This is a genomic window from Candidatus Nanopelagicales bacterium (assembly GCA_041393815.1).
In the GTDB taxonomy this organism is placed as follows: Bacteria; Actinomycetota; Actinomycetes; order S36-B12; family JAWKJK01; genus JAWKJK01.
On sequence record JAWKJK010000004.1, the window covers coordinates 57,672 to 288,357 of the forward strand.

201 protein-coding genes (2 of these 201 only partly in view) are annotated in these 230,686 nt (G+C 74.1%); 81 read left to right on the top strand and 120 right to left on the bottom strand.

Going from position 1 to position 230,686, the window contains the following annotated elements; translation table 11 throughout:
• A protein-coding gene (locus R2737_12650) for a sulfite exporter TauE/SafE family protein (protein ID MEZ5117106.1) crosses the window boundary here: on the top strand, positions 1-619 show its 3' portion. The gene continues 332 nt to the left of window position 1, outside the view; the window shows 619 of its 951 coding nt (coding positions 333-951); the start codon falls outside the window, past its left edge; the stop codon is at positions 617-619.
• A 24-nt stretch (positions 620-643) separates the two neighbouring features.
• Complete coding sequence (locus R2737_12655) at positions 644-3,037, top strand: phosphoketolase family protein (GenBank protein MEZ5117107.1); 2,394 nt, start codon at positions 644-646, stop codon at positions 3,035-3,037.
• Between the two features lie 28 nt (positions 3,038-3,065).
• Here the strand turns inward: R2737_12655 and R2737_12660 are convergent, their stop codons facing one another.
• From R2737_12660 to R2737_12710, 11 genes are all read right to left on the bottom strand, one after another.
• Positions 3,066-3,515 (bottom strand): pilus assembly protein TadG-related protein, encoded by a 450-nt coding sequence (locus R2737_12660; protein MEZ5117108.1) that lies wholly within the window; start codon positions 3,513-3,515, stop codon positions 3,066-3,068.
• Positions 3,512-3,970, bottom strand: coding sequence for a hypothetical protein (locus R2737_12665; GenBank protein ID MEZ5117109.1), 459 nt, complete (start codon positions 3,968-3,970; stop codon positions 3,512-3,514). Before R2737_12665 ends, R2737_12660 begins: the two co-directional genes overlap by 4 nt.
• Positions 3,967-4,374: a TadE/TadG family type IV pilus assembly protein gene (locus tag R2737_12670; GenBank protein MEZ5117110.1), complete on the bottom strand. Its 408-nt coding sequence runs from the start codon at positions 4,372-4,374 to the stop codon at positions 3,967-3,969. Before R2737_12670 ends, R2737_12665 begins: the two co-directional genes overlap by 4 nt.
• Positions 4,371-4,574, bottom strand: coding sequence for a hypothetical protein (locus R2737_12675; GenBank protein MEZ5117111.1), 204 nt, complete (start codon positions 4,572-4,574; stop codon positions 4,371-4,373). Before R2737_12675 ends, R2737_12670 begins: the two co-directional genes overlap by 4 nt.
• Positions 4,575-4,640: 66 nt before the next feature.
• Positions 4,641-5,582, bottom strand: coding sequence for a type II secretion system F family protein (locus tag R2737_12680; GenBank protein MEZ5117112.1), 942 nt, complete (start codon positions 5,580-5,582; stop codon positions 4,641-4,643).
• Positions 5,579-6,427: a type II secretion system F family protein gene (locus R2737_12685; GenBank protein MEZ5117113.1), complete on the bottom strand. Its 849-nt coding sequence runs from the start codon at positions 6,425-6,427 to the stop codon at positions 5,579-5,581. Before R2737_12685 ends, R2737_12680 begins: the two co-directional genes overlap by 4 nt.
• A complete protein-coding gene (locus tag R2737_12690) occupies positions 6,427-7,683 on the bottom strand; it encodes an ATPase, T2SS/T4P/T4SS family (GenBank protein MEZ5117114.1) in 1,257 nt (418 codons plus the stop codon). The genes R2737_12685 and R2737_12690 overlap by 1 nt, the downstream gene beginning before the upstream one ends.
• A gap of 179 nt (positions 7,684-7,862) precedes the next feature.
• Positions 7,863-9,719, bottom strand: a complete 1,857-nt coding sequence (locus R2737_12695; GenBank protein MEZ5117115.1) for a sigma-70 family RNA polymerase sigma factor — start codon at positions 9,717-9,719, stop codon at positions 7,863-7,865.
• Positions 9,720-9,787: 68 nt separating this feature from the next.
• Positions 9,788-10,900 carry a hypothetical protein gene (locus R2737_12700; protein MEZ5117116.1) on the bottom strand — a complete coding sequence of 371 codons (1,113 nt, stop codon included), beginning with the start codon at positions 10,898-10,900 and terminating at the stop codon, positions 9,788-9,790.
• 239 nt (positions 10,901-11,139) lie between these two features.
• The gene (locus tag R2737_12705) at positions 11,140-12,927 is read right to left on the bottom strand and encodes an alpha/beta-hydrolase family protein (GenBank protein MEZ5117117.1); all 1,788 of its coding nucleotides are present in this window, start codon (positions 12,925-12,927) and stop codon (positions 11,140-11,142) included.
• A gap of 2 nt (positions 12,928-12,929) precedes the next feature.
• A complete protein-coding gene (locus R2737_12710) occupies positions 12,930-17,879 on the bottom strand; it encodes an NAD-glutamate dehydrogenase (protein MEZ5117118.1) in 4,950 nt (1,649 codons plus the stop codon).
• A gap of 191 nt (positions 17,880-18,070) precedes the next feature.
• Here R2737_12710 and R2737_12715 point away from each other — a divergent pair, with 191 nt between their 5' ends.
• Positions 18,071-18,592, top strand: a complete 522-nt coding sequence (locus R2737_12715; GenBank protein MEZ5117119.1) for a DUF2505 domain-containing protein — start codon at positions 18,071-18,073, stop codon at positions 18,590-18,592.
• A 22-nt stretch (positions 18,593-18,614) separates the two neighbouring features.
• Here R2737_12715 and pruA read toward each other — a convergent pair whose 3' ends face one another.
• The 6 genes from pruA to R2737_12745 all read right to left on the bottom strand — a co-directional run bounded on the left by pruA (position 18,615) and on the right by R2737_12745 (position 25,208).
• Complete coding sequence (gene pruA, locus R2737_12720; GenBank protein ID MEZ5117120.1) at positions 18,615-20,240, bottom strand: L-glutamate gamma-semialdehyde dehydrogenase; 1,626 nt, start codon at positions 20,238-20,240, stop codon at positions 18,615-18,617.
• Positions 20,241-20,361: 121 nt separating this feature from the next.
• Positions 20,362-20,841, bottom strand: a complete 480-nt coding sequence (locus R2737_12725) for a hypothetical protein (protein MEZ5117121.1) — start codon at positions 20,839-20,841, stop codon at positions 20,362-20,364.
• 12 nt (positions 20,842-20,853) lie between these two features.
• Complete coding sequence (locus R2737_12730) at positions 20,854-21,861, bottom strand: patatin-like phospholipase family protein (GenBank protein MEZ5117122.1); 1,008 nt, start codon at positions 21,859-21,861, stop codon at positions 20,854-20,856.
• A gap of 2 nt (positions 21,862-21,863) precedes the next feature.
• Positions 21,864-23,279 (bottom strand): wax ester/triacylglycerol synthase family O-acyltransferase, encoded by a 1,416-nt coding sequence (locus tag R2737_12735; protein MEZ5117123.1) that lies wholly within the window; start codon positions 23,277-23,279, stop codon positions 21,864-21,866.
• A gap of 152 nt (positions 23,280-23,431) precedes the next feature.
• Positions 23,432-24,121 (bottom strand): HAD family phosphatase, encoded by a 690-nt coding sequence (locus tag R2737_12740; GenBank protein MEZ5117124.1) that lies wholly within the window; start codon positions 24,119-24,121, stop codon positions 23,432-23,434.
• A complete protein-coding gene (locus tag R2737_12745) occupies positions 24,114-25,208 on the bottom strand; it encodes a phosphotransferase family protein (GenBank protein MEZ5117125.1) in 1,095 nt (364 codons plus the stop codon). The genes R2737_12740 and R2737_12745 overlap by 8 nt, the downstream gene beginning before the upstream one ends.
• Before the next feature lie 59 nt (positions 25,209-25,267).
• Between R2737_12745 and R2737_12750 the strand changes: the two genes are divergently transcribed.
• Positions 25,268-26,491, top strand: a complete 1,224-nt coding sequence (locus tag R2737_12750) for an acyl-CoA dehydrogenase family protein (GenBank protein MEZ5117126.1) — start codon at positions 25,268-25,270, stop codon at positions 26,489-26,491.
• A gap of 82 nt (positions 26,492-26,573) precedes the next feature.
• Here the strand turns inward: R2737_12750 and R2737_12755 are convergent, their stop codons facing one another.
• Positions 26,574-28,004, bottom strand: coding sequence for a hypothetical protein (locus R2737_12755; GenBank protein MEZ5117127.1), 1,431 nt, complete (start codon positions 28,002-28,004; stop codon positions 26,574-26,576).
• Entirely contained in the window at positions 28,001-28,702 is a 702-nt protein-coding gene (locus R2737_12760; GenBank protein MEZ5117128.1) for a hypothetical protein, read from the bottom strand. The genes R2737_12755 and R2737_12760 overlap by 4 nt, the downstream gene beginning before the upstream one ends.
• A gap of 133 nt (positions 28,703-28,835) precedes the next feature.
• Here R2737_12760 and R2737_12765 point away from each other — a divergent pair, with 133 nt between their 5' ends.
• Positions 28,836-29,078 carry a helix-turn-helix domain-containing protein gene (locus R2737_12765; GenBank protein ID MEZ5117129.1) on the top strand — a complete coding sequence of 81 codons (243 nt, stop codon included), beginning with the start codon at positions 28,836-28,838 and terminating at the stop codon, positions 29,076-29,078.
• Between the two features lie 23 nt (positions 29,079-29,101).
• Here R2737_12765 and R2737_12770 read toward each other — a convergent pair whose 3' ends face one another.
• Positions 29,102-29,683 carry a hypothetical protein gene (locus R2737_12770; protein ID MEZ5117130.1) on the bottom strand — a complete coding sequence of 194 codons (582 nt, stop codon included), beginning with the start codon at positions 29,681-29,683 and terminating at the stop codon, positions 29,102-29,104.
• Positions 29,684-29,822: 139 nt separating this feature from the next.
• On the opposite strand from R2737_12770, the gene R2737_12775 reads away from it, so the two are divergent.
• Together R2737_12775 and R2737_12780 are read left to right on the top strand one after the other, a co-directional pair.
• Complete coding sequence (locus R2737_12775) at positions 29,823-30,455, top strand: LysM domain-containing protein (GenBank protein ID MEZ5117131.1); 633 nt, start codon at positions 29,823-29,825, stop codon at positions 30,453-30,455.
• Between the two features lie 149 nt (positions 30,456-30,604).
• Entirely contained in the window at positions 30,605-31,312 is a 708-nt protein-coding gene (locus tag R2737_12780) for an Rv3235 family protein (protein MEZ5117132.1), read from the top strand.
• A gap of 186 nt (positions 31,313-31,498) precedes the next feature.
• Here R2737_12780 and secA read toward each other — a convergent pair whose 3' ends face one another.
• Positions 31,499-34,462: a preprotein translocase subunit SecA gene (gene secA, locus R2737_12785; GenBank protein MEZ5117133.1), complete on the bottom strand. Its 2,964-nt coding sequence runs from the start codon at positions 34,460-34,462 to the stop codon at positions 31,499-31,501.
• A 143-nt stretch (positions 34,463-34,605) separates the two neighbouring features.
• Here secA and R2737_12790 point away from each other — a divergent pair, with 143 nt between their 5' ends.
• Together R2737_12790 and R2737_12795 are read left to right on the top strand one after the other, a co-directional pair.
• Positions 34,606-35,187: a GNAT family N-acetyltransferase gene (locus R2737_12790; GenBank protein MEZ5117134.1), complete on the top strand. Its 582-nt coding sequence runs from the start codon at positions 34,606-34,608 to the stop codon at positions 35,185-35,187.
• Positions 35,184-36,497, top strand: a complete 1,314-nt coding sequence (locus tag R2737_12795; GenBank protein ID MEZ5117135.1) for a crosslink repair DNA glycosylase YcaQ family protein — start codon at positions 35,184-35,186, stop codon at positions 36,495-36,497. The genes R2737_12790 and R2737_12795 overlap by 4 nt, the downstream gene beginning before the upstream one ends.
• Positions 36,498-36,538: 41 nt before the next feature.
• Here the strand turns inward: R2737_12795 and R2737_12800 are convergent, their stop codons facing one another.
• From R2737_12800 to mtrA, 5 genes are all read right to left on the bottom strand, one after another.
• A complete protein-coding gene (locus R2737_12800; protein ID MEZ5117136.1) occupies positions 36,539-37,231 on the bottom strand; it encodes a response regulator transcription factor in 693 nt (230 codons plus the stop codon).
• Between the two features lie 20 nt (positions 37,232-37,251).
• Entirely contained in the window at positions 37,252-37,887 is a 636-nt protein-coding gene (raiA, locus tag R2737_12805; protein ID MEZ5117137.1) for a ribosome-associated translation inhibitor RaiA, read from the bottom strand.
• Between the two features lie 80 nt (positions 37,888-37,967).
• A complete protein-coding gene (locus tag R2737_12810) occupies positions 37,968-38,813 on the bottom strand; it encodes a hypothetical protein (GenBank protein MEZ5117138.1) in 846 nt (281 codons plus the stop codon).
• A gap of 210 nt (positions 38,814-39,023) precedes the next feature.
• Entirely contained in the window at positions 39,024-42,413 is a 3,390-nt protein-coding gene (gene mtrB / locus R2737_12815; protein MEZ5117139.1) for an MtrAB system histidine kinase MtrB, read from the bottom strand.
• Positions 42,410-43,096, bottom strand: a complete 687-nt coding sequence (gene mtrA / locus R2737_12820) for an MtrAB system response regulator MtrA (protein ID MEZ5117140.1) — start codon at positions 43,094-43,096, stop codon at positions 42,410-42,412. Before mtrA ends, mtrB begins: the two co-directional genes overlap by 4 nt.
• 524 nt (positions 43,097-43,620) lie before the next feature.
• Between mtrA and R2737_12825 the strand changes: the two genes are divergently transcribed.
• Genes R2737_12825 through R2737_12850 form a run of 6 tightly spaced genes read left to right on the top strand, consistent with a single transcriptional unit; the run spans position 43,621 to position 50,093 of the window.
• Positions 43,621-44,781: a hypothetical protein gene (locus tag R2737_12825; protein ID MEZ5117141.1), complete on the top strand. Its 1,161-nt coding sequence runs from the start codon at positions 43,621-43,623 to the stop codon at positions 44,779-44,781.
• A gap of 4 nt (positions 44,782-44,785) precedes the next feature.
• Positions 44,786-45,430, top strand: a complete 645-nt coding sequence (locus tag R2737_12830; GenBank protein MEZ5117142.1) for a DUF4129 domain-containing protein — start codon at positions 44,786-44,788, stop codon at positions 45,428-45,430.
• On the top strand, positions 45,427-46,647 hold the full coding sequence (locus R2737_12835; protein ID MEZ5117143.1) for a DUF4350 domain-containing protein: 1,221 nt from the start codon (positions 45,427-45,429) through the stop codon (positions 46,645-46,647). Before R2737_12830 ends, R2737_12835 begins: the two co-directional genes overlap by 4 nt.
• Complete coding sequence (locus R2737_12840; GenBank protein MEZ5117144.1) at positions 46,644-47,663, top strand: MoxR family ATPase; 1,020 nt, start codon at positions 46,644-46,646, stop codon at positions 47,661-47,663. Before R2737_12835 ends, R2737_12840 begins: the two co-directional genes overlap by 4 nt.
• A 4-nt stretch (positions 47,664-47,667) precedes the next feature.
• A complete protein-coding gene (locus R2737_12845; protein ID MEZ5117145.1) occupies positions 47,668-48,975 on the top strand; it encodes a DUF58 domain-containing protein in 1,308 nt (435 codons plus the stop codon).
• Positions 48,972-50,093 carry a cellulase family glycosylhydrolase gene (locus R2737_12850; GenBank protein MEZ5117146.1) on the top strand — a complete coding sequence of 374 codons (1,122 nt, stop codon included), beginning with the start codon at positions 48,972-48,974 and terminating at the stop codon, positions 50,091-50,093. Before R2737_12845 ends, R2737_12850 begins: the two co-directional genes overlap by 4 nt.
• Here R2737_12850 and R2737_12855 read toward each other — a convergent pair.
• Positions 50,035-51,036, bottom strand: a complete 1,002-nt coding sequence (locus R2737_12855; protein ID MEZ5117147.1) for a stage II sporulation protein M — start codon at positions 51,034-51,036, stop codon at positions 50,035-50,037. The two genes, R2737_12850 and R2737_12855, sit on opposite strands and share 59 nt — an antisense overlap.
• 54 nt (positions 51,037-51,090) lie before the next feature.
• On the opposite strand from R2737_12855, the gene R2737_12860 reads away from it, so the two are divergent.
• Together R2737_12860 and R2737_12865 are read left to right on the top strand one after the other, a co-directional pair.
• Entirely contained in the window at positions 51,091-52,053 is a 963-nt protein-coding gene (locus tag R2737_12860) for an RDD family protein (GenBank protein MEZ5117148.1), read from the top strand.
• 59 nt (positions 52,054-52,112) lie between these two features.
• Positions 52,113-54,236, top strand: a complete 2,124-nt coding sequence (locus R2737_12865) for a cellulose synthase catalytic subunit (GenBank protein MEZ5117149.1) — start codon at positions 52,113-52,115, stop codon at positions 54,234-54,236.
• A 7-nt stretch (positions 54,237-54,243) separates the two neighbouring features.
• On the opposite strand, the gene R2737_12870 is transcribed toward R2737_12865, so the two are convergent.
• The 10 genes from R2737_12870 to R2737_12915 all read right to left on the bottom strand — a co-directional run bounded on the left by R2737_12870 (position 54,244) and on the right by R2737_12915 (position 62,975).
• Positions 54,244-54,879: a hypothetical protein gene (locus R2737_12870; protein MEZ5117150.1), complete on the bottom strand. Its 636-nt coding sequence runs from the start codon at positions 54,877-54,879 to the stop codon at positions 54,244-54,246.
• Positions 54,880-54,931: 52 nt separating this feature from the next.
• Positions 54,932-55,549, bottom strand: coding sequence for a CPBP family intramembrane glutamic endopeptidase (locus tag R2737_12875; protein MEZ5117151.1), 618 nt, complete (start codon positions 55,547-55,549; stop codon positions 54,932-54,934).
• 146 nt (positions 55,550-55,695) lie between these two features.
• Positions 55,696-57,135, bottom strand: a complete 1,440-nt coding sequence (gene ahcY / locus R2737_12880; protein MEZ5117152.1) for an adenosylhomocysteinase — start codon at positions 57,133-57,135, stop codon at positions 55,696-55,698.
• A gap of 169 nt (positions 57,136-57,304) precedes the next feature.
• Complete coding sequence (locus R2737_12885) at positions 57,305-58,270, bottom strand: cation diffusion facilitator family transporter (protein MEZ5117153.1); 966 nt, start codon at positions 58,268-58,270, stop codon at positions 57,305-57,307.
• Complete coding sequence (gene manA / locus R2737_12890) at positions 58,267-59,352, bottom strand: mannose-6-phosphate isomerase, class I (protein ID MEZ5117154.1); 1,086 nt, start codon at positions 59,350-59,352, stop codon at positions 58,267-58,269. The genes R2737_12885 and manA overlap by 4 nt, the downstream gene beginning before the upstream one ends.
• A gap of 15 nt (positions 59,353-59,367) precedes the next feature.
• Positions 59,368-60,531, bottom strand: a complete 1,164-nt coding sequence (locus R2737_12895; GenBank protein MEZ5117155.1) for an SIS domain-containing protein — start codon at positions 60,529-60,531, stop codon at positions 59,368-59,370.
• Positions 60,532-60,539: 8 nt separating this feature from the next.
• Positions 60,540-60,803: a Trm112 family protein gene (locus R2737_12900; protein ID MEZ5117156.1), complete on the bottom strand. Its 264-nt coding sequence runs from the start codon at positions 60,801-60,803 to the stop codon at positions 60,540-60,542.
• Between the two features lies 1 nt (position 60,804).
• Entirely contained in the window at positions 60,805-62,202 is a 1,398-nt protein-coding gene (locus R2737_12905) for a phosphomannomutase/phosphoglucomutase (protein ID MEZ5117157.1), read from the bottom strand.
• A 107-nt stretch (positions 62,203-62,309) separates the two neighbouring features.
• A complete protein-coding gene (locus R2737_12910; protein ID MEZ5117158.1) occupies positions 62,310-62,585 on the bottom strand; it encodes a hypothetical protein in 276 nt (91 codons plus the stop codon).
• A gap of 6 nt (positions 62,586-62,591) precedes the next feature.
• Positions 62,592-62,975: a DUF3499 domain-containing protein gene (locus R2737_12915; protein MEZ5117159.1), complete on the bottom strand. Its 384-nt coding sequence runs from the start codon at positions 62,973-62,975 to the stop codon at positions 62,592-62,594.
• 109 nt (positions 62,976-63,084) lie between these two features.
• Here R2737_12915 and R2737_12920 point away from each other — a divergent pair, with 109 nt between their 5' ends.
• Positions 63,085-63,507 carry a metallopeptidase family protein gene (locus R2737_12920; GenBank protein MEZ5117160.1) on the top strand — a complete coding sequence of 141 codons (423 nt, stop codon included), beginning with the start codon at positions 63,085-63,087 and terminating at the stop codon, positions 63,505-63,507.
• A 37-nt stretch (positions 63,508-63,544) separates the two neighbouring features.
• On the opposite strand, the gene R2737_12925 is transcribed toward R2737_12920, so the two are convergent.
• The 4 genes from R2737_12925 to R2737_12940 all read right to left on the bottom strand — a co-directional run bounded on the left by R2737_12925 (position 63,545) and on the right by R2737_12940 (position 71,869).
• The gene (locus R2737_12925) at positions 63,545-65,152 is read right to left on the bottom strand and encodes a DUF5719 family protein (protein MEZ5117161.1); all 1,608 of its coding nucleotides are present in this window, start codon (positions 65,150-65,152) and stop codon (positions 63,545-63,547) included.
• On the bottom strand, positions 65,149-68,655 hold the full coding sequence (locus R2737_12930; protein MEZ5117162.1) for a glycosyltransferase family 2 protein: 3,507 nt from the start codon (positions 68,653-68,655) through the stop codon (positions 65,149-65,151). Before R2737_12930 ends, R2737_12925 begins: the two co-directional genes overlap by 4 nt.
• A gap of 128 nt (positions 68,656-68,783) precedes the next feature.
• On the bottom strand, positions 68,784-69,032 hold the full coding sequence (locus tag R2737_12935) for a WhiB family transcriptional regulator (GenBank protein ID MEZ5117163.1): 249 nt from the start codon (positions 69,030-69,032) through the stop codon (positions 68,784-68,786).
• A 230-nt stretch (positions 69,033-69,262) separates the two neighbouring features.
• Complete coding sequence (locus R2737_12940; GenBank protein ID MEZ5117164.1) at positions 69,263-71,869, bottom strand: bifunctional FO biosynthesis protein CofGH; 2,607 nt, start codon at positions 71,867-71,869, stop codon at positions 69,263-69,265.
• Positions 71,870-71,944: 75 nt separating this feature from the next.
• Here R2737_12940 and cofD point away from each other — a divergent pair, with 75 nt between their 5' ends.
• The 4 genes from cofD to R2737_12960 all read left to right on the top strand — a co-directional run bounded on the left by cofD (position 71,945) and on the right by R2737_12960 (position 76,220).
• Complete coding sequence (gene cofD / locus R2737_12945) at positions 71,945-72,979, top strand: 2-phospho-L-lactate transferase (GenBank protein MEZ5117165.1); 1,035 nt, start codon at positions 71,945-71,947, stop codon at positions 72,977-72,979.
• Positions 72,976-74,352, top strand: a complete 1,377-nt coding sequence (locus tag R2737_12950) for a coenzyme F420-0:L-glutamate ligase (protein ID MEZ5117166.1) — start codon at positions 72,976-72,978, stop codon at positions 74,350-74,352. Before cofD ends, R2737_12950 begins: the two co-directional genes overlap by 4 nt.
• Positions 74,349-74,888: a VOC family protein gene (locus R2737_12955; protein ID MEZ5117167.1), complete on the top strand. Its 540-nt coding sequence runs from the start codon at positions 74,349-74,351 to the stop codon at positions 74,886-74,888. Before R2737_12950 ends, R2737_12955 begins: the two co-directional genes overlap by 4 nt.
• A gap of 192 nt (positions 74,889-75,080) precedes the next feature.
• Positions 75,081-76,220, top strand: coding sequence for a hypothetical protein (locus R2737_12960; GenBank protein MEZ5117168.1), 1,140 nt, complete (start codon positions 75,081-75,083; stop codon positions 76,218-76,220).
• A 34-nt stretch (positions 76,221-76,254) separates the two neighbouring features.
• On the opposite strand, the gene R2737_12965 is transcribed toward R2737_12960, so the two are convergent.
• Positions 76,255-77,193 (bottom strand): hypothetical protein, encoded by a 939-nt coding sequence (locus R2737_12965; GenBank protein ID MEZ5117169.1) that lies wholly within the window; start codon positions 77,191-77,193, stop codon positions 76,255-76,257.
• A 3-nt stretch (positions 77,194-77,196) separates the two neighbouring features.
• Entirely contained in the window at positions 77,197-78,279 is a 1,083-nt protein-coding gene (locus R2737_12970) for an NDP-sugar synthase (GenBank protein ID MEZ5117170.1), read from the bottom strand.
• A 43-nt stretch (positions 78,280-78,322) separates the two neighbouring features.
• On the opposite strand from R2737_12970, the gene R2737_12975 reads away from it, so the two are divergent.
• Positions 78,323-79,075 (top strand): TIGR03089 family protein, encoded by a 753-nt coding sequence (locus R2737_12975; protein MEZ5117171.1) that lies wholly within the window; start codon positions 78,323-78,325, stop codon positions 79,073-79,075.
• Positions 79,076-79,078: 3 nt separating this feature from the next.
• Here the strand turns inward: R2737_12975 and R2737_12980 are convergent, their stop codons facing one another.
• The gene (locus R2737_12980) at positions 79,079-82,501 is read right to left on the bottom strand and encodes a SpoIID/LytB domain-containing protein (GenBank protein MEZ5117172.1); all 3,423 of its coding nucleotides are present in this window, start codon (positions 82,499-82,501) and stop codon (positions 79,079-79,081) included.
• A 371-nt stretch (positions 82,502-82,872) separates the two neighbouring features.
• Between R2737_12980 and R2737_12985 the strand changes: the two genes are divergently transcribed.
• Positions 82,873-84,462: an LCP family protein gene (locus R2737_12985; protein MEZ5117173.1), complete on the top strand. Its 1,590-nt coding sequence runs from the start codon at positions 82,873-82,875 to the stop codon at positions 84,460-84,462.
• Positions 84,463-84,491: 29 nt separating this feature from the next.
• Here the strand turns inward: R2737_12985 and R2737_12990 are convergent, their stop codons facing one another.
• A complete protein-coding gene (locus R2737_12990; GenBank protein ID MEZ5117174.1) occupies positions 84,492-85,118 on the bottom strand; it encodes a hypothetical protein in 627 nt (208 codons plus the stop codon).
• 181 nt (positions 85,119-85,299) lie between these two features.
• Here R2737_12990 and R2737_12995 point away from each other — a divergent pair, with 181 nt between their 5' ends.
• The 9 genes from R2737_12995 to R2737_13035 all read left to right on the top strand — a co-directional run bounded on the left by R2737_12995 (position 85,300) and on the right by R2737_13035 (position 96,351).
• Positions 85,300-86,955 (top strand): glycosyltransferase family 4 protein, encoded by a 1,656-nt coding sequence (locus R2737_12995; protein ID MEZ5117175.1) that lies wholly within the window; start codon positions 85,300-85,302, stop codon positions 86,953-86,955.
• Complete coding sequence (locus R2737_13000; GenBank protein MEZ5117176.1) at positions 86,955-88,205, top strand: hypothetical protein; 1,251 nt, start codon at positions 86,955-86,957, stop codon at positions 88,203-88,205. Before R2737_12995 ends, R2737_13000 begins: the two co-directional genes overlap by 1 nt.
• Positions 88,202-89,284, top strand: a complete 1,083-nt coding sequence (gene wecB, locus R2737_13005) for a UDP-N-acetylglucosamine 2-epimerase (non-hydrolyzing) (GenBank protein ID MEZ5117177.1) — start codon at positions 88,202-88,204, stop codon at positions 89,282-89,284. Before R2737_13000 ends, wecB begins: the two co-directional genes overlap by 4 nt.
• A complete protein-coding gene (locus R2737_13010; GenBank protein ID MEZ5117178.1) occupies positions 89,281-90,759 on the top strand; it encodes a glycosyltransferase in 1,479 nt (492 codons plus the stop codon). The genes wecB and R2737_13010 overlap by 4 nt, the downstream gene beginning before the upstream one ends.
• 117 nt (positions 90,760-90,876) lie before the next feature.
• Entirely contained in the window at positions 90,877-91,902 is a 1,026-nt protein-coding gene (locus tag R2737_13015) for an aldo/keto reductase (GenBank protein ID MEZ5117179.1), read from the top strand.
• A gap of 277 nt (positions 91,903-92,179) precedes the next feature.
• The gene (locus tag R2737_13020) at positions 92,180-93,439 is read left to right on the top strand and encodes a nucleotide sugar dehydrogenase (protein ID MEZ5117180.1); all 1,260 of its coding nucleotides are present in this window, start codon (positions 92,180-92,182) and stop codon (positions 93,437-93,439) included.
• Between the two features lie 83 nt (positions 93,440-93,522).
• Entirely contained in the window at positions 93,523-94,332 is an 810-nt protein-coding gene (locus R2737_13025) for an ABC transporter permease (GenBank protein ID MEZ5117181.1), read from the top strand.
• The gene (locus tag R2737_13030) at positions 94,319-95,236 is read left to right on the top strand and encodes an ABC transporter ATP-binding protein (protein ID MEZ5117182.1); all 918 of its coding nucleotides are present in this window, start codon (positions 94,319-94,321) and stop codon (positions 95,234-95,236) included. The genes R2737_13025 and R2737_13030 overlap by 14 nt, the downstream gene beginning before the upstream one ends.
• Positions 95,237-95,247: 11 nt before the next feature.
• Positions 95,248-96,351, top strand: coding sequence for a glycosyltransferase (locus tag R2737_13035; protein ID MEZ5117183.1), 1,104 nt, complete (start codon positions 95,248-95,250; stop codon positions 96,349-96,351).
• 16 nt (positions 96,352-96,367) lie between these two features.
• Here R2737_13035 and R2737_13040 read toward each other — a convergent pair whose 3' ends face one another.
• The gene (locus R2737_13040; GenBank protein MEZ5117184.1) at positions 96,368-97,411 is read right to left on the bottom strand and encodes a glycosyltransferase family 2 protein; all 1,044 of its coding nucleotides are present in this window, start codon (positions 97,409-97,411) and stop codon (positions 96,368-96,370) included.
• A gap of 215 nt (positions 97,412-97,626) precedes the next feature.
• Here R2737_13040 and R2737_13045 point away from each other — a divergent pair, with 215 nt between their 5' ends.
• The 3 genes from R2737_13045 (at position 97,627) to R2737_13055 (ending at position 100,259) form a co-directional block, all read left to right on the top strand.
• The gene (locus R2737_13045) at positions 97,627-99,054 is read left to right on the top strand and encodes an LCP family protein (GenBank protein ID MEZ5117185.1); all 1,428 of its coding nucleotides are present in this window, start codon (positions 97,627-97,629) and stop codon (positions 99,052-99,054) included.
• A gap of 93 nt (positions 99,055-99,147) precedes the next feature.
• On the top strand, positions 99,148-99,723 hold the full coding sequence (locus R2737_13050) for a helix-turn-helix domain-containing protein (protein ID MEZ5117186.1): 576 nt from the start codon (positions 99,148-99,150) through the stop codon (positions 99,721-99,723).
• Positions 99,723-100,259: a DUF6036 family nucleotidyltransferase gene (locus tag R2737_13055; protein MEZ5117187.1), complete on the top strand. Its 537-nt coding sequence runs from the start codon at positions 99,723-99,725 to the stop codon at positions 100,257-100,259. Before R2737_13050 ends, R2737_13055 begins: the two co-directional genes overlap by 1 nt.
• Here the strand turns inward: R2737_13055 and R2737_13060 are convergent.
• Positions 100,256-100,804: an acyl-CoA thioesterase gene (locus R2737_13060; protein ID MEZ5117188.1), complete on the bottom strand. Its 549-nt coding sequence runs from the start codon at positions 100,802-100,804 to the stop codon at positions 100,256-100,258. The genes R2737_13055 and R2737_13060 overlap by 4 nt on opposite strands.
• Before the next feature lie 93 nt (positions 100,805-100,897).
• Here R2737_13060 and R2737_13065 point away from each other — a divergent pair, with 93 nt between their 5' ends.
• The 3 genes from R2737_13065 (at position 100,898) to R2737_13075 (ending at position 105,873) form a co-directional block, all read left to right on the top strand.
• Positions 100,898-102,223: a UDP-glucose/GDP-mannose dehydrogenase family protein gene (locus R2737_13065; GenBank protein ID MEZ5117189.1), complete on the top strand. Its 1,326-nt coding sequence runs from the start codon at positions 100,898-100,900 to the stop codon at positions 102,221-102,223.
• An 18-nt stretch (positions 102,224-102,241) separates the two neighbouring features.
• Positions 102,242-102,694, top strand: coding sequence for a CoA-binding protein (locus R2737_13070; GenBank protein ID MEZ5117190.1), 453 nt, complete (start codon positions 102,242-102,244; stop codon positions 102,692-102,694).
• 383 nt (positions 102,695-103,077) lie between these two features.
• Positions 103,078-105,873, top strand: coding sequence for a LuxR family transcriptional regulator (locus R2737_13075; GenBank protein ID MEZ5117191.1), 2,796 nt, complete (start codon positions 103,078-103,080; stop codon positions 105,871-105,873).
• On the opposite strand, the gene R2737_13080 is transcribed toward R2737_13075, so the two are convergent.
• The 3 genes from R2737_13080 to R2737_13090 all read right to left on the bottom strand — a co-directional run bounded on the left by R2737_13080 (position 105,870) and on the right by R2737_13090 (position 108,394).
• Positions 105,870-106,361 (bottom strand): hypothetical protein, encoded by a 492-nt coding sequence (locus R2737_13080; protein MEZ5117192.1) that lies wholly within the window; start codon positions 106,359-106,361, stop codon positions 105,870-105,872. The genes R2737_13075 and R2737_13080 overlap by 4 nt on opposite strands.
• A 273-nt stretch (positions 106,362-106,634) precedes the next feature.
• Positions 106,635-107,156: a 5-(carboxyamino)imidazole ribonucleotide mutase gene (gene purE / locus R2737_13085; GenBank protein ID MEZ5117193.1), complete on the bottom strand. Its 522-nt coding sequence runs from the start codon at positions 107,154-107,156 to the stop codon at positions 106,635-106,637.
• A 38-nt stretch (positions 107,157-107,194) separates the two neighbouring features.
• Entirely contained in the window at positions 107,195-108,394 is a 1,200-nt protein-coding gene (locus R2737_13090; protein ID MEZ5117194.1) for a 5-(carboxyamino)imidazole ribonucleotide synthase, read from the bottom strand.
• Positions 108,395-108,485: 91 nt separating this feature from the next.
• Here R2737_13090 and R2737_13095 point away from each other — a divergent pair, with 91 nt between their 5' ends.
• Positions 108,486-109,040 carry a GtrA family protein gene (locus R2737_13095; protein ID MEZ5117195.1) on the top strand — a complete coding sequence of 185 codons (555 nt, stop codon included), beginning with the start codon at positions 108,486-108,488 and terminating at the stop codon, positions 109,038-109,040.
• Positions 109,018-109,845 (top strand): class I SAM-dependent methyltransferase, encoded by an 828-nt coding sequence (locus R2737_13100; protein ID MEZ5117196.1) that lies wholly within the window; start codon positions 109,018-109,020, stop codon positions 109,843-109,845. The genes R2737_13095 and R2737_13100 overlap by 23 nt, the downstream gene beginning before the upstream one ends.
• On the opposite strand, the gene R2737_13105 is transcribed toward R2737_13100, so the two are convergent.
• From R2737_13105 to R2737_13120, 4 genes are all read right to left on the bottom strand, one after another.
• A complete protein-coding gene (locus R2737_13105) occupies positions 109,835-111,526 on the bottom strand; it encodes a sensor domain-containing diguanylate cyclase (GenBank protein MEZ5117197.1) in 1,692 nt (563 codons plus the stop codon). The genes R2737_13100 and R2737_13105 overlap by 11 nt on opposite strands.
• A gap of 296 nt (positions 111,527-111,822) precedes the next feature.
• A complete protein-coding gene (locus tag R2737_13110) occupies positions 111,823-112,815 on the bottom strand; it encodes an adenylate/guanylate cyclase domain-containing protein (protein ID MEZ5117198.1) in 993 nt (330 codons plus the stop codon).
• Positions 112,812-113,354, bottom strand: coding sequence for a PH domain-containing protein (locus tag R2737_13115; GenBank protein ID MEZ5117199.1), 543 nt, complete (start codon positions 113,352-113,354; stop codon positions 112,812-112,814). The genes R2737_13110 and R2737_13115 overlap by 4 nt, the downstream gene beginning before the upstream one ends.
• Before the next feature lie 19 nt (positions 113,355-113,373).
• On the bottom strand, positions 113,374-114,264 hold the full coding sequence (locus R2737_13120) for a biotin--[acetyl-CoA-carboxylase] ligase (GenBank protein MEZ5117200.1): 891 nt from the start codon (positions 114,262-114,264) through the stop codon (positions 113,374-113,376).
• Positions 114,265-114,299: 35 nt separating this feature from the next.
• Between R2737_13120 and R2737_13125 the strand changes: the two genes are divergently transcribed.
• From R2737_13125 to R2737_13170, 10 genes are all read left to right on the top strand, one after another.
• Positions 114,300-115,901: an acyl-CoA carboxylase subunit beta gene (locus R2737_13125; GenBank protein ID MEZ5117201.1), complete on the top strand. Its 1,602-nt coding sequence runs from the start codon at positions 114,300-114,302 to the stop codon at positions 115,899-115,901.
• A 20-nt stretch (positions 115,902-115,921) separates the two neighbouring features.
• Positions 115,922-116,149: an acyl-CoA carboxylase subunit epsilon gene (locus R2737_13130; protein ID MEZ5117202.1), complete on the top strand. Its 228-nt coding sequence runs from the start codon at positions 115,922-115,924 to the stop codon at positions 116,147-116,149.
• Positions 116,146-117,153 (top strand): sulfotransferase, encoded by a 1,008-nt coding sequence (locus tag R2737_13135; GenBank protein MEZ5117203.1) that lies wholly within the window; start codon positions 116,146-116,148, stop codon positions 117,151-117,153. Before R2737_13130 ends, R2737_13135 begins: the two co-directional genes overlap by 4 nt.
• An 11-nt stretch (positions 117,154-117,164) precedes the next feature.
• Positions 117,165-118,175 (top strand): sulfotransferase, encoded by a 1,011-nt coding sequence (locus tag R2737_13140; GenBank protein MEZ5117204.1) that lies wholly within the window; start codon positions 117,165-117,167, stop codon positions 118,173-118,175.
• 15 nt (positions 118,176-118,190) lie between these two features.
• Complete coding sequence (locus R2737_13145; GenBank protein MEZ5117205.1) at positions 118,191-118,877, top strand: nucleoside triphosphate pyrophosphatase; 687 nt, start codon at positions 118,191-118,193, stop codon at positions 118,875-118,877.
• 333 nt (positions 118,878-119,210) lie between these two features.
• Complete coding sequence (locus tag R2737_13150; GenBank protein ID MEZ5117206.1) at positions 119,211-121,160, top strand: DUF4012 domain-containing protein; 1,950 nt, start codon at positions 119,211-119,213, stop codon at positions 121,158-121,160.
• A gap of 100 nt (positions 121,161-121,260) precedes the next feature.
• A complete protein-coding gene (locus R2737_13155) occupies positions 121,261-123,021 on the top strand; it encodes a biotin carboxylase N-terminal domain-containing protein (protein ID MEZ5117207.1) in 1,761 nt (586 codons plus the stop codon).
• Positions 123,022-123,026: 5 nt separating this feature from the next.
• A complete protein-coding gene (locus R2737_13160; protein MEZ5117208.1) occupies positions 123,027-124,352 on the top strand; it encodes a hypothetical protein in 1,326 nt (441 codons plus the stop codon).
• A gap of 186 nt (positions 124,353-124,538) precedes the next feature.
• On the top strand, positions 124,539-125,432 hold the full coding sequence (locus R2737_13165) for a hypothetical protein (protein MEZ5117209.1): 894 nt from the start codon (positions 124,539-124,541) through the stop codon (positions 125,430-125,432).
• A 78-nt stretch (positions 125,433-125,510) separates the two neighbouring features.
• Positions 125,511-126,533 carry a hypothetical protein gene (locus R2737_13170; protein MEZ5117210.1) on the top strand — a complete coding sequence of 341 codons (1,023 nt, stop codon included), beginning with the start codon at positions 125,511-125,513 and terminating at the stop codon, positions 126,531-126,533.
• Between the two features lie 185 nt (positions 126,534-126,718).
• On the opposite strand, the gene R2737_13175 is transcribed toward R2737_13170, so the two are convergent.
• On the bottom strand, positions 126,719-128,122 hold the full coding sequence (locus R2737_13175; protein ID MEZ5117211.1) for an NAD(P)H-quinone dehydrogenase: 1,404 nt from the start codon (positions 128,120-128,122) through the stop codon (positions 126,719-126,721).
• 55 nt (positions 128,123-128,177) lie between these two features.
• Between R2737_13175 and R2737_13180 the strand changes: the two genes are divergently transcribed.
• Genes R2737_13180 through R2737_13195 form a run of 4 tightly spaced genes read left to right on the top strand, consistent with a single transcriptional unit; the run spans position 128,178 to position 132,026 of the window.
• Positions 128,178-128,630, top strand: a complete 453-nt coding sequence (locus tag R2737_13180) for a gamma-glutamylcyclotransferase family protein (GenBank protein ID MEZ5117212.1) — start codon at positions 128,178-128,180, stop codon at positions 128,628-128,630.
• 38 nt (positions 128,631-128,668) lie between these two features.
• Positions 128,669-129,502 (top strand): purine-nucleoside phosphorylase, encoded by an 834-nt coding sequence (locus R2737_13185; GenBank protein ID MEZ5117213.1) that lies wholly within the window; start codon positions 128,669-128,671, stop codon positions 129,500-129,502.
• Positions 129,499-130,335: an NAD(P)-dependent oxidoreductase gene (locus tag R2737_13190; GenBank protein MEZ5117214.1), complete on the top strand. Its 837-nt coding sequence runs from the start codon at positions 129,499-129,501 to the stop codon at positions 130,333-130,335. Before R2737_13185 ends, R2737_13190 begins: the two co-directional genes overlap by 4 nt.
• Positions 130,332-132,026 (top strand): phospho-sugar mutase, encoded by a 1,695-nt coding sequence (locus tag R2737_13195; protein MEZ5117215.1) that lies wholly within the window; start codon positions 130,332-130,334, stop codon positions 132,024-132,026. Before R2737_13190 ends, R2737_13195 begins: the two co-directional genes overlap by 4 nt.
• A gap of 297 nt (positions 132,027-132,323) precedes the next feature.
• Here the strand turns inward: R2737_13195 and R2737_13200 are convergent, their stop codons facing one another.
• On the bottom strand, positions 132,324-132,818 hold the full coding sequence (locus R2737_13200) for a GNAT family protein (protein MEZ5117216.1): 495 nt from the start codon (positions 132,816-132,818) through the stop codon (positions 132,324-132,326).
• Positions 132,815-133,429, bottom strand: coding sequence for a hypothetical protein (locus R2737_13205; protein ID MEZ5117217.1), 615 nt, complete (start codon positions 133,427-133,429; stop codon positions 132,815-132,817). Before R2737_13205 ends, R2737_13200 begins: the two co-directional genes overlap by 4 nt.
• Positions 133,430-133,477: 48 nt before the next feature.
• Between R2737_13205 and deoC the strand changes: the two genes are divergently transcribed.
• The 4 genes from deoC to R2737_13225 are packed head-to-tail and all read left to right on the top strand — an operon-like array spanning position 133,478 to position 137,665.
• Positions 133,478-134,446 (top strand): deoxyribose-phosphate aldolase, encoded by a 969-nt coding sequence (gene deoC / locus R2737_13210; protein MEZ5117218.1) that lies wholly within the window; start codon positions 133,478-133,480, stop codon positions 134,444-134,446.
• A 7-nt stretch (positions 134,447-134,453) separates the two neighbouring features.
• Entirely contained in the window at positions 134,454-135,890 is a 1,437-nt protein-coding gene (locus R2737_13215) for an aldehyde dehydrogenase family protein (GenBank protein MEZ5117219.1), read from the top strand.
• Between the two features lie 13 nt (positions 135,891-135,903).
• Positions 135,904-136,770 carry an aldehyde dehydrogenase family protein gene (locus R2737_13220; protein ID MEZ5117220.1) on the top strand — a complete coding sequence of 289 codons (867 nt, stop codon included), beginning with the start codon at positions 135,904-135,906 and terminating at the stop codon, positions 136,768-136,770.
• A 7-nt stretch (positions 136,771-136,777) separates the two neighbouring features.
• A complete protein-coding gene (locus R2737_13225) occupies positions 136,778-137,665 on the top strand; it encodes a GNAT family N-acetyltransferase (protein MEZ5117221.1) in 888 nt (295 codons plus the stop codon).
• Here the strand turns inward: R2737_13225 and R2737_13230 are convergent.
• Positions 137,641-138,735, bottom strand: a complete 1,095-nt coding sequence (locus tag R2737_13230) for a CAP domain-containing protein (GenBank protein ID MEZ5117222.1) — start codon at positions 138,733-138,735, stop codon at positions 137,641-137,643. The genes R2737_13225 and R2737_13230 overlap by 25 nt on opposite strands.
• Positions 138,736-138,795: 60 nt before the next feature.
• On the opposite strand from R2737_13230, the gene R2737_13235 reads away from it, so the two are divergent.
• Positions 138,796-139,410: a uridine kinase gene (locus tag R2737_13235; protein MEZ5117223.1), complete on the top strand. Its 615-nt coding sequence runs from the start codon at positions 138,796-138,798 to the stop codon at positions 139,408-139,410.
• A gap of 1 nt (position 139,411) precedes the next feature.
• On the opposite strand, the gene R2737_13240 is transcribed toward R2737_13235, so the two are convergent.
• A complete protein-coding gene (locus R2737_13240) occupies positions 139,412-139,663 on the bottom strand; it encodes a hypothetical protein (GenBank protein MEZ5117224.1) in 252 nt (83 codons plus the stop codon).
• A gap of 26 nt (positions 139,664-139,689) precedes the next feature.
• Positions 139,690-140,826 (bottom strand): adenosine deaminase, encoded by a 1,137-nt coding sequence (locus R2737_13245; protein MEZ5117225.1) that lies wholly within the window; start codon positions 140,824-140,826, stop codon positions 139,690-139,692.
• 162 nt (positions 140,827-140,988) lie between these two features.
• Here R2737_13245 and R2737_13250 point away from each other — a divergent pair, with 162 nt between their 5' ends.
• Positions 140,989-141,378 (top strand): hypothetical protein, encoded by a 390-nt coding sequence (locus R2737_13250; protein ID MEZ5117226.1) that lies wholly within the window; start codon positions 140,989-140,991, stop codon positions 141,376-141,378.
• 22 nt (positions 141,379-141,400) lie between these two features.
• Here the strand turns inward: R2737_13250 and R2737_13255 are convergent, their stop codons facing one another.
• The 8 genes from R2737_13255 to R2737_13290 all read right to left on the bottom strand — a co-directional run bounded on the left by R2737_13255 (position 141,401) and on the right by R2737_13290 (position 150,832).
• Entirely contained in the window at positions 141,401-141,757 is a 357-nt protein-coding gene (locus R2737_13255; protein ID MEZ5117227.1) for a hypothetical protein, read from the bottom strand.
• Positions 141,758-141,759: 2 nt separating this feature from the next.
• Positions 141,760-143,049, bottom strand: a complete 1,290-nt coding sequence (locus tag R2737_13260) for a thymidine phosphorylase (GenBank protein MEZ5117228.1) — start codon at positions 143,047-143,049, stop codon at positions 141,760-141,762.
• Complete coding sequence (locus R2737_13265; GenBank protein MEZ5117229.1) at positions 143,046-143,483, bottom strand: cytidine deaminase; 438 nt, start codon at positions 143,481-143,483, stop codon at positions 143,046-143,048. Before R2737_13265 ends, R2737_13260 begins: the two co-directional genes overlap by 4 nt.
• Positions 143,484-144,755, bottom strand: a complete 1,272-nt coding sequence (locus R2737_13270) for an ABC transporter permease (GenBank protein ID MEZ5117230.1) — start codon at positions 144,753-144,755, stop codon at positions 143,484-143,486. It lies immediately after the preceding gene.
• Positions 144,752-145,888 carry an ABC transporter permease gene (locus R2737_13275; protein MEZ5117231.1) on the bottom strand — a complete coding sequence of 379 codons (1,137 nt, stop codon included), beginning with the start codon at positions 145,886-145,888 and terminating at the stop codon, positions 144,752-144,754. Before R2737_13275 ends, R2737_13270 begins: the two co-directional genes overlap by 4 nt.
• Positions 145,885-147,354: an ABC transporter ATP-binding protein gene (locus R2737_13280; GenBank protein ID MEZ5117232.1), complete on the bottom strand. Its 1,470-nt coding sequence runs from the start codon at positions 147,352-147,354 to the stop codon at positions 145,885-145,887. The genes R2737_13275 and R2737_13280 overlap by 4 nt, the downstream gene beginning before the upstream one ends.
• Positions 147,355-147,613: 259 nt before the next feature.
• Positions 147,614-148,708, bottom strand: coding sequence for a BMP family ABC transporter substrate-binding protein (locus R2737_13285; protein MEZ5117233.1), 1,095 nt, complete (start codon positions 148,706-148,708; stop codon positions 147,614-147,616).
• Positions 148,709-149,254: 546 nt separating this feature from the next.
• Entirely contained in the window at positions 149,255-150,832 is a 1,578-nt protein-coding gene (locus tag R2737_13290; protein ID MEZ5117234.1) for a methylmalonyl-CoA mutase family protein, read from the bottom strand.
• Between the two features lie 119 nt (positions 150,833-150,951).
• Between R2737_13290 and R2737_13295 the strand changes: the two genes are divergently transcribed.
• From R2737_13295 to R2737_13320, 6 genes are all read left to right on the top strand, one after another.
• Entirely contained in the window at positions 150,952-152,190 is a 1,239-nt protein-coding gene (locus tag R2737_13295; GenBank protein MEZ5117235.1) for a spermidine/putrescine ABC transporter substrate-binding protein, read from the top strand.
• A 225-nt stretch (positions 152,191-152,415) separates the two neighbouring features.
• Complete coding sequence (gene sdhC, locus R2737_13300) at positions 152,416-152,811, top strand: succinate dehydrogenase, cytochrome b556 subunit (GenBank protein ID MEZ5117236.1); 396 nt, start codon at positions 152,416-152,418, stop codon at positions 152,809-152,811.
• On the top strand, positions 152,808-153,230 hold the full coding sequence (gene sdhD / locus R2737_13305; protein MEZ5117237.1) for a succinate dehydrogenase, hydrophobic membrane anchor protein: 423 nt from the start codon (positions 152,808-152,810) through the stop codon (positions 153,228-153,230). Before sdhC ends, sdhD begins: the two co-directional genes overlap by 4 nt.
• Before the next feature lie 12 nt (positions 153,231-153,242).
• The gene (sdhA, locus tag R2737_13310; GenBank protein MEZ5117238.1) at positions 153,243-154,985 is read left to right on the top strand and encodes a succinate dehydrogenase flavoprotein subunit; all 1,743 of its coding nucleotides are present in this window, start codon (positions 153,243-153,245) and stop codon (positions 154,983-154,985) included.
• Entirely contained in the window at positions 154,985-155,698 is a 714-nt protein-coding gene (locus R2737_13315) for a succinate dehydrogenase iron-sulfur subunit (GenBank protein MEZ5117239.1), read from the top strand. The genes sdhA and R2737_13315 overlap by 1 nt, the downstream gene beginning before the upstream one ends.
• A 143-nt stretch (positions 155,699-155,841) precedes the next feature.
• Positions 155,842-157,077: a hypothetical protein gene (locus R2737_13320; GenBank protein ID MEZ5117240.1), complete on the top strand. Its 1,236-nt coding sequence runs from the start codon at positions 155,842-155,844 to the stop codon at positions 157,075-157,077.
• Here the strand turns inward: R2737_13320 and R2737_13325 are convergent.
• The 4 genes from R2737_13325 to R2737_13340 all read right to left on the bottom strand — a co-directional run bounded on the left by R2737_13325 (position 157,047) and on the right by R2737_13340 (position 160,632).
• Positions 157,047-157,604, bottom strand: a complete 558-nt coding sequence (locus R2737_13325) for a 2'-5' RNA ligase family protein (protein MEZ5117241.1) — start codon at positions 157,602-157,604, stop codon at positions 157,047-157,049. The genes R2737_13320 and R2737_13325 overlap by 31 nt on opposite strands.
• A complete protein-coding gene (gene trpS / locus R2737_13330; GenBank protein MEZ5117242.1) occupies positions 157,601-158,626 on the bottom strand; it encodes a tryptophan--tRNA ligase in 1,026 nt (341 codons plus the stop codon). Before trpS ends, R2737_13325 begins: the two co-directional genes overlap by 4 nt.
• A 5-nt stretch (positions 158,627-158,631) precedes the next feature.
• Positions 158,632-160,005, bottom strand: coding sequence for a hemolysin family protein (locus R2737_13335; protein ID MEZ5117243.1), 1,374 nt, complete (start codon positions 160,003-160,005; stop codon positions 158,632-158,634).
• 132 nt (positions 160,006-160,137) lie between these two features.
• Positions 160,138-160,632 (bottom strand): hypothetical protein, encoded by a 495-nt coding sequence (locus R2737_13340; protein MEZ5117244.1) that lies wholly within the window; start codon positions 160,630-160,632, stop codon positions 160,138-160,140.
• Between the two features lie 272 nt (positions 160,633-160,904).
• Here R2737_13340 and R2737_13345 point away from each other — a divergent pair, with 272 nt between their 5' ends.
• Positions 160,905-161,693 (top strand): crotonase/enoyl-CoA hydratase family protein, encoded by a 789-nt coding sequence (locus R2737_13345; protein MEZ5117245.1) that lies wholly within the window; start codon positions 160,905-160,907, stop codon positions 161,691-161,693.
• Positions 161,694-161,858: 165 nt separating this feature from the next.
• Here the strand turns inward: R2737_13345 and R2737_13350 are convergent, their stop codons facing one another.
• Genes R2737_13350 through R2737_13365 form a run of 4 tightly spaced genes read right to left on the bottom strand, consistent with a single transcriptional unit; the run spans position 161,859 to position 167,326 of the window.
• Positions 161,859-164,009 (bottom strand): alpha-galactosidase, encoded by a 2,151-nt coding sequence (locus R2737_13350; protein MEZ5117246.1) that lies wholly within the window; start codon positions 164,007-164,009, stop codon positions 161,859-161,861.
• Between the two features lie 2 nt (positions 164,010-164,011).
• The gene (locus tag R2737_13355) at positions 164,012-164,953 is read right to left on the bottom strand and encodes a carbohydrate ABC transporter permease (GenBank protein MEZ5117247.1); all 942 of its coding nucleotides are present in this window, start codon (positions 164,951-164,953) and stop codon (positions 164,012-164,014) included.
• The gene (locus tag R2737_13360) at positions 164,950-165,909 is read right to left on the bottom strand and encodes a sugar ABC transporter permease (GenBank protein ID MEZ5117248.1); all 960 of its coding nucleotides are present in this window, start codon (positions 165,907-165,909) and stop codon (positions 164,950-164,952) included. Before R2737_13360 ends, R2737_13355 begins: the two co-directional genes overlap by 4 nt.
• A gap of 40 nt (positions 165,910-165,949) precedes the next feature.
• A complete protein-coding gene (locus R2737_13365; GenBank protein MEZ5117249.1) occupies positions 165,950-167,326 on the bottom strand; it encodes an ABC transporter substrate-binding protein in 1,377 nt (458 codons plus the stop codon).
• A gap of 225 nt (positions 167,327-167,551) precedes the next feature.
• Here R2737_13365 and R2737_13370 point away from each other — a divergent pair, with 225 nt between their 5' ends.
• The 5 genes from R2737_13370 to R2737_13390 all read left to right on the top strand — a co-directional run bounded on the left by R2737_13370 (position 167,552) and on the right by R2737_13390 (position 173,797).
• Positions 167,552-169,591 carry a beta-galactosidase gene (locus R2737_13370; GenBank protein MEZ5117250.1) on the top strand — a complete coding sequence of 680 codons (2,040 nt, stop codon included), beginning with the start codon at positions 167,552-167,554 and terminating at the stop codon, positions 169,589-169,591.
• Between the two features lies 1 nt (position 169,592).
• Positions 169,593-170,393 carry a DeoR/GlpR family DNA-binding transcription regulator gene (locus R2737_13375; GenBank protein ID MEZ5117251.1) on the top strand — a complete coding sequence of 267 codons (801 nt, stop codon included), beginning with the start codon at positions 169,593-169,595 and terminating at the stop codon, positions 170,391-170,393.
• Positions 170,390-171,514: a galactose-1-phosphate uridylyltransferase gene (galT, locus tag R2737_13380; protein ID MEZ5117252.1), complete on the top strand. Its 1,125-nt coding sequence runs from the start codon at positions 170,390-170,392 to the stop codon at positions 171,512-171,514. The genes R2737_13375 and galT overlap by 4 nt, the downstream gene beginning before the upstream one ends.
• Positions 171,507-172,667, top strand: coding sequence for a galactokinase (gene galK, locus R2737_13385; GenBank protein ID MEZ5117253.1), 1,161 nt, complete (start codon positions 171,507-171,509; stop codon positions 172,665-172,667). Before galT ends, galK begins: the two co-directional genes overlap by 8 nt.
• Before the next feature lie 143 nt (positions 172,668-172,810).
• The gene (locus tag R2737_13390) at positions 172,811-173,797 is read left to right on the top strand and encodes a hypothetical protein (GenBank protein MEZ5117254.1); all 987 of its coding nucleotides are present in this window, start codon (positions 172,811-172,813) and stop codon (positions 173,795-173,797) included.
• 120 nt (positions 173,798-173,917) lie between these two features.
• Here R2737_13390 and R2737_13395 read toward each other — a convergent pair whose 3' ends face one another.
• The 15 genes from R2737_13395 to R2737_13465 form a co-directional block, all read right to left on the bottom strand.
• Complete coding sequence (locus R2737_13395; protein ID MEZ5117255.1) at positions 173,918-174,727, bottom strand: exodeoxyribonuclease III; 810 nt, start codon at positions 174,725-174,727, stop codon at positions 173,918-173,920.
• A 16-nt stretch (positions 174,728-174,743) separates the two neighbouring features.
• Positions 174,744-175,976 carry an NADP-dependent isocitrate dehydrogenase gene (locus tag R2737_13400; protein MEZ5117256.1) on the bottom strand — a complete coding sequence of 411 codons (1,233 nt, stop codon included), beginning with the start codon at positions 175,974-175,976 and terminating at the stop codon, positions 174,744-174,746.
• 70 nt (positions 175,977-176,046) lie between these two features.
• Positions 176,047-177,033, bottom strand: coding sequence for a malate dehydrogenase (locus R2737_13405; GenBank protein MEZ5117257.1), 987 nt, complete (start codon positions 177,031-177,033; stop codon positions 176,047-176,049).
• Between the two features lie 118 nt (positions 177,034-177,151).
• Entirely contained in the window at positions 177,152-177,490 is a 339-nt protein-coding gene (locus R2737_13410) for a DUF3017 domain-containing protein (GenBank protein ID MEZ5117258.1), read from the bottom strand.
• A 10-nt stretch (positions 177,491-177,500) separates the two neighbouring features.
• Positions 177,501-178,364 (bottom strand): bifunctional methylenetetrahydrofolate dehydrogenase/methenyltetrahydrofolate cyclohydrolase, encoded by an 864-nt coding sequence (locus R2737_13415; GenBank protein ID MEZ5117259.1) that lies wholly within the window; start codon positions 178,362-178,364, stop codon positions 177,501-177,503.
• Positions 178,365-178,392: 28 nt separating this feature from the next.
• The gene (locus R2737_13420) at positions 178,393-178,848 is read right to left on the bottom strand and encodes a DUF3291 domain-containing protein (GenBank protein MEZ5117260.1); all 456 of its coding nucleotides are present in this window, start codon (positions 178,846-178,848) and stop codon (positions 178,393-178,395) included.
• A gap of 87 nt (positions 178,849-178,935) precedes the next feature.
• Positions 178,936-179,148, bottom strand: a complete 213-nt coding sequence (locus R2737_13425) for an AbrB/MazE/SpoVT family DNA-binding domain-containing protein (protein MEZ5117261.1) — start codon at positions 179,146-179,148, stop codon at positions 178,936-178,938.
• 118 nt (positions 179,149-179,266) lie between these two features.
• Entirely contained in the window at positions 179,267-180,850 is a 1,584-nt protein-coding gene (gene purH, locus R2737_13430) for a bifunctional phosphoribosylaminoimidazolecarboxamide formyltransferase/IMP cyclohydrolase (GenBank protein ID MEZ5117262.1), read from the bottom strand.
• Positions 180,847-181,452: a phosphoribosylglycinamide formyltransferase gene (gene purN / locus R2737_13435; protein ID MEZ5117263.1), complete on the bottom strand. Its 606-nt coding sequence runs from the start codon at positions 181,450-181,452 to the stop codon at positions 180,847-180,849. The genes purH and purN overlap by 4 nt, the downstream gene beginning before the upstream one ends.
• A gap of 79 nt (positions 181,453-181,531) precedes the next feature.
• Positions 181,532-182,206 carry a hypothetical protein gene (locus tag R2737_13440; GenBank protein MEZ5117264.1) on the bottom strand — a complete coding sequence of 225 codons (675 nt, stop codon included), beginning with the start codon at positions 182,204-182,206 and terminating at the stop codon, positions 181,532-181,534.
• A gap of 395 nt (positions 182,207-182,601) precedes the next feature.
• Positions 182,602-183,228: an RDD family protein gene (locus R2737_13445; protein ID MEZ5117265.1), complete on the bottom strand. Its 627-nt coding sequence runs from the start codon at positions 183,226-183,228 to the stop codon at positions 182,602-182,604.
• A gap of 50 nt (positions 183,229-183,278) precedes the next feature.
• Positions 183,279-184,781, bottom strand: a complete 1,503-nt coding sequence (locus tag R2737_13450) for a DUF6350 family protein (protein MEZ5117266.1) — start codon at positions 184,779-184,781, stop codon at positions 183,279-183,281.
• A 491-nt stretch (positions 184,782-185,272) separates the two neighbouring features.
• Positions 185,273-186,145, bottom strand: a complete 873-nt coding sequence (gene sucD, locus R2737_13455; protein ID MEZ5117267.1) for a succinate--CoA ligase subunit alpha — start codon at positions 186,143-186,145, stop codon at positions 185,273-185,275.
• A 9-nt stretch (positions 186,146-186,154) separates the two neighbouring features.
• The gene (sucC, locus tag R2737_13460; GenBank protein ID MEZ5117268.1) at positions 186,155-187,333 is read right to left on the bottom strand and encodes an ADP-forming succinate--CoA ligase subunit beta; all 1,179 of its coding nucleotides are present in this window, start codon (positions 187,331-187,333) and stop codon (positions 186,155-186,157) included.
• A 159-nt stretch (positions 187,334-187,492) separates the two neighbouring features.
• Positions 187,493-187,903: a cobalamin B12-binding domain-containing protein gene (locus R2737_13465; protein MEZ5117269.1), complete on the bottom strand. Its 411-nt coding sequence runs from the start codon at positions 187,901-187,903 to the stop codon at positions 187,493-187,495.
• 403 nt (positions 187,904-188,306) lie between these two features.
• Between R2737_13465 and R2737_13470 the strand changes: the two genes are divergently transcribed.
• Positions 188,307-189,089 (top strand): M23 family metallopeptidase, encoded by a 783-nt coding sequence (locus tag R2737_13470; GenBank protein ID MEZ5117270.1) that lies wholly within the window; start codon positions 188,307-188,309, stop codon positions 189,087-189,089.
• Between the two features lie 543 nt (positions 189,090-189,632).
• On the top strand, positions 189,633-190,364 hold the full coding sequence (locus tag R2737_13475; GenBank protein ID MEZ5117271.1) for a M23 family metallopeptidase: 732 nt from the start codon (positions 189,633-189,635) through the stop codon (positions 190,362-190,364).
• Between the two features lie 96 nt (positions 190,365-190,460).
• Here R2737_13475 and R2737_13480 read toward each other — a convergent pair whose 3' ends face one another.
• Positions 190,461-190,865, bottom strand: a complete 405-nt coding sequence (locus R2737_13480) for a hypothetical protein (protein ID MEZ5117272.1) — start codon at positions 190,863-190,865, stop codon at positions 190,461-190,463.
• Between the two features lie 231 nt (positions 190,866-191,096).
• Between R2737_13480 and R2737_13485 the strand changes: the two genes are divergently transcribed.
• Positions 191,097-192,251 (top strand): helix-turn-helix transcriptional regulator, encoded by a 1,155-nt coding sequence (locus R2737_13485; GenBank protein MEZ5117273.1) that lies wholly within the window; start codon positions 191,097-191,099, stop codon positions 192,249-192,251.
• Here R2737_13485 and pcrA read toward each other — a convergent pair.
• Both pcrA and R2737_13495 read right to left on the bottom strand, forming a co-directional pair.
• On the bottom strand, positions 192,248-194,626 hold the full coding sequence (gene pcrA, locus R2737_13490) for a DNA helicase PcrA (protein MEZ5117274.1): 2,379 nt from the start codon (positions 194,624-194,626) through the stop codon (positions 192,248-192,250). The two genes, R2737_13485 and pcrA, sit on opposite strands and share 4 nt — an antisense overlap.
• 62 nt (positions 194,627-194,688) lie before the next feature.
• Entirely contained in the window at positions 194,689-196,656 is a 1,968-nt protein-coding gene (locus tag R2737_13495; protein ID MEZ5117275.1) for a hypothetical protein, read from the bottom strand.
• A gap of 179 nt (positions 196,657-196,835) precedes the next feature.
• Between R2737_13495 and R2737_13500 the strand changes: the two genes are divergently transcribed.
• Complete coding sequence (locus tag R2737_13500) at positions 196,836-197,555, top strand: PIG-L deacetylase family protein (GenBank protein MEZ5117276.1); 720 nt, start codon at positions 196,836-196,838, stop codon at positions 197,553-197,555.
• A 178-nt stretch (positions 197,556-197,733) separates the two neighbouring features.
• Here R2737_13500 and R2737_13505 read toward each other — a convergent pair whose 3' ends face one another.
• The 4 genes from R2737_13505 to R2737_13520 form a co-directional block, all read right to left on the bottom strand.
• The gene (locus R2737_13505) at positions 197,734-198,717 is read right to left on the bottom strand and encodes a hypothetical protein (protein ID MEZ5117277.1); all 984 of its coding nucleotides are present in this window, start codon (positions 198,715-198,717) and stop codon (positions 197,734-197,736) included.
• 135 nt (positions 198,718-198,852) lie between these two features.
• Positions 198,853-199,203, bottom strand: a complete 351-nt coding sequence (locus R2737_13510) for a hypothetical protein (GenBank protein ID MEZ5117278.1) — start codon at positions 199,201-199,203, stop codon at positions 198,853-198,855.
• 114 nt (positions 199,204-199,317) lie between these two features.
• A complete protein-coding gene (locus R2737_13515) occupies positions 199,318-199,950 on the bottom strand; it encodes a response regulator transcription factor (protein MEZ5117279.1) in 633 nt (210 codons plus the stop codon).
• Entirely contained in the window at positions 199,947-201,350 is a 1,404-nt protein-coding gene (locus R2737_13520) for a PspC domain-containing protein (GenBank protein MEZ5117280.1), read from the bottom strand. Before R2737_13520 ends, R2737_13515 begins: the two co-directional genes overlap by 4 nt.
• Positions 201,351-201,492: 142 nt before the next feature.
• Between R2737_13520 and R2737_13525 the strand changes: the two genes are divergently transcribed.
• A complete protein-coding gene (locus R2737_13525) occupies positions 201,493-203,079 on the top strand; it encodes a PspC domain-containing protein (GenBank protein ID MEZ5117281.1) in 1,587 nt (528 codons plus the stop codon).
• Here R2737_13525 and R2737_13530 read toward each other — a convergent pair.
• A complete protein-coding gene (locus tag R2737_13530) occupies positions 202,982-204,331 on the bottom strand; it encodes a diacylglycerol kinase family protein (GenBank protein ID MEZ5117282.1) in 1,350 nt (449 codons plus the stop codon). The genes R2737_13525 and R2737_13530 overlap by 98 nt on opposite strands.
• A gap of 124 nt (positions 204,332-204,455) precedes the next feature.
• On the opposite strand from R2737_13530, the gene R2737_13535 reads away from it, so the two are divergent.
• Positions 204,456-206,456 (top strand): hypothetical protein, encoded by a 2,001-nt coding sequence (locus R2737_13535; GenBank protein ID MEZ5117283.1) that lies wholly within the window; start codon positions 204,456-204,458, stop codon positions 206,454-206,456.
• Between the two features lie 16 nt (positions 206,457-206,472).
• Here the strand turns inward: R2737_13535 and R2737_13540 are convergent, their stop codons facing one another.
• The 11 genes from R2737_13540 to R2737_13590 all read right to left on the bottom strand — a co-directional run bounded on the left by R2737_13540 (position 206,473) and on the right by R2737_13590 (position 220,371).
• Positions 206,473-207,285, bottom strand: coding sequence for a metallophosphoesterase (locus R2737_13540; GenBank protein MEZ5117284.1), 813 nt, complete (start codon positions 207,283-207,285; stop codon positions 206,473-206,475).
• A complete protein-coding gene (guaA, locus tag R2737_13545; protein MEZ5117285.1) occupies positions 207,282-208,850 on the bottom strand; it encodes a glutamine-hydrolyzing GMP synthase in 1,569 nt (522 codons plus the stop codon). The genes R2737_13540 and guaA overlap by 4 nt, the downstream gene beginning before the upstream one ends.
• 80 nt (positions 208,851-208,930) lie before the next feature.
• A complete protein-coding gene (locus R2737_13550; GenBank protein MEZ5117286.1) occupies positions 208,931-209,269 on the bottom strand; it encodes a CD225/dispanin family protein in 339 nt (112 codons plus the stop codon).
• 116 nt (positions 209,270-209,385) lie between these two features.
• Positions 209,386-211,089, bottom strand: a complete 1,704-nt coding sequence (locus R2737_13555) for a GMC family oxidoreductase (GenBank protein MEZ5117287.1) — start codon at positions 211,087-211,089, stop codon at positions 209,386-209,388.
• Positions 211,090-211,135: 46 nt separating this feature from the next.
• On the bottom strand, positions 211,136-212,785 hold the full coding sequence (locus tag R2737_13560) for a succinic semialdehyde dehydrogenase (GenBank protein ID MEZ5117288.1): 1,650 nt from the start codon (positions 212,783-212,785) through the stop codon (positions 211,136-211,138).
• A 66-nt stretch (positions 212,786-212,851) separates the two neighbouring features.
• Positions 212,852-214,600, bottom strand: coding sequence for a glycerol-3-phosphate dehydrogenase/oxidase (locus R2737_13565; GenBank protein ID MEZ5117289.1), 1,749 nt, complete (start codon positions 214,598-214,600; stop codon positions 212,852-212,854).
• 69 nt (positions 214,601-214,669) lie between these two features.
• On the bottom strand, positions 214,670-215,785 hold the full coding sequence (locus R2737_13570; protein MEZ5117290.1) for a GuaB3 family IMP dehydrogenase-related protein: 1,116 nt from the start codon (positions 215,783-215,785) through the stop codon (positions 214,670-214,672).
• A gap of 18 nt (positions 215,786-215,803) precedes the next feature.
• A complete protein-coding gene (gene guaB, locus R2737_13575; protein MEZ5117291.1) occupies positions 215,804-217,315 on the bottom strand; it encodes an IMP dehydrogenase in 1,512 nt (503 codons plus the stop codon).
• 198 nt (positions 217,316-217,513) lie between these two features.
• Positions 217,514-218,113, bottom strand: coding sequence for a response regulator transcription factor (locus R2737_13580; protein MEZ5117292.1), 600 nt, complete (start codon positions 218,111-218,113; stop codon positions 217,514-217,516).
• Between the two features lie 121 nt (positions 218,114-218,234).
• Positions 218,235-219,155, bottom strand: a complete 921-nt coding sequence (locus R2737_13585; GenBank protein MEZ5117293.1) for a hypothetical protein — start codon at positions 219,153-219,155, stop codon at positions 218,235-218,237.
• A 205-nt stretch (positions 219,156-219,360) separates the two neighbouring features.
• A complete protein-coding gene (locus R2737_13590; protein MEZ5117294.1) occupies positions 219,361-220,371 on the bottom strand; it encodes a MerR family transcriptional regulator in 1,011 nt (336 codons plus the stop codon).
• A gap of 257 nt (positions 220,372-220,628) precedes the next feature.
• Here R2737_13590 and R2737_13595 point away from each other — a divergent pair, with 257 nt between their 5' ends.
• Positions 220,629-220,925, top strand: coding sequence for a WhiB family transcriptional regulator (locus tag R2737_13595; GenBank protein ID MEZ5117295.1), 297 nt, complete (start codon positions 220,629-220,631; stop codon positions 220,923-220,925).
• A 232-nt stretch (positions 220,926-221,157) separates the two neighbouring features.
• On the opposite strand, the gene groL is transcribed toward R2737_13595, so the two are convergent.
• Positions 221,158-222,786, bottom strand: a complete 1,629-nt coding sequence (groL, locus tag R2737_13600; protein ID MEZ5117296.1) for a chaperonin GroEL — start codon at positions 222,784-222,786, stop codon at positions 221,158-221,160.
• A 117-nt stretch (positions 222,787-222,903) separates the two neighbouring features.
• Entirely contained in the window at positions 222,904-223,203 is a 300-nt protein-coding gene (groES, locus tag R2737_13605; GenBank protein MEZ5117297.1) for a co-chaperone GroES, read from the bottom strand.
• A 233-nt stretch (positions 223,204-223,436) separates the two neighbouring features.
• Here groES and R2737_13610 point away from each other — a divergent pair, with 233 nt between their 5' ends.
• On the top strand, positions 223,437-224,795 hold the full coding sequence (locus R2737_13610) for a hypothetical protein (GenBank protein MEZ5117298.1): 1,359 nt from the start codon (positions 223,437-223,439) through the stop codon (positions 224,793-224,795).
• 27 nt (positions 224,796-224,822) lie between these two features.
• On the opposite strand, the gene mmuM is transcribed toward R2737_13610, so the two are convergent.
• The 8 genes from mmuM to R2737_13650 form a co-directional block, all read right to left on the bottom strand.
• Positions 224,823-225,764: a homocysteine S-methyltransferase gene (mmuM, locus tag R2737_13615; GenBank protein MEZ5117299.1), complete on the bottom strand. Its 942-nt coding sequence runs from the start codon at positions 225,762-225,764 to the stop codon at positions 224,823-224,825.
• Positions 225,761-226,036 carry an antibiotic biosynthesis monooxygenase gene (locus R2737_13620; protein ID MEZ5117300.1) on the bottom strand — a complete coding sequence of 92 codons (276 nt, stop codon included), beginning with the start codon at positions 226,034-226,036 and terminating at the stop codon, positions 225,761-225,763. Before R2737_13620 ends, mmuM begins: the two co-directional genes overlap by 4 nt.
• Positions 226,037-226,134: 98 nt before the next feature.
• Positions 226,135-227,196, bottom strand: a complete 1,062-nt coding sequence (gene tsaD / locus R2737_13625; protein ID MEZ5117301.1) for a tRNA (adenosine(37)-N6)-threonylcarbamoyltransferase complex transferase subunit TsaD — start codon at positions 227,194-227,196, stop codon at positions 226,135-226,137.
• On the bottom strand, positions 227,180-227,749 hold the full coding sequence (rimI, locus tag R2737_13630; protein MEZ5117302.1) for a ribosomal protein S18-alanine N-acetyltransferase: 570 nt from the start codon (positions 227,747-227,749) through the stop codon (positions 227,180-227,182). The genes tsaD and rimI overlap by 17 nt, the downstream gene beginning before the upstream one ends.
• A complete protein-coding gene (gene tsaB, locus R2737_13635) occupies positions 227,746-228,513 on the bottom strand; it encodes a tRNA (adenosine(37)-N6)-threonylcarbamoyltransferase complex dimerization subunit type 1 TsaB (protein ID MEZ5117303.1) in 768 nt (255 codons plus the stop codon). The genes rimI and tsaB overlap by 4 nt, the downstream gene beginning before the upstream one ends.
• A gap of 11 nt (positions 228,514-228,524) precedes the next feature.
• Entirely contained in the window at positions 228,525-229,055 is a 531-nt protein-coding gene (gene tsaE, locus R2737_13640) for a tRNA (adenosine(37)-N6)-threonylcarbamoyltransferase complex ATPase subunit type 1 TsaE (GenBank protein ID MEZ5117304.1), read from the bottom strand.
• Positions 229,052-229,651, bottom strand: a complete 600-nt coding sequence (locus R2737_13645; GenBank protein ID MEZ5117305.1) for a uracil-DNA glycosylase — start codon at positions 229,649-229,651, stop codon at positions 229,052-229,054. The genes tsaE and R2737_13645 overlap by 4 nt, the downstream gene beginning before the upstream one ends.
• Positions 229,648-230,686, bottom strand: partial view of an alpha/beta hydrolase gene (locus tag R2737_13650; protein ID MEZ5117306.1) — the 3' portion only. Its footprint extends 41 nt past the window's final position; only the last 1,039 of its 1,080 coding nucleotides appear in the window; its start codon lies beyond the right edge, outside the window; its stop codon occupies positions 229,648-229,650. The genes R2737_13645 and R2737_13650 overlap by 4 nt, the downstream gene beginning before the upstream one ends.

The following is a 230,686-nucleotide window of genomic DNA, read 5'->3' on the forward strand; positions in this document are numbered from 1 at the left end:
CGCGATGATCCGCGGCCGCAAGGCCATCACCGTGCACGAGCACCACGACCTGCCGATCGGCAAGGTGCTCGTCGAGGGCCTCGTCGTCGGATTCGTCACCGGCATCGTCGGCGCCGGCGGCGGCTTCCTGGTCGTGCCCGCGCTGGCCCTGCTCGGCGGCCTGCCGATGCCGGTCGCCGTCGGCACCTCGCTGCTGGTCATCGCCATCAAGTCGTTCGGCGGATTCCTCGGGTACCTGTCCAGCGTGCAGATCGACTGGGGGCTGACCCTCGCCGTCGCCGCGGCCGCCGTCGTCGGCGGGCTGATCGGCGGTCGGCTCGCCGGCCGCGTCGACCCGGACCGGCTGCGCAAGGGCTTCGGGTGGTTCGTCCTCACCATGGGCGTGTTCATGCTGGTGCAGCAGGTCCCCGGTGACCTCTGGTCCGGCCTCGCCGGCGCCTGGTGGGCGTGGACCACGGTCCTGCTCGTCGCGGGCACCGCCACCGTCGTCTGGTTCGCCGTGCTGCGCCCTCGTCGTACGAGGCCGACCCCGGAGGTGGACGACCGCCCCGGCGACACCGGACGTCACGCGACCGTCTCGCGCAGTTCATCCGGCGGGCATAGCGTCGAGGGGACCTGACCCGACGCACCCGAGGAGGAGCGCGTGACCGCTCCGCGCCCGAGGTCCGAGCCCCCGCTCCCGCCCGCCCCGCTGTCCGACAGCGAGCTCGCCGCGATCGACGCCTGGTGGCGTGCGGCGAACTACCTGACGGTCGGTCAGATCTACCTCAAGGACAACCCGCTGCTGCGGGAGCCGCTGAGCCCCGACGACATCAAGCCGCGGCTGCTCGGCCACTGGGGCACCTCCCCCGGCCTGTCGTTCGTCTACGCGCACCTGAACCGGCTGATCGAGCGGCAGGGCCAGCAGACGATCTACCTGACCGGCCCGGGCCACGGCGGCCCGGCGCTGGTCGCCGCCGGCTGGCTGGAGGGCACCTACTCCGAGGTCTACCCCGACGTCTCGCTCGACGAGACCGGCATGACCCGGCTGTTCCGCCAGTTCTCCGCACCCGGCGGCATCCCCAGCCACGTCAGCGTCACCACGCCCGGCTCCATCCACGAGGGCGGCGAGCTCGGCTACGTCCTGGTCCACGCGTTCGGCGCGGTCATGGACAACCCCGACCTGCTCGCGGTCGCGATCGTCGGCGACGGCGAGGCCGAGACCGGCCCGCTGGAGGGCAGCTGGAAGGGCATCTCCTTCATCAACCCGTCCCGGGACGGCGCCGTGCTGCCGATCCTGCACCTCAACGGCTGGAAGATCGCCGGCCCGACGGTGCTGGCCCGCAAGGACCCGGCGGAGGTGCGCGCGCTGCTGGAGGGCCACGGCTACGACGTCCTCGAGGTCGAGGGCGAGGACCTGCCGGGCATGCACCACCGCTTCTCCGACACGCTGCAGGAGGCGTACGCCCGGATCCGCGAGATCCAGCGGCTGGCCCGCAGCGGCGAGGCGCCCGCGGGGCGGCCGCGGTGGCCGCTGATCGTGCTGCGTTCCCCCAAGGGCTGGACCGGGCCGGAGTTCGTCGACGGCGTGCGCGAGGAGGGGTCCTGGCGCTCCCACCAGGTGCCGCTGTCCGACGTGCGCGGCAACCCCGAGCACCTGCAGATCCTCACCGACTGGCTGACCTCGTACCGCCCCGACGAGCTGTTCGAGTCCGACGGCTCACCGGCGCCGCTGGTGCGGCACGCGGTGCCCGAGGGCGACCTGCGGATGAGTGCGACACCGCACGCCAACGGCGGCCTGCTCACCGTCGACCTCGACCTGCCCGACTACGGCTCGTACGCGGTCGACGTGCCCGCGCCGGGGACCGTACGGCTGGAGAGCACCCGGCGGCTGGGCGAGCTCATGCGCGACATCTACGTCGCCAACCCCGACCGGTTCCGGCTGTTCTGCCCGGACGAGACGAACTCCAACCGGCTCGGCGCGGTGTTCGAGGTGTCCGACCGAGGGTTCATGGAGCACCTGGTCCCCGAGGACGTCGCCATCGGCCCCGACGGCCGGGTGATGGAGGTCCTGTCGGAGCACTCCTGCCACGGCTGGCTGGAGGGCTACAACCTCACCGGTCGGCACGGGATGTTCGCCACGTACGAGGCCTTCGCGATGGTGAGCGCGTCCATGACCATCCAGCACGCGAAGTGGCTGCAGGAGGCCGTGCACCTGCCGTGGCGCGCGCCGGTGCCGTCGCTCAACATCCTGCTCACCTCCACGGCGTGGCGGAACGACCACAACGGGTTCAGCCACCAGGGCCCGGGCCTGATCCAGAACGTCATCAACATCCGCGGGGACGTGTCCCGGGTCTACCTGCCGCCGGACGCCAACACGCTGCTGTCGGTGTCCGACCACGTGTTCCGCTCCCGGGGATACGTGAACCTCGTCGTCATCGACAAGCAGCCGCAGCTGCAGTGGCTGACGCTGGACGAGGCGAAGGAGCACTGCGCGCGGGGCTCCGGGGTGTGGGACTGGGCCGGCAACGACGACGGGAGCCGCGATCCGGACATCGTGCTGGCCTGCGCGGGTGACGTCGTGACGATGGAGACCGTGGCCGCGGCGCAGTTGCTGAAGGAGCGGCTGCCGGACATGTCGGTGCGCGTGGTCAACGTGGTGGACCTGATGTCGCTGACCCGGCCGAAGGACCACCCGCACGGGATGGACGAGCTGTACTTCGAGGAGCTGTTCACCGACCACGTGGACGTGGTGTTCGCGTTCCACGGCTACCCCGGCGCGATCCACCAGCTGGTGCACGGGCGTCCGGACGCCGACCGGTTCCGGGTGCGCGGCTTCAGCGAGGAGGGCACCACGACGACGCCGTTCGACATGGTCGTGCGCAACCGGGTCAGCCGCTACCACCTGGTGATGGACGCGCTGAACAACTCCCGCCGCACGGTCCGCGGGTCGTCCGAGCTGAGGGCGTACTGCGAGGAGCAGCTGGCCCGGCACGCCGAGCACGTCGTGGAGTACCTGGAGGACCTGCCCGAGGTGCGGGACTGGTCGCTGGCGTAGCGCGGGGTCTCGGTGTCCGGTCCCGGGCTCAGCGTCGGGTCAGGGTCGCCCGGGCCTCGGCCCGGGCGACGCCCGGGGCCAGTCCGAGCGCGCTGGACAGCGGGGGCCGCAGGTCCGCGCGCAGCCGGACGGTGACGACCGCGCCGTCGCTGGCGGCGACCTCGACGACGAGCCCGGGGAACGCGCTCCAGGCACCGGCGCGCCGCAGGTGGTCCAGCACCCGCTGCCGTGCGGCTCCCCGGTCCAGCGGCAGGGGCTCGCCGTCCGGGACGCCGGCGTAGTAGGCGTCGAGGTCGACGACCTGCGCGCCCGCCAGCGCGGCGGAGTCCGCCAGCGCCGCCAGCGAGCGCCTCTGGAGGAAGGCGGCCGACACGTCGGTCACCACGCCGATGGCGACCAGCGCGACGACGACGAACCCGACCGTCAGCAGCATCACGCTGCCGCTGTCTTCGCCGCGTCGGGCCGCGCGCGCCCTCACGGGTCAGCCCGGTACGAGTCGACCGCGGCGAGATGGGTCGCCACGACCGGGATCGTCGACGGGACGGTGTCGGCGAGCGCGTCCGGCAGCAGCGGGAGCGGGACGTCGAGGTGGACCCGGACCCGGACCTGGGACCCGGGCGACAGGCAGGCGCCGCCGGCGCACGTCACCGACAGCGCCCCCGCCGGCAGCTCGAACCCCTGGTCGGAGACGGCCAGCCGCGCCGCCGTCCCCGCCCGCTGCGCCGCCTGCGCCACCGAGTCGGACGTGACGTACGCCCGCCCCGCCTCCCGCACCGCCTGCGTGGCGGCGTACGCGGCCGCCTGCACCCGCGCGACGCACATCACGACGTACAGCAGCGGCACCAGGACGAGCACGGCGAGCACGACGAACTCGACCACCGCCGTGCCGTCCTCGCACGCGACCCGGTCGCGCCATCGGGTGGCCGGCGTCATCCGCCCTCCCGCATCGCCCGACCGGTGACCTCCGTGGCCGTCGGACCGAGCAGGCCCAGCAGCGGCAGCCGGGCTCGGACCCGCACGGCCACGACCGGGACGCCGCCCGAGGTCTCGTACCCCGCCGTCACGGACTCGACCACGTCCCCGGCCAGGTTGTCGGACAGCACCGCGCGGGTGCGAGCCGCGCCGGCAGCCGGGCCGCGGTCGGCCAGCGCACCGACGCGCGCGCCCTCCGCCGCGGCCGCGGTCAGGGTGGTGCGCACGTGCAGCGCCAGTCCGACCTGGACCACCGCGAGGCCGAGCAGCAGCACCAGCGGGGCGACCAGGGCGAACTCCAGCGCGGCGCTGCCCCGGTCGTCGCCGGCACTCGGCAGGCGACGACCGGGCCGGCGGTCCGTCACGGCTTGCTGACGGAGGTGAGCGCGCGGTTGAGGATCGCGGTGAGCTGGTCGTCGGCGACGAGCCACAGCGCGGTGACCAGGCCCGCGGTCATGACCGCGACCAGGACCCAGCCGGGGACGTCCCCGCGGTCCCGGCCCTGGTGCGGCAGCGTCGCGAGCCGGGCGGCGATGCGGTGCGCGAGAGTGCGGATCGGTGCCATGTTCTCCCCCGAGGTTGGTGCGTGATGGATGGACCCGCGCGGGTGCGCGGGAGTCGGTAGGGCCCGTCAGGGCACGGTGAGCAGCAGCCCGTGGACGCCGGGGAACAGCGCGACGAGGACCACGGTGGGGAGCACGAGGAACACGACCGGGACGAGCATGAACGCGTCCCGCTTCCCCGCGGACTCGACCAGGCCCCGGCGGGACTGCGCCCGCGCATCGGCGGCCTGCGCACGCAGCACGTCGGCCAGCGGAGTCCCGCGCTCCAGAGCGACCAGCAGCCCGTCCACGAACCGTGCCACCGCGGGGTTCCCGCAGCGGACTGCTGCGGCACGCAGGGCGTCGGGAACCGCTGCGCCGGAACGGATCTCCGCCACGGCTCGAGCGAACTCCGCCGACAGGTCCCCCCGCACGGTGCGCGCCACACGCTCCAGTGCCGCGGTCGGCGTCTCTCCCGCCGCAACGGCGAACGCGAGCAACTCGGCGACGGTGGGCAGTTGCGATCCCATCCGGGTCGAGCGCTTGGCGCCGGCCCGGTCGATGCTGCGCGAATGTAGAAGCACCCCGAGGACCGCGCCCACACCGCACAGCAGGAGCACACCGACGGCGGAGGGCGAGGATCCGCGGGCGACTGCGAGCACGGTGAGACCGAGGCCGGCCGCCAGCCCGCCCAACCCCCACAGCAGCTGCTCGCTGCGGTAGCGGTCCACGTCCGGTGCTCGGCCGGCTCGCTCGAGCCGGGCCCGGATCGCGGGCTCGGAGTCACGCTGCCGCCCGACGGCCGCGGATAGCCGGGAGACCGTCGGCGCGAGCAGTCGGGCCAGGGTGCCGAGCGGCCCGGGCTCGGCCTGCGCGCGCGGCGCCGCCGGGGCGTGCGAGCGGTGCCGGCTGACGTACGGGGCGACGCGGTCGGCCAGACCTGGCCGGCGGCCGGAGCGCCAGCCCTCCGCCACCAGGCCCGCCCCGGCGGCCGCGCCGAGGCCGAGGAGCACCCCGGCGGCGGCACTCACGCCAGCACCCGTTGCTCGACCGGGATCCGGCCGATCCGCAGCATCAGCCGGTAGGCGACCACGGACAGACCGGCGGCGACGGCGAGGACCAGCAGGCCCTCCGTTGAGTTGTAGGCCTGGACGGCCTCCTGGCGAGCGGAGAGCAGGAGCAGGGTGACCCACGGAGCGGCCACGGCGAGCCTCGCGGCGTTGACCGACCAGGACTGGCGGGCCTCGATCTCCCCGCGGGTGCGCGCGTCCTCCCGCAGGAACTCCGACAACGTGCGCAGCACCGTGCCGAGGTCGGAGCCGCCGACCTCTCGGGCGGTGCGCAGCGATGCGACCACCCGGTCAGCGACGGGATCGGCCAGGTCCTCCTTGAGCGCGTCCAGGGCGCCGGCGAACGATGCGGTGGCGCGGTGCTCAGACGCGAACAGCGCGAACGACCGTCGCAGCGGCTCCGGCCCCCGTACGGCGAGGTCGCCGACGGCCTCCGGAAGCGACATGCCCGCGCGCACCGCGGAGACCAAGGCGTCCACGGCGTCCGGCCAGGCATCGCGCAAGGCCTTCTCCCGCTGGGTCGCGCGGCGCTTGAGCAGCGTAATGGGCAGGTAGGACCCGAGCGCGCCCGCGACGAGGGCCACCGCAGGGACCGCGGTGACCACGAGGACCAGCAGCAGGGTGACAAGGCCGACACCCATGCAGGCGCCCACCAGTCCGGGGACGCCGATGCCGCGCACTCCTGACCGCTCGATCAGGAGCTCCAGCCGCGACCTGCGCGCCTGGCGCGGCGACGGCGCGGTGGTGAGGCCGTGGAAGACGAGCAGCGCGCCGACGCCCGCGACCAGCCCGAGCAGGGCCCCCATCAGGCGGCCCGCCCGCGGCCGCCCACCGCGTCGTCGGGGTCCCGGGCCAGCAGGTGCGACAGGTCGTAGCCGGCGCGCTCGAACCGGTCGGCGTGCGGCGGCATCCCGTCCCCTCGCACGAGTCGGTCACCGCGGGTCGTGAAGACGTCCGCGGTCTCGATCACCCCGCCCTCGACCCGGCCGGGCAGCGCGACGATCTCCCGCACCCGGCGAGCCCCGTCCGCCGCGGTGGCGGTGTGCACGACGAGGTCGACGCAGCCCGCGACGGTGGGCACGACGAAGTCGGCAGAGATGTTCGCACCGGCCAGCAAGGGCAGGGTGCACAGCTTGGTCACAGCCTCGCGGGACGAGTTCGCATGCAGGGTCGCCATGGAGGGCATGCCCGAGTTCATGGCCACCAGGAGGTCCAGGCACTCCGCCTGGCGCACCTCTCCCACGATCAGCCGGGTCGGGCGCATCCGCAGCGCCTCGCGCACCAGCCGTCGCAGCGGAACCTCGCCGGTCCCCTCCAGCGACGCGTCGCGGGTCTGCATCGCCACCCAGTCCGGCGCGGCGAGCCGGATCTCGAAGACCTCCTCGCAGGAGACGATCCGCTCCCCCGAAGGCACGCAGCCGAGAAGCGCGTTCAGAAGCGTGGTCTTCCCCGCCTGGGTTCCGCCCGCCACGACGACGTTGAGCCCCGCGACGACGGCAGCCTCGAGGAAGGCCGCGGCGGCCGGGGTGAGGGTGCCGGTGGGGACGAGGTCATCCACATGCGCTGCCCGAACGACGAAACGGCGGATGTTCACCGCCCAGTGCCGCCGGGTGATGTCGGGGATGGCGACGTGCAGGCGGGACCCGTCCGGCAGCATCGCGTCCACGAACGGAGTGCTGAGGTCGACCCGTCGGCCCGAGGACCGGAGCATCCGCTCGACCAGGTCCTTGACCTGGGTCTCGGTGAGCACGGTGGTCGTGAGCTCGCTGCGCCCCGCCCGGGCGACGAAGACCCGCCCCGGCTCGTTGATCCAGACCTCCTCCACGTCCGGGTCGTCGAAGAACCGCTGCAGGGGGCCGAACCCGGCGACCGCGTCGTGCACGTCGCGGGCGAGCCGGCGCGGGTCCACCGGTGCCGGCGCGTCCCCGGCCACGCACCGGTCGACGTACGCGGTGACCATCTCGTCGACGAGCGTGCGCACGGCCTCGGGCTCGTGCAGCGGGTCGATGCCGCGCTGGCGGACCGCCTCGCGGACAGCGGATTCGACCTGATCGACGTCCACCGGACCTCCAGCCCCCCGGGCAGCCCGTCGGCGTATGACGGGCCGCGCTGTGCGTTGCTCGGCAGCTCGGGGGGCCACCGGTGCGGGCCAGACGGTAGGCAGACACCTCCGGATCGCGCAAGCCTCCCTGTCCAGGATGTGGACGCAGCGCTATCCCGCGACCGGTATCACGTGCGCAGTCAGGCCGGGCAGATGTGCTGCACCGCAACGGGTGTCGCGGTCACGCTGCCTCCGGGGCCGGTTGCCGTGACGGTCACGGTGTAGGTACCGGGCGCGAGCAGGTACTGCCCCGACCAGGAGCCCGATCCGGCCGGAGCCAGCGGCACCGACCCGGGCGAGGGCGACACCGTGGCGCTCACGCCGGTCACCTCTCCGGAGGTGGTCACCGCCGCCTGCAGCCGGAAGGCGTCGCACCGGGTGAACGACCCGTCCCCGGCGACGTCGAGGTCGGTCACGGATACCCCGATCACAGCGGGGGCCGCGGGCGGAGGGGCGGGCGCGGTCGGTGCGGGTGCCGGGGCTGGCGCAGTGGTCGGCGGGGCCGTCGGTGCGGCTGCCGAGGTGGCCGACCCCGCGGGGTCGGGGGTCACGGAGGCCGGCGGCGCCGGCGCCGGGGCGGTCTGCGTTCGCGTCGGATTCGGAGTGGGTGTCGGGGTCGGTGTCCGACTGGGGGCCGGCCGGCCGGTCCCGGAATCACCGGGCGCCGCGACGTCGGGCGGCGCGGAGCCGGCGGTGTCGGCCGCCGGGTCGGGCGCGGTTCCCACCGCGCCGTCACCGACGGCGCCGGCGTCGGTCCCGCCGGTCGCGGACACAGCGACAGGCTCCGCCGGTCCGGACTGCGCCGGCGTGGCGGAGGCGGACCCGGACGCCGCTCCAGGCTCCGCAGACTCCGGCGAGCTCGAGGTCACCGGGAGCGGGGAGGCCGGGCCGGTCGGGCTGCCGACGGCCACGCCGGCCCCGTCCGATCCCGCCGTCGCGTCCACCCCGTCCGTACCGCCGAGCAGCAGCGCCAGCAGGAGCGCGCCGAACCCGACCAGGGCGACCACCGCGGCCGCGACCCACCCGGCGGTGCGGCGACGGCCCCGCCGCCCGAGCGGCACGACCGGCGCCGGCGCAGCGGCGCCCTCGCTCACGTCCGCGACCGGCGCGAGCCAGCCCTGCGGCTCCTCCCCCGGCGACGGGAAGCCGTCGGCGTCGAAGGCACCGGCGCGCTCGCCCATCGATCGGACGAGCTCAGCCTCGCGGGCATCTCCCCCCGGTGCGGCGACATCGGCGCTCGTTCCCAGCAGCCGCTCCCGCAGCCCGAGCGTCGGGGCGGCCACGACCACGGGCAGGCCGGCGGCGGGCAGGGCCATCGCCACGCCCCTGCGGCCGCGCTCCTCGCAGTTGTCGCACTCGCGCGCGTGGCGCGCGACCCGCTTGCGCAGCAACGGGGTCAGGGTCGGGCCCTCCCCGTCGAGCAGCGCGGCCAGCTCGGGGCAGTCCGCCCCGCGGGTACGCACGAGCAGCACGGACGTGACCGCCGTGGCCAGCTGCGTGCGGGCCCGGGACAGCCGCGCGTGGACCTCGTTCGCGCCGAGGCCGAGCACCCGGGCCACCGACGGGCCGTCCAGGTCGTGCTGGAGGGCCAGGGCCAGGATGTCGCGGTCGCCGGGATTGAGCGCGGCCATCGCGTCGTCCACCAGTTGCGCGGACTCCTGCTGGCGGAGGCCGGCGTCGAGGTCGTCGGTCGACGGCAGCATGTCGATCGCCTCCTCGTCGTCGGTGGTGCGGGATGCCGCTCGCAGCTGGCGCAGGCACTCGTTGCGGGTGATGGCGAACAGCCAGGGGCGCAGCAGGTCGGGGTCGCGCAGCTGATCGATCCGGTCCAGCGCCACCAACAGGGAGTCGTGGACGGCGTCCTCGGCGGCGGCGGTGTCGCGCAGCAGGGTGCGGGCGTACGCCACCAGCCGGGCCGCATACGCGTCGAACACCGGGCCGAGCCCCTCGGGCCCGCCGGTGCGCAGCCCCTCGACCAGGACCCGGTCCCCCTGCACGCGGGGGAGGCTAGCCCGGATGCCCCGGGACCGGCGAGGCTCGCCGGTCCCGGGGCGGGTCGCCCGGGTCACTCGTACCAGGTGGTGACGATGACCTTCGCGGTGAACCGCAGGTCGGGGGTCTTCTGCACCTGCAGGGTGCGCTGCTGCTGGTGCGTCCCGGCGTAGCGGTAGGTGGGGAGCGCGAAGACGCCCTGCGCGTAGGCCCAGTCCTGGGTCAGATAGCGGCCCTGACGCGGCTTGTCGCCCGCCTCGATGATGCAGTGGTCGGTGCCGACGGCGTCGGCCTCGCAGCCCTGGACCTGGACCACGACGGACGAGTCGCGGGTCGTGCGCTCGTGCCGCAGCATCGGGTTCCAGTACTTCGTGTCGCCGTCGCCGAGCTTGGCCACCTTGCTCACGGTGCCCCACGGGCCGGGTCCGTACGCGTTGGCCGCGGGGGCGATGCGCGGGTAGAACTGGATCTCGCCCTTGCCGCGCAGGCCCTTGTCGGCGTCGGAGATGACCTTCACGCCGCTGACCTGGACGGACACGTGCCGCACCTTGGTCTGGAACGAGGCCAGCTGCTGGACCGGTAGGTAGTTCGGCCCGACCGGCACCGTCAGGAGCACGTGGTACGTGGTGTTGGGCCGCAGACCCTCGATCGCGCGGGTGTAGTCGTACACCGTGGCGGAAGCCGCGATGCTGCCGGTCCCGCCGGAGCTGCGCGGGGTGCCGGTCACGGCCACCGGCTGCGACGTCATCGACATGACGCCGTTCTGCACGGCGGGCAGCGAGGTCGACACCTGCAGGACCATCGACGGGGCGGTGGAGTGCCAGCCGAGGTCGACTGCGACGTCGGTGCTCTGGCGCGACACGCTGGAGATGGAGTGGCCGGAGGCGACCGGAGGTGCGTCGGCCAGGGTGACCGACGGTGCCGGCGCCGGGTCGGGTCCGGGCGTGGTGGGCGCCACGGCGATGCTGCCCGGGCCCGACGGCGGCGTGCTGGGGGCGACCACCAGGTCCAGCGACGGGGTCAGCGGGCCGGCGTGGGCGGGGACGGCGGCGCCGAGCGCGAGGGCGGCGACGGCGCCGAGGGTGCCGGCGGCCAGGGCGCAGCGGCGGGCGGCCGTCCGCGCGGACGTGGTCGCGGGGGCGATGGCGGTGGTGGCGGTGGTAGCGGCGGTGGCGGTGCGGAACATCGGGAGTCCTCCTCGGTGGGCGGCGACCGGGTGGCCGCGCGTTCATCAGGGGGATCCACCAGCCCGAGGAGAACCAACAACTTTTCCCGCAGAACTTTCCGCAGAACTTTCGCTGTGGTGCCGGTTGCGTGCGCTACAGCGCACGCAACCGGCACCACAAGCGGGGGCGGGCGGCGAGTGCCGGCGGGCGCCAGCCAGACGGACGGCGCCGGCCGGGCGGACGGCGCCGGGCGCGGCGGTCAGCCGACGAGCTGGACCAGGCGGGTGGTGTCGGCCGGGGTCCAGCCGTCCGGCTGGAGCACGGCCACCCATCCGACGGGGACCGAGTCGCCGTAGCTGTGGCCGTATCCCGGCGGCATGGACACCGCCGGCGGCAGGTCCATCGCCACCTGTTCGACGGTGACCAGCGGCCACCACTCCATGGCCTCCGACACCCCGGGCCCGCGGGGCTGGTCCAGCCACCCCGGGGCCGTCCCGACCAGCTCGGGGTCGAACCACACCACCGGGTCGGTGGCGTTCTGCAGGTACAGCAGCCGGCGCGGGCCCCAGTCCGGGTCGTCCCCGGGTACGGCCTGCGCCGTGGCGGCGAACACCACGGTCCGCCCGCCGCCGACGACCGGCTGCCAGGCGGTTCCCCCGTCGGCGTCGGCCACCCACGCCGCCCGCAGCGCGGACGCAGAAGGCGGCCCGACGAACAGGGCGCCGTCCACCTCGGATGCCACCTGCTCCGGGGTGAGACCGGTGAACGGGGCCTGGGCCCCGTACGCCCCGAGGCTCTCGCCGTAGACGTACAGCGCCGGACGGCGCTCCGCCGGCAGGGCCGAGACCGCCTGGGACACCGCGTCGAACAGCGCGGTCCCCGCCTCGCCGGACGCTCCTTGGTCCACCAGGAACGACAGCCACGACGGCAGCACGGAGTACTGGATCGCGGCCGACGCCACGTCCCCGGACGCGACGTACTCCAACGCGTCGGCGGCGACCGGGTCGACGAAACCGTTGCCGGTGGTGGTGATGAGCACCACTGCGGCCCGATCGAACGCCCCGGTGCGCTGCAGCTCCTGCACCACCAGGGCGGCGCGGGAGGCCGCGTCCGGCGCGCTGTCGAGCCCGGCGAACACCCGGATCGGCTCCGGCGCCTCGGCCGAGCCGGAGAAGCCGGCGATCTGCTCCCGCGTGGGACCGCCGGACACGAACGCACGCCCCTCGGCACCGAGGGTGTCCCAGGGTACGTACGACCCCGGACCGCCCGAGCGCAGCGGCGACGTCGGCGGCGTCTGGCCCGCGGTGGACCGGTCGATCTCGGTGAACAGCCCCAGCATCAGGGCGTATGCGCCCGCCAGCAGACCGGCGACGAGCACCGCCAGCGTCAGCCACCCGAGCGTCGCCGGTACGACGGCCGGGTCCCGCACCAGCCGGGCCCACGGCCTGGCCAGGGCCCTCGCCAGGCCGCGGAGCACCCGGCCGAGGGCGAGCAACAGCACCACCACGACCACGGTCACTCCGAGCACCAGCCAGGGGTTGACCGACTCCGACGTGGTGCCCACCGCGGCCGCCTGCTCGTCCAGCGGGGTCATCCGGCCCGGGGTGAGCGCCACCACCCCGGCGAGTGCGAGCACGAACCCGACCGCCACCGTGCGCCGCGTGAACACCGACCAGGCGGGCAGGCGGCCGATCGCGCGCACGCCCCAGCCGAGCAGTGCCCCGATGCCGTACCCGGTGACGAAGGCCAGGCCGCTGACCACGCCCTGCGTGACGGCGTCCCGCGGGAGGAGGGACGGGCCCAGCGAGGCCGCGTAGCAGAGTAGGCCGAGGAACCCGCCCGTCGCCGACCAGCGGACCCGCGCCGAGACGGCGGCGGCGTCGCCCAGGGCGAGGGTCGGACCCCCGTGCGTCCCGACCGTGGTGCCGACGGTGGAGACGACCGCGGGGGGCGTGACCCCCGTGGGCACGGCGGCGACCGCCACCGGGACGGTCGCGTGCTGCAACCCGTGCGAGCCGTACGGGACGACGGACCCGGGCCGGGCCACGGTCAGCCGTTCGCCGCCTGGGCGGCGGGTGTACCGCCCTGGGTGACCAGCGTGCGCATGGTGCGCAGCGCGACCGACAGCGTCGCTAGGTCCACCTGCTCCTGCCGCGAGATGTCGTCCAGCGTCGCCCGGGCGCGGGACAGGCCCTCCGCGTGCGACTGCTCCCAGGCCATCACCCGGTCGACCGGGTCCCCGCCCTCCGGGGTGGCCCGGATGACGCGGGAGGTCAGTCCGGCGATGGCGGCGTACAGGTCGCTGCGCAGGGCCTGGCGGGCCAGCGCGGCCCAGCGGTCGTCGCGGGGCAGCCCGGTGATGCGCGTGAGGGTCCGGTCCACCTCGTACCGCTCGGACACGGCGAAGTACAGCGACAGCACCTCGTCGGCCGGGGCGCCGGTCCGGGTGGCCACCTCGGTGATGTCGAGCAGGCTGAAGACGTCCAGCAGTGCGGCCGCCTCCACCGACAGCTCCCGCGGGGCGCCCAGCGACTCGTAGTCCGCCGCGCGCCGCTGCAGGCGCTCCTGCTCGGCGCCGAGCAGCACCCCCGGCACCGCGGGCGCGAGCCGGGCGACCGTGTCGTGGAACCGCTCGATCTCGCTGCCGACGTCGATGGACCCGCCGCGGCTGGTGAGGAACCAGCGGGTGGAACGGTCCAGCAGCCGACGGGACTCCAGGTACAGCGCGCTCTGCGCCGCGGTCGGCACCACGTTGTCCAGCGCGTTGATCCGACGCCAGAAGTCGGGCAGGTCGAACACCTCGCGCGCGACCGTGTAGGCGCGGACCACCTCGTCGGCCGACGCGCCCGTCTCCTCGGTGGCGCGGTAGATGTACGTGATGCCGCCGTGGTTGACGACGTCGTTGCCGACGACGGTGTTGATGATGTCCCGGCGCAGCGGGTGGGCGTCCAGCCGGTCGCCGTAGCGCGACACCACCTCGACCGGCATGTACTCCCGCAGGGTGCGGGCGAACCACGCGTCGTCGGGTAGCGACGAGGAGTGCAGGTCCTCCTCCAGCGCCATCTTCGAGTAGGCGAGCAGGACGCTGAGCTCGGGCGAGGTCAGGCCGCGACCGGCGCGGTCGGCGATCACGTCGTCCGAGGGAAGGAACTCCAGCTCGCGGTCCAGGATCCCCCGGCGCTCCAGGTCCTGGATCATCCGCTGGTGCACGGGGAGCATCGCGGACGCCTGGGTGCGGGCGTTGCCGAGGACGACGTTCTGGTCGTAGTTGTCGGCCAGCACGAGGTCGGCCACCTCGTCGGTCATCTCGGCCAACAGCACGTTGCGCTGCTTCTCGGTCAGGTCGCCGTCGCGTACGACCTGGTCCAGCAGGATCTTGAGGTTGACCTCGTGGTCGGAGGTGTCGACGCCGGCACTGTTGTCGATGGCGTCGGTGTTGAGGCGGACGCCGGCCTCCGCGGCCTCGATCCGACCGAGCTGGGTCAGTCCGAGGTTGCCGCCCTCCCCCACGACCTTGCAGCGCAGGTCCGAGCCGTCGATCCGGATGGCGTCGTTGGACTTGTCACCCACGTCGGCGTTGGTCTCGACGCCGGACTTCACGTACGTGCCGATGCCGCCGTTCCAGAGTAGGTCGACGGGCGCGCACAGGATCGCCTTCATCAGCTCTGCGGGCGTCATCCGCTCGACGCCGGCGGGGATACCGAGCGCGGCCGCCATCTGGGCGCTGATCGGAACCGACTTCAGCGAGCGCGGGAACACCCCGCCGCCCTCCGAGATCAGGCTCGTGTCGTAGTCGGCCCACGAAGACCGAGGCAGGTCGAACAGCCGTCGGCGCTCCACGAACGAGGACGCCGCCACCGGGTCGGGGTCGACGAAGATGTGCCGGTGGTCGAACGCAGCCACCAGCCGGATGTGCTCCGACAGCAGCATGCCGTTGCCGAACACGTCACCGGACATGTCGCCGATGCCGACCGCCGTGAAGTCCTGCGTCTGGGTGTCGACGCCGAGCTCGCGGAAGTGCCGCTTGACCGACTCCCAGGCGCCGCGGGCGGTGATGCCCATGGCCTTGTGGTCGTAGCCCGCCGATCCGCCGGAGGCGAAAGCGTCCCCGAGCCAGAACCCGTAGGACAGCGCGACACCGTTGGCGATGTCGGAGAACGTCGCCGTGCCCTTGTCGGCCGCGACCACGAGGTAGGGGTCGTCGTCGTCGTGCCGCACGACCCGCGGCGGGGGCACGATCTCGCCGGACACCAGGTTGTCGGTGAGGTCGAGCAGGGAGGAGATGAACAGCGTGTACGAGGCCACGCCCTCCGCCAGCCAGGCCTCCCGGTCGACCTGCGGGTCCGGCAGGCGCTTGGGGTAGAACCCGCCCTTCGCGCCGACCGGCACGATGACCGAGTTCTTGACCGCCTGCGCCTTCACCAGGCCCAGGATCTCGGTGCGGAAGTCCTCCCGCCGGTCGCTCCAGCGCAACCCGCCTCGGGCCACCTGGCCGAAGCGCAGGTGGACCCCTTCGACCCGCGGCGAGTAGACCCAGATCTCGAACCGGGGCCGTGGCAGGGGCAGGTCGGGGATGCGCAGCGGGTCGAGCTTCACCGCCAGGCTGGCCTTGGCGTTGCCCTCGTGGTCGACCTGGAAGTAGTTGGTGCGCAGGGTCGCCACCATGAGCGCGAGGAACGAGCGCAGGATCCGGTCCGCGTCCAGGCTCTCCACCGCGTCCAGTGCCGCCTCGATCTCGCCGACCACGAACTGCGTCTGCTGGTCACGGTCCCCCGGCGCGTCGGGGTCGAACTTCACCTCGAACAGCTGGACGAGGAGCCGCGCTATCGCCACGTTGGCGATGACCACCGACTCGACGTAGTCCTGCCCGAACGGGGAGCCGGCCTGACGCAGGTAGCGCGCGTACGCGCGCAGCACCATGGCCTGCCGCCAGGTGAGTCCGGCGTTCAGCACCAGCGCGTTGTAGCCGTCGGGCTCGGTGCGCTCGTCCCAGGCGGCCCGGAACGTGTCCTCGAACCTCTCCTTGAGGGTCAACGGGTTCTGGGTGATGGCCTCGCGGAACCGCAGCCCGAAGTCGTAGACCCACACGGGGCTGTCGTCGGTGCGGTCGATCTCGTACGGACGCTCGTCGACGACCTCGACGCCCATCTGCTGCAGGACCGGCAGCACCCGCGACAGTGACACCGGGGCACCGGTGCGGTAGACCTTCAGCCGTCGTTCCAGCGGGTCGGTCGCGTAGGTCTGGTAGAGGTTCAGCGCGGTGTCGTCGGGGCCCATGGCGTCCAGCCGCAGCACGTCCGCGACGCCGGTGCGGGCGGGGAAGTCCTCCTTGTACGCCTCGGGGAAACCGTCGGCGTAGCGGAGCATGAGACGCGCCGACTCGGCCTCCCCCACCTGGTCCTGCAGGGCGTCGGAGAAGTCGTCGCGCCAGCTGCGCGTGGCGGCCACCAGCCGCTGCTCCAGCTCGGTGACGTCCACCTCCGTGGGCAGCACGGTGCCCGGCGCCACCCGGACCACGTAGTGCAGCCGCGCGAGCACGGACTCGGACACGTGGGCGGTGTAGTCGACGGTCACCCCGCCGAGCTCCTCGCGCAGGATCTGCTCGATCCGCAGCCGCACCGTGGTGGTGTAGCGGTCGCGCGGCAGGTAGACCAGGCAGGACCAGAAGCGGCCGTACGGGTCGCGGCGCATGAAGAGCCGGGTCCGCCGGCGCTCCTTCAGGTGCAGGACGGCCAGCGCGATGGTCAGCAGCTCGTTGGCGCTGACCTGGAACAGCTCGTCGCGGGGGAAGGTCTCGAGCAGCTGCAGGAGGTCCTTGTCGCTGTGCGAGCCGGGCACGAACCCGGAGCGGGCGATGACCTCCTGGACCCGCTCGCGCAGGATCGGGATGCGCAGGACCGATCGGGTGTAGGCCGAGGCGGTGTAGAGCCCGAGGAACCGGCGCTCGCCGGTGACGTTGCCGTCCTCGTCGAAGCGCTTCACGCCCACGTAGTCCAGGTACGCGGAGCGGTGCACGGTGCTGCGGGTGTTGGCCTTGGTCAGGACCAGCACGTGCTTCTCGCGCGCCTTGGCCCGCACCTCCGGCGGCAGCTTCGCGAATGCGGTCGACTGCTGCTGGTCGGCGCGCAGCAGGCCGAGCCCGGTCCCGGGCACCGCCCGCAGCGCCTCCTCGCCCGGCTCGCCGACCAGGTCGTACTCGCGCAGGCCGAGGAAGGTGAAGTTGTCCGACACCAGCCAGCGGAGGAACTCCAGCGACTCCGCGACCTCCTGCTGGTCCACTCCGCGCGGCGGGTTCGCCTCGAGCTGGTCGATCAGCGCGGCCGCCTCCTGGCGCATGCGCGGCCAGTCCTCCACCGACTCGCGGACGTCGCGGAGCACCCGCTGGAGGTTCTCCTCGGTCCGGGCGCGGACCTCCGGGTCGGGCTGGCGGTCGATCTCGAAGTGCATCCACGACTCGACGATCGCGTCGGGCGGGAACGACTCCCGGTCGCCGGGGTCGAGGTCGAGGACCTCCAGCAGCCTGCCCACGACGTCGCGACGCACCACCAGCTGGGGGTGGATGACCAGGTGGATGGGCAGTCCCTGCCGGGCGAGCTCCATCGACACCGAGTCGACCAGGAAGGGCATGTCGTCGGTGACGATCTCGACCACCGTGTGCCCGGTGGACCAGCCGTGCTCGGAGTCGCTGGGGGTGAACACGTGCACCACCGACGTCCCCTGCGGCCGGTCCTCGGCCTCGCGCAGGTGGGACACGACGGGGCCGAGGATGTCCTCGGGGGTCCGGGTCAGCAGGTCCTCGGCCACCACGTGGCGGTAGTAATGCGACAGCAGCTCGCGCAGCCCGGGGATCGAGGCGTGCGTGCGGTGCGCCAGCTCGACGGTCCGACGCTTGAGGTCCGCGAGGGCGGCGTCGTGGCGGTCCACGACGCTGGTGACGAAGGACTCCGGGGGCAGGGGGTGGTCGCCCCCGGGGCTGGTCGTGGGCACGACGTCGGTCACCGCAATCGCCTCTTCGCTCGACCCGCACGCCGTTGTGCGGGACCGCCGCTCAGGGTAGTCGGCCGCGGACCTCCCGGGCGGTGCTCGCGCGCTCCGCTACGGCATGCTGGATCCCGGGCCCCGTCCCACCGGGCCACCCCTACCGGCACGGACCCGACCCCTGGGCCCGCACGACCCACGACGGGAGCGGCATGGCGACCGACTTCACCTGGACGCAGCGCTTCGACGCGGCCCCCGACACGGTGTTCGCGATGCTGTCCGACGCGGACTACGTCACCGCGAAGGGCCGGGCGACCGGGGCGCTGGAGGTCGAGGCCCACGTGGATGCCGGGGAGGACGGCGGGGCGCAGATCGTCAGCCGTCGGGTCATGCCGGCGAACCTGCCGTCGTTCGTGCGCCGGTTCGTGGGCGACCAGCTCGAGCTCACCGAGACCCAGCGCTGGAGCCCGCCGGACGCGGACGGCGCCCGGTCCGCCACGTTCGACATCGACTTCGGCTCCCAGCCGCTGGCGTTCAGCGGCACCCTGCGGCTGGCGCCGGACGGCGACGAGAGCTCGGTGCACACGCAGGGACGGATCAGCGCCTCGGTGCCGCTGGTCGGCCGCAAGGTCGAGGGCGTCGCCCAGCACTGGACCGAGCGGTTCCTCGCCAAGGAGGAGCAGTTCGCGGCCACCTGGCTGGACGGCAGCGCCGGCGCCGCCGCGGGGACCTGACGCCCGGCGCCGACGGGGCGCCTCAGTCCATGTGCGGGTAGCGGTGGTCCGTCGGCGGGACGAACGTCTCCTTGATCGCCCGGGTGGACGTCCAGCGCAGCAGGTTCTGCGCCGACCCGGCCTTGTCGTTGGTGCCGGACGCGCGCCCGCCGCCGAACGGCTGCTGGCCCACCACCGCGCCGGTGGGCTTGTCGTTGATGTAGAAGTTGCCCGCCGCGAAGCGCAGGAACGACTGTGCCTCGGCGATCGCCGCCCGGTCCTGGGCGATGATCGACCCGGTCAGCGCGTACGGCGCGATGCCCTCCATCTGCGTCATGACCTCGTGGTAGTCGCCGTCGTCGAACACGTGCACCGCGAGCACCGGGCCGAAGTACTCCTCGACGAAGTACTCCTTGGTCGGGTCGCTGCCCAGCAGGACCGTCGGCCGGATGTAGAAGCCCTCGGAGTCGTCGTACGTCCCCCCGGCCCCGATCGTCACCGTCGGGTCCGCCTTCGCCCGGTCGATGACGCCGGACAGCTTGGCGAACGCGCGGTCGTCGATGACGGCGGCCATGAAGTTGGACAGGTCTGTGGTCGGGCCCATCGACAGGGAGTCCACGGTCGACAGCACCTCGTCGCCCATGCGGTCCCACACGCTGCGCGGGACGTACGCGCGGGACGCGGCCGAGCACTTCTGGCCCTGGTACTCGAAGGCGCCCCGGGTCAGCGCGGTGACCAGCACCGCGGGGTCCGCGGACGGGTGAGCCAGAACGAAGTCCTTGCCGCCGGTCTCCCCGACGATGCGCGGGTAGGCCCGGTAGCCCTGGATGTTCGTGCCGATGGTGTTCCAGAACATCTGGAACACCCGGGTGGAGCCGGTGAAGTGGATGCCGGCGAGGTCGCGGTCGGATAGCAGCACGTCGGACACGTTGGCGCCGTGCCCGGTCACCATGTTGATGACGCCGGGCGGCAGGCCGGCCTCCTCCAGCAGCCGCATCAGGAAGTGCGCGGCGAACTGCTGCGTGTGCGCGGGCTTCCACACCACGGTGTTGCCCATCAGGGCCGGTGACGTCGGCAGGTTGCCGGCGATCGCGGTGAAGTTGAACGGCGTGATCGCGTAGACGAACCCCTCCAGCGGCCGGTGGTCCACCCGGTTCCACACGCCCGGGGAGGAGATCGGCTGCTCGGCCAGGATCTCCCGCGCGAACTGGACGTTGAAGCGCCAGAAGTCGATGAGCTCGCAGGCCGCATCGATCTCGGCCTGCTGCACCGTCTTCGACTGGCCCAGCATGGTGGCGGCGTTGAGCGTGTCCCGCCACGGACCGGAGAGCAGGTCGGCCGCCTTGAGGAAGACCGCGGCGCGGTCGTCGAAGGACATGGCGCGCCAGTCGGGCGCTGCGGCCAGGGCGGCGTCCATGGCCGCGCGCGCGTCGTCGTGCGTCGCGTCCGCGGTGACGCCGAGGACGGAGTGCCGGGCGTGCGGCTGCACGACGTCCACCCGGTGACCCGAGGCCATCCGGCTCTCGCCGCCGACGGTCATCGGCAGCTCGATCGGGTCGCCCTGCAGCTCCCTCAGCCGCCGCTCCAGGGACGCGCGCTCGGCGCTGCCGGGGGCGTACGCGTGGACCGGCTCGTTCACGGCGACGGGAACACGGGTCACGGCATCCACGGCCGACCTCCTGGCTCGAACGCTCGACGGCTGCGCACGACGGCCCGCAGGCGACCGCGTGCGTCCTCATCCTGCCCTGCCGCGGGCGGCGGTCGCACCACGGTCCGCGCGGTCGGCCCGGTCAGCCGGCCAGGTCCGGGATCTCCTGGGTGGCGTACCAGAGCAGGTCCACGTCGGCCACCGCGTCAGGGGTCCCGCCCGCGGCCACCGCGTCGCCCACCGCGGCCGACGCCGAGGGCTCGTCGACGAACACCGCGGCCACCCGGCCGAGCGGGACGGGCGCGGCCAGCCGGACGCGTCCGGTCCCGGCCGCATCCATCTCGGCCACCTCACTCGGCGGGACGTCGACGGCCAGGACGACCCGGCGCAGGTCCGCGGGGCGCTGCGCACCGGACCCGGCGAGCAGCCGCAGGGACTCCGCGGCGGCGACCCGCAGCGCGAGGTAGTCCAGCTCCTCGGCGTCCGCCCCGGCGGCGGCCGGCAGCGCGCGCAGCCCCGGCGTCGGCAGGGCCGCCGGGCTCCCCGCCGGGACCGCCCCGTCCGAGGCCAGCGCCCGCAGCCCGTCGAGGGTCGTGGGCACGAACGCCCGCACCATGGCCACGCCGCGCCCGCCTCAGCCCACGTCGGCGAAGTCGTCCGGGCCGAGGTGGTCCGGGCCATAGTGGTCCGGGTCGCGCAGCGCCTCCTCGCTGGTGCGCAGCGAGGTCTCCAGGACCCGCAGCCGCCGGGAGGCGTCCATCACGTTGCCGCCCATGGCCTCGAGGTCCTCCGGCCCGGGACCGAGGATCGTGACCGCGGCCCCGGCGGCTCGAGCCTTCTCCGCCTCGGTCAGGCAGCGCTTGGTGACCTGCACCCGCCAGCGGCGCTCCAGCCGTGCCAGCACCGTGTCGGGCTTGTCGTAGTGGAACGACACCATCGGGGCGACGACGTAGACCTCGTCCAGGCCCATGCCCGACACCAGGTCGACCGACGTCGCCGAGCACGCGCCGCCGTCGACGTACGGCCGGCCGTGGATGTCGACCGGTGCGAACCAGCCGGGGATGGAGCAGGACGCCATGACCGCCAGCGACAGCGGCGCCTGCGGCGCCTCCGGCCGGCCGAACGCGACCCGCTTACCGCTCTCGTAGTCCATCGCCACGATCCAGCAGTTGTCGTGCGGTGACCACTCGCCCATCGGCGTGATGCCGTCGATGAGGTGGCCCACGCGCTCGAGCGACCCCTTGCCGGCGGGCATCCAGGCGGACAGCACCGCCGTCGGGGGCATCTGGCGCAGCCGGCGCAGGCTGTTGCCGATGAGCTTGGCCGACCCGGGCCCGAGCAGCCTGGGCAGACCTGGTCGGGTGCCGCCGGTGGCGCGTTCGTAGTCCCAGGAGTAGCCGGCCAGTGGGCCGTCCGTCACCGGGATGCCGCGCTGGTGGTCGATCATGTGCTGCACCGAGACGCCCGCGGAGACCAGTGCGGCCAGGACGGACCCGGCCGAGGTCCCGACGACGACGTCGCACTCGCGCGGGTCGATCCCGTGCACGGTCTCCAGCGCGCGCAGAGCGCCGACCGACCACGCGCCGCCGAGCATCCCGCCAGCCCCGAGGACGAGTCCCCGGCGGGGACGGCGCACCGTCACCGTCAGCCCACCGTCCCGTGCCGGCCGTGCGTCGTCGTGGTCTCGACCAGCTCGTCCAGCGCGTCCTCCAGGCAGTGGGCGAGCACCTCGACGTCGGGCATGCCGTCGCGGTCGGCGTTGAGCCCGAAGTACACCGAGCCGTCGTACGAGGTCAGGCCGATGGTCACCGCCTGCCCCTTGCCCAGCGGGAGGACGGGGTACGACGCGAGCATCCGCGCCCCGGCGACGTACAGCGGGAACTGCGGCCCCGGCACGTTGGTGACGACCAGGCTGTAGACCCGGCGGCCGAACTCCGCCCCGACGCGGGTGCCCAGGGCGTGCAGCGTCGGCGGGGCGAAGCCGACCAGACCGACGATGGCCCGGGCGCCGAGCATCCGGCCGGACTCCTTGTGCTGCCCCATCTCGTACGCGATCCGCTGCAGCCGCACGACCGGGTCGGGCTCGCCGACGGGCAGGTCGCAGGTGAAGGCAGCCACCCGCTGCTCGCCGTAGCCGTCGCCCTCGCCGTGCACGCTGACCGGCACCAGCGCCTTCACCTCGCGCCGGCTGTCCAGGGCCAGCCCGCGGGTCTGCAGCCAGGACCGCAGGCCGCCGGTGACGACCGCGAGCGCGACGTCGTTGATGGTGCCCCCGTGCGCCTGGCGGACCCGCTTGTAGTCCTCCAGTTCGGTGGTCGCGGTCGCGAAGCGGCGGTGCTCCCCGAGCTCGACCAGCAGCGGGCTGCTCTGCGTCGGACGGGCCGCGTTCAGCGTGGCCGTGACGACCCCGACGGCCTGCCGGCCCACGCCGACGAGGGTCTCCTTGACGTCGCCGACACCCTCGCGCACGGTGTCGAGGGCCGTGGCCGGGCGGCGGATCGTGTCCGACAGCGCGCCCGCCACCAGCTCCAGCCGGGTCGGCTCGGCGGCGGGTCGCCACGCGTCCGGGGCCACCTGCCGCGGCTCGGGTGTCGCGTCGAGGATGACCTGGCCGATGTCGACCGCGCTGAGCCCGTCGACCATCGCCTCGTGGCTCTTGGTGAGGATCGCGAACCGGTCCCCCTCCAGGCCCTCGATCAGGTACATCTCCCACAGCGGCCGGGACCGGTCCAGCGGTCGGCTCATGATCCGCGCGACCAGCTCGTAGAGCTGGCGGTCCGTGCCCGGGCGGGGCAGCGCCGAGCGGCGGATGTGGTAGGTCACGTCGAAGCGCTCGTCGTCCACCCAGACCGGGTTGGCCAGCCGGCCGGGGACCCAGCGGATCCGCTGGCGGTAGCGGGGGACGTACGCGATCCGCTCCCGCACGAGCCGGACCAGGCGGTCGTAGTCGAACCCGAGCTCGGGGGCCTGGAACACCTCGACGCCCCCGACGTGCATGGGGGTCTCGGGCTCCTCGAGGTAGAGGAAGTGCACGTCGAGGGGGCTCAGCCGGTCGGCCACCGCACCTCCTCGAGACCAGGACACCCAGGACCCGCCCGCGGGACCGGGACGGTCGACGCGCCGGGCGTGCGTCCCCATCGTGGCACGCCCGCCTCCGCGATCCGCGGCCGACCGGCCGCTTCCGCGCGCCGACGGCGCGCCCGCGCCCCGGATCAGGCCAGCGACAGCCCGAACAGGGCCTCCAGCTCACCGGCGGTGCGCTCGTACGACTCGTGCCGCACGCCCACGAAGCCCAGCGAGACGGCGGCGTCGACGAACGGCTGCAGGTCGTCCACGAACACGCACTCGGAGGCCGGCAGGTCGATCAGGGACAGCGTGTGCTCGAAGATGCGCGGCTCGGGCTTGCGCATGCCGACCTCGCCGCTGATGACCACCGCGTCGAACATCTCGTCCCAGCCGTCGCGCGGGTAGTCGTTGCCCCAGGAGTTGGACAGCAGCGCGGTACGGATGCCGGCCGCGTGGGCCCGGCGGACCAGGCCGCTCATGTCGTGCGCGTGCTCGAAGTGGGCGAACATCCGGTGCAGCAGGCCTTCCGCGCGGTACTCCTGCCCGGCGCGCCGGCTCAGCTCGGCGGCGAGGCGCACCTCGAAGTCGGGCACCTCCATCTCGCCGCGCTCCAGGGCGTGCACCGGGTTGAGACGGGCCTCGGCCCCCACCGGGTCGCCGAGCCAGTCGCGCAGCACCCCGACATAGGCCTCGATGTCGATGCCGTCGTCCTCGGCCCAGGTCCGCACGGCCGCGCGCAGGTCACCGGTGAGCACGCCGCCCCAGTCGACGACCAGGCCGCGCAGCGAGGAGTCCGGGGACAGTCGCACCCCACTCGGGTCGGTCGGGTCAGGCACCGCAGCCCCTCCTCGCATACGCCAGCAGCGCGGGCACCCCGACGTCGAGCCGCGCGAAGAACGGGTCGTCGGACATGCCGGCCAGCCAGCGGTGGTACGACGCCTCCAGCAGGATCGCCAGCTTCCATACCGCCAGGGTCCGGAACCAGGTGAGGTCGCCGAGATCGCGGCCGGTGCCGGCCGACCAGCGCGCCGCCATCTCCTCGCGCGTCGGGTAGCCGTCCCCGACGGCCATCAGGTCCGCGAAGGGATGCTCCTCCCCGGGCTCGGGCCAGAACGACAGCAGGTAGCCCAGGTCGGCCCGCGGGTCGCCCACCGTCGCCATCTCCCAGTCCAGGACGGCGGTGATGCGCGGACCGCCGTCCTCGGGACCGACCACGACGACGTTGTCCAGCTTGTAGTCCCCGTGCACGACGGCCGGCTCCTGCTCCGGCGGCAGGTGCTCGCGCAGCCAGTCGCGGACCGCGTCGTAGTCGGGCAGGTCGCGCGCGGTCCCGCCGGCGGCGGCGACCGCGGCCTGGATGCCCTCCCGTTGTCCCACCCACCGGCGCAGCTGGCGCTCCAGGTAGCCGCCGGGCCGCCCGATCCCCGCGGCGACGAACGGTTCCCAGCCGACCCGGTGGATCTCGGCGAGTGCGTCGGCGAGGTCGAGACCGAGCCCGCGGTGCCGCTGCTCGAGCATGTCCGGGGCGCCGTCGGTCAGCCAGGCGGGCGGGTCCGCGCGCACGACCGTGCCGCGCGCGGTCTCCATCACGTAGAACGGTGCGCCGATGACGCCGTCGTCCTCGCACACGGCGACCACCGCGGGCACGCGGACCGGCGACTCGGAGTGCGCCAGCAGCTCCAGGACGCGGAACTCGCGCACCACGTCGTGGGCGGTGGGCAGGAGCGGACCCAGCGGCGGGCGACGCAGCACCCAGCGCCGCTCGCCGGACTCGACGGCGAAGGTCAGGTTGCTGTGGCCCTCTCCCAGGGGCCGCACGGCCAGCGCCGGGGCACCGTCCGGAAGGACCCCCTGCGTGTGCAGCCACCGGGCAAGCCCGACCGGGTCGACCGCCTCGTCCCTGGTCCCCTCCGACGTCGCCACACGGCGATCCTAGGAGGGCTCGCGCGGGCCGCCGCAGCGGCTGCGACAGGATGCCGGGTATGGACTTCGCGCCCTCCCCCGCCGCCGCCGAGAAGATCGCCCAGCTCGAGGCCTTCATGGCCGAGCGCGTCCACCCCGCGGAGGAGGTGTATGCCCGCCAGCGGGTGGAGCTCGCCGCGGCCGGCCGGCCGCACGACCTGCCCCCGGTGGTGGAGGACCTCAAGCGCGAGGCGCGTGCCCTCGGGCTGTGGAACCTGTTCCTGCCGGACGAGAGCGGGCTCACGGTCACCGACTACGCACCGCTGGCCGAGATCACCGGGCGGTCGCCGGAGATCGCGCCGGAGGCCCTCAACTGCAGCGCCCCGGACACCGGGAACATGGAGGTGCTGCACATGTTCGGCACCCCGGAGCAGAAGGAGCGCTGGCTGGAGCCGCTGCTGGCCGGGGAGATCCGCTCCGGCTTCGCGATGACCGAGCCGGACGTCGCCAGCAGCGACGCGCGCAACATCCGCACCTCGATCGTGCGCGACGGGGACTCGTACGTCATCAACGGACGCAAGTGGTGGACGACCGGCGCGCTGGACCCGCGCTGTGCGGTGTACGTCCTCATGGGAGAGACCGATCCGCAGGCGCACCCGTACCGGCGCCAGTCGATGATCCTGGTACCGGCCGATGCGCCGGGCGTGGAGGTCGTGCGCGACCTCAGCGTCTTCGGGTACGAGGACCAGCACGGGCACGGCGAGGTCGTCTTCCTCGACGTCCGGGTGCCCGCGACGAACCTCCTCGCCTCCGAGGGGGACGGCTTCCTCATCGCCCAGGCCCGGCTCGGCCCGGGCCGGGTGCACCACTGCATGCGGGCGCTGGGCATCGCAGAGCGCGCGATGGACCTGATGGGCGAGCGGCTGTGGAACCGGGTCGCGTTCGGCAAGGAGCTGGCCCGGCAGGGCGTGTGGCAGGAGCGGGTCGCGGAGTGCCGGATGGCCGTCGACCAGGCGCGCCTGCTGGTCCTGCAGGCGGCCTGGCTCATCGACACCCGGGGGATCGCCGACCCGCTGACCCGCCGGCAGGTGGCGGCGATCAAGGTCATCGCCCCGCGAGCCGCGCTGCAGGTGCTGGACACCGCCATCCAGGCCTTCGGCGGGGCCGGCGTCAGCCAGGACACCCCGTTGGCGGCGCTGTACGCCGCCACCCGGACGCTGCGGATCGCGGACGGACCGGACGACGTGCACGTGCGCACCGTCGCCCGGTCGGTCCTCGGCGGCTACCGCCCCGACCAGGACTAGCGCCCCGCCCGCACGGGTGGAACGTTCGGCCAGCGATCCCTGGCGGGACGCTGGCCGAACGTTCCACCCGTGGCCGTGCTGATCACGCGACGGCGCGGCGACCCGCCCTCACCCCGCGTCGCCTGCTGCGGCGTGCTCCCGCGGCGCCCGGACCGGGGGGCGCGGGCCGGGCGAGCTCGTCGATCAGCCCGCTGGCGAGCTCCCGCAGCGCCGCTCGGGCGGTCGACCGGGGCACCGCCTCCGCCAGCGTGCGGCCCTCGCGCAGGCAGGTGTCGTACGCGTTGCGGTCGTCGGGGACGAGCACGACGTCGTCGACCCCGGCGTGGCGTGCGAGCGCGGTACGCAGCTGGCCCGCCGGGTCGGCGCCGAGCGGTCCCCGGCGGACCCGGGTGAGGACGACGCGCACCGGGGTGTCCGGCACCCGGGCCCGCAGGTCGGGCAGCGCCGAGAGCAGCCGGGCCACGCCGACCGGGTCGGCGGCGCCGACCGCGACCACCGTGTCGGCCGCCTGCAGCGCGGTCAGCGTGGCGGCGTTGCGCCGCGGAGCCAGGGTGTCGTACGCCAGCTCCTCGTCGGCCTCCAGGCAGAAGCCGGTGTCGACCACCGTCACCCCGGGGGTGTGCCCGCAGGTGCGCCACAGGCTCTCCAGCGCCGACGGGCGCAGCTCCACCCACCGCTCCGGATGACCGATGCCGGTGAGCACCCGCAACCGGCCGGACAGCCCGCGAGCCGCCCGCGCGAGGGCGGGCACGTCCAGGGCGCCCTGGTCCGCCTGCCGGCAGGCGACGGCCAGGCCGCTTGCCTCGTCGTGGATGCCCAGGCACGCGGCCACCGCGCCGCCGTAGGGGTCTGCGTCCACCAGCAGCGCGGGCGTGCCTGCTCGGGCCAGCTCGTCGGCCAGACCGAGTGCCACCGACGTCCGCCCCGGCGCGCCGGTCGGGCCCCACACGGCGACCAGCGATGACGGCGTTGCCGCCGCCTCGGGCTCGTGGACGTCGGGTCCCGGTCCGTCGGTGCCGCCGGTCCGGGGCCGTGCTGACGCCGGGCCCGCGGGCGACCGCGGGTGCGGGCGCTGGGACTGCCGAGGGTCGGCATACCCCGCCGTCGCCCGGGCAGGGCCGCCCTGCGCACGCAGGTCGCCGATCGCCGCGCCGATCGCAGCGGCCGCCTCGGCCGCTGCCCCGCGCCGCACCGTGACCACGCGCGGGACGTCCAGGCGCAGCAGCCGGCGGTCCGCGGCCTCGTCCCCGTCGTCCGCGACTCCGACCACCGCGACCCCGGCCGTGCGAAGCCGGTGCACGGTGTCGGCGGACAGCCGCGGCAGCTGGGCGGACAGCACCACCGCTGCTGCGCCGCCGGCTCCGGCGGCACCGACGGCATCCACCGCGTCCACGGCCCGGCGGACCACGGTCAGCCCGGTCCCTCGTGCGGTGCACGCGGCCACCAGCGCCGACTCGTGCACCAGGCCGCCCACCGCCAGCACAATCGGCAGCCCGCCGGCCGGGCCGCTCATCGTGCGGCCCCGGTGCCGGACCCGACGGGTACGCGGACCAGGTCGACGGCGCCGGAGCGGATCGCGGCCACGACGTCGACCGCCAGGTCCGCCGGGACGTCGAGCACCACCCCGACCTCCCCGACGGCGCCGACGGCGTCCAGCGCCACCTCGGCCACGATCGCCTCGCTGAGCACGCGACGCGGCTGCGCCGCGGACGAGTCGACCTCCTCCCGCGGGGTGACCCAGACGTCGACCACGTCGCCGGCTCCCACGGCGCTCGGGACGTGCAGTGGCTCGACCGGGACGGTGACCAGGCGGCGGTCGGCGAGGGCGCCGGTTGCCCCGACCGCGGCGAGCGGGACCAGCTCGCCGGCGCGGACCCCGTCGAGCAGGGTCCCGTCCGGGACCGAGGTCCCCGCCAGGTAGGCGCCCTCGCGGTCCCCCAGCGCCACCGGGACAGCGACCACGGCATCCGGCGTGAGCGGTGCCCCCGCCGGCAGGTCGCGGGCGGCGGCCCACACCAGGGTGCGCTCGTCGGCACCGGAGACGACGCGGACACCGACGAGCACGCAGACCGCGACGAGGACCAGGCCGAGCAGCACCCGGCCGTCGCGCCAGCGCGGCGGTCGCCCCCGTGCAGCGGGCGGTGAGTCGAGCGGATGCGACGCCGGCGCGGACGGCGACGGCGCAGCGGACAGCACAGACGTACGGGTCATGCGGCAACTCCCCCGTGAGCAAGACCCTCCCCCGCGACGAGGGTGCGGCATCGGCCGCCATCCGCCAAACCGTTGTCCACGGATCGGACACGAGCCCGATCCCCCCTCGTCGCGCTCTGGGAGGATGACGCGCGTGCCGCCGCGCTTCCTGACCCTCGCCGACGTGGCCGAGGTCCTCAACATCTCCGCCGCCCAGGCGTACGCGCTCGTCCGGGCCGGCGACCTGCGGGCGATCAAGGTCGGCGGCCGCGGCCAGTGGCGGGTCGAGGCCGAGGCACTCGAGGACTACATCGCGCGGATGTACGCCGAGACCGAGGCGTTCGTCCGCACCCACCCGTTCGGCCGCGACGACGAGGACGGCCCGGACCCGACGTAGCCCGCGGGCCGTTCCTGGGCCGCCTATCGGCGGCGTAGTGCGGCGATGGCGCCGAACGGCACCGCCACCACCCGGCGCACCGCCTCCGGTCGCCGGGGCTCGTCCAGTTCGTGCTCGGCGAGGTCCAGGTGGTCGGCGGCCGCACGGTCGGGCGTCCCCGTGAGGGCGCCGCCCTCCACCAAGTGCACCGTCACCGGCAGCCGGTCCCGCGACCACCGCCGCACGAGGGCCGCGAACCCGAGCCGGGCCGCCACCGGTCCGGCGGCGTCCGCGTCCACGGCTCTGGCGCCCAGGCCGTCCACCCACAGCACCGCGGCGACGGGGACGGCCCACTCGCTGCCGTCCGTCGCGCCCAGCACGAGGACGTCCGCGCCGACCTCGGTGATCCGACCGCGAACGGCCCCGACCCCCCGGACCACGGCAGCCACCTCGCCGTCGACCGCCCTCAGCCGGTCCACCAGGGTCACCCGTCGGGCAGCGTCGCGGGCGAGCTCGTCGCCGAGGGCGTCGTCCTCCGCCCGCTGCTGCGCGTCTGCGCGGGACTCCAGGTCCTCGAACAGCCGCTCGAAGCGGTCCGGGTCGCCCGACCGTGCGCCGCCGCTCACCCGTGCCCCCTGACCTCGCCGGTGGTCCCGTCCACCGTATCCACAGCGGGCCTTGACCGCAGCGCGACCGATGGCATACAAAGGCAAACGTAAGCAAACGCGCATGAGGGGGACGAACCATGACCACCACGAGGTTGCCGTGAGCGGCCTGCGCGAGGCCGAGGCGCTGCTGGCCGTCCTGCTGCTCGCCATGGCTGCGCTGCTCGCCGCGCGCACCGCGCTGGGCCTGGCCCTGCACCTGCTCGCCACGCTCCCGGGGGCCGCCGGGCGTGCCTGCCGCGCCGCGGCCGAGCACGTCACGCCCCGGCTGGTCCGGCGGCTGCTCACCGCCACGGTGGCCTCCGGCCTGGGCGGCCTGGCGGCGTCCCCGGCCTTCGCCGCACCACCCTCCCTCGCCGCACCACCCTCCCTCGCCGCACCACCCTCGCTCGGCGGGGCGCCCTCGCTCAGCGGGGCGCGGTGGGCGGCGGACCTGCCCCACCTGGGATCGCCGCCGAGGGCGGAGCGAGCGGCCGTCGACCCCTGGGGCCTGGATACCGACGCTCACCCCCCGGACCCGACCGACCGGGGAGCCCCGCCGACGGAGCAGCGCGCCGCGGTGGTCGTGCGTCCCGGCGACACCCTGTGGGCCCTCGCGGCGCAGCATCTGGGCCAGGACGCCACCGACGCCGCAATCGCCGAGGAGTGGCCCCGCTGGTACGCCGCCAACCGGTCCACGATCGGCCCCGACCCGCACCTGCTGCTCCCGGGGATGCGGCTCACCCCGCCCTGACGGGGGCGCGGCGAGTCCGGCCCGCCCGCGCTCGATCCGCACGTCCGCCGCCCGCACGAGCGAGTCCCGCACCACCGACGCCCGCGACCCCCGACGCAGGCCGAGGCCTCGGCGCCCGCCGGGTCCTCCCACCCCGTCCGGAGGTCCTCATGTCCGTGCTCTCACCAGCAACACCGCGACCGACGCGGGCCGGCCGCGCGCCGAGCCCACCCGAGGCCCCGGACGCGGCGCTCGTCCCGGCCGCCGACCCGACCGACGCTGCCGGGATCCGCTCGACACCCGCGGACGGGGCCATCCCGGCACTGCGGCTGATCCCCGGCGGTCGCCGGGAAGCGCCGGTGCAGGAGGAGCTTCCGCTGGAGTGGCGGCTGCCGTCCGGACTGCCCGCACAGCCCGAAGCCCCGGCCCATCTGCGGCTCGTCGGCGGGTCACCCGTCGTGCCGGCCCCGGATCCCACGCCGGACGCCGCGGCGCATGCAGCGGCGGACCCGACCGCGGAGCGCGGGGTGGACCCGGCCGACGGGCTCCCGCCCGCGGGTCCGTGGGTGGCCCGGCTGGCCCGGGCCGTGCTCGAGGTGGTGAGCGGCGAACGCCCGTCCGGACAGCTGGTGCGCTGGACGTCCCGCCCGGTGCACGCCGAGCTCGCCCGACGCGCGGCCTGCGCGCGGCGGCACCCGGTGAACCAGGGCCGATCACCCATGGTCCGACAGGTCCGCTCGGTGCGCGTGTGTCCCGTCGCGCCCGGCATCGTCGAGGCCTGCGCGGTGGTGAGTGGGCCGCAGCGGGCCCGGGCCGTGGCGATCCGGCTGGAGGCCCACCGGGGCCGCTGGCTGGCCACCGCGGTGGCGGTGGGCTGAGACCGCCACCACCTGGAGCGACCGGCCGAGGCCCGCGGGGGAGGCATCGGTCGGGCCGCGGTCCGTACGGGGGTCGGACCGCTCACGGCGAGGGGTGGGTCTCGCGGTCGGACCGCGGGACCCACCCCTCGTCGCTTCGTGCCGGTGACGCCGGACCGGCGGACGCACCGCCCGCCCGCGCCCCGGCTACCGCTTGCGCTTGCGCTGCGCGCGAGCGGCGCGCCGGCGCTCTGCCCTGCTCGCGTCCGCGGACACCTCGAGGTCGGCGTCCTCGTCCACCTCGCGATGCGTCACGCCGCCGGCGCCGTCCACCGACGGCGCGGAGTACTCCAGCCGTTGCGGCCGTGCCGGGCCCAGGCCCTTCGCAAGGATCGACGGCATCCCCCCGCCGGCGGGCTCCTCCTCCGCGGCCGCCACCGGGGCAGGGGTCCGCTCCCGGGTCGCGCCGGACCCGGCCGGCGCGGGGGCCGGCTGGCGCGAGGACGACGACACCGCGGCCGCGATCCCCTGCGCAGCCTGACCGCCGGTGGCGAAGGTGACCGTCTCGACGGCCTCCTCGACCTCCTCCGACTGCGGCGGGGCCACCTGCACCTCGAGGTTGAACAGGTAGCCGACCGTCTCCTCCTTGATCCCGTCCATCATCGCGTTGAACAGGTCGAAGCCCTCGCGCTGGTACTCGATGAGCGGGTCGCGCTGCGCCATCGCGCGCAGCCCGATGCCGTCGCGCAGGTAGTCCATCTCGTACAGGTGCTCACGCCACTTCCGGTCCAGCACGGACAGGATCACGCGCCGCTCCAGCTCGCGCATGACCTCCGAGCCGAGCGTCTCCTCGCGCTTGTCGTACGCCTCGTGCGCGTCCTCCTTGAGCTCCTCGACCAGGAACTCGGTCGTGAGGCCGTGGCGGTCGCCGCCGGAGCGCTCCTCCATCTCCTCGATCGTGACGCCCACCGGGTAGAGCTGGCCCAGGGCGGTCCACAGCTGCTCGAGGTCCCAGTCCTCCGGGTAGCCCTCGGTGGTGGCGGTCCGTACGTAGCCCTCGACCGTGTCGTCGAGGAACGAGCGGACCTGCTCGTGGATGTCCGCCCCCTCGAGCACCTGGCGACGCTCGTCGTAGATCACCAGCCGCTGCCGGTTCAGGACGTCGTCGTACTTCAGCACGTCCTTGCGGATCTCGAAGTTCTGCGCCTCCACCTGGGACTGCGCCGACTTGATGGCATTGGTGACCATCTTCGCCTCGATCGGCACGTCGTCCGGCACGTTGAAGCGACGCAGGAACGCATCGACCAGGTCGGCCTTGAACAGCCGCATCAGGTCGTCCTCGAGCGACAGGTAGAACCGGGTCTCGCCCGGGTCACCCTGCCGGCCGGAACGCCCGCGCAGCTGGTTGTCGATCCGGCGCGACTCGTGCCGCTCGGTCCCCAGCACGTATAGGCCGCCCAGCTCGGTGACCTCCTCGTGCTCCGCAGCGACCGACTTGCGCGCCTTCTCCAGCGCGTCCGGCCACGCCGCCTCGTACTCCTCCGGCTCCTCCACCGGCGAGAGCCCACGCTGGGCCAGCTCTGCCGCGGCCATGAACTCCGGGTTGCCGCCGAGCATGATGTCGGTGCCGCGGCCGGCCATGTTGGTCGCTACCGTCACCGCGCCCTTGCGCCCGGCCTGCGCCACGATCGCGGCCTCGCGCTCGTGGTGCTTGGCGTTGAGCACCTCGTGCGGCACGCCGCGCTTGCGCAGCAGCGCCGACAGGTGCTCGCTCTTCTCCACGCTGGTCGTGCCGACCAGCACCGGCTGGCCCTTCTCGTTGCGCTCGACCAGGTCCTCGACCACCGCGTTGAACTTGGCCTCCTCGAGCCGGTAGATCAGGTCCGGCTCGTCCGCGCGCTGCATCGGCTTGTTGGTGGGGATCGGCACCACGCCGAGCTTGTAGATCTGGGAGAACTCGGCGGCCTCGGTCATGGCCGTACCGGTCATCCCGCTGAGCTTGTCGTACAGGCGGAAGAAGTTCTGCAGCGTGATCGTGGCCAGGGTCTGGTTCTCGGCCTTGATCTCGACGGTCTCCTTCGCCTCGATCGCCTGGTGCAGGCCCTCGTTGTAGCGGCGGCCGTGCAGGATGCGGCCGGTGTGCTCGTCGACGATGAGCACCTCGCCGTTCATGATCACGTAGTCCTTGTCCCGCTTGAACAGCTCCTTGGCGCGGATCGCGTTGTTCAGGAAGCCGACGAGCGGGGTGTTGACCGTGTCGTAGAGGTTGTCGATGCCGAGCTGGTCCTCGACCTTGTCGATCGCGGACTCCAGCACACCGATGGTGCGCTTCTTCTCGTCCACCTCGTAGTCGGTGTCGCGCTTGAGGATGCGCGCGATGCGGGCGAACTCGGAGTACCACTTGGTCGCCTGGTCGGCGGGGCCGCTGATGATCAGCGGCGTACGGGCCTCGTCGATGAGGATCGAGTCGACCTCGTCCACGATGGCGAAGTTGTGCCCGCGCTGCACCATCTCGTCGCGCGACCAGGCCATGTTGTCGCGCAGGTAGTCGAAGCCGAACTCGTTGTTGGTGCCGTACGTGATGTCGGCGGCGTAGGCCTTGCGCCGCTCCGCCGGGCTCATCTGGGCCAGGATGCAGCCGACCTCCAGCCCCAGGAACCGGTGCACCCGGCCCATCCACTCGGAGTCGCGCTCGGCCAGGTAGTCGTTGACCGTGACCACGTGCACGCCGTCGCCGGACAGCGCGTTGAGGTACGCCGGCAGGGTCGACACCAGCGTCTTGCCCTCACCGGTCTTCATCTCGGCGATGTTGCCGAGGTGCAGCGCGGCGCCGCCCATCACCTGCACGTCGTAGTGCCGCTGGCCCAGGGTGCGCTTCGCCGCCTCGCGCACGGTGGCGAACGCCTCCGGCAGCAGGTCGTCGAGGGTCTCGCCGGCCTGGTAGCGGGAGCGGTACTCGTCGGTCAGCGCCCGCAGCTCGTCGTCGCTGAGGTGGACGAAGTCCTCCTCGATCGCGTTCACCTGGGCTGCGATGGACTCCAGCTTGCGCAGCGTCTTGCCCTCACCCGCGCGCAGGATCTTGTCGAGGATGCCCAAGGCGTCGGCCTCTTCCGTCGTGTCCGGCTGGCGCGGCGGGCCCGGACCGGGGCACGCCACAGCGCGGCGGGTCACCCGCCGCCCGGCCATGGTAGTCGGGCAGCCGCCGGTGGCCCCATTCGTGCGAGCGGCGCGGACCCGCACCGGCCGTCCACGACACCGCACCACCCGGGCAAACCGCTCGCCGCCGAGCCCCTGTCTGGGCTGGGATGGCACCCGTGAGCGAGTCGTCCCTACCGCCCGGCTGGCAGGACCCCGCCGGACCGCCCGTCCTCAGCGACGGCGTCGTCACGCTGCGGCCGCCTACCGCGGACGACGTTCCGGCCATCGTCCGGCACTGCCGCGACCCGGAGATGGTCCGGTGGACGACGGTCCCGCACCCGTACGGCGAGGCCGACGCCCACGACTTCCTCCGGCACAGCCGGGACAGCTGGGCGGACCACACCGGGGCGGTGTGGTCGGTGGCGGACGCCGCCGACGACTCCTACTGCGGCGGCATCGACCTGCGCTACGACGGCGCCGGCGGGGCCGAGGTGGGGTACGGGGTGGCCGCGTGGGCCCGGGGCCACGGGGTGGCCCGCCGGGCGCTGGCCCTCGCCTGCGGTTGGGGGTTCGAGCACGGTGGCTGCGAGGTCGTCCTGTGGTGGGCGTTCGCCGGCAACGAGGCATCCCGCCGGACCGCCCGCGCGGCGGGCTTCCGGGTGCTGGACCGGACCGTCCCGCTGGCCCTGCCCCAGCGGGGCGAGCGGCGCGACGGGTGGCTCGGCACGCTGGTGCCCTCCGGACTGGTCCGGCCGTGACCGCACCGGTGGAGCTGACGGCCGACGAGGCCCGCCGGGTCGCGCTGTGGGCGCAGGGCCTGCTGGGGTCCGGCTACCCGGTGACTCCCGCCACTGCCGAGCGACGCGGCGGCCGCGCGAGGGTGGCGGCCGTCCGCGAGGTGCTGCACCACCTCGGCGCGGTGCAGCTGGACACCATCTCGGTGCTGGCGCGCTCGCACGAGTTGGTGGCCTATGCCCGGCTCGGCCCGGTGGGCCGCGACGCGGTCGAGGAGGCGCTGTGGGGCGCGCGGGCCCCGCGGGGGGACGCCACCACGTTCGAGTACTGGTCCCACGCCGCATGCGTCCTCCCGGTGGAGGAGTGGCCGTGGTTCGCGTTCCGGCGCAGGTACTTCCGGCGCCGAGGACTGCGCTGGCACGACGTACCGGCGGGAGTCGAGGACCAGGTGCTGGAGCGGCTGCGCACCGACGGCCCGCTGACGGCGACCGAGCTCGGCGGGGCCAAGCGCGGTGGCGAGTGGTGGGACTGGTCGGAGACCAAGGTCGCGGTGGAGTGGCTGCTGGACACCGGTCGGGTCGTCTGCGCGCGCCGGGTGGGCTGGCGGCGCGTGTACGACCTGCCGGAGCGGGCGCTGCCCCCGGAGGTCCTCACCGGACCGGGGTGGACGGAGGAGGACGGGGTCGCCGGACCGCCGGACGAGGAGTGCCTGCGCCGCCTGGTCGGGCTGTCCGGCGTCGCCCTCGGGGTGGGGACCGCGGCCGACCTGGCCGACGTGCACCGGCTCCAGGTCGCCGACGTGCGCCGGCACGCGGTCGACGCCGGGCTGGTGCCGGTGCGGGTCGCCGGCTCGGGGTCGCCCGCGTGGGCCGACCCGGCCGCGCTGGCCTGGCTGTCGGGCGGCGGCCGCGGTCGGCACCGGACCACGCTGCTGTCGCCGTTCGACTCCCTGGTCTGGCACCGGGCCCGGACGGCCCGCATCTTCGGCATGGAGCACCGGCTGGAGGCCTACACCCCCGCGCCGAAGCGGCTGCACGGCTACTTCGCGATGCCGGTCCTGCACCGGGGTCGACTGGTGGCGCGGGTGGACCCGGCGCGAGCGACCCTGGGCTCCGGCCGCGACCGGACCGCGGTGCTGCGCGCGACCCGGGTGACCCTCGAGACCGGCCGGTCGGGGGCACCGGTGCCGGGCGCGGTCGAGGGGACCACGGCGGCGCTGGCCGAGGCGGCGCGCTGGGTCGGCTGCGCGGAGGTGACCGTGGACGAGGTCCGCCCGGCGTCGGCGCGCGCCGCCCTGGTGGCCGCGGCGGGGGCCGCGCTCGCGGGAGGGTGACCGATGCACCGGGAGCCGGACACCTCCGCGCGGTGCCCGCGTCAGCCGATGTCGAGCAGGCCGGACCGCACGGCCCGGATCACGGCCTCCGTGCGGGAGTGCACCTGCAGCTTCTCGTGGATGCTGCTCACGTGGTTCTTCACCGTGTTCTCGCTGATGTAGAGGCGGTCGGCGATGGCCCGGTTGTTCAACCCCTGCGCCACTAGCCGGAGCACCTCCAGCTCCCGCCGGGTCAGCCGTCCGGGGGTCGAGTCCAGCCCGTCAGCGCGCCGTACGAGCAGCGCGAACTCGTCCAGCAGCTGGGCCGTCATGTCCGGCGAGAGCAGCGTGCGGCCGTCGGCCACGGTGCTGATCGCGGCCACCAGGTCCGCGGCGGTAGCGGTGCGGGACAGCACGCCGGTGGCTCCCGCCCGGACCAGTCCCGCCAGCTCGGCGGCCGCCGCGACGTCGTCCACGATGACGACCACCCGGGCTGAGGGGTGGCGCAGCCGTACCTCGGTGCACAGGTCGGACCCCGCCCCGTCGAGCCGGCCATCCATGACGACGACGTCGGGCCGGGCCCGGTCCGCGAGGTCCTTCAGCGCGTCACCGTCCCCACCCTCGCCCACCAGGACGATCCCGGCCGTCTCCGCGAGGACCTGCGCCACCCCGCGCCGGAACAGCGGCGCAGGGTCCACCAGCACCACCCGGACGTCGGGCGACCGACGCCCCCCGGGCGGCGTCGACGCCGCCACGGGTCCGGCAGCCGACCGGCTCAGGCCTCGACCGCCGCGTCCTCCGGCTGCAGCCGGATCAGGCCGTAGTCGTACCCCCGCCGGCGGTAGACCACGCTGGGCATCCCCGAGTCGGCGTCGCTGAACAGGTAGAAGTCGTGGCCGATGAGCTCCATCTCGTGGAGTGCCTGCTCGACCGTCATCGGGGCCGACGCGTGCGACTTCTCGCGCACCACGACCGGGCCCTCGGCGTAGACCACGCCGGCTGGCAGCGGCTCGACCTCGTCGGCCTCCTCGACGACGGCGACGGCGGCCGGCGCGGCAGCAACGACCATGTCCCCCAACGACTCTCCCAGGGACCCGTTGGCGCGGCGGCCGGCGCGGCGCTTGTCGGCCGCGCGGCGCAGCCGCTCCTCCAGACGCCCGTAGGCGGCGTCGAGGGCGGCGTACTTGTCCTGCGCCGCAGCCTCCGCACGGATCACCGGGCCCTTGCCGCGACACGTCAGCTCGACCTCGAACGCCCGGTCCGCGAGCCGCGGGTTGCTCTCCTTCGACACCTCCACGTCGATCAAGCTGAGCGTCACGCCGAAGCGGTCGATGCGCGCGAGCTTCTCCTCGACGTGCTCACGGAAGCGCTGGGAAAGGTCGAGGTTGCGACCCCTCACGACGACGTCCACGGTGTCCTCCTGCCGGTCTGAGTACGACGACCCGCGTCGTACGACGGCTGCACGAGCACCCGGAAGGTGCTGCTTCCACGCTATCCCTCCGCGGCCGACGACGGAGCCCCAGCGACGAGGTCACCGCCGCGTGCTGGGCGCCACCGGCGCCGGGGGGCGGCGACCGCGGCCACCGCCGCGACGGGGACGCCGGCCGCGGTGAGTGCCCGCACCGCCTCGCGGGCGGTGGCCCCGGTGGTCACCAGGTCGTCCACGACCAGGACCAGGGGGGCGGCGTCCGGGGCCTCCCGGACCGCGGCCGCCAGGCGCGCCGCCGGACGGCGCGGGCCGAACGCCCCGGCGAGGTTGTCGCGGCGTTCGGTGGCCGACAGGCCGGCCTGGTCCCGACGCCGTCCCCGCGGCCGAAGCGCCCGGACGACACGCGCGTCGAGGCCCTCCGTCCGCAGGACCCGGGCCGCGGAGCGGGCCATCAGCAGCACCGAGTCGTCGCCGCGCTCCGCGATCGCCCGGCGGGACGTGGGCACCGGCACCAGCACCACCCGCCGCGGGCTCGGCACGTCACGCCCGGGGCCCCGGCCTCCCGGGGCACCCGCGACGGCGGACCGGACCGCGGCGCCGAGGGCCCGTCCCAGCGTCCCGGTGAGCGGACGCTCGCCGCGCTCCTTGTGCGCGATCACGGCGGCCCGTACCCCGCCGCGGTAGACCGCGGCGACGTGCACCGGGGGCAGCCCGGGCGGGCACGGGTCGGGGTCCTGGCGCCGGCCGGGTCCCTCCCACCCCCGTCGGCACGGCGCGCAGGCGGACCGGCCCGGCACGCCGCACCCGACGCAGACGCGCGGCAGCACCAGGTCGACGGCGGCCTCGACGAGGTCGCGCAGCGCCGCGACCCACGAAGGCGGCCCGGGACGGGTCCTGCGGTTCGACACGGGGGCACTCTCCCGGGCCGCTGGCGGTGGTGCCTCGTACGTCTGCGCCCCTGGGGACGGGCGTCGCGATCCCCCCCGCCTGGGGACGCCCGCACCCGGTCGCCCGGTGGCACGTTCGACCACGCCGCCGGCCGGCGGGCGTGGTCGAACGTGCCACCGGGGGGATGCGAGGGGCGGGAGGGGCGGGAGGGACGGGGCGGGCGTGGGGCGTCAGCCGGGGTAGACCGGCGCGGTGCCCTGGGTGCGCGGCCGCCACAGCCCCGACGACGACTGGTAGACGCGGCCGTCCCCGGCGCCCACGAGCAGCGGCTGCGCCGGTGCCGCGGCGACGTACCGGGGGTCCTCCGGCGCGCCGAGGGCGCGCAGCGTGCCCCGCGCGACGTCGACCAGGAAGACCTGGGTCGGCCCGGCCCCGTCGGAGGCCAGCACGGCCAGCGTCTCCGGCCCCTCCCACACCACGTCGTCCACCTCGGACAGCCGGGTCTCCACCCGCTGCGGTCCGGCGATGCGGACGTCCTCGCCCCGGCGCTCGATCCGCGCCACCTGCAGCAGGGTCCGGGTCCCGCGCCGCAGCACCAGCGCGGCCCGGGTGCCGTCCCGGGACAGCGCCAGGTCCAGCACGGTCGCGTCGTCCGGCAGGCCGTCGACGGCGACCGGGGTCACGGTGCCGTCGGCGGCGATCCGCTGCACGGTGCCGGTGCCGTCCACGGTCCACGCGGTCGCGGTGCGGTCCAGCGCGGGGGCGGACAGCCCCTCGGACACCAGCCGCTCCGTCAGGGCCGCCCCGGGCTCGACCTCCCCGGTGTACAGCCGGGCCCCGTCCGGCGACACGGCGGCCAGCGCGGTCCCGTCCGCGGACAGCGCCACCGTGCCCAGCGGCGGGTCGCCCTCCCCCGCGGCCCCGGCCACCGGCTGCGGGCCGGTGGTCCCCAGCCGCAGCAGGGCCTGGTCGCGGACGACGTACGGCGTGGTCCCCGGCGCGAGGCCCGCGGGATCGACGTTCGGCCAGGAGTCCCGCGGCTGCGGGGAGGTCGCGCCGGGGACGACGTACGGCTGGCCCGAGACGGTGAGGTCCACGGCGGTCACGTCGGGCAGCTGCTTCAGCGTCCAGACCAGCTGGGCGGACAGCGCGCGCCGGGTGGTGTCGTCGGCCCCCAGGGCGGGCGCGGTGAGGTCGACGCGGGCGATGCCGTTCTCGATCGGCACCGCCTCCAGCGCCAGCTCGGTGCCGTCGGGTACGGCGGTGCGCACCGCCGGCGCCAGCCAGCGGGTCGGACCGGACAGGACGGCGGCCGCCAGCGTCGTCGCCAGGCCGGGCCCGATCACGGGGATGGTGCGCGGGTCCGGGACCAGGATCGAGAACGCCGGGTCGAAGAAGTACACGTCGTACGTCCGGAACGCCCGCTCGACGTCCGAGCGGGACAGCACCAGGCCCGGCGGGAGCGCGGTGATGCGCCACTCGCCGTCCACCTGCGCCAGCACCAGCTCCTCGGACAGCTCCCGTCCGGGCGGGGCGACCTCGAACCGCCCGTCGGCCGAGATCGTCCCCACCAGGCCGCCGGTGGCCGACACCCGGCCGGTCTCGGTCTCCTCCAGCGTGAGCCCCGGGCTGTCGTACACGCGGACGCCGGCGGAGGGTCCCAGGCCGGGCGGATCGGGGGCGCGAGGTACTCCCGGGCCACCGCGTGGTCGCCGTCGAAGGAGGCCGAGGCCTCCAGGAACCCCTCGACCACCTGCGTCGGCGTCATCCCCGGCCGGGGCGGCCGCGCGATCACCCGGATGAACTGGTCCTCCGGGTCCAGGCCGATCTGGGGGCCCTGCTCGATCGGCCCGCTGGTCGGGATCGAGGAGCACCCGGCAAGAAGCGTCGCCACGGCGACCACGACGGCCAGCACCGCCGCGAGCGGTCGCCGCGGACGGTTGCGGCTCACGGCTGCCCACCCCGTCCGACTCGGCCGGCGCGCCGCCGGCGTACGGGGCGGCCACCCCGACCGGGGGCTCCGCCGGCGCGTCCGACGGCTCCAGCGGGATCGGGGACTCGATCAGGTCGTCGCCCGCGTGCCGGGGCAGCGTGAGCCGGAAGTGCGACCCGGCGCCCGGCGACCCCCAGGCCTGCAGCCACCCACCGTGCAGGTGCGCGTCCTCCAGCGAGATCGCCAGCCCCAGGCCGGTGCCCCCCGTCGTACGGGCCCGGGCGGGGTCGGCACGCCAGAACCGGTTGAAGACCAGCGACGACTCCCCCGGGCGCAGCCCCACGCCGTGGTCGCGCACGCCCACCGCGACCGCGCCGTCGTCCTGGGCCACGGTCACGACGACCGGCCGGCCCTCACCGTGCTCGATCGCGTTGACCACGAGGTTGCGCAGCACCCGGTCGATGCGGCGCGAGTCGACCTCGGCCGAGCACGGCTCGTCCGGCATCTGCAGCACCAGCTCGGACCCCTTGCGGTCCGCCAGCGGCAGCGCGCTCTCGACCGCCCGCCGGGTGATGACCCGCAGGTCGGCGGGCTCCACCTCCAGGACCGCGGCCCCGGCGTCGTACCGGGAGATCTCCAGCAGGTCGGCGAGCAGCGCCTCGAACCGGTCGAGCTGGTTCTGCAGCAGCTCGGCGGAGCGCGCGGTCGCGGCGTCGAACTCGTCGCGCTGCTCGAACAGCACGTCGGCCGCCATCCGGATCGTGGTGAGCGGGGTGCGCAGCTCGTGCGAGACGTCGGACACGAAGATCTGCTGGACCCGGGACAGCTCCTCCAGCCGGTGGATCTGGTCCTCCAGGCTGGCGGCCATGTCGTTGAACGACCGGGCCAGCCGGGCCAGGTCGTCCTCGCCGCGCACCGACATCCGCTCCGACAGGTGGCCGTCGGACAGCCGGCCTGCGGTCGCGGCGGCCTGGCGGACCGGCGTCACGACCTGGCGGGTGACCAGGGCGGCGAGCGCGCCGAGGCCGATCACGAGGAGCACGGCGGTGAGCAGCACGGTGGACCGGACCAGGTCCAGCGTGGCCTGCTCCTGGCCCAGCGGGAACAGGTAGTACAGCTCGTACGGGCCGGCCGTCGGCACGGTGAGCGGCGCGCCGACGACCAGGCCGGGCACGGACCGGCCGTCGAGGTAGCGGATCTCGGTGTAGGTCCAGGACTGGCGCTGCGAGGTCAGGACGGCGGTGCGCAGGTCGCGCGGGACGCTGGCCTCGGACACCAGGTTGGTGCCCCGCTCGGGCGCGTCGATGACGCCGCCCGGGGCCGACGACAGCAGCAGCACCTCGAAGATCCCCGGCGAGCCGGCCCGGGCGGCCAGCTGCCCGATCACGGTGTCGACCAGCCGGGAGGGGGTCGGGGTGGACGGACCGGTGTCGGCCGCGGCCAGCAGCTGCTGCGCCTCGGACAGGCCGGCCGTCGCCTCGCCGACCGACGACACCTCCTTGGCCTCCACCAGGCCGGAGGTGACACGGGACATCAGCAGCAGGCCGAGCAGGCCGACGACGACGACGGACAGCAGCAGCGACGTGGTGACGACCCGCAACTGCAACGACTGGCGCCAGGCGGACCGCACCCGGCGGGCGGCCGCGACGACGCCCCGCCCACCGGTGCGCGTCGCGGCCTCCGTCACGGCGGTCCCGCCTTGTAGCCGACGCCGCGGACCGTGACCACGATCTCGGGCCGCTCCGGGTCGCGCTCGATCTTCGCCCGCAGCCGCTGCACGTGCACGTTGACCAGGCGGGTGTCGGCGGCGTGCCGGTAGCCCCAGACCTCCTGCAGCAGCGCCTCGCGGCTGAACACCTGCCAGGGCTTGCGGGCCAGGCAGACCAGCAGGTCGAACTCCAGCGGCGTCAGCGCGATCGGCTGGCCGTCGCGACGCACCACGTGGCCGGCGACGTCGATCGCGAGGTCGCCGATCTCCAGCTGCTCGGGCCGCGGCTCCTCGGTGCGGCGCAGCCGGGTCCGGATCCGGGCCACCAGCTCCTTGGGCTTGAAGGGCTTGACGATGTAGTCGTCCGCGCCGGACTCCAGTCCCACCACGACGTCGACGGTGTCGCTCTTGGCGGTGAGCATGACGATGGGCACGCCGGACTCGGCCCGGATCGCGCGGCACACGTCGATGCCGTCGCGGCCGGGGAGCATCAGGTCCAGCAGCACCAGGTCGGGCTTGGCGTCGCGGAACGCCTGCACCGCGGTCTCCCCGTCGGCGCAGAACACGGGGTCGAACCCCTCGCCGCGCAGCACGATGCCGAGCATCTCCGCCAGTGCGGTGTCGTCGTCGACGACCAGGACGCGGCCCTTCACGGGAGCCATGGTGGCATCCCAGCGGCGGCCGAGGAGGGTCTGCGTGCCTACGGCGTGCCCGAGGACCGGGTTCATGCCCCCTGCGACGGACCCGTCGCGCACCCGGTTCCGCGTGGCACGATGACGATCCGGACACGCCACGAGCTCGATCCGCACACCGCGACCGGGACCGGACCCGGCGCCGTCCCGAGGGGAGGACCGACGTGACCGATCCGGTTCCCGACGGCGCCCAGCCCCCGGACGGCGCTCGCCCGGACGGCGTCCGCCCCGAAGGCTGGTCCCCGCAGCAGCCGCCCCCGTGGGCCGCGCCGGGCGGGTACGCAGGTTCCGGCTGGGGCGCGCCACCCCCGCCCATGACTCCCCCCGCCGGTGCCGCGCCGGGGTACGGCCCGCCGCCGGGGAACGGGCCGACACCGGGGTACCCGCCGCCGCAATCGCCGTACGGGGCACCCGGGGCGCCGCAGCCGCCGGGCCAGCCGCAGGGGACCTGGCAGCCTCAGGGGCCCTGGCAGCCGGCCGGCGGCGCGGGGTGGGTGCCCGCTGCGGCGCCCAAGCCCGGCGTCATCCCGCTGCGGCCGCTCGGCCTCGGCGAGCTGCTCGACGGCGCGGTCAGCTACATCCGGCAGAACCCGCGACCGGTCCTGGGCTGGGCCGCTGTCCTGTCCGTCATCTCCGCGCTGGTGCAGTTCTTCGTGCTGCTCGCCACCCTGCAGAGCGTCCAGAGCGCGGCCAGCGGGGCGAGCAGCGACGTCTTCGGTGACGTGGCCGGCGACGCGCTGCTGGGGACGACGCTGGCGTCCAACGCCGCCAGCGTGGTGTCCCTGGTCGTGTCCGTCGTGGTCCAGATCATCGCGACCGGGATCTTCACGATCCTGATCGGCGGCGCGGTCCTCGGCGTCCGGTTCGGCGGCGGGGAGGCCTGGCGCCGGACCAAGCCGTTCCTGTGGCGCCTGGTCGGCCTGACGCTGCTGACGACCCTGGCCACCCTCGCCCTGCTGGTCGGCGGGATCGTCCTGGGCGTCCTGCTCGGGCTGGCGCTGGGGCCGGTGGGCATCCTCGTCGGAGTCCTGGTCGGCCTGGCGGGCCTGGCGGCCTTCGTCTGGCTGACGATCGCGCTGCTGCTCGCACCGCCCGCGCTGGTGCTCGAGCGGCTGCCGGTGCTGGCCTCGTGGCGCCGCTCGCTGGCGCTGGCTCGCGGCTCGTGGTGGCGGCTGTTCGGGATCTGGCTGCTCACCCAGGTGATCGCCTCGCTCGTGGCCTCGGTGCTGGTGGTGCCGCTCGCCCTGGTCGGGTCGGTGGCGTCGGTCGCCGTGGGAGACCCCGAGGCGCTGCCGTGGCCGCTGCTGGTCACCACCGCGCTGGGCCAGCTGGTCGCCGGGATCGTGACCCTGCCGTTCGTCGCCGGCGTGACCGCCCTGCTGTACGTGGACCGCCGGATCCGCCGGGAGGCGCTGGACCTGCGGCTGGCCCACCCGGTGCCCGGCGACCTCGGCGGCACTGCGGCCTCCGGGGACGTGCTGGACGCCTACCTCGAGCCCGGACCCCCGACCCCGGCCGCGGGCGGCTCCCCGCCCGGCCCGTACCCGCCCGGCCCGTACCCGCCCGGCCCGTACCCGCCCGGCCCGTACCCGCCCGGCCCGTACCCGCCCGCCGGGCCGACGCCCCCGGGGCCCTACCCGCCCGGGCGGTGGTGACGGGGTGCTCCCGCTGGACGTCCCGATCGACCTCGGCCGGGAGCAGGCCGCCGCGCTGCTGCGCGATGAGCTGGCCCAGCCGGTGTACGCGCAGGCCCAGCCGCCGCTGGCCCAGCGCGTGGTGCAGTGGCTGCTCGAGCAGGCGCAGGAGGCGCTGGAACGCGTCGTCGAGGCGGCACCCGGCGGCTGGTTCGGGGTCGTCGGCCTGGTGCTGCTCGTCGCCCTGGCCGTGGTCGCGATCCGCTGGCGGGTCGGCGCGCTGGGCCACGCGGAGCGGGCCGACCGCCTGCTGTTCGTCGGGACCGAGCTGACGGCCGCGGAGCACCGCCGGCGCGCCGAGTCCGCGGCGGCCGCGGGGGCGTACGCCGATGCGGTTCGGGAACGGCTGCGGGCGCTGGTCCGCGACCTCGAGGAGCGCGGCGTGCTCGACCCCCGGCCCGGCCGCACCGCCGACGAGGTCGCGCGGGAGGCCGCGCGGGCGCTGCCCGGGGAGGAGGCGGTGCTGCGCCGAGCGGTCCGCGTGTTCGACGACGTCTGGTACGGCGGCCGCCCGGCCGGGCCGGCCGAGTACCGCGTGCTCGCCGAGGCCGACGACCGCGCCCACGCCGCCGCACCCCGGCGCCGCGCGACCTCCGGGCTGCCCGGGTGAGCGCCCCCGCCCGCGGGACCGTCGCCGTCAGCCCGGCCGAGTCCGGCGCGACGGTGCTCGACCCGACCGTGCGCACCCGGGTCCGGCGCAACCGGACCGCCGTCGCCGTGGTCGCCCTGCTGCTCCTGACCGCGGCACTGCTGGCCTGGGCATCGGGGTCGCAGCGGCGCGGCTACCTGGACCCCGAGGCCGCGGACCCGTCCGGGTCGCGGGCACTGGCCCAGGTCCTCGGCGGCCAGGGCGTCGACGTCGCGTCGGTACGGACCCTCGCCGACGCCGAGGAGGCCGTGGCGGGAGCTGACGGCGGACCGGCGGCGACCACCCTCCTGGTCACCGGCACCGATCTGCTGAGCCTGCGCATGGTCGACCGGCTCACCGCGCTGCGGCCGGCCAGCCTGGTCCTCGTCCGGCCCGACGAGGTGGCCCTGGAGCGGCTGGTCGCCGACGTCACTTCGACGGGCGACTCCGCGGTGGAGGTCCGGGTTCCCGGCTGCCTGGACCCGGTGGCGGTGCGCGCGGACGCGGCGCTCACCGGAGGCGGCACCTACACCGGGCCGCAAGGCTCGGTCGCGTGCTATCCCGCGGACGGCGGTGCGACGGTGCTCCGGGTGCCCGGCACGGACGGCCGCCCGGCCGTCACCGTGCTCGGCTCGGGGGACGCGATGACCAACGACCGGGTCGCCGACGAGGGCAACGCGGCGTTGATGCTCGGGCTGCTCGGCGAGCACCCGGTCCTGGTCTGGTACCGCCCCTCGCTCACCGACGCGGCGCTGTCGGAGGAGGACCTGGGCACCCCGCTGTCGGACCTGGTGCCCGGCTGGGTGCCCTTCCTGGTGGCGCAGCTGCTCGTGGCCGGCTTGGTCGCCGCGGTGTGGCGGTCCCGCCGGCTGGGTCCGGTCACGACCGAGCCGCTGCCGGTGGTGGTCCGCGCCGCGGAGGCGCACGAGGGCCGGGCCCGGCTGTACCGCCGCGCCCGCGCGCGCGACCGCGCCGCCGATGCCCTGCGCGACCGCGCCCGCGCCGGGCTGGCTCGCGACCTCGGGCTCCCCCGCGGCGCGAACGCCGAGTCGGTGGTGGCCGCGGCGGCCGCGCGGTCCGGCCGTGCCCCCGCCGACGTGGCCGCCCTGCTGCTCGGCGCCGCACCGCCCGACGACGCCGCCCTGGTGCGGCTGGCCGACGACCTCGACGCCCTGACCCGGGAGGTACGCCGCTCATGACCGACCCCGTCGCCCCGCCGCCCGCAGCCCCTCCGCCCGCGGCCGCGCCCCCGGCGGACCCGGGGACCGGCGACCCGCGGGCCGCGCTGCACGCCGTCCGGACCGAGGTCGCCAAGGCGGTCGTCGGCCAGGACGCCGCGGTGACCGGGCTCGTCATCGCGCTGCTGTGCCGCGGGCACGTCCTGCTCGAGGGGGTCCCGGGCACCGCCAAGACGCTCCTGGTCCGCGCGATGGCCGCGGCGCTGACGCTGGAGACCCGGCGGGTCCAGTTCACCCCCGACCTGATGCCCGGCGACGTCACCGGGTCGCTGGTGTACGACGCCCGGACCGCCGAGTTCTCGTTCAAGCCCGGCCCGGTGTTCACCAACCTGCTGCTCGCCGACGAGATCAACCGGACCCCGCCGAAGACGCAGGCCTCGCTGCTGGAGGCCATGGAGGAGCGGCAGGTGTCGGTGGAGGGGGTGCCCCGCCCGCTGCCCGACCCGTTCGTCGTCGCGGCCACCCAGAACCCGGTGGAGTACGAGGGCACCTACCCGCTGCCGGAGGCGCAGCTGGACCGATTCCTGCTCAAGCTGACGGTGCCGCTGCCCGCGCGCGAGGACGAGGTCGGGATCGTGCAGCGGCACGCGTCCGGCTTCGACCCGCGCGACCTGGCCGCGGCCGGGCTGCGCCCCGTGGCCGGCGCCGCCGAGCTGGCGGCGGGACGGGCGGCCGTCGCGCGCGTCCAGGTGGCCCCCCAGGTCGTGGGCTACGTGGTCGACGTCGTCCGCGCCACCCGGCAGTCGCCGTCGCTGCAGCTGGGCGTCTCCCCCCGCGGCGCGGTCGCCCTGCTGGCCGCGTCCCGGGCCTGGGCGTGGCTGTCCGGGCGCGACTACGTGACCCCCGACGACGTGCAGGCGCTGGCCCGCCCGGCGCTGCGGCACCGGGTCCAGCTGCGCCCCGAGGCGGAGCTGGAGGGCGTCACCGCCGACGGCGTGCTCGACGGCGTCCTGGCCAGCGTCCCGGTCCCGCGCTGACACCGTGCTCGTCACCGGACGGCTGGTCCTCGCCTTCGCGGTCGCCGCGATCGTGGTGGCCGTCGCCGCCCCCTCAGTCACCGGGATGGTCGTCGTCAACTCGATCCTGCTCGCCGTGGCCGCCGTGGACGCGGCGCTGGCCGGCAGCCCCCGGCGGCTGTCGCTGCGCCGGTCCGGCGACACCACCGTCCGCCTCGGCGAGGCAGCGCGGGTCACCCTGACCGCCACCAACGACTGTCGCCGGCGGGTCCGCGGGGTGCTCCGCGACGCCTGGGTGCCGTCCGCGGGCGCCGCCGTCACCCGGCATCGACTCGACCTGGCCCCCGGTGCCACCGCGCGCATCACCACCGAGCTGGTCCCGACCCGCCGGGGCGACCGCCCCGCCGACCGCGTCACCGTGCGCTGCCTGGGCCCGCTCGGACTCGCCGGGCGCCAGGCGTCGTATGCCGTGCCCTGGTCCGTACGCACCCTGCCGCCGTTCACGTCCCGCAAGCACCTGCCGTCGCGGCTGGCCCGGCTGCGCGAGCTGGACGGGCGCACCGCGGTGATGGTGCGCGGCCAGGGCACCGAGTTCGACTCGCTGCGCGAGTACGTCGTCGGCGACGACGTGCGCTCGATCGACTGGCGCGCCACCGCCCGGGCCGCGGACGTGATGGTGCGGACCTGGCGGCCCGAGCGGGACAGGCGGATCCTCGTCGTCCTCGACACCGGACGCACCTCGGCGGCGCGGCTGGGCTCCGGGGCGGGTTCGCAGACCCGGCTGGACGCGGAGATGGACGCTGCGCTGCTGCTCGCGGCGCTGGCCTCCCGGGCCGGGGACCGGGTCGACCTGCTCGCCTACGACCGGCAGGTCCGCGCCGACGTCCGCGGCGTCCCGGCGACCGAGCTGCTCCCCGCACTGGTGCAGGCGATGACCCCGCTGGAGCCGGAGCTGCTGGAGACCGACGCCCGCGGCCTGGTGGCCGCCGTGACCGGGCGGGTGCGGCAGCGCGCTCTCGTGGTCCTGCTCACCGCCCTGGAGCCGTCGGCGCTGGAGGAGGGTCTGTTGCCCGTGCTGCCGGCCCTGACCGCGCGGCACCAGGTCGTCCTCGCCGCGGTGCGCGACCCGCGGCTGGACGAGATGGCCGCGCAGCGCGGCGACCTGGAGGCGGTCTACGAGGCGTCCGCCGCCGCGACCGCCCTGACGGCCCGCGATCGGGCCGAGCAGCTGCTGCGCCGGCTGGGGGTCGAGGTCGTGGACGCCGGGCCGGACGAGCTGGCGCCCCGGCTGGCCGACGCCTACCTCGCGCTGAAGGCCGCGGGCCGGTTGTGAGGCGGGCGGCTGCGGCAGCGGCGGCGCTGGTCATCAGCACGGCCGCGGTCTGCAGCTGCGGGCCGGGTCCGGGCCTGCCCGCGGACCTCGTGGCCCCGGGATCGCCCGGGGTCTCCACCGGCTACGAGATCCTCGAGCTGACCGACGCGGACCTGCAGCGGGAGCTCACGGTCTACAGGGACGCCGGGGCCCGCTGGCTGCGGGTCGACCTGGACTGGCCCGCGGTGGAGCCCAGCCCCGGAGCGTGGGCCTGGGATGCCCCGGACCGGGTGGTCACGGCCGCCCAGGAGGCGGGACTCGAGGTGCTCCTCGTCCCGACCAAGAGCCCCGACTGGGCGCGGGCACGGGGTCGGCCGCAGCCGGCCGCCTTCGCCCGGTTCATGGAGTCCGCCGTGCAGCGCTACGGCCCGCGCGGGGTCCGCGCCTGGGAGATCTGGAACGAGGAGAACACCAGCACCTTCTGGCAGTCACCGCCTGACCCGGCCCACTACGTGCGACTCCTCAGCGACGCCTACCGCATCGTCCACGCCGCCTATCCCGACGCGTGGGTGGTGTTCGGCGGCCTGGCGCCGGCGGTGGACGACCCGCAGGGGCGTTGGCTGTCGCCGACCACGTTCCTCCAGCGAGCGTATGCAGCCGGTGCCCAGGGTCGGTTCGACGCGATCGGGGTCCATCCCTACAGCTACCCGGCGACGCCGTCGCAGTCCGCACTCCCCGTCCGGCACGGGTACCGGGACCTCGAGGGGGTGCGACGTGCGCTCGACGACCACGGGGACCAGCAGGTCCCGGTATGGGTCACCGAGGTGGGGGCGCCGACCGGCTCGGCCCCGCGGGCCGTGTCCCCCGCGACCCAGGCACGGATCGTGACCGAAGCCTTCGAGTACGCCCGTTCCCACCCCGGCATGGGGCCGGTGTTCGTGTACTCCGGCCGTGACCGGGGGGTGGACCCCGGCGACCCCGAGCTCAACTTCGGCATGGTGGACCGGGACTTCCGACCCAAGCCGGCGCTCGAGGCCTTCCGGTCGCAGGCTGCCCGGGCGCCGCGACGGGCCCGCCGCGTCAGGCCGCGTACGGGGCGATGTCGGTCGCTGATGCGGAGCCCTCGACGTCCCCGGTGATGCCGGCCCGGTCGGCGCGGCGGCCGAGGACGACGACGTACGCCAGGAAGCCGGCCCAGGCCATGACCCCGACCACGATCCGGGCCGCCGTGGGCAGGCCGGACGGGGTGACGAACGCCTCGATCAGCCCGGACAGGAACAGCACCACGACCAGGCCGAGCGCGACCGTGACCGCGGCGCGGCCCTCCTGTGCCAGCGCCACCGACCTGGGCCGTGGACCGGGGTCGATGATCGTCCAGCCCAGCCGCATCCCCACCCCCGCGGCGACGAACACGGCGGTGAGCTCGAGCAGTCCGTGCGGCGTGATCAGTCCGAAGAACACGTCCCCGCGTCCGTTGGCGACCATCAGCCCGCCGACGATGCCGACGTTGAGGGCGTTCTGCCACAGCACCCACACCGCGGGCAGGACGAACAGCGCGCCCAGGATGAGGGCGGCCGCCGCGGCCCAGACGTTGTTGGTCCACACCCGGGCGGCGAACGACCCCGCAGGCGCGGAGGTGTAGTAGTCGGCGAACTCCTGGTCGACGAGCTGGCGCACCTCCTCCGGCGGCAGCAGCGCGGCCTGGACCTGGGGATCCCCGGCCACCCATGCCCCGACCGCGAGCGCCGCCAGGGTGAACCCCGCACCGGCCGCCAGCCACCACCAGCGGGCGCGGTAGACCGCGACCGGGAAGCCGACCGTGACGAACCGGGACACGTCCCGCCAGGCTGGGGTGTGCGCGCCCGCGACGGCCGCGCGGCCGCGCGCCACCGACTGGGACAGCCGGCCCACCAGCGCCGGGTCGGGAGACGACGAGCGGACCACCGACAGGTGCGTCGCGGTGCGCTGGTAGAGGTCGACCAGCTCGTCCGCCTCCGCGCCGGTGAGTCGCCGCCGCGACGTCAGGCGGTCCAGCCGGTCCCAGCTGGCCCGGTGGCGCGCGACGAACGCGTCGAGGTCCATCGCGCCCTCCCGTCCGTGCCGCGCCGCCCGCCTGCGGGGCTTAGCCTCGCATCCGTGAGCCCGCCCGCGCCCCCGGACGCCGACCTGGTCACGGGCGAGGCGGTCCCGCTGGAACTGCGCCTGGCCAAGCTGCCGTCGCGGATGCTCGCCCTCGCCGTCGACCTCAGCATCCAGATCGCGATCCTGGTCGCGGTGCTCGGCCTCGGGGGCTGGCTGGCGACCTCGGTGGACGAGGCCCTGGCGATCGCGGTCCTGCTCACGCTGTTCGTGCTGGTCATCGTGGGCCTGCCGACCGCGGTCGAGACGCTCTCGCACGGCCGGTCCCTGGGCAAGCTGATGATGGGGCTGCGGGTGGTCCGCGACGACGGCGGCCCGATCCGGTTCCGCCACTCGCTGGTGCGCGCGCTGTTCATGTTCTTCGTGGACCTGTGGGTCACGTCCGGTGCGGCGGGCCTCATCTCCAGCCTCGCCTCGCAGAAGGGCAAGCGGGTCGGCGACCACGCCGCGGGCACCGTGGTCGTCCGCGAGCGGGTCCCCGTCTCCGCCAGCGCGGCCGCGGCGCAGGTGTGGATGCCGCCACAGCTGGCCGGCTGGGCCGCCGGCGCCGACCTGGCCCGGCTGCCGGACGGGCTGGTGCTGCGGGTGCGGCAGTACCTGCTACGGGTCCGCCACCTCGACCCAGCAGTGCGGGCCCGGCTCGGCCCGCAGCTGGCCACCGAGGTCGCCGCGTACGTCGCCCCGCCGTCCCCGCCCGGCACCCCGGCCGAGGCCTATCTGGCCGCCGTGGTCGCCGAGCGCAGCCGGCGGGCCTGGTGGGCGCACGCCCGGGCCGCCGCTCCGGCCCCTGGCCCCGTCGCCCCGGCACCACGTTCCCCGGCACCACGTTCCCCTGTACCACGGTCCCCGGCACCGCCCCCGACCGCCGCTGCCGTCCCCGTGCCGCCGGCTCCCGCACCGCCGCCCGAATCGCCTCCCGCGACGGCACCCCCCGGCGGTGGTTTCGCCCCGCCCGCCTGACCGCCTCACGGCCCGCCGCGAGGTTCAAGCGGATCCGGGCGGATGCCGATGACGGGCGTATGAGCAGGCACGGGGCCCCGACCACCCACCGCCCGGTGCGCATCCACCACCGCCCGCGGCTGGAGACCTTCACCGAGCACGCGCTGGGAGCGCGCCCACCCACGCCCCACGACGCCGGTGCGGACGACGTCCGGCTCGCCGCCTTCGGGGCCTGGTTCGGCCGGCACGAGCGCGTCATGCGGCTGCTCGCCGTGGTCACCATGCTGTGGGGTGGCGCCTACCTGGTGTGGCGCATCGGCTGGAGCTGGGACGGCGCCCAGCCGGTCCTGTGGGTGCTGCTGCTGGCCTGCGAGCTGTTCGGCCTGTGGTCGCTGGGCATCCAGGCCTGGTTCTCCTGGCGGGTGACACCGACGACCCGGCCGTACCCGACCCCGGGCCGCAGCGTGGACATCTACGTGTGCACCTACAACGAGTCGGTCGAGGTCCTGACCGCGACCCTGCTCGGCTGCCGCGACGTGCGCTACCCGCACACCACCTACCTGCTCGACGACGGCCGGCGCCCGGCGATGCGGGACCTGGCCGATCGGCTCGGTGCCCGCTACCTCACCCGCGAGGACAACCGGCACGCGAAGGCCGGCAACATCAACGCCGCGCTCCCCCGCACCGACGGCGAGCTGGTGTTCATCCTCGACGCGGACCACGTCCCGATGCCGGACTCGCTGGACGCGCTGGTCGGGTACTTCGACGACCCGCAGCTGTGCCTGGTGCAGAGCCCGCACGACTTCTTCAACCAGGACTCCATCCAGCACTACGACGTCGGCCGGCACGAGCAGTCCGTCTTCTACCAGGTGGTACTGCCGGGCAAGGACCGCAACGGGTCCGCGTTCTGGTGCGGCTCCGCCACGCTGCTCAGGCGTGAGGCGCTGCTGTCCATCGACGGCGTCGCCACCGAGACCATCGCCGAGGACTTCCACACCACGATCCGGCTGCAGCGGCACGGATGGACCACCCGTTACCACGACGAGACGCTGGTCCAGGGACTGTCCCCGCACGACCTCGCCGCCTACCTGCTGCAGCGCGACCGCTGGGCGCGCGGCAACCTGGCCGTGTTCCGCACCCCCGAGAGCCCGTTCCGAGCCCGCGAGCTGCGTGCGTCGCAACGGCTGTCGTACTTCTCCAGCCTGACCGCCTACCTCGCCGGCCCGGTCCGGCTCCTCCTGCTCGGCATCCTGGCGACGATCCTGTGGACCGGGTGGCTCCCGCTGTCGATGGACCCGTGGGCGCTGGCACTGCTGTGGGCGCCGTGGGTGCTGCTCAGCCTGCTCGCCGGCGCCGCCCTGTCGCGCGGCTGGATGCGGATCGCCGAGGCCGTCCACTTCGAGCAGCTCACCGGGTGGATCTACCTCAAGGCCACGCGCAGCATCGTCCGTCCGACGAAGACGGCGTTCAAGGTCACCCCGAAGGAAGGCATCGACCCCGGCGGCCTGCACGCCGTACGGCTGCTCGTCCCGCTCGGCGTGCTCGCCGCGCTCATCGCGGTCGGCTCGATCCTGCGCATCGCGATCCTGGCCGGCGCGGCGATCCCGCTGCCGACCCTGCCGGGGCTCGCGCTGTGGCTGGTGCCCCTGCTCGGCGTCATCGAGCTGCGGCGCGTGCTGCGCACCTTCTACCTGGTCGGGCTGCGCCGGCAGCGCCGCCGGGAGTTCCGCTTCCCGACCCGGGTGCCCGCCGTGCTCGACCTGGCCGACGGCAACGTGCGGCACGGCAGCACGCTCGACCTGTCCGGCGGCGGCGTACGCCTGCTCGTCGACGGCCCCGCCGCGCTCGGCGGCGCCGGGGAGCTGACCCTGCTGCTCGACCGCGCCCCCGTACCGGGCGACCGCGCCCAGCACGTCGAGGCCCCGGGTCCGGACGTCGTCCGCATCGGGATGGAGGTGCTGGGGTGCCGACCCGCGCACGTCGGCGACGGCGAGGAGCCGCGCTGGACCGTGCAGGCGATGTTCTCCCGCGACGACGCGGACGCCCTCGACGCCGTGACCGACTGGTGCTACGTCCGGACCTCGTTCGAGCGACTGCGCGGCGCCCGACCCGCGGCCCCGGTCGTCGACGTCCCGCGCGAGACGACGGACGGACCCGACCGCGTCGCCCCGCCGACCGAGGAGCCGCAGCTGCCGGTCGGCTGACGCGCCGTCAGCAGTACCACGCCTCCTGGTTGGCGATCCAGCCGTGATACGCCTTGCCCCACACGCCGATCGCACCCACGGTCGGGTTGGCCCAGGCCAACGCCGCGGTCGCCAGGTCCGGCGTCCCCTGCACGGTGATGCGGGTGACCTGGACGGGGATGCGCACCCGGGCGGCGGTCGTGCCCACCCAGCAGGCGGTGGCGCGGGTGACCTTCTTCGCCTGCGCCGCGGTGACGCGAGTCCCCTCCGGGTGGCCCTTCGACCCGAGCACGATGTTGGTCACGGCACCGGTCCCGCCCTCCCAGGGCGCACGCAGCCAGAACGACATCCCCTGGGTGTAGGCGGTGGGGACCACGAGGACTGCGACACCGTTGCGCACCGTGGCCTTCGGGCCGTTCCAGAAGGAGGGCTTCGCCGGGCGGACGAGGGAGCCGGGGTCCAGTGCGCGCTGGGCGCCGATCGTGCAGCCGTCGCACCCGGTGACCACGAACCGCACCGCGGTCCGGGTCGCCCCGGTGTCCCCCGCGGGTGGGGACACGGCGCCCGCGGCCCCCACCGGCACGAGCACCGCTCCCGCCAGCACCGATCCCGTCAGCGTGGCCGCCGCGGCCAGCCCGATCGCAGCCCTCGACCTCGACGTCACGACCGCCACCCCTCCCCTGTCGGCACCCCCGCCGGCACAGGGTGGCACGTCTCTACCCCAGCGTGAGGAGGAACAGCGCACCCGGCAGGTTGTTGACCGCGTGCGCGACGATCGACGCCCCGAGGGCGCGGGTGCGCCAGCGCAGCACGGACAGCACGCCGCCGATCACCAGCAGGACGAGGATCCTCTTGGGCTCGAAGTGGAACAGCGCGAACGCCCCCGCCGTGACCAGCACGTTGACCCAGGGCAGGACACCGCGCCGGGCCAGCGAGGCGAAGACCATGCCGCGGAACGCGAGCTCCTCCACCACCGGCGCGCCCACGGCCACGGCCACCGCGAAGGCGACCAGGGCAGCGCGCTCGCCGTTGTCCGCCAGCTCCTGGGCGACGTCACCGGCCGCGGAGGAGAACTCGCCGAACAGGGCCACCGTGAGCGCGCCGGCGAGCGAGCCGAGGACCAGCGCCACGAGCCCGCCGAGCAGGCCCCAGCCGACGTCGCGCCACGTCATGCGCAGCCCGAGGTCGATCACCGGCCCGTTGCCGCGGGTGCGTGTCGCCAGGACCGGCCAGCCCGCGAGCACGAGCCACGGGGCCAGCAGGCCCACGAGCAGGGAGGCCCCCACGGGTACGTCGCCCAGCGAGACGAGGACCCCGGCGGCGAGGACCGCCACGACCAGCGAGCCGAGGACGGTGACGACCGCGTCCGGGATGCCCCAGCGGGTGGGGCGCAGCGCGGCGCCGCGGGCCAGCGCCGCGTCGACGGTGGCCGGGCACCCGGGGTAGTCCGGCGGGACCTCCCGGGTGCGCGGCGGACCGCTCAGTAGCGGTAGTGGTCGGGCTTGTACGGCCCGGCCACGTCGACGCCGAGGTACTCCGCCTGCGCCTTCGACAGCTCGGTGAGACGGACGCCGAGGGCGTCGAGGTGCAGCCGGGCCACCATCTCGTCGAGGTGCTTGGGCAGCGTGTAGACGCCGAGGGGGTAGGCGTCGGTCTTGGTGAACAGCTCGATCTGCGCGAGCACCTGGTTGGTGAACGAGTTCGACATGACGAACGACGGGTGCCCGGTGGCGTTGCCGAGGTTCAGCAGCCGGCCCTCGGACAGCACGATGACCGCGTGGCTGTCGGGGAACACCCACTCGTCGACCTGCGGCTTGATGGTGCGCCGCTCGACGCCGGGCACCCGGGCCAGCCCGGCCATGTCGATCTCGTTGTCGAAGTGGCCGATGTTGCCCACGATCGCCTGGTGCTTCATCGCCGCCATGTGCTCGGCGGTGATGACGTCGAAGCAGCCGGTCGCGGTGATGAAGATGTCCGCGGTCCCGACGACGTCCTCGAGCTGGGCCACCTGGTAGCCGTCCATCGCGGCCTGCAGCGCGCAGATCGGGTCGATCTCGGTGACGATCACCCGGGCGCCCTGGCCGCTGAGCGACTCCGCGCAGCCCTTGCCGACGTCCCCGTAGCCGCAGACGACCGCGACCTTGCCGCCGATGAGCACGTCGGTGGCGCGGTTGATGCCGTCGACCAGCGAGTGGCGGCAGCCGTACTTGTTGTCGAACTTCGACTTCGTCACCGAGTCGTTGACGTTGATCGCGGGGAACAGCAGCGACCCGTCACGCAGCATCTCGTACAGCCGGTGGACGCCGGTGGTGGTCTCCTCGGTCACGCCCTTGATCCCGGCGGCGAGGCGGGTCCACTTCTGCGGGTCAGACTCCAGCGAGCGCCGCAGCGCCTCGAGCACGACGGCGTACTCCTCGGAGGTGGTCTCGTCCGGCAGCGGGACAGCGCCGGCGGCCTCGAACTGCACGCCCTTGTGCACCAGCAGGGTGGCGTCGCCGCCGTCGTCCAGGATCATGTTCGGGCCCTCGCCGTCGGGCCAGGTGAGCACCTGCTCGGTGCACCACCAGTACTCCGGCAGCGTCTCGCCCTTCCACGCGTAGACGGGCACACCGCGCGGGTCGTCGGGGGTCCCGTCCGGCCCGACCGCCACGGCGGCCGCCGCGTGGTCCTGGGTGGAGAAGATGTTGCAGGAGGCCCAGCGGACCTGCGCGCCGAGGGCGACCAGGGTCTCGATCAGCACCGCGGTCTGCACGGTCATGTGCAGGGACCCGGTGATCCGGGCGCCCTTCAGCGGCTTGCTTTCGGCGTACTCGCGGCGCATGGCCATCAGGCCCGGCATCTCGTGCTCGGCCAGCCGGATCTCGTTGCGGCCGAACTCGGCCAGCGACAGGTCGGCGACCTTGAAGTCGTGCTGCGTCATGCGACGAACTCCTCGAGGTGGTGCCCTGCGAACGGCTCGAGGCTTCGATGGTTCGCCGGCGACGGCCCGGCGCGGCCGGGCGGAGGGAAGCCTCAGTATCGCACGGGGTGCCCGGATCGGCCCGGGCTCGCGGCGCGGCCCGGCGGGACCGTCCGCGGCCGGTCCGCCGTCAGTCCGCGGTCGGTGCCCCGCTCCCCGTGCCCGCTGGCCCCGGCGCCCCCGGGCGCAGTCGGTCCAGGTCGGGCTCGAGGAAGACGTACGTGGCCGAGGGCACCGCGGCCCGCAGCGCCCGCTCGGCCGAGTCGATCCCGGCGGCGATCTGCGATCCGGTGTCGTCCTTGCCGACGGCGATCTTGGCGGCCACCAGCAGCTCGTCCGGACCGACGTGCAGCGTGCGCAGGTGGATCACGCGGTCGACCAGCTCGGAGGACTCCAGCGCCGCGCGGATCGCGGCGTCCTCCTCCGGCAGCGCGCTCTCCCCCACCAGCATGCTGGCCATCTCCACGGCCAGCACGACGGCGATGACGACGAGCAGGACGCCGACGGCCATGGCCCCGAGGCCGTCCCAGCGGCCGTCACCGGTGACCACCGCGAGGGAGACGCCCACCAGGGCGAACACCAGGCCGACCAGGGCCCCGGAGTCCTCGAGCAGGATCACCGGCAGCTCCGGCTGGCGCACGTCCCGGATGAACCGCGGCAGCGAGCGGGAGCCGCGGGACTTGTTGGACTCCTTCAGCGCGGTCCGGAACGACAGCCCCTCCAAGACGATGGCCACGCCCAGGACGAGGAACGCGATCCAGGCGTCGTTCAGCTCCTCGGGGAAGTGCCACTTGTGCCAGCCCTCGTACAGCGAGAACAGGCCGCCGACGAGGAACAGGACGATGGCCACGATGAAGCCGTAGACGTAGCGGCGGCGGCCGTAGCCGAACTGGTGACGGACCGTCGGGGCCTTCTCCGACCGGCGGCGGCCGATGAGCAGCAGCACCTGGTTGCCGGAGTCGGCGACGGAGTGGATGGCCTCGGAGAGCATGGACGACGACCCGGTGAACAGGAACGCGACGAACTTGCTGACCGCGATGCCCAGGTTTGCCAGCAGCGCGGCGACGACCGCCCGCATCCCGCCCTCGGTGCTCACCGGTCCCCCTCCTCGGCCACGAACGCGGTGCCCAGCGCCTGCACCGTGATCCCTGGCTCGTCGGCCAGCGCCACCAGGGCGCTCCCCGGCGCCAGGTCGTGGGTCGCGCCCCCGGTGGTGACCACGGTCCGCCCGTCGACGCCGAGCACCAGGCGGGCCCGGCCGGGATCCCCCACCGTGGAGGCGCCGCGGACGCGGGTGACGTGGAAGGGGGCCCCGGGCCACCGGTAGGCGTGCACCGGCTCGTCCGCGTCGACGCGGAGCAGCTGGGGGACCGCCGCCGGGTCGAACGCGGCCAGCGCCTCGTCGACCGCCACGACCTTGGGGGTCAGCCCCAGGCGCAGGACGTTGTCCGAGGAGGTCATGACCTCCACCGCGAGCCCGTGCACGTAGGCATGGACGGTGCCGGCAGGGACGTAGACCGCGTCGCCGGGGTGCAGTTCGTGGTGCCGCATGCACAGCGCGACCAGGATCCCGCGGTCGCCGGGGAACGCGGCCTCCACGACGTCCATCGCGGCGGCGTCGCCCTCGGACAACCGAGCCACGGCGGACGCGAGCGCGCCGAGGGCCTCGTCGCGGTCCCGGTCGGTGGTCCGCAGCAGGGCCGCGACCGCGCCAGCCACGTCGCCCGCCGCGTAGGCCTCCGCGGCGGCGGCCGCGGGCCGGCCGAGGGCGCGCAGCAGCGGGACCGCCTCCTCCGGGTCGCGGAAGCCCACCAGCACGGAGAACCGCTCCAGCGCGACCAGCATCTCGGTCTTCTCGTCGGGGTCGGCCAGCAGCGGTGCCCCGGCGCTCCCCCGGGCCTCGAACATGCGGCGGGCCAGCGACTCCTCGGGGTGCACCTGGATCGACAGCGGCCGGGCCGCAGCGAGCAGCTTCACCAGCAGGGGGAACTGCCCCCCGTCACCGGACAGGGCGTCGGCGAGGTGACCGGGCCGCCCGCGCAGCCAGGACGGGCCGGACGGGTGCGCCCCGAACCACAGCTCGGCCTGCGGCCCGGCGGTGTGCCTGCCGGTCCAGCGGGCCAGGCCGTCGTGCCGGCCCCACGCGTACTCCTTCAGCGCGCCGTCGACGACGTACACCGTCTCCGACCCCCCTCAGCCCGACGCCAGCCGGGCGCGGACCTGGCGAGCCAGGGCGTCCGGGTCGCGGCCGCCGGAGAGCGCCGCGTAGGCGACCGCCCAGTCGCCGGTGCCCACCAGGGCGGCCAGCCGCAGCAGGGCGTCCCCCGACTCCGCACGCAGCTCCGACACGGGAACCCCCCGCGCCTCGGCGATGTCGACGACCGGACGCACGACCGCCAGCCCGGTGCCCGCGCGGTCCTCCGCGTCGTCGGTGTCGCGGAGCAGGACGAGCCGCAGCCGCACGTCGGCCTCCGGCTCCTCGACCCGGTCGCGGAACAGGTCGTCGAGGTCGGTCGCCGCCGCGGCAGGGCCGGCCATCAGTGCTGCCGCCCGCTCGGCGCCCGGGCGCCCGACGGGGACGACCGCCGCGGGGATGGCGGCCGCGTGGGCGAGCCGCTCGGCCATCCGGGCCGCTGCCGCACCGGCGAGCGGCGTGGTCGCCCACAGCCCGGGCAGCGACTCCGCGAGGGACAGGCCCAGCCCCTTCGCCGGGGACTCACCCAGCGGGACGCCGGTGCCGCACGCCAGCGCGATCTCGTCCAGCGCGTCGGCCAGGCCGTCGAGGCCCTCGCCGTCGGCGAGGTCGGCGGCCACCGCCACGCGCAGGGTGGCGACGATGCCGCCCCAGTAGCCCGGCGCCCGGCGCAGCCCGGCGGCCGCTGCCCCCGGCGGTGTCGCCGTCGGCGCCGGCAGCTCCAGGGCGGGGGCGCCGGCCTGCGTGGCCAGGTCGGACAGCGACGACCTCGGACGGGCCACCGTGACCAGTCGGCAGCCGCGCCGGGCGGCCTCCGCGGCAGCCGCCGCCACCGCCGGGTACGGACCGTCGAGGACCACGACCAGGTCCAGCGCCCCGGCCCAGCCGGGCAGCCGGTCGTCGTCGCGGACGTGCACCGGCACCGGTGACCGCGGCGAGAGCAGCGCGTCCAGCGCCTCGGCGGTCCCGTCCGCGGCACCCCCCGCGAGCACGACCAGCGCGCGCGGCCGGCCGTCCGCCGCGACGCGGTCCAACGCCGGCGCCAGCGCGGGGTCCAGCGCCCGACGGACCTGGGCGCCGGCGTCCGCCGCCGAGCGGAGCAGGCCCCGGTCGTCGGCGGCCTCCAGGCCGGTGGGGTCGTCCAGGATCAGGTCGTCGGCCACGGCGGCCGTCAGCCCTTGCCGCCGGGATCGCCGGGCAGCGGCACGCCGATGCCGCCCGGACCCGGAGTGGCCTCATCGAGGAGCATCACCGGGATGCCGTCCCGCACCGGGAACGACGTGGCGCACACGGTGCACACCAGCGCGCCGGCCACCTCGTCCGCGGCGACCTCGGCGTGCCGGTCGCACGGGCAGGCGAGGATCTCCAGCAGGGCGGGGTCCAGGCCCAGCGGACCGGTCCCGCCACCACCCGCTGCCGTACCCGAGTCCGTCACGTCACGCCTCCCCGCGGATCAGGCCGAGCACCTCGTCGCGCAGCGCCGCCATGGTCTGCTCGTCCGGGGCCTCCACGTTCAGCCGCAGCAGCGGCTCGGTGTTGCTGGGCCGGACGTTGAACCACCAGGTGTCCGTCGCCACCGTCATCCCGTCCAGCCCGTCGACGGTCACCCCGGGGCGGCCCTCGAAGGCCGCCCGCACCACCGCGGTCGCCGCGGCCTGGTCGGCCACCTCGGAGTTGATCTCGCCGCTGGCGACGTAGCGGTCGTACGGCGCCAGCAGGCTGCTCAGGGTCGTTCCCTCGGGGCTGTGGCCCAGGGCGGCGAGGACGTGCAGCGCGGCGAGCATGCCGGAGTCGGCCCGCCAGAAGTCGCGGAAGTAGAAGTGCCCCGAGTGCTCGCCGCCGAAGACCGCACCCGTCTCGGCCATCGTGGCCTTGATGAACGAGTGTCCGACGCGGGTGCGTACGGGGGTCCCGCCGAGCTCGGTCACGACCTCCGGCACGGCGCGGGAGGTGATGAGGTTGTGGATCACCGCGGAGCCGGGGTGACGGGCCAGCTCGCGGGCGGCGATGAGCGCGGTGAGGGTGGACGGGTTGACCACCGCCCCGGTCTCGTCGACGACGAAGCAGCGGTCGGCGTCGCCGTCGAACGCCAGCCCCAGGTCCGCGCCGGTGGCCCGCACCCGCGCCTGCAGGTCGCGCAGGTTCTCCGGCTCGATCGGGTTGGCCTCGTGGTTCGGGAACGTGCCGTCGAGCTCGAAGTACAGCGGGTCGACCTCGACCGGCAGGGCCGGCAGCCCGGCCGCGGTGCCGAGCACGGCCGGCACGGTGAACCCGCCCATGCCGTTGCCGGCGTCGACCGCCACCGTGAGGGGTCGGACGGTCTCCAGGTCGACGAGGGAGCGCAGGAACTGCGCGTACGCCGCCGTCAGGTCGTCGTCGCGGACCTCGCCGGTCGGACCGTCGTACGGCGGGACCCCGGACTCGACCAGCTGCCGTATCTCGCGCAGGCCGGACTCCTGACCCACGGGCGCGGCCCCGACCTTGCACAGCTTGATCCCGTTGTAGCGCGCGGGGTTGTGGCTGGCGGTGAACATCGCGCCGGGCAGGCCCAGGTGGCCGGAGGCGAAGTAGAGCCCGTCGGTGCTGCACAGCCCGATGCGGACCACGTCGCAGCCCTGCTCGACCACGCCGTCGGAGAACGCGGCCACCAGGTCCGGGCCCGAAGGTCGCATGTCGTGGCCGATGACGACCGCACCCGGACCGCCGTCGCGGGCCGCGGCCCCGACGACCCGGACGAAGGCCGCGCCGACGGCGTGCGCCAGGTCGGCGTCGAGCTGGTCCGGCACGGTGCCGCGCACGTCGTACGCCTTGATGATCTGGTCGAGGTCCCGCACGGCGCCGACCCTACTCACCGAGGAGGGTCGGGTCGCGGCGAGTGACCGACCCGAGCGGCGACCCTGACCGGGTCCTGAACCCGCCTTGAGCCGGGGCGCGGCCGATGTCAGCGCGCCGGGCGGGAGCGGCGCAGCACGTGCTCCAGCGACAGCACCTCGTCGCCGTGGGTCCAGGACCGGTGCTCGCAGTCCAGGCAGTGGGTGAAGTCGACGTCGGACCCGTCGGCGAGCTCCATCCGGATCCGGGTGACCCGCGAGCTCAGGCAGACCAGGCAGGTGGCCGCGCCGCGGGCGCCCCGGCGGGTGAGGGACGCCGCTGCGAGGGGGTCGTCCCGGTCCGGGTCCTCCGGCCCCGCGCGTCGGCGGGCCGGCTCGGCGGGCACGGCCGGCTACCGGTCGACGGCGTCCGGGGACGCCGCGTCCTCGGGCTCGGCGGCCCGCAGCACCCGCAGGTGGCCACGGCGGCCGACCTCCACCGACTGCGACTCGTCGGCGGGCCGGGGGCGGGCTGCCTCGCGGACGGCGTTGGCGAGCGCCTCCAGGTCGTCACTGCTGGGCCGCAGTGCATCCGGGTCGGGCTGCAGCCGGACCACCTCCCAGCCGCGCGGGGCGGTCAGCCGCTCGCTGTGGACCTGGCACAGGTCGTAGCAGTGCGGCTCGGCGTAGGTGGCCAGCGGGCCGAGCACCGCGGTGGAGTCGGCGTACACGTACGTCAGGGTCGCCACCGCGGCGCGGGTGCACGACGGCTTGGAGCAGCGACGGGACCGACTCACGCCGCAGAACGTACCGCCGCGGACCGACGGTCCCGCGCATTGACGCGGGTGACGCTGCCCGCGCGCCGCGGCCGGCCGGGTCGCGCGGGGCCGCCGTAGGCTGGCGGACGTGAACGGCCACCGCGACCGCCGCGGGCGGGGCCTGCGCGGCCCGCTGGCCCCCCCGGGGTCGCCGCTGTCGCTCACCCGGGCCGAACGCTTCGACGACCTCGTGCTCGACGCCGTCGAGCACCTGCAGCGGCACCTGCCCGAGCTCGGCTCCGTCGAGGTCGCGGTGGACGACGTGCCCGAGGTGGACGCCCTGGAGACCGCGGCCAGCGACCCAGCCGCCGACCCGGTGCCCCTGGGCCGGGCCCTGCCGGCGTCCGGAGGCCGCCCGCCGCGCATCGTGGTGCACCGCCGCGCGGTGGAGCTGCGGGCCGGGGACCCGCGCGACGTCGCGATGCTGGTCCGCGAGGTAGTCGCCGAGCAGGTGGCGGCGCTGTTCGGGCTCGCCCCCGAGCAGGTCGACCCCGACTACGACGACGAGTAGCCCTCCGGGCTACCCCGATCCCGAGTAGGCCCGCCGATCAGCCCGGCCGGGCGACCCCGAGGTCGGGCCGGGTGTCCGGCACGCTGACCTCGGTCCGCAGCGCGGTCCAGGGGTAGCCGGTGACCAGCAGGCCGTTGGCGCCCGGCTCGATGACCCGGTGGGCCAGCAGCACCGGCCCGGAGCCCTCGACCGGGCGGACCACCGCGGTGTACCAGTCGACGTCCGCCGGCACCGGGAGGTCGACCGCCACGATCCGTTCGGCGGCGACCTGCACCTGCTGACGGCCGGTGGGCTTCGCCGCGGCCTTGGTCCCGTCGTACGGGAGCAGCCCGATGTCGACGGTGGCGGCCTCGTCGGGGGCGCTGACCCACAGCCGGACCGTGCTGCCCCGGGTCGCGGGCAGGTTGGTCACCGCCGCCGGCGACCCGATCCCGGTCGAGCCTGCGGTGTACATGATCTCCTGCAGCTCGCCCTCGCGCCGGAACACCTGCCGCACCCCGGCGACCAGGGGCTGGCTGCTGGTCAGCTCCACGGTCGCCGACTGGCCCTTCAGCGTCGTGGCGAGGTCCACGGTCACGACCTGACCGGCGGGCGCGTCGATCCGCTCCACGCCGACGGGGGTGAACGCCGCGTCCCCGGTGAGGACCCGGACGGCGACCTCGGCGTCCTCCGCCCCCGGCACCAGGACCGACAGCTCGCGCGCCCCCGGTCCGTCGGACACGCCGGGGACCAGCGTGCGCAGCGCCGGTCCGGCCGCCTGCGGCACCCAGTCCGCCCCCAGGGGCTCCAGCCCCTTCACGATCACGTCGTTGACGGCCGCCGCGACCCGGCCGACCCGGGCGACCACGTGCACCGCCGCCACCGGCAGCCCGGGGGCCAGCGCGTCCAGCCGGAGCACCGCGCGCGACCCGGGGTCGACGACGACACCGCGGCCCGCGGGTGCCTCGACCGGGCCGTCCGGGCCGTAGATCTCCACGTCGACCTGGGCGGGGGCGTCCTCGGGGTTGACCAGCAGCACGCGGGTACGGCGCCCCACGCTCGACCCGCCCCCGACGAACCACTGGTCCGCGCTGGCGGGGGTGCACGCCACCGACGCCAGCCCGCGGCCCTGGCCCTGGGGGTCACGGCTCCACTGGTCGGCGACGAACCCCGGCGCCAGGCCGCCGACGCCGCGGCCGAGGATCGCCGGACGCGCAAGTCCGTAGGCGAGGATCTGGGCCTGGCCGCCCGGGGTCTCGATGACCGCCGACGCGGACTCCTTGCCCGGCAGGGTGCGCAGCCGGGCGGACCCGGGCGCGTCCTGGCCGGGCAGGTCGGGGACCACCGCGGCCGTCACGCGCACCCCGAGGTCCTCGGCGCCCCCCGGCTCGGGGCACAGGACGGACACCGACCCGACCGGCTCGACGGTCGCCGCACCCTCGCTCGGGGGCGCCGGCTCGGGCGCGAGCAGTTCGGCGACCAGGACGAGGCCGACCAGGCCGGCCAGCACGGCGACCATCGCGGTCTGGCCGCGCCGGTCCCGCGGGGCCCGCTCGGGGCGGCGCGGGGGGCGGGGCGGTCGCAGCGCGGCGCGCCGCCGGGCGCTGCCGTCCCGGCCGGGGGCGCTGCCGTCCCGGGAGTCCGGGGTCGACGTCTCGTCGCTCACGACGGCATCCCCTCCCGGTCCTCGGCCGGCTCAGCGCCGTCGGCAGCCGCATCTGTCTCGTCGTGGGTGTCGGCGTCGACTGTCGCGTCGCCGGTGGCCTCGGCGGCACCCGCACCGCGCAACTCGTCGGGGACCGCGGCCTGCTGGTCCTCGGCGTCGGGGTCGACCTCGCGGCGGCGAGCCGGCAGGGCCAGCACGACGACCACGACCAGCAGGGCGAGCTGCAGCCACAGCCAGCGCGAGCGCGGCCCGTCGTCGTAGTCGACCACCACGGTCGGCGCCCCGCCGGGCACCGTGAACGCCTGCGCCCAGTCCGCCGGGGCGACCGCCATCACGGTGCCGTCGGCGGTCGCGGCCCACCCCGGGTCGGCCGTCTCGGCGATGACCAGGACCCGTCCGGGCTCCCCGTTCGGCAGCTCGGCGTCCACCAGCGGTCCGCGGCCGTCCGGCGACAGGGCGGGCACCGTCTCGGCCGTTCCGCCCGGGGCCAGCTCGGCCTCCGCGGCAGGCAGGATCCGGGCCCGGGTGGTGACCCCGGCGACCCGCCACAGCGCCTCTCCCCCCGCGCTGGACACCCGGCGCAGCCCGGGCTCGGAGTCCAGGGTGGTCGCCAGCACCTCGCCGGTGGGGTTGGCGACCTGGACGAACCGCACGCCGTACTCCGCGAGCCGGACGACCTCCTCGCCGCCGCGGCCGGACGCCAGCGCGGCCACGATCGGATCCAGGTCGTCCCAGACCTGCGCCGGGGGCGCGGTCTCCGCGTCTCCCAGCAGGGGGGCCGCGCCGTTGACGAGGGCGTAGCCGACCCGGCCGCCCGCCTCCCGGCGCAGCACCAGCGTGCGCGGACGGCCCGGCCCGGCGGCCTCCGCGGCCACGAACGCGGGCACCGTGGTCGGCTCGGCCCGGCGCAGCGGCTGACCCGCGCCGGGCAGCCACCAGCCCAGCGAGGCCAGCGGCGCCGCCAGCGCGACCAGGGCCACCAACCCGGCGACCGGCTGCCGCCAGGAGAAGCTCGCCGTGGACACGTATGCCCGCAGGCCGTCGGCCGCCACCGCGGCGGCCACCAGCAAGGCGGCGCCGAGGATCAGCGTCGCCGGCCCGGGCCAGGCGCGCACCGGGTCCTGGGCGGTCGGCGGGGTGACCAGGACGAACGCCTGCACCAGGCCCAGCAGCAGCGCCACGCCGCCGACCAGCCAGGCGGCCAGCACCGGTCCGCGCCGGTCCGCGCGCAGCAGCGCCACCAGGGCCGCCAGCAAGACGCCCACGGTCAGCCAGATCGGCGTCATGCCGGGGCCGCCGGGGTGGAGCAGCAGGACGTCCACCGCGCGCAGCCCGCGGTCGGTGAGGCCGGCACCGGTCAGGCCCGGCTCGAGCAGGAACAGCGACGGGTTGGCCAGCAGGTAGCCGGTCCACGGCAGCAGCAGGGCCAGCGGGACCAGCACCACGACCGCGGCGTGCAGCACCCGAGCCCGGCCCCGGAGCCCGAGGACGAGGGACGCGATCGCGAGGACGGTGACGACCAACCAGACGGCCGGGACGAACGCGGTCGCCAGGGCCACGAGCAGCGCGGCGCCCCAGGCGGTCCGTGCGGTGGCCGGCGCGAGCCGGCCGCGCCCGGCCCCGGAGATGCGGACCAGGGTGCGGGCCAGCGGGGGCAGCAGCACCGCCAGGGCCGCCGTGCCCAGCCGGCCGGCGGCGACGGCGCCGGTGACCGCGGGCAGGATCGCGTAGGTGGCCGCGGCCCAGGCCTTGACCACCGAGGAGGTGACGACGCCGCGCAGGGACACGTACGCCGAGATGCCAGCGAGCGGGACCGCGAGGAGCAGCATCGCCTCGACCGCCAGGGTGGCCTTGCCGAGCAGGACGGTGGCGAGTGCGGCGACGGCGGCGAGGTAGGGGGGTGCCGGCGTCGGAGACCCCGGGCCGACCTCGTGCCAGGCCTCGAGGTAGCGCGCCCACAGGTCCCCGGCGCCGATCGGGGACGGCAGCAGGGCCCCGCCGAGCAGCTGGCCGTCGCCCCACCACAGGCCGCGCGCGGCTACGCCGGCAGCGACCAGCAGGACCAGCCCGAGGAGGACGCCCGGCCGCCGCAGGGTCCGCTGCAGGAAGCCGGGACCCTCGTCGTAGTAGAGCGCCTCGTCGTCGACCGCTCCCGCCGCGGCCGCCCGCAGGGCACCTCCGGGGGCGAGCTCGTCCACCGGCCGGCCGGACGCCAGCGTCCCGCCGAGGGCCTCCAGGGCCGGTCGCATGAGCGTCCCGACGCCGGGGCGCAGCGACCGCTGCTCGGACGACGGGCCGGTGGCGGTGGCCGCGACCCGCCGACGGGAGGCGGTCACCCGACCCGGGTGCGCCAGCACGTGACCCAGCGCGGCCAGCTCGTCACGGGCGGCCCCGACGTCCTTGCCGACGAGGTAGACGACGGCGCGCAGCAGCGTCGCCACGGCGTGCCGGACGTAGGCGAACGGCAGCCGCCAGGCAGGGGCCTGCGCGAGCAGCACCTGCAGCGCCGCCTGACGGTCCGCCTGGTGGGGCCGGTCGGGGGCCGCGTCGAGCCGGCGGCGACCGTGGGCGCCGGCCTCCCGGTGGTGCAGGACCGCGTCGGTGCCGACGACCACGCGCTCACCGGCGCGATGGGCCCGCCAGCAGAAGTCCACGTCGTCGCGGAACAGCGGCAGCTCGGGGTCGAACCCGCCGAGGCGGTCCCACACGTCGCGGCGGACGAGCATGCCGGCGCTGCTCACGGCGAGGACGTCGCGCACGCCGTCGTGCTGGCCCTGGTCGTGCTCGCGCCGCTCCAGCCCGGTGTAGCGGCGGCCGGAACCGGCGATCGAGACCCCGACCTCAAGGAGCAGGCGACGGTCGTGCCAGCCGAGGATCTTGGGTCCGACCACCGCGACCGAGGGGTTGTCGTCCGCGGTGTCGAGCAGCGCCTGCAGGCAGGTCGGGTCCGGTGCCGAGTCGTCGTGCAGCAGCCACACCCAGGCCATCGGGGGGCCGTCCTCGAGGTCGGTGGGGTCCCCTGCGTCGGCGGGGTCTGCCGCGTCGGCGGCGTCCGGGCCGGTCGCGGGGTCGGGGGCACCGTGCCCGGACTCGTCGATGAGGCGCAGCCCGGCCGCGACCGCGGTGCCGAACCCGTCGTCGGGTGCGAGCAGCACGACCCGGTCCGCCTCGAGGGAGTCGGTGAGGACCTGGGCGCAGGCGTCGGTGGAGCCGGTGTCGACGCCGGCGACCGCGTCCGGGGGCCGGGTCTGGGCCGCCAGGGTGGTGAGCGTGGCGGGCAGCCACAGCGCTCCGTTGTGGGCCACGAGCACGGCGCTGACGTGGTGCCGCCGTCGCGGCAGCGCCGGTGCGGGCTCCGGCTCGTCCAGGAAGTCGGCGAGTCCGGGGGCGGCCGGCTCCGGCAGCGCGTCCACCCCGTCCGGCACCGCCGCGACGGTGACGGGCTGCGCCTCCGGTGGCGGTGCGGCGCGCTCGTCGGCCGCGGGCGTGGTGTCGTCGCTCATGGGTCAGCAGGTCCCCGGCCGGGCGCCCGCCGCTGCGTCGCGGCGGTCCGTCGGGGCAGCCCAGGGTACGGGACCGGACCCGGCCGGCCCGCACCGCGCGTCCGCGCGGCGCACCGCGCCGGTGGGCGCTAGACGGCCTGCTTCTTCAGCCGACGGCGCTCCCGCTCCGACAGGCCGCCCCAGATGCCGAACCGCTCGTCGTGGGCGAGGGCGTACTCCAGGCACTCGACCTTGACCTCGCAGGTCAGGCAGACCCGCTTGGCCTCGCGCGTGCTGCCGCCCTTCTCGGGGAAGAACGCCTCCGGATCGGTCTGGGCGCACAGGGCGCGCTCCTGCCAGCCGAGCTCTTCGGCGTCGGAGAGGGGAAGCCGGACCATCTCACCCACCGCGGTACCTCCTCGACCCTTCGACCCGCGGGACGTATGGAGCGACCGCCGCACTCGCGGCGGTCGAACGACACGGGTGGAATTACAGGGGTGTAGGCAGCCGACGTCAAGGCCAGCGACAACATTTCTGGCAGAAATTCAATCCGACACGCCGGGATCGCCCGCGGTCCTCGGGGCGGGCGGCCCTCCCCCGGCGCCCGCCGGGCGGCTGCGCCGGGCCGTCAGCCGGGCAGCACCGCGAGCGCCTCGGCCCGCCGGGCCGCGGCCACCCGCTCGGGGTCCACGGGGCCGTACGTCGTCGTGCGCTGACGCGCGGGCCGGCCCGCGGCCGCCGCCATCGCCTCGAGCTCGGCGACCGAGCGCCGCGACCCGTGCTCGGACCCCGCCATCCGGCTGATCGTCTCCTCCATCAGGGTGCCGCCGAGGTCGTCGCAGCCGGCCGCGAGCATGGCCCGCACGCCGTCGGTGCCGAGCTTCACCCACGAGCACTGCACGTGGTCCACCGCGCCGTGCAGCATCAGCCGGGCCATGGCGTGGACGGCGCGGTTGTCCCGCGGCGTGGGGCCTGGACGCGCCACCCCCGCCAAGTAGACCGGCGCCTGGTGGTGCACGAACGGCAGCGCGACGAACTCGGTGAACCCTCCGGTCCGCCGCTGCAGGTCGCGCAGCAGCCGCAGGTGCGCGGTCCAGTGGGCCGGCTCGTCGACGTGGCCGTACATCATCGTCGAGCTGGACCGCAGGCCCACGTCGTGCGCGGTGGTGACCACGTCGACCCAGGCGTCCGCGGGCAGCTTCCCCTTGGTCAGCACCCAGCGGACGTCGTCATCGAGGATCTCCGCCGCCGTCCCGGGGACGGAGTCCACCCCGGCCTCGCGGGCCGCGACCAGCCACTCCCGCACCGACAGCCCGCTGCGCGAGGCGCCGTTGACGACCTCCATCGGGCTGAACGCGTGCAGGTGGATCCCGGGCGCGGCCGCCTTCACCGCTCGGGCCAGGTCGAAGTACGCGGTGCCGGGCAGATCCGGGTGGATGCCGCCCTGCATGCACACCTCGGTGGCTCCCGCGTCCCACGCCTCGCGGGTGCGCTGGGCGATCTCCTCCAGCGACAGCGTGAACGCGTCCGCATCCGTCGCCCGCTGCGCGAACGCGCAGAACCGGCAGCCGGTGTAGCAGACGTTGGTGAAGTTGATGTTGCGGTTGACGACGTACGTCACGTCGTCGCCGACGGTGTCACGACGCACGTCGTCGGCCAGGCGCGCCAGCACGTCCAGCGCCTCGCCGTCGCAGGTCATCAGTGCGAGCGCGGACGACTCGTGCCGGGGGTCGGCCAGCGCGGCGGGGTCGTCCGCGGCCAGGGCCAGGGCGGCGCGCACGTCCCCGTCGAGGCGAGCGGTCGTGCGGGGTGCCGCGACCCGGTCGCGTAGCTCCGCCCAGTCGCCGTACACCTCGTCGAAGTCGCCCCGCCGGTCCGTGGTCCGGCCCTCCGTGTCCACCGTGACGTGCAGGTCCGTACGGCCCCCTGCGTTGCGTGCCGCGAAGTCGGCGTAGACGTCCTGCTGGGCCAGGTCGTCCGGCTCCTGCCACGGAAGACCCTGCGGTACAACACCTTCGATGGCTAGACCAGTCGGGTCGGCCAACGCGCGGACATGCGGGTGCAGCCGCGGGTCGATCCACGCGGAGGCGCGGCGCACATACTCCGGGTGGGCGGTCAGACGTGGTCGCAGCGTGAAGCCGGCGGCCGCGGTGAGCTCCGACAGCCGCTCGATGGTGGGCCAGGGGCGCTCGGGGTTGACATGGTCCGGCGTGAGCGGGCTGACCCCACCCCAGTCGTCGACACCGGCCCGCAGCAGCAGGTGCAGCGCCTCGGGGTCGCTGAGGTTGGGCGGTGCCTGCAGGCGCATCCGGGGACCGAGCAGGACGCGCGCGGCGGCGAGCGTGGCGAGGTACTCCTCGTCCCCGAGGTCGTCGGTGTCGCGCATCGCGGTGTCGGCCTTGGCCCGGAAGTTCTGGACGATGACCTCCTGCACGTGCCCGTGCCGCCGGTGCGCCTGCCTGATCGCGACCAGCGACTCGACGCGCTCCCGCGGGGTCTCCCCGATGCCGACGAGGATCCCGGTGGTGAACGGGACGGACTGCCGACCGGCGTCCTCCAGCACCCGCAGCCGCACCGCCGGCTGCTTGTCCGGGCTGCCGTGGTGCGGCGCGCCGGGCTGGCTCCACAGCCGCTCGGCGGTCGTCTCCAGCATCAGCCCCATGCTCGGAGCGACCGGTCGCAGCCGCCGCAGCTCCTGCCAGGTCATGACGCCCGGGTTGAGGTGCGGCAGCAGGCCGGTCTCCTCCAGCACCCGGACGGCGAGCGCGCGGACGTAGGACAGCGTGTCGTCGTAGCCCTGCTCGTCCAGCCAGGCACGGGCCTGCGGCCAGCGGTCCTCCGGTCGGTCGCCGAGGGTGAACAGCGCCTCGGTGCAGCCCAGCTCGGCGCCCCGCTGCGCCAGTGCCACCACCTCGTCCGGCGACAGGAACAGGCCGCTGCCCTCGCGGCGCAGCGTGGCCGGGTCGGTCGCGAACGTGCAGTAGTGGCAGCGGTCCCGGCACAGCCGGGTCACCGGGACGAAGACCTTGCGGGAGTAAGTGACGACGCCGGGGCGCCCCGCCTCCGCCAGGCCCTGGTCCCGCAGCCGGGACGCGACCGCCAGCAGCCGCTCGAGCTCCTCGCCGCGGGCGTGCACCAGCGCCGCGGCCTCGTCGGCGTCGAGGGTCTGGCCGCGCTCGGCCCGCGCCACCGCGCGGCGCACCTGCTGGACGGAGCCACCGTCCGGGGACGTCATGCCGCCACTCTACGAAGCCCCGCCGGCCGCCCGAGGGGCGCTCCGGCCGCTGCAGCCCCCTGACAGGATGCGGGGATGCAGATCACGGCCCTCGCGGGCGGCATCGGTGGTGCCCGCTTCCTGTCCGGCCTGCTGGAGCACCTGCGGACCGCCTATCCCGACGGGTCGGGCGGCACGACGGCGGACGTCACCGTCATCGGCAACACCGGCGACGACGTCTGGGTGCACGGCCTGCGGGTCTGCCCGGACCTGGACACGGTGATGTACACGCTCGGCGGCGGCATCTCCGCCGAGCGCGGCTGGGGCCGCGAGGGCGAGACGTTCGTGGTCAAGGACGAGCTCGCCGCGTACGAGGTCCAGCCGGACTGGTTCGGACTGGGGGACAAGGACATCGCGACGCATCTGGTCCGGCTGCAGCTGCTCAACGCCGGCTACCCCCTGTCGGCGATCACCGAGGCGCTGTGCACCCGCTGGCGGCCGGGCGTACGGCTGCTGCCGATGACCGACGACCGGGCCGAGACGCACGTCGTCGTCGACGACCCCGACGGCGGCCGCGACCCGCGCGGGGAGCCGCTGCGCCGGGCTATCCACTTCCAGGAGTGGTGGGTGCGGTGGCGGGCCTCGCTGCCGGCCCACGGCTTCACGGTGGTCGGGATCGAGGACGCCCGCCCCGCCCCGGGCGTGCTGGAGGCGATCACCGAGGCGGACGTGCTGCTGCTGCCGCCGTCGAACCCCGTGGTGTCGATCGGGACGATTCTCGCCGTCCCGGGCGTGCGCGACGCGGTGCGCGCCACGGCGGCACCCGTCGTAGGGGTGTCCCCCATCGTCGGCGGGGCTCCCGTACGAGGGATGGCCGACGCCTGCCTCGCAGCGATCGGGGTGGAGACGACGGCCGCGGCGGTGGGGGGTCACTACGGCGCGAGGCGGGGCGAGCCGGGCGGCGGGGTGCTGGACGGCTGGCTGGTCGACACCTCCGACGCGGACTCGGTCCACGACGTCGAGGCGATGGGGATCCGCTGCCGCGCGGTCCCGCTGCTGATGTCCGACCCCGGCGCCACCGCGGCCATGGCGGCGGCGGCCCTGGACGTCGCCTCGCAGGTGGCGCCGTGACGCGCCTGCTCCCGCCCCTGCAGGTCGTCCCGGTGCCGGGCATCGCGGAGGTCCGGGCCGGGGACGACCTGTCGTCGGCGCTGGCCAGCGCAGTCACGCAGCTGGCGTGGCCGGACGGCTCGAGCGGGCTGCGCGACGGCGACGTGGTCGTGGTCACCAGCAAGGTCGTCAGCAAGGCGGAGGGCCGCGTCATCACGGCCGCCGACCGGGAGGACGCGATCACCGCGGAGACCGTCCGGGTCGTCGCGACCAAGACCACCGAACGCGGCACGACCCGGATCGTGGAGACGCGCCACGGGCTGGTGCTCGCCGCCGCCGGGGTGGACGCGAGCAACGTGCCGGCAGGTCACGTGGCCCTGCTGCCCGAGGACCCGGACGCGTCCGCCCGGCGGCTGCGGGCCGGCCTGCGCGCCGCGCTCGGCGTCGAGGTCGGCGTCGTCGTCACCGACACCCTGGGGCGGCCCTGGCGCGACGGGCTCACCGACGCGGCCATCGGGGTCGCCGGGCTGCTCCCGCTGGACGACCACCGTGGCCGCGCCGACGCGAACGGGATCCCTCTCGAGGCCACGGTCGTGGCCGTCGCGGACGAGGTGGCCGCGGCGTCAGACCTGGTGAAGGGCAAGGCTTTCGGCGTTCCGGTGGCGGTCGTGCGCGGCCTCGCCTGGGCGACGCTGGCCGAGGACGGCCCGGGGGCGCGGCGGATCGTGCGGCCCCCGCAGGAGGACCTGTTCCGCACCGGCACCGCCGAGTCGTACCAGGCCGGATGGCGCGACGGCCGCGCCGCCGCACCCTTCGAGCGACGTACCGTCCGGCACTTCACCGACGACCCGGTCGACCGTGACGACGTGGTCGCGGCGGTGGCGGCCGCGGTGAGCGCCCCCGCTCCGCACCACACCACGCCGTGGCGCTTCGTCCTGCTCGAGGACGAAGCGACTCGCACCCGGCTGCTCGACGCGATGGCCCGGCGCTGGGAGGAGGACCTGCGCGGAATCGACGGCTACTCCGACGAGTCGGTCACCAAGCGACTGGCCCGCGGCGACGTGCTGCGCCGCGCGCCGTACCTGGTGCTGCCGTTCCTGGCGCTGTCCGGCGCCGCGCACGACTACCCCGACGCCCGGCGGGGCGGCTTCGAGCGGGACCTGTTCCTGGTGGCGGGGGGCGCCGCGGTGCAGAACCTGCTGGTCGCGCTGGCGGCGCGGGGGCTGGGTTCGGCGTGGATCTCGTCGACGGTCTTCTGCCCGGAGGTCGTGCACGCCGAGCTGGACCTGCCGGCCGATTGGCAGCCGCTGGGCGGTGTCGCCGTGGGCCGCGCGACCGCGGACCCGCCGGCACGAGGGCCGCGGAACCCCGATGACTTCGTGGTGGTCCGGTGACCGGCGACGCGCCCCTGCCGCCGATGCCCGCCGAGCCGTACCCGGTCCTGACCGAGGGCGCTCGCTTCGACCACGTCTGCGTGGCGGGGCCGGCCCTGGACCCGCTGCTGGGCCTGTACGTCGACGTGCTGGGCGGCCGGTTCGTCTACGGCGAGGTGCTGCCGCTGGGCGCGGTGGTGGTGACCGTCGAGTTCGCCGGCGGCGGGCATGTGGAGCTGATGGCGCCGACGCCGGGCTCGGCGTTCCTGGACTCGTTCCTCGCCCGGACCGGCGGGCTCGGTGGGCTGCACCACGTGACGTTCGTGGTGCCGGATCTGCGGTCCGCCGTGGCCGAGGTCGTCTCGGCCGGCGGCACCGTATTCGGCGAGCGGTACGAGGATCCGTACTGGAGCGAGGCGTTCGTCCGGCCCCGCGACGCCAGCGGGGTACTGGTGCAGCTGGCGACGCCCGGGCCCCGGGTCGCCGACGCGATGACCACCGACCTCGACGCCCTCCGCCGCGCCGCCGTGGTCGGGACGGGCCCGACCGGCACGTAGCATGCTCGGATGCGTCGGTCCCTCGCTGCGGCGGTCACCCTCGCGACCTGCACCGTGGTCGCCCTCCCGATGTCCCCGGCGGTGGGGGCGTCGTCCGACCCGAACGCAGTCGTGATTGCGTCCTCGGCGTCGGCCGCCACCCCCAGGAAAGTTGTGACGGAGCGTGGCGCGACCGTCCCTGCTACGGGTAGCGTGACCGACCCCCAGCGGATCCCCGCCCAGTACATGTCGATGCAGGGCGAGTTCCCCCCGGCCAGCAGCGGCGTGACCGCAGGCTCGTGGCGGCTCAACATGGCGTCGTGGGCCCTGATCCAGCCCGAGCGCGGCAGGTTCACGTGGTCCGAGCTGGACGCGTGGGTACGGGACACGCCCGCGCGCGGCGGCACCGAGGACCTGCTGCTCATGATCGGCCTCACCCCCGCGTGGGCAGCCGGGGTCGCACCCGGTCCGGGCGGGTTCAGCACCGAGCCCCCACGGGACATGTCCGACTGGGACGCCTTCGTGGAGGCGATCGCCCAGCGCTACCGCGGCAAGGTCGCCTTCTACCAGGTGTGGAACGAGGCCAGCCTGACGACGTTCTGGACCGGTACGCCAGATCAGATGGCTGAGCTGACGGCGCGGGCATACCGGATCATCCACCGGGTGGACCCCGCGGCCAAGGTCGTCTCCGCCAGCGCCGCGCTGCGGACTCAGGGCTCCTATGGCGCGTTCGTGCCCGCGTACCTTCAGGGGCTTCGCACGCGCGGCTGGCCCGTCGACGTGTTCTCCGCTCACTTCTACCCCCCCAGCACCGGCGGGCCGACGACATCGGCCGGCTACGTGCGGCAGTTCCAGCAGGACCTGCGGGCGGCGGGCGCGCCGGCACGCCCGTTGTGGAACACCGAGATCAACTACGGGCTGGCCGGTCCGGGGCCGGCCTACCCCTACGTCCCGTTGTCCGCCGCGACGCAGGCCGCGTACCTCGCCCAGACGTACCTCGACGGTCTGCGGCTGGGCGTGGAGCGGGTGTACTGGTACGCCCAGCTCCCGCCCCGGGGCTTCCTGGGCGTGAACCTGTGGCCCGGGGAGCGGTCCGTGGGCGCGTGGGGCACGCTCCAGCGCTGGCTGGTCGGCTCGGTCTGGCGGGGCTGCGTGACCAAGCGGACCGTGCACCGGTGCAAGACCTGGACGGGGAGCGCCGGGGCGACGATCCTGTGGACGCCCGGGAGCGCGAAGAAGATCAAGGTGTCCCGGGGAATCCACCGCGTCTGCGACGTGCTGGGACGGTGTCGCTCGGTCCAGCCGGGCACCTGGATCTCCGTGGGCTCCCTGCCCGTGCGCATGACCCGTTAGGCACTGACGGCGTCGCCCGCGGACCCTGGGCCGGTCAGAGGGGGCGGATGTCGCGCGGGGTGATCCGGGGGCCGCGGGCCGGGCGCTGCACCCCGGCCAGCTCCACCAGCCGCTGCACCCGGTAGCGGTGCGGCGCGTACGGGGCCAGCAGCGCGGCCATCCGCTCGTCGTCGCCGTCGGTCTCTCCGGTGAGCGCGTACACCAGGTGGTGGGCCAGGTGGAAGTCGCCGAACGACACCGCGTCGGCGTCCCCGAGCGCGCGCTGGGCCACCTCGGCCGCCGTCCACGGGCCGACGCCCGGGACCGAGGTCAGCCGGGCGCGGGCGGCGTCGGACGGCAGGTCCGCGCACTCCTCCAGCCGGTCCGCGACCGCGGCGCAGCGCAGCACGGTCTGCGAGCGGACGCCCTCCACCCCGGCCCGGTGCCACTCCCACGACGGGACCCGGCGCAGGGCGGACGCGGACGGGGGCACCCGCATCCCGTCCGGCGCCGGACCCGGGGCGCGCTCGCCGTGCCGGACCAGCAGGTATCGCCACGCCCGGCGGGACTCCCGGCCGGTGACCTTCTGCTCCAGCACCGCGGCCAGCAGCGCCTCCAGCACCCGACCGGTCGCCGGCACCCGCCAGGACCGCCCGTGCCGGCGCCACGCCTCGCGCAGCACGGGCGGCAGGGCGTCGGCGACGAAGCCGGCCGGGTCGTCGCCGTCCCCCAGGGTGATCGGCAGCCGGTCGGTCGCCCAGGCAGCACCGGGACCCCAGGCGACCTGCTCGACCGTCCCCTCGGCGGGGCGGGCGGTGATGCGGACCGTCGCCGGCCCCTCCGGGGTCCGGGTCGTGCGCCACAGCGCCCCGCCCGGGTCGAGGCGGTACGCCGGGTCGGCGCGCCCGCGGGCCAGCGGGCCCAGGATCGTGACCGGGTCCACCGGGCGTCCGGGGCGCCAGACCCGGGTCACCCCCAGGTCGTCGGAGGGCACCGGTCAGCGGTCGGAGGAGAAGCGGACCGCGGTGTCCCCCAGCACGACGCCGGGCCAGACCCGCGCGCCGGTGACGAGCTCGTTGCCGGCGCCCACCACCGCCCGGTCGCCGACGACGACGCCCTCCAGCACCGACCCCGGCCCGACGATGGCGCCCGCACCCACGACGCTGTCACGGACGACCGCGCCCGCGGCCACCACGGCCTCGTCGAACAGCACCGAGCCGTCCACCACCGCGCCGGAGCCCACGGTCGCCCCGGCGCCCACCGCGGAGCCACCGGTGACCGTCGCGTCCGGCGACACCTCCGCACCGGGCAGCACCAGCCGCTCCCCGCGCGGCCCCGGCACGGCCGGGGACGGGGCCAGCCCGCGGACCAGGTCGCGCGACCCCTGCACGAACGCCAGCGGGGTGCCCAGGTCCAGCCAGTAACCGCGGTCGACGACGCCGGTGACCAGCGCGCCCGCGTCCAGCAGGCCCGGGAACGTCTCCCGCTCCACCGACACCGGCCGGCCGTGCGGGATCCGGTCGATCAGCTCGCGCCGGAAGACGTAGCACCCGGCGTTGATCTGGTCGGTGACGATCTCCTCCGGGGTCTGCGGCTTCTCCAGGAACGCCAGCACCCGGCCCTCGGCGTCGGTCGGGACCAGCCCGTAGGCGCGCGGGTCCTCGACCGGGGTGAGGTACAACGTCACGTCCGACCCGGTGGTCCGGAAGTGGTCGACCAGGCCCGCGATGTCCACGCCCGACAGCACGTCGCCGTTGAAGATGAGCACAGGCTCGTCCGGCCCGCTCTGCAGGTACGGCGCCACGTGCCGGATCGCCCCGCCGGTGCCCAGCGGGTGCTCCTCGGTGACGTACACCAGCTCCACGCCGAGGTCCCGGCCGTCCCCGAAGTGCTCGCGGAAGACCTCCGCGCGGTACGACGTCCCGAGCACCACCCGGGTGACCCCGGCCTCGCGAGCCCGCGCGATCTGGTGGGTGGTGAACGGCACCCCGGCCACCGGGAGCATCGGCTTGGGAGTGTTGATCGTCAGCGGGCGCAGCCGCGTCCCCTGACCGCCCACGAGCAGCACGGCCTCGGTCATGCGCTCATCCTGCCGGAGGGCGGTGCCGGTAGCGTGCCGAACCGTGGCCCCGGCGGACGTCCCCGACACCCCCTGGAACGCGCTGCACCAGCTGCTGCGGGAGCAGGCCGCCCGGCCGCTGCTGACGTACTACGACGACGCCAGCGGCGAGCGGGTGGAGCTGTCCGTCGCGTCGGTCGAGAACGCGGTCGCGAAGACCGCCAACCTGCTCGTCGACGGCCTCGCGCTGGACCCCGGAGCCGTGGTCGCGGTGCACCTGCCACTGCACTGGCAGCACGCGGTCTGGCAGGGGGCGGTGTGGGCGGCCGGGATGGTGCTGGCGCCGTACGGGGACCCCGCGACCGCCGACCTGCTCGTGGTGGGCCCGGACGACCTCGCGCTGGCCGCCGGTGCTGCTGAGGCCGTGGCGGTCTCGCTGGACCCGATGGGCATGCCGTTCCGGGATCCGCTGCAACCGGGGGTCCTGGACCACGCCGTGGAGGCCCGCATGCACGGAGACCGGTTCGCGCCGCCGCCGGTGCCCGCGGACGCACCCGTGCTGGTCAGCGGGCCGGACGCTTCGGCACACAGCTGGCGGCAGCTGGTCGGGCACGCGGAGGACCTGGGCGGGCGCCTCGGCCTGCCACCCGGGGGACGCCTGATGACCTCCGCGGACCCGGACACCCTCGACGGCACGGTCGCGATGCTGGCGCTGCCACTGACCGTGGGCGGTTCGGCGGTCCTGGTGCGTCACGAGGACGTCGGCCGCCGGACGGACCGACTCGCGGTGGAGCGGGTGGACGCGGTGCTGACCTGAAGGTCAGCGGACCTTCACGACCCCGCCGACCTCGCCGTAGACGTAGCCCTGCCGGGAGTTGACGCGCACCTGGTAGCTGCCGGAGCGGGCGGCCAGGGTGAAGGTGAGCGGAGCGCCGGACTTGGTGACCCGCACCTTCATCGCCGCGACCCCGTTGCGGGTCAGGTAGACCGTGGTGCCCTTCGACCAGTTGCCCGTCGCCACCCGAAAGGTGTCGCGGGACCCGTTCTCGCTGAAGCCCACCAGGGCGAACTTCTTGATGTCCAGGCGGAACGGGTCGCTGTAGACGTACGCGCCGGGCTGGCCGGTGCGCAGCCGGTACTCGCCCGCCTGCGCCGGCACGTTGAGCAGGTTCACCGCGCCCTTGGCCTCGACCTTGCCGGCCTTCTTGGCGCGCCCGTCCAGGGTGAGGACGACCTTGGCGTCCTTCTTCAGGCCCTCGACCGTGCCACGCACGTGGAACCGGCCGCCGCTGGAGATGGCGGACCCGGTGGTGGGCGACCACACCGACATCGCCACCTCGACCGGCGTCGTGGGGGTCGGTGTCGGCGTGGGGGTCGGCTCCGGCTCGACCGGCGTCGGTGCCGGGGCGGTCGGGATCTCCGGCCACGAGCTCGCGGGGATGGTGCCGCCGGAGGTGCCGATGGACTTGACCGTGGTCGACGGCAGGCCGAGCGCGGACCGCATCTTGGTGCCGGACAGCGAGGCGGACGCCCCCGAGGCCGCGGTCGCGGTGAGCGTGCCGACCGAGCCGGAGGAGTTGCGCTCGGTCACCGCCAGCGTCGCGACGTCGGGCAGGCCGAAGGCGGCGGCCAGCTTGGCGTTGCTGAACGACCGGGTCCACGACGCGTACGGGTTGTCGTCGATGTTGCTCCAGTGGTCGTCGACGCTGATGGCGTACGGCAGCGCCCCGCCCCACACGTCCTCGCTGGCCTCGGTGCGGCCGCCGGAGGACGAGCCGTAGAACGCCGTGATCGGCTTGCCCGCGTACATCACGGCGGTGCCCGCGGTGTCGCCGGTCCACGTCGACTGGACCGCAGCGGTCCAGTTGGCACCCAGCGGCCGCGTCTCGGACGCGTAGCCGGAGAAGGTCTGGTCGTAGTAGGGGCCGCCACCGTCGTCGACGTGGCAGCGGCAGGCGGACTTGGTCGGGCCGGCGACCTTGGACAGGGCGTACGTCCGCGAGGCGATCACCTGGGCGCGCAGCGCCTCCTTCGGCCACGACGTCGGGACCTCGGCGATGCCGTACAGGTACTCGTCGTGGATCCGCACGCTGTTGACGACGGCGAGCCGCCACGACGAGCCGGACTTCACCGCGCCGACCTCGAGCCAGCCGTAGCGGTAGCGATGCCCGCTGGAGGAGAAGGACTCCCCGGGTCCCACCACGTTGAGGACGGTGGCGCCGACCCCGGTGGATCCTGGGACGCGGGTGCCGGACCAGCGCACCGCGACGGTCTCGGACTTGCCCAGTGCCGTCTTGCTCGTGCCGTCGCTGCGGACGACCTTCACCAGTCCGTCGACCGGGGTGAACGTCAGGACGTCGGACCCGCTGCCGATGACCGTCGATCCGGCGACCTCGACCTCGATGCCGCCGCCCGCGGCGTCGAGGGCCTCGGCCCGCACCTGGGCGGTGGACACCTGGTGCAGCAGGCCCACCCGGATCTCCGCGTCGTCCGGGACGGCGGTGACGCTGGTGTTGGGGTAGTAGTGGCTGACGATCTGCTCGCCGGTCCGGCCCTCCCGCGCCTGGCCGAGCGCGCCGTACTGGGACAGGCCCACGCCGTGGCCCCAGCCCGCGCCGACGAGGTCGAACTTCGCCGGGATGCCGCAGGGGTCCTCCGGTGAGCTCGCCGTGGCCGCGATGCGCACGTAGGCGGTCGCGGGGTAGACCTCGCGGCCCTGCGCCGTCGTGCCGGTCAGGTCGATGCGGTAGACGCCCGGTGGCACTGCGTCGCCGCCGGTGGCCCGCAGGTCCCAGCCGACCTTCAGCGTGCCCTTCTGCGCCAGCGTGCCCGTGGCGGTGCGCACCGGGTCGGTGGCGCACACCGAGTAGACCGTCATCTGCCAGGTCATGGCCGCGGACGCGGTCGCGGTGATGGACGCCTTGCCCCCGGAGCCCCAGGTGAGCGAGCTCGTCGACAGCCGCGGGTCGAAGATCGCTGGGCCGAGCAGCCCCCGGGCCATGTTCCGGATCTGCGGCAGGTACTGGTGCAGGTACTTGCCGGGGCACGCGGTGTTGCCGATGTCGCCGTGCCCGGCGATGACCTGGGTCGTGGCGACGGCACCCGGCGGGTACTTCGAGGTCCCCGCGCCGGAGTCGGACACCAGCGTGGTGGTGCCCAGCGGGTCGCGGTTGTACATGGACAGCTTCCACGCCATCAGCCGCGCGATCGACGTGTACATCGCGCGCCCGTCGGTCGTGGAGGGGTTGAAGGTCTCGAAGTTGCCGAGACCGGACACGGCGAACGAGTTCTGGTTGAACCCGGCGGTGTGGCCGCCGAGGACCGGACGGTCCATCCCCCCGGCCCGACCCTCGTAGAGCCGGCCGAAGCGGTCCACCAGGAAGTTGTAGGCGATGTCGGAGTAGCGCAGCGAGTTGACGAAGTACGCGTACAGGTTGCGCACCTGGCGCGCGGCGTCCGCGCGGGAGTAGTTGCTCGTCGAGGCGGTGTGGTGGACGAAGCCGACCTTGATGGTCGAGGTGTAGCGCGGCGGGCTGCGCCGCAGCGACTCGTCGGCGCCCCACTGCGCCCGGCTGATGATCGTCGGACGGGCGACGGCCGCCTGGGCGGAGGACATCGGCAGGTCGGCGACCAGCGACGCGTCGGCGTCGGTCGTGGGGTTGTCGATCAGGGAGACCGCGGTGCCGTCGGGCACCTCGCCGTCGGGGGTGTCGATGCGCACCTGGACGCCGTCGGCCTCGTCGGTGAGCAGCGGCTCGGTGCCCGAACGGGCCTGCTGGGCCTCCTCGCTGGAGGCGTCCGGGGCGTGCTCGGTCACGGCCAACTCGGTCCAGGCACCCCAGTCGCCGTCCTCGCGGACGCGGACCAGGACCCGGCTGTCGGGGTCCATCGGCTCGTCGGCCACCACGGCGACCAGACCGAACTCGTCGGTGGCGGTGGGCGGCGTGACGACGGCCGGCTCGAGGTCGGTGGCCGGGTCGGCGGTGCGCACGGACGCGGCAGCGCCACGGCCTGCGCCGGCGACGAGCGCGGCGTAGTCCTGCGGGTCGCCGCCCGGCTCGAGCACCGGGTCGCCGGGTCCCGGGCTGTCGGCCAGGGCCGCCCCGTCGACGCCGGCGAGGGCGATCTCGCGGACGGTGGGCGTCACCGGGTCCTGCGGTGCGGCGCTGCCGCCGAGCACCGGCACGGCCAGCCCGGCCGGCACGATCAGGGCGGCGACGACCGCGGACACGACCTTGCGCACGAGGGGGAACCTCTTCCGCCGGGGATGTCGGGGCGGCATCGACGTCGCACGCCGTCTCCCCACGCGCGCGTCGACCCACCCCCGGCCTCGACGACGAGTGTGCCAAACCACCCCCCAGACCGGTCAAGACGGACATTGGGTGAATCCCGTCCCACTCGTCACACCCGGGCCGCGGAACGGTCGCCCCGCGGACCGGCGGGCCCCGGGTCGGGCGGCGGGGAAGGGTGGCGCGGAACGGCGGTGGGAACGGGGGCGCCGCCCGGCGCGTCCGAGGCGGCAGACGCGCGGGCGCTCGGGCGTGTCGGGCCCCGTACCATGACCGGGTCCGGCGCCCGGGTCCCCCGCGCCGAAGCCGAGGAGCCTGGCCGCCCGTGTCCGACCGCACCACGCCGCCCGCCGGAGAGCCGTCCGGCGAGCCCGACGTTCCCGCGGACGGGTCCCCTCTCGCGGACACCCCGCCGGCCGGCCTCCCGCCGGTCCCCCCCGCGCCCGGACTGCCCGCGCCCGGACCGGACGCCACACCCGCCCCGGGCCCCGGGCTGCACGCCACGGTGCTGCCCCGCCGCCGGCGCTGGCCCCGGGTCGTGCTCGCCTCGCTCTCGGTCGTGGTCCTCATGGCCACCGTCGCCGGTGCCGGCTACGCCGCGATGTACACCAAGCTGCAGGGCAACGTCCGGGTCCTGGACATCTCCAACCAGGTCGGCTCCGACCGCCCGGTGCCGCAGGTCGTCGACGAGCAGGGCAACTACACCCCGGTCACCGTCCTGCTGATGGGCTCGGACTCCCGCCAGGGCAAGGGCAACCAGGGCTACGGCAACCCCGACGTCTACGGCGGGGAGCGGTCCGACACCACGATCCTGCTGCACCTGTCCGCGGACCGCAGCCGGGCCATCGCCGTGAGCATCCCGCGCGACACCTGGGTCACGCTGCCGGAGTGCGAGAGCCGCACGACCCCCGGGGAGACCGTCGGGGGGTACGAGCAGAAGTTCAATGTCGCCTTCGAGCTCGGCGGCCCCGGCTGCACCGTCAAGCTGGTCGAGGAGATGACCGGCCTGACCATCGACCACTTCGCCGTCATCGACTTCGGCGGATTCAAGCGGGTCATCGACGCGATGGGCGGCGTCGAGGTCTGCCTCACCACGGCGGTCGACGACGACAAGAGCGGCCTGGTCCTGCCGGCCGGGACGAGCGTCGTCTCCGGGGAGGACGCGCTGGCGTTCGTGCGGGCGCGCAAGACCCTGGGCGACGGGTCGGACCTGTCCCGGATCAAGCGGCAGCAGGAGTTCCTGTCCTCCCTGATCCGCAAGGCCTCCTCGACGGAGATGCTGCTCAACCCGGTCAAGCTGTACGGCGTCCTCGACGCGGCGACGCAGTCGCTGACCACCGACCCGCAGCTGGCGAACCTGGACAACATGCGGGACCTGGTCCTGTCCGCCAAGGACATGAAGCCCAAGCAGATCTCGTTCGTGACAGTCCCGTGGCTTCCGCGCGGCGACAACGTCAACGTCGTCATCGACGAGGAGAAGGCCGCGCCGCTGTGGCAGGCCATCGCCAACGACACCCCCTGGCCGCCGAAGAAGACCTCGTCGCAGCCGGCGCTGAAGACGCCCCCGCAGAGCATCTCCGTGCGCGTGCTCAACGGCAGCGGCGTCGAGGGACAGGCGACGAAGGCCGCCGAGGCGCTCACCGCCGCCGGGTTCAACGTCGTCGAGGTCGGCAACGCGGACCGCAACGACTACGCCACGAGCGTGGTCCAGCACGACCCCGGCTACGACGAGTCCGGCCGCACCCTGACCTACGCGGTCAAGGGCGCGACGTCGGAGGCCGTGGACGGGCTCGGCAGCGTCCTCACCGTGGTCATCGGGCAGAACTACACGACAGTCCGCCCGGTCGTGATCGACGGTTCCTCCACCGGCGACGTGGAGGCCACCACGGCCGACACCGTCTCCTGCTCGTCCTGACCGGACATCCACCCTCCCGACGAGCGGCGCTACCGCACCCGGCGGAACAGGTAGGCGAAGGCGGGACGCGTGTAGGCCACGCCCCTGCCCGACGCGCGCAGCGACTCCCGGGTGAGGGCGGCGGGCTTCTTCGGTTGGAGGAACGTGTCGAGGTCGGCGGCGCTCACCCGGTAGCCCCCGGAGGTGGCCAGGACCGCGCTCCCCAGCCGGTAGCGGCGGTCGAGGGACGCCAGGGCGGCGTCGCCATGGCTGGGGTTGACCAGCAGGGTGCCTCCGACCCGGAGCAGACCGGTGCACGCCTCGGAGACGAACCCGGCGTACAGCGAGACCAGCAGGTCGAAGCCCCCGGCGGGCAGGCCGAGGTCCGCGGTGTAGTCCGCGTGGTGGAACTCGAACCGCGGCTCGGCCGGGCTGCCGGGGTGCTCGCGGATGAGCTCGGCGACCCCCTGCCGGTCGGCGAAGAAGGCCGCAGCCCGGTCGTCGACGTCCACGTACGTCACGCTCGGGAACACGAACGACGGCGCGACGTCGACGTAGCTGCCCGGGTAGAGGACCCGGTCAGCACGGACGTGGTCGCTCACGGCCCGGAAGAGCCGCCAGCGGTCGCCCTCGTGCCGGTCCTGCCGCCGCCACAGGGCGCGGGTCCGGTCCAGCATCCGGGCACGCTAGCCACCGGGCACCGCCCGTCCGGCGGCGCGGACGTCGGCGGTTCGGCGCTTCGGGTGCCTACCGGGCACACTAGGGCGGGCCCGCCGGGAGCACCCGCCCCCGCCGGGCCCCGGTCCGCGCCCCGCGGCTCCGCCCGTCCGCCCCCGAGACCCCCCAAGGACGCCCCGCATGCCCGCAGTGGTGCGCAAGGCCCGCGGCTACCTGCGCCCGAAGGTCCGCGCCGTGCCCCGCCAGGCCCGCTCGTTCGGCCGCCGCGCGGTCGCGCTGGCCGAGGTGTCCCGCGCCCAGACCTACGTGGAGCGCAAGGACTACGCCCGGGCCGAGCAGATCCTGTCCGACCTGCTCAAGCGCTACGCGGGCACCAAGTCGGCGCTGGGCCTGCAGAGCCAGGTGATGGTGAAGCAGGGCCGGTTCGACGAGGCTGCGGTGCTGTCCAACCGGCTGGCCGAGCTGTCCGGCAAGCCGGAGGACCGGGCCCGGGCCCGGGCGCTGATGGGCCGGCTGGTGGAGACCGACCCGGGCTGGCTGCCCTACGCCGGGGAGCCCCGTCCGCTCACCGACCCCGAGCCGGGCCGGGTGCTCTACCTGGCCAAGGAGTCGATGCCGTACTTCCACAACGGCTTCTGCACCCGCACGCACGAGACGCTGAAGTCGGTGCAGGGCGCCGGGCTGGACCCGGTGGCCGTGACCATGCCGGGGTTCCCGGCCACCGTCGGCCGGCACGCCAAGACCCAGGTGAGCCGGGTCGAGGGGATCCGCTACCGGCACGTGCTGCCGTACTCCGCGACCCTGCAGTCACTGCCGTACGACGAGTACCTGCAGCTGTCCGCCCAGGTGCTGACCCGGGAGGTGGCGGCGCTGCGTCCGGAGCTGCTGCACATCGGGTCCGGGCACCGCGGCTACGAGACCGCCCTCGTGGGCCGCGCCCTCGCGGCCTGGTCCGGGCTGCCCTGGCTGTACGAGGTGCGGTCGTTCTTCGAGACGACCTGGACCGACGACGAGCGCTACATGGAGTCCGGGCCGTACTTCCACCGCCGGTACGGGGCCGAGACGCGCTCGATGCAGGCCGCCGACATGGTGGTCACGCTGTCCGGACCGATGCGCGACGAGATCGTCTCCGGGCACGGGGTCGACCCGTCCCGGGTCGTGGTCATCCCCAACGCGGTGGACCTCGAGCGGTTCGAGCCCGAGGAGCGCGACGCCGCGCTGCGCGACCGGCTCGGCCTCACCGGCAAGCTGGTGCTGGGCTACATCTCCAACCTCGACCACCACCGCGAGGCGCAGGAGGTCCTGCTGGAGGCGACCGCCCGGCTGCGCGCGAGGGGCCTGGACGCCGCCGTCCTGCTGGTCGGGGACGGCCGGCGACGCCCGGAGCTCGAGCAGCGCGCCGCCGACCTCGGGCTCGGCGCCAATGCGGTGTTCACCGGGTCGGTGCCCTTCGGCAAGGTCGCGCAGTACTACTCCCAGATCGACCTGTTCGTGGTCCCGCGCATCAACGAGCGCGCCGGCCGGCTGGTGTCGCCGATGAAGCCGTTCGAGGCGATGGCGATGAACGTGCCGCTGGTGGTGAGCGACCTGCCGGCCCTGGTGGAGATCGCCGGCGCGGGCGAGCGGGCCGAGGTGTTCCGCGCCGGTGACCCCGACTCCCTGGCCGCCGTGGCCGAGCGGCTGCTGTCCTCGCCGGAGGCTCTGGCCGGGATGGCCGAGCGGGCCCGCGCTTGGGTCGCGGTCGAGCGCACCTGGGCCGCCTGCGGCCGGGCGTTCGCCGACGCGTACGAGCAGGCCAAGGACAACCACGCCCGACGCGCCACCGGGGGTCGCTGATGCTCATCTCGCTGGCCGGCCGCAACCCGGCGACCGTGAGCGCGGAGGCGTGGGGCGCGCTGCGCCAGCTCCGCTGGGACACCGACCAGGCTCCCGCCGTGCTCGCCTACTCCCCCGTCGCGAAGGCCAACCCGTTCCAGCAGGCCCTGTACGGCGGGCTGCTGGACCGCAACATCCTTCCGGTGCCCGCGTACGACGACGGGACCGCGGGCACCCTGCTGACGTCGCTGCCCGACGAGGTGCAGAAGGTGCTGCACCTGCACTGGCTCAACGTGGTCCTGGCCAAGGCCGGAGACCTGGCCGACGCGCGGCGCAAGATGGACGACTTCGTCGACCGGATCGCCCGGCTGAAGGACCACGGCGTCAAGCTGATCTGGACCGTCCACAACGTGCTGCCGCACGACGTGAAGCACGAGGGCGCCGAGGTCGAGCTGCGCGAGCGGATCATCGCGCTGGCCGACGTGGTGCACGTGATGAGCACCCGGACCCCGGAGATGGTGGCGCCGTGGTTCGCGCTGCCGCCGGACCGCACCTACCAGTGCGACCACCCCGGCTACCAGGGCGTCTACCCGCGCTGGGTCTCGCGCGCCGCCGCCCGCCAGGAGCTCGGCCTGCCGCCGGACGCGCTGGTGTGGCTGCTGATGGGCGCGATCAAGCCGTACAAGGGGCTCACCGAGCTCCTCGACGCCGTCGACGTGGTGTCCCGCGAGCAGCCCGGCCGCGTGGCGCTGCTGGTCGCCGGGCAGCCGGACCGCAACGGGGAGACCAACGCGTTCCTGGACCGGGCCGGCGCGCACCCGTCGGTGTGGCTGTACCCGAAGAAGGTCATCCCCGACGACGTGCAGCTGATGTTCCACGCCGCCGACGTGGCCGCGGTGCCCTACCGCCGCTCGCTCAACTCCGGCGCGCTCATCCTCGGCCTCACCTTCGGCCTGCCCGCCGTGCTGCCGTCGGCCAGCGGCGGGCTGCCCCTGGTGGACGACGAGGCCGCGGTGGTCTACGACCAGGACGACCCCGACGGCCTGGTCGGCGCGCTGCGGGAGTCCCGCCGGCTGCTGGCCCCCGAGTCCCGCGCCGCCGCCGAGCTCTCCGGGGCGCGGCTGGACCGCGCGACCGTCGCCGAGCGGTTCGCCCACGACATCCGCGGGTGGCTGGACAACGTCCCGCTGCCCCTGTTCCCCACCGAGCCGGTGCCGTACGTCCGCGGCGGCGTTGCGGGGACCTCGACCCGCGCGGAGGCCAGCGCATGACCGTCGTCCACATCACCGGGGCCCGGCCCAACTTCCCCAAGGCCGCGCCGGTGCTGGCTGCGCTGGACTCCCGCGGTGTGCCCCAGCTGCTGGTGCACACCGGGCAGCACTACGACGACGCCATGTCGGAAGTCTTCTTCCGAGAGCTGGAGCTGCCCCGCCCGGACGTCAACCTCGGTGTCGGCTCCGGCAGCCACGCCGAGCAGACCGCCGCGGTCATGGTGGGGCTGGAGAAGTTGTTCCTGGCGGACCGGCCCGAGCTGGTGATGGTCTACGGCGACGTGAACTCCACCGTCGCGGCGGCACTGGTGGCCGCGAAGCTGCACATCCCGGTCGCGCACGTCGAGGCCGGGCTGCGGTCGTTCGACATGACGATGCCCGAGGAGGTCAACCGCCGGCTCACCGACCAGCTGTCCGACCTGCTGTTCGTCACCAGCCCCGACGCGATCGGCCACCTGGCCCGGGAAGGCCTGCCGGACAGCCGGATCCACCTGGTCGGCAACCCGATGATCGACACCCTGCTCAAGCACTTGGACCGCTTCGAGCCAGAGCGCTACCAGGCGGCGCACGGGCTGGACCGCGACTACGTGGTCGCGACGCTGCACCGCCCCGCGAACGTGGACGGCGACGAGTCCTCGCGCGCGCTGGTCGACGCGCTGCACGGTGTGGCCGAGATGTACGACGTCGTCATCCCGCTGCACCCCCGCGGCCGGGAACGGCTGATGCGGCTCGGGCTCGCGGACGAACCACGGGTGCGTGTCGTGGATCCGCTGGGCTACATCGAATTCATCTCGCTGGTCCGCGGCGCCGGGGCGGTCGTCACCGACAGCGGCGGGGTCCAGGAGGAGACCACGGTCCTCGGCGTGCCGTGCCTGACCCTGCGGCCCAACACCGAGCGACCCGTGACGATCACGCACGGCACCAACCGGCTGGTCACGACGGAGACCCTCGTGCCGGCCGTGCAGCAGGTGCGCGAGCGCGGCCGGCTGGAGACCTGGCCGGTGCCGCCGATGTGGGACGGTCACGCCGGCGAGCGCGTCGCCGACATCACCGTCCCGTGGCTGGCCGCGCGCGCATGACCTCCCCCCGCATCGTGCTCGCCACGAGCAACGGGCACGGGATGGGGCACCTGACCCGGCAGCTCGCCGTCGCGCTGGAGCTGCAGGGCCGCGCGGAGCCGCTGGTGTTCTCGCTGTCGCTGGCGATGCCAGTGGTGGCCGCGCACGGCCTGGTCGGCGAGTACTGCCCGTCGCACGACCGCGGCTGGATGCCGCACGTGTCCTGGCACCGCTACCTGCGCGACCGCGTGGTCGAGTTCGTCGAGGAGACCGGGGCCGATGTCCTGCTGTTCGACGGGGTGTCGCCGTACCTGGGGCTGCTGCAGGCCCGCTCGCGACTGCCGCGGACCGCGTTCGTGTGGTCGCGGCGCGGGATGTGGGTGCCCGGGTTCAATGACCGGGCGCTGTCGGCGACGCCGTTCTTCGACCTCGTGGTGGAGCCCGGCGACCTGGGGTCGGCGGGAGACACGGGCCCGACGGTGGACCGCGGCGACGCCGTGCAGGTCGGGCCGATCAGCCTGCTGGACGCCGTACCGCCGCTGCCGCGCGACGTCGCCGCGGCGGAGCTCGGACTCGACCCCTCCCGCACGACCGTGCTCGTGACGCTGGGGTCCGGGGTTCTCGGGGAGGCGGCCGCGCCCGGTGAGGTCGCGATCCGGACGCTGCTGGAGGAGACCGACTGGCAGGTCGTCGTCACCAAGGCGGCGATCGCGCGCGAGGGGCTGCCACTGGTCGACGCCGAGCGCGTCGTCGAGCTGCGGTCGGTCTACCCGCTGGTGCGCTACCTGTCGGCGTTCGACGCGGCGGTGAGCGCGGCCGGCTACAACGCGGTGCACGAGTTCCTGCCGGCCGGGCTGCCGACGTTGATCGTGCCCAACCCGACCCGGTCGACCGACGACCAGCGGGCGCGGGCGCAGGCGGTCGCGGCCCGCGGGCTGGCGCTGTACGCCGACCCGGGTGACCCGGAGGGGGTCGCCGCCGGGGTGCGCTCCCTGGCGGACACCGGGGTGCGGGTGGACCTGGCCCGCGCCTGCCTGTCGCTGGCCCGCACCGACCCGATGACGGGTGCCGCGGACACCGCGCAGCTGCTGGTCTCCCTGGCCGGTGCGTTCGACCGGCACCGGCCCGGGCCGCTGGAGCGGGTGCGGACCGCGGAGCTGGCCGCGCGGGCCGGGGTGATGGACGTGATCGGCCCGGACCGGACCGCGGCGGTGCGCCGCGCGCTGGGGCGGACCCCGCCGAGCGGCCCGTCCCGGCCGCTGCGGGTGCGGCTGGTGGAGGAGCCGGCCGGGATCCCGGTCGACGCCCCTCCGCCGCCGTGGGACCCGTCCGGCGAGGGGTCCGAGGTGATCGAGCCGCTGCTGGTGACCGAGCGGGTGTCGTCGGCCCTGGTGCATCGCGGGACCCCGCTGGAGCAGCTCATCCCGGGGTCCTCGGCCCGCTACCGGGCCCGCCGCCTCGCCCTGGCCCGCCGCGCCTACGACGTGACCGCCTAACCCGTCACCCCTTCTCTCGGGCACACGATCCGCTTAGCGGATCATGTGGCCAGGTTGGCCGGCGAGTCGCGCGCCGGAGAGGCAACACCACCCGGTCGATGTGACGGAGGTGACGGGATGGAACGCCGCACGCTGGGCCGCTCGGGCCTGCTGGTGTCCACGTACGCGCTCGGGACGATGACGTTCGGGGCGGAGACCCCGCCGGACGCGGCGCACGCCCAGCTGGACCTGTTCGTCGAGGCGGGCGGCACGCTGGTGGACTGCGCCGACGTGTACGCCGGCGGGGAGTCCGAGCGCATCGTCGGCGAGTGGCTGGCCGCGCGCGTCGGGGCACGGGACGCCGTCGTGCTGGCCACGAAGGGGCGGTTCCCCACCGGGCCGGACGGCAACGACGCGGGCCTGTCCCGGCGCCACCTGACCCGTGCGCTGGACGCCTCGCTGCGCCGGCTGGGCGTGGACCACGTGGACCTGTACCAGGTGCACGCCTGGGACCCGCTGACCCCGGTGGACGAGTGGCTGCGCTTCCTCGACGACGCGGTGGCCTCGGGGCGCGTGGGCTACGTGGGTCTGAGCAACTTCACCGGCTGGCAGACCCAGAAGACCGTGGACCGGGCCGACGCCCGCGGCTGGGTCCGTCCGGTGTCGATGCAGCCGCAGTACAACCTGCTCGCCCGCGAGGTGGAGTGGGAGGTCGTTCCGGTGTGCGCCGAGGAGGGGCTCGGGCTGCTCCCCTGGTCCCCGCTGGGTGGCGGCTGGCTCACCGGCAAGTATCGGCGGGACACGGCGCCGACCGGCGCGACCCGGCTGGGCGAGGACCCCGAGCGGGGAGTGGAGGCGTACGGCCCCCGCGCGGCACGGGAGCGGACCTGGGCGGTCCTGGACGCGCTCACCGGGATCGCCGAGAACCGGGGAGTTCCGCCCGCGGTCGTCGCGCTGGCCTGGCTGCACGACCGGCCGACGGTGGCGTCGGTGGTGCTCGGGGCGCGCACCGTCGACCAGTTGCGGGCCAACCTGGGGGCCGTGGGCGTGCACCTGGACGTGACGGAGACCGAGTCCCTGGACGCCGCCAGCTCCCCGGACGCCCCCGACTACCCCTACGGCCCCGCGGGGGTCGGGCAGCGCACCCGCACCGTCGGCCCCTGACCTCGGACGACCGGTCCCGGAACCTGCCGCTCCCGGAGCCTTGCGAAGCACCACGACTCCGTTCCACCCCACGAACACCACCCGCCCCATCGGCCGGATCGTGTGGCCCGCTTCCCGGTCGACACGCCGCACCACCTCGCCACACGATCCGCACAGCGGATCGTGTGCCCACGCCGAGGGGGCGGTGGAAGGACGGGGCAGGGGCGGGTGGATGAGAGAATCGGCCGGCGTCCGCGGCGCCGTACGGCGTCGCGCGGTCTCACCTGAGGAGCAGAGCGTGTCGGTCGACCTCGTCGTCATCGGGCTGGGCTACGTCGGCCTGCCCTTGGCCCAGGAGGCCGCCCGTTCCGGCCTGTCCGTCGTCGGGCTGGACCTCTCCCCGGCGGTCGTCGACGGCCTCAACGCCGGCGCCTCCCACGTGGACGACCTGTCCGACGCCGACATCGACGAGATGCTCGCCGCCGGCTTCCGCGCCACCACCGACTCCGCCGTGCTCGCTGACGCGGACACCGCCGTCGTCTGCGTCCCCACGCCCCTGTCCGCCGACGGCGGCCCCGACCTCGGCGCCGTCGAGTCCGCGATCCTTGCGATCAGCACGCACCTGCACCCCGGGATGCTCGTGATCCTGGAGTCCACCACCTACCCCGGCACGACCGACGAGGTGGCCCGGCCGATCCTCGAGGCCGGAGGCCTGCAGGCGGGCCGGGACTTCCACCTGGCGTTCAGCCCGGAACGGATCGACCCGGGCAACCCGGTCTACGGCATGAAGAACACGCCCAAGGTCGTGGGCGGCCACACCTCCGCGTGCACCGACGCCGCCGCCGCGTTCTACGGCCGGTTCGTGGACACGGTGGTCCCGGCCCGTGGCACCCGCGAGGCCGAGATGGCCAAGCTGCTGGAGAACACCTACCGCCACATCAACATCGCGCTGGTCAACGAGATGGCGAAGTTCTGCCACGAGCTCGGCATCGACCTGTGGGACGTCATCGCCGCGGCCAAGACCAAGCCGTTCGGGTTCCAGGCCTTCTACCCCGGCCCCGGGGTCGGCGGGCACTGCATCCCGATCGACCCGAACTACCTCTCCTACAAGGTCCGCGCCAACCTCGGCTACCCGTTCCGCTTCGTGGAGCTCGCCCAGGAGATCAACGCGGGCATGCCGTCGTACGTCGTCCGCCGGGTGCAGGACGTCCTCAACGACGACGGCAAGGCGCTGCGCGGGGCCCGGGTCCTGCTGCTGGGCGTGACCTACAAGCCCGACATCGCCGACCAGCGGGAGTCCCCGGCGAAGCCGTTGGCGCAGCAGCTGATGGACAAGGGCGCGCACGTGGTCTACCACGACCCGCACGTCACCGACTGGCAGGTCGGCGGCGCTCCGGTCGAGCGGGCCGGCGACCTCGACGCTGAGCTGCGCAAGGCCGACGTGAGCGTGCTGCTGCAGAACCACTCCTCGTACGACCTGACCGCACTCGCCCAGACCGCGGCGCGACTGTTCGACACCCGTGGCGTGGCCGACGACCCCGCGGCGGTGCGACTCTGACCGCGACCGGCGTCGACACCCCCGCTCCGGCACCGCAGCCCAGCGCCGGAGCGGCCCTCGCCGCACGCCACGGGCTGCGCAAGATGGGCGGGCGCCCGCGCTTCGGCGCCTACCTGCGCGACCTGTGGAAGCGCCGGGCGTTCATCTGGACGTTCGCGCGGGCGCGGGTCGACGCCGCCTACAGCGCCAACCGGCTCGGCCAGTTGTGGCAGGTCCTGACGCCGCTGCTGCAGACGTTCATCTACTTCGTCATCTTCGGCGTGCTGCTGCAGACGTCCCGCGGCGTCACGAACTACCTGGCGTTCCTCACCATCGGCGTGTTCATCTTCGGCTACACGTCGAGCTCGGTGAACGCGGGCGCCCGCTCGATCAGCGGCAACCTCGGCCTCGTCCGGGCCCTGCACTTCCCGCGCGCGGTGCTTCCGCTGGCCAGCACCCTGCAGCAGTTCCTGACGCTGGGCTACTCGATGATCGTCATGGTCTCGGTCGTGCTCATCATGGGCGAGCCGCTGACCTGGTGGTGGTTCCTGCTGCCCGCCGTGCTGGCGATCCAGTCGATGTTCAACACCGGCCTGGCGATGGCGGTCGCCCGGATGGGCTCCAACGCCCGTGACATCAACCAGATCCTGCCGTTCCTCATCCGGCTGTGGTTCTACCTGTCCGGCGTGCTCTACAGCATCCAGGTGTTCACCGAGCGCTTCCCGCAGTGGATCACCAACCTCATGTACGTCAACCCCGCAGCGGTCTACATCGAGCTCACCCGCGACCTGCTGATGGACTCGTACCAGTCGCTGCCCTGGGCCTGGGCCATCGGCGCGGCCTGGGCGCTGGTGATCCTGCCGCTGGGCTTCGTCTACTTCTGGCGCGCGGAGGCCACGTATGGCCGCGGCTGAGGCCGGCGGCGCCGCTCCCGTCGCGGCACCCGAGGACCGCGTCCCGACGATCGTGGTCGACGGCCTGCACGTGGTCTACCGGGTCTGGGGCGCCAAGCGGACGCGTCAGCGCCACGACACCGGCACCGGGTCGGCCATGGGCCGGCTGATGGGCGGTCGCCGCAAGCAGGGCGTGCGCGAGGTGCACGCGCTCAAGGGCGTGTCCTTCGCGACCTACCGCGGGGACGCCGTCGGGCTGGTCGGGAGCAACGGCTCCGGCAAGTCCACGCTGCTGCGCGCCATCGCCGGGCTGCTGCCCGCCACCCGCGGCGCGGTCTACACCGACGCCCAGCCGTCACTGCTCGGCGTCAACGCGGCCCTGATGAACCAGCTCACCGGCGAGCGCAACATCGAGCTCGGCTGCCTGGCGATGGGCATGTCCCCCGACGAGGTCGAGGAGAAGTTCGACTCGATCGTGGAGTTCTCCGGCATCGGCGACTTCGTCAACCTGCCGATGAGCACCTACTCCTCGGGCATGGCGGCCCGGCTGCGGTTCGCGATCGCGTCCGCCGTCACCCACGACGTGCTGCTCATCGACGAGGCGCTGGCCACCGGGGACGCGGAGTTCCGCCGGCGCAGCGAGGCCCGCATCCGCGAGCTGCGCGACCAGGCCGGCACGGTCTTCCTGGTCAGCCACTCCCTCGACGTCGTGCGCGACACCTGCAACCGGGCGATCTGGCTGGACGAGGGCGCGGTCCGGATGGACGGTGACGCGGGCCCGGTCCTCAACGCCTACGAGGTGTTCGCCAAGGAGGTCCGCACCCGCCGCAAGGCCGAGATCAAGGCCCGGCGCCGGTCGCTTCGGGCCGCGCTCGGCGGCGGTGCCGCCGACGGCGGCTCCAGCGCACCGGACTCGGGGACCTGAGGGCGCCGCCCGTGCGCGTCCTGGTCGTCACCGTCGTCCACCACCCCGAGGACGCCCGCATCCTGCACCGCGAGATCGCGGCCCTGAAGGCCGCCGGGCACGAGGTGTCGTACGCGGCGCCGTTCACCGCGTACGGAGTCACGGCCCCGGAGTACCTGCGCACGACCGACCTGCCCCGGGCGGTGGGCCGCGATCGTCTCGGCGCCGTCCGCGCTGCCGGCCGACTGCTGCGCCGCGAGGCCCCGAAGCACGACGTGGTGCTGCTGCACGACCCCGAGCTGCTGCTGCCCGCCTGGCGGCTGCCGCGGCCGCCGCGCGGCCCGGTGGTGGTGTGGGACGTGCACGAGGACACCGCCGCGGCCGTCACCCTGAAGCCCTGGCTGCCCGGTCCGCTGCGGGCTCCCACGGCGGCCGGCTTCCGCGGCGTCGAGCGCGCCGCCGAGCGCCGCTTCCCGCTGCTGCTGGCCGAAGACGGCTACCTGCCGCGGTTCGTCGGCGACCCGCCGGTCGTGCCCAACAGCACGTACGTGCCTGCGGTCGTCCCGCCGCCGGGTCGTGACCGCGTGGTCTACGTCGGCCACCTGTCCGAGAAGCGCGGGGCGCTGGACCTGGTGGAGATGGGCCGGCTGCTGCGGGGCACCGGGGTCACGGTGGAGGTAGCCGGGCACGCCGACTCGGTGGTGTCCGACGCGCTGGCGAGCGCCGACGCCGACGGCGACCTGCGCTGGCACGGCTACCTGCCCAACGACGAGGCGCTGTCCCGGGTGGAGGGCTCGCTGGCGGGCCTGTCGCTGCTGCACGACGAGCCGAACTACCGGCACTCCCGGCCCACCAAGGTCATCGAGTACATGGCCCGCGGTGTCCCGGTCGTCACCACCCCGACGCCACCGGCGCGCGCGCTGGTCGAGGGCGCCGGCTGCGGCGTGGTCGTGCCGTTCCGCCAGCCCGCGGTCGCGGCGGACGAGGTGCTGCGGCTGCGGGACGACCCGCAACGGGCCGCCGACCTCGGCCGGCGCGGTCACGAGGCGGCGCAACGCGATCACGACTGGGGCCGCGACGGCGCGGTCTTCGTTGCGGCGCTGGAGGAATGGGTCGCCGGCGCCGAGCGGGCGTGAGGATCGCCCGCGAGGACTACCCGCGCAGGCCGTCCGGGCTGGTGAGGAAGCCCGCACCCCAGGCGGCGTGCATCGCCACGTACACCGCGGGCAGGCGCACCCATGCGCCCCGCTCGAGCCCGCGGCCGTTGACCGCGGCGCCCGCCGCGATGATGGCGGCGTAGCCCGCCGGCGCCAGCCAGCCCAGCCGCAGCCAGCCCGGCCCACCGACGAGGCCCACCACTCCGGCGACGGTGCCGGCCAGGACCCCGGTGACCGCGAGCGGCGGTGCCAGGTAGCGCGCGCTGCCCGGCAGCCGCGCGGTCTCGGGGTGCCGGCGCATCACCTCGCGCCGCCATCGCCCGTACTCGAAGTACTGCCGGGCCAGCCGCCCGAACGTCGGCCGCGGCCGGTAGGTCACGTGCATCCGCGGGGTGAACCAGACCAGGCCGCCGGTGTCGCGGATGCGGTGGTTCATCTCCCAGTCCTGGGCCCGGACGAACTCCTCGTCGTAGCCGCCCACCCGCTCCAGCGCCGAGCGCCGGAAGCAGCCCAGGTAGACGGTGTCCGCAGGGCCCTCCTCGCCGCCGACGTGGAAGGCGGCGGCACCGACGCCGAGCTTCGTCGTCATGGCCCGCGCCACCGCCTGCTCGAACTCGGTGACGCCCTCGGCGCCCATGATCCCGCCGACGTTGTCGGCCCCGGTGCGCTGCAGCGTCTCCACTCCGGCGCGCACGTAGTCGTCGGGGATCAGCGCGTGCCCGTCGACGCGGACGATGACGTCGTACGCCGCCACCCGCAGCGCGGCGTTGAGGCCGGCGGGAGTCCGCCCGGTCGGGTTGTCCACGGTGCGGACCCGGGGGTCGGCCGCCGCCAGCTCGGCCGCCAGGTCTCCGGTGCCGTCGTGCGACGGTCCGAGCGCGACCACGACTTCCAGCGGTCCCGGGTAGTCCTGGGCCAGGACCCGGCCGACGGCGTCGGCGAGGTGCCGCCGCTCGTTGAGCACGGGCATGACGACAGAGACCCCCGGCCAGGGGCCGTCGACGGCCGGCTCGGTCGGCCGCGGGTCCACGGTGGTCATCGGGGCGACGGTACCGGCTCCCCGGGGGTTCGCCGGACACCCGAGGCCGCTCCGCTCGGGTACCCCGCCCGGTATGAGTCGCGTCACACCGACCGGCGCGCCGTTCGGGGAGCGGTGCCGCGGGGTACCTATCCTCGAAGCCGCTGGGCACCACCCACGGCCGTCGCGCGTCGAACCCGGCGTCCGACCTTCCCCGACCGCTGGAGGATCCCGACGTGGTCGACTCGCGCACCCGGCGCGGCCCCGCCCCCGCGGGCGGTCCCCCGCGCCGTCGGCGTCGCGGGCTGCGGGTGCTGGCCGGCACCCTCTCCGTCGTCGTCCTGGCCGCCAGCCTGCTCGGCTGGGCGGCCTCCCAGCGCTACCTGGGCAAGATCCAGCAGATCAGCGTGTTCGCCGGCCTGTCCGACCGACCCGACGCGGGCGAGGGCGAGGCCTACAACGTCCTGCTCGTCGCCACCGACGACCGCACCGGGCTGTCCCGCAAGGAGCGCAACAAGCTCAACGTGGGGCACGCCGACTACGGCCGCCACACCGACACGATGATCTTGATGCACGTGTCCTCCGACAGCGGTCGCGTGACGATGGTCAGCCTCCCCCGCGACTCGCTCGTCACCATCCCGGCCCGTACGGACGCCGACGGCACCCAGCACGACGCGCAGCAGGCCAAGCTCAACGCCGCGTTCGCGTACGGCGGCCCGGCCCTGACCGTGTCCACGGTCGAGCAGGCCACCGGGGTGCGCATCGACCACTACATGGAGGTCGACTTCAAGGGCTTCCTGCGCATGGTCGACGCCCTCGGCGGCGTCGAGGTGTGCCTGCCCGCGGCCGCCCAGGACGAGAAGTCCGGGCTGGACCTGCCCGCCGGGCGGCAGACCGTGCAGGGCCCGCAGGCGTTGGCGTACGTGCGCGCCCGCTACATCGACGCCACCGCCGATATCGGCCGGATCCAGCGGCAGCAGAAGTTCCTCGCGTCGATGATGCAGAAGGCCACCAGCGCCGGGATGCTGCTGAACCCGGTGGCGTTCGACTCGTTCGTGTCGGCCGCCGCGGAGAGCGTGAAGACCGACGAGGGACTCGGGTCGGACCAGTTGATGGAGCTGGCCCAGCGGCTGCGCGGTCTGGACCCCAAGAACGTGACGTTCATGACCGTGCCGGTGGCGGAGTACGACCACCGCGTCGACGGCCTGGGCTCGACGCTGCTGTGGGACGACCTGGCGGCGACGGCGCTGTTCGCGAAGATCCGTGACGACCAGCCGGTGGTGAAGGCCAAGGCGGCCACGGTCGAGGTGCCGCCGGGCGAGATCCGGGTGCAGGTCTACAACGGTGCCGGGGTCGACGGGCTCGGCGGCCGCGCGGCCACGGACCTGGCGAAGATCGGCTTCGAGATGGCCGGGCCCGCGGAGAACGCCGACGCGTCGGACGCGACCACCACCGTGGTGCGCTACGACCCGGGCTGGGACCGCTCGGTGAAGACCGTCGCGGCGGCTCTGCCGGACGCCGAGCTGGTCGCGGTCGAGGGCCTCGGCCGGACCATCGAGGTGATCGTCGGGTCGTCGTACGCCGGCACGTCCCCGGTGAAGGTGTCGGCACCCACGTCGTCCCTGGACCAGGTCCGCAGCGCCGACCAGGACATCTGCGGCTGACTAGCGCACACCGCGTCCGGCTCCAGCCGGCCGGCCCTTGCCGGACGGCCACCATCCGTCTAGCCTGATACGAAACCTCGTATCGGGGGCCCCATGTCGGCGCCAGAACTGCTGCGAGCCGCGCGTTCGTCGCGGGCCGTGTCCCAGCGCGAACTCGCGCGTCGTGCCCAGATCGCGCAGCCGAGGATCGCCGAGGTGGAGGCCGGACGCCACGACACGACCGTGAGCCGGCTCGAACAGTTGCTCGCTGCGATGGGCCAGCGGCTGGTCGTCCTGACGACGACGTCCCCTCCCGTGTACGAGGCAGCGACCGCGATCCGCGACGCACTCGCCGACGGGGACCAGGACGGTGCGCTCCGGGAGGTCATCCAGGTGGCCGACGACCTCGCGCGGGCCGATGGCGCAACCTGCGTGGCGCTCGCCCTGACCCGGCCTGGCCCGGTCGGGGACCGTCGCTGGGACGCGCTGCTGGCGGCGGTCGTCGACCACCGCCTGACCGAACGTGGCCTGCCTCGGCCGCGCTGGGTGGACGATCCGGCGTACCGGCTCGACGAGCCGTGGGACGTCGAGGAACTCACGGAGCTCCAAGCCGCCGCCCGGGCTGCCACCCCCGACGCCATCTCCAGCCACGGCGTCTTCCTCGCCGCTGAGGAGCTCGGCAGCGTCTGATGGCGGGGACCCTCGACCGTGCCCAGATCCGGACGCTGCTCGCCGAGCGTGCAGCGCGGATGGCTGCCGCACACCTCAGCGGGGGCGTCCGAGTGGTCGGTGGCGCGGCCATCGCCCTCATGAGCAGCGATCGTCGCGCCACGGCCGACATCGACGCCCAGCTGCTGCCCGCTGAGGGGGTGCGAACCATCGCAGCACAGATGGCCGACGAGTACGGCCTAGGGCCGGACTGGGTCAACGAAGCCGCCGCGATGTACGTACCGCCGGTGGGGTCCGAGGACTGGATACCGCTGATGCGCATGGGCGATGTCGTTGTGTCCCTCGGATCGGCGCCGATGCTCCTGGCGATGAAGCTGTCCGCCAACCGCGGGCGCCGCGATGCCGCCGACATCGACTTCCTGCTCGATGCCTGCAACGTGACTAGCGTCGAGGAGGCTCAGTCGATCTACGAGCGTTACCACGCACAGGACGTACTGCCCGAGTCCGCTCAAGCCCGGGTGCGAGCCTGGCTCCGATCACGTGACGGCGCGCGCTAGCCGCCCGAGGCGGACGCCGACGCGCGCCACTCGTGGATCGCACGGCGGCGCTCCAGCCGACTGGTGCGCCGGATCTCGGCCTCGTGCTCGCGCAGCCGGTCCCGGTCGTTGTCGTGCGACACCGGCGGGACGGGCAGCGGCCGGCCGTCCGGGCCGATGGCGACGAACACCAGGTAGGCCGAGGCCACGTGCAGCGCCTCGTTCCGGGCGTCGTTCCACGGCTGCGCCGACACCCGGACGCCGACCTCCATGGAGGTCCGGCCGGTCCAGTTCACCTGTGCCTGGCAGGTGAGGATGTCGCCGACCCGGACCGGCTCGAGGAAGGCCAGCTCGTCCACGAACGCAGTCACTGCCGGCATTCCGCAGTGCCGGCCCGCGGCCGACCCCGCGGTGGTGTCCACCAGGTGCATGATCACTCCGCCGTGGACGTTGCCGAGCAGGTTGGCGTCGGTGACGCCCATCACCCGCGCCAGCGTCACCCGCGAGAACGCGGCGGGCACGGGATCGGGCTGCGCCGGCGCGGGATCCAGGGACGACTGCGTCATGGCTCCTCCTCAGCCGGAGGCTAGCGCCCGCGCGGCTACCCTGGTGCGGGCCACCGAGCGGCGGGGGCCGGTGAGGCGTACGAGGAGGCCCGGGTGGCACCCCGTCTGACGGTGATCGGCACCGGGTACCTCGGTGCCACGCACGCGGCATGCATGGCCGAGCTCGGCTTCGAGGTGCTCGGCGTCGACGTCGACGAGGCGAAGATCGCGATGCTGTCGGCGGGGACGGTGCCGTTCTACGAGCCCGGCCTGGACGAGGTGCTGGCCCGGGCCCTGGAGTCCGGGCGGCTTCGCTTCACCACCTCGTTCGAGGAGGCGGGCGCCTTCGGCGACGTGCACTTCGTCTGCGTCGGAACACCGCAGCGCGCGGACGCGTACGCCGCGGACATGTCCCAGGTGTTCGGCGCGGTCGAGGCCCTCGCTCCGTACCTGGAGCGGCCCTGCCTGGTCGTCGGCAAGTCGACCGTGCCGGTCGGTACGGCCGACCAGCTGGTGGAGCTCCTCGCCGAGCGGGCTCCCGCTGGCGCCGGCGCCGAGGTGGCCTGGAACCCGGAGTTCCTGCGCGAGGGCTTCGCGGTCCAGGACACCCTGCACCCGGACCGGCTGGTGATCGGGGTGACGTCGGAGGCGGCGGAGAAGGCGCTGCGCGAGGTGTACGCGCCGCTGCTGGACGAGGGCGTCCCCATGGTCGTCACCGACTTCCCCACCGCCGAGCTGGTGAAGGTGTCGGCCAACGCGTTCCTGGCCACCAAGATCTCGTTCATCAACGCGATGGCCGAGGTCTGCGAGGCCGCGGGCGGCGATGTCGTCCGGTTGGCCGAGGCGATCGGCTACGACCCGCGCATCGGCAACCGGTTCCTTCAGGCCGGGCTCGGCTTCGGCGGCGGCTGCCTGCCCAAGGACATCCGCGCGTTCATGGCCCGGGCCGGCGAGCTCGGCGTGGACCAGGCCCTGACGTTCCTGCGCGAGGTCGACGAGATCAACCACCGGCGCCGGGCCCGCACGGTGTACCTGGCCCGCGACGCCGTCGGCGGCGACTTCCGCGGGCGCACGGTCGCGGTGCTCGGTGCCGCGTTCAAGCCGGACAGCGACGACGTGCGGGACTCCCCCGCGCTGCACGTGGCCGGCGCGATCCACACCGAGGGCGGCCGGGTGCGGGTGCACGACCCGAAGGCGCTGGACAACGCCCGCCGGCTGTTCCCCAACCTGGAGTACGCCGACACGGTCAAGGACGTGGTCGCGGGCGCGGACGTGGTGCTGCACCTCACCGAGTGGCGGGACTACCGGGACCTGGACCCCGAGGCCATCGGCGCCCTGGTGGCGCAGCGGCACGTGGTCGACGGCCGCAACGCGCTCGACCCCGCGCTGTGGCGGGCTGCGGGCTGGACCTACCGCGGCCTCGGCCGTCCCACGGCCTGACGCCCGGACGGGGCGGGCATGGGCACCGAGGCGTACCGGCGGCCGGACCTGTACGGCACCGACGAGACCGTGCGGGAGATCCTGCGCGACGGCCAGACGTGGTTCGTGGTCGGGCTGTCGGACAACCGGATGCGCGACGCCTACCGGGTGGCGTCGATGCTGCGCTCGCACGGCAAGCGGATCGTCGCGGTGCACCCGAGGGCGGTGCCGGTGTTCGGGGAGCCGGCCTACGCGACGCTGGGCGAGGCCGCGGCGGCAGAGGGGGCGCCGGACGTGGTGGAGGTGTTCGTCAACAGCACCCGGGCCGGGGCCATCGCGGACGAGGCGGTCGCGGTGGGCGCGGGCGCCGTCTGGTTCCAGTTCGACGTGGTGGACGAGGCCGCGGCGGCCCGGGTCCGGGACGCCGGCATCCCGATGGTGATGGACCGCTGCCCCGTCATCGACTGGCCCCGCCTCGGTCCGGCCGCCTGACCCTCGCCGCCCTTCGCCCACTGGCACACACCCAACCCGGGCACACGATCCGCTATGCGGATCGTGTGCCCGGGTTGGGCGGCGTGTCGCGGGCGAACACGGGAACACGATCCGGCCCCCGTGACGGGTGATGCGGATGGGGCGGTAGGCCGGGACGCCCCCGCAGGCGGGCCACCGGCACCCACCACCACCGTCGCCCGGGGCGCCCCGAGCGCCATCTGCCCCAGACTCCCCTGACAGCTACGGCGAGCGCTGGGTTGTTGTCGTTTCGCGAGGCCGCGAACCGACAACAACCCAGCATTCGCGGGGGTGGGCCCCGGTCGGGGCCCAACGGCCTGGGACGCAGCGGGTGTGTGGCGCTAGCGTGCGAGCCGGGAGCGGTGATGACAGGGCCGGATCGGGGGATCCCCGACAGCCCGACGCTGGTCGGGCGCGACGTCGAACGCGCCCGGATCGGCGACCTCCTCGCGACCGCGTGCGCCGGTTCGGCCGGGCACCTCCTCCTGGTCGGGGATCCCGGCATCGGCAAGACCGCGCTGCTGCAGGACGCCACTGCCCGGGCGGAGGCGCTGGGCGCACGATCGGTCCGCATCACCAGCACCGAGCCGGAGCGGGACATCCCCGGTGCGGGCCTGTCGCTGCTCGCCGCCGCACTAGCCGACGCACAGCGGCACCTGGACCCCCGACCGGCTGCGGTGCTGCGCGAGACCTACCGCGGGGTCGTCTCCCCGGCCGCCGCCGGGGCCGTGCTGGAGCTGCTGTCCACCGCAGCCGAACCCGCTCCCCTGCTGGTCGCCCTCGACGACCTGCACTGGTGCGACCGGGATTCCCTGCGCGTGGTGACCTTCGCCGTACGACGTCTCGCGCACGAACCGGTGGCCGTCCTCCTCGCTGGACGTCACGAGGTCCTCCTCGATCCCGCGCTCGCGGGCCTGGCCCGCCTCGATGTCGGCCCCCTGGACCTGGCCGACGCCGTGCTGCTGGCCCGCAGCGCCCACCCGGCCCTCGAGCCGGCAGTCGCGGACCGACTGGCGCACACACTGTCCGGCAACCCCTTGGCCCTGCTCGAAACCATCCGCCGCCTGGAGCCCGCGGCGCTGCACGGCCCGGGTTCGCTCCCCGACCCACTGCCGGTAGGGCCGGCCGTCGCGGACCGCTGGGCCAGCGAGGTCCCTGGCCTGCCCAGGGCGACCCGGGTCGCCCTGGCGGTGCTCGCCATCGACGACTCCGGGTCCCCGAGCGCGCTGGCCCGGGCCTGGGGCGCGGTGGGCGCCGAGCCCGCAGACCTCGTGCCGGCCGAGCAGGCGGGCCTGGTCCGCCTCAGCGGCTCGCGCTGGCAGTTCCGGCACCCGCTGGCCCGGCACGCCTGCGCCGTCGCCCTGCCGCCCGCCACGCTGCGGGCCGCGCATTCGGCACTGGCCGACGCTCTCGGCGGTACGGCGGAGGACCCGTCCGGTGCCACCGGGCCGGAGCGGACGCTGCGCCGGCTGTGGCACCGGGTCGCCGCCGCACCCGGACCCGACCCCGCCCTGGCCGCCGAGGTCCGCAGCAGCGCTCACGCCCTCGCGCAGTCCGGTGCGTCCTCGAGCGCCAGCCTGCTGCTGGAACGCGCCGCCGACCTCGTCCCCTCCCCGCACGACCGCGCCGACCTGCTCGCCGAGGCGGCCGCGCAGGCCCTGCTCGACGAGGACGACGAACGGGCGATCGTGCTGGCCGAGCGCGGGCTGGAGCTCGGTCCCGACGCCGTCACGCGCGGCCGCCTGCTGCGCGCACGCGGGGTGGCGGCCGGACGTACCCGCACGATCGCGGAGGGGCGAGCGGACCTCTCCGAGGCGCTGGACCTGCTCCCGCAGGAGGAACGTGCCCACGCCTTGCTGGACCTGCTGTTCACGACCGACAACGCGGCGGACGCGCACGACGCACTCGCACGGGTACTGGACCAGATGCAGGACCCGGACCGCTACGACCCGTTCGGACGGCTCACGATCACCCACGCGGCCTTCCGCCTGGGGCGGCTCGAGGGCGGCGACGTGTCCCGCGCCTGGCACGCAGTCGACCCGACGACCGGACCCTTGGACGGAGTGCGCACCGAGACGTACTTCAACGCCGGGATGGATGTTGGGCTGGACGTCGCCGCCGAGGGCTGGGGACGTCTGGGCGCGCGGCTGCGCACCAGCGGCTCTCCGCAGCTCCGGCTCGAGGCCACGTCGATGGACTTCGTCCTGGACTTCTACCAGGGTCGCTGGGACGAGGCCCTCGATGACGTCGAAGAGTCGACCGCGCTGACGCTCGCGATCGGACGTGCCGACCTCTATGGGGACTCGATGCGGGCCCCGGTGCTGGCACGCCGCGATGACGGCGAGGCGTTCGAGCGCGCCATGGCCGCTGCGGAGATCGCCTGCGGGGAAGCGGGGATGTCCTTCTGGCTCGAGGCGTTCCCGGGTGAGCGAGGCTTTCAGCTGCTAACCCGCGGGCAGGCGGCGGAGGCCGCGCCGCTGCTGGAACGGTCGGCGCTCGCCGCGAAGGGGACCATCACCGCACACACCGTCTATGCCGACCACGTCCTGGCGTGGGTGGAGACGCTCGTCGACCTCGGACGGGACGACGAGGCGCGCGAGGCGCTGGAGTGGCTCGACGCTCGGCTCGGTGGGACGCAGGCCACCCTCGGTCGGGGGCTGCGGACGCGAGCGCACGCAGCACTGGCGGGGCCCACGGAGGTGGAGGCGCTCTACCTCTCCGCCATCGAGGACATCAGCCGCGGCCCGCATGTCTTCGAGGCCGCTCGGACCCGACTGCGGTATGCCACCTGGTTGCGTCGCCGGCGCCGCAAGGCTCCGGCCGCGCAGCAGGCGGCCGCGGCCCTGGCCACGTTCGAGTCCCTGGGGTGCGGGCAGTGGGCCGATCGCTGCCGGGCCGAGCTCGCCGCCGCCGGAGTCGACCAGGTGCGTGGAGGGCGCCACGACGCCCGCCGCGACCTCACCGCCCAGGAGCGACGCGTGGCCGCGGCCGTCGCAGAGGGGCTGAGCAACCGGGAGATCGGACAGCGGCTGTTCCTGTCCCCGCGCACCGTCGAGGTCCACCTCGGCCACGTCTACCGCAAGCTGGGACTGCGAGGGCGGTCGGCCCTCGTCCGGTGGTGGTCCGAACGGGAGCCGACCGCCCTCGCGGCCGATCCCTAGGAAGCATCGGTGCCGTAGAAGCCCGCCCGCAGATCGGCGGCCGATCCCGCGGTCGACTGCTCGACCGTGTCACGCCCGGCGAAGGTGGCCCGCAGCGCCGCCGCGGAGGTGCCCTCCGGGATGCTGGTCGTGACCGGCGGCAGGACCGAGCTGACCGTGGTCAGCTCACGGCCGGAGAACGAGGCCCGCAGGTCGGCGGCGGACGCCTCGGACCCGACGCTCCAGGTCACCGGGGCCAGGACCACCGGAGCGAACTCGACACCCGCCTGACGGCCGGCGAAGGACCCGCGCAGCTCGGCCGCGGTGCTGCCCTGCGGCAGCGTGACCGACACGGGGGCCAGCGCGGGTGTGGTGGTGGCGGTCCAGACCCGGCTCAGCGCCAGACCCAGGATCCCCAGGGCCAGGAACAGTGCCACCAGCGCGGCGACGACGGCGACCTGGTGTGCGTGCGTGTGGTGTCCGGTGTGCCGGATCGTGGTGGTGGTCATGGTGTCCTCCTCGGCCTCCCGCTCCCGCTCTCTTCCGTCACCTCCACGCTAGGAACGCGGCGGAGTGCAGGAATCCGGGCGACCACGTAACTTCCGCTGCGGCGGAACACCCTCGCTCCGTCCGCGCCCCGCATACGCCCCGTACGCCGAATGCTCTGTTGTCGTCGTTTCCGAGCTCGGACAACGACAACAACTGAGCACTCGCGACAGGGGAACGCCGGAAGCAGCGAGCGGGGGCGAGCGGGGGGCGAGCGGGACGGAACGAGCCCCGGGTCAGCCGGAGAAGCCGGTGGGCGTGCTGCCCGAACGCCGGCGGCGCAGCGCCTCCCCCTTGGCCCGGGCCGCGTCGCCGAGATCGGCCTGGAACCGTTCCATCCGCTCGCGCAGGTCCTCGTCGGCCATCGCCAACATCCGTACCGCCAGCAGGCCGGCATTGCGGGCGTTGCCCACCGCGACGGTCGCCACCGGAACCCCCGCCGGCATCTGCACGATCGACAGCAGCGAGTCCAGCCCGTCGAGGTGCGCCAGCGGCACCGGGACCCCGATCACCGGTAGCGGGGTCACCGACGCCAGCATTCCCGGCAGGTGCGCGGCGCCACCGGCGCCCGCCACGATCACCCGCAGCCCGCGCGAGACCGCCGACGACCCGTACTCCAGCATCTCCCGCGCCATCCGGTGCGCGGACACCACGCCGACCTCGTACGGCACCTCGAACTCGTCCAGCGCGTCCGCGGCCGCCTCCATCACCGGCCAGTCCGAGTCGCTGCCCATGACGATGCCCACCAGCGGCTGCATGGCGGACACTGTGCCACCCCTGCGCGGCCGGCGGACGGTCAGCCGTCGATCACCCCGGTGAGGAAGTCCGCCGCGTGGTGCGCCCGAGCCAGCAGGTCGTCCAGGTCCGACCCGACGACCGTCACGTGGCCGACCTTGCGTCCGGGCCGAACCTCCTTGCCGTACATGTGGATCCGCAGCCCCGGGTCGCGCGCCATGCAGTGCAGGTACTCGCTGTACAGGTCCGGGTGGTCCCCGCCGAGCACGTTGACCATCACTGCGTGCGGCGCGACCAGCGACGGTGAGCCCAGCGGCAGGTCGAGCACTGCTCTCAGGTGGTTCTCGAACTGCGACGTGACCGCCCCGTCGATGGACCAGTGCCCGGAGTTGTGCGGGCGCATCGCCAGCTCGTTGACCAGGACGCCGTCGGGGGTGTCGAACATCTCCACGGCCAGCATGCCGACGACGCCGAGCGCGCCCGCGACGTGCAGCGCCACCTGCTGCGCGGCCACCGCGTGGTCATCCGCCAGCCCGGGGCAGGGCGCCACCACCTCGGTGCAGATGCCGTCGGTCTGCACGGTCCGGACCACCGGGTACGCGACAGCCTGGCCGTGCGGCGAGCGGGCCACCTGCGCCGCGAGCTCGCGGGTGAACTCCACCCGCTCCTCGACCAGCCAGCGTGCCGCCGGCGGGAGCGTGACCTCCGCCATCAGCGCCGTCGCCGACTCGGCGGACTCGACGACCCAGACCCCTTTGCCGTCGTAGCCGCCGCGCGAGGTCTTGAGCACGACCGGCCAGCCGGCCGCTTCGGCGAACGCCGCCACGTCGGCCGCGGAGCGCGCGACCGTCCACCTCGGACAGGGGACCCCGGCCGCGGCGAGCGCCTCGCGCATGACGACCTTGTCCTGCGCGTGCACCAACGCCTCCGGCCCCGGCCGGACGGCCACGCCGTGGGCGAGCAGGTCCTCCAGGTACGGGGGCGGCACGTGCTCGTGGTCGAAGGTGACCACGTCGCACCCCTCCGCGAACGCGCGCAGCGCGGCCGGGTCGTCGTGCCGACCGAGGTGGACGTCACGGACCACCTGCGCGGCGGACTCCTCGTACGAGGTGGCCAGCACCCGGAAGCCCACGCCGAGGGCGATCGCCGCCTGGTGGGTCATCCGGGCCAGCTGGCCCCCGCCCACCATGCCCACGACGGGGTAGCCGGGAGGCACGAAGGCGTCCGGGCGGGGGGCCGTGGCGTCCGCGGGGCTGGGCACGGCCGCGAGCATAGGCGGGGACACCGGATCGTGACCTGCGTCACCCGTTCGGCCAGGATTGCCGGCGCCCACCCCCGGGTAGCATCGTCCGGTGAGCACCCGCACGGCTGCGGGGCGTCCCTCGTCGACGCCCGGGCCCCTGTCGCGCGCCGCGACGTACGCGGCCGACAAGGTCCGCCTGATCTGGCGGGAGGCCGCCAAGTTCGGGGTCGTGGGGCTCGTCGCCCTGGTCGTCGACGTCGGCCTGTTCAACCTGCTGCGGTTCGCCGGTGGTGAGGGCCCGTTCTACGACCGCCCGCTGACCGCCAAGGTCATCAGCGTGGTGGCAGCGACCACGGTCGCCTACTTCGGCAACCGGCACTGGACGTTCCGGCACCGTGAGCGCACCGGGTTCGCCCGCGAGTACGTGCTGTTCTTCGTGCTCAACGGGATCGCGATGGCCATCGCGCTGGGCTGCCTGTGGTTCTCCCACTACGCCCTCGGCCTCACCAGTGCGCTGGCCGACAACATCAGCGCCAACGTGATCGGCCTCGGCCTCGGCACGCTGTTCCGGTTCTGGTCCTACCGCAAGTGGGTCTTCCCCGCGGTGGCCGACGACGCCGCCGAGCTGGACGCCGCCGAGCGTGACGCCGTCACCCCCGTCTGAGCACCGGCCGGAGGGCCCGGCCGCCCGCCGCTGGCGCGCGCTGCTGGAGTCCTGGGCCATCCCCGACGACATCCTCGCGCGCGCGACCGAGGACCCCTGGCGGCTGCCGCCCCGGCTGTTCCGGCCGCCGGCCGATGCCGCGGCGGATCCCCCGGACGACCCCGGGATGCGGCTGGCCCGCGCGGCCCTGCCGACCGGGGGCTCCGTCCTCGACGTCGGCTGCGGCGCCGGTGCCTCCTCGCTCCCGCTCGCACCGCCGGCGGCGCAGCTGACCGGGGTCGACGCCTCCGCCGACATGCTCGCGGCGTTCGCCGCCGCAGCCGCTGTCCGCGGCGTGGACGTACGCACCGTCGAAGGTCGCTGGCCGGACGTCGCCGACCGCGCGGGGACCGTCGACGTCGTGGTCTGCCGGCACGTGCTCTACAACGTGCCCGACCCGGGCCCGTTCGCCGCCGCGCTCGACGCCGCCGCCCGGCACCGCGTCGTCCTGGTCCTGGGCGAGCACCACCCCAAGCACCGTGACGCGCCGCTGTGGCGGCACTTCCACGGCCTGGAACGACCCGACGGCCCGACCGCCGACGACGCCCTGGCCGTGCTGGCCGAGGCGGGCATCAAGGCGCAGGTGGCCCGGTGGTCGACCCCGCCGCGGGAGCGCTCGGCGCAGGAGCGGGCCGAGTCGGCCGACCTGGCCCGCCGCAACCTGTGCCTGGAGCCCGGCCGCGAGCAGGAGGTCTCGGTCCTGCTCGAGCCGCTGTACGCGCAGCCCCGGGCCGACGTGGCCCTGTGGTGGGACGTCAGCCGCTGACGGGCTCCGGCTCGCCCGGCCGCTTGCTGCCGCCAGCCACGTCGGCGTCCGGCAGCACGGTCACCGCCGAGCCACCCGCGAGGGCCATCGCGACGCCGGCGCGCAGGGCGAGGGCGTAGTCGGTCACCGGGACCGACAGCTCGTCGGCGAACAGCTCCACCAGCCACCGGTCGCCGGACGCGTCCTGCCCGCCGGCCATCACCATCTCCACGAACCCTCCGGCGGCCAGGATCGCCACCTCGGCCGGGTCGGCCTCAGGATCGTCGGCGGCGACCACGACCGCCCGCCCCTCGCAGGCGCGCTGGGACGCCGGGAAGTCCGAGACGGCGTAGCCGTCGGCGTCGTCGAAGAAGGCGTTGAAGTCGGACAGGTACGTCTCCGGCAGCCGCGACACGTCCGAGCCGACGGTGCGGAACCGGTCGTCCCCGGCGGCCACCCGGGAGACGAACCAGGAGCAGACGTCCCCGAGCACCGCGACGGCCTCGGAGGCGGCGTACAGCCGGGACGCGGGATCGGTCCGCTCGCACTCGTCGAGGGCGCGCGCCACCGCGGACAGCACGCCCTCGACGGTGAGGCTGCGGCCGCGGAAGGCCCGCCGCTCAAGCCGGACGGTGGGCTCGTCCACCAGACCGATGCTGCGACCAGCGACCACCGGCTCGCGCAGCCCGGTCCGCTTGGCGCGGTACTGGGCCGCGTCGGCGATCCGGAACAGGCCGGCCCCGGTCAGTCCCGGCTCGGGCAGGTCCTCGGTAGACGCGACCCCGCAGGAGGTGCCCGCGGGCAGCGAACGACGGGCCTGGGCGCACAGCCGCTCCGCGGCCTCGACCACCCGGTCGGCGGGCAGGTCCGGCGCCAGGATGGCGAACTCGTCACCGCCGAGCCGGGCCGCGATCGCACCCGGCAGGTCGCCGGTCACCTGGGACAGCACGTCGGCGAACGCCCGCAGCACGGCATCGCCCGCGTCATGCCCCCGCCGGTCGTTGATCCCCTTGAGGTCGTTGAGGTCCGCGACGACCAGGGTGACAGGGATGCCCTCGGCCGCGTGCCGGCCCATGGCCACGTCGAGCCGGTCGTCCAGGACGCGCCGGTTGGCCAGGCCCGTGAGGGGGTCGGCGTACGCCAGGGCCTCCACCTTGGCCAGGTGCTCGGCCTGCGCGATCCCGGCGGCCACCTGCACCGCCACCGCCTGCCCGAAGTCGAGATCCGCCGGGACGAACGCGGGCCTGTCGGTGCGACGGGTGGCGAACATCTCGCCCCAGACCTGCCCGTCCACGTGGACGGGGAGTCCGAGGCCGGAGCCCTTGCCCAGCTCCTGCAGGAGCGACTCCTCGCTGTCGCGCGGATCGGCACCCGCGGGGATCGAGGCGAGGAACGGCGAGCCGCTCTCGAGCAGCCGCAGCGCCAGCGGGTAGACCGACACCGGGTAGATCTCGGTCGAGGGCCGCTGCTCTTCGTACGGACCCAACTCGCCCACGTTGACCAGGGTGCGCAGCCAGCCGGAGCCACGCTCCCAGCGGGACAGCGACAGGTGGTCGGCGTCCAGGGCGCGGCGGGCCTCCTCCGCGACGCCGAGCAGTACGTCCTCGGACCACCGGGCGGACCCCACCGCCTTGGCGAAGTCGGTGAGCGCCCGCAGCCGCGACTCGGCGTCGCCGGCGACGGGAGTCGGCTGCTCGTCCACCACGGTCCTCTCCGCCCGCACCCTCCCGGCGGGACGTCCCCCAGTATGCGCACCGCGGCGCCCCGGGGAGCGGCACCCCGACGCAACGGCCCCGCGGACCCGCTCCCGCGAGCCGGTCTCCGCGGGCCCACCCCTTCGACGGAATGAGTCCCCACGTTGCTTGGAGGCCCCGAACGGGGCCACAAGCAACGCCCAGACTCATTCCGTCGAGGAGAAACGGCGACGGGAGACGCGGGAGACGCGGGAGACGCGGGACACGCGGCGGGCGCCGGCTCGGTCCGGCGGCGGGGCCGCGCTCAGCGGCGGGTGAGGGCGAACATCCGGACCAGGCCGACGCCGCGGACCGGACGGGGGGCGATGGCCCGTACCGAGAACCGGCGGTTGCCCTCCAGGCCGGTGGCGCAGGTGGAGTCGACCAGCGTGGAGCCCGGCCGGGCCTGGGCGGTCAGCCGGCTGGCCAGGTTCACGGTCGAGCCGAACACGTCCCCCATCCGCTCCAGCACGTCGCCGGTGGCCAGCCCCACCCGCAGCTGGGGGATGTCGGGGTGCCGGGACAGGGTCTCGTGCAGGGACACGGCGGTCTCCGCGGCCTGCGGCGGCGCCTCCGCCACGAACAGCACCTCGTCGCCCAGCGTCTTCACCAGCCGGGCGCCGGTGGCGGCCACCACGTCGCTGGAGGTGGCCTCGAACCGTTCCACCAGGGCGGCGAGGTCCTCGGACTCCAGCTGACGGCTGAGCCGGGTGAAGCCGACCAGGTCGGCGAAGCCCACGGTGGCCGTCGACGGCTCGCCCTCCTCGACCCCCTCCAGTGCGCCGAGCCGGCGGCCGACGGCTGCGGACAGCTGGCGGCGCCACACGTGCACGAGCAGCCGCTCCATGACGGGCAGCAGCTCGGCGAGGTCCTCGTACAGCAGCCCGAGCTCCTCCGGCGACAGCGCCGGGTCGTCGTCGAGCTGGCTGCGCCGGGCCAGCACCCGGCCCAGCGCCTCCACCTGCCAGTCGGCCAGCCGGGCCGTGGTCTGGCCCAGGCTGCGGGTGATGTCGATCGCGGTCGCATCGTCGATGAGGCCCCGGTCGGCCAGCGCCTTCAGCCGCAGCAGCGCGGTCAGGTCGGCGTCGGTGAACGCCAGCGCGTCGCCCACGTCGGCGAAACCCATGGCGCGCCACAGCCGCCGGGCCTGGTCGGCGGAGACGCCGGAGACGTCGGAGAGCTGCTCGCGGGTGTAGTGGGGCGGACCGCCGAGCAGCAGCTCCTGCAGGTCGGTCGGGGTGCGCGGTTCCGGGGTCACGCCCCGTCGCTCGGGTCGCTACCCATCCGACGGCGACGGGCGTCGTCCTCCTCGTGCAGCCGGTTCACCTCGCGCTGGATCGCCTCGACGTTGGGCACGTCGTTGATGATCAGCGACTCGTCCGATGCGGAGACGATGCTCAGCCGGCCGTAGTTGAGCATCCGGCCCAGCACGCTGATGTCGAAGGACACGTTGTTCACCTTCGACAGCGGAACATCCCGGCCGGACTTCGCGATGAAGCCGGTGCGCACGATGATCCGACGGTTGGTGAACACGTAGTCGGTCGTCAGCCAGTAGAGGAACGGCCGGATCGTGAAGACGATGAGGATGAACAGGCCGCCGAGGGCGATGACCCACCGGCCGATGCTGCGGATCCCGTCGTTGTCAGCGAACCAGTCGCCCCACTTGGTCCAGACGAACACGCCGATGAAGATCAGGCCGAGCAGCCACAGCAGCGGCGGGATGAGCGCACGCCAGTGCGGCTTCATCGCGAACTCGATCTTCTCGCCGTCGCCCAACAGCTTGCTCGGGTATCCCATGGCCGCATCGTGGCACGGATCACGTCCCGGGCGGGAGGACCGCGCCGGGTGCGCGTACGTGCAGCACGTCCCCCGCGGCCACCGCCACCAGCGAGGCGCCCGACGTCGCCCCGTCCGGGCGTACGAGCAGCCGGCCGTCGTCGTCGACGTCGACCGCGGTGCCGACCAGGTCCTCCTCGCCGGCGCGGCGTACGCGGACCGGGCGGCCCACGGTCAGGCAGGCGGTGCGGTAGGCCTCCCGCAGGCCGGAACGGACCGGGTCACCACCGGCGGACCGCCAGGCCCGGTAACGGCGGCCCAGCGCGGTCAGGGCGGCCGCCAGCAGGTCCTCCCGGACCGGGTCGGCGCCTTCGACGGCCAGCGACGTGGCCTGGTCCACGGGCAGCTCCGCGGCGGCGGAGTCCACGTTGAGGCCGACGCCCACCACCAGCGCTGACCCGGCGGCAGGCAGCCGCTCGAGCAGGATGCCGCCGAGCTTGCGCGGACCCGGCCCTCCGGCGCGGTCCGGGCCGTCGACGACCAGGTCGTTGGGCCACTTCAGGGCCACCGGGACGCCGGTGGCGTCGCGCAACGCGCCCGCGACGGCGACCCCGGTCAGCAGGGGCAGCCAGCCGTACCGCTCCTGGGGCACCTCGTCGGGCCGCAGCAGCACCGACCAGGTCAGCCCGGACGAGGCCGGGGAGTCCCATCGGCGCCCCAGCCGGCCCCTCCCGGCGGTCTGCTCCTCGGCCACCACCACCAGGCCCTCGGCGGCCCCGGCGAGGGCCCGGGACTCGATCTCGGCATTGGTCGAGGGCACGGCGCCGAGCAGCACCGGGGCCGGTCCCTCCCAGCCCGCGCGGGCCAGCGCGGCAGCCAGGGTGTCGGGGTCCAGCGGGCGCCGAGGCGGCGGGTCGGTGGGGGTGGTCACCTGGCTAAGGTAGGGCGACCGCCCAGGGAGGTGCCATGAGCGCGCCCGCGCCCGAGACCGCCGCCGCCGACCGCCCGGATCGGCAGACCACGGCTGGCAAGATCGCCGACCTCGCCGCCCGCCGCGAGGAGGCCCAGGGCCGCCGCCAGGCCGCGGTGGACAAGCAGCACAAGAAGGGCAAGCAGACCGCCATGGAGCGCATCGAGGCGCTCCTGGACCCGGGCTCGTTCCAGCAGCTCGACGGCCTGGCCCGGCACCGCTCGCACGCGTTCGGGCTGGAGAAGACCCGGCCGTACGGCGACGGCGTGGTCACCGGCTACGGCACCGTCGACGGGCGCCCGGTGTGCGTGTTCGCGCAGGACTTCACCGTGTTCGGCGGGTCGCTGGGCGAGGTGTTCGGCGAGAAGATCGTCAAGGTCATGGACCTGGCCATGAAGACCGGCTGCCCGGTCATCGGCATCAACGACTCCGGCGGCGCCCGGATCCAGGAGGGCGTGGTCTCCCTCGGCCTGTACGGCGAGATCTTCATGCGCAACGTGCAGGCGTCCGGCGTGGTGCCGCAGATCTCGCTGATCATGGGCCCCTGCGCGGGCGGCGCGGTCTACTCCCCCGCGATCACCGACTTCACCGTCATGGTCGACAAGACCTCGCACATGTTCATCACCGGTCCCGACGTCATCAAGACGGTCACCGGCGAGGACGTGGAGTTCGAGGAGCTCGGCGGGGCACGGACCCACAACAGCAAGTCAGGTGTCGCCCACTACATGGCCGAGGACGAGGCCGACGCGCTGGACTACGTGCGCGCCCTGCTGTCGTACCTGCCGAGCAACAACCTGTCCGAGCCGCCGGTGTTCGACGTCGAGGCCGACCTCGACATCACCGACGAGGACCGCGAGCTCGACACCTTCATCCCGGACTCGCCGAACCAGCCGTACGACATGCACACGGTGATCGAGCACGTCCTCGACGACGGCGAGTTCCTCGAGGTGCAGCCGCTGTTCGCGCCCAACCTGATCGTCGGCTTCGGCCGGGTCGAGGGCCGCGCGGTCGGCGTCGTGGCCAACCAGCCGATGCAGTTCGCGGGGACGCTGGACATCGACGCCTCGGAGAAGGCCGCGCGGTTCGTGCGCACCTGCGACGCGTTCAACGTGCCGGTGCTGACGTTCGTCGACGTGCCCGGCTTCCTGCCCGGTACGGACCAGGAGTGGGACGGCATCATCCGCCGCGGCGCGAAGCTGATCTACGCGTACTGCGAGGCGACCGTCCCGCTTGTCACCGTCATCACGCGGAAGGCCTATGGCGGCGCGTACGACGTCATGGGGTCCAAGCACCTCGGCGGCGACATCAACCTCGCCTGGCCGACCGCCGAGATCGCCGTCATGGGGGCGCAGGGCGCGGTGAACATCCTGTACCGCAAGGAGTTGGCGGCCGCCGCTGACCCGGACGCGGAGCGGGCGCGGCTGATCGCGGAGTACCAGGAGACCCTGGCCAACCCCTACTCCGCGGCCGAACGCGGCTACATCGACCGGGTGATCCTGCCGCACGAGACGCGCACCATGGTGACCCGCGCGCTCCGAGCGCTGCGCAACAAGCGGGCGACCCGCCCGCCGAAGAAGCACGGGAACATTCCGCTGTGACAGGGACGGAGCCGGGTTCGATGGACGACTCCGGGGCGCAGGAGCGGCCGGTGCTGCGGGTGGTGTCGGGTAACCCGACGCCGGAGGACATCGCGGCGCTGGTCGCGGTCGTGGCCGCGGCATCGGCCGGTGGCGGCGACGCGGGGGCGCCGGCGGTGCCGTCGGAGTGGACCGACCGGTCGCGGATGCTGCGCAAGCCGTTGCAGCCGGGGCCGCACGCGTGGTGGGCCTCGGGGCTGCCGTCATGAGCCCCCGGCGCGAGCGCAGCAAGATCAATCCCGTCACGCCGCTCGACCAGCTGCCGCCGGGTCCGAACAAGCCGATCTTCGTGGGCGGCACCGGACGCAGCGGTACCACGGTGCTGGGCCGGCTGCTGGGGCAGCACAAGGACATCGCGCTGACGTTCCCGATGGAGCTGACGTTCTTCAGCGACAAGGGCGGGCTGGCGGACACGTACTGGTGGTCGCAGCCGGTCGACACCACGATCCTGTCGCGTCGGGAGATCGCACACCGGGTGCGGCGGCTGCAGTACTCGCTGACCAAGCCGCACCGCTGGGTCGGGTCGCCGGAGTACTTCGTGGAGCGGCTGCAGTCCCACTGGTTCAAGCGCAAGGGCCCGACCGGGGCGCCGCGCGGGCTGCACCGGTCGACGTCGAAGGCGCTGGTGGAGGAGGCCGCGGCGGAGTACGCCGCGACGTTCGAGACAGAGCCGCTGGCCGCGTCGCGACGGCTGGCCTCCCGGCTGATCGACCCGATGGCCGAGTCGGAGGGCAAGGAGCGGTGGGTGGACACGTCCCCCACCAACGCGCTGGTGGCGCACAAGCTCTACCCGGTGTTCCCCGACGCGAAGTTCATCCACATCATGCGCGACGGCCGCGACGCTGCCGCCTCCGTGGTGTCGCAGATGTGGGGCCCGGACGACATGGAGCGCGCGCTGCGCTGGTGGCGGCGGCGGATGATCCAGTCCAAGCGGTCGTTGATGTACGTGCCGTCCGACCAGGTCCTGGTGATCCAGCTGGAGGACCTGGTGACGCGGGACCGAGAGGGCTCGATCAGCCGGCTGCTGGGCTTCCTCGGCGTCGAGGATGACCCGAACATGCGGGCCTGGTTCGACGAGGTCGTCACGCCGCGCAAGGGCAACGAGGGCCGGTGGCGCCGGGACTACACCGGCGAGCAGCTGGACGTGATCGACACCGCCTACGCCGAGATCATCGCCGACCTCGAGGCGCGCGAGATCCCGCACCCGGTCTGAGGGCTGGCACGGTGACAGGCGGTTCGGCGTACGGCGGTGCGACGCACTCGGGGTCCGCGCAGGTGCTCGTGGACCACGGCCCGGTGCGCCCGATCTTCGTCGGCGGCACGGGGCGCAGCGGCACCACCGTGCTGGGCCGGCTGCTGGGGCAGCACCGCGACGTCGCGCTGTGCATCCCGCGGGAGCTGAAGTTCCTGGCCGACCGCGGCGGCGTGGTCGACGCCTACCGGGCGTCGGTGCCGGCCGGACGGCCGCTGAGCCGGGCCGAGCTGGACCGCCGGGCGCGGACCGTCGTACGTCGGCTGCGCGACCGCGGGGACATGCCGGTCGGCTCGCCGGAGATGGTCGCGCGGCGGCTGGAGACGGACTGGTTCAAGCGGTCCGGGCCGCAGGGCGAGTCGCGCGGGCTGCAGCGGTCGGTGACGCTGGCGGAGGTGCGGTCGGCGGGCGCGGCGTACCTGAAGACGTTCGACGACGACCCGAGGGGGGCGTCGCGGTCGCTGACGGCGCGCATCGTCGATCCCATGGCCGAGCGGGAGGGCAAGCACCGCTGGGTCGACACCACGCCCACCAACGTCATCAAGGCGGATGGGCTGGAGGCGCTGTTCCCGGACCTGTCGTTGGTGCACATCATGCGTGACGGCCGGGACACCGCGGCGTCGATCGTGACGCAGACGTGGGGGCCGGACGACCTGCTGTCGGCGTTGCGCTGGTGGGGCGAGCGGATGCGGGAGGCGCACCGCGGGCTGTCCAAGGCGTCCCCCGGGAAGGTCCTGGTGCTCCAGCTGGAGGATCTGGCCGCACGGGACCGGGAGGCGACGCTGCGGCGGCTGCTGGACTTCCTGGGGCTGGAGCCGGACCCGGCGCAGAAGGCGTGGTTCGACGAGCGACTGACCCCGGCGCGCTCGCACGCGGGGCGCTGGCGGACGGGGCTCACCGGGGCCGAGCAGGAGCGGGTCGAGGCGGAGTACGCCGCGATCCTGGCCCGGCTGGACTCCCTCGGCGCGCCGCGGCCGGTCTGAGGGGCCTGGCTCTCCGTGTCCGCTGCGCGGCTGGTGCTGGCGTCGGCGTCCCCGGCGCGGCTGCGGCTGCTGCGGGACGCGGGGGTGTCCCCCGTGGTGCGGGTGAGCTCGGTGGACGAGCCTGCGCTCCTGGCGTCGCTGCCCGCCGCGGTGCGCGACGACCCGGTCGAGCACTGCCGGACGCTGGCGCGGGCGAAGGCGCTCGACGTGGCCTCTGTGCTGGCCGCTGATGACTCGTACCGGGACTGCTTCGTGGTGGGCTGCGACTCGGTGCTGGACGTGGCCGGGGTTCCGTACGGCAAGCCCGCCGACGCCGCGGAGGCGTTGTGGCGCTGGGAGAACCAGCTGTCCGGTCGCTCGGCGGTGTTGCGCACCGGGCACGCGGTGGTGCGGCTGTCCGACGGCGTGGCGGTCGACGCGGTCGAGTCGACGGTGGTGCACTTCGCGTCCCCGTCGGCGGCCGAGGTAGCGGCGTACGTCGCGACCGGGGAGCCGGTGAAGGTGGCGGGGGCGTTCACGCTGGACGGCCTAGCCGCGCCGTTCGTGCGCGGGGTGGAGGGCGACCCGTCGAACGTGGTCGGTCTCTCGCTGCCACGACTGCGGTTGCTGCTTGCCGACCTGGGCCTGCGGTGGCCCGAGTTGTGGCACTCGTTCCCCGCCCCCGCGGGGAGGGGTGCCGAGGATGCGGACCCCCCCAGCTGAGCCGTCCGCATCCCCAGCACCCGCGACAGGACGGTAGTGACCCCCTGTAGCAGAGGCGCGGGTCGCTCACCCGAACGGGGTCATCCGAAGCGGCGGCCTGGCTCACCGAACGTACGAGGCGTCACCGCAGCGCACCGGGCACGTCACGCCGTGTGATCGAATCGCCGTGGTAGGGCTTGCCGCCGCGATGGGCCGCCGGGAACCGAAACGGGTCCCGCGGGGGTCACACTGGAGCGCGGCACCGCCCGTGCCCGGCACCACGGTGCCCGGCGCCCCGTGCCACCCAACCCCGCGCCGGCGCAGGTCGTGCCGGCGCCCGACGCCAGGAGACCCGTGCCCCCCCAGGACGAGAACGCTCCCGAGGCCGCGAGCCGGGCCGGCTCCCGCCCCCGGAGTCGACGCCGCGTCTGGTGGGCCCTCGGGCTGGTCGCCGCGTTGCTGCTGGCAGCAGCGGGTTGGTTCGGCTGGGGACTGGCAGGCTCCGCGCGGACGATCCAGCAGGCGGCTGGGCAGGCTCGCTCGGACATCGCGGCAGCCCAGCAGTCCTTGGAGGACGGCGACTACCAAGCGGCAGCGGAGGCCGCCGCCAGCGCGGACGCGGCCGTGGCCACGGCGCGGGAGGCGGCGGACGCTCCACAGGTCCGGCTCCTTGCCGCCCTCCCGGTGGTGGGTCAGCCGGCGCGGGACCTCGACCACCTGATCGCCGCGGCCGAGGAGCTGTCGACCGGGGCCGCGGACGTGGTGGACGCGTACGGCCAGGCCAGCGGGCAGGCCGACGGTGCCACCCCGGTCTTCACCGACGGCAGGGTCGACCTGCCCCGGCTGGAGGACCTGATCGGCTCGGTGGAGTCCGCCCAGTCACGTCTGATCACCGCGGAGGACCAGCTGCGCCAGGTTGAGGCCACCTTCCCCGGGACCGTCGTCCTCGCCGAGGCGAGGGACGAGGCGCTGGCGGAGGTGGTGCCGCTGCAACAGACCCTGTCCCAGGCGCTGCCTGCCCTCCAGGGGCTCCCAGCGGCCCTCGGCGCCGACGGACCTCGCCGCTACCTGCTCTTCGTGCTCAACCAGGCCGAGCTGCGTCCCACCGGGGGTGCGCCGCTGTCCGTGGCGGTGCTGGAGTTCGACGACGGCGCCTTGACCATCCCCAAGAAGGGGTCCCTCGCCGACTACTACGACCTGGAGAAGGCGGTGTGGACACGGGTCGCTCGGGCGCCCTTCGCCCCACCGCAAGGCGCCCCTGACCGGCTCACCAACGCCAACACCAACCCCAACTGGTCCATCTCCGGCGAGGAGCTGGCGCGCGCGGCCCGCAAGTTCGACTTCGGGGACGTGGACGGGGTGATCGCGATCGACCTGACTGCCGCCGGCGCTGTCCTGGATGCCACCGGCCCTCTGCAGTCCGACTTCTACGGCGAGGTCACGGGGGCGAACCTCGGAGAGAAGCTCCTCGTCGATGCCTACCGGGACTTCGGGAACGACGGGCGCTTCGCCCGGCGCGAGCTCAACAACCAGCTGATCGAGGCCATGGTGTCCCGGCTGCTCGCCGGGGACCAGGTCCTCTCCGTCGGGCGGGCGCTGCTCGGGACGGCCTCCGGCAAGCACGTGCAGGTGTACCTGCGCGACCCGGCGCTGTCGGCGACGCTGGCCGGGACCGACCTGTCCGGGGACCTGCGCTACGACGGCGGCGACCGGATCGCGGCGTATTCGTCGAACACCAACGCCAGCAAGGCTGACGTCTTCCAGCAGCGCGAGATCGACCAGGTCGTGCGGCTGCGGCCCGACGGAGGCGCCGAGGTGGAACGAACGGTCAGGGTGACCAACCAGGCACCCGCGGACGTGCCCAACCCCGACGACCCGTACCAGAACCCGTCGGTGTCCGCGTCCTGGTTCTTCTACCTCCCCACGGACGCCGAGGTCATCGAGGCGCGCGGTCCCCGGGGCCTGCCCACGACGTCGTTCGGGGACGGCAACGGCGGCCGGCTGCTGCGGGCGGCCGCAGACCTCGACCCCGGGGAGACCGGCACGTTCACGATCCGCTACTCCCTGCCCGCTGGGACCTTCGGGACAGGGGACGCGCTGACGTACGTCGCGGTGGCGGAGCCGCAAGCGGTCTGGGAGACCCCGACGCTCACGTTGACCGTCGAGGCGCCGGACGGCTACCTGGCCGACCTGGACACCGCTCGTCCGGAGGGCTGGACCCCGAAGGAGCCGGGCACGGCCGTGCTCGGGCTGGACCTGGACGCCCGCACCGAGATCTCCCTCACAGTGCGGCGCCCGACCTGACCCGGGACGACGTCCCGGAGCGCTGACGCCCAACTCGCCTCGCTAGGCTCGACCGAGCGCGGCCGGTCGGCCGCCAGCACCCGGTGGGGAGAGATCACACGTGCGCAAGGTGCTCATCGCCAACCGCGGCGAGATCGCGGTACGCGTGGCCCGGGCCTGCCGCGACGCGGGCCTGACGTCGGTCGCCGTCTACGCCGACCCGGACCGGGACGCGATGCACGTCCGGGAGGCCGACGAGGCGTACGCCCTGCACGGCACCACCCCGGGCGAGACGTACCTCGACATGGCGAAGATCCTCGCCGTCGCGGCCGAGTCCGGCGCCGACGCGGTGCACCCCGGCTACGGCTTCCTGTCCGAGAACGCCGACTTCGCGCAGGCGGTGACCGACGCCGGGCTGACCTGGATCGGCCCCCCGCCGGAGGCGATCCGCTCCCTGGGCGACAAGGTGTCCGCCCGCCACATCGCGCAGCGCGCCGGCGCCCCCCAGGTCGAGGGCACCCCCGACCCGGTCAGCGGCTCCGACGAGGTCGTCGAGTTCGCGAAGGCCCACGGCCTGCCGATCGCGATCAAGGCGGCGTTCGGCGGCGGCGGCCGCGGCCTGAAGGTCGCGCGCACGCTGGAGGAGATCCCCGAGCTGTACGACTCCGCCGTACGCGAGGCCGTGGCCGCCTTCGGCCGCGGCGAGTGCTTCGTCGAGCGCTACCTTGACAACCCGCGGCACGTGGAGACCCAGGTCCTGGCCGACAAGCACGGCAACGTGGTCGTGGTCTCCACCCGCGACTGCTCCCTGCAGCGCCGGCACCAGAAGCTGGTCGAGGAGGCGCCCGCCCCGTACCTGTCCCACGAGCAGGTCGCCGAGATCTACCGCGCCTCCAAGGCGATCATCAAGGAGGCCGGCTACTACAACGCCGGCACCTGCGAGTTCCTGGTCGGCGAGGACGGCACGATCTCGTTCCTCGAGGTCAACACCCGGCTGCAGGTCGAGCACCCGGTGACCGAGGAGGTGGCCGGCATCGACCTGGTGCGCGAGCAGTTCCGCATCGCCGACGGCGAGGAGCTCGGGTTCGATGACCCGGAGCTGCGCGGGCACTCGTTCGAGTTCCGCATCAACGGCGAGGACCCCGGCCGCAACTTCCTGCCCGCCCCGGGCGTGCTGGTGAAGTTCAACCCGCCGGCCGGCCCCGGCGTGCGGTGGGACGGCGGGTTCGAGCAGGGCGACGTCATCGGCGGCAACTTCGACTCGCTGCTGGGCAAGCTCATCGTCACCGGCCGCGACCGGCAGGAGGCGCTGGAGCGCTCGCGCCGCGCGCTGGACGAGTTCGAGGTCGACGGCATCGCGACCGCGCTCACGTTCCACCGCGTCGTGGTGCGCGACCCGGCCTTCGCGCCCACGAACCCCGACGACCCGTTCACCGTCCACACCCGCTGGATCGAGACCGGCTTCGACAACACCATCCCCGCCTACACCGGTGCGGCGACCGAGATGCACGAGCCGGAGCAGCGGGAGACCGTCGTCGTCGAGGTCGGCGGCAAGCGCCTCGAGGTGAGCCTGCCCGAGGGCCTGGGCGCCATCTCGGCCGGCGGGGCGAAGAAGGGCGGCAAGGCGCCCAAGCGCGCGGCGAAGAAGGCCGGCGGTGGCGCGTCCGGGGATGCGGTCACCGCGCCGATGCAGGGCACGATCGTCAAGGTCGCCGTCGAGGAGGGCCAGCAGGTCGAGGCCGGCGAGCTGGTCGTGGTTCTCGAGGCGATGAAGATGGAGCAGCCGCTCAACGCGCACAAGGCCGGGACGGTCACCGGGCTGACCGCCGAGGTCGGCGCTACCGTGCCTACAGGGACCGTGCTGCTGGAGATCAAGGACTGAGGCCCGTGAACCGACCCGCGCGCGCAGCGCTGATCGCACCCCTGCTCCTGCTGCTCGCGCTGGTCGGACTGACCGGTGTGGCGAGCCCCGCGTACGCGGCGACGCTGGACCAGGTCGCCTCCGCACTGGAGTCCGACCCCGTCTACAACGACCCGGCCGCGGAGAACGCGCTCACCACGGCGCAGGCGGACCAGTTGTCCGCCCAGATCCGCGACACCGGCGTGCCGATCTACGTCGCGGTGCTGCCGGAGTCGTTCGCCGCCGAGAACGGCGGCAGCGCGGACTCCGCCCTGGTCGCGATCCAGGGGGCGGTCGGTCGCAACGGCGTCTACGCGGTCATCGTCGGCAACTCCTTCCGCGCCGGCTCCACCTCCGGGACCGTGCGCGACCTGGCCGACCAGGCGTTCGCGGCCAACCGGTCCGCCGGCCCGTACGCGGTGCTCAGCGACTTCGTCGCTCTGGCCGGCGAAAGGTACGGCAGCGGCGGGACCGGCAGCGGATCGTCGACGTCCGGCTCGAGCGGGTCCTCCGGCTTCCCTGTCGGCCTGTTGGTGTTCGGCGGTGCCCTGGTCCTCGGCGTCGGCGCGCTGATCTGGTTCGGCGTCCGGACCAGCCGCAAGGCGGCCACAAAGCGCCTGGAGGAGGTCAAGGAGGTCGTGGACGAGGACGTCACCGAGTTCGGCGAGCGGCTGGCGGCGTTCGACACCTCCGACTCGCGGCTGGACGAGGCGGGCCGCGCGGACATGCAGACCGCACTCGACTCCTACTCCCGCGCCCGCGACGCCAGCGAGGCCATGCGCTCCGACGCGGACGCCGCCAACGTCACCAGTGCGCTGGAGGACGGCCGCTTCGCGCTGGCCTGCGTGCAGGCCCGGCTGGACGGCACACCGCTGCCCCAGCGCCGTCCGCCTTGCTTCGTCGACCCGCGGCACGGGCCGAGCGTCGAGGACGTCGAGTGGGCGCCGGACGGCGGTGCGCCGCGACCGGTCCCGGTCTGCTTCTCGTGCGCGGCGACGCTGAAGTCCGGGTCGGTGCCCGCCGCCCGCGAGGTGCCGGCGGCGACCGGCGGCGGGCGGGTCCCGTACTGGCAGGCCGGCCGTCAGTACGCCCCCTACGCCAGCGGCTACTACTCGTCCTTCGGAAACGTCCTTCCGGCGCTGCTGATGGGCACCATGCTCGGCTCGATGATGGCCGGCCCCACCGTGATCCAGCACGACCCGACCGCGGGGACCAGCGGCGGCGGGTTCGGGGGCGGTGACTTCGGCGGCGGCGGGTTCGGCGGGGGCGACTTCGGCGGCGGTGGCGGTGACTTCGGCGGCGGCGACTTCTAGCGCGCCCCCTACGGCGAGTGCTCACATGTTGTCGTTGTTTGCGTCCGAGAACGACGACAGGTGAGCACTCGACGGGGACTGGTCGTGGTCGCGGTGACTGTCGCATCGCTCGCTGCCGGCGCTGTCCCAGCCACGGAGGCCGTCCCAGCCACGCAGGCCGTCCCAGCAGCGCCGGCTGCTCCCGCGGTGCGACCCCTCCCCGGGACCTCGTGCCCCGTCTTCCCGGCGGACTCGTGGTGGCACGCGGACGTGTCCCGGCTGCCGGTCCACCCGCGCTCCCGGGACTGGCTGCGCACGACCCGGGCCGCGACCACATCCCTGCACCCGGACTTCGGACCGTCCTTCGGCGCGCAGCCGGTCCCGTACGGCATCCCCGTCACGGTCGTCGGCGCGGGCCACCCGAAGGTGCGGGTCCGGTTCGGGTACGCCGACGAGAGTGACCGGGTCCGCTACCCGCTCGGGTCGGACACGGCGATCGAGGGCGGTCGCGACGCCGGCGGCGACCGGCACACCATCGTCGTGGACCGGTCGACCTGCCGGCTGTACGAGACCTGGGACACCCACAGACGGGCGAGCGGCTGGTACGCCGGCAGCGGCGCCACCTGGGACCTGCGCTCGAACCGCTTGCGCCCCAAGGGCTGGACGTCCGCCGACGCCGCCGGCCTGCCGATCCTGCCCGGCCTGCTGCGCTGGGACGAGGTGGCCGCGGGGTACGTCGACCACGCGATCCGCTTCACCGTGCCGGTGACGCGCGACGCCTTCGTCTGGCCGGCCCGGCACCGCGCTGGCGCCACCGACGACCCCGCGTACCCGCCGATGGGCGCCCGATTCCGGCTGCGCGCCTCGTACGACATCTCGACGTACTCGGCCCGCGCCCAGCCGGTGCTGCGCGCGATGCGCACGTACGGGCTGGTGGTCGCGGACAACGGCGCGGGCTGGTACTTCCAGGGCACCGCGGACGACCGCTGGCCGCTGGCCCTCATCGACGAGCTCAAGGGAGTCCCCGCCGCCGCGTTCGAGGCGGTGGACACCCGGTCGCTGCGCGTCTCGGCGAACTCCATGCAGGTCCGCGCCCGCTGACGGAACGCGAGACGTCCGCTCGGCCCTTCCGCTGGGATGCCCGCAGGGTGCACGCTGCGCGCGTCGAAGGGGACCGTCATGACGCTCACCCGCACCGCCGTCCGCGTCCTGGCCACGACCGCGCTGACCGCCGCAGTCGCCGGCGGCGCGTTGGCAGCCGCCGGCCCCGCCGCCGCAGACCCGTGGGTCACCTGGTCGGTCATCACCGACGCCACCCCGGGCGGCGTGATCTCGACCCGGCCGTACGCGGGGACGATCGGCTCCACGACCCCGCGCCCCCTCGCCGCCGCGGACCGTGCCCTCGCGGTCGACGCCTCCGCGAACGGCCGGGTCGTGGCGTACGTGACGCAGCTCAAGGTCGCCGGCCGCGACCGGGCCCGCCGCGGGCTGACCGTCCTCGTCGCCGGCCGGGCCCGCACCGTCCTGACCGGGGGCGTCTCGGGGCGGCCCGACGTCTCCGTCGACGGCCGATACGTGACGTTCGGCCGGACCAACGGCTCGGTGTCCCGCTACGACGTGCGCACCCGCGCGATCACCCGGCTGTGCCGGGCCTGCACCGGGTTCCCCACCGGCGGCGACCTGCCCGGCCAGGTGGCCAACGTCGCGCTGTCCCCCGACACCCGGCACGTCGCGGTGTGGGGCTGGACCGACGGCGACGCGGAGGCACTGTCGATCTACCGCACCCGAGACGGGCGCCGGGTCGCGATCGACCGCTTCGGCGAGGGTGAGCCGGACATCACCATGTCCTGGACGACGGACTCGCGCCAGGTCGCGTACGCGGCCATCGCCCCCTACGACCCGAGCTCGCCGCAGATGGCCTGGACGACAGCGCTTCTCGGCATCGACGGCAAGGCGGGTACGACGGCCATCCGCTCCAGCGGCTCCGCGCGGCTCAGCGGTCCGATGCGCCTGGGCGGGGCGTGGTGGTACGTCCGCACCGCCGGGGTCGCACCGACGGCGAAGATCGCCACCGTGATGCGCACGACCTCCCTCCAGCGGCAGCCGACCGTGGTCGGCACCGTGCGGGTCAACCGGCTCTCCGGCTACCCGTACGTCGGCAACTGGTCACTCACGTCCCGCCGCCCCGCTGCCCTTCCCTGACCTGACCGCCCTGCCTGCCCGCCCTTCCCGACCTCTCCGCGAGTGCTCCGTTGTTGTCGTTCTGCTCGCCGGAGAACGACAACAACTGAGCAACGGACGGTGGGGACGGCGCTGCGGGCAGCGGTCCGGAGGGGATCGGCGGTCCGGAGGGGAACGGGGGATCGCGGTCCGGCGGGGATCGCGGGTCAGTCGGGGTCGGCGTCGGGCAGATGCAGTCGCCGGGCGGCCTCCGCCACCGACCCGGACAGGCTCGGGTACACCGTGAACGACGACGCCACCTGGTCCACGGTCAACCGGTGCTCGACGGCCATGGTCAGCGGGTAGATGAGCTCGCTCGCACGCGGCGCCACCACCACGCCGCCGACCACGATCCGGGTTCCCTTGCGGCAGAACACCTTCACGAACCCGTCGCGAATCTCCTGCATCTTCGCTCGGGCGTTCGTCGCCAGCGGCAGGGTCACCTGGTCGGCGTTGATGCGGCCCTCATCGATGTCGCGCTGCGTCACCCCGACGGTCGCGATCTCCGGCTCGGTGAAGACGTTGCTGGACACCGTCTTCAGGTCCAGCGGCGCCACGGCGTCCCCGAGCGAGTGCCACATCGCGATCCGTCCCTGCATGGCGGCCACCGACGCGAGCATGAACACGCCGGTGCAGTCCCCCGCCGCGTAGACGCCGCGGGCCGACGTGCGCGACACCCGGTCCACCTGTACGAAGCCGCCCGGTCCGAGGGTGACGCCCGCCTCCGCCAGCCCGATGCCCTCGGTGTTCGGCAGCGAGCCGACCGCCATCAGCACGTGCGACCCCTCGACGGTGCGGCCGTCCTCCAGGGTCACGACCACACCGTCGCCCTCGCGCCGCGCGGCCTGCGCCCGTGCCCGTGACAGCACGGTCATCCCGCGCCGGCGGAACACCTCCTCCAGCACCGCCGCCGCGTCGGGGTCCTCGCCCGGCAGCACGTGCTCCCGCGAGGACACCAGGACGACATCGGATCCGAGTGCGTTGTAGGCCGAGGCGAACTCCGCTCCGGTGACACCGGATCCCACCACGATGAGCCGCTCCGGCAGCGCCGGGAGGTCGTACACCTGCTCCCAGGTGAGGATCCGCTCGCCGTCGGGCACGGCGTCGGGCAGCACGCGCGGGCGCGCACCGGTGGCCACCAGGACGACGTCGGCGTCGTACGCCTCCGACCCGCCGCCCGCGAGGTCGGCCACGACCCGGCTCGGTCCGTCCAGCCGTCCGATGCCCGGGACCACACGGACCCCGTCGCGGTCCAGGCGCCGCGCGATGTCGGCACTCTGCGCCTGCGCCAGCCGCTTCACCCGGTCGTTGACGACGCCGAGGTCCACGCCGATGACGTCGGCGCTGGGCGGCGCCCCGCCGATCCGCACGCCGAGGTCGCCGCTGTCCTCGGCCAGCGTGATGACCTCCGCGGTCGCGATCAGCGCCTTGCTGGGCACGCAGTCGGTGAGCACGGCGGAGCCGCCGGGCCCGTCCCGGTCGACGACCGTCACCTCCGCACCGAGCTGCGCCGCGACCAGCGCCGCCTCGTACCCGCCCGGACCGCCGCCGACCACCACCACCCTCGCCACGCCCGGCATTGTGTCGCACCCGCACACCCGGGGTCGGCCCGTACCCTTGAGGCCCGTGGCGCTCTACGCGGCCTACGGCCCCAACCTGGACCCGCACCGGATGGCGGAGCGGGCGCCCTACTCCCCCGTCCGCGGCTCCGGCTGGCTGGCCGGCTGGCGACTCACCTTCGGCGGCGACGACATCGGCTGGGACGGCGCCCTCGCCACCGTGGTGGAGGACCCGCTAGAGCAGGTCTTCGTGATGCTGTACGAGGTCTCCGACGCCGACGAGCGCCGGCTGGACGCCTGGGAGGGCACCGACCTCGGCCTGTGGAACAAGATCCGGGTCCGCGTGCAGACGCTCGAGGGCGACGTGCTGGCCTGGCTGTACGTCCTCGACGGGTGGGAGGGCGGACTGCCCTCGGCGCACTACCTGGGCGTGATCGCCGACGCCGCGGAGGCCGCAGGGGCGCCGGCCGACTACGTCGCGGACCTGCGGTCGCGGGAGTGCCGCTCGATCGGGCCGTAGCCACGCGCCGCCGGCCCGGCACGCACTACCGTCGAGCCGTGACGGAGCAGCCCGGGAACGCCCCCGCAGCCGACTTGTTCGCCGACCCCTCGGAGGCCGCGCGCCGCGCAGCGGCGGACCTCGCCCGCGTGACCGGCGTACCCCAGCACGACGTCGCCCTCGTCATGGGCTCGGGCTGGGTGCCCGCCGCGGAGATGCTCGGCGAGACGGTGGCCGACGTGGCCTGGACCGAGCTGTACGGGTTCCCGCCGCCGTCCGCGCTGGGTCACGCCGGTCGGGTGCGCTCGGTGCGAGCGGGCGACGTCCGGGTGCTGGTGTTCCTCGGCCGGACCCATCTGTACGAGGACCGCGGCGTCGAGCCGGTCGTGCACGCCGTGCGCACGGGGGCAGCCGCCGGCTGCCGGATCATGGTGCTCACCAACGGCTGCGGCGGCCTGGACCCCTCCTGGAGCCCGGGAACCCCGGTGCTCATCAGCGACCACATCAACCTGACGGCGACGTCACCCATCCGGGGCGCGAACTTCGTCGATGTCACCGATCTGTACTCCCCGCGGCTGCGCGCACTGTGCCGCGAGGTGGACCCGTCACTCGCCGAGGGCGTATACGTCCAGATGCGCGGCCCGCAGTACGAGACCCCGGCCGAGATCCGGATGGTCCGCACCATCGGCGGCACGCTCGTCGGGATGTCCACGGTGCTGGAGGCGATCGCCGCGCGCGAGGCCGGGCTGGAGGTCCTGGGGATCTCACTGGTGACCAACATGGCCGCGGGCATGACCGGGGAGCCGCTGAACGCGCAGGAGGTCATCGACGCCGGCCAGGCCGCGGCGACCCGGATGGGCGACCTGCTGTCTCGGGTGGTCGTCCGGCTGTGACCGCCGGAACCGTCCTGGTCACGGGGTCCGCGGGGGCGGTCGGCTCGGCGCTGGTGCCACGTCTCGCGGCCGCCGGCTGGGCGCTGCGGCTGGTCGACCGCGTACCCGGGAGCGGCTTCGCCGTCGAGCCGCCGCACACCGAGACCGTCGGCGACTGCTTCGACGACGCGGTCCTCGACGCCGTCCTGCCCGGCTGCGACGCGGTCGTGCACCTCGCCGCCGTCGCCGGCGAGGCACCCGTGGAGGAGATCGCCGCGTCACACATCGTCGGGACCGCGCGGGTGCTGGAGGCCGCCCGGCGCAACGGCGTGCGCCGCGTCGTCGCAGCGTCCAGCAACCACGCGGTGGGCTTCACGCCGCGGGCCGACCTGGTCGGCGTGGATGTACGTCCCCGGCCGGACTCGTTCTACGGGATGGGCAAGGTCGCGACCGAGGCGTTGTGCTCGCTCTACGCCGACCGGTACGGGATGCAGACCGCGTGCCTGCGCATCGGCACCTCGATCCCCCGGCCACTGACGCGGCGGCACCTGTCCACCTGGCTGTCCCCGGACGACCTCGGCCGGCTGGTCGACGCCTGCCTGCGCGCCCCGGACCTGACGTACGCGGTGGTCTACGGCATCTCGGCGAACACCCGCCGCTGGTGGGACCTGGACCCCGGCCGCGCCCTGGGCTACGACCCACAGGACGACGCCGAGGCGTACGCGGCGGAGATCCTGGCGAGCACCCCGGAACAGACACCCGACGACGACGAGTACCGCTTCCTCGGCGGCTCCTTCGCGCACGTCGACGGATGGCACGACCCCCGACCGACACCCCCGGAGGTGGAGCGGTGACCACGCTGCCCGACGAGACCCGCGCGCGCGCCGAGGCCTGGCTGGCGGAGGACCCCGACCCGCAGACCCGGCAGCGGCTGACCGAGCTGCTCGCCGCTGCCGACGGCGGGGACGCGGCCGCCGCCTCGGAGGTCGCCGACGCCTTCGACGGCCGGCTGCAGTTCGGCACCGCCGGGCTGCGCGGGGCCCTCGGACCCGGACCGAACCGGATGAACCGCGTCGTGGTCATCCGCGCCGCCGCCGGTCTGGCCGACTACCTGCGCGAGCGCGGGGGTGGGGCGGCCGTCGTCGGCTACGACGCGCGCACCAACTCCGACGTGTTCGCGCGGGACACCGCCGCGGTGATGCGCGGTGCCGGGCTGTCCGCGATGGTGCTGCCAAGGCCGCTGCCGACGCCGGTGCTGGCGTACGCGATCCGCGCCCTGGGCTGCGCCGCCGGCGTGATGGTCACGGCGAGCCACAACCCCCCGCAGGACAACGGCTACAAGGTCTACCTCGGCGACGGCTCGCAGATCGTGCCGCCCGCCGACGCGGAGATCTCGGCCTGTATCGACGCCGTCGGGCCGCTGGCCGACGTACCCCTCGGCGGTGAGTGGGACACGCTGTCCGACTCAATCGCGGACGACTACCTGGCCCGGGCCGTGTCACTCGTGCTGGACGACTCTCCGCGGCACGTGCGCGTCGTCTACACCCCGATGCACGGCGTGGGTGGCGACATCGTCGTGAGCGCGCTCGAGCGCGCCGGGTTCCCGGAGCCCGTCGTGGTCGCGCCGCAGTTCGACCCCGACCCGGCGTTCCCGACCGTGTCCTTCCCCAACCCGGAGGAACCGGGGGCGATGGACCTCGCCCTCGCCGAGGCGGAGCTGCACGAGGCCGACGTCGTCGTGGCCAACGACCCCGACGCGGACCGGTGCGCGCTCGCGGTGCCGACGCGTGAGGGCGGCTGGCGGATGCTGCGCGGCGACGAGGTCGGCGCGCTGCTGGGCTGGTGGATCCTCGAGCGCGGCGTGCGGTCCGGGCGCCCGGTGACGGGTGCGTACGCCTGCTCCATCGTCTCGTCCTCGCTGCTGGGGCGGATCGCGGCGGACGCCGGGCTGCCGTACGCGGAGACGCTCACCGGCTTCAAGTGGATCAGCCGGGTGCCGGGGCTGGCGTTCGGGTACGAGGAGGCACTGGGCTACTGCGTCGACCCCGACGGGGTGAAGGACAAGGACGGGGTGTCTGCGGCGCTGCTCCTGGTGGAGCTGGTGGCCACGCTGAAGGCCTCCGGCCGTACGGTCCACGACGTGCTGGACGACCTTGCCCGCCGCTTCGGGCTGCACGCGACCGACCAGCTGTCCGTCCGGGTCACCGACCTGTCCCTCATCGCCGACGCGATGGCCCGGCTGCGCGCGCAGCCGCCCACGTCCCTGGGCGGCCGGGCGGTGGAACGCCTGGACGACCTGGAGCGTGGCACGGCCGACCTGCCGCCGACCGATGGGCTGCGGTTCGTGCTGGCCGACCAGGGCCGGGTGATCATCCGGCCGAGCGGCACCGAGCCGAAGGTGAAGTGCTACCTCGAGGTGGTCGAGCCCGTCGACGCAGCCGCGGAGACGGGCGACGGGCACGCGGACGTGGACGCGGCCCGGGAACGGGCCGCCGCCTCCCTGGCCGCGATCAGCGCCGACGTCGCCGCCGCCCTCGGCATCTGACCCGCGCCTGCCCCCGCCTTTGTGAGCCGAACGGTCGCTACCCGGCAGTCGCGGCCCCCGGTAGCAACCGTTCGGCTCACTTCTGCGTGAAGGAGACCGTCTCGGGCCGCATCACCGGGCCGCATCACCGGGGCGTGCGCCGGCGGCCGGCTTCCCGCGTCCCCCTCCCACGACGGAATGAGTCCCCACGTTGCTTGGGAGCCGAATTCGGGCGCGTAAACGACGTGGGGACTCATTCGGCCGAAGAGAGGCGGGCGGAACGGACGGGAGCCGCGGTGACGCCCTCACCTGGTCCCCTCAGAGCGGGTCGGTGCGGAGGACGGCGTACGCAGCCAGGTCGTGCCGGCCGTCCGTGCGGGCCTGGGCGCCGCGCAGCACGCCCTCGAAGGTGAACCCGGCCCGCTCGAGCGCGCGGCGCTCCGCGACGTTCGTCACGTCGGTGGACGCCTCCACCCGGTCGATCGGGGTGGTGTCGAACAGGTGCCGGGCCAGCAGCCGCTGGGCCAGCGACCCCACCCCGCGGCCGCGGACGGAGGTCGCCAGCGCGATCCCCACGTTCCAGGCCAGCGAGCCGGCGTTCGGCCCGTAGTGCGTGCGGTGCCAGGACACGACCCCCCCGGGCACGCCGTCGACCTCCACCACCAGCCGGTGCACGACCCCGGCCGTCTCCTCCAGCGGCAGCCGCTCCCCCCAGTCCGACCAGGGGTCGTCGTCGACCTCGACCGGCGGCTCCCCCTCGACCGGCTCGCGCAGGACCACGCGCGCCCCCGACGAGGACGTCCCGACGGTCACGACACCCACAGCAGCACCGCCCCGACGACCGCAGCCACCGCTGCGGCGACCGCCACCCCCGCCCCCGCCGGCGCCCAGCCGGACCACACCTCGCCCGGACTGGACGGCCCGAGCTCGGCGGCCCGCTCCTGCAGGCGGTCGGTGGTCTCGAACGTCCGCGTCCCGTGGGCGGCCTGGTCCGGGTCCTTGCCGACCAGCGGCGCCGATCCCAGCGCGGTACGGGTGACTCCCGGTGGCCGCCCCCGCCGCGGGAGCGCGAAGCAGCGGACCACCAGGTCCCCGGCGTGGATGCGGACCACGTCGGTCAGGTCCACCTCCGTCACGCACCCCCACGGCACCTCGGTCGTGCGCAGCGGGTTGGCCACCACCACCCGGGTGGGCTGCTCGGCGACGAGCGGCCTGACCCCCAGGACGTAGGAGACCCCGCCGAGGGCCAGCGCCAGCAGTGCGGCGCCGGCGCGGTCGCCCCAGGACGCCTCGCGCGCGAAGGCCAGCGCGTTGACCAGCGCGATGCCCGCGGCCACGAGGAAGAACCAGCCGAGCACCAGGCCCAGCCCGAGACGGTGCACCTGGAAGCCGGCAGGGCCGGCAGGTCCGGAGGCGGCGGTCACGCCCCGCATCGTGCCACCCGGGCCGCCACGCGCCACTACTGTGGGCCGGTGACCGCGACCGCGTCCGACCGGGTCGGACTCCTCGACCACCTCGACGACGTGGCGGCCTCCGACGCCACGCTGCGGCGCTTCCTGCACGGCCTCCCCGGCGTCGACCAGGTCGGCGCGGAGGCCCGCACCGCCGCCCTGTCCACCCGGTCCATCAAGACCAGCGCCAAGGAGTGGGCGCTGGACCTGGTGATCCGGATGATGGACCTCACCACGCTGGAGGGGATGGACACCCCCGGCAAGGTGCGCGCCCTGTGCGCCAAGGCCCTGCGCCCGGACCCGACCGACCCGACCACCCCGCACGTGGCGGCCGTCTGCGTCTACAACGACATGGTCGGCCTGGCCCGGGAGGCCGTGGGGGACAGCGGGGTGCACGTGGCCGCGGTCGCCACCGCCTTCCCGTCGGGACGTGCCAGCCTGCCGGTGAAGATCGCCGACACCACCGACGCCGTCGACGCCGGCGCGGACGAGATCGACATGGTCATCGACCGGGGCGCGTTCCTCGCCGGCCGCTATCTGCAGGTGTTCGAGGAGATCGTCGCGGTGAAGCAGGCCTGTCGCGACGCGCACCTGAAGGTGATCCTGGAGACCGGCGAGCTGCAGACCTACGACAACGTGCGACGCGCGTCCTGGCTGGCGATGCTCGCAGGGGGCGACTTCATCAAGACCAGCACCGGCAAGATCTCGCCGGCCGCCACGCTGCCCGTGACGCTGGTGATGCTCGAAGCGGTGCGCGACTGGCGCGACGCGACAGGCCGCATGGTGGGGGTCAAGCCCGCCGGGGGGATCCGTACGAGCAAGGACGCGATCCGCTACCTGGTGATGGTCAACGAGACCGTCGGCGACGACTGGCTCAACCCGGACATGTTCCGCTTCGGCGCGTCGAGCCTGCTCAACGACGTGCTGCTGCAGCGGCAGAAGATCAGCACCGGCCGCTACTCCGGCCCCGACTACGTGACGCTGGACTGAGGACGCCATGCCGTTCGAGTACGCACCCGCCCCCGAGTCGCGCGACGTCGTCGACATCGCGCCCTCGTACGGGCTGTTCATCAACGGGGACTTCGTCGACAGCGCCGACGGGTCGGTGTTCAAGACGGTCAATCCGGCCACGGAGGAGGTGCTGTCGGCGGTCACCGAGGCCAGCGCCGCCGACGTCGACCTGGCGGTGAAGGCCGCGCGCACCGCGTACACGAAGGTCTGGTCCAAGACATCCGGCCGGGACCGCGGGCTGTACCTGTTCCGCATCGCGCGGCTGATCCAGGAGCGGTCCCGCGAGCTCGCCGTGCTGGAGACGCTGGACAACGGCAAGCCGATCAAGGAGTCCCGCGACGTCGACCTGCCCCTGGTGGCGGCGCACTTCTTCTACCACGCGGGCTGGGCGGACAAGCTGGGCTACGCGGGCCTCGGGCCGGAACCGAGGCCGCTGGGCGTGGTGGGCCAGATCATCCCGTGGAACTTCCCGCTGCTCATGCTGGCGTGGAAGGTCGCACCCGCGCTCGCGGCCGGCAACACCGTGGTGCTCAAGCCGGCAGAGACCACGCCGCTGACGGCGCTGGCGTTCGCCGACATCTGTCGGCAGGCGGAGCTGCCGCCGGGCGTCGTCAACATCGTCACCGGCGCGGGCGCCACCGGCCGGGCGCTGGTCGAGCACCCGGACGTGGACAAGATCGCGTTCACCGGGTCCACCGACGTGGGCAAGCAGATCCAGCGCGCCGTGGCCGGGACCCGCAAGCGGCTCACCCTGGAGCTCGGCGGCAAGGCAGCGAACATGGTGTTCGACGACGCGCCGATCGACCAGGCCGTCGAGGGCATCGTCAACGGCATCTTCTTCAACCAGGGGCACGTGTGCTGCGCTGGCTCCCGGCTGCTGGTGCAGGAGTCGGTCCAGGACGAGTTCCTGACGTCGCTGAAGCGCCGGCTGTCCACGCTGCGCCTCGGCGACCCGATGGACAAGAACACCGACATCGGCGCGATCAACTCGCAGGTCCAGCTGGCCCGGATCGAGGAGCTCACCAAGGCGGGGGACGACGAGGGTGCGGAGCGGTGGAGTGCGCCGTGCACGATCCCCGAGCGGGGCTGGTGGTACCCGCCGACGGTGTTCACCAACGTCAGCCAGGCCCACCGGATCGCCCGGGAGGAGATCTTCGGCCCGGTCCTGTCGGTGCTGACCTTCCGCACCCCGTCGGAGGCCATCGAGAAGGCGAACAACACGCCGTACGGGCTGTCCGCGGGGATCTGGACCGAGAAGGGCTCGCGGATCCTCGCGATGGCCTCGAAGGTGCGCGCCGGGGTGGTGTGGGCCAACACCTACAACCACTTCGACCCGACCAGCCCGTTCGGCGGCTACAAGGAGTCCGGGTTCGGCCGCGAGGGCGGCCGGCAGGGGCTCGAGGCCTACCTGGACGTCGAGTGAGGGCGGGGACGCGATGAGCGAGCGGGTGGACGTCCGCAAGACGTACAAGATCTTCGTCGGCGGCAAGTTCCCGCGGTCGGAGAGCGGGCGCACGTACGAGGTGACCGACGCCAAGGGGCGCTTCCTGGCCAACGCGGCGCTGGCGTCGCGCAAGGACGCGCGCGACGCGGTGGTCGCCGCCCGGGCGGCCTTCTCCGGGTGGAGCAGGGCCACGGCCTACAACCGCGGCCAGGTGCTCTACCGGGTGGCGGAGCTGATGGAGGGCCGCCGGGCCCAGTTCGAGGCCGAGGTGGCCCGGGCGGAGGGCGTGTCCGACCGCAAGGCGGCCGCGACCGTGGACGCGACGATCGACCGCTGGGTCTGGTACGCCGGCTGGGCGGACAAGCTGGCCCAGGTGCTGGGCAACTCCAACCCGGTCGCGGGACCGTTCTTCAACTTCTCCTTCCCCGAGCCGACCGGCGTGGTCGCCGTCATCGCGCCGCAGAGGTCGACCCTGCTGGGCCTGGCGTCGGTGCTCGCGCCGGTGATCGTGTCGGGCAACACCGCGGTCGTCGTCGCGTCCCAGGCCGGCCCGCTGCCGGCAATCACGCTGACCGAGGTGCTCGCCACCTCCGACGTGCCCGGTGGCGTCGTGAACGTCCTCACCGGCAGCGCCCGCGAGATCGGCCCCTGGCTGGCGTCCCACATGGACGTCAACGCCCTCGACCTGGCCGGCGTCGACGACGCCGACCTCGCCCGCCAGATGGAGGCGGCCGCGGCCGACAACGTCAAGCGGGTGCTGCGGCCACCGGCCAAGGCGGACTGGTCCGCCGAGCCCGGTCTGGGGCGGATGCGGTCGTTCGTGGAGACGAAGACCGTGTGGCACCCGATCGGAGTGTGAGGTCACGGTGGCACCCCTGCACCTGCACCGGCACGACGGCGACCCGGTGCGGCACGCCGGCGAGATCACCCGGGACTGGTGCCTGGACTCCGCCCGCCTGCGCGCGGCCCGGGTGGTCGAGTGCGGCGCCGGTGTCTTCGCCGTGCTGGACCCCTCGTACCCGAACAGCTACGACCACAACAAGATCGTCACGGCCGCGGACGCCGACGGGATCCGGCTGACCGGGCTGGCCGACGAGGTGCTCGGCGGTGCCGGGCTGGCCCATCGGCAGGTGGACGTCTACGACGAGGTCTCCGACTCGACGGTGGAGGCGTTCCGCCGCGAAGGCTACGACCACGACGCCGAGGTCCTGATGGCCTGCACGCCCGATCCGGCCGGGCCGCCGTCGGGTTCCCCCGAGGTCCACGAGGTCCCGGAGTCGGTCGTGGCCCCCACGGTCGAGGCGATGTGGCGCCGCGTGTGGCTGCCCGACGCCGACGACGCCTCCGTGCGCGACCTGGTGGAGCGGCGTCGGCTGCTGGACGTGGACGCGACCGTGCACCGGTTGGCGGTCCTGGACCACGCGGGGACCGTGGCGGCGAACGCGGACCTGGTGATCCGGTCCGCCGGGACCGCTCCGCAGCGGGCCGGCGGACCGGTCGCCGAGCTCGACGGCGTGGAGACGCTGCCCGAGCACCGCGGTCACGGCTTCGGCGACGCGATCGTGGCCCGTGCGCTCCAGGTCGCCGCCGAGCAGGGCGCGGTCCTGGTCGTGCTGACGGCCATGCAGCACGACTGGCCGCGGGAGTGGTACGCCCGCCGCGGGTTCGCCGAGGTCGGGCCCGCGCACTCGTTCACCCGCCGTCCGCCGGGGATTCCCGCGACCGGGGGTCAGCCCACCGCGACCACGTCGTAGACGGCGAGCACCGCCCGCGGCGCCGGGTCGCCCGGAGCAGTCGCCCGCAGCGCAGCCCCGTCGACCACCACGTACAGCCGGTCGGAGTAGCCGCGGGCGGCGGCCGGGAGTCGAAGCCAGCTGGTGCGCGGCCCGGACCCCACCGACACGGCGCCCACCCGGACCGGTGCCCGGTCCCCGTGCTGCAGCAGCACCGTCACGGGCAGCGGTCGACCGGACGACGTCGTCGCCGACAGCCGCACCCGCAGCGCACGGGCCCGCGCCAGGCCCAGGCCCTGGCGCAGCTCCAGCCCGCCGTGGCCGTCCCCCGACGCGGTCGGACCCGGTGCCAGCCGCACCCGCGCCGCGTCGTCCCCGGATCCCGACGTCGCGGGCAGCAGGTGCGCGGACACCGGCCCGGTCGCCGCGGCCATCGCCCGGGGGTCGCGGCCGGTCTCGAAGCCGGCGACCCGCAGCGTGCGGCCCGGCCGGGCGACCCGGCGCTCGTCGTACCGGCCCCACACCGCGTCCGAGGGGACGGTCGAACGGCAGCCGTTGGCCACGACCACGGTGTTCCAGCTGGCGCGCGTCGTCCCGTACGGCAGGTCGACCGTGGCGATGCCCACGTGCGTCGCCCGCGGGTTGAGCAGGACCGCCCAGTGTCCCGGGGATCCGCGGTATTGGCCGAACACCTGGTCGGCGGTCACCCGCCGCCCGGGCGTGAACGGGACGTCCTCCCCCACCGTCGTCCACCGGCACCCGGCCGCGGACGCGAGCGCACCGATGTCGGGGGAGTGGCGCAGCCGTCGGGTGTCGCCGTTGTCGAACGAGCGGCGCTGGGCCTGCTCCCACAGGCCGCCGACCACGCGGAGGGGACGCAGGCCGCGTGCGGTGCGTGCCGCGTTGACCAGTGCCACCAGCCGGGCGTCGAGGTCGGTGGTCGCGGTGCCGTCCACGGGTGTGACCGTGGGCAGGACGGTCTGCGGCGTCGGCGCGGCCGAGGCGGGGGCACCCGCAGCAGGCAGCGCCAGCGCGGACGCGAGCAGCGCCGCGGTGACGGTGCCCGCCCGCCGGGGGAAACGGGAGGACATCGGGCCCAGTGTGCGGCACGACCCCGTACCGCGCCCAATCCCGTGCACCACAATGGCGGCGTGTCGGACCGTGCCGGGGCCTCGCCGCCGCGCCGGGTCGTGCTTCTGGCCGGCCCGTCCGGCAGCGGCAAGTCCACGATCGCCCGCGCCAGTGGCCTGCCCGTCGTCTGCCTGGACGACTTCTACAAGGACGGCGACGACCCGACCCTGCCCCGGTCGAACGACCTGGGGATCGTCGACTGGGACGACGTACGGGCCTGGCACGCCGACCGCGCCCTCGCGGCGCTGGAGCACCTGTGCTGGGAGGGCCAGGCCGACCTCCCGGTGTACGACATCTCCCAGGACCGGGCCACCGGGTCCCAGCACGTCGACGTGTCGAGCCACCGCGCGTTCGTGGCCGAGGGGGTCTTCGCCGGGGAGATCGTGCGGGCCTGCCGGGAGGCGGGGATCCTGCAGGCCGCTCTCGTCGTGCGGCGGCGGCCGTGGAAGAACTACGTGCGCCGGCTCGCACGGGACATCTCCGAACGACGCAAGTCCCCCGCCACGCTGGCCCAGCGCGGCTGGCTGCTCATGCGCGCGGAACCCGCGATCGTCGAGCGGCAGTGCGACCTCGGCTGCGAGCCGATCGACGCCCAGGCACTGCGGGTGCTGCTGGCCTCGCTGGCCGCCGGCTGACTCAGCCTTCCTCGGAGCGGCCGCGGCGGCGCCGCGACACCACCACGGCGCCGACTCCCACCAGCAGCAGCACGGCCGCGGCCGCCGCGAGCCGGGGCGCCCAGCGCTTGGTGGTGACGACGACCTCCTCCGCGGACGCGAGGGCCACCTGGACCCGGTCGACGACCTCCTCGGTGCGCTTCAGCGCCACCTGGGCCTGGGCGATCTCCTCCTGCGCCCGGGCGAGCCGGTCCTCCAGCGCGGTGCCACTCATCGCGACCTCCCTCGGTCCGGTCCGGGTCAGGCCCCGGTCGTCGTGGACGTGCCAGCCAGCTCGGCGCGCAGCAGCGCGTACCCGGGCTTGATGACGTCGTTGATCAGCGCCAGCCGCTCGTCGAACGGGATGAAGGCGCTCTTCATGGCGTTGACGGTCAGCCACTGAAGGTCGTCCAGCCCGTAGCCGAAGGCCTTCGACAGCTGGGTCATCTCGTGCGTCATCGACGTGTGCGACATCAGCCGGTTGTCGGTGTTGACCGTGACCCGGAAGCCCAGCCGCCGCAGCAGTCCGATCGGGTGCTCCGCGATGCTCGGTGCCGCGCCGGTCTGGATGTTCGACGTGGGACACATCTCCAGCGGGATGCGCCGGTCCCGGACGTACGCGGCGAGCCGACCCAGCGTCGCGGTCCCGTCCTCGGAGACCGTGATGTCGTCGACGATGCGGACACCGTGGCCGAGTCGGTCGGCACCGCACCACTGGATGGCCTCCCAGATGCTGGGCAGTCCGAACGCCTCCCCGGCGTGGATGGTGAAGTGCTCGTTCTCGCGCCGCAGGTACTCGAACGCGTCGAGGTGCCGGGTCGGCGGGAAGCCGGCCTCAGCGCCCGCGATGTCGAAGCCGACGACGCCGCGGTCCCGGAAGCGCACGACCAGCTCGGCGATCTCCTGGCTGCGGGCCGCGGTGCGCATCGCGGTGAGCAGCAACGCCATCCGGATCGGGTGGCCGGCCGCGTCCGCGCGCAGCTCACCGGCGGCGAACCCGGCGAGCACCGCCTCCACGACGTCGTCGAGGCTCAGCCCGTGGTTGGTGTGCAGCTCCGGGGCGAACCGGATCTCGGCATAGACGACGCCGTCCGCAGCCAGGTCCTCCGCGCACTCCGCGGCGACCCGCTCGATCGCCTCACGGGTCTGCATCACCGCGACGGTGTGCGCGAACGTCTCCAGGTAGCGCTCCAGCGAGCCCGAGTCCGCCGCCTCCTCGAACCAGCGCTGCAGCTCCTCCGGGTCGGTACTCGGCAGCCGGTCGTAGCCCTGCTCCCGGGCCAGGTCGATGATGGTCTGCGGGCGCAACCCGCCGTCAAGGTGGTCGTGCAGCAGCACCTTCGGCACTCGACGGACGAGGCCCTCCGGCAGCGGGGCGATACGGCCCGGTTCGGTCATGCGGTCACGCTATCGGTCCGCGCAGCCGCGCGGATCCCTCCCCGGACGGTGTGACCGACCCGGGGGACGGCAACGGATCGGTGCGCATTCGACCTGCCACCGCCCTAGGGTCGACGGAACGCCGGGGCGGTCGCCACGGGACGCGCGGACGAGGGAGGGACCATGACCGAGCAGGTGCTGTGGAAGGAAGACCCCGACGAGCGCGACTACCCGGCGGCATCCTCGTACCTGTCCCTGGTCGCCACGGCGGACCTGGTCACCCAGGTCGTCGCAGACCTGCAGAAGGCGCCGATCAGCCACTTCAAGGCCAAGGACATCCTGCGGGCCTCGCAGCTGGCTCTCCTCCCGGCGGACAACCAGCACGTGGCCAAGGACATCGACCGGGTGCAGAAGGGGACGCCGCTGTCACCGGTGCTGCTGGTGAGCGGAGCGCTCACGCGTGGGTTCCCGTTGCAGATCGCCGACGGCTACCACCGGGTGTGCGCGAGCTACCACCTGGCCGAGGACACCGACATCCCCTGCCGCATCGTGCCGCTGCCCGCGGACGGGTGAGCCGGACGGCGGCGCCGGTGGGCTACTCGCCCTCGCGGTGCGCCGCAGCCGGATCGAACGCCGGCAGGCAGACGGCGACGTACTCCGCACCCTCGTCGGAGACCCGGTAGCGCACCCGCTCCCCCGCCCGGGTCACCACCGCCTGGCCCGCGGTCACCTCGAGCGACCCGCCGGCGTGGTCGACCACCAGGGTGCCGCGCAGCACGACGGTGACCTCGTCGAAGTCCGGGGTCTGCGCGGGCTCGTCCCAGCCGGGCGGGGCCACCATGTGCGCGACGGACACCGCGGACTCGCCGGTCGTGACGCGGCCGACGTACTCGTCGATCACCTTGCCGCCGGGCACCGGGATCCGGGTGGGCGCGGGAACCAGTTCGGGCACCGTCACTCCACCCGGTCGACGACCAGCGGGAGCCGGTCGATCGGCGAGCCGACCGGACCGATCTCGACCTCGCCGGCCAGGGCCTCGATCGCGGCCGGGAAGCGCGCCGGGTCGTCGGCATGCAGCGTGAGCAGCGGCTGGCCCTCGGTCACCGCGTCGCCCGGCTTGGCATGCAGCCGGACGCCGGCCCCGGCCGACACCCGGTCCTCCTTGCGCGCGCGACCGGCGCCGAGCCGCCACGCGGCCACCCCGACGGCGTACGCATCCAGCCGCTGGAGCACCCCGGACCGGTCGGCGGCGACGACGTGCGTCTCCTTCGCCGTGGGCAGCGGCGCGTCCGGATCGCCACCCTGGGCGGCGATCATCCGGCGCCAGCTGTCCATCGCCCGGCCGCTGGCCAGGACCTCGGCCGGGTCGACGTCGTCGACGCCGCCGAGGTCGAGCATCTCGCGGGCCAGCGTGATCGTGAGCTCGACCACGTCGGAGGGGCCGCCGCCGGCGAGGACCTCGACGGCCTCCTCGACCTCGAGCGCATTGCCCGCGGTGAGACCGAGCGGCACGTCCATCGCGGTGAGCAGGGCGCGGGTACGCACGCCCGCGTCGTTGCCGAGGTCGACCATGGTCCGGGCCAGTTCGCGGGCGTTCTCCACGTCCTTCATGAACGCGCCGCTGCCGACCTTGACGTCGAGCACGAGCCCGCCCGCGCCCTCGGCGATCTTCTTGCTCATGATGCTCGACGCGATCAGCGGGATCGCCTCGACCGTGCCCGTGACGTCGCGCAGCGAGTACAGCTTCTTGTCCGCCGGCGCCAGGCCGTCCCCCGCCGCGCAGATGACCGCGCCGACGTCGGCGAGGATCTTCATCATCTCCTCGTTGCTCAGCAGGGCGCGCCAGCCGGGGATGGACTCCAGCTTGTCGAGGGTCCCGCCGGTGTGCCCGAGCCCGCGACCGCTCAGCTGCGGCACCGCCACGCCGCAGGCGGCGACCAACGGGGCCAGCGGGAGCGTGATCTTGTCGCCGACGCCGCCGGTGCTGTGCTTGTCCACGGTGGGCAGCGGGAGGACGGAGAAGTCCATCCGCTCCCCGGACCGGATCATCGCGCCGGTCCAGCGGGCGATCTCGCCGCGGCCCATCCCGTTGAGCAGGATCGCCATCGCCAGCGCCGACATCTGCTCGTCCGCGACGGCGCCGCGGGTGTAGGCGTCGACGACCCAGTCGATCTCGTCGTCGGTCAGGGCCCGGCCGTCCCGCTTGGCCTTGATGACGTCCACGGCGGCGAAGCGCTCGATCATGCCATCGGCCCCTTGTCCTCGGCCCGCTCGTCCAGGTCCTCAGGCCCGAACGCGGCGGGCAGCACCTCGGTCATCGGCCGCACGCCGTCGACCGTCATCAGCAGCATCCGGGGACCACCGTTCTCCCACAGCAGCTGTCGGCAGCGCCCGCACGGCATGAGCGGCGCCCCGTGCTGGTCGACGCAGACCGCGGCGACGAGTCGGCCACCGCCGCTGGCGTGCAGCGCGGAGACCATCCCGCACTCCGCGCACAGCGCGACGCCGTACGCCGCGTTCTCGACGTTGCAGCCGACCACGACGCGGCCGTCGTCGACGAGCCCGGCCACGCCCACCTTGAAGCGCGAGTACGGCGCGTAGGCGTGGTGCATCACGTCGACGGCGGCCGCGGTCAGCGCGTCCCAGTCGACCCCGTCGTGCGTCCCGGGCTCGTACACCTAGTGGTCCTCGCCCTTGAGGTACGGCTTGCCGTCGGCAGCCGGCATCCGCAGCCGCTGGGTCGCCAGCGCCAGCACCAGCAGCGTGGCGACGTACGGCGTGACGAACGCGACCTGCGGCGGCACGTCCTCGGTGGTCGCGTACCAGGCGAACACGCCACCCGCGACGACCAGGGACACCAGGCCGCCGATCATCTTGCGCTTGTAGATCAGCCAGACCGCGTACAGCAGTAGCAGGATCGACGTGAGCAGGAGCAGCGCATGGACCGCGCCACCGCCGCGCAGCTGGAGTGCGTCGGTGTAGCCGAACAGGCCCGCGCCGGCGGCCAGGCCACCGGGGCGCCAGTTGCCGAAGATCATGGCGGCCAGGCCGATGTAGCCACGACCACCGGTCTGACCCTCGCGGTAGATCGTGGCCGCGACGATCGCCAGGTAGGCACCGCCCAGTCCGGCCAGCGCACCGGACATGACGACGGCGATGTACTTGTACTTCATCACGTTGACGCCGAGCGTGGCTGCGGCGTACGGCGCCTCGCCACAGGACCGCAACCTCAGCCCGAAGGCCGTGCGCCACAGGACGAAGAACGTCACGAACAGCATGGCGATCGCGATCAGCGTGATGTAGGAGACGTTGGTCGTCAGTCCGGCGATCAGCCCGGCGAGGTCGGAGACGAAGAACCAGCCCTGGTCGGCGATCGACTGCATCCACGAGGAGAGGCCGGGGATGGTGACGGTTCCCATCGGCGGGATCGGAGGCGACTGGGTCTGCCCGCCGCCGGGGGTGCCGTCGAACCAGGTCGCCGCCAGGAACTGGGTCAGTCCCAGCGCCAGGATGTTGATGGCCACGCCGGACACGATCTGGTCGACGGCGAACGTCACCGTCGCCAGCGCGTGCAGCAGCCCGCCGAGAGCGCCGAAGGCGATCGCGGCCACCAGTCCGGCCCAGGGTCCCCACTGCCAGCCGGCCCAGCCGGCCCCGAAGGTGCCCAGGATGAGCATGCCCTCCAGGCCGATGTTGACCACGCCGGAGCGCTCCGACCACAGGCCGCCCAGACCGGCCATGCCGATCGGCACCGCGAGACCGAGCGCGGCCGCGAAGGTGCCGGCGGCGGTGAGGTTGGTGGCGCCGGTGATCACGCGCACCAGCGACAGCAGCAGCAGCAGCGTCGTGAACAGGTAGAGGATGCGCCAGCCGTTGAGCCGGCGTGAGGACTGGGTACGCAGGCTGGTGTCGGCCATGGCCTCCGACGGGGCGGTGGTCTCCGAGCTCATGACGCCACCTCCTTCGACCCGTCGTTGGCTGGGGCCGCGTTGGCCTCCGCCTCCAGTCGCCGACCGACCTCCTGCGCCACCAGCCGGATCCGGTAGCGCCGGACCAGCTCGTACGCGATGACCACGGACAGGACGATGACGCCCTGCATGATGAGCACGGCCTGCTTGGGCACGCCCTCGAACTCCAGGCTGTTCGACGAGTTGTCCAGGAACGACCACAGCAGGGCGCCGAACGCGATGCCGACCGGGTTGTTGCGGCCCAGCAGCGCGATGGCGATGCCGGTGAAGCCCAGCCCGGTCGGGAAGTCCAGCGAGTACGAGTACGAAGCGCCGAGCAGCTGCGGGATGCCGACGAGTCCGGCGACCGCACCGGACAGCAGCATCGCCATCATGATCATCTTCTTGACGCTGACGCCGCTGGCGACCGCGGCCGGCTCGGACATCCCGGTCGCGCGCAGGTCGTAGCCGAACCGGGTGCGGTTGAGGAAGAACCAGTAGAGGACGCCGACGATCGCGGCGCCGATGATCATGCCGAACACCGGGTTCGGGGAGCCCGAGATGATGGGCAGCCCGGGGATCTGGCCCGACGGGGGGATCGGCTGGGTGCCGATGTTGTTGGAGCCCTGCACCGAGACCGCGAGCCGGTCGGGGGACAGCAGGTACGCCACGATGCCCGTGGCGATGAAGTTCAGCATGATGGTCGAGATGACCTCGCTGACGCCGCGGGTCACCTTGAGCAGGCCGGCGATCCCGGCCCAGAAGGCGCCGACGAGCATCGCGACGACGATGATCAGCCCGACGTGCAGCGGTGCCGGCAGGGCGACGGCCCCACCGACGGCGGCGGCGATCATCGCCGCGAGTCGGTACTGCCCGTCCACCCCGATGTTGAACAGGTTCATCTTGAACCCGATGGCCACCGCGACGGCGCTGATGTAGTAGGTCGTCGCGTTGTTGAGGATGTTGACCTGGATCCGCGGCTTGCCCAGCTGCTCCACCATCGTGGTGAAGGCGGTGATGGGGTTGTTGCCGGCGAACAGCAGGACGGCCGAGGTGACGACCATCGCGAACAGGATGGCGAGGACCGGGGCGGCAACCCCGAGGCCGATCCGCCGCCAGTCGAAGCGCCCGCTCATGCCGCCTCACCTCCCGCACCGGTCATGGCGGAACCCAGCTCCTCCGGCGTGACGGTGGCGGGGTCGGCGTCGGCGACGAGCCGCCCGCGCAGCATCACCTTGATGGTGTCGGAAAGGCCGATCAGCTCGTCGAGGTCGGCGGAGATGAGGAGGACCGCCAACCCCTTCGCGCGGGCGTCCCTGAGCAGGTCCCAGATGCTGGCCTGCGCGCCGACGTCGACACCCCGGGTGGGGTGGGCCGCGATCAGCACCGTGGGCTCACCGCTCATCTCCCGCCCGACGATGAGCTTCTGCTGGTTGCCGCCGGACAGGGCCGAGGCCAGCACGTCGATGGAGGGCGTGCGCACGTCGTACTCGGACACGATCCGCTCGGTGTCGGTCTTGGCGCCCTTGCGGTCGATTAGGGCCCCCTTGGCGTTGGGCGGCAGCGTCTGGTGGCCCAACATCCGGTTCTCCCACAGCGGGGCCTCCATCAGCAGGCCGTGCCGGTTGCGGTCCTCCGGGATGTAGGCGACGCCCGTCTCGCGCCGCTTGCGCGTCGACCAGTGGGTGATGTCGGTGCCCGCGAGGATCACGTGCCCCGTCTTGGGGGTCCGCATCCCCATGATCGTCTCGACCAGCTCGGCCTGACCGTTGCCCTCCACTCCGGCGATGCCCAGGACCTCGCCCCGGTGGATGTCGAAGGAGACGTCGTCGAGCAACGGCCTGCCGTCCTCGGTGAAGAGGCTGACCCCGTCCAGCTGGAGCTCGACCACGTCGGTCACGGTGGACTCGCGGGTCTCGGCGGTGGGGAGCTCGCTGCCGACCATGAGTTCGGCCAGCTGCTTGGAGGTGACCTCCTGCGGGTCCACCGTGGCCACCGTGGTGCCGCGCCGGATGACGGTGATGTCGTCGGCGACCTTGAGCACCTCGTCCAGCTTGTGCGAGATGAAGATGATGGCCAGGCCCTCGCCCTTGAGCTCCCGCAGCGCGTCGAAGAGCTCGTCGACCTCCTGGGGGACCAGCACCGCGGTGGGCTCGTCCAGGATCAGGGTCCGGGCACCGCGGTAGAGCACCTTGAGGATCTCGACCCGCTGCCGGTCCCCGACGCCGAGGTCCTCGACGAGGGCGTCGGGGTCGACGTCGAGGCCGTACTTGTCGGAGATCTCCCGGATCTTGGCCCGGGCGGCGGCGAAGTCGAGCCGGCCCCCCTTGGTCGGTTCGTCGCCGAGGACGACGTTCTCCAGCACGGTGAAGTTGTCGGCGAGCTGGAAGTGCTGGTGCACCATGCCGACGCCACGGTCGATGGCGTCGGACGGGCTGCCCAGCACGACCACGGTGCCGTCGAGGGCGATGGTGCCCTCGTCCGGCTTGTGCATGCCGTACAGCGTCTTCATCAGCGTGGACTTGCCCGCGCCGTTCTCACCCACGATGGCGTGCACGGTGCCGCGGCGCACGGTGAGGTTGACGTCGCTGTTGGCGATCACGCCGGGGAAGGTCTTGGTGATGTTGCGCAGCTCGACCGCGGGCGCACTGCCCGCTCCCGTCGCGCTGCCGGCCTGGTCGGTGCTGATGGCCGCTCACTCCTCCCGACGCGGGGGACGCCGGGACGCGCCCGGGCGCCCCGGACTGGGGCACGGGGACCCGCCCGTTGAATGCCGCGGGCCCGGCTCGCACGCTACACGCGCGAGCCGGGCCCGGGAGGCTAGTCGGGAGTGACGCGCGGTCATCCCGACGGATGGGTCGTTACATGCTGTCCGGCACCGTGATGTCGCCGGCCTTGATCTGGTCGGCCAACTCGTTGGCCTTGGCGGTGTAGGGGTCGACCGCCGGGTTGGACGTGGAGTAGCCCACACCGTCGGCGGCGAGGTCGAAGACCTGAACACCGGTCAGCGTGCTGCCCTCGACGAACGAGGTGATGAAGTCGAACACCGCGACGTCGACGCGCTTGAGCATCGAGGTCAGGATGACGTCCTTCACGTCGTCGGTGGCCGTGAGGTACTGGTCGGAGTCGACGCCGATGGCCCAGCCCTTGGCGGCCTTGGCGGCCTGGAACACGCCACCGCCGGAGCCACCCGCCGCGTGGTAGACCACGTCGGCGCCGTTCTGGAACATGCCCTCGGCCGCGACCTTGCCCTTGGCCGGGTCGCCGAAGCCGCTGAAGTCCGGCGGCTCGGTGAGGTACTTCACCTGGATCTTGATGTCCGGGTTGATGGCCTTCGCCCCGGCCTCGTAGCCGGCCTGGAACTTCTGGATCAGCGGGACGTTGACGCCGCCGACGAAGCCGATGTTGCCGGACTCGGACGCCTCCGCGGCGATCGCGCCGACGAGGTAGGAGCCCTCGTTCTCGGCGAACGTCAGGTTGGCCAGGTTCGGCAGCTCGGAGCTGGCGTCGTCGATGATGGCGAAGTTGACGTCCGGGAACTGCTGGGCCACGGAGTCCATGGCGACGGCGTAGGCGAACCCGACCGCGATGATCGGGTTGTAGCCGGCCTCGGCCAGGGTGGTGAGGCGCTCCTCCTTCTGGGCGTCGGTCTCGCCGCCGGTGGCCTCGAGCTCCTTGGTCTCGATGCCGTACGTCTCGACGGCCTTGTCCAGGCCCGCCGCGGCCGAGTCGTTGAACGACTGGTCGCCGCGACCGCCGATGTCGTACGCCAGGCCGACCTTGGCCTCGACGAGGGACTCCGAGGTGTCGGGCGACGCCTCGTCGGAGGCGGATGCCGACGCGGTGTCGGACGCGGGTGCGCTGCTGCTCGAGCCGCTGTCGCTGCTGCCGCCGCAGGCGGCCAGCGCGAGGGCTCCGGCGGCGAGGACCGCCGCCAGCTTCATACCCTTGATCAAGGGTGTCTCCTTCTCCCGACGCGCCACCGGGGTCCGGGCGCGACTGCTCGCGAGCCTAGTGCCCGGGCCGGGTCGAACCGGAAGCGGCGAAGGTCCCCGATCCGATCCGCAACGAATCCGTGACCCAGCCCACGACCCCTCCCTTCCTCCTCCTGGGCACACGATCCGCTTAGCGGATCGTGTGCCCAGGTGGGGCGGCGTGTCGGCCCCCGAACGGGCAACACGATCCGGGCGGGGTGACCGGAGTGACGGGTGGGGTTGGCGCCGAACGGGCGCCCGGGACGTCACGTCGGTCGCGGCGGCTCGTCGACGCCCGGGACCACGCCGCGGTGCCGTGGGTGAGCACGACAGCCCCGTACGTCACAGCGGTCCCACGACCCGGTTGGTGTTGTCCAGTTCTCGCCCGACACGCCGCGAAACCTGGGCACACGATCCGCATAGCGGATCGTGTGCCCGAGAAAGCGTGTGGCTGAGAAAGTGCGGCGGGGGGCGGGGTCGGCCCGGCGGGGGCGGGATCGGGGCGGGGGCGGGGCAGGGGGACGGCGGTCAGAAGACGTCGGGCGGGGTGTACTGGCCCCAGACGGCGCGCAGGGCGTCGGAGACCTCGCCGACCGTGGCGTGGGCCCGCAGCGCCTCCTTCATCGGGGGCAGCACATTGGTGTCCCCGGTCGCTGCCTCCCGGACCGCCGCCAGCCACCGGTCCACCTCGGCCGAGTCCCGCTCGGCCCGCAGCCGTGCCAGCCGCTCGCACTGCTCGGCCTCGATCGCCGGGTCCACCCGCAGCGGCTCGTACTTCTCCTCCTCGTCGATGGTGAAGCGGTTGACCCCGACGACGGTGCGCTCCCCGGCGTCGATCTCCTGCGCGATCCGGTACGCCGACCGCTCGATCTCGCCCTTCTGGAACCCCCGCTCGATGGCGGCGACGGCACCGCCCATCTCCTCCACCTGGTTCATCAGGTCGAGGATCCCGGCCTCGAGCTCGTCGGTGAGCGACTCCACGACGTAGGACCCCGCGAACGGGTCGACGGTCTTGCAGACGTCGCTCTCGTACGCGATCACCTGCTGGGTGCGCAGCGCCAGCCGGGCCGCCTTCTGCGTGGGCAGCGCGATGGCCTCGTCGAAGGAGTTGGTGTGCAGCGACTGCGTCCCGCCGAGCACCGCGGCCAGCGCCTGCACAGCGACCCGGACCAGGTTGACCTCGGGCTGCTGGGCGGTGAGCTGGACCCCCGCGGTCTGGGTGTGGAACCGCAGCATCTGCGACTTCGGGTTCTGCGCGCCGAACTGCTCGCGCATGATCCGGGCCCAGATCCGCCGCGCCGCGCGGAACTTCGCGATCTCCTCCAGCAGCGTCGTGCGGGAGACGAAGAAGAACGCAAGCCGGGGGGCGAACTCGTCCACGTCCTGGCCGGACTCAATGGCGGCGCGGACGTAGGCGATGCCGTCGGACAGGGTGAACGCGATCTCCTGCGCGGGCGTCGCCCCCGCCTCGGCCATGTGGTAGCCGCTGATGGAGATGGTGTTCCACCGCGGCACCTGCTCGCGGCAGTAGCGGAAGATGTCCGTGGTCAGCCGCAGCGACTGCGCCGGCGGGTAGATGTAGGTCCCGCGGGCGATGTACTCCTTCAGCACGTCGTTCTGGATGGTGCCGTTCAGCTTCTCGCCCGGGATGCCCTGCTCCTCGGCCACCAGCTGGTAGAGCAGCAGCAGGACGGCCGCCGGCGAGTTGATGGTCATCGAGGTCGACACCCGGTCCAGCGGGATCTCGCGGAACAGCACCCGCATGTCCTCGATGGAGTCGATGGCCACCCCGACCTTGCCGACCTCGCCGTGCGCGAGCGGGTTGTCGGAGTCGTACCCCATCTGGGTGGGCAGGTCGAAGGCGACCGAGAGCCCGGTCTGCCCCGCGCCGAGGAGCTGCCGGTAGCGCTCGTTGGACTCCGCGGCGGTGCCGAACCCGGCGTATTGCCGCATGGTCCAGGGCCGCCCGGTGTACATCGTCGGGTAGACGCCGCGGGTGAACGGGTACGCCCCCGGCTCACCGAGCTCGACCCCGGGGTCCCAGTCGTCCAGGGCCGCCGGCCCGTACACCGCCTCGAACGGCAGACCCGACTCCGTGCTGCCCATGACGCGTCCTCTCGTCCGTGCCAGCCGCCGGGCACGAGGCTAGTGCGTGGCGCCGCGGCGCACCTCCGTAGGGTCGACGCACACGTACGGACCCGCAGCCGAGCCGAGGAGGCGACCGCATGCCGCTGCAGCCCAGGACGACACCGACGCCGGACCCGACCCCGAGGTCGATGCGGATGACCCTGAGCCGGCGCCGCCTGCTCGTCGGCGGCGGCGCCCTGGCCGGAGCGGGCCTGCTGGCCGCGTGCGGCGCATCCGACAGCGCGGGGGACCCATCCGCGTCGGCGACGACGTCGGGCACCCCGTCCCCCAGCATCACGTCCTCCGACCGCAGTGACACCGACCCCGCGGTGGCCTTCTCGAACTGGCCCTTCTACATCGACACCGCCGAGGACGGCGGCACCAGCACCCTGCAGGACTTCGAGGCGGAGACCGGGATCGCGGTCGAGTACATCGAGGACATCAACGACAACGAGGAGTTCTGGGCGAAGGTCAGCCCGCAGCTGGAGATGGGCCAGCCGATCGACCGCGACATCATCGTGGTGACCGACGACTACGCCCGTCGGTTCATCCGGGCCGGGTGGGCGGAGCCGATCGACCCCGCCAACGTCCCGAACAAGGCGAACCTGATCGCGTCGCTGCAGAACCGGGAGTGGGACCCCGACCGCACCTGGACGCTGCCCTGGCAGAACGGCATCGTCGGCTTCGGGGTCAACAACGACGCTGCCGGGGGCAAGGTCACCAGCTTCGAGCAGCTCCTCGGCGACGACTTCACTGGGAAGGTGTCCATCTCCTCGGAGATGTCCGACACCATGATCTTCTTCCTGCTGCTGCAGGGGTCAGACCCGCAGGACTTCACCGACGACGAGTTCCAGCAGGCCCTCGCGGCGTTCCAGGCCGCGTTCGACCGGGGTCAGTTCCGCAAGGTGACGGGGAACGACTATGCCGGGGACCTCGTCGACGGCAACGTGGCGGCCGCGATCGGCTACTCCGGCGACGTCTTCCAGCTCAACCTGGAGAACCCCGCCGTCGAGTTCGTCGTCCCGCAGGAGGGCGGCGGCTACTTCTCCGACGTGATGGTCATCCCGGCCGGCGCCGAGCACCACCGCAACGCCGAGCGGCTGATGGACTACTACTACGACCCACTCGTGGCGGCGAAGCTGGCGGCCTGGGTGCAGTACCTCACCCCGGTCCAGGGGGCGCAGGAGGCGATGGCCGAGGTCGACCCCGAGCAGGTCGAGAACCCGGCCATCTTCCCCAGCGAGGCGGAGCTGGCGTCCGCGCACCCGTTCATGGCCCTGAACCCCGACACCGAGCTGGACTACATCCGGGCCTACCAGCGGGTGATCCTCAGCTGAGCGGGCTCGAGCATCCCGGGCACGTCCGCGGGACCCCCGCGTGTGATCTGCGTCGCACCGGAGTCGGCGGCGCCCGGTCGCTCCGTACCCGGACGCGCGCGGGGAGCAGCCGCCGATAGCATCGGCCCCGGACTCGGCGCGACCCGCACCGGTCCGACCGGTGCTGCGCCGCCGGCGCAAGACGTGGCGCGCACCGGCCCGAGCCGCGACACCACGGAGGTCCACGTGGCGAGTGCTCCTGCCGGGACGCTCTACCGCGGACGCGAAGGCATGTGGTCGTGGGTCGCCCACCGGATCACCGGCGTGGCGGTCTTCTTCTTCCTCCTCGTCCACGTCCTCGACACCGCGCTGGTCCGCGTCTCCCCGGACGCCTACGACCGGGTGATCGCCACCTACAAGACCCCCCTGGTCAATCTCATGGAAGTCGGCCTGGTCGGCGCCGTGCTGTTCCACGCGCTCAACGGGCTGCGGGTGATCCTGGTCGACTTCTGGTCGAAGGGGACCCGCTACCAGCGCCAGATGCTGTGGGCGATCGTCGCCCTCTGGGTCGTCCTGATGGTGCCCGGGACCTACTTCATGCTCATCCACACCGTCCAGGCGATGTTCGGGAGCACCTCATGACCGTGGTCGACCGGGGCGGCGCCCCGGACCTCGGCGCTCCGCGGTCCGGCGGCCGCAACGCGCAGCGCTCGAACTACGAGCTGTACTCGTGGCTGTTCATGCGGGTCTCCGGCGTGGTGCTGGTCTTCCTCGTGCTGGGCCACCTGCTGATCATGAACGTGCTCGACGGCGGCGTGCAGCGCATCAACTTCGCCTTCGTCGCCGGTCGCTGGTCGTCGCCGTTCTGGCAGGTCTGGGACCTGCTGATGCTGTGGCTGGCCATGCTGCACGGCACCAACGGCCTGCGCACCGTCATCAACGACTACGCCGAGCGGGACGGCACCCGCTTCTGGCTGAAGATGCTGCTGTACGTGGCAGCCTCGTTCACGATCGTTCTCGGGACCCTCGTCATCTTCACCTTCGACCCGAACATCGGCTGAGGAGCCCGACCGATGCAGATCCACAAGTACGACGTCGTCATCGTCGGCGCCGGCGGCGCGGGCATGCGCGCGGCGCTGGAGTCCGGCCAGCGGGCCCGTACCGCGGTCCTCACCAAGCTCTACCCGACCCGGTCCCACACCGGCGCGGCCCAGGGCGGCATGTGCGCGGCCCTGGCCAACGTCGAGGAGGACAACTGGGAGTGGCACACCTTCGACACGATCAAGGGCGGTGACTACCTGGTCGACCAGGACGCCGCCGAGATCATGTGCAAGGAGGCAATCGACGCGGTCCTCGACCTGGAGAAGATGGGGCTGCCGTTCAACCGGACGCCCGAGGGCCGCATCGACCAGCGCCGCTTCGGCGGCCACACCCGCAACCACGGCGAGGCGGCCGTGCGCCGGGCGTGCTACGCGGCCGACCGCACCGGCCACATGATCCTGCAGACGCTGTACCAGAACTGCATCAAGTACGGCATCGAGTTCTACAACGAGTTCTACGTCCTCGACCTGCTGCTGAACGAGGGGCGCACCGCCGGCGTCGTCGCGTACGAGCTGGCGACCGGCGAGATCCACGTGTTCCAGGCCAAGTCGGTCATCTTCGCCACCGGCGGCTTCGGCAAGGTCTTCAAGACCACGTCCAACGCGCACACGCTCACCGGCGACGGGATGGCCATCGTCTACCGCCGTGGCCTTCCGCTGGAGGACATGGAGTTCTACCAGTTCCACCCGACCGGCCTGGCCGGACTGGGCGTGCTCCTCACCGAGGGCGCCCGCGGCGAGGGCGGCATCCTGCGCAACGAGTCCGGCGAGCGGTTCATGGAGCGCTACGCCCCCACCATCAAGGACCTCGCGCCGCGCGACATGGTGGCGCGCGCGATGGTCCAGGAGGTGCGCGAGGGCCGCGGCGCCGGCCCCCACAAGGACTACGTCTACCTCGACCTGACCCACCTGCCGAAGGAGCAGATCGAGGCGAAGCTGCCGGACATCACCGAGTTCGCCCGCACCTACCTCGGCGTCGACCCGGTCACCGAGTTGGTCCCGGTGTTCCCCACCGCGCATTACGCGATGGGCGGCATCCCGACCAACATCGAGACCGAGGTGCTGGGCAACAACACCGACGTCGTCCCCGGCCTGTACGCCGCCGGCGAGTGCGCCTGCGTCTCGGTGCACGGGGCCAACCGGCTGGGCACGAACTCGCTGCTCGACATCAACGTGTTCGGGCGCCGGGCCGGCATCGCGGGTTCGGAGTACGCCGCCACCGCCGACTTCGTCGACCTGCCGGAGGACCCCGCCGGCGCCACCATCGCCCTGGTCGAGGGGCTGCGCTCCTCCACCGGGGGGGAGCGCGTGGGCGCCCTGCGGCGGGAGCTGCAGGAAACGATGGACATGAACGCGCAGGTCTACCGCACCGAGGCCACGCTGAAGCAGGCGCTGGCCGACGTGCAGGAGCTCAAGCGCCGCTTCCGCAACGTCGCGATCCAGGACAAGGGCCGCCGCTACAACACCGACCTGCTCGAGGCCGTCGAGCTCGGGTTCCTGCTCGACCTCGCCGAGGTCCTCGTCGTGGGGGCGTTGGAGCGCAAGGAGTCCCGTGGCGGGCACGCGCGCGAGGACTACCAGGCCCGCGACGACGTCAACTTCATGCGCCACACAATGGCCTACCGCAAGGTCGACCCCCAGGGCGACACCGTGGTGCAGCTGGACTACAAGCCGGTGACCGTGACCCGCTACCAGCCGATGGAGCGCAAGTACTGATGGAGACCATCGACGTCACGTACCGGATCCGCCGGTTCAACCCGGAGACGGACGCGGAGCCGCACTGGGAGGACTTCGTCGTCCCCTCGTATCCGACGGACCGCATCCTCGACGGGCTGAACAAGATCAAGTGGGAGCAGGACGGCACCCTGACCTACCGCCGCTCGTGCGCCCACGGCATCTGCGGATCCGACGCGATGCGCATCAACGGCCGCAACCGGCTGGCCTGCAAGACCCTGGTCAAGGACCTCGACACGTCCAAGCCGATCCTGGTGGAGGCGATCAAGGGCCTGCCTCTGGAGAAGGACCTCATCGTCGACATGGAGCCGTTCTTCGACGCGTTCCGCGCGGTGAAGCCGTTCCTCATCACCGACGGCCACGAGCCGACCCGCGAGCGGCTGCAGTCCGCGGAGGACCGCGCCCGCTTCGACGACACCACCAAGTGCATCCTGTGCGCCGCGTGCACGACGTCCTGCCCGGTGTTCTGGACCGACGGGCAGTACTTCGGCCCGGCCGCGATCGTCAACGCGCACCGGTTCATCTTCGACAGCCGTGACGCCGGCTCCGAGCAACGGCTGGAGATCCTCAACGACTCCGAGGGCGTGTGGCGCTGCCGGACCACGTTCAACTGCACCGACGCCTGCCCGCGCGGCATCGAGGTCACCAAGGCGATCCAGGACGTCAAGCGGGCGCTGATCTTCCGCCGGTTCTGATCCTTCGGTACGGCTGACCTGGCCGGCGGGGCGGCATCTGGACGTCGCCCGCCCCGCACCCGGTGGCAGCCGGTCGCAGGGCGTGACCGCCCGGGTGTGGCGCGTCACGAGCACACCGGCGGCCGGGTTACCCTCGTCCCATCATGCGACTCCCCCGCACCGCGGCAGCGACCCTCGCCCTCGTCCTCGCCGCGGGCCTCCCGGTCGCGCTGGTCACGCCCGCCGCGGCGGGTTCCGCTGCGGCTCCGACGTCGGCGCGGTCCGCGGACCCGGTGGGCGGGCCGCTGCTCGGCACCGACCAGCGGGTGGTCCGGCCGGGCCCAGACGCGCAGAAGATGCCCAAGGTCTACGCGACGACCTGGGTGCTGGCCAACGCGGACACCGGCGAGGTGCTCGCGGCGAAGGGTGCCCACGTGCAGCGGCCTCCCGCCAGCACGCTGAAGACCCTGACGGCCCTGACCCTGCTCCCCCGCCTGGACCCCGAGCAGGTCTACACCGCGACCTACCAGGACGCCTCCGTCGAGGGCAGTCACGTCGGCATCGTTCCCGACGCGACGTACACGGTGCACGACCTGTGGAACGGGCTGTTCCTGCAGAGCGGGAACGACGCCGCCTCGGCCCTGGCCAACGCCAACGGCGGCTGGAAGAAGTCGCTGCGGCAGATGAACGAGCAGGCCCGGCTGCTGCAGGCCTACGACACCTACGCGGTCAACCCGTCGGGTCTGGACGAGCCGGACCAGGTGTCGTCGGCGTACGACCTGGCGCTGATCTCGCGGGCCGGACTGCAGCGCGAGGACTTCGCCGCCTACGCCAGCACGATCGAGGCGGACTTCCCGGGCCGGATGCCGAAGAAGCCGGGCAAGAAGCGCCCCACGTACAAGATCTACACGCAGAACCGGCTGCTGCTGCACGGCTTCGACGGCGCCATCGGGGTCAAGACCGGCTACACGACCAATGCCGGACGCACCTACGTGGGTGCCGCCACCCGCGACGGGCGCACGCTCATCGTCACGCTCATGCAGATCACCGAGCCGACCGAGGACGCGGCCGCGAAGCTGCTGGACTGGGGGTTCGCCAACGCCGACAAGGTGACTCCCGTCGGTGTGCTGGTCGACCCGGTCGACCCCGACGCACCGCCGTCGGACCCGAGCCAGGGCACGGTGGCACCTGCGGCGGGCGGGGGCGACGTGGCCGTCGCAGCCGGTCCCGGGAGCGTGGGCACGTCGGTGACCGGCGGTGTCCCCGGGTGGCTGTGGGCGCTCGTCCTGGGCCTGGCCGTGCTGGCGGCGGTCGCCGCCCTGCGGGTGCGCGCGACTGCCCGGTCCCGCGACCGCGACCAGGAGCGGCGTCAGGCCGGGACGTTCCCGCCGATCGGGTAGTCCCGTCGGCGCCGCCAGATCCCGTCGGCGCCGTGCTCGTAGAGCGCGAACCGCTGCACGGTGAAGCGCACGTCGTAGCCGGCCAGCGCCGCGTACGCCTCGTCCAGCACCGGCTCGCTCACGTGGTGGGCCACGGTCACGTGCGGGTGGTAGGGGAAGCGCACGTCCACCCCGAGCGGCCCGGTGCGGGCCGCTCGCTCCAGCGCCTCGCAGCCGGAGATGCCGTCGACGACAGCCACGAACACGACCGGGGACACCGGCCGGAAGGTGCCCGTGCCACGCAGGTGGAGGTCGAACGGCTCGGCCTGCGCGGCGACCTCCGCCAGGTGCTGCTCGACCTGGTCCAGGACCGTCTCGTCGACCTCCGTCGGGGGCACCAGCGTCACGTGCGCGGGGACGGCGTGCGCCAGCGGGTCCCCGAAGCGCTCCCGCCAGGCCTCCAGTTCGGCGGCGTAAGGCTCGACGACGGGGACCGCGACCCCGAGGGTCCGCCGCCCCAGCGCCGGAGGGGTTCCGCCCTCGATCACGCGTAGGGACCCGGCACGAATCCGACCCGCTCGTACGCCGACCGCAGGGTGGGCGCAGCGACGCCCTGGGCCCGCAGCGCCCCGGCCTCCATCAGCCGCTCCAGCTCGGCCGGGTCGTCGACCAGCTCGAGGACGCGCTTGCGGAAGGGCTCCACGAAACCCAGTACGGCGTCGGCGGTGTCCCGCTTGAGGTCGCCGTAGCCGCGGCCCTCGTAGTCGGTCTCCAGCTCGGCGACCGGGCGACCGGTGAACGCCGACTGCATCGACAGAAGGTTGGACACCCCCGGCTTGCCCTCGGGGTCGTAGCGCACCTCGCGACCGGAGTCGGTCACCGCGCTGCGGATCTTCTTCGCCGTGACGCTGGGCTCGTCCATCAGGAAGACACAGCCGGCGGGGATGGACTTGCTCATCTTCGCGGTGGGGTCCTGCAGGTCCAGGATCTTGGCGGTGTCCTTCACGATGAGCGGCTCGGGCACCGTGAACGTGTCGCCGTAGCGGGAGTTGAACCGCTGGGCGAGGTCGCGGGTGAGCTCCAGGTGCTGCCGCTGGTCCTCGCCGACCGGCACGGCCGCGGCCTGGTAGATGAGGATGTCCGCGGCCTGCAGGATCGGGTAGGTGAACAGGCCGACCGTGGCCCGCTCGCTGCCCTCGCGCTGGGACTTGTCCTTGAACTGCGTCATCCGGCCGGCCTCGCCGAACCCGGTCAGGCACTGCAGCACCCAGCCCAGCTGGGCGTGCTCGGGCACGTGGCTCTGCACGAAGACGGTGGAGCGCTCCGGGTCCAGGCCGCAGGCCAGCAGCTGCGCGTAGGACAGCAGCGTGCGCCGCCGCAGCTGGGCCGGATCCTGCGCGACGGTGATCGCGTGCAGGTCCACGACGCAGTAGTAGGCGTCGTAGCTGTCCTGCAGGTCGACCCAGTGCCGCAGCGCGCCGAGGTAGTTGCCGACGTGGAACGAGTCGTGGGTCGGCTGGATCCCGGACAGGACGCGGGGCAGGGCCGTCGGGCCGGACGGGTCGGACATGCGGGTCATTCTGGCAGGCGGCCGGCGGCGCCGGCCCCGGCGCCTTCGCCGCCCTCGGCGGCCTCTCCGCCCCCTCCGGACTCGTCGCCGGACTCCGGCGGTGGCACGGGGGCGATGACGCGGATCCGCTCCGCCCGTCGCCCGTCGAGCTGCAGCACCACCAGCTGGTGCCCGTCGACCTCCGCGCTGTCACCGACCTGCGGCAGCCGGCCGAGCTCCGCGACCAGGAAGCCGGCGACGGTCTCGTACGGCCCCTCCGGCAGCGTCAGCCCGGTCTCCTCGGCGAACTCGTCGAGGTTGAGCAGGCCGTCGACGTCCGCCTCCCCTGCGAGGGAGAACCGGACGTCGGCCTCCTCCTCGTCGTACTCGTCCCGGATGTCGCCGACGAGCTCCTCGACCAGGTCCTCCAGGGTCGCGATGCCGGCGGTGCCGCCGTACTCGTCGACCACGATGGCGAGGTGCTGGCCGGTGCGGCGCATCTCGGTCAGCGCCGGGATGACCCGCTTGCTGCCCGGGAACATCGCGACGTCGCGGGCCAGCTCGCCGACGCGGATCCCCCGGGTGGCGACATCGGGGTCGAGGATGTCGCGCACGTGCACGAACCCCACCACGTCGTCGGCGGAGTCACGGATGACCGGGTAGCGCGAGTGCGGCTGGTCCGCGACGATCCGCACCGCCTTGAACACCGGCAGGGTCGCGTCGAGGAACTCCACCTCGGTGCGGGGCACCATCACCTCGCGCAGCATCCGGTCGCCGGCCTCGAACACGTCGTCGATGAGCTCCCGCTCCTCGGGAGTGAGCTCCTCGTGCGCCGCCACGATGCCGCGCAGCTCCTCGCCGGAGATGGTCTCCTTCGCCGCCGACGGGTCACCGCCGAGCAGCCGAACCAGCAGGTTGGTGGACGCCGACAGCAGCCAGATGAACGGCCGGGACAGGCGGGCCAGCCAGTCCACCGGCGCGGCCACGGCGAGCGCGACGCTCTCCGAGCGCTGCAGCGCCAGCCGCTTCGGCACCAGCTCGCCGAGCACCAGGGAGACGTACGCGATGGCCACGGTGACCCCGACGAACGCCAGCGTGCCCGCCCAGGCCTCCGACAGGCCCAGCGACTCCAGCGCGGGGGCCAGCGACGGCGCGATCTGGCTGGCCCCGAAGCCCGCGGACACGAAGCCGGCGAGGGTCACGCCGACCTGCACCGCAGCGAGGAACCGGTTGGGGTCGCGGACCAGTCGGGCCAGCCGGTGACCGCGGCGCCCCGCCTCCGACAGCCGCTGGACCTGCGACTCCCGCAGCGACACCAGCGCGATCTCGGCCGCGGCGAAGAAGCCGCCCACGAGCACGAAGAACAGGACGACCAGGACGTTGACGAGGGTCTCGTTCACCGCGCACCCGGTCGATCGGGTCGGGGCGCGCGGGCGCGCGGGTCAGCGGGATGGTCGGGGTCGGCCATGACACGCCAGCATAGGGACGGCGTGGCTCCCCCGCCGCCGCGGCGGCGGCCGGGGAGGTGCCCGTCACACCGTGACGGTGATGCGGACGTACGGGCTCCGCAGGAACCGGGGGGATTCCTCCCGGCGGATGCCGGCGGCGTAGGCGCGCTGCCCGACCAGGCCGAGGATCGCCGTCATCGCGTACCGCCGGGTGGACGACGTGACCGTGCAGATGGGCAGCTTCTTCAGCAGCCGGGCGCCGGCGACGGTCCGCTCGACGCGGTACAGGCAGACCTCGGTCCCCGTGGGGGTCCCGACGGGGGCGCGGCCGCGGATCGCGATGGGCTGGTCGACGCGCGCGGCGCGGGGTCGGGCGTACAGGGTGAACCCGCGGGTCGCACCGGCCGTCGGCGCCAGGGCCGGAGCAGCGGCGGGCGCGGCCGGGGCGACGGCGACGGGTGCCACGGCGGGCGTGGCGGCGTTGGGCAGCGCGGTCGCGGGACCGATCGGGCCGAGCAGGCCGAGCGCGAGCGCCCCGACGGCTGCCGCGGTCAGGGCGGTGCGGGACGGCGACTGCATGGGGGCTCCTCGGATCTGCGCGGGCGGGGTCCGGTGCGTCCATCCTCACGCGCGGGCCGCCCCCTTCGGCGGCACGACACGACCGCCCCCGTCTTCCGCTCCGTCCTCCGCGCACGCCTGCGCTCCGTCCTCCGCGCTCTCCTCGGTCCTTCCTCCGCGACCGAATGAGTCCAGGCGTTGTTTGCGGCCCGAATTCGGGCTGCTCAGCAACGCCTGGACTCATTCCGTCGGAGGAAGGGGGCGGCGGGCGGCGGCGGACCTAGCCTGACGGGATGGGTGCGGAGCGCACGGGTGACGCGGTGCGGGTCGAGGACGTCGGGCCGGTGCGCGTGGTCACGCTGGACCGGCCGGAGCGGCGCAACGCGGTCGACCGGGCCACGGCGCAGGCCCTGGCCGACGCGTTCCGGGCCTTCGACGCCGACGACTCCGTCTCCGTCGCGGTGCTGACCGGGGCCGGCGGGACCTTCTGCGCCGGCGCAGACCTGGCCGCTGTGGCCGCGGGCGACCCGAACCGGGTCGAGGAGGACGGCGACGGCCCCATGGGTCCGACCCGGCTCGCGCTGGGCAAGCCCGCCATCGCGGCGATCGAGGGGTACGCCGTCGCCGGGGGCCTGGAGCTGGCGCTGTGGTGCGACCTGCGGGTGGCCGCGCAGAACGCGGTCCTGGGCGTGTTCTGCCGACGCCTCGGCGTCCCGCTCATCGACCTGGGCACCGTACGACTGCCCCGGCTGATCGGTCACGGCCGCGCGATGGACCTGATCCTCACCGGCCGCGCGGTCGACGCCGACGAGGCGCTGGCGATGGGACTGGTGTCCCGGGTGGTGCCGTCGGGGACCGCGCTGGATCGGGCGCTGGCGCTCGCGCAGGAGCTCGCGGCGCTGCCCCAGCAGTGCCTGCGGTCGGACCGGATGTCCGCGATCGAGCAGTGGGACCTCGACCTCGAGGCCGCGACCGCGAACGAGCTGCGCCGGGGCCGGCAGGTGCTGGCCGGCGGCGGGACCGCGGAGGGGGCCCGGCGGTTCGCCGCGGGTGCCGGCCGGCACGGCTCCCGCCTCCCCTGACCGCGACCCGCCCCACCTCGGCGCTCGACCCACCCACCTCGACCGAATGAGTCCGGGCGTTGCTTTCGGCCCGGAATCGGCCGCCCAAACGACGCCCAGACTCATTCGGCCGCGGAATGGGGGGGGTGCGGGGGCGGGGCGAGGCGGGACGCGTTCGGGGGTGGGTCAGGCGGGGCGCAGGTGGAGGAGGAGGGCGTGGCCCGGGAACAGCGGCGGCATCGCCAGGCCGGCCGCCGCCAGCACCGACCCCGGCAGCGTCACCCCGTCGGCCAGCCACGGCGCGGCCCGGGTCTGCAGCAGCCACGGGGCACCGGCCGGCATCGGCGTCGTGACCCGGTAGCGGCGGTCGGGGTCCAGCCCCGGCAGCCGCACGACCGCCGGCAGGGACGGGTCCGAGGTCTGCAGCTGCACGTACGCGAACAGCGCCTCGGACCGGTCGGCCGCGACGACGCCGTGCACGTACGCCGCGGGGTCGGGGTGGTCGGCGCGCACGACGGTCCCGGCGTGCAGCAGGTCCCGGTGTTCCTTGTAGAGCCGAATGAACCCGCGCAGCAGCTGCCGCTCGAGGTCGCTCGCCGTGGTGATGTCCCACTCGATGCCGGCGTGCGCGAACAGCGCCGTCGCCGCGCGGAACCCCAGGTCGAGCACCCGCCCCGTGGTGTGAGACAGCGGCGGGCCGATGTGCGACCCCACCAGCTCGGGCGGCAGCACCTGCCCGGTCCAGCGCTGGATCAGCTGGCGCTCCAGGGCGTCGTTGGTATCACTGGCCCAGACCCGGTCGGTGCGCTCCAGGATGCCCAGGTCGATGCGCGCCCCGCCGGACGCGCAGCTCTCGATCTCCAGGTCGGGGTGCCGCTCGCGCAGCTCGTCCAGCAGCCGGTAGACGGCGAGGGTCTGCGTGTGCACCGCCGGCCGGCCGTCGTGCGCCGCGTCGACCAGGACCCGGTTGTGGTCCCATTTCAGGTACGCGATGGCGTACGTGTCGAGCAGTGAGTCCAGTGCGTCCCGAATGTGTTCGTACGCAGCAGGACTGCTGAGGTCAAGCACCTGCTGGTGCCGCCACTCCGGCGGCAGCCGGTCCCCGACGTGCAGCACCCAGTCCGGGTGGGCGCGGGCCAGGTCGGAGTCGACGTTGACCATCTCCGGCTCGACCCACAGCCCGAACTCCATCCCGAGCCCGCGGACGTGGTCGACCAGCGGGTGCAGGCCGTCCGGCCAGCGGACCGGGTCGACGACCCAGTCCCCCAGCGCGCGGTGGTCGTCGGTCCGCCCGGTGAACCACCCGTCGTCGAGCACGAACCGCTCGACCCCGACCTCCGCGGCCACGTCCGCCAGCGCCTTCAGCCGGTCCAGGTCGTGGTCGAAGTAGACGGCCTCCCAGGTGTTCAGCGTCACCGGCCGGGGCCGTCGCCGGGTCGGGTGGGTCGGCCGCGCGCGCAGCCAGGCGTGGTACGCCGACGCGGCGCCGTCGAGGCCGTCGGCGGAGTAGGCGCAGACGACCCACGGCGTGGCGTACGACTCCCCGGGTCCGAGGACCACCTCGCCGGGCGCCAGCAGTTCGCCGCTGCGGACGGTGACCCGGCCGTCGGGCCGGCGCTCCACCGCCGTGCGGTGGTCGCCGCTCCAGGCCGGTGACACCGACCACGCCTCGCCGCTGCGGAACCCGGTGCCGGCGGTCAGTGCGACCACCGCCACCGCGAAGTCGTGGCCGGGTCGGCCCTGGCGGCTGTCCCGCACCCAGGTGCCGACGGGCAGCGGCATCCGCTGCGGCTGGCGCTCCTTCGACCACCGCCCGGCCAGGTCGAGCACCTCGACCACCCGGTCCGGCAGCGGCAGCGACACGTCGAGGTGGTGGACCTCGTAGTCGTCGTCACCCGCGTTGGTGAGCACGTGCCGGAGCCGCAGGACACCCGACGGCTCCAGCACCAGCTCGCTGACCAGCGCCAGTCCGGCAGAGACGTCACGGGCGGTGACCGTGACCCCGGTCCGGCCGCCGGATGCATCGGCGACGGGACTGATCGATACCGGCTCGAACCGCGCAGAGAAGTCCCGTCGGTCCCGCGACCCGGACAGCCCCGGCCGGCTCAGCCACCCCAGCGACCCCTCCGGCAGCAGGCCCACCCGGACCGGCTCGTCGAACGCGCTCGGTGGGACCGCGGGGGTCAGCGCGAGGACCGCCGCGGCGGCGTCGTCGTCGGACAGGTCGCCGAGGTCGGGACCCCAGTGCATGACGGACGGCAGCCCGGGACCCGACGCGTCCAGCATCAGCGACGTCCCCGCGGCCCGCAGCTGGAGCACAGCGTGCACGTCGGCCACGGCTAGCCCTTGGTCGCGCCGAGGGTGAGTCCCGCGACGAACTGGCGCTGCAGGATGAAGAAGATCAGCATCGTCGGGATGGCGGCGAGCATCGACCCGGCGGCCAGCAGGTTGTAGTCGGTGAAGAACTGCCCCTTGAGGTTGTTCAGCGCCGCGGTGATGGGCCGCTTGTCGCCGGTGCTCATGAGCACCAGGGCCCAGAGGAAGTCGTTGTAGATCCAGGTGGTGAGCAGCACCGCCAGTGCGGCCAGCGGGGTGCGGCACAGCGGCAGGATCACGCGCCAGTACTGCTGCCACACCGACGCGCCGTCGATCGTGGCCGCCTCCGAGATGTCCTTGGGCAGCGCCTTCATGAAGTTGCTCAGCACGAACGTCGCGAAGCCCATCTGGAACGCGATGTGGATCATCACCACGCCCCAGTAGGAGTCGTACCAGATCCCCTTGGTGTTGAGGAACTCCGGCAGCGGCAGGACCAGGTACAGCCGGTACAGCGGCACCAGGATGATCTGCGGCGGAAGCAGGTTGCCCGCGGTGAAGATGAGCAGCAGCGTGACGTTGAGCTTGAAGGAGTAGCGCGACACGACGAACGCGACCATCGACGCGAGGAACAGCGTCATGATGACCGCGGGGATCGTGATGATCGCCGAGTTCAGCAGGTACTTGCTGAAGTCGCTCTGCGAGTACGCGTTGAAGTAGTTGTCCAGCGTGAGGCTGCGCGCGATCGAGAAGTACCCGTTGACCGCTGTGTCCTGGTAGCTGCGCAGGCTGGCGTAGAACGTCCACAGCACCGGCACCAGCCAGAGCAGCGCCATCAGGGTGAGGAACGTGTACGCGATGATCGGGCGGCGGCCGATGTCCTTGCGTGCCACCGGGATTCCGTCGACGGTGCCGTCCTTCGCGACGCCGCCGCGACCGCGGCTGCGGATGGACGCGAGCGTGCTCATTCCTGGGCGTCCTTCCGGAAGGCGCTGGTCAGGTAGACCAGGATCGGCGGGAGCGCGAGGAGCAGCAGGATGACGCCGAGGGCCGAGCCGTAGCCCACCCGGCTGGCCTCCCCGAGGATGTTGTCGTAGACCAGGACCGACAGCAGCTCAAGCCCGTTACGGCCGCGGTTGATGATGAACACCAGGTCGAACGACCGCAGCGCCTCGATGATCGTGATGACGATGACCACGATGTTGACCGGGCGCATCGACGGGAAGATCACCTTGCGGAACGTCTGCCACTCGCTGGCACCGTCGAGGGCGGCGGCCTCGCGCAGAGTGGGGTCCACGCCCTTCAGACCGGCCAGGTAGATCATCATGATGTAGCCGACATGTCGCCAGGATGCCGCGACCAGCACGGCCCAGATATTGATGCTGGGGTTGCCGAGCCAGTCGATGAAGTTGTCCGGTTCGGTCCGCCCGAGCAGGTTGTTGATCAGGCCCTGCTCCGGTGCGTAGATCAGCTGCCACATCAGGCCGACGACGGCCAGCGACAGCACCACCGGCAGGAAGAAGGCCGACTGGTAGAAGCGGCTGAACCGCAGGTGCTTGTCCAGCAGGTACGCCAGCAGCATGCCCAGCGGCGTGGCGATGAAGAGGAACACCACCAGGAACAGCACGTTGTTGCGCACGGCGTTCCAGAACGGCGGGTAGATCGTGGCGATCTGCGTGTAGTTCTGGAAGCCGACGAACTTGATCGTCGACAGGCCGCCGACACCGTTCCAGCTGGTGAAGGACAGCAGGATCGACAGCACGGTCGGCACCCACACGAGGAACACGTGGATGACGGTCGGGATGCCGACCAGCGCGATCAGGACGAGCCGGTCGGTGCCCCGGAAGGAGTAGGCGCGCTTACGGCTGGGCGGGATGATCTCCTCGTCCGCCGGGAGCGGGGCCTTCGGCGTGGTGGTCGCCATGCGCCAGATCCTCGTCCTTCCGGGGCCGACTCGGGTCGGTTCAGCTACCGAAGATGGCCTGCTTCTGCTGCTCGATGGACTCCAGCAGGCCGTCGATGTCGTTCGGGTTGTCGATGAACGACTGCAGCGACGGGATCATGACCGTCGACGCGAAGTCGGGCCGGGTGTCCCGGTCCAGGAACTGCGTGATGTGCGCCGCCTCGCCGACGAGCGTGGCCGCCTTCTTCTGCAGCTCGTTGTAGCCCGACGTGTCCGCGGTGTTGTTGGCCGCGACGTTGTTCGGGTCGGAGGCGAGGTACGTCTCGATCGCCTCGGCACCACCGAGGTACTCCAGCAGCGCCTTTCCGCCGTCCACGTTGGACTGCGCGTTGCTCATCATGAAGCCGTCGATGGGCGCCTCGACCGTGTCGCGGCCGTAGTCCGGGTTGATCTCGGGGAACGCGAAGAAGTCCAGGTCGTCGCGGTCGGGACCCTCCGGGAACTGCTGGCCGACGAACATGCCCAGCAGGTACATGCCGGCCTTCTTCTGCAGCAGCGACTGCGCGGCCTCCTGCCAGGTCCGGCCGAGGGCACCGGTCTGGCTGATCGGCAGCAGCGAGTCCTTCCAGGTGGTGAAGACTTCCTTCACCTTGGGATCGGTCCACGACTCCTGGCCGGCCATGAGGGCGACGTGGAAGTCGTACCCGTTGGTGCGCACGTTGAGGTAGTCGAACGTGCCCATCGCCGGCCAGCCGTCCTTGTCGGCGAAGGCGAGGGGGGTGAGGCCCTTGTCCTTCATCGTCGCGGCGGCCTTGTTCAGCTCGTCCAGGGTCGTGATCGACTCCGGGTCGATGCCGAGCTCCTTGAAGACGCTCTTCCGGTAGAACAGCGCCCACGGGTAGTAGTAGAAGGGCACGAAGTACTGGTTGCCGTCGTTGCCGGTTGAGGCCTGCTTGAACGACTCGTTGAAGTCGCCGCCGATGTTCTCCCAGACGCTGTTGATCTCCTGCGCGAGGCCCTGCTCGGCGAAGAAGCGCATCCGGTAGCCGGCGAACCAGGTGAAGTCCTGGTCCGGCGAGCCCTGCAGGTAGCTGTTGATCTGCTCCTGGAAGGTGTTGTGGTCGACGGTGTTGACCGCCACGTCGATCCCGGAGGCGGCGGTGAACTTCTTGAAGACCTCCTCGTACGCGGTGCGGGGCACCTCGTCGGAGGCGTTCGACCCGAAGGTCACGGTGCCCGACGCCGCGGCCGAGGACGACTCCCCGCCGCTGGCCGCCGCGCTGCTGCTCGAGCCGGAACCGCTGTCTCCCCCGCATGCGGCCAGGAGGGGGCCGGCCGTGGCCAGCCCGGCGACCCCGAGGGCCGACTTCAGCATGGTGCGCCGGCTGGTGGAGGTGCCGCCGAGGGCCCCCAGCACCGACTCAGGACGATCCGCCATGGTGCTCTCCCATCTCATCGGGTTCGCTCAAACCCGAACATGACCGCACAGTAGGACCGCGCCCGCCGGAAGTCACGGGCCCTCCGGAACAATCCTGTCCCCGTTGCCATTCCGTTACCAAACCCTCGGGGGAGCCGGCCGCTGCCCGATCAGGCCCCCGCGGCGCCGGCGACTCTGTGTTGGTTTCTGTTGACTTGCCCGGTCCGAAGGAGAATCCTGCGGTCCATGGCATGGCCGGCCCTGCCGGGCCTCATCCTGGGCGCGGACTACAACCCCGAGCAGTGGCCGCGCGCGGTCTGGGACGAGGACCGCCGGCTGATGCGGGAGGCCGGGTTCACCCTCGCCACCGTCGCGGTCTTCGGCTGGGCCCAGCTGGAGCCCGAGCCCGGGCGCTACGACCTGGACTGGCTCGGCGACGTCCTCGACGGCCTGCACGAGGCCGGCGTCGCCGTGGACCTGGCCACCGCGACCGCATCCCCGCCGCCCTGGCTGGCCCGGGTCGAGCCGGACTCGCTGCCCGTCGACCGCGAGGGCCGCACCCGGTGGCCGGGCGCCCGCCAGGCGTACTGCCCCTCCTCCCCCGGCTGGCGCGGCCGCGGGCTGGCGCTGGTGGAGCGGCTGGCCGACCGGTTCGGCGGCCACCCCGCACTGCGGCTGTGGCACGTCGGCAACGAGTACGGCTGCCATACGGCCGCCTGCTACTGCGACCGGTGCGCGGGTCGGTTCCGCGCGTGGCTCGCCGAGCGGTACGGCGACGTCGATGCACTCAACGAGGCCTGGGCGACGGCGTTCTGGAGCCAGCGCTACTCCGACCTCGAGGACGTGCTGCCGCCGCGGATCACACCGAACGGCACGTTCGCCAACCCGACCCAGCAGCTGGACTACCGGCGCTTCTCCGACGACCTGCTGCTGGAGTCCTTCGTCGCCGAGCGGGACCTGCTGCACGAGCGCTCCCCCGGCATCCCGGTCACCACCAACTTCATGGTGATGACGCGCTTCAACCAGCTGGACTACTGGCGCTGGGCGGCCGAGGTGGACGTCGTGAGCACGGACTTCTACCCCGAGTTCGCCGCGGCCGACGCGCACGTCGAGCAGTCGTTCTCCGACGACGTGACCCGCGGGCTGGCGGGCGGCGACCCGTGGATGCTGATGGAGACGTCCACGTCGGCGGTGAACTGGCAGCCGCGCAACCGGGCCCGGCGCCCGGGCGAGCTGCTGCGGTCCTCGTTGGCGCACGTGGCCCGCGGCGGCGACGCGGTGATGTTCTTCCAGTGGCGCGCCTCGCGCGGTGGCGCGGAGAAGTACCACTCCGGGCTGGTCCCGCACGCCGGCGCGGACACCCGGGTGTGGCGCGAGGTCGTGGAGCTCGGCCGGACGCTGCAGCGCCTGGGTGAGGTCCGGGGCAGCCGGGTGCCGGCCGACGTCGCGCTGGTGTGGGACTGGCAGGCCTGGTGGGGCGTCGAGCTGGACAGCCACCCCAGCCAGGACGTCACCTACCCCGACCGGGCGCTGGCCTGGTACCGCGCGTTGTGGGACCGCTCCGTCCCGGTCGACGTCGTTCCTGCCGGTGCGGACCTGTCCGCATACCGACTCGTCGTCGTACCCACGCTCTACCTGGTCACCGACGAGGCCGCCGAGGCCCTGGGCCGGTACGTCGAGGCCGGCGGCCACGTGCTGGTCACGTACTTCTCCGGCATCGTGGACGAGCGGGACCAGGTCCGGCTCGGCGGCTACCCCGGTGCGTTCCGGGACATGCTCGGCATCCGGGTGGAGGAGTTCGGACCCCTGCTGGCCGGCGAGCGGGTGCGGCTCAGCGACGGCGGCACGGCGGACGTGTGGACCGAGGACCTCGGCCTGCGCGGAGCCGAGGCGGTGGTGACGTACGTCGACGGCCCGCTCCCGGGGGTTCCCGCGCTCACCCGCCACGGCCACGGCGCCGGAGTCGGTTGGTACGCCGCCACCCGCACCGACGACGCGACGACCGCCCGGTGGCTGGAGCGGATGCTCATCGAGGCCGGGGTGACGCCGCCGGTCGACGTACCGGCAGGCGTGGAGGCGGTGCGCCGCAGCGACCACGAGCGTTCGTGGCTGTTCCTGCTCAACCACACCGACGACGAGGTCGCGGTGGAGGTGCGCGGCACCGACCTGGTCACCGGTCAGGACGTGGGTGCCGGGGTGAGCCTGCCGGCCGGCGGCGTCGCCGTCGTACGGGAGTCCGTCGTGCCTGGACCAGTCGCACCCGAGTCAGTGACGACCGGCGGCTGAGATGCTGGCGTCGCAGCGGCAGGCGGTGATCCTGGACCAGGTCCAGCGACACGGCGCGGTCCGCGTCAGCGACCTGGTCGCCGAGCTGGGCGTGTCCGACATGACGGTGCGCCGGGACATCGCGGTCCTGGCCGAGCGGGGCCTGGTCGAGAAGGTGCACGGCGGCGCCACCGCGCCGCAGGACCGCAGCGTCGACGAGCCCGGGTTCGAGGCCAAGCGGGTGCGCGAGCAGCGAGAGAAGGAGGCCATCGCGGTCACCGCCGCCACCCTGGTCCGACCCGGCATGGCCATCGGCCTGTCGGCGGGGACAACCACCTGGACCCTGGCGCACCGCCTCGGGGACGTGCCCGGACTGACCGTCGTGACCAACTCGATGCTGATCGCCGACGTGGTGCTGGCCGCCGACGGCCCCGACCAGACCGTGGTGCTGACCGGCGGCATCCGGACGCCGTCGGACGCGCTGGTCGGACCGGTCGCGGTCCAGGCCCTGCGCACGCTGCACCTGGACCTCGTCTTCCTGGGCGTGCACGGGATGGACGAGGCGGCCGGGTTCACCACGCCGAACCTGATGGAGTGCGAGACCAACCGGGCCCTGGCCGCCGCGGGACGACGGCTCGTCATCACCGCGGACCACACCAAGTGGGGGGTCGTCGGACTGTCGACGATCGTGCCGCTCGACGAGGCCGACGTGCTCGTGACCGACGCGGGCCTGTCCCCGGCCGCCGTACGGACGCTGGAGTCGCACGTCGAGTCGGTGGTGCTCGCACCACTCGACCCACCCGCCGTCAGGAGCGTGACATGAGACGGACGAGCACCCGGCTCAGCGACGGGCGCGAGCTGCTCTACTTCGACGCCGACGGGACACCGCCTCGTGTCGCCGTCGACCAGCGCGGCCTCGCGGCGCCGGTCGAGGGCCCGCAGCAGCGCTACGACGCGCTGATGGACGAGTGGGTGTCGGTCGCGGCGCACCGGCAGGACCGAACGTTCCAGCCGTCGCTGGTGGACTGCCCGCTCTGCCCGAGCGGCCCGGACCGGCTGACCGAGATCCCCGACACGGACTACCAGGTCGTGGTGTTCGAGAACCGGTTCCCGTCGTTCGGCGGACTGCCGGGTGAGTACCAGGCGGAGTGCCCCGAGGAGTCCGATCTGTTCCGGTGCGAGCCGGCGGTCGGCCGGTGCGAGGTCGTGTGCTTCACCTCCGACCACGACGCGTCCTTCCGGTCGTTGACCCAGGAGCAGGCGCGGTTGGTCTTCGACGCCTGGACCGACCGGACCCGCGACCTGTACGACCGCCCCGGCGTCGAGCAGGTCTTCGTGTTCGAGAACCGCGGCGACGAGATCGGCGTGACGCTGTCGCACCCGCACGGGCAGATCTACGCGTACCCGTTCGCCACCCCGCGGACCCGGCGGCACCTGGAGTCGGCGCGGACGTACCGGGCACGGACCGGGCGCAACCTGTCCGAGGACCTGGTGGCCGCGGAGCTCGCCGCGGGGACGCGGCTGGTCGCGCAGAACGAGCACGCGGTGGCGTTCGTGCCGTTCGCCGCCCGCTGGCCGGTGGAGGTGCACCTCTACCCCCGCCGCCGGGTTCCGGACCTGGGCGCGCTGACCGACGAGGAGCGCGCCGCCGTCGCCTCGCTCTACCTGGACGTGCTCCGCCGCTGCGACCGGTTCTACGACCGGCCGCTGCCGTACGTGGCCGGCTGGCACCAGGCGCCGCGCCACGCCGACGGTCGTGACGAGGCGGCCCTGCACCTGGAGCTGTTCTCCGTCCGGCGCGCACCCGACAAGCTGAAGTTCCTCGCCGGATCCGAGTCGGCCATGGACGTGTTCATCAACGACCGCTCGCCGGAGGACGTCGCCGCTCGGCTGCGGTCGCTGTCCGACGGCGCCGGATCCGACGGCGCCGGGGCCGATGGCTGACCTGGCCGCGTCCTTCCGGGCCGCGTTCGGGCACGACCCCGAGGTGGCCTGGCGGGCCCCGGGGCGGGTCAACCTGATCGGCGAGCACACCGACTACAACGACGGGTTCGTGCTTCCGCTCGCCGTGCCGTTCGAGGTACGCGTGCTGGCGGCACGGCGGGACGACCGGGCGCTGCGCGTCGCATCCCTGCAGGAGCCGGACGGGACGACGGAGGTCGTGGCGGACGTGGAGGCCCTGCGGCCCGGGGACGTCGGCGGTTGGGCCGCATACGTGGCCGGCACCGCATGGGCGCTGGGCGAGCGGGGCGTCTCGGTGCCGGGCGCGGACCTGCTGGTGGACGGCGACGTGCCGCAGGGCGCCGGGCTGTCGTCCTCGGCGGCGCTGGAGTGCGCGACCGCGGGGGCGCTGCTCGCGCTGGGCGGTGACTCGTTGCCGTCGGCGGAGGTGGCGCTGGCCGCGCAGCACGCGGAGAACGACTTCGTCGGGATGCCCTGCGGGGTGATGGACCAGTTCGCGTCCACGCACTGCACCGCGGACCACGCACTGTTCCTCGACACCCGGACGCTGGATGCCCGCCAGGTGCCGCTGCCGCTGGCCGAGCACGGGCTGGTGCTGCTGGTGGTGGACACCCGCGCTCCGCACCGGCTGGTGGACGGGGAGTACGCCGCGCGTCGGGCCCAGTGCGAGCGGGCCGCGGCGCTGCTGGACCTGGCGGCGCTGCGCGACCTGTCCGAGGAAGGGCTGCCGGCGGCGTTGGAGCGGCTCGACGACGAGGTGCTGCGACGGCGGGTTCGGCACGTGGTCACCGAGGACGCCCGGGTGCTGGCCACGGTGGCCCTGCTCGACGCCGGGGACGTCCGGGGCATCGGCCCGCTGATGACCGCGTCGCACGCGTCGCTGCGCGACGACTACGAGGTCAGCTGCCCGGAGCTGGACGTGGCGGTGGACGCGGCGCTGTCCGCCGGCGCCCTCGGCGCACGGATGACCGGGGGCGGGTTCGGCGGCTCCGCGATCGCCCTGGTCGACGCGGCGTCGGCGGACGCGGTCGCGGAGGCGGCGGTCGCCGCGTACGCCGAGCGCGGGTTCGCCCCCCCGCGCGTGTTTCCCGTCCTTCCCTCCCCCGGCTCCGCCCCGCTCCCCCTCACCCGCTGACCCGCCGCCCACCCCGGACCTCCTCGACGGAATGAGTCCGGGCGTTGCTTACGTCCCCGAAATCGGCCGGAAAGCGACGTGGGGACTCATTCCGTCGCTGGAGAACTCCGACGAGCGGGCGGCGGGGGGCGCGAGGATGCCCCATGCACCGGGATCCCCGCGCCGAGGCCGCCGCACTCGTGGGGGCGGAGTACGAGCCGTTCGTGCTCGAGCCGTCACCACCCACCGTCACCGAGCCGCCGTACTTCGCCGATGACCCGATGGACCTCACGCGAGCGGACGGGCGGCCCACCATCGTCCCGGCCGGGCACCCCGGTGACCTGTCCTGGGACGACTGGCTGGCGCAGCACCCGGAGCACCGGGACTGGGTGAGCCGGCGCTGGCTGGGCGGCGACCGGCGGCTCCCGGCGGTCCCGACCGGCTACGCCGCGGGGCGCGAGGCCCTGCACCGGTTGGGTGCGTACGTCATGGCGCCGGTGCGGCACGCCGCGAACGGCAAGTTCGGGCTGCGATTCACCCTCGACGGCTTCGGCACCCCGTTCTTCGGCGGGGACCGACAGGTGCGGGTGGCCGCCGACGTCGTCGTCGACCAGCGGGGCGAAGCGGCCCGCAGCATCGCGATCACGACGCTCCGCGAGGTGGCCGAGGCGCTCGGCGGCGAGGTCGACGAGCTGACCCGGGAGTCGGACGGGCCTGCGGCCGGCGACGTCGACGAGCCGCTGCGCGTCGACCCGTCGGTGACCGGCTTCCTGGGCGCCTGGTACGGCATGGCGACCGCCGCGTTGGAGCTGCTGCGCGCCCGGCACCCGGACGCGACCCGGCCGCAGCTGTGGCCGGGCCACTTCGACGTCGCCGTCGAGCTGGGCGACACAGCAGTGCGGGGGTCGTACGGGGCGTCGCCCGGCGACGCGGCGATCGGCGAGCCGTATCTGTACGTCAGCGTCTGGGACCCGGACGCCGCAGGCCTCGAACGCGGGGCCGACGTGTGGAACGCCTCGGCCTTCCCCGGCCGGGTGCTGCGCCTGTCCGACCTGGATGCCGGGACGGACCCGGTTCCGCAAGCCGTGCGCTTCTGGGCGGAGACGTACGACCTGCTCATCCAGGCCCGCCACCACCCTGCGACGGAATGAGTCCAGGCGTTGCTTGCAGGCAGAAAATCGGGCCGCAAGCAGCGTGGGGACTCATTCCGTCGCGGAGAGAGCACGGGGGGCGCCGGGGACGGGGGGTCGGGGAGCGGCCGCCGCGGGACGTCAGGTGAAGCGGACGGTGAGGGGGGCGTGGTCGCTCCAGCGCTCGGCGTACGTGGGCGCCTTGCCCACCTCCGCGGACACCGCGCGGGCGGCCAGGCCGGGGGTCGCGAGCTGGTAGTCGATCCGCCAGCCCCCGTCGGTGTCGAAGCCGCGGCCGCGCCAGGACCACCAGGTGTACGGACCCGGGCCGTCGCCGCCGAAGGCGCGGCCGAGGTCCACCCAGCCGCGCCCGGCCCAGCGGTCCAGGTAGGCCCGCTCCCCCTCGAGGAAGCCGGCCTTGCCCCGGTTGCCCCGCCAGTTCTTGATGTCGACCTCGCGGTGCGCGACGTTGAGGTCACCGGTCACCAGCGCGTGCCCGCCCCGCCGGGTGGCCCGGCGACGCAGCGCGGTCAGCCGCCGGTCCATCGCGTCGAGGAAGCGGTACTTCTCGGCCTGCCGCGGCGTGTCCGCCTCGCCGGTGTGCACGTATGCCGACACGACCGTGACCGGACCGAGCGCAGTGGCGACGTCGGCCTCGACCCAGCGCCCGCTGTCGGCGAACTCGGCGTCGCCGACGCCGACCCGCACCGCGTCGAACGGCAGCCGGCTGACCACGGCCACCCCGGAGCGGCCCGGCACCGACGCCTCGGTGTGCGCCACGTGCCAGTCACCCAGGCCGGCCTCCGAGAGCACCATGGACACCTGGGCGTCGGACGCCCGCACCTCCTGCAGGCACAGGACGTCGGCTCCGCAGGAGGCCAGCCAGGCCGTGCCGCCGCGGCGGGCGGCGGCACGGATCCCGTTGACGTTGGCGGTGACGACCGTCAGCACGTCCCGGCGGACCGAGTCAGCCCGCCAGGCCGAGGGTGGCCATCCGCTGCTGCAGGTTGGAGTCGATCGCGCCGAGGAAGTCCTGCGTCGTCAGCCACTCGGTGTCCGGCCCGACCAGCAGCGCCAGGTCCTTGGTCATGTGGCCGTCCTCGACGGTCTTGATGCACACCGTCTCCAGCGTCTCGGCGAACCGGACCACGTCGGGGGTGTTGTCCATCCGGCCGCGGTGCTGCAGCCCGCGCGTCCACGCGAAGATCGACGCGATCGGGTTGGTGGAGGTCGGCTTACCCTGCTGGTGCATCCGGTAGTGCCGGGTCACCGTGCCGTGCGCCGCCTCGGCCTCGACCGTCTGGCCGTCCGGGGTCATCAGGACCGAGGTCATCAGGCCGAGCGAGCCGAACCCCTGCGCGACGGTGTCGGACTGCACGTCGCCGTCGTAGTTCTTGGTGGCCCAGACGTAGCCGCCCTCCCACTTCAGCGCGGCCGCGACCATGTCGTCGATGAGCCGGTGCTCGTAGGTGAGGCCGCGCTCCTCGAAGAGCTGCTGGAACTCGTTCTCGTAGACCTCCGCGAAGATGTCCTTGAACCGGCCGTCGTACGCCTTGAGGATCGTGTTCTTCGTGGACATGTAGACCGGGTAGTTCCGGTTGAGGCCGTAGCGCAGCGACGCGCGCGCGAAGTCGCGGATCGACTCGTCGAGGTTGTACATCCCCATCGCGACGCCGCCGCCCGGGAAGTCGTACACCTCGAACTCCATCGGCTCCGAGCCGTCCGCCGGGGTGAACGTCATCGTGAGGGTGCCGGGACCGGGCACCTTGAAGTCGGTGGCGCGGTACTGGTCTCCGAACGCGTGACGGCCGACGACGATCGGCTTGGTCCACGACGGCACCAGCCGCGGGATGTTGCTGATGATGATGGGCTCGCGGAAGATGACGCCGCCCAGGATGTTGCGGATGGTCCCGTTCGGCGAGCGCCACATCTTCTTCAGGCCGAACTCCTCGACCCGCGCCTCGTCCGGCGTGATGGTGGCGCACTTGACGCCGACGCCGTACTTCTTGATGGCGTTGGCCGCGTCGATGGTCACCTGGTCGTCGGTGGCGTCCCGGTGCTCGATGCCGAGGTCGTAGTAGTCGAGCTCGACGTCGAGGTACGGCTTGATCAGCTGGTCCTTGATGAACTGCCAGATGATCCGCGTCATCTCGTCGCCGTCGAGCTCGACGACGGGCTTCTCGACCTTGATCTTGGCCACGCTGGGACTCCTTGCTGGGGTGCGGTGTCGGGGTCGGGTTCGTGGGGCGGGCGTCAGACCGGAGCGCGGGTCAGATCAGGCCGAGCGCGCGGACGGCCTCGCGCTCCTCGGCCAGCTCGGCGACCGAGGCGTCGATGCGGGCGCGGGAGAAGTCGTTGACCTCCAGGCCCTGGACGATCTCCCAGCGACCGTCACGGGACACGCAGGGGAACGACGAGATCAGGCCCTCGGGGACGCCGTACGAGCCGTCCGACGGGATCGCGGCGGAGGTCCAGCCGCCCTCCGGTGTTCCGTTGACCCAGGAGAAGACGTGGTCGATGGCGGCGTTGGCTGCCGAGGCCGCCGACGACGCGCCCCGGGCCTCGATGATGGCGGCGCCGCGCTTGGCGACGGTCGGGATGAAGTCGTCCTCGAGCCAGGCCTGGTCGACCAGCTCGGTCGCCGGACGCCCGGACACGGTCGCGTGGAAGATGTCGGGGTACTGGGTCGCGGAGTGGTTGCCCCAGATGGTCAGTCGCTCGATGTCGTTGACCGTGCTGCCGGTCTTGGCGGCCAGCTGCGACAGGGCCCGGTTGTGGTCCAGGCGCGTCATCGCGGTGAAGCGCTCCTTCGGCACGTCGGGAGCGTGCGCCTGCGCGATGAGCGCGTTGGTGTTGGCGGGATTGCCGACGACGAGGACGCGTACGTCGTCCGCCGCGCCCGCGTTGATGGCCGCGCCCTGCGGCTTGAAGATGCCGCCGTTGGCCTCGAGCAGGTCGCCGCGCTCCATCCCCTTGGTCCGGGGGCGCGCACCGACGAGCAGGGCCACGTTGACGCCGTCGAAGGCGACCATCGGGTCGTCGGAGATGTCGATGCCGGCGAGCAGCGGGAACGCGCAGTCGTCGAGCTCCATCGCGGTGCCCTCGGCCGCCTTCACCGCCGGCGGGATCTCCAGCAGCCGCAGCCGGACCGGGACGTCGGGTCCGAGCAGCTGGCCCGAGGCGACCCGGAACAGCAGCGCGTAGCCGATCTGGCCGGCGGCTCCGGTGACGGTGACGTTGACGGGGGTACGGGCCATGGCGCGGGGCCCCTTCCTCTGCGACCGGGCGGAAAGTCTCTTGAGGTCAAGATACCGGGTCCGAGGCTAGCGGATCCGCCGGGCCGGGGCGACCCGCGTCCCGCGGCCGCAGGGGCCGTCAGTTCGGGGCGGGAACGATGAAGGTGAAGATCGAGATCCCGATGCCGAGCAGGGCGAGCACGACGAGGTCCACCCGCTTGGAGCGCACGGCCAGCAGCCCGGCGTCCTCGTCGGTGAGCAGCAGCCGCAGGAAGAACGCGAGCACGACCGAGCCGGACATCAGCACCGCGCCGCGGCGGAAGTGGTCCAGGGCGATGGTCGCGAGGGCGATCGCCAGCAGGACCAGCACCACCGTCAGCGGCCACTGCCGCAACGACAGGCGGCGCCGGCGCGGGAGGTGACGCACCTCGGCCAGCCGGTCCCCGTCGTACGGCGGCATCGGCGCGGACGGGCCCACAACGGGGACGCTACCCCGCGTGGACGCCCGCGGCCCGCTCCGCGGACTCGACCACGTTGGCGAGCAGCATCGCCCGGGTCATCGGACCGACGCCCCCGGGCATGGGAGCGACGAAGCCGGCCACCTCGAGCACGCCGGGGTCGACGTCCCCGACCAGCCCCTCGTCGGTGCGGGTGATGCCGACGTCGAGGACCGCGGCGCCGGGCTTGACCATGTCCGCGGTGACCAGCCGCGGCACCCCGGCGGCGGCCACGACGATGTCGGCGCCGCGGGTGTGGGCGGCCAGGTCGCGCGTGCCCGTATGCGTCAGCGTGACCGTCGCGTTCTCCGACTTCCGGGTCAGCAGCAGGCCGAGCGGGCGGCCGACGGTGACGCCGCGGCCGAGCACCACGACCTCCGCGGACGCGATCGGCACGTCGTACCGGCGCAGCAGCTCCACGATCCCGCGCGGCGTGCACGGCAGCGGCGCGGGGACGCCGAGGACCAGCCGACCGAGGTTGGTCGGGTGCAGACCGTCGGCGTCCTTGCCCGGGTCCATCAGCTCCAGCACCCGGTTGGCATCGAGGCCCCTCGGCAGCGGCAGCTGCACGATGTAGCCGGTCACGGCCGGGTCGGCGTTCAGCGCGTGGACGGCGTCCTCGACGTCGGCCTGGGATGCGGTCTCGGGCAGGTCGACGCGCACCGACGCGATGCCGACCTCGGCGCAGTCGCGGTGCTTGCCGCGGACGTACGCGTGGCTGCCCGGGTCGTCACCGACGAGCACCGTGCCCAGCCCGGGTACGACCCCCCGCTCCGCCAGCGCCGCCACGCGCACCGCCAGCTCGCCCTTGATCGCCGCTGCGGTGGCCTTGCCGTCCAGGATCGTCGCGCTCACGGGCGCCGATCCTGCCACGCCCCCGGTGTCACTCCGACGGGAAGACCCGCTGCAGCGTGAACGCCTCGGCGGACGGCCCGAGCCGGTCGAGCATGCTCAGCCGCAGGTGCGCCTCATCCAGGTCGGGGCGGTGCGCCTCCGGCACCCACCACAGCACCAGGTGGTGCGACGCCAGGGGGACGAAGAACTCGCGCCGGCGGCGCAGCAGCTCCAGGTGCTGCCCGGCGTACATCCAGGCGCGCAACGACTCCACGGAGTCCCAGACCGAGAGGTTGACGACCACGTCCTCGCCCCAGGGGCGGATCGAGGTGGCGTTGCCGCTCTCGTCCTTCAGCCGCCAGACGAAGCCCGAGGCACTCTCCGCGGAGGCGTTGACGTCGTCCAGGGCCGCCACGAAGTCGGCCAGCTCGGGCGAGTCCAGCGCGGCACGCAGCCGCGCGATGTTGAGCTGCGCGAGCTGACGAGGGAGTTCGGCGTCTGGCACGGCGGTGACCGTACCGGTCCCCGGCCGCGGCAGCAGCCGAGATTGCAGGACCCGAGATCCCCCGACATGCGGGGAAGCCGGTCCACGTCAGAGGTCGTCGTCGGTGATGTCCAGCTTCTCGATGAGCCGGTCCATCTCGGGATGCGTCAGCAGAATCAGGGTCTTGCTGGTCTTGCCTCGCAGGATCACCAGCTTGTCGCCCTCTTCGATGCCCAGCTCCCTGCGCGCCTCGACCGGGATGACGATCTGACCCTTGGCTCCCACGGTCGCCATGCCGATGAGCGACTTCACCGTGCGCATGCGTCCCCCTTCGATCTGGTAGGACAAGTATAACTCATCATACGTTTCCTACAGGAGATCCCCGGGGACCGGGACGCGCGGCGGGACTGGGGCCGTCGCCGCGGGTGGTGCCGTGGGACTAGTGGAAGAAGTGCCGCGTCCCGGTGAAGTACATCGCCACCCCGGCCGACCTCGCCGCCCAGATGACCTCCTCGTCCCGGACCGACCCGCCGGGCTGGACCACGGCGCGCACGCCGGCCTCGGTCAGCACCTCCAGGCCGTCCGGGAACGGGAAGAACGCGTCGGACGCCGCCACTGAACCCGGGGCCCGCCCGTCGCCCGCGCGCGCGACCGCCAACCGGGCCGAGTCCACCCGGTTGACCTGGCCCATGCCGATGCCGACGGCGCCGCCGTCACGGGCCAGCAGGATCGCGTTGGACTTCACCGACCGCACCGCCCGCCAGGCGAACTCCAGGTCGCGCAGGGTCGCCTCGTCCACCGGGTCCCCGCAGGCCAGCTGCCACTCCGACGGGTCGTCGCCGTCGGCCTCGACGTCGTCGACGGTCTGCAGCAGCACCCCGCCGCTGATCGAACGCCACTCCACCCGGTACCCCGGGTGCGGACCCTCGACCCGCAGGATCCGCAGGTTCTTCTTCTGCTGCAACAAGTCCAGCGCGTCATCGTCGTACCCCGGCGCGACCACGACCTCGGTGAACACGTCACCCATGGCCTGCGCCATCGCCAGGTCCACCGGCCGGTTCGCGGCGACGACCCCGCCGAAGGCGGAGATGGGGTCGGTGTCGAAGGCGCGGGCGTAGGCCGATGCGATGTCCGCGCCGATCGCGATGCCGCACGGGTTGGCGTGCTTGATGATCGCCACCGCGGGCTCGGTGTGGTCGTACGCCGCCCGGCGCGCCGCGTCGGCGTCGACGAAGTTGTTGTAGGACATCTGCTTGCCGTGCAGCTGCTCGGCGCGGGCGAGCCCCGGCCGGTGCTCGTGCGCGGCGTAGACGGCGGCCGCCTGGTGCGGGTTCTCGCCGTAGCGCAGCACCTCGGCCCGCTCCCACGAGGCGCCCAGCCAGACCGGGAAGCCGTTGCCGTCCGGGTCGGGCGCGACGACGCTGCCCATCCACGACGCCACGGCGATGTCGTAGGTGGCGGTGTGCGCGAACGCCTCGGCGGCCAGGGTGCGCCGTTGGTCGAGGGTGAAGCCGCCGTCGGCGAGCGCCGCCACGACGTCGGGGTAGCGGGACGGGGACACCACGACGGCGACGTTGGCGTGGTTCTTCGCCGACGCGCGGACCATGGCCGGGCCACCGATGTCGATCTGCTCCACGCACTCCTCGGGCGCGGCCCCCGAGGCCACGGTGTCGCTGAACGGGTACAGGTTCACCACGACCAGGTCGAACGGCTCGATCCCGAGCTCGGCCAGCTGGTCGACGTGGCTTGCCTGCCGCAGGTCGGCCAGCAGCCCCGCGTGCACCCGCGGGTGCAGCGTCTTGACCCGGCCGTCCAGGCACTCGGGGAAGCCGGTGAGGTCCTGCACCTGGGTGACCGGCACGTCTCGCGCCGCGATCCGCGCGGCGGTCGACCCGGTCGACACGATCTCCACGCCGGCGTCGTGCAGGGCGCGGGCCAGGTCGTCCAGGCCGGTCTTGTCGTAGACCGACACCAGGGCGCGGCGGAACGGCCGGCGGCCGGGGTCTGCGGGCTGCTCGCTCACGGGATCGTCACCTTCCTGCCGGACACGGTGCACCCGTGCACGGCCAGCCGGGCCACCACGTCGACCAGCAGCCGACGCTCGACGGTCTTGATGCGCTCGTGCAGGGTCGCCTCGTCGTCGTCCTCGGCGACCGCGACCGCCTCCTGGGCGATGACCGGGCCGGTGTCCACCCCGGAGTCGACCAGGTGCACCGTGCACCCGGTGACGCGCACGCCGTACGCCAGCGCGTCGCGGACTCCGTGCGCGCCGGGAAACGACGGCAGCAGCGCGGGATGTGAGTTCACGATCCGGCCGCCGTACTCCGCCAGGAAGACGGGTCCGAGCAGCCGCATGAAGCCGGCGGAGACCACCCAGGCCGGGTCGTACGGCTCCACCGCGGCGGTCAGCGCCACGTCCCAGGCGGCCCGGTCGGGGTAGGCGCCGGGGGGCACCGTGAAGGTCGGCACCCCGGCGTGCACGGCCCGCTCGAGTGCCTGGACCTGGGGGCGGTCGGTGCCGACGGCGACGACGGCGACGGGGTGGTCGGGGTCCGCGGCGGCGTCGAGGAGGGCCTGCAGGAGGGTGCCGGTGCCGGAGGCCAGGACCACGACACGGGCGCTCACGTCTGGCGACCCTATCCGAGCACGCCGGAGGGGGACCGCCCGCGTGGGCGGCCCCCCTCCATCAGGGGTGTGGTCGCGCTCAGGGCGCGATCTGCTCCTGGTTGAACTGGCGGTACATGTTCACCGTGAACAGCGCCGCGAAGGGCAGCAGGACCAGGGTGAGGATGCCGAAGAAGAACCCGCCGAGGAACGCGGCGGCGGCGTTGATCAGCGTCATCAGCAGGGCGGGGACGAAGTTCTTCGTCACCGCGCGGTAGCTGCTGCCGAACGCCTTGCCGATCCCCTCGCCCTTGTCCAGTGCGTAGAACGGCGCCAGCTGGAACAGGAAGATCGCGACCAGGCCGGGCAGGATGCACAGCACCAGGCCGATGCCGACCATGAGGCCGAACACGATGGCGACCAGGATGTAGGCGCCGAGGTTCTCCGCGCTGGTGATGTTGTGGAACCCGGGGGTCTCACCCAGCGAGGTCTTCAGCGCGGCGCGGTAGACGCCGATCGTGGCCAGCCAGGCGAGGACGCCGAAGACGATCGCCATGATGATGCCGACGAGGATCGTCGTCCCGAAGCTCGCGACGCAGGACGACAGCGTCGTGTCGTTGACCGTCACCGTGTCGCAGTTGAGGAACGCGTTGGTGATCGGCGTGGTGGCCAGCCACTGCAGCAGCCGGATCGCGAACACGACGGCCGCTAGGCCCACGAACGCGATCCAGTACTGGCCGAACTTCGCGATGGCCCACGAGAAGCCCTTGCCCACGTCGGGCTGCCCGCCGGGCGCACCGGGGGGCGGCGGGCCGACGTAGCCGTAGCCCGCTCCGGTCCCCGGCGGGGGCGGCGGAGGGGGCGGGGGCGGTGGCGCAGCGCCACCGGGCGGCGGGGGCGGCGGTGCGCCCGCGCCGGGCGGCGGGGGCGGCGGAGTGCCTCCCGCCGGCGGCGGGGGCGGAGGAGGGGTCGCGCCAGGCGGCGGCACCTCGGGATCGGGCGTCCCCGGGGGGACGTTCTGGTCGGACACGGTCTGCCTCCTCGTCCGCGGAACCTGCGCACCGATCATTCCGCACCCTCGCGCGGAAGTGGGGACATCCGAACGGGTGACGTTGCGTGTCGCCGGACACACCCGGGAGCGGGATGCGGCCCCCGGTCGGGCCCGGGGCGTCAGGTGTCGGCGAGCACCAGCGTGCCGGCGAGGCGGTCCGGCCAGCCGCGCAGCCGACCCCGCCGGTCCCAGACGGGCGACGTGACCGCGGCGAGCGCCGCCAGGAGCAGCGCGGTCCCGACGTACGGGACGTACCAGCCCAGCCCCCAGGCGAGGAGCCAGACCCCGCCGACGGGCAGCCACCGCAGCACGGCGCGACCCAGGCCGGGGCGGACCCCGTCCGAGCCGCGGACGACGCGGACGCGCAGCAGTCGGCGGCCGGGCGTCCGGCCGGACAGGCCGACGAACCCCCAGGAGTACGCCGCCGCGACCACGCCCACGGTGAGGGCCTCCACCAGCGCGGTCCCCAGCGGTGAGCCGACAAAGATCGCCCCCGTCGACGGGTCGACCGTCGGGTTGCGCCCCAGCAGCGGGACGGTGACGAGCAGCGCCAGCCCGACGCCGACCGCCAGGACCAGCGCCAGGTCCAGGACCGCCGACAGGAAGCGCGGCAGCAGGCCGGCCAGGACGGCCGCGCCGCCCGAGGGGCCGGGCGTCGCGGTGCCGGCGTCGGCGCCGGCGCCGACGGACGCTCCCCGGGGAGCCCGGTGCCGGCCGTGGACCGGCGCGGATCCGGGGGTCGTCACCGCGCCCGCCGGCACGGACGGTGGGCGTGGGCGGGCGACATGCCCGAAGGCTACGACGCCGGCGTGCTGCCGGCGGCGACGGCGGGCGCGGAGGTGGACGCTGCCGGTGGCGTGGCTGCGTCCGCACCCGTACGGACGCTGAGCAGCAGCGTCGCCACCAGGCAGCCGAACCCGACCAGGCCCGCAGTGGCGGCCCCGGTGGCCAGCGGGTCGGGGCCCAGGCCGGACAGGCGTGCGGAGCCGAGGCCCCCGGACGACAGCCAGGCGAGCACGGCGACCGCGAGTCCGGCGGTGGCGGCGACCCCGGTCACGGACCCGACCAGGACCGCCGTGTCGGGTGGCGCATCCCGGTCGCGGCCGCGGGCCAGGACCAGGGCGGCGACCGCTCCGGCAAGGACGGGTACCAGCAGGACGGCGACGTAGGCCCAGTGCCGGCTCTCGGGCACGACCGCGAGCAGCGGGAACGCGGGCAGGTCGCCCGGCGCGACCTCGAACGGACTGACCACCGCGCCGGCCCCGAGGGCCACGCCCGGGCCGACGAGGAACGCGGCCGTCCAGGCCACGAGGACGGGGAGGTACGCCAGGGACAGCAGCAGCAGGAGCGGGCCACCGGTCGTCCCGGGCTGCAGCGCGTCGGTGAGTGCCGCCCGGCGCTCACCGGAGAGCATCAGCAGGACGGCCACCACCAGCGCGGCGGCGCCCACCACGACGGCGGCCGCGGCCGCACCCGCGGACAGCGACAACCGAACGGTCGCGGGCAGCCGGGCGAGCAGCCGCCCGCCGACCCCGGAGCGCCGCAGCGCGGTGACGCTGACGACGAGAGCGGCCACGGCGGCGGTGAGCACCGCCGCCTCCGTGGTGAGGACGGTGAGCTCGGCGCCTCCGACCAGCAGGGAGACCCCCGCACCGGCGATCCCGTACGCCCCCGCCGCGCCGGCGACGAGCAGCGCCACCGCGCCACCGTCGCGGACCCGCCCGGTCCGCACCGCCCATCGGGTCGTCAGCGCCAGCAGCAGAACCGGGACCAGCAGCAGGCCCCAGGGCGTGAGCGTCAGCGGGATCCCGTCGAGGATCAGGGGTACGTGGTGCGCCGCCAGCCACGCCGACCCGGCGGCCCGCAGGGTCGCCGACCAGGGGGTCTCGTCGTGCGGTGCGGCGACCCACGCCAGGACGACGACCAGGCCGAGCAGGCTCAGGCCGAGCACGGCCGACCAGAGGGCGGCCGCGGCGCCCGCGACCAGCGGGGGCAGCCGGAGCGTGGTCGAGGCGGGCGCGGGTGGGGCCAGGGACTCGGGACTGGCCGCGGGGGCCGGTCGGCGCGCCGCGCGGGAGCGACGGCGTCCCGCACCCGCGGCCGCCTCGGCCCGCCGGGACTCAGCCCGCCCGGACTCGGCCCGCCCGGACTCAGCCCGCCCGGATTCGGCCCGCCCGGACTCGGCAGGTCGTGGGTGGCGGCCGTCGGTGGCCGCGGCCGCACCGCCGGTCCCCGTCGGGCGGACCAGGACCACGGTGTCGTGCTGGTCGGACCCGGGCGGGTCGGCGGGACGCGGCATGGGGTCACCTTCCCAGGAGTCGCGTACGCCCCGTGGGACCGCCACGCCCCTTCCGTCACACCCGCACCAGAACGGCGCCCCCTGGCCGGGTGCCGGGGACCGGGCCGGGTGCCGGGGCCCGGGCCGGGGACCGGTGACCGGGTCGGGGACCGGTGACCGGGCCGGGGTGCCCCCCGACCCACCGGTGGAACGTACGACCACCTCCGCGCCCCCTGCGGGTGGCGCGGGGTTCCACCGGCGGGGGCGGGTGAGGCGGGCGGGACGGGTGCGGCTGCGGACGGGGAGGTGCGCCTCGCGCGACGCCGCTGGGCCGCTCTGTCGAGTGTGACGTTGTGCCGAGACACGCCGGCGTGTCTCGGCACAACGTCACCATGGTGGTGAGCGACGTGACGGGTGTGACGCGTCGTTCGTCGCCCGAGTGAGCCCGAGGCCGACGTCCCGGGTGGGAGCGCCCGCACAGGCGGGCGAACCCCGCAGCGCGGGGGGCCGCGTCAGCCGGCGGTCATCAGCTCCCGCATCAGCCGGGCCGCCTCGCTCGGCGTCCGGCCGACGCGGACGCCGACGGCCTCGAGGGCCTCCTGCTTGGCTGCCGCGGTGCCCGAGGACCCGGACACGATGGCGCCGGCGTGGCCCATCGTCTTCCCCTCCGGCGCGGTGAACCCGGCGACGTAGCCGACGACCGGCTTGGTCACGTGCTCGGCGATGTACGCCGCCGCACGCTCCTCGGCATCCCCGCCGATCTCGCCGATCATGACGATCGCGTCGGTGTCCGGGTCGTCCTGGAACGCCGCGAGGCAGTCGATGTGCGTGGTCCCGATGATCGGGTCGCCGCCGATGCCGACGCAGGTGGAGAAGCCGATGTCCCGCAGCTCGTACATCATCTGGTAGGTCAGCGTGCCGGACTTCGACACCAGCCCGATGCGCCCGGGCTTGGTGATGTCCGCGGGGATGATCCCGGCGTTGGACTGGCCGGGGCTGATGATGCCCGGGCAGTTCGGCCCGATGATCCGCGTCGTCCCGGCGTTGACGGCGTACTGGAAGAACTGGGCGGTGTCGTGCACGGGGATGCCCTCGGTGATGACCACGCACAGCGGCAGCGCGGCGTCGACCGCCTCCTCCACCGCGCCCTTGGCGAACTTCGGCGGTACGAAGACCACCGACACGTTCGCGCCCGTCGCGTCACGCGCCTCGGCCACCGAGTTGAACACCGGGATGCCGTCGACGTCCTGCCCGCCCTTGCCGGGCGTGACGCCGGCAACGATCTGCGAGCCGCTGGCCACCATCCGGCGGGTGTGCTTGGTGCCCTCGGACCCGGTCATGCCCTGCACCAGGATCCGGCTGTCCTTGTCGAGGAAGATCGCCATCGTCCCGCCTCACTTCGCCTGGGACGCGAGCTCGGCCACCCGGCGGGCCGCGTCATCCATCGTCTCGACCAGCTCGATCACCTCGTGCTCGAACTCGTCCAGGATCCGCCGCCCCTCCGCGGCGTTGTTGCCGTCGATGCGGCACACGATCGGCTTGGTCACCGGCTCACCGCGCTCGGCCAGCATGCCGATCGCCTGCACGATGCCGTCGGCCACCGCGTCGCAGGAGGTGATCCCGCCGAACACGTTGACGAACACGGCCTTGACCTCGGGGTCGTTGAGCACGATGTCCAGTCCGTTGGCCATGACCTTGGCGCTCGCGCCGCCGCCGATGTCGAGGAAGTTCGCCGGCTTGATGCCGCCGAACTCCTCGCCCGCGTACGCCACCACGTCCAGCGTCGACATCACCAGACCCGCGCCGTTGCCGACGATGCCGACCTCGCCGTGCAGCTTGACGTAGTTGAGGTCGTACTCCTTGGCGCGCAGCTCGATCGGGTCGGTCTCGTTGCGGTCCACGAAGTCGGCGTGCGAGGCGTGCCGGTAGTCGGCGTTGCCGTCGAGGGTGACCTTGCCGTCCAGTGCCACGACCCGCCCGTCGTCGGTCTTCACCAGCGGGTTGACCTCGACCAGCGTGGCGTCCTCGTCGATCATCACCCGCCACAGGTGGGTCAGGACGTCGGCGACCTGGGCGCGTACGGCCTCCGGGAAGTTCGCCGCGTCCACGATCTCGCGGGCCTTGGCGGGCGTGACGCCCTCGAGCGCGTCGACGCGCACCTTGGCCAGCGCCTCGGGCCGCTCGGCCGCCACCACCTCGATCTCGACCCCACCCTCGACGCTGGCCATCGCGAGGAACGCCCGCTCGGCCCGGTCGAGGAGGAAGGACACGTAGTACTCCTCGGCGATGTCGGTCGCCTCGGTGATGAGCACCCGGTGGACCGTGTGCCCCTTGATGTCCATGCCGAGGATCGCGCCGGCCTTCTCGGCGGCCTCGTCCGGCGTCTCCGCCAGCTTCACGCCGCCGGCCTTGCCCCGGCCACCGGTCTTCACCTGGGCCTTCACCACGACCGTGGTGCCGATCTTGCGGGCCGCCTCGTGCGCCGCGTCCGCGGTCGAGCAGACCTCGCCCGCCGTCACGGGCACCCCGTGCTTCCCGAACAGATGCTTGGCTTGGTACTCGTACAGGTCCACCGGTGCACCGCCCTCACGGATCGTTCACGGGGGTCGCTTGCGGGATCGCCGCGACTCTAGCGGCGGGCGCGCGCACCTCCGGGGGCGGGTCGCGGTGAGCGGCGGCTCAGCGGCGGACGGCGGGCTCGCTGCGCCGAGCGGCGGCCGGGTGGCCGCCGGTCAGACGGCGGCGGTGTCGCCGACGTGCTCGCGGGCCCAGGCGACGATGTCCTCCATCGAGGTGCCCGGCGTGAACACGTGGGCCACCCCGGCCGACTCCAGGGTCGGGATGTCGTCCTCGGGGATGATGCCGCCGCCGAAGACCACGATGTCGTCGGCGCCGCGCTCCCGCAGCAGGTCCACCACGGCCGGGAACAGGGTCAGGTGGGCCCCCGACAGCACCGACAGCCCGATGGCGTCGGCGTCCTCCTGGATCGCGCTGTCCACGATCTGCTCCGGGGTCTGGTGCAGCCCGGTGTAGATGACCTCGAAGCCGGCGTCGCGCAGGGCGCGGGCGACGACCTTCGCGCCGCGGTCGTGCCCGTCGAGCCCGGGCTTGGCCACCACGATGCGGACCGGTGCGGTGCTCATGCGCGCGGCTCCCTTCGCAGCCTGACCTGTCGACGGGACCGGGGGTGCCGGTCGTCGCAGGACCGTGTCGAGCCTAGCGCCGCCGGGGACGAGGACGGCACCGCGGGGCACTCGCCGGGCTCGGCACGACCGCGGGACGACGTCCCGCACACCGGGACGAAATCGCCTCGTCGGCCCCGCACGCCACACCCACCTCGCCGACCACATCGGCATTTCCGCCCGGCTCCGGCGGACTGCTATCCACGGCGCGGGCACCCGTCTGGTCCGCCCCGCGGACGAGGGGAACGGGTGCCGTTCCACGGCCCGGCGCCTCGCGGCGGGCCCGGTGACAGGGGCCCTCGCAGCGGCCCCGCCGTGACCCGCTCGTGTGGCCACGGACCGTACGGCGGAGAGGGGCTGCCCGGTGCGCGATCCGCGGACCCCGGTGCGGCTGACGCCGCGCGGCCGGACCGTCGTCGCCACCGCCGTGGCCACCGCCATCGCCGTGCCCGTGCTGGCCGCCGTGGCCGTCCTCGGCGGCGCCGCCTCCGACGTCTCGGCGGCCGGCCTGCAGCCCAGCGCCGCCGCCACACTCGCGCTGCCCGTGCTGGTCCCGACCGAGTCCGACGGGCCCGCCGCGGCCGAGCGCCGATCCCTGGTGCTTCGGGCGGACCGGTCCGGCCGCGCCACCGGGCTGGTGGTCGAGCCGATCGCCGCGGAGGACGCGCCTCAGGGGTCCGACGCCGGCCTCGACGACGGTTTCGTCCAGGACCTCGCCGTCCGGCTGCCGGTCGACTCCGTGCGCACGACGGCGACGTACGGCGAGACCGGCGCGCACTGGTCGGTCGCGCACACCGGCCTGGACTTCGACGGGGTCACCGGCGACGTCGTGCGGTCGGTGACCAACGGGCGGATCACGCAGGCGTACTACCACCGCGCGTACGGGAACCTGGTGGTCGTGCAGCGCTCCGACGGCGTCGAGCTGTGGTACGCGCACCTGTCGTCGGTGGCGCGGACGTCCGGCCCGGTGAAGGCCGGCCAGCCGATCGGCCGGATGGGGACCACCGGCAACTCCACCGGCTCCCACCTGCACCTGGAGGTCCGCGTCGACGGCGTGCCGACCGACCCGGAGACCTTCCTGTGGGGCGCCTGGCCCGGTGTCCCGGACACCGCGCCGGACTGGGCCTGCCGCGCCTACGGCTGCTGACCCGCCACGCGCCCGAGCCCCCCACCCGCAGCCGAACCCCCACCCCCGGCACCACCGGTGGAACGTACGACCCCCACTGATGCCCCACGGGGCGGTCCTGCGTGCCACCAGCTGAGGCGGGTGTGACGGGTAGGCACGAGCGGGGCACCTGCGTCCCCGCACCCCGCCCCCGCACCCCGCCCCCGCACCCTGCCCTCGTTCCCCGCGCCCCCGCACCCCGCCCTCGTTCCCCGCGCCCCGCACCCCGCCCTGGTTCACCCGCCGCCCCGCGCCGCCCCACCTGGGCACACGATCCGCTTAGCGGATCGTGTGCCCAGGGCGGGCGGCGTGTTCGGGGCCAGGGCGGGTACACGATCCGGGGCTCGGGACGAATGTGACAGGGGTGAACCAGCGGTGCGACTCCCCGATCGGGCGCCGCCGGCGCTGTGCGGGAGGTCACCCCGGCACGGCCGTGGAAGCGGTTTCACGACGGGGGTCCCGGGTACCCCCTGAGGTATCCGGCCCGTCCCCCGCGGGCATCCCGCTTCCCCAGGAGACACCCCCGTGCCCGCCACCGACCTGCACCTGGACACCACCCCGGAGGACCGCTCCCGACCCGACGGCTCCCCCGGCCGACTGAGCCGCCTGCTCGGCCGCTGGGGCGCCGCCGCGGCCGGCACCGTGGCGGGAGCCGCCGTGCTGGTCGGCTCCGCGGTCGTGGCCGGCCCGCTGCCCGCGGGTGCCGCCGAGACGCGACCCGCCTCGGGCAGCGGCGCCGGCACGACGACGAGCACCGGCGCCACGGGTACGCCCACCGGCACCCGGGCCCGCAGCACGACCAGCGCCACGAGCACGACGAGCCGGGGCGACCAGCGCGCCAGCCGCACCGCGCGCGCGTCGCGCCTGCCGGTCCGCGTGACCCCGGTGACGAACTTCCGCTACTCCGCGCGGTACGGCCAGCGCGGCCGGCTGTGGAGCAGCGGCCGGCACACCGGACTGGACTTCGCTGCCGCCAGCGGCACCCCGGTCCGCGCCGCCCAGGACGGCAAGGTCGTGTCCGCCGGCTGGGCCGGCGCGTACGGACGGGCCATCGTCATCAAGCACCGCAACGGCGCGCAGACGCGCTACGCGCACCTGTCGCGCATCCACACCAAGCCGGGCAAGAAGGTCAAGGCCGGCCAGCGCATCGGCCGGGTCGGCTCGACCGGCAACTCCACCGGCCCGCACCTGCACTTCGAGGTCATCCGTGACGGTCGGTTCCGCGACCCGCACCGGTGGCTGCGCGCCGGCTGGTAGGCCCGCCCACATCCCCGGGCCGACGAGCCCGCAGGCGCAACCCTCCCCTTCACGACCGGGCAGCACACGCACGACGTGCTGCCCGGTCGCCGCGCGTCAGGCCCGGTAGTCCAGCACCTGCTCGGGGAGGCTCATGCCTTCGGCCAGGTCCATCCCGTGCACCGCCAGCAGGTGGCTGCGGAACCAGGCGTCGAACGGCTCGGCGGACGTGGCGAGTCCGTGCAGTGCCCGCGGCAGGTCGCGCGACTCCAGGAGCACCACCGCGAAGTCCCCCACCGGCGTGCTCTGGATCCACACGGCCTCCCGGGTGATGCCGTGCCGGCGCCGCGAGGCGGCGTGGTCGCCGCGGCGCGCGCCCTCTCCGCACGCGAGCATCTCCTCGCGGTCCCGGTCCGTCGTTCCCGGGAGCAGCGGCGCGGCGAAGCAGACGGCCTGCGTCGTGGTCGTCGTCGTCGTCGTAGTCGTCGCGCTGACGTCGGTCGCGCTGATGTCGATGGTCATGGGGTCCTCCTCGCTCGGTGCCGCCGCTGGCGGCTCGGGCTCGCTCGGTGCCGCCGCTGGCGGCTCGGGCTGTCTCGGTGCCGCCGCTGGCAGCTCGGGCTGTCTCGGTGCCGCCGGCCGGCGGCTCGGAGAGGACTCTGGCCGCGCACGCACCCACCGCGGATCCCCGCGGATCTGGGATCTTTCGTGCATGTGGCGCCCGGATCCGCCCGTGCGGATCACCATGGCGTCGTGGAGCCCTGGACCGCCGATCGCCTGATCGACGAGGTGGAGCGTCTCGGCTCGCGAGGCCTGGCGTACGGGGAGCTGCACGCCGCGATCGGCGAGCGCCTGCGTCGCGCGTTCCCGGTGGACGCGATGTGCTGGCACGGGCTGGACCCGGACACCAAGCTGCTCACCACGGCGAACCCGGTGGAGCTCATGGCCGGCGGGTTCCTCACGCCGGAGACCGAGGCCAGCGCCGCGAGCGCGGTCGTGACGAGCGAGTACGTGCGCGACGACGTGAACACGTTCGCCGACCTGGCCGGCCGCCGGACTCCGGTGGCGATCCTGAGCGAGACGACCCGAGGCCGCCCCGAGCGCAGCGCGCGGTACGCCGAGTACCTGGAACCGATCGGCACCCCGTTCGAGATGCGGGCGGCCATGGTCACGCGCGGCCGCGTCTGGGGTGCGGTCGTCATGCACAACACCGAGGCGACAGGGGACTTCGGTGCAGCGCAGGCCCGGGTGATGGCCCGGCTGTCGCGACCGATCGCCGAGGCGCTGCGTGCCTCGTACCGCGTCGACGCCGCCCGACGTCCCGACGACGAGCGGGCACCCGGAATGCTCGTGCTCGACAGCGACGACGGCCTCGAGCTGGTCACCCCGCCCGCCAGCCGGCTCCTGGAACGGCTGGCGCGCGACGACCCGCAGCACCGCACGGTCCCCGGTGCGGCGCTCAGCATCGCCGCCACCGCCCGCGCCCGGGGGCTGGCCGGCAGGACGGCTCCGCCGCTGCACGTGCCCACCTCGTCGGGATGGCTGACCTTCCACGCCTCCCTCCCCGACGGTCCCGGTGCGGGTCGCGTGGCGATCGTGGTGCAGCCGGCCGGCGAGGAGTACGCGCTGCCGCTGCGGCTGGAGGCCTTCGGGCTGTCGGCGCGCGAGCGCGACGTCGCCACGCTGGTCGCCCGGGGCCTCGACACCGCGGCGATCGCGGAGCGGCTGGTGATCTCGCCGTGGACCGTGCAGGACCACCTGAAGTCGGCCTTCGACAAGACTGGCACCCGGTCCAGGCGCGAGCTCCTGGCCCGCGTCTTCTTCCACGACCAGCTGCCCGGCATCGTCGCCCGCGACCCGCTGAACGCGGGTGGGCACCTTCAGTCGCCGGAAGGCGTACGGCGCTAGAGCTTCTCGACCGGGGCGTAGCGCAGCAGCAGCCGCTTCACGCCCTCGCTGCCGAAGTCGACGGTCGCCTCGGCCTTGTCGCCCACGCCGGACGTCGACACCACGGTGCCCAGGCCGAACTTCTGGTGCGTCACGCGCTCCCCCGGCGACAGCGACACCACCGGCCGCACGCCGGTGGTCGCCGCCCCCGGACGCGACGCCGCGGCCACCAGCGACGGCGCGGACCCGAACCCGCCCTCGGTCGGACCGCGACCGGATCGCACCGGCTCCAGCCGGCGCCAGTCGAGCAGCCGCTCCGGCACCTCGTCGAGGAACCGCGACGGCGGGTTGAAGCTCGGTGCCCCCCACGCGGAGCGGACGACCGCGCGGGACAGGTACAGCCGCTGCCGCGCCCGGGTGATCCCGACGTAGGCCAGCCGCCGCTCCTCCTCCAGCTCGCGCGGCTCCCCCAGCGAGCGCAGGTGCGGGAAGACCCCGTCCTCCATACCCGTGAGGAACACCACCGGGAACTCCAGCCCCTTGGCGGTGTGCAGCGTCATCAGCGTGACGACGCCGCCGTCGGAGTCGGGGATCTCGTCGGAGTCGGCGACCAGGGACACCCGCTCGAGGAAGTCGGTCAGGGTCCCCTCCGGCTTGTCCTGCTCGAACTCCCGCGCCACCGACTCCAACTCGGCCAGGTTCTCCACTCGGGTCTCGTCCTGCGGGTCGCTGGACGCCTGCAGCTCGGCGAGGTAGCCGGACTGCTCCAGCACCGCCTGCAGCACCGTGGCCGGGCCGGTGCCGGCCTCGACGAGGGTCCGCAGGTCGCCCATCAGCCTGGCGAACGCCTCCACCTGGGCCAGCGACCGGGTCGCCAGCCCGGGCACCTGCGCGGCCTGGTCCAGCGCGCGGCCGAACGGGATCCGCTCGCGCTGCGCGTAGGCCTCCAGCATCGCCTCGGCCCGGTCCCCGATCCCGCGCCGGGGCACGTTGAGGATGCGCCGCAGCGACACGTCGTCGTCGGGGTTCGCCAGCGCGCGCAGGTAGGCCAGCGCGTCGCGCACCTCGCGCCGCTCGTAGAACCGCACGCCGCCGACGACGCGGTAGGGCAGGCCGGTACGGATGAACACTTCCTCCACCGAACGCGACTGCGCGTTGGTCCGGTAGAAGACGGCGACGTCCGACGGCCGTACGCCGTGCTCGTCGCCGAGGCGGTCGATCTCGTTGGCCACGAACGCGGCCTCGTCGTGCTCGTCGTCGGCGACGTACGCGGTGATCGGCGGACCGTCGCCCGCCTCGGTCCACAGCCGCTTCTCCCGCCGGCTGGAGTTGCGCGAGATGACGGCGTTGGCAGCCTCGAGGATGTTCTGCGTGGACCGGTAGTTCTGCTCCAGCATCACCGTGGTCGCGTCGCCGTAGTCGCGCTCGAACTCCTCGATATTGCGGATCGTGGCGCCGCGGAACGCGTAGATCGACTGGTCCGCGTCGCCCACCACGCACAGTTCTGCGGGCGGGACGTCGCCACCCCGGCCGACCAGCTCGCGGACCAGCACGTACTGCGCGTGGTTGGTGTCCTGGTACTCGTCGACCAGGACGTGCCGGAAGCGCCGGTGGTAGTGCTCGGCCACGTCCGGGAACAGCTGCAGCACGGCGACCGTGGTCGAGATGAGGTCGTCGAAGTCGAACGCATTGGCCCGGCGCAGCCGCTGCTGGTACAGCGTGTAGGCCTCCGCCAGCATCTTCTCCGTGTGGTTGGCCGCGCGGGAGGCGTAGGTCTCCTCGTCGACCAGCTCGTTCTTGAGGTTGGACACCTGCGCCAGGAAAGCCTTGGGGTTGAACCGCTTCGGGTCCAGGTCCAGATCGCGCACGACCAACGTCATCAGCCGCTGGGAGTCGGCCTGGTCGTAGATGGAGAACGACGACGACACGCCCAGGCGGTGGGACTCGCGGCGCAGGATGCGCACGCAGGCGGAGTGGAACGTGGACACCCACATGGTCCGGGCCCGTGGGCCCACCAGCTCGGCGACCCGCTCCTTCATCTCGCCGGCGGCCTTGTTGGTGAACGTGATCGCGAGGATCTCGCCGGGGCGGGCGGCCCCGGTGGCCAGCAGGTGGGCGATCCGCCGGGTCAGGACCCGGGTCTTGCCCGATCCGGCGCCGGCCACGATGAGCAGCGGCGAGCCGCGGTGCAGGACTGCCTCGCGCTGCCGGTCGTTGAGGTCCGCCACGAGGGACTCGGGGTCGCGCGTGGGTCGCGCCTGCGGCCGCTCCTCCGCGTCAGGGGAACCCTGGTCCGGCAGCCGGGCCGATGCGAGGGTCGTCGCGGTGACCGCCGACGGGGAGGAGGGGGCTGCGGGGACTCCGGGCAGCGGCAGGTCGTCGAAGAGGGAGTCCACCGCGGCATCCTAAGCGGCGACCCCGACGCCCCGGACGGGCCGCGCGACCCGGTCCGCGGGCCTCAGGCGAGGTAGCCGACGACGTACGCCCGCAGGTGCACCGACGTGCTCGGGCTGATCCACGACACCGCGCCGTCCGCCCCCAGCGGGACCACCAGCAGCTCCGTCGACGTGGCCTGCTTGACCACTCCCACCGAGCGGATGCCCGGGCTCGACGTCCCCGCGGGCCAAGCGGTGACGGCGCCGTTGCGGGTCCCGCCGGTGGTGGTGACCTGCAGCGCCACCGCCCGCGCCCCCTCGGGCACCCCGCCGGCGCCGGCCAGCCGCACGGTCTCCGGCCGCTTGCGCGCCAGGGCGCCGCTGATCCCGACGCCGTTGGCGGTGTCGATCACCCGGGCCATCGGCACCGGCACCAGCGAGCCGCCGGCGGAGTCCCGGTCGGGACCCGCCCAGCCGATCAGGTCCATCTTGACCTTCACCGGGGACTTCCCGGCGTTGGTGAGGACGAGGGAGGCGTCCGGACCCGCCGGTGTCACGATCCGGCCGGTGCGCGGCGACCCCGCGGGGGCGTAGACCGAGAGCGTCCGCGAGGTCAGCCGCTCCCCCGGTCGGGAGATCTTGACGCCGCCGGCGGTGGCGGACCCGTACGGCGTCACGGACAGGATCAGCGACCCGGCGCTGGCGGGGATCCCGCCGCGGCCGGCGAGCGAGACCGTCCGGGACTCGCCCGGCTGCAGGTCGCCGCCCTCGGCGGCGGTGTCGAACACCTTGGTGGGCCGCGGTACGTGCAGGGCGCCGCCGGCCGGCAGCGCGCCGGCGGGGGCCGGACGCAGGTAGCCCAGGACGTCCACGACCACGTCGGTCGCGCCCGCCCGGGTGGAGATGCCGATGGTGCCGTCGCTGCCCACCGGCACGACCGTGGCCGCGGTCGCGTTGGAGTTCATCGCGACGCTGAGCACCGGGGCGTCGACGGGCGAGGTCCCCGCCGGCCAGACCCGCAGGTACGACGGCGCGTTGGAGCCGACGGCCGACACCCGCACGGCGACCGCGGTCACCCCGGACGACGGCACCTGCCCCTTGCCCGTGACCTTCACGAACAGCTGGTGGTTGTCGCCCTTCCAGCGGTCCTGCTGCAGCCGGCAGGCACCGGACGGCGTGCCCAGACCCAGCCGGGTGTCGAGGACTCGCGCCGGGGAGACCGTGACCAGGTCCAGCCCCGCGGTGGAGGTCGGCCCGGACGCCGAGGACGTGGCGCGCGGGCAGTACGGCGAGGACTGCGCGGTGCCGTCCCAGAAGGAGGTGAGCCCCGCCGCGCCGTCCCAGGTCAGCGAGATGTGGATGTGGTCGCGGTGGCAGTAGGTGTCCTGCGCGGGCACCTGCATGTTCTTGCCCAGGCAGCCCTTCAGCTCGGCCCATCCGCGGGAGGGGTCGTAGCCGCGCCAGATCCGGTCGTTCCAGCCGATGTACATGACGCCGAGCCGCTTGGCCATCGCGTACGGAGTCCCCGCGGCGTCCTTGGCCATCAGCCAGGCCAGGAAGGCCTCGGCGTTCGCGCGCTGGGCGGGCACCCGCACGCTGGTCATCCAGTCCAGCGCGCGGCCCTCCTTGTGCTCGCTCTGACCGCCGACGAAGCAGCCGCGCTCGATCCCGATGACCTGGCTGGTGCCGTACGTGGCCTTGATGAGCGCGGCCAGCTTGAGCGCGCCGGGCTTGGCGGCCGGGTCGCACTGCGACTGCCCCTCGTACGTGGCGTCGACGTCGTACGCCTCGGGCAGCTCGCTCGGGACCACGGGCACGGGGGCGGGCGGAAGCGTCGGGGTCGGGTCGGAAGCGGGGGTGTCGGGGGTGGGTGCGTCGGTCGCTGCGGGAGCGGTCGACGGGGCGGAGGTGCTCGTCGAGGGGCTGGGCGTGTCGGCGGCGGTCGCCGGGAGCGCGGTGGCGAGCAGTCCGACGCCGGTCAGCAGGGCGGTCAGGGCCGCCGCGAGGGTGCGCGCGCCGGGCCGCGCGGAGACGCGTGCGGACGTACGCACGGCCTCTCGGGCGGCCGCTCGGGGGGGAAGACCCGGGGACGGCACCCGCCTACGATGGCACCCGCACTACCAGATGTTCTAGTCCTGCACGTGAACATCACTGATGTAATTCATTCACTTGCGTCACTCGAGTCACAGGGTGTCGGGCCGGCCTCGCGGCGGGCGAAGGAGGGAGCGGCGTGCTCGACGACGCCTCGGTGGAGCGGGTCCTGGTAGTCACCGCCCATCCCGACGACGTGGACTTCGGCTCCGGCGGGACCGTCGCGTCCTGGGTGGCGGCCGGGCACACGGTGACGTACTGCGTGGTCACCGACGGCGACGCCGGCGGCTTCGACCCGACCGTGCCGCGGGACCGGATCCCGGCCATCCGGCGCGCCGAACAGGTGGCCGCGGGGGCGTGCCTGGGCGTGACCGACGTGCGGTTCCTGGGCTACCGGGACGGCGAGCTGACCGTCACCCACGACCTGCGCCGCGACATCTCCCGGGTGATCCGGCAGGTCCGGCCGCAGCGGATGCTGGTCCAGTCACCCGAGCGCAACTGGGCCCGGATCGCGGCCTCGCACCCGGACCACATGGCCGCCGGCGAGGCGGCGCTGCAGGCGGTCTACCCGGACGCGCGCAACCCGTTCGCGCACGCCAGCCTGCTGCTGGACGAGGGGCTGGCGGACTGGGCGGTGCCCGAGGTGTGGGTGATGGCCACCGACGCGCCCGACCACGTCGTGGACGTGACGGAGTACTGGCCGGCGAAGCTGGCGGCGCTGCGCGCGCACGAGAGCCAGACCGGACACATGGACGACCTCGAGGACCGCATCAGCACCTGGATGCGCGCCACCGCGGAGCGGTTCGACCTGCCCGAGGGCCGGCTGGCCGAGGCGTTCCGGGTCATCGACACCGCGTAGCCCGCCCGTCCCGCCGCGCCCGCCGGCCGGACTGCCGCGCAGCCCCCACGCGGAGCGCCACCCGCCGCTTCGGGCGCACCCGCCCCACCACCCCCCACAGGTGGAACCTCGGTCCATGGGCACGGGCCCGTTCGCTGGTCAGACGTTCCTCCGGGGGCGGGGCGAGGTCGGCGGACCCTCAGCGGCCGACCCGGAAGCTGCGCGTCGACTGCACCGCCGGACCCGGGTGCAGGGCCGTCGGGTACACGATCGCTCGGAGCGTGCACCTGCCCGCCCGCAGCCCGCGGACGGCTTGCTTGGCCAGGTAACCCGTGACCCTGCACGTACGCGGCGTCCGCGACTCCCACGACAGATGCTCACCGGCGCTGACCCTCGCGACCCGCGACAGCAGCGTCGTCCGCTTGACCTTCACCACGACGGTGCCGGCCCGCTTCAGCCAGGTGATCCTCGGCGCCGGCGGGACGATGTTCACGACCGTCGTCTGCCCGGCGGTCACGGTCACCGTCGACGCCTGCGCCCGCGGCACCCCCGGCGCGCACATCTGCTCCCACCAGCACACCACGTAGGTGCCGGGGGCGACGTCCAGCCGGAGCCGGGGGGAATCGTTGTATGCCCGCTGCGCGATCAAGGGGGAGGTGTCCCCCGGGGCCGCGATGGCGAACGCTGCACCCGTGATCTCCGTGGGATCCGACGGGTTCCGGAGCACGTTCAGGTCGAGGGTCCCGGTGCGGGGCAGCACCAGGGACAGGTCCGTCGCGACGTCGGACACCGGCAGCGCGACCAGGTTGGCGGCGGACGGCGCTGCCGTCCCCGGCCAGAACGTGCACACCTCCGTGTTCGGCAGGACGCACATCCAGTACCGCCCCGGTGGCAGGAGCCCCCCGAACGCCCCTGTCGAGGGATCGGTGTCGACGTCAGCCTGCGGGACCTCGGTCCCGTCCGCGGCGTAGAAGCGGACGTGCGCGCCGACCGGGGCACCGGACGCATCGGTCACGGTGCCGGAGTAAGCCGCCCCCGCGCCGACCGTTGCATCCACCGAGGCATCCACCGCCCGGCCGACGATGCTCCATGACTCTGCCGACGAGGCCGGGGGAGCCGTCACCAGCAGCCCAGCCAGCAGCGACACTCCGACGGCGAGAAGCATGAACACCCGACGCGACACGGCGCCCCCACCCGCTCCACACCCGCAGCCGACCCTCGCGGCCGGAGCCCGAACCTACCCCAGGGTCATGGCGGGATGTCCCGGATCAGGGGACAGGCAGTGCCACAAGTGCCACCAGGGTCGGTGCTGCGGGGGTCAGTGCCAGAGGACGGCGATCACCACGTTGGCGATCCCGAGCAGGCCGATCGCGGCCCACAGGCCGACCTGCGGGGGCTGCCGGCGCCGGCCGACGAACGCGAGCACGACCACGACCGCCGCGATGGCCAGCTTGGTGCCGATCTTGGCCATGTCGAGGTCCTCGTCCACGAGGTCCGTCTCGGCCATCCCGACCATGATCAGCCCGGTCACCAGCTGCGTCAGCGCGCCGTGCAGCATCGCCGGGTTGACGCCCTTGTCCTCCGCCGACATCTGCACCAGGAACCCGCCGATCAGCGAGGCGAGGCCGAGGAAGTGCAGGACGAGGACCAGGTTGTAGACGAACTCCATCGGGACTCCTCCGCGGGCGGGTACGGCCCCCGCACCCTATGCGGCCCGACGCCGCCGGCCGACTGCAGTAGGCAGCGGCGTGGGGGCCGTCACACCGGGCCGCCGTACGGGCCGTCACACCAGCCGGCGGGCCTTCGCCCAGCGGGCCAGCTCGTAGCGGTCCGACACCTGCAGCTTCCGGAGCACGGCGGACACGTGGGTCTCGACCGTCTTCACGGACAGCACCAGCTCCTTGGCGACCTCGCGGTAGGTGTAGCCGCGGGCGATCAGCCGCATCACGTCCCGCTCGCGCGGGGTGAGCCGGTCCAGCTCCTCGTCGGTCTCCGCCGGACCGCCGGCGAACGCGTCCAGCACGAAGCCGGCCAGCCGCGGCGAGAACACCGCGTCCCCCTCCGCGACCTTCTGGACGGCCTCCCGCAGCTCCGGGCCGGTGATCGCCTTGGTGACGTAGCCGCGGGCCCCGCCGCGCACGACCCCGATCACGTCCTCGGCGGCGTCGCTCACACTCAGCGCGAGGAACCGGGTGTCCGGCACGACCGGGACGCACGCGTCCAGCACGGCGCGCCCGTCGCCGCCGGGCAGGTGCACGTCCAGCAGCACCACGTCCGGCCGCGTGCGGGTGATCACCTGCACGGCCTCGGCCACGTCGCCCGCCTCCCCGACGACCTCGAAGCCGTCGCCGAGCTCGGACCGCACCCCGGCACGCACCATCGCGTGGTCGTCGACCAGCACCACCCGCAAGGTCATGCCCCATCCTCCCGCGTCCCGCGAACGTCCTGCGGCTGCTGGGCGGCCTCGTCGGGCCGGACGCCGAGATCCCGAGTCCGAGGCATCCACAGCGACACCTCGGTCCCGACCCCGCCCGCCCCGGAGCGGACCACGGCCCGCCCGCCGTTGCGCTCCATCCGGCCCAGGATCGACTCGCGCACGCCGAGCCGGTCGTCGGGCACGGTCCCGGGGTCGAACCCCGGGCCGCGGTCCCGGACGAACACCTCCACCGCGTCGTCGGAGGCCTCCGCGTAGACCGAGGCCGCGCCGCCGCCGTGCTTGGCCGCGTTCACCATCGCCTCCCGCGCGGCAGCGACCAGCGCTCCCGTCCCCGGGTCGAGCGGCGCGTCGCCGACGGTCACCACCTCGATCGTCGCCGCGTACGCCGTCTCGACGTCGGCCGCCTCCCGCTGCAGCGCCGCAGCGAGAGTGCGGGCCGGGTCGCCGATCGGCGCGTACAGCCACGAGCGCAGCGCGCGCTCCTCCCGCCGGGCCAGCCGGGCGACGGTGTCCGGATCGTCGACGTGCCGCTGGATCAGGGTCAGCGTCTGCAGTACAGAGTCGTGCACGTGCGCGGCGACCTCCGCGCGCTCCTCCGAGCGGATCCGGGCCCGGCGCTCGTCGGCCAGCTCGCGGCCCTGCCGGTACAGCCACGGGAACGCCACGACGCCGACCCCCAGCATCAGCACCAGACCGGCCGCCAGCCCCCGCATGGCCTCGCCCAGGCCGGTGCGCCCGGCCAGCAGGGCCAGCAGCCCGGCCACCACGAGGACCACGCCGGCCGCGGCCCGCCACCAGCCCGCGCGGGCCGTCGTACGGGCCGCGTCGGTGGCCGCGCCCGCGGCGGACGTGCGCCACCGGTCGCGCTGCACGTCGTCGGCCTGCCGCCACACCAGCGCCGCGCCGACCCCGGCGAGGGCGAGCGGCAGGACCAGGGAGGTGGCGATGTCGACGCCCAGCAGCGGGAGCAGCAGCAGGACGCCGACGAGCAGCGCGGCCAGTGCCAGCAGCCGGCCCAGGTCGCGCCCTTGGTCCTCCTCCGCGGGCTCCGCTCCGGCCTCGGGCACCTCGGCGGTCGCCCCGCTCCCGGGTACCGCGACCTGGGGTTCACGCCCGGACACGGTGGCGCGCAGAGGCTCGGGCGCCAGCGGGATCACCGCCCAGTAGACGGCGTACAGCACGATCCCGGCCCCGCCGGACAGCGCCAGCAGCACGAACAGCACCCGCACCAGCCAGACCGGCCAGCGCAGGTGCACCGCCAGGCCCCGGGCCACCCCGGCCACCAGGCGGCCGCGGGTCGCACGGAACACCCTCGGCGTACCCACGGCGGTCCGCGGCCAGTCGGCACCCGGCGCGGGCGGGGACGGCGGGCTGCTCACCCCCGCATGATCCCCCGCCACGCCCCTCCCCGTCGTCCGGGAACCACCCCGAGACCGACCCTGACCCCCGACCCCCGATCTCAGGGTCGGACCAGGGTGCGTCCCCGATGTGCCGGCGCGCGGCGAGCGCGACGCTGGGGCCATGACGCAGAACGACTCCACCACTCCCGGGTACGGGGCGCCCCCCTACCCCACCCCTCCGTACGCCTCCCCCGCGCCGCCGCGGCCCCCGCTGCGCCGCAGCCGGGACGACCGCGTCGTCGCCGGTGTCTGCGCCGGGACCGCCCGCAGTCTGGGCCTGGACCCGGTGGTGCTGCGCGTGCTGGTCGTGGTGTTCACCCTGTTCGGCGGGTTCGGCCTGCTGCTCTACCTCGCCGGCTGGCTGCTGATCCCGGTCGAGGGCAGCGACACCAGCGAGGGCGCGGCCCTCGTCTCCGAGGCGCGCGAGCCCGGCTCCCCGGTGCGCACGACCCTGGTCATCGTCGGCACCGTCCTGGTGATCCTGGTCGGGCTCGGCCTGCTGGCCGGCGCGCTGTCCGACGGCTGGGGCTGGTGGCCGTGGTGGGGCGTCAACCTCACCGGCCCGATCGGCGTCGTCGTCGTGATCGCCCTGGTGGTGTGGCTGGTGCGCCGCGACCGCGCCGCCGGCCCCGCCCCGACCCCGCCGTACGCCCCGACCCCGCCCTACGCCCCGACCCCGCCGTACGCCCCGACCCCGTCGTACGCCCCGTACGCCCCCACCGGTCCGTCCGGACCGGCCGCCGCTGACCCGACCACCCCTGCCGGAACGGAGAGCACCGTGACCGCCCCGACCACCAGCCCGCCCGCAGCGGGCCCGACCGCACCCCCCGCCGGCAGCCCCGGCTCGACCGTGCCCCCGGCGGGCGCGTACGCCTCCCCGGGCTACCCCGGCTACGGCGGCTACGGCGGCTACGGACCGCCGCCCACCCCGGCGCCGGTACCGCCCGCGCCGCCGGCTCCCCGGCGCCCGCCGTCCTACCTGGGCGCCATCACGCTGAGCCTCGCGGTCATCGCCGCCGGCATCCTCGGTGCGCTCGCCGTCACCGGCGCGGCGGACATCCCCGCCGTCGTGGTCCTCGCGGTCCCGCTCGGCATCCTCGGGCTCGGCCTGGTGGTCGGAGCCTTCGCCGGCCGCGCCCTGTGGCTGATCGCGATCGCGCTGCCGCTGCTGCTGGTCACCCAGATCGCGTCCCTCGTCCCCGCGAACGTGAGCGACACGTGGAAGGCAGGCGTCGGCGAGCGGTCCTGGCGGCCGCTCACCGTGGCCGAGGCCGAGGCCGGGTTCGCGCTCGGCATCGGAGACGCCCGTCTCGACCTCACCGCGCTCGACCTGAGCGGGGAGGCCCCCGCCGCGTCACCCGGGACCACGGTCCCCGACGACGCGGCCACCGGAGACGCGACCACCGGAGACGCGACCACCGGCGAACTCGCCGACGCGGCCGAGCCGGTCGAGGTCAGTGCCGAGGTCGGCACCGGCCAGCTCGTCGTCGTCATCCCCTCCGACGCCACCGTGGTGATCTCCGCCGAGGTCGGCCTGGGCGAGCTGTCCCTGCCGACCTCCGTGCCCGGAGCGCGCGAGACCACCTCGGGCAGCAACGTCGACCAGACCCTCACCCTGTCCCCGCTCGGCGGCACGTCCGCCGGCACCCTCGAGCTCGACCTGCAGGTCGGCCTCGGCAACCTGGAGGTGCGTCGTGCAGCGTCATGACCTCAGCCTGACCTCGCTCATCGCCGGACTGCTGTTCCTCGCCCTGTCGGTGGCCTACGTGGTGGGCGCCTACACCGACGTACGGCTGGACCCGCGGCTGTGGTTCCCGCTGACCCTGGTGGGCCTCGGCCTGGCCGGCCTCGCTGGCTCGATCGCCGCCTCCAGCCGGGCCCAGCGCCGCGCCGCGCTGGCCGAGTCGGCCTCGACCGACGATGCGGCGACCACCGCCACGTCGGGCGCGTCGGCCGAGGACTGAGCCGGCGCACCGCTCCGCACGACGGCGGCCGGTCCCCTCGAGGGACCGGCCGCCGTCGTCGTACCGCACTACCAGACCAACGTGACCGGCAGGGTGACCGGGCCGGGATCCTCCGGGACCCGCAGCCGCAACGCCCCCGGCCGGCTCTCGAACCGCAAGCGGACCGCTGAGGTCCGGCCGGTGCTCGCCGTCGACCGCCACCGGGACGTCGGCGGGGTCGCAGTCGATGACCACCTCGGGCGCGCCGAACGCCGCCGCGAGCATCGACTGCGTGACCGCCGTCCGGGCCAGGTCCCACATCCGGGTGAGCAGCCCGGACTCCGCGCCGATGCCCGCCCCGCCGACGTAGACCCACACCTCCCCCGAGTCCAGCCGTGGCCGCAGCCGCTCCCCCGGGGCGAACGTGGTCGCGTACGCGTTGTTGACGACCATCAGCGCACCGGCCGTGGCGCCGGGCACGACCGCCACGGACGGCGCGGAGAGCGTCAGCTTCGACGACCGGTCCGGCGCGTGCTCCAGCGCCTGCGCCGCCGCCCCGACCAGTGCGGAGACCTTGTGGTCGCGGTAGTCCGGCTTCGACACGGCGCTGGCGTACACGCCCAGCGAGACGTTGTTGAGGAACGTGGACCCGTTCACGGCGCCGACGTCGACGTGCCGCTCGTACTCGTGGTCCAGCGACGCGGCCAGCACCCCCGCCGGGTCCTCCAGGTCCAGGCCGAGGTCGAGCGCGAAGTGGTTGCGGGTCCCCGCGGGGACCACGACCATCGGCAGGTCCGCGGCCATGGCCACGTTCGCGACGGCGCACAGGGTGCCGTCGCCTCCGGCCGCCAGCAGCAGGTCCGCGCCGTCGCTCACCGCCGCGTCCAGCACCGGCGCGAACCGCTCGCCCGGTGCGACCACGTGGTGCCGGATGCCGCGCTCACGGGCCACCGCGAGGATCGCGTCCTGGGCCTTCCCGCCCCCCGACCCGGAGTTGACGAGCAGGAACGGGTTCATCACGACCTCCGACAGCGGGCCCTCGGGTGGGGCCGCGCCGACGGTACCCCCGGCCCCCGCGCCCGATCACCCGCAGGGACCAACGGCACTCCGGACCGGCCCGTGGCAGCCCTAGCCTCCGGCCATGACCCGGCCGTTCGGGGGACGCGCCCTGCTCGCCCCGCTCCTCCTCACCGCCCTGCTGACCGCCGCCTGCACGGGCGACCCCGTGCCCGCCGCGTCGGCCTCGTCCGCGGCGACCGGGGGCGGCGGGTTCGCCGCGACCGGCTCCGCCTCCGCCGAGGCGACCGGCTCCGCCGGCTCGACGTCCCGCGGCGGCACGCCGGTCGGCCCGGGGTCCGTCAGTGCCCCCGACGTACCGCCGGCGCCCACCGTGGGGCTTCCGCCGTTCGCCCGCCCGGCCGAGCTGGCCGCCACGCTGGCCCAGCAGACGGCTCCCGGCGCCGCACGGGCGGAGCAGGCCTGGCTGCGCGCCTACGCGTACGCCGGCGTCCCGGTCCTGGCCGCCGACGGCACCGCCGTGGTCGGGACCGAGGGCGACCCGGTGGGCCCGGGCTGGTGGGAGGTCTGGATGCTCACCGCCGCGCAGCCCGTGCAGGGGGTCCGCCTCACCGACGCGCTGGCCGTCCTGATCTCCCCGGAGGACCGTCCGCCGACGACCGGGGAGGAGGAGGCGGCGGCGCGGGGGCTGCTGGCCGACCTGAGGGCCGCCGCCACCTCCGACGACCCGGACGCACGCTTCACCGCCGCCTTCCTCGATGCCAAGGCACGCCAGGCCGGCACGCCCACCAGCCTGCTGGCGCCAGACGTCGACCTGCAGCGCGCCTGGCTGGACCAGGCGACCGTCCACCTGCTGTCGTGGATCACGCTGCGCGACCTGCTCGCCTCGGCCGACACGGGGCCGGACGGCGGCCGCGGGACCGCCGTCGGCGTGCACGTGGAGTCCGCCGCGTCCCGCCCCCTGGCGGCGATCCGCACCCAGGCACCGGCCGCCACCCCGTGCTCGCAGATGTGGGGCTCGGAGCAGACGACGTACGTCACCAACTGGCTGACCGGCAAGGTGTTCGGGGGCGCGAACCTGCCCGGGCTCAACGTCAAGGGCGTGATCAAGGCGATCCAGGAGCTGAACCCGCACATCGTGTCCGACGCGCAGCTGGGCAAGTTCGAGAAGTTCGCGCAGCGTGTCAACGCCGTGGCGACGGTCGCGTCGATCCTCATGCAGTACGCGTCGTTCACCATCTCCGGCGGCTCGGCGGAGAACCTGCTGCGGACCCGGACCACGACGAACGGGGAGCGCGTCGACAACCGCATCGACCTGGCGATGGACCCCGGCCACCTCCCGGACGGCAACGACAAGACGTTGTGCGCGCTCAGCTTCCTGCTCAACGCCGCGGGGATCTCGTTCAACTTCCCGCCCGAGGGCCCGGTCAGCGGCGTCGAGGTCGTCATCACCGGGGAGGACGGGTTCGGCGAGCGGGTGCTGTTCGCGGACATGAACCAGCTCAAGCAGGACACCGGGCCGGACGGCAGCGTGCCGGTGAGCATCCTCGGAAAGGCGCAGAAGAAGGAGCTGCCGGAGGACACGCCGCAGGTGCAGAAGGAGTACACGCTGTCCGTCGAGGCCACCCCGGAGCCGGTCGACGGCAACTCGCTGTTCAACGCGGCGTTCGACGGGCTGTCCTTCGCCGCGGCCCCCACGCCGTTCTCCGCGCTGGCCCTGGTGCTGGACATCGCCAAGACGTTCCACTGGGACCTCGGCGAGCAGGTGTGGCCGATGACCGACTGGCAGCCGGACCAGTACCGCATCTCCGGGACCGAGGAGGGCGTGTCGTTCACCGGCCTGGTCTGCGACCTGAGCAAGCCGTTCTCGGCGCGCGGCGCGGGCAAGGGCGTCACCGTGAACCTGCGGTTCTCACCGACGTCGCGCGAGGCGGGCTCGTGGTCCTACACCGGCGGTGGCGGCGGGATCTCGATCAGCGGCTCGGGTCGCTACACCGTGTCCGTCGACGCCGACGGGACGGCGGGCACCATCGACATGAGCGGCGCCGGGCAGGCCGGCGGCGCCTCCAAGTCCTGGGACAACCCGCTGCAGCTCACCGGGACCGACTCCGGCTGCGAGCGGTAGCGCGGGCAGCGGCGGATCAGGCGTCCCGGGCCTGGCGGGGGAACGTCCCCTCGTCACGGGCGGTCCACCCGTCGTCCGCCGGATCCCAGCGCCGGGTGGACACCGACACCTCCACGTCGTCGGCGTCGAGCACGTGGAACGCGTTGGGCTCCTCCCCCCGGACCCGGTCGCTGAGGGCCGTGCCGGTGACCACCGACAGCACCGGCCAGCGCCGGCCATCGCCGGCCTTGAGCTCGACGCGGTCGACCACCGGCTCGTGCGTGTGCCCGGACAGCAGGACGTCGACCCGTGAGTCGGCCACCGCCTGCAGGATCCGGTCGCGGCCGATCACGCTGACCCCCGAGCCGTGCACCAGCGGGTGGTGGGTGACCAGGACCCGCAGGTCGGCAGGGGGGGACGAGCCGAGGGTGCCACGCACCCGAGCGGCGTCGTTGCGCGAGGCGTAGCCGTCCTTCCAGCGCCACCTCGGCATGGTGGTCACCCCGAGCAGCACCGCCCCGTCGGCGCGCACCACCGGGTTCAGCGGCGAGCCGACGTAGCGCTCGAACTTGCCGAACGTACGGAACATGCGCTGGTGCACCGCGTACAGCGGGGTGTCGTGGTTGCCGGGCACCACCAGCCGCTCGCCCGGGAGCCGGTCCAGGAACGCGACCGCCGCCCGGAACTGCGCGGTCCGCGCCCGTTGGGTGAGGTCGCCCGATACGACGACGACGTCCGGTGCGAGCAGCCCGACCTCGGCGACCAGCGCGTCGGCCACCGCCTGCACGTCTCGCCCGAGGTGGATGTCGGACAGGTGGACGATCCGCAGCCCGGCCCGACCTCCGGTCACTCCCACTCGATGGTGCCCGGCGGCTTGCTCGTGACATCGAGGACGACCCGGTTGACCTCGCGCACCTCGTTGGTGATGCGGGTCGAGATGCGGGCGAGCAGGTCGTACGGCAGCCGCGACCAGTCCGCCGTCATGGCGTCCTCGCTGGACACCGGGCGCAGGACGACCGGGTGGCCGTACGTGCGCCCGTCCCCCTGCACGCCGACGCTGCGCACGTCCGCGAGCAGCACGACGGGGAACTGCCACACGCCGCGGTCCAGTCCCGCGGCCGTGAGCTCCTCCCGCGCGATCGCGTCGGCCTCGCGCAGCAGGTCCAGCCGGTCGCGGTCGACGGCCCCGATGATGCGGATCGCCAGGCCGGGGCCGGGGAACGGGTGCCGCCACACGATCTCCGGGGGCAGCCCGAGCTCGAGGCCCACCTGCCGCACCTCGTCCTTGAACAGGGTGCGCAGCGGCTCCACCAGCGTGAACTGCAGGTCGTCCGGCAGGCCGCCCACGTTGTGGTGGCTCTTGATGTTCGCGGTCCCGGTGCCCCCGCCGGACTCCACCACGTCCGGGTAGAGCGTGCCCTGGACGAGGAACTCGACGTCCTCCCCGTGCTCGCCGGCCTCCGCGACCACCGCGCGGGCCGCCTCCTCGAACACCCGGATGAACTCGCGGCCGATGATCTTCCGCTTCTCCTCGGGGTCGGTGACGCCCGCGAGCGCGTCGAGGAACCGCTGCTCGGCATCGACGACCATCAGCCGCACCCCGGTGGCGGCGACGAAGTCCCGCTCGACCTGCTCGGCCTCGCCCTTGCGCAGCAGCCCGTGGTCGACGAAGACGCAGGTCAGCCGGTCCCCCACCGCGCGCTGCACCAGGGCCGCGGCCACCGCGGAGTCCACGCCGCCGGACAGGCCGCACAGAACCCGCTTGTCCCCCACCGTCTCCCGGACCGCGGCGACGGCCTCCGCGACGATCGACTCCGTCGTCCACTCCGGCTCGATGCCGGCGATCCGGTACAGGAAGTTCTCCAGCACCTGCTGGCCGTGCCGGGTGTGCATCACCTCGGGGTGGAACTGCACGCCGGCCAGCCGCAGGTCCACGTCCTCGAACGCCGCGACCGGGGCGCCGGCCGTCGAGGCGGTCACGTGGAACCCCGGCGGGGCGGAGGACACCGAGTCGCCGTGCGACATCCACACCGACTGGTCCGTCGGCGTGCCGTGGAACAACTCGCCCTCGCCGGTGGTCGTGAGCTCGGTCCCGCCGTACTCCCCGCCGCCGGTGTGGGCGACGGCACCGCCGAGGGCGGCGGCCATGGCCTGGAAGCCGTAGCAGATGCCGAACGTGGGGACGCCGGTGCGCAGCAGCGCCGGGTCGACCTGCGGCGCACCCTCTGCGTAGACGCTGGAGGGGCCGCCGGACAGCACGATGGCCCGCGGCCGTCGCGCCAGCATCTCTGCGACCGGCATCGTGTGCGGGACGATCTCGGAGTAGACCTGCGCCTCACGGACCCGGCGCGCGATCAGCTGGGCGTACTGCGCGCCGAAGTCGACGACGAGGACGGGGTCGAGGTCGGACCGCATGGCGCGCAGCCTAGCCGCGGCACCACGCGGCCCGACCCGAGGGCGGACCTGGTCAGGCGGACCCGGTCAGGTGCACCGGATCAGTTGGTGTTGGTCATCCCCGGGATGCTGAGGCCGAGGGCCACGATCGAGATCGCGTACAGGATCCCGACCACGACGCCGGCGATCGCGCTCCACAGCGCGAACTGCTTGGCCTTGTTCGAGGAGTCCATCGCGCCGGCGACGTCGCCGACGGCCCACTTGGAGTTGACCTGGGCCGCGAAGACGATCGACACGATGCCCAGCGGGAGACAGCAGAAGACGGTGGTCAGGATCGCCCAGACCAGGTAGTTGGGCGGCGGCGTCCCCATCGGCTGGCCGTACGGGGGCGGTGCTGCGCCGTAGCCGCCGGGAGGCGGGGGCGGGGGTGTGGTCGACATGGTCCCTCCGGTCGTGGGGCGCGCGGGGGCGCGGTGCGGATGACGCTAGCGAAGTCCCGCCGTCGTGTGGGGCATTCGACACTCCGCCGAACGACCCATCACTGGGCGCCAGGTCCTCAGCCGTGCCGGATCTCGGCGATCGGCAGCCGCAGCGCCCCCGGGGCGTGGTCGGGCACGACCGGGTTCTTCGGCGCCACCGGCTCCACCCGGACGTAGCGCGAGCCCAGCGGCGGCCGGAGGTCCTCCTCGCCCTTGTTGGGCCACAGCGACATCGCCCGCTCCGCCTGCGCGGTGATCGTCAGCGACGGGTTGACGCCGAGGTTGGCCGAGATGGCGGCCCCGTCGACGACGTGCAGCCCCGGGTGCCCGTACACGCGGTGGTAGGCGTCGACGACGCCGGTCTCCTCCGTCGCGCCGATCGCGCAGCCGCCGACGAAGTGCGCCGTCATCGGAGCGTTGACGTTGTCACCCACGTTGCCGCCGGGGACGCCGTCGATCTTCGCGGCGATCCGGCGGACCACCTCGTTGGCGATCGGGATGTAGGTCGGGTTCGGCTCGCCGTCGCCCTGACGTGAGGTCAGGTGCCAGAAGCCGCCCTTGCGCGAGCCGGACACGTTGAGGGAGTTGTCGACCGGCTGCATGACCAGCGAGATGACGGCCCGCTCGCTCCACTTGCGCACGTTCAGCATCCGGGCGGCGTCGCGCGGGTTGCGGGCCGACGTCTTCAGCCAGGTGCGCCAGCGCGGGACCCCGGGCTCCTCGTCGGTGAGCACCGACTGCAGCAGGCCCATCAGGTTGCTGCCCTTGCCGTAGCGCACCGGCTCGACGTGGGTCTTCTCGTCGGCGTGGAAGCTGGACGTGATCGCGACCCCGCGGGTGAAGTCGTGGTCGGCAGTACGCGCCACCGCGCCCAGGATGGACTCGGAGTTGGTCCGCGACAGCCGGCCCAGGGCCTTGGACAGCCGGGGCAGGATGCCCTCGTCCTTCATCCGGTGCAGCAGCCGCTGGGTGTTGTAGGTGCCCGCGGCGACCACGACGTGCTCCGCGGTGAGCGTGCGGGTCCGGCGCTTGGACCACGCCCCGGTGCGCACGGTGTCGACGACGTAGCCGCCGCCCTCGCGCGGGCGCACCGCGGTGACCGTGGTCAGCGGGTGCACGACCGCGCCGGCCTGCTCGGCCAGGCCGAGGTAGTTCTTGGGCAGGGTGTTCTTCGCGTTGTGCCGGCAGCCGGTCATGCACTCGCCGCACTGGATGCAGCCGGTGCGGGCCGGGCCGACACCGCCGAAGAACGGGTCGGGCCGGGTCACGCCGGGGCCGTCCCCGAAGTAGACGCCCACCGGCGTGAGTCGGAAGGTGTGCCCCACGCCCATGTCGTCGGCGACCGACTTCATCACCAGGTCCGACGGCGTCATGGTCGGGTTCTCGACCACGCCCAGCATCCGCGCGGCCTGGTCGTAGTGCGGCGCCAACTCGTCCGCCCAGTCGGTGATGTCGCGCCACTGGGGGTCCTCGAAGAACTTCTTCGGGGGCACGTACAGCGTGTTCGCGTACACCAGCGAGCCGCCGCCGACCCCGGCGCCGGCGAGCACGACCGTGTCGGGCAGGACGTGGATGCGCTGCAGCCCGGTCAGGCCGAGCTTCGGCGCCCAGACGAAGCGGCTGACCCGCCACGAGGTCTTCGGGTAGGTGGCCTCGTCGAACCGCCGGCCAGCCTCGATCACGCCGACGCGGTAGCCCTTCTCGGTCAGCCGCAGCGCGGTCACCGACCCGCCGAACCCCGAACCCACCACGAGCACGTCGTAGTCGTACCCCTGCGCCATGCGTTGCCCTCCCGAGCCTTCCGGTCGTTCCTGGTGTCCCTCGGACCTACGTCATCCCGATGCGCTTCATCGCCGCGACCGCCCGCGTCAGGGTGTCACCCCACCGCTGGTCGGACCACCCCGGCGGTGCCCCGAAGCCGAGCAGCCGCTGGGTCGCGACCGTCTGCGACTCGGTGTACTTCAGCAGTCCCTCGTCCCCGTGCCGTCGGCCCAGGCCGGAGTCACCCATGCCGCCCATCCCGGCACGGGTGCTGCCCCAGGCCGCGGCGTAGCCCTCGTTGATGTTCACCGTGCCGGCTCGCAGCCGCGCCGCGATCCGGCGTCCGTGCGCGAGGTCGCGGGTGATGACGGCGGCGTTGAGTCCGTACGAGGTGGCGTTGGCGCGCGCGACGGCCTCGTCGTCGGAGGCGACGCCGTGCACCGACAGCACCGGTCCGAAGGTCTCCTCCGAGCAGGCCTCCATCGCCTCGGTGACGTGCGCGAGGACGGTGGGCTCGAAGAAGTACGGGCCGACGTCGGGGCGCGGTCGGCCGCCGGCGAGCAGTTCCGCGCCCTTGGCGACCGCGTCGTCCACATGACCGCGTACGCGGTCCAGCTGGCGCTGCGAGATCAGCGAGCCCATGTCGGCGCCCCACCCGACCCGGGCGGCCAGTCGGATCGCGTGCACTCGCGGCAGGAACCGGGCCAGGAACTCCTCGCGCACGGCCTCGTGCACGAACAGCCGCTCCATCGAGATGCACAGCTGGCCGGAGTTGGCGAAGGCCGCGCGCGTCGCCACGTCCGCGGCGCGCTCGAGGTCCGCATCGGCCAGGACCAGCAGCGCGTTCTTGCCGCCGAGCTCCAGCGAGCAGCCGATCAGCCGCTCGCCGCAGCGGCGGGCGACCTGGCGGCCGGTCTGCGTGGAGCCGGTGAACATGATGAAGTCGGCGTGCTCCACCACCTGCGGGCCGATCACCGGGCCGTCGCCGGCCACCACCTGGACCAGCGACTCCGGCATGCCGGCCTGGGCCATCAGGTCGGTGACCCACAACGCGGTGAGCGCGGTCTGGTTGTCGGGCTTGACGACGACGCCGTTGCCGGCCATCAGGGCCGGGATCGCGTCGCTGGCCGCGAGGGTCAGCGGGTAGTTCCACGGGGCGATGACGCCGACGACCCCCTTGGGGTGGTGCAGCTCGCGGACGCCGACCAGACCGGGGAGGGCACCGCGCTGCCGGCGCGGGCGGAGCAGGCGAACCCCGTCGCGGGCGTAGTGCCGGGCGTTGATGCAGACGTCCAGCAGTTCCTCGAGGGCGTCCCGCCGGGCCTTGCCGGTCTCCCACTGGACGACGTCGAGCCCCTCGTCGCGGCGCTGCAGCAGCAGGTCGTGGAAGCGCAGCAGGATGCGCCCGCGGGCGGCCGGCGGGACCTCGGCCCACTCCCGCTGCGCCCGGCCGGCGGCACGGAAGGCCAGCGCGACGTCGTCGGGGGTCGACTGCGGCAGCCGGTGCAGGGGCTCGCCGGTGAAGGGGGCCAGGACGGTGACGCGGTCGGCCTCCGGGGCCGCGACCAGCCGGGAGTGCAGGCGGGCGACGAGCGCGGGGTCCAGGGGCGGGCCGACGTCGGGCCGTCCCGCCGCGGTCTGCCCGTGCGGGGGCACCACGCCCCGGTCGGTCGGGGCGTCCGTGGCGTCGGGGTCGGCGGGGGCCCGGACCGGCATGCGCGGATGCTACCCGCCGGTAACGTCGCGGAGAAGGGGTGCCGGAGAGTCGGGACCGGAAGGGGGTCAGACCTCGTCGAGGTCGCGGGCGGCCGGCAGCAGCGGCCGGCCGGCCGCGAAGGCCTCGATCTCGGTCATCACCCGGTCGTGGTCCCACCCGAGGACCGGGGCCATCAGCTCGGCGGCGTCGCGCGCGACGGTGACCGCGCTGTCCCGGGTCTCCAGCGCGACCCGCAGCCGGCGGACCAGGACGTCGGACAGCCCCCGGGCCCCCTCGTGCGTGGCGGCCACGACCACCTCGGCCCGCAGGTACGCCTCGTCCGGGTGCAGGGGCAGCCCCAGCGACGGGTCGTCGGCGATGAGGTCGAGCACGTCCGGCGTCCGGTCGCCGTGCCGTCGCAGCAGGTGCTCCACCGAGGCCACGTCCACCCCGGACTCGTCGGCGATGGCCGCCCGCCCCGTCCACATCTCGGCGTAGCCCTCGGCGCCCACGAGCGGGATGTCCGCCGTGCTCGACTCCGGGATGCCGTGCATCCCCAGCTCGGCGAGCTCCTTGACCGCGGCGTCGACGACGTCGGCGGCCATGACGCGGTACGTCGTGTACTTGCCGCCGGCGATCAGGACGATGCCGGGCGCCGGGCGCACGATGCCGTGCTCGCGGGACAGGGTCGCGGTACCGCCGTCGGCCGGCCCGAGGTTGAGCAGCGGACGAAGCCCGGCGTAGACCCCCATCACGTCGGCATGCGTGAGCGGACGGGCCATCCACCGGTTGGCCTGGTCCAGCAGGTACTCCACGTCGTCGACGTCGACGCTCGGCTCGGCCAGGTCGCCGTCCCAGTCGGTGTCGGTGGTCCCGATCAGCCAGTGCCGTCCCCACGGCAGGACGAACAGCACGCTGGTCGGGGTGCGGGTCATCAGGGCGGTGGTCGAGCGGAACGCCTGGCGCGGCACCACCAGGTGCACGCCCTTGCTCTGCCGGACCTCCGCCGTGCCCTGGTCGCCCAGCAGCGACCGGACGGCGTCGGTCCACACCCCGGCCGCGCCGACGAACGCGCGGGCGTGGACCTCGTACGTCTCCCCCGTCTCGTGGTCGTGCAGCAGCGCGCCCACGACCCGCTCGCCCTCGCGCAGCAGCCCGACCACCTTGGTGCGGGTGACGACGGCGGCCCCGCGGGCGGCCGCGGAGCGGGCCACGGCCACGGTGTGCCGCGCGTCGTCGATCTGCGCGTCGTAGAAGCGCACCGCGCCTACCAGGGCGTCCTCGCGCAGGTCCGGCGCCAGGCCGAGGGCCTGCACCTTCGACAGCGTCTTCGGCCGCGGCATGGCACCGCCGTAGGCCCCGATGCGCGACAGCATGTCGTAGAAGTGGATGCCGGCCCCGACGTACGGCCGCTCCCAGCCGCGCCGGGTCACCGGGAAGAGCAAGGGCACCGGCTTGGCCAGGTGCGGCGCGATCCGGTCCAGCAGCAGGCCCCGCTCAGTGAGCGCCTCGTGCACCAGCGCGAACTCGCGCTGCTCGAGGTAGCGCAGGCCGCCGTGCGCCAGCCGGGAGGACCGCGACGACGTCCCGGCGGCCAGGTCGTGCATCTCGACCAGGCCGACGGTCAGGCCGCGGGCGGCCGCGTCCAGCGCGGCACCGGCGCCGACGACGCCGCCGCCGATGACCAGTACGTCCAGGGGCTCCTGCACCGACGTGCCCCGCAGCCGGGCCACCGCGGCCGTCCGGGCGGCGGGATCGAGCCGGTCGGAGCCTTCGTACCTCGGCGTCGTCGGGGGTGCGGCGGGGCGGGCGTCGCCCTCAGCGTCCACGGTCACGCTCCTCACGCTAGACCGGCGGGGGTCCGACGTCGCGTCGTGGTCCGGGCATCGGCCGCGACCGCCGGGCTACGACCAGGGGGACACGACGACCTCGACCCGCTGGAACTCCTTGAGGTCGGAGTATCCGGTCGTGGCCATGGCCTTGCGCAGCGCCCCGACGATGTTCATCGTGCCGTCGGCGGTGTGCGAGGGCCCCTGGAAGATCTGCTCCAGCGACCCGACCGTGCCCAGGTGGACCCGCTCCCCGCGCGGCAGGTCCGCGTGCACCGCCTCCGGGCCCCAGTGGTAGCCGCGGCCGGGCGCCTCGGTGGCGCGGGCCAGGATCGACCCGACCACGACCGCGTCGGCCCCGCAGGCGATCGCGCGCACGATGTCGCCGCTGCGACCCATCGACCCGTCCGCGATGACGTGGACGTAGCGTCCGCCGGACTCGTCGAGGTAGTCCCGTCGCGCCGCGGCCACGTCGGCCACCGCGCTCGCCATCGGCACGCGGACGCCGAGCACGTCGCGCGAGGTGTGCGCCGCGCCGCCGCCGAAGCCGACCAGGACGCCGGCCGCACCGGTGCGCATCAGGTGCAGCGCGGCCTGGTAGGTCGCGCACCCGCCGACGATGACGGGGATGTCGAGGTCGTAGATGAAGCGCTTGAGGTTCAGCGGTTCACCTTGGGACGCCACGTGTTCCGCGCTCACCGTCGTGCCGCGGATCATCAGCAGGTCGACGCCTGCGGCCACCACGTGCGGCGCGAGCTGGGTCGTGCGCTGGGGTGAGATGGCGCCGGCCACGGTGGAGCCGGATGCTCGCAGCTCGGCGACGCGCATACCGATCAGGTCCGGGTCGACCGGCTGGGAGTAGATCTCCTGGATCCGCGGGAACACCCGGTCGGCGGGCAGTTCGGCGATCTCCGCCAGCAGCGGCTCGGGGTCCTCGTACCGGGTCCACAGCCCCTCGAGGTTGAGCACCCCCAGGCCGCCGAGCCGGCCGACCTCCATCGCGGTCGCGGGCGACATGACGGAGTCCATCGGGGCCGCGACGATCGGGGTGTCGAAGGAGTAGGCGTCGATGCGCCAGGTCGTCGACACCTCCTGCGGGTCGCGGGTGCGCCGGCTCGGGGCGATCGCGACGTCGTCGAACGCGTACGCCTGGCGCCCGCGCTTGCCGCGGCCGATCTCGATCTCGTTCACGCGCCTGCTCCGACCTGGTCAGCGGGGACGGTAGTTGGGGGCCTCGACGGTCATCTGGATGTCGTGTGGGTGGGACTCCTGCAGCCCGGCCGCGGTGATCCGGATGAACCGGCCACGCTCCTTCAGCTCGGGGACGGACCGCGCCCCGACGTAGAACATCGACTGGTGCAGGCCGCCGACGAGCTGGTGTGCGACCGCGGCGAGCGGGCCGCGGTAGGGCACCTGGCCCTCGATGCCCTCCGGGACGATCTTCTCGTCGGTGGGCACGTCGGCCTGGAAGTAGCGGTCCTTGGAGTAGGAGACCCGCCCGCGCGAGGCCATCGCACCGATGGACCCCATGCCGCGGTAGTGCTTGTACTGCTTGCCGTTGACGAAGACCAGCTCGCCCGGGCTCTCGTCGCAGCCGGCGAGCAGCGAGCCCAGCATGACCGAGTCGGCGCCGGCGACCAGGGCCTTGGCGATGTCGCCGGAATACTGCAGCCCGCCGTCGCCGATGACCGGGACCCCGGCCGGGCGGCACACCTGCGCCGCCTCGTGGATAGCCGTGATCTGCGGGACACCGACGCCCGCGACCACGCGGGTGGTGCAGATGGAGCCGGGACCTACGCCGACCTTCACGGCGTCGACGCCGGCGTCCACCAGGGCCTGCGCGCCGCTGCGGGTGGCCACGTTGCCGCCGATGACCTGCACGTGCCGGGTGGCCGGGTCGGACTTCAGCCGGCGCACCATCTCCAGCATCAGCCGGGCCTGGCCGTTGGCCGTGTCCGGCACGAGCACGTCGACACCGGCCTCGACCAGCGCGGTGGCCCGCTCCCAGGCGTCGCCGTAGAAGCCGACCGCCGCAGCGACGCGCAACCGGCCCTCTGGGTCCTTGGTGGCGTCGGGGTACTGCTCGGACTTCACGAAGTCCTTGACCGTGATGAGCCCGGCGAGGCGGCCGTGCTCGTCGACCAGCGGCAGCTTCTCGACCTTGTGCTTGGCCAGCAGCGCCGCCGCATCGTCCCGGGAGATCCCCACCGGTGCCGTGACCAGCGGCATCGGGGTCATCAGCTCGCGCACCCGTCGGTGCGGGAACTCCGACGGCGGCACGAACAGCAGGTCCCGGTTGGTGATGATCCCGAGCAGGGTGCGGTCGTCGGCCACGACCGGCAGGCCGGACACCCGGTAGGCGCCGCACAGCCGGTCCAGCTCGTCGATGGTGGCGTCGGGCCCGACGGTGACCGGGTCGGTGACCATGCCCGACTCCGACCGCTTCACCATGTCCACCTGCTTGGCCTGGTCCTCGATGGACAGGTTGCGGTGCAGCACCCCGATGCCGCCGTTGCGGGCCATCGCGATGGCCATCCGCGCCTCGGTGACCGTGTCCATCGCCGCAGACACCAGCGGGACCGCCATCTCGACGTCGCGGGTCAGCCGGGTCGCGGTGCTCACCTCCGACGGCAGCACGTCGGTCTCCCCCGGCTGCAGCAGCACGTCGTCGAACGTCAGGCCCAGCGGGCCGAAGGTGTCCGGGAGCTCGGGGTGGTCCATGGGCGGTCTCCGGGGCGGTCGGGGCAGTCGGGGCGGTCGGGGCGGTGGGGCCGGGGCGCGCGCTCAGGCTACCCGCGGCCGCGTCCACCCTTCTCCCCGCGCCCAGACCGCTGTTGTGGTGCCGGTTGCGTGCGCTACAGCGCACGCACCCGGCACCACAACGGGAACGCACGGGGCTCGGGGGCCGCGGCCCGGGGCTCAGTGCAGCAGGCCCCAGCGGAAGCCGAGGGCCACCGCCTGGGCCCGGTCGGCCGCGCCGAGCTTGCGGAACAGCCGGCGCGCGTGTGTCTTCACGGTGTCCTCGGACAGGAACAGCTCCCCGCCGATCTCGGCGTTGCTGCGCCCGCGGGACATCCCGTCGAGCACCTGCCGCTCCCGGTCCGTGAGCGCGGGCGGCGACCCGCCGGGCCGGTGCTGGACGCTCGGCCGCGGCGTGGTGCACAGCGCCAGCGCCACGGTGGAGAGGATCTCCTCCCGGGTCGCATCCTTGGCCAGGTAGCCGTGGGCTCCGCCGGACACGGCCCGTGCTACCCCCTCCGCGTCCTCGCCGAGGGTGAGCATGACGACCGTGGCCTCGGGGTGCGCCGCCAGCAGCCGCCGGGTCGCCTCCAGGCCGCCGATACCGGGCATCCGCACGTCCATCAGGATCAGGTCCGGCCGCTCCAGGGGGTACCGGGCCAGGGCCTCCTCGCCGCTGCCGGCCGCCGTCACGCGCTCGACACCGGGCGCGGCCGACACGACGCGGCGGACCGCCTCGCGCGCCAGCGGGGCGTCGTCGCAGACGAGGACGGTGGCCACGTCGGGTCCTCTCGCCGGCGGCCGCGGATCGGCCGTACACCCACAGGTGTCGGCATCCGCGGGCCGGAACTTCAGTCCCGCCGCCCCACGATCGGCTGGTCGCCCGCCGCGGGCCCCCGGGTCAGCCCCCGTCCGCCACCTCGGTGAGCACCGCCGCCACATCGGGGCGGGCCAGCCAGGCCTCACGGTCCGTGGGGTCGAGGTCCTCGGCGATGCGACGTACGGCCTGCCGGGCGACGGCCAGGCAGCGCTGCGACTCCTCCGGCCCGGAACCGGCCAGCAGTGCCGACAGCACCGCCCGGGCGGGCCAGACCAGCGGCAGCGCACCGAGGCTCTCGGCCAGGGAGGCGCTACGGCGCAGGGTGTCGGCCGCGTCCTCGTTCTGGCCGCTCTGCACCTGCGCCACCCCCAGGAACAGCAGTCCCTTGGCCACGTGCCGAGGCGCCCCCGAATGCTCGGCCAGTGCGATGGCCGACTCCGCGTGGCCCCGCGCGGCGTCGGCGTCGTCCCCGAGCAGGTCGACCTCGGCGCGCACCCAGTCCAGCCGGACGCGCTGCCGCCACCACTCGCGCCGGCCCTCCGCCAGCCGGACGGCCTGCCCGAGCTCGGTACCCGCGGTCGCGATGTCCCCCAGACCGACGGCGTCGGCGGCCAGGCCCAGGTGCGCGTCGAACTGCGCCTCGGCCGCGTGCTCGGCCAGGTCCAGGGCGCGGGAGTCGTGCTCGCGGCCCTCCGCGTGGCGGCCCATCTGCCGGTAGACCGACGCCATGGTCGCCGCCGCGAGCGCGGCGAAGACCCGGCGCTCGGGCTCCTGCGGAGCGTGCTCGGCCAGCGGGCGGAGCACCTGCAGGGCACTGCCGTAGCGGCCGGCCGCGGTCAGGCATACGCCGAGGAGCCAGTCGGCGGCGGTCGCCTCGGCCTCGCGGTCGCCGCCGCGGGCGAGCTCGCGCGCGCGTTCCAGCGGGGGTATGCCCGCGGCCGGACGGCCGTGGAACGCCGCGCGTTCGCCCGAGCTGAGCAGCCCGGTGAGCTCGTCGTCCAACGCGCGCTCCCCTCGACGCCGCGAGGCTACCGGAGCCACCACCCCACCCCTCGCCCCCCGACGGAATGAGTCCCCACGTCGCTTTCCGACCGAATCCAGCGCGTCAAGCGACGTGGGGACTCATTCGGCCGGAGGAGGGTGGGCCGCTACGTGCGGGGCGACGCGGGGCGACACGAGACAACGTGGGGCGCCGGCGGTACGCGCGTCAGGCGCCGACGGCGCGGGCCAGCCGGATGATGGCGCCGGTCAGGTCGTCCACCCGCTCCACCCGGTCGGGCAGGACCGGGCCCCAGCCGGGTCCCGCGGCCAGCACCGCCGGGGCCGGCCGGCAGTCCGGGATCGCGTCCAGCACCGCGGTGTCGGCCGTGGCCTCCAGCTGGGACCACACCAGCACGGCGCCGGGACCGGTACGCCGGACCGCCTGGACCAGTGCGTCCGCGGGGACCCGGGCACCGAGCATGCGTACGCCGATCCGGCGCTCGGCCAGCCCGGCGGCGACGGCGTGCAGCGGCAGGCTGTGCAGCTCGTCCGGCGCACTGGCCAGCAGGATCGGACGGACGTTCACCGGAGTCCCCATCGCGCCGACCAACCCGGTGAGGGCGGAGGCGATCGCGTGCGAGAGCAGGTGCTCGACCTCCACGCCGCGGCCGGTGTCGGCCCACTTCTGTCCCACGCCGCGCAGCACCGGCACGGCCAGGTTCTCCCAGGTCCACACCACCCCGCGTCGATCCAGGGTCTCGGCGACGATCGCGGTGCAGGCCGTCCCGTCGAGCGCGGTCGCGGCCCGGGCCAGTCCCCGCGCCGCCGGCAGCCCACCGGGCAGCGGGACCACCTGGCCGCCTCCCGCGGGCGACTCCGCTGTCCCGTCGCCCCGTCCCCCGGTACGCGCAGGCGGGGCCGGCGGCGACCAGGCGATCACCCCCGCGCCCGGCTCCGGATCCAGCGCCAGCGCGTCGCGGGCGGCGTCACCGGGCGGGACGCCCTCCAGCACCAGCCGGCGCATGTGCTCCAGCCGGGCCAGGTCGGCGGCGGTGTAGCGACGGTGCGCCCCGGGGACGTGCTCGGACGGACCGAGACCGTAGCGGCGGTCCCACGTGCGCAGCGTCGCGGGCGCCACCCCCAGTCGGCGGGCCACGGTCGCCACGGACAGGCCCGGGCCGGGGGCCTCGGCCCCGTCGCCCGGGCCCCGCGTGGGAACCACTCCGCCGGAGTTCACGTCGCCATGGTGGGGCCCGGCGCCCGGTCCCGCCACCGCAGACGCGCCGAGGGCGTGACTCGATCCGCGCCGCCGGCGGCCCGCGCACCACCTCCCGGGAACTAGTTCATAGATTGTTCATACTTTCCTCTTGACCAACTTCTGCATCGATATCTAGGGTGGAGTCCACACCACAGCAGCACCCCGCAGACACAGGCAGAGCCCCGCAGACCCCGAGCCCGCGGACCACCCGCGGACCTGGCCACGAGGAGGACCCGATGGCGGACGTCTCCCGACTCCCCGGCCCCAACGCCGACTTCTGGGACTGGCAGATGCAGGCGGCCTGCCGCGGTGAGGACCCCAGCCTCTTCTTCCACCCCGAGGGCGAGCGCGGCCCGGCCCGGCTGGCCCGCGAGCTGGCCGCCAAGGCGGTCTGCGCGTCTTGCCCCGTGATGGCCCAGTGCGCCGCGCACGCGCTGAGGGTGCGCGAGCCGTACGGCGTGTGGGGTGGGCTGACCGAGGACGAGCGCGAGTCGCTGCTGCGCCGCCGGCGCCGGATGGCCGAGGCCTCCTGACGACAGCGGGTCCCGGCAATCCCGCCCGGTCCCTGCTCCACTCAACACCCGTCCATCCCCCGAGCCCGCGGGCGTCCCTCCCTCCCCCCTTCCGGGACGTCCGCCCCTCCCGATCCGTCCCGGGCGTCTCCCCCGACCCACGGCGAGACCCCCGCACGGGACGGACGACACGAAGGCCCGGTCCCCTCACGGGGGCCGGGCCTTCGTGCGTGCGCGAACGCGCGGGCGCGCCCTAGTGGCTGTGCCCGTGGTGGGAGTGGCCGTGGCCGTGCTCGGCCTCGTCCTCCTCCTCCGGCTTCTCGGCCACCAGCACCTCGGTGGTGAGCAGCATGCCGGCGATCGACGCGGCGTTCTCCAGCGCCGAGCGGGTGACCTTGACCGGGTCCAGCACGCCCGCCGCCACCAGGTCGCCGTACTCCTCGGTCGCGGCGTTGAAGCCGTGACCGACGGGCAGCTCGGCCACCTTGGCGACCACGACGTAGCCCTGCTGGCCGGCGTTCTCGGCGATCCAGCGCAGCGGCTCACTGGCCGCCTTGCGGACCACCGAGACCCCGACCGCCTCGTCACCGGTCAGGCCCAGGGAGTCGTCGAGGACGTGGGCCGCCTGCACCAGCGCGGTGCCGCCCCCGGAGACGATGCCCTCCTCGATCGCGGCGCGCGTCGCGGAGACGGCGTCCTCGATCCGGTGCTTCTTCTCCTTGAGCTCGACCTCGGTGTAGGCACCGACCTTGATGACGCAGACGCCGCCGGCCAGCTTGGCCAGCCGCTCCTGCAGCTTCTCGCGGTCCCAGTCGGAGTCGGTCCGCTCGATCTCGGACTTGATCTGCGCGACCCGGTCCGCGACGGCCGCGTGCTCGCCGCCGCCGTCGACGATGGTGGTGGTGTCCTTGGTCACGACCACGCGTCGCGCCGAGCCCAGGACCTCCAGGCCGACCTGGTCGAGCTTGAGTCCGACCTCGGGCGAGACGACCTGCGCCCCGGTGAGGACCGCGATGTCCTGCAGGATCGCCTTGCGGCGGTCGCCGAACGCCGGCGCCTTCACGGCCACCGACGGGAACGTGCCGCGGATCCGATTGACGACCAGCGTCGACAACGCCTCGCCCTCGACGTCCTCGGCGATGATCAGCAGCGGCTTGCCGGACTGGACGACCTTCTCCAGCAACGGCAACAGCTCGGAGACGCTGGCGACCTTGCCCTGCACCAGCAGGATCGAGGCGTCCTCGAGGACGGCCTCCATCCGCTCGGCGTCGGTGACGAAGTACGGCGAGATGTAGCCCTTGTCGAACTGCATGCCCTCGGTGAACTCCAGCTCGAGGCCCATCGTGCTGGCCTCCTCCACGGAGATCACGCCGTCCTTGCCGACCTTGTCGAAGGCGTCGGCGATCAGGGTGCCGATGGCCGGGTCCTGGCTGGAGATGGTCGCGACCTGGGCGATCTCGTCCTTGCTCTCCACCTCGCGGGCGGCCTCGATCAGCTCCGCGGTCATCGCGGCCACGGCCTTGTCGATGCCGCGCTTGACGTCCATCGGCCCGGCGCCGGCGGCCACGTTGCGCAGGCCCTCCTTGACCATGGCCTGGGCCAGCACCGTCGCCGTCGTGGTGCCGTCACCGGCGACGTCGTTGGTCTTGGTGGCGACCTCCTTGACGAGCTGGGCGCCGAGGTTCTCGTACGGCTCCTCCAGCTCGACCTCGCGCGCGATGGTCACCCCGTCGTTGGTGATCGTGGGCGCGCCCCACTTCTTGTCGATGACGACGTTGCGGCCGCGCGGCCCCAGCGTCACCTTCACGGCGTCGGCGAGGGCGTTGACGCCGCGCTCCAGGCTGCGGCGGGCTCCCTCGTCGAACTCCAGGATCTTCGGCATGCGCCTCTTCCTCGGTCGGTGGTGACGACACCGCCCCGGTGACCCGGGTGCGGGCCGCCCGGGGCGGTGTCAGGTGGAACGGGGGTGAGCCGTACGGCTCGGGCGGGGACTAGCGCGTCACTTCTCGACGACCGCGAGCACGTCGCGGGCCGAGAGGATGAGGTAGTCCTCGCCGTTGTACTTGACCTCGGTGCCGCCGTACTTGCTGTAGATGACGACGTCACCGGTCTTGATGTCGAGCGGGATGCGCTTCTCGCCGTCCTCGTCGAAGCGACCGGGACCCACCGCGAGGACCTTGCCCTCCTGGGGCTTCTCCTTCGCGGTGTCCGGGATGACGAGACCGGACGCCGTGGTCTGCTCGGCGTCAAGCGGCTGGACCAGGATGCGGTCCTCGAGCGGCTTGATGGTGACCGACACGGTCTGACCTCCCCCTTGCGGGATGTCTGTGTGCGATGGGCGGGGACGCACCGGCGGACCGGTGCGGGGCCAGGTGACGCACCGGTGACCTCGTCGTCGCGGGGCCGAGGCTGCCGGGTCGCTCCTGAGTTGGCAGTCCCTGGTGGAGAGTGCCAACGGCTACCCTAGGCGTCGCTTAGCACTCCGTCAACTCGAGTGCCAGCGCCGCGCCCGACCCCACGCCGGAGGTGCCGGTGGACCCGGACCCGCAGGCCGTCGACGCCCCCGCCGGGGCGGCCTGGGTGCGCGGGCTGACGTCCCCGCAGGGACGCGCCGCCCGCGCGACCGCGGCCCGGCTGGCCGACGAGGAGGCCGCGGGCGCGGCGACCGGACGACCCGCCGACCCCCTGCGGCTGGCCACCCGGCTGCGCTCGGCGCACCCGGACCTGCCCGGGGACCTGCTCGCCGCGGCGGCCACCCAAGCCCGCCTCGCGCGACGGGCCCGCGGCCGGCTGGCCCCCCGCCACCCGGACGGCGCCCCCGTCGACGCCGACGCCCTGCTCTACACCGACGGCGGACTGCAGCAGGCGTCCCGGACGGCGGTCGCCGACCATCGGGCCGGTCGGTTCGCCGCCGCAGGTGCCTCGGCCGTGGCCGACCTCGGCTGCGGGCTCGGCGCGGACGCGTGGAGCCTGGCCGGGTACGGGATCCGGGTCGTCGCCGTCGAGGCGGACCCCGCGACGGCCGCCGTCGCAACCGCCAACGCCGCCGCCGTGGCCCCCGACCTGGTCGAGGTAAGGCTCGGCGACGTCACCGACCCCGCCGTGCTGGAGCCCGTGCTCGCCGCCACCGACGCGGCGTACGTGGACCCGGCGCGACGCGACCCCGACGGCCCCCGGGACGCCGCCGGGCGCCGGACCCGTCGGCTGGCCGACCCCGGCTCGTGGTCCCCGCCGTGGCCATGGGTGCTGGGGCTGGCCGAGCGACAGCCGCGCACCGTGGCCAAGGTCGCCCCGGGGATCGCCCGGGAGCTGGCGCCGGAGGGCTGCGAGACGGCCTGGACCAGCGTCGACGGCGACCTGGTCGAGGCAGCCGTGTGGTTCCCCGGCCTGGCCGAGCCCGGCGTACGGCGCCGCGCGGTGGTGCTGCGGACCGGGCGGTCCCCGGCCCAGCTCACGGCGGGCGACGCGGGGCCCGATGCCGGCGACGATGCCGCCCCGGACGTCGGTCCGGTCGGCGAGTGGCTGCTCGAGCCGGACGACGCCGTCATCCGCTCCGGCCTGGTGGCCCCGCTGGCGCAGCGTGTCGACGGCCGGCTGCTCCACCCCGACGTCGCCTGGGTCACCACCGACACCCGCCCCGACGACGCGCTCGGGCGGGCCTGGCGGGTGCTGGCCGAGCTGCCCGGCGCGGTGGCCCCGCTGCGGGCCGCGCTGCGCGGGCGCGGGTTCGGGGACGTGGTGGTGAAGACCCGCGCGGTGATGGTGCGACCGGAGCGGTTGCGCCGGGACCTGCGGCTGCGCGGCGACGGCCCGACGGCGACGCTGGTGGTCACCCGCACCGCACACGGCGGGGTGACCCTGCTGGTGTCGCCGGGCGACTCCGAGCCCTGACGTCCCAGCCGAGCGGTGCGGGGCCGGTCAGCGACCCAGCGCCCCGGCGATGCCGCGGACGGCCCGCGGGCCGAGCCCGCAGCAGCCGCCGACCAGGACCGCGCCGCGATCCACCCACTCCCGCACCACCGGGTCCGGCAGCACGTCCGTCCCCACGCCGGTCCAGGTCGACGTCGACGGGTCCCAGCCGAAACCGGCGTTCGGGTAGACCACGACCGGAAGACCCACCCCCGACCCGGCGATGCGCTCCAGCAGCGGCGTGACCAGCTCCGGCGCGGTGCAGTTGACCCCCACCGCCCGCACGCTCGGCGCCGCGGCCGCCGCCGCGACCGCCTCCTCGATCGGCTGGCCCGCCCACAGGCGGGCGTCGTCCCCGCAGGTGAAGGTCATCCAGGCCGGCAGGTCGGCGTGGTCGGCCAGCACGTCCACCAGCGCGGCCGCCTCGTCGGCGTCGGGGATGGTCTCGACGGCGAGCAGGTCGGGACCGGCCGCGGCCAGGACGTCGATCCGCTCGCGGTGGAACGCGACCAGCTGCGCATGGCTCAGGCCGTAGCGCCCGCGGTACTCGCCGCCGTCGTGCCCGATCGCGCCGTACGGCCCCACGCTGGCCGCGACCAGGCCCGGGTCGAGGCCGGGCTCGGTCGCCACCGCGTCCCGCGCCGCGCGGGCCAGGTCCACCGACAGCCGCAGCAGGTCGTCGGCCTGCCGCGCGTCCAGGCCGACGGCCGCGAACCCCTGCCGGCTGGCCTGGTACGACGCCGAGATCACGACCCGGGCGCCCGAGCGCAGGTACGCCTCGTGCACGGCCCGGATGGCGTCGGGGTCCTCCCGCAGCAGCCGCGCGGACCACAGGTGGCCGGTGATGTCGCACCCGCGCTCGGCCAGCTCGCTGGCCAGGCCGCCGTCCAGCGGCCACGGCCCGGACTCCAGCAGCCCGGCCAGCCCGGCCGCCTGGGGGCTCTCGGTCACACCGTCTCGAAGTGGTAGGCCCGCGCGCTGGTCAGGACGCCGTCGTCCGGCACGCCCTCCTCGAACCGAGGCGGCGAGTCCCAGCGCGAGGTGACCACGACGCGGACCGGGTTGCCGGTGCCGCGCAGGATCTCGGTGGACATGCAGCCCTCGGTGAGCAGCAGCCGGGGGACCAGGTCGCGGCGCACCCACGCCAGCGCATCCTCGGTCCGCCCGGGGGCCACGTGGGCCACCCACATCCGCACGATCATGTCGCTCCCGACCTGCTCCACCGGGCACGGTGGTGACCGGTACGGAAACGAGTCTGCATCGCGGCCCGCGCGGGCCCGACGGCGCCCCCGCCGCAGCCGCGAGCGCCCCCGTGGCCTCGCTACGGCACCGTCACCTCGGTGACCGGCAGGGAGGAGTCGGCGGGCAGGGCCAGCGACCCCGGCGCCCGGCCCCGCCCGACCAGCTGCGACCCCAGCGCCGCGACCATCGCGCCGTTGTCCGTGCACAGCCCCGGCCGCGGGACCCGCAGCCGGATCCCGGCGTCGGCGCACCGTGTCTCGGCGACGGCGCGCAGCCGCGAGTTGGCGGCCACGCCGCCGCCGATCAGCAGGTGGTCGACCCCGTGCGCGACGCAGGCGTCCACGGCCTTGCGGGTGAGCACGTCGACGACGGCCTCCTGGAACGCGGCGGCCACGTCGGCGACCGGGACGGCCTCGCCGGCTCGCTCCCGGGCCTCCACCCAGCGCGCCACGGCGGTCTTCAGCCCGCTGAACGAGAAGTCGAAGCGGTGCCGCTCGAGGTCCCGCGGGGAGGTCAGCCCGCGCGGGAACGCGATGGACCCGGGGTCGCCGTCCTCGGCCGCGCGGTCGATCCACGGGCCTCCCGGGAACGGCAGCCCGAGCAGCCGGGCCACCTTGTCGAACGCCTCCCCCGCCGCGTCGTCGATGGACGCGCCGAGCGGGCGTACGTCCGCCGTCACGTCCGGCACGAGCAGCAGCGAGGAGTGGCCGCCGGACACCAGCAGCGCCACCGTCGGCTCCGGCAGCGGCCCGTGCTCGAGGGTGTCGACCGCGACGTGGGCGGCGAGGTGGTTGACGCCGTACAGCGGCACGCCGAGCCCGAGGGACAGCGCCTTGGCGGCCGCGACACCGACGAGCAGCGCCCCGGCCAGGCCGGGGCCGGCCGTGACCGCCACCGCGTCGACGTCGTCGAGGCGGACGCCCGCCTCGGCGCAGGCGCGGTCCAGCGTGGGCAGCATCGCCTCCAGGTGCGCCCTGCTGGCCACTTCCGGCACGACGCCGCCGAACCGGGCGTGCTCCTGCACCGACGACGCGACGGCGTCGGCCAGCAGCCGGTGGCCACGGACCAGCCCCACCCCGGTCTCGTCGCACGAGGTCTCCAGGCCCAGGACCAGCGGGCCGTCGTCACGCGGGTCGGTCATCGCCACCTCCCCGCTCCCCGTCGTCGCCGGTGGTCCGGCGGCGCAGCACCAGGCCGTCCAGGGGGGCCTCGCCGGGCCCGCCCGGGTAGTAGCCCGGTCGCACCGCGATCCGCTCGAACCCCTCCGCCTCGTACAGCCGCTGCGCCGTCTCGTTGTCGGCCCGCACCTCGAGCAGCACCTCGCTGCAGCCGCGCCGGTGCGCCTCGGCGAGCAGCGCGCGCAGCAGCAGCCGGCCCAGCCCCCGGCCCTGGGCGTCCGGCGCGACCGCGAGGGTCTGGACGTCGGCCTGCGGAGGTACCGCGTACAGCCCCGCGTAGCCCAGCGGAGCACCGTCGTCCGACCCGTCCGCGGCCTCGGCGAGGACGTACCAGCGGGTCGTGGGCACCCCGGCCAGCTCGCCCCAGAACTGCTCGACCGACCACGCGTCGGTGGGGAACAGCCGCAGCTCCAGCCGGTGCAGTGCCGCGACGTCCCACCACCGGACCGGCCGCAGTCGCACCGGTGCCGCGCCCGTCCGGGGCGCGGTCCCCGCGGCGGCGACGGGCCCGGTCACGACGGCAGCACCTGCTTGCGCGCGCCGGGCTCGACCGCATCCGGTCGCCGCAGGTACAACGGGACCGGCGGGAGCAGCACCCGGCCCGGCTGCGGCGCGCCGAGTGCTCCGTCGCCGTGCGGATCGTCGCCCTGGCCTCGGTGCGGATCGTCGGCCTGGGGCTCCGCGATCGGCTCGGGGAGCGGCTCGCCGGCGCCCAGCGCTCGATGCACCAGCAGCCCCAGCCAGGCCGCGGAGGGGTGGTGCGGCTCGCGGGCGTCGAGGAAGTCCTGCCGGTACGCCAGCGCGCCCGCGCCGACGAAGGGCAGGTCGGCGTGGTCGGCGGCGACGTCCGCCGGCCGCTGCACCCGGGGCCCGCGCACCCGGACGGCGTCGCCGTCGTAGCCGGCCCAGTAGACCTCGCGCCGACGGGCGTCGGTCGCCACCCCGAACGGCCCGCGCACGTCGCCCTCCGCGTGTGCCTGCAGGGCCAACGCATCCAGCGAGCAGACCCCCACGCACGGGAGGCGCAGGGCCGCGGCGAGCACCCGGGCGGTGACGACGCCGACCCGCAGCCCGGTGAACGGGCCCGGCCCCACGCCGCAGGCCACCAGGGCCAGGTCGCGGCGCCCCGCGCCGGCGTCGCCCAGCACGCCGTCGATCAGGGGGGCGAGCAGCTCGGCGTGCCGGCGTGCGTCGACGACGGTGCGCTCGGCGCAGAGCTCGCCGTCGGCCAGCAGCGCGACCGTGACGGCCGGCGTAGCGGTGTCGAGGGCGAGCAGCACGGCTCCCGAACCTACGCCAGCCCGCGCAGGTCCACGCCCGCCCAGCGGTCACCGACGCCGCGCACCTGCGCCACCCGGGGGTCGGCGACATCCGTCCCGGCGTCGACGGGTCCCTCGTGCGACCGGACCAGCCGCACCTCCAGCCGGTCCTCGGCCAGCGCCTCCGCCCGGCCCTCGCCCCACTCCACCACGGTCACGCTGTCCGCCAGCGACGCGTCGAGGTCGAGGTCGTCCACCTCCGCCAGCGACCCGAGCCGGTAGGCGTCGACGTGCACCAGGTCCGGACCGCCGCGCAGCGACGGGTGCACCCGGGCGATGACGAACGTCGGGCTGGTCACCGGCCCGCGGACGCCGAGACCGGCCCCGATCCCCTGGGTCAGCGTCGTCTTGCCGGCGCCGAGGTCGCCGGACAGCAGCACCAGGTCGCCGCCGCGCAGCAGCGCCGCCAGCCGCTCGCCGAGCGCGCGCATGGCCTCGGCGTCGGGGACGTCGAGGCGTACGCAGCCGGTGCCCGCGGTGTCCGTACCGCTGTGCGTGCTCACCGGGCCAGCCACCCCGCGACGGTGCCGAGGTCCTCCCGCAGGCCCGCCAGCGGCGCGCCCCGGGGACCGAACCGCAGCGCGGCCGACGGGTGGTAGGTGGCGAAGACGGTGCGGCCGTCCACCTCGTGCGGCCGGCCGCGCAGCGTGGTCAGCCGCGCGCCCCGGCCGAAGAACCAGGTCGTCGCCGACCCGCCCAGGGTGACGACCACCCGCGGCTGCAGTAGCGCCAGCTGCCGGTGCAGCCAGGGGCGGCACGCCGCCAGCTCGCGTGCGCGTGGTGCCCGGTTGCCCGGGGGCCGGCACTTGAGCACGTTGGCCACGGCGACCCCGGTCCGGTCCAGGCCGGCCTCGTCGAGGAGCTGGTCCAGCAGCCGGCCGCTGCGGCCCACGAAGGGCCGGCCGAGCGCGTCCTCGTCCGCCCCGGGCGCCTCCCCGACGAGCAGCAGCGGGACCGGCCCGCCGTCGTACGGATCCGGCAGGTCGCCGGGCACCGCGTGCGTGCGGACGAGTCCGAGGTCGCAGGCTCGGCATCCGTCGACCTGCCCGGCCAGCTCCCGCCAGGCCCCGGCCGCGTCGTGGCCCGCGGTGTCGCTCACGGCGCTGCCCCCGGTGGACGCTCGCCCGGCGCGGGCAGGTGGGCTCGGACCCGGCCCAGCAGGCCGAGCAGGGCGGTGTTGACCTCCACCGGTCGCTCGATCCCCAGCATGTGCCCGGTGTCGGGCAGCACGACGAGCTGCGCTCCGGGGACCCGGCGGACGATCTCCTCGCTGTGCCGCGGCGGCGTGAGCACGTCGGAGCCCCCCACGACCACCACGACCTCGCAGCGCTGCAGCGCCTCGAGCGCGGCGTACTTGTCGTGCTCGTCGAACGTGGGCAGGTACTCCGCGATCACGTCGATCGGTGTCGCCGCGATCATGTCGGCCACGAACGCGGTGTACGACGCGGGAACCGCCGACCCGAAGGAGTACAGCCGGGTGAGCAGCAGCCCGAGGTCGCTGCCGCGCCTGCGGCCGAGCTCGACCAGGTCCTTCTGCCGGGCCAGCGCCGCCGCGGCCGAGGGGGCGAACCGGCGCAGCGCCGGCGCCAGGACGGGGGGCAGTCCGAGCGTCTCGGAGGACATGCCGCCGGCACTCGTGGCCAGCAGCGCCACGCCCCGCACCCGGGATCCGAAGATCTCCGGGTGGTGCGCGGCCAGCGACATCACCGTCATGCCGCCCATCGAGTGGCCGACCAGCACGACCGGCCCGGTCGGGGCGCACACGTCCAGGACGCGCATCAGGTCGCGGCCGAGCTGGTCGATGTGGTGCGTGTCGAACTCCCCGCGCCCGGACCGCCCGTGGCTGCGCTGGTCCCAGAACACCAGCCGGGCCAAGCCCTGCAGGCCGCGGCGCTGGAAGTGCCAGGAGTCCTGGTTGAGCGCGTAGCCGTGGCTGAACACCACGGTCAGCCCGTCCTCCGCCCGGCCGGCCGGCGGGTCGTCCACCTCCACGTGCAGCGGGGTCCCGTCGTCGCCGGTCACCTCCACGACCCGGCCGCGCAGCGAGCCGAACGGCTCCTCCCATGCGCCCCCGCCCAGCCCGCGCCGCACCAGCAGGTGCTCGGCGGCGGCGCCCGCGGCGGCGCCCACGGCC

Excerpts from the sequence above, each read along its gene's own strand:
- R2737_12665 (MEZ5117109.1), bottom strand. The coding sequence starts at position 3,970 with ATGACGCCGGCCACCCGATGGCGCGACCGGGTCGCGTGCGAGGACGGC.
- R2737_12675 (MEZ5117111.1), bottom strand. The coding sequence starts at position 4,574 with ATGGCACCGATCCGCACTCTCGCGCACCGCATCGCCGCCCGGCTCGCG.
- R2737_12685 (MEZ5117113.1), bottom strand. The coding sequence starts at position 6,427 with ATGGGGGCCCTGCTCGGGCTGGTCGCGGGCGTCGGCGCGCTGCTCGTC.
- R2737_12700 (MEZ5117116.1), bottom strand. The coding sequence starts at position 10,900 with ATGTTCCGCACCGCCACCGCCGCTACCACCGCCACCACCGCCATCGCC.
- R2737_12715 (MEZ5117119.1), top strand. The coding sequence starts at position 18,071 with ATGGCGACCGACTTCACCTGGACGCAGCGCTTCGACGCGGCCCCCGAC.
- R2737_12750 (MEZ5117126.1), top strand. The coding sequence starts at position 25,268 with ATGGACTTCGCGCCCTCCCCCGCCGCCGCCGAGAAGATCGCCCAGCTC.
- R2737_12755 (MEZ5117127.1), bottom strand. The coding sequence starts at position 28,004 with ATGAGCGGCCCGGCCGGCGGGCTGCCGATTGTGCTGGCGGTGGGCGGC.
- R2737_12760 (MEZ5117128.1), bottom strand. The coding sequence starts at position 28,702 with ATGACCCGTACGTCTGTGCTGTCCGCTGCGCCGTCGCCGTCCGCGCCG.
- R2737_12780 (MEZ5117132.1), top strand. The coding sequence starts at position 30,605 with ATGTCCGTGCTCTCACCAGCAACACCGCGACCGACGCGGGCCGGCCGC.
- mtrA (MEZ5117140.1), bottom strand. The coding sequence starts at position 43,096 with ATGGCTCCCGTGAAGGGCCGCGTCCTGGTCGTCGACGACGACACCGCA.
- R2737_12840 (MEZ5117144.1), top strand. The coding sequence starts at position 46,644 with ATGACCGACCCCGTCGCCCCGCCGCCCGCAGCCCCTCCGCCCGCGGCC.
- R2737_12855 (MEZ5117147.1), bottom strand. The coding sequence starts at position 51,036 with ATGGACCTCGACGCGTTCGTCGCGCGCCACCGGGCCAGCTGGGACCGG.
- R2737_12865 (MEZ5117149.1), top strand. The coding sequence starts at position 52,113 with ATGAGCAGGCACGGGGCCCCGACCACCCACCGCCCGGTGCGCATCCAC.
- ahcY (MEZ5117152.1), bottom strand. The coding sequence starts at position 57,135 with ATGACGCAGCACGACTTCAAGGTCGCCGACCTGTCGCTGGCCGAGTTC.
- R2737_12930 (MEZ5117162.1), bottom strand. The coding sequence starts at position 68,655 with ATGAGCGACGACACCACGCCCGCGGCCGACGAGCGCGCCGCACCGCCA.
- R2737_12935 (MEZ5117163.1), bottom strand. The coding sequence starts at position 69,032 with ATGGTCCGGCTTCCCCTCTCCGACGCCGAAGAGCTCGGCTGGCAGGAG.
- R2737_12940 (MEZ5117164.1), bottom strand. The coding sequence starts at position 71,869 with ATGACGTCCCCGGACGGTGGCTCCGTCCAGCAGGTGCGCCGCGCGGTG.
- cofD (MEZ5117165.1), top strand. The coding sequence starts at position 71,945 with ATGCAGATCACGGCCCTCGCGGGCGGCATCGGTGGTGCCCGCTTCCTG.
- R2737_12970 (MEZ5117170.1), bottom strand. The coding sequence starts at position 78,279 with ATGACCGAGGCCGTGCTGCTCGTGGGCGGTCAGGGGACGCGGCTGCGC.
- R2737_12990 (MEZ5117174.1), bottom strand. The coding sequence starts at position 85,118 with ATGCTGGACCGGACCCGCGCCCTGTGGCGGCGGCAGGACCGGCACGAG.
- R2737_12995 (MEZ5117175.1), top strand. The coding sequence starts at position 85,300 with ATGCCCGCAGTGGTGCGCAAGGCCCGCGGCTACCTGCGCCCGAAGGTC.
- R2737_13000 (MEZ5117176.1), top strand. The coding sequence starts at position 86,955 with ATGCTCATCTCGCTGGCCGGCCGCAACCCGGCGACCGTGAGCGCGGAG.
- wecB (MEZ5117177.1), top strand. The coding sequence starts at position 88,202 with ATGACCGTCGTCCACATCACCGGGGCCCGGCCCAACTTCCCCAAGGCC.
- R2737_13010 (MEZ5117178.1), top strand. The coding sequence starts at position 89,281 with ATGACCTCCCCCCGCATCGTGCTCGCCACGAGCAACGGGCACGGGATG.
- R2737_13015 (MEZ5117179.1), top strand. The coding sequence starts at position 90,877 with ATGGAACGCCGCACGCTGGGCCGCTCGGGCCTGCTGGTGTCCACGTAC.
- R2737_13025 (MEZ5117181.1), top strand. The coding sequence starts at position 93,523 with ATGGGCGGGCGCCCGCGCTTCGGCGCCTACCTGCGCGACCTGTGGAAG.
- R2737_13030 (MEZ5117182.1), top strand. The coding sequence starts at position 94,319 with ATGGCCGCGGCTGAGGCCGGCGGCGCCGCTCCCGTCGCGGCACCCGAG.
- R2737_13040 (MEZ5117184.1), bottom strand. The coding sequence starts at position 97,411 with ATGACCACCGTGGACCCGCGGCCGACCGAGCCGGCCGTCGACGGCCCC.
- R2737_13050 (MEZ5117186.1), top strand. The coding sequence starts at position 99,148 with ATGTCGGCGCCAGAACTGCTGCGAGCCGCGCGTTCGTCGCGGGCCGTG.
- R2737_13055 (MEZ5117187.1), top strand. The coding sequence starts at position 99,723 with ATGGCGGGGACCCTCGACCGTGCCCAGATCCGGACGCTGCTCGCCGAG.
- R2737_13060 (MEZ5117188.1), bottom strand. The coding sequence starts at position 100,804 with ATGACGCAGTCGTCCCTGGATCCCGCGCCGGCGCAGCCCGATCCCGTG.
- R2737_13070 (MEZ5117190.1), top strand. The coding sequence starts at position 102,242 with ATGGGCACCGAGGCGTACCGGCGGCCGGACCTGTACGGCACCGACGAG.
- R2737_13075 (MEZ5117191.1), top strand. The coding sequence starts at position 103,078 with ATGACAGGGCCGGATCGGGGGATCCCCGACAGCCCGACGCTGGTCGGG.
- R2737_13080 (MEZ5117192.1), bottom strand. The coding sequence starts at position 106,361 with ATGACCACCACCACGATCCGGCACACCGGACACCACACGCACGCACAC.
- purE (MEZ5117193.1), bottom strand. The coding sequence starts at position 107,156 with ATGCAGCCGCTGGTGGGCATCGTCATGGGCAGCGACTCGGACTGGCCG.
- R2737_13115 (MEZ5117199.1), bottom strand. The coding sequence starts at position 113,354 with ATGGGATACCCGAGCAAGCTGTTGGGCGACGGCGAGAAGATCGAGTTC.
- R2737_13125 (MEZ5117201.1), top strand. The coding sequence starts at position 114,300 with ATGAGCGCGCCCGCGCCCGAGACCGCCGCCGCCGACCGCCCGGATCGG.
- R2737_13130 (MEZ5117202.1), top strand. The coding sequence starts at position 115,922 with ATGGACGACTCCGGGGCGCAGGAGCGGCCGGTGCTGCGGGTGGTGTCG.
- R2737_13135 (MEZ5117203.1), top strand. The coding sequence starts at position 116,146 with ATGAGCCCCCGGCGCGAGCGCAGCAAGATCAATCCCGTCACGCCGCTC.
- R2737_13170 (MEZ5117210.1), top strand. The coding sequence starts at position 125,511 with ATGACGCTCACCCGCACCGCCGTCCGCGTCCTGGCCACGACCGCGCTG.
- R2737_13215 (MEZ5117219.1), top strand. The coding sequence starts at position 134,454 with ATGCCGTTCGAGTACGCACCCGCCCCCGAGTCGCGCGACGTCGTCGAC.
- R2737_13220 (MEZ5117220.1), top strand. The coding sequence starts at position 135,904 with ATGAGCGAGCGGGTGGACGTCCGCAAGACGTACAAGATCTTCGTCGGC.
- R2737_13230 (MEZ5117222.1), bottom strand. The coding sequence starts at position 138,735 with ATGTCCTCCCGTTTCCCCCGGCGGGCGGGCACCGTCACCGCGGCGCTG.
- R2737_13240 (MEZ5117224.1), bottom strand. The coding sequence starts at position 139,663 with ATGAGTGGCACCGCGCTGGAGGACCGGCTCGCCCGGGCGCAGGAGGAG.
- R2737_13245 (MEZ5117225.1), bottom strand. The coding sequence starts at position 140,826 with ATGACCGAACCGGGCCGTATCGCCCCGCTGCCGGAGGGCCTCGTCCGT.
- R2737_13250 (MEZ5117226.1), top strand. The coding sequence starts at position 140,989 with ATGACCGAGCAGGTGCTGTGGAAGGAAGACCCCGACGAGCGCGACTAC.
- R2737_13260 (MEZ5117228.1), bottom strand. The coding sequence starts at position 143,049 with ATGATCGAGCGCTTCGCCGCCGTGGACGTCATCAAGGCCAAGCGGGAC.
- R2737_13270 (MEZ5117230.1), bottom strand. The coding sequence starts at position 144,755 with ATGAGCTCGGAGACCACCGCCCCGTCGGAGGCCATGGCCGACACCAGC.
- R2737_13275 (MEZ5117231.1), bottom strand. The coding sequence starts at position 145,888 with ATGAGCGGGCGCTTCGACTGGCGGCGGATCGGCCTCGGGGTTGCCGCC.
- R2737_13290 (MEZ5117234.1), bottom strand. The coding sequence starts at position 150,832 with ATGGGCAGCACGGAGTCGGGTCTGCCGTTCGAGGCGGTGTACGGGCCG.
- R2737_13295 (MEZ5117235.1), top strand. The coding sequence starts at position 150,952 with ATGCCGCTGCAGCCCAGGACGACACCGACGCCGGACCCGACCCCGAGG.
- sdhD (MEZ5117237.1), top strand. The coding sequence starts at position 152,808 with ATGACCGTGGTCGACCGGGGCGGCGCCCCGGACCTCGGCGCTCCGCGG.
- sdhA (MEZ5117238.1), top strand. The coding sequence starts at position 153,243 with ATGCAGATCCACAAGTACGACGTCGTCATCGTCGGCGCCGGCGGCGCG.
- R2737_13315 (MEZ5117239.1), top strand. The coding sequence starts at position 154,985 with ATGGAGACCATCGACGTCACGTACCGGATCCGCCGGTTCAACCCGGAG.
- R2737_13320 (MEZ5117240.1), top strand. The coding sequence starts at position 155,842 with ATGCGACTCCCCCGCACCGCGGCAGCGACCCTCGCCCTCGTCCTCGCC.
- trpS (MEZ5117242.1), bottom strand. The coding sequence starts at position 158,626 with ATGTCCGACCCGTCCGGCCCGACGGCCCTGCCCCGCGTCCTGTCCGGG.
- R2737_13340 (MEZ5117244.1), bottom strand. The coding sequence starts at position 160,632 with ATGCAGTCGCCGTCCCGCACCGCCCTGACCGCGGCAGCCGTCGGGGCG.
- R2737_13345 (MEZ5117245.1), top strand. The coding sequence starts at position 160,905 with ATGGGTGCGGAGCGCACGGGTGACGCGGTGCGGGTCGAGGACGTCGGG.
- R2737_13355 (MEZ5117247.1), bottom strand. The coding sequence starts at position 164,953 with ATGAGCACGCTCGCGTCCATCCGCAGCCGCGGTCGCGGCGGCGTCGCG.
- R2737_13360 (MEZ5117248.1), bottom strand. The coding sequence starts at position 165,909 with ATGGCGACCACCACGCCGAAGGCCCCGCTCCCGGCGGACGAGGAGATC.
- R2737_13365 (MEZ5117249.1), bottom strand. The coding sequence starts at position 167,326 with ATGGCGGATCGTCCTGAGTCGGTGCTGGGGGCCCTCGGCGGCACCTCC.
- R2737_13370 (MEZ5117250.1), top strand. The coding sequence starts at position 167,552 with ATGGCATGGCCGGCCCTGCCGGGCCTCATCCTGGGCGCGGACTACAAC.
- R2737_13375 (MEZ5117251.1), top strand. The coding sequence starts at position 169,593 with ATGCTGGCGTCGCAGCGGCAGGCGGTGATCCTGGACCAGGTCCAGCGA.
- galT (MEZ5117252.1), top strand. The coding sequence starts at position 170,390 with ATGAGACGGACGAGCACCCGGCTCAGCGACGGGCGCGAGCTGCTCTAC.
- galK (MEZ5117253.1), top strand. The coding sequence starts at position 171,507 with ATGGCTGACCTGGCCGCGTCCTTCCGGGCCGCGTTCGGGCACGACCCC.
- R2737_13390 (MEZ5117254.1), top strand. The coding sequence starts at position 172,811 with ATGCACCGGGATCCCCGCGCCGAGGCCGCCGCACTCGTGGGGGCGGAG.
- R2737_13405 (MEZ5117257.1), bottom strand. The coding sequence starts at position 177,033 with ATGGCCCGTACCCCCGTCAACGTCACCGTCACCGGAGCCGCCGGCCAG.
- R2737_13425 (MEZ5117261.1), bottom strand. The coding sequence starts at position 179,148 with ATGCGCACGGTGAAGTCGCTCATCGGCATGGCGACCGTGGGAGCCAAG.
- R2737_13450 (MEZ5117266.1), bottom strand. The coding sequence starts at position 184,781 with ATGCCGCGTCCCGCCGACCCGCCCGGGTCCGACCAGCACGACACCGTG.
- sucD (MEZ5117267.1), bottom strand. The coding sequence starts at position 186,145 with ATGGCGATCTTCCTCGACAAGGACAGCCGGATCCTGGTGCAGGGCATG.
- R2737_13465 (MEZ5117269.1), bottom strand. The coding sequence starts at position 187,903 with ATGAGCACCGCACCGGTCCGCATCGTGGTGGCCAAGCCCGGGCTCGAC.
- R2737_13480 (MEZ5117272.1), bottom strand. The coding sequence starts at position 190,865 with ATGACCATCGACATCAGCGCGACCGACGTCAGCGCGACGACTACGACG.
- R2737_13510 (MEZ5117278.1), bottom strand. The coding sequence starts at position 199,203 with ATGGAGTTCGTCTACAACCTGGTCCTCGTCCTGCACTTCCTCGGCCTC.
- R2737_13515 (MEZ5117279.1), bottom strand. The coding sequence starts at position 199,950 with ATGACCTTGCGGGTGGTGCTGGTCGACGACCACGCGATGGTGCGTGCC.
- R2737_13525 (MEZ5117281.1), top strand. The coding sequence starts at position 201,493 with ATGACGCAGAACGACTCCACCACTCCCGGGTACGGGGCGCCCCCCTAC.
- R2737_13530 (MEZ5117282.1), bottom strand. The coding sequence starts at position 204,331 with ATGAACCCGTTCCTGCTCGTCAACTCCGGGTCGGGGGGCGGGAAGGCC.
- R2737_13535 (MEZ5117283.1), top strand. The coding sequence starts at position 204,456 with ATGACCCGGCCGTTCGGGGGACGCGCCCTGCTCGCCCCGCTCCTCCTC.
- guaA (MEZ5117285.1), bottom strand. The coding sequence starts at position 208,850 with ATGCGGTCCGACCTCGACCCCGTCCTCGTCGTCGACTTCGGCGCGCAG.
- R2737_13550 (MEZ5117286.1), bottom strand. The coding sequence starts at position 209,269 with ATGTCGACCACACCCCCGCCCCCGCCTCCCGGCGGCTACGGCGCAGCA.
- R2737_13555 (MEZ5117287.1), bottom strand. The coding sequence starts at position 211,089 with ATGGCGCAGGGGTACGACTACGACGTGCTCGTGGTGGGTTCGGGGTTC.
- R2737_13560 (MEZ5117288.1), bottom strand. The coding sequence starts at position 212,785 with ATGCCGGTCCGGGCCCCCGCCGACCCCGACGCCACGGACGCCCCGACC.
- guaB (MEZ5117291.1), bottom strand. The coding sequence starts at position 217,315 with ATGGACCACCCCGAGCTCCCGGACACCTTCGGCCCGCTGGGCCTGACG.
- R2737_13595 (MEZ5117295.1), top strand. The coding sequence starts at position 220,629 with ATGGCGGACGTCTCCCGACTCCCCGGCCCCAACGCCGACTTCTGGGAC.
- groL (MEZ5117296.1), bottom strand. The coding sequence starts at position 222,786 with ATGCCGAAGATCCTGGAGTTCGACGAGGGAGCCCGCCGCAGCCTGGAG.
- tsaD (MEZ5117301.1), bottom strand. The coding sequence starts at position 227,196 with ATGACCGACCCGCGTGACGACGGCCCGCTGGTCCTGGGCCTGGAGACC.